At 60.1% G+C, this 230686-nt stretch carries 191 protein-coding genes and 6 pseudogenes (2 of these 197 cut by a window edge); 75 read left to right on the top strand and 122 right to left on the bottom strand.

Annotation, left to right across the window (positions count from 1 at the left end; genetic code table 11):
• The 6 genes and pseudogenes from BSK43_RS31850 to BSK43_RS31875 all read right to left on the bottom strand — a co-directional run.
• A protein-coding gene (locus BSK43_RS31850) for a branched-chain amino acid ABC transporter permease (RefSeq protein WP_077467483.1) crosses the window boundary here: on the bottom strand, nucleotides 1-97 show its start. Its footprint begins 767 nt before the window's first position; the window shows 97 of its 864 coding nt (coding positions 1-97); it begins with the start codon at nucleotides 95-97; the stop codon falls past the left edge of the window.
• Nucleotides 84-806, bottom strand: coding sequence for an ABC transporter ATP-binding protein (locus BSK43_RS31855; protein ID WP_077467484.1), 723 nt, complete (start codon nucleotides 804-806; stop codon nucleotides 84-86). Before BSK43_RS31855 ends, BSK43_RS31850 begins: the two co-directional genes overlap by 14 nt.
• On the bottom strand, nucleotides 806-1525 hold the full coding sequence (locus BSK43_RS31860; RefSeq protein ID WP_077467485.1) for an ABC transporter ATP-binding protein: 720 nt from the start codon (nucleotides 1523-1525) through the stop codon (nucleotides 806-808). Before BSK43_RS31860 ends, BSK43_RS31855 begins: the two co-directional genes overlap by 1 nt.
• Nucleotides 1526-1575: 50 nt before the next feature.
• A complete protein-coding gene (locus tag BSK43_RS31865; RefSeq protein ID WP_077467486.1) occupies nucleotides 1576-2856 on the bottom strand; it encodes an ABC transporter substrate-binding protein in 1281 nt (426 codons plus the stop codon).
• A 56-nt stretch (nucleotides 2857-2912) separates the two neighbouring features.
• Nucleotides 2913-3973: pseudogene (locus BSK43_RS31870) on the bottom strand (maleylacetate reductase).
• Nucleotides 3970-4845: a dioxygenase gene (locus BSK43_RS31875; protein WP_077467487.1), complete on the bottom strand. Its 876-nt coding sequence runs from the start codon at nucleotides 4843-4845 to the stop codon at nucleotides 3970-3972. The pseudogene BSK43_RS31870 and the gene BSK43_RS31875 overlap by 4 nt, the downstream one beginning before the upstream one ends.
• A gap of 98 nt (nucleotides 4846-4943) precedes the next feature.
• On the opposite strand from BSK43_RS31875, the gene BSK43_RS31880 reads away from it, so the two are divergent.
• A complete protein-coding gene (locus tag BSK43_RS31880; RefSeq protein ID WP_077467488.1) occupies nucleotides 4944-5894 on the top strand; it encodes a LysR family transcriptional regulator in 951 nt (316 codons plus the stop codon).
• 7 nt (nucleotides 5895-5901) lie between these two features.
• On the opposite strand, the gene BSK43_RS31885 is transcribed toward BSK43_RS31880, so the two are convergent.
• The 7 genes and pseudogenes from BSK43_RS31885 to BSK43_RS31915 form a co-directional block, all read right to left on the bottom strand.
• Nucleotides 5902-7104 carry an ABC transporter permease gene (locus BSK43_RS31885; protein ID WP_077467489.1) on the bottom strand — a complete coding sequence of 401 codons (1203 nt, stop codon included), beginning with the start codon at nucleotides 7102-7104 and terminating at the stop codon, nucleotides 5902-5904.
• A 4-nt stretch (nucleotides 7105-7108) separates the two neighbouring features.
• Nucleotides 7109-8251, bottom strand: a complete 1143-nt coding sequence (locus tag BSK43_RS31890) for an ABC transporter permease (protein ID WP_077467490.1) — start codon at nucleotides 8249-8251, stop codon at nucleotides 7109-7111.
• Nucleotides 8251-8958, bottom strand: a complete 708-nt coding sequence (locus tag BSK43_RS31895) for an ABC transporter ATP-binding protein (protein ID WP_077467491.1) — start codon at nucleotides 8956-8958, stop codon at nucleotides 8251-8253. Before BSK43_RS31895 ends, BSK43_RS31890 begins: the two co-directional genes overlap by 1 nt.
• Nucleotides 8955-10085, bottom strand: a complete 1131-nt coding sequence (locus BSK43_RS31900) for an efflux RND transporter periplasmic adaptor subunit (RefSeq protein ID WP_136687399.1) — start codon at nucleotides 10083-10085, stop codon at nucleotides 8955-8957. Before BSK43_RS31900 ends, BSK43_RS31895 begins: the two co-directional genes overlap by 4 nt.
• A 90-nt stretch (nucleotides 10086-10175) precedes the next feature.
• Nucleotides 10176-11207 (bottom strand): AraC family transcriptional regulator, encoded by a 1032-nt coding sequence (locus BSK43_RS31905; RefSeq protein ID WP_077467492.1) that lies wholly within the window; start codon nucleotides 11205-11207, stop codon nucleotides 10176-10178.
• Between the two features lie 188 nt (nucleotides 11208-11395).
• A pseudogene (locus BSK43_RS31910) lies at nucleotides 11396-12851 on the bottom strand (HAMP domain-containing sensor histidine kinase).
• Nucleotides 12848-13522, bottom strand: a complete 675-nt coding sequence (locus BSK43_RS31915) for a response regulator transcription factor (RefSeq protein WP_077467493.1) — start codon at nucleotides 13520-13522, stop codon at nucleotides 12848-12850. The pseudogene BSK43_RS31910 and the gene BSK43_RS31915 overlap by 4 nt, the downstream one beginning before the upstream one ends.
• Nucleotides 13523-13825: 303 nt before the next feature.
• Here BSK43_RS31915 and BSK43_RS31920 point away from each other — a divergent pair, with 303 nt between their 5' ends.
• Nucleotides 13826-14602, top strand: coding sequence for a L,D-transpeptidase (locus BSK43_RS31920; RefSeq protein WP_077467494.1), 777 nt, complete (start codon nucleotides 13826-13828; stop codon nucleotides 14600-14602).
• Nucleotides 14603-14825: 223 nt separating this feature from the next.
• On the opposite strand, the gene BSK43_RS31925 is transcribed toward BSK43_RS31920, so the two are convergent.
• The 5 genes and pseudogenes from BSK43_RS31925 to BSK43_RS31945 all read right to left on the bottom strand — a co-directional run bounded on the left by BSK43_RS31925 (nucleotide 14826) and on the right by BSK43_RS31945 (nucleotide 20022).
• Nucleotides 14826-15140 carry a hypothetical protein gene (locus BSK43_RS31925; RefSeq protein WP_077467495.1) on the bottom strand — a complete coding sequence of 105 codons (315 nt, stop codon included), beginning with the start codon at nucleotides 15138-15140 and terminating at the stop codon, nucleotides 14826-14828.
• Between the two features lie 300 nt (nucleotides 15141-15440).
• Nucleotides 15441-16540: pseudogene (locus BSK43_RS31930) on the bottom strand (porin).
• 472 nt (nucleotides 16541-17012) lie between these two features.
• Entirely contained in the window at nucleotides 17013-17795 is a 783-nt protein-coding gene (locus BSK43_RS31935; protein WP_077467496.1) for an ABC transporter ATP-binding protein, read from the bottom strand.
• A complete protein-coding gene (locus BSK43_RS31940) occupies nucleotides 17792-18883 on the bottom strand; it encodes an iron ABC transporter permease (RefSeq protein WP_077467497.1) in 1092 nt (363 codons plus the stop codon). Before BSK43_RS31940 ends, BSK43_RS31935 begins: the two co-directional genes overlap by 4 nt.
• A gap of 14 nt (nucleotides 18884-18897) precedes the next feature.
• On the bottom strand, nucleotides 18898-20022 hold the full coding sequence (locus BSK43_RS31945; protein WP_077467498.1) for an ABC transporter substrate-binding protein: 1125 nt from the start codon (nucleotides 20020-20022) through the stop codon (nucleotides 18898-18900).
• A gap of 246 nt (nucleotides 20023-20268) precedes the next feature.
• Here BSK43_RS31945 and BSK43_RS31950 point away from each other — a divergent pair, with 246 nt between their 5' ends.
• Nucleotides 20269-21201: a LysR family transcriptional regulator gene (locus tag BSK43_RS31950; protein WP_077467499.1), complete on the top strand. Its 933-nt coding sequence runs from the start codon at nucleotides 20269-20271 to the stop codon at nucleotides 21199-21201.
• On the opposite strand, the gene greA is transcribed toward BSK43_RS31950, so the two are convergent.
• Nucleotides 21185-21667, bottom strand: coding sequence for a transcription elongation factor GreA (greA, locus tag BSK43_RS31955; RefSeq protein ID WP_077467500.1), 483 nt, complete (start codon nucleotides 21665-21667; stop codon nucleotides 21185-21187). The two genes, BSK43_RS31950 and greA, sit on opposite strands and share 17 nt — an antisense overlap.
• A gap of 149 nt (nucleotides 21668-21816) precedes the next feature.
• On the opposite strand from greA, the gene BSK43_RS31960 reads away from it, so the two are divergent.
• On the top strand, nucleotides 21817-22275 hold the full coding sequence (locus BSK43_RS31960) for a DUF1801 domain-containing protein (protein ID WP_077467501.1): 459 nt from the start codon (nucleotides 21817-21819) through the stop codon (nucleotides 22273-22275).
• Nucleotides 22276-22408: 133 nt separating this feature from the next.
• Nucleotides 22409-24061, top strand: coding sequence for an alpha/beta-hydrolase family protein (locus BSK43_RS31965; protein ID WP_077467502.1), 1653 nt, complete (start codon nucleotides 22409-22411; stop codon nucleotides 24059-24061).
• A gap of 27 nt (nucleotides 24062-24088) precedes the next feature.
• Here the strand turns inward: BSK43_RS31965 and BSK43_RS31970 are convergent, their stop codons facing one another.
• From BSK43_RS31970 to BSK43_RS31980, 3 genes are all read right to left on the bottom strand, one after another.
• A complete protein-coding gene (locus BSK43_RS31970; protein WP_077467503.1) occupies nucleotides 24089-25594 on the bottom strand; it encodes an aldehyde dehydrogenase family protein in 1506 nt (501 codons plus the stop codon).
• Between the two features lie 49 nt (nucleotides 25595-25643).
• The gene (locus BSK43_RS31975; RefSeq protein ID WP_246662751.1) at nucleotides 25644-26675 is read right to left on the bottom strand and encodes a hydroxyacid dehydrogenase; all 1032 of its coding nucleotides are present in this window, start codon (nucleotides 26673-26675) and stop codon (nucleotides 25644-25646) included.
• 116 nt (nucleotides 26676-26791) lie between these two features.
• Entirely contained in the window at nucleotides 26792-27814 is a 1023-nt protein-coding gene (locus BSK43_RS31980; protein ID WP_136687401.1) for a LacI family DNA-binding transcriptional regulator, read from the bottom strand.
• Nucleotides 27815-28047: 233 nt separating this feature from the next.
• Between BSK43_RS31980 and BSK43_RS31985 the strand changes: the two genes are divergently transcribed.
• The 4 genes from BSK43_RS31985 to BSK43_RS32000 all read left to right on the top strand — a co-directional run bounded on the left by BSK43_RS31985 (nucleotide 28048) and on the right by BSK43_RS32000 (nucleotide 32344).
• On the top strand, nucleotides 28048-29388 hold the full coding sequence (locus BSK43_RS31985; protein ID WP_169055490.1) for an extracellular solute-binding protein: 1341 nt from the start codon (nucleotides 28048-28050) through the stop codon (nucleotides 29386-29388).
• 92 nt (nucleotides 29389-29480) lie between these two features.
• On the top strand, nucleotides 29481-30383 hold the full coding sequence (locus tag BSK43_RS31990; protein ID WP_077467507.1) for a sugar ABC transporter permease: 903 nt from the start codon (nucleotides 29481-29483) through the stop codon (nucleotides 30381-30383).
• On the top strand, nucleotides 30380-31264 hold the full coding sequence (locus tag BSK43_RS31995) for a carbohydrate ABC transporter permease (RefSeq protein ID WP_205910680.1): 885 nt from the start codon (nucleotides 30380-30382) through the stop codon (nucleotides 31262-31264). Before BSK43_RS31990 ends, BSK43_RS31995 begins: the two co-directional genes overlap by 4 nt.
• 18 nt (nucleotides 31265-31282) lie before the next feature.
• Nucleotides 31283-32344, top strand: coding sequence for an ABC transporter ATP-binding protein (locus tag BSK43_RS32000; protein WP_077467508.1), 1062 nt, complete (start codon nucleotides 31283-31285; stop codon nucleotides 32342-32344).
• Between the two features lie 82 nt (nucleotides 32345-32426).
• On the opposite strand, the gene BSK43_RS32005 is transcribed toward BSK43_RS32000, so the two are convergent.
• Nucleotides 32427-40931 (bottom strand): glucoamylase family protein, encoded by an 8505-nt coding sequence (locus BSK43_RS32005; protein ID WP_077467509.1) that lies wholly within the window; start codon nucleotides 40929-40931, stop codon nucleotides 32427-32429.
• Nucleotides 40932-41319: 388 nt separating this feature from the next.
• Here BSK43_RS32005 and BSK43_RS32010 point away from each other — a divergent pair, with 388 nt between their 5' ends.
• Nucleotides 41320-41757, top strand: coding sequence for a VOC family protein (locus BSK43_RS32010; protein ID WP_077467510.1), 438 nt, complete (start codon nucleotides 41320-41322; stop codon nucleotides 41755-41757).
• Between the two features lie 122 nt (nucleotides 41758-41879).
• A complete protein-coding gene (locus BSK43_RS35895; protein ID WP_246662752.1) occupies nucleotides 41880-42059 on the top strand; it encodes a hypothetical protein in 180 nt (59 codons plus the stop codon).
• A 95-nt stretch (nucleotides 42060-42154) separates the two neighbouring features.
• On the opposite strand, the gene BSK43_RS32020 is transcribed toward BSK43_RS35895, so the two are convergent.
• The 5 genes from BSK43_RS32020 to BSK43_RS32040 all read right to left on the bottom strand — a co-directional run bounded on the left by BSK43_RS32020 (nucleotide 42155) and on the right by BSK43_RS32040 (nucleotide 47186).
• The gene (locus BSK43_RS32020) at nucleotides 42155-42901 is read right to left on the bottom strand and encodes a ThuA domain-containing protein (RefSeq protein WP_077467512.1); all 747 of its coding nucleotides are present in this window, start codon (nucleotides 42899-42901) and stop codon (nucleotides 42155-42157) included.
• Between the two features lie 20 nt (nucleotides 42902-42921).
• The gene (locus BSK43_RS32025) at nucleotides 42922-44004 is read right to left on the bottom strand and encodes an ABC transporter ATP-binding protein (protein WP_077467513.1); all 1083 of its coding nucleotides are present in this window, start codon (nucleotides 44002-44004) and stop codon (nucleotides 42922-42924) included.
• Between the two features lie 23 nt (nucleotides 44005-44027).
• On the bottom strand, nucleotides 44028-44939 hold the full coding sequence (locus BSK43_RS32030) for a carbohydrate ABC transporter permease (RefSeq protein WP_077467514.1): 912 nt from the start codon (nucleotides 44937-44939) through the stop codon (nucleotides 44028-44030).
• Nucleotide 44940: 1 nt separating this feature from the next.
• Complete coding sequence (locus tag BSK43_RS32035; RefSeq protein ID WP_077467515.1) at nucleotides 44941-45831, bottom strand: sugar ABC transporter permease; 891 nt, start codon at nucleotides 45829-45831, stop codon at nucleotides 44941-44943.
• A 77-nt stretch (nucleotides 45832-45908) separates the two neighbouring features.
• Nucleotides 45909-47186: an extracellular solute-binding protein gene (locus tag BSK43_RS32040; protein ID WP_136687477.1), complete on the bottom strand. Its 1278-nt coding sequence runs from the start codon at nucleotides 47184-47186 to the stop codon at nucleotides 45909-45911.
• A 206-nt stretch (nucleotides 47187-47392) separates the two neighbouring features.
• Between BSK43_RS32040 and BSK43_RS32045 the strand changes: the two genes are divergently transcribed.
• Together BSK43_RS32045 and BSK43_RS32050 are read left to right on the top strand one after the other, a co-directional pair.
• Complete coding sequence (locus BSK43_RS32045; RefSeq protein ID WP_077467516.1) at nucleotides 47393-48409, top strand: Gfo/Idh/MocA family oxidoreductase; 1017 nt, start codon at nucleotides 47393-47395, stop codon at nucleotides 48407-48409.
• Between the two features lie 16 nt (nucleotides 48410-48425).
• Nucleotides 48426-49412: a LacI family DNA-binding transcriptional regulator gene (locus BSK43_RS32050; RefSeq protein WP_077467517.1), complete on the top strand. Its 987-nt coding sequence runs from the start codon at nucleotides 48426-48428 to the stop codon at nucleotides 49410-49412.
• Between the two features lie 48 nt (nucleotides 49413-49460).
• Here the strand turns inward: BSK43_RS32050 and BSK43_RS32055 are convergent, their stop codons facing one another.
• The 5 genes from BSK43_RS32055 to BSK43_RS32075 form a co-directional block, all read right to left on the bottom strand.
• Nucleotides 49461-49901, bottom strand: coding sequence for a YqaA family protein (locus BSK43_RS32055; RefSeq protein WP_077467518.1), 441 nt, complete (start codon nucleotides 49899-49901; stop codon nucleotides 49461-49463).
• Between the two features lie 78 nt (nucleotides 49902-49979).
• Nucleotides 49980-50816, bottom strand: a complete 837-nt coding sequence (locus BSK43_RS32060) for a bifunctional allantoicase/(S)-ureidoglycine aminohydrolase (RefSeq protein WP_077467519.1) — start codon at nucleotides 50814-50816, stop codon at nucleotides 49980-49982.
• Between the two features lie 89 nt (nucleotides 50817-50905).
• A complete protein-coding gene (locus BSK43_RS32065) occupies nucleotides 50906-51496 on the bottom strand; it encodes an ankyrin repeat domain-containing protein (RefSeq protein WP_077467694.1) in 591 nt (196 codons plus the stop codon).
• A gap of 135 nt (nucleotides 51497-51631) precedes the next feature.
• A complete protein-coding gene (locus BSK43_RS32070) occupies nucleotides 51632-52354 on the bottom strand; it encodes an aspartate/glutamate racemase family protein (protein WP_077467520.1) in 723 nt (240 codons plus the stop codon).
• A gap of 23 nt (nucleotides 52355-52377) precedes the next feature.
• The gene (locus tag BSK43_RS32075; protein ID WP_077467521.1) at nucleotides 52378-53007 is read right to left on the bottom strand and encodes a flavin reductase family protein; all 630 of its coding nucleotides are present in this window, start codon (nucleotides 53005-53007) and stop codon (nucleotides 52378-52380) included.
• 136 nt (nucleotides 53008-53143) lie between these two features.
• Here BSK43_RS32075 and BSK43_RS32080 point away from each other — a divergent pair, with 136 nt between their 5' ends.
• Complete coding sequence (locus tag BSK43_RS32080) at nucleotides 53144-53821, top strand: GntR family transcriptional regulator (RefSeq protein ID WP_068399118.1); 678 nt, start codon at nucleotides 53144-53146, stop codon at nucleotides 53819-53821.
• A gap of 23 nt (nucleotides 53822-53844) precedes the next feature.
• Here BSK43_RS32080 and BSK43_RS32085 read toward each other — a convergent pair whose 3' ends face one another.
• The 7 genes from BSK43_RS32085 to BSK43_RS32115 form a co-directional block, all read right to left on the bottom strand.
• Entirely contained in the window at nucleotides 53845-54822 is a 978-nt protein-coding gene (locus BSK43_RS32085; RefSeq protein ID WP_077467522.1) for an oligopeptide/dipeptide ABC transporter ATP-binding protein, read from the bottom strand.
• Nucleotides 54819-55802, bottom strand: coding sequence for an ABC transporter ATP-binding protein (locus tag BSK43_RS32090; protein WP_077467523.1), 984 nt, complete (start codon nucleotides 55800-55802; stop codon nucleotides 54819-54821). The genes BSK43_RS32085 and BSK43_RS32090 overlap by 4 nt, the downstream gene beginning before the upstream one ends.
• Nucleotides 55795-57288 carry an amidohydrolase family protein gene (locus BSK43_RS32095; RefSeq protein ID WP_077467524.1) on the bottom strand — a complete coding sequence of 498 codons (1494 nt, stop codon included), beginning with the start codon at nucleotides 57286-57288 and terminating at the stop codon, nucleotides 55795-55797. The genes BSK43_RS32090 and BSK43_RS32095 overlap by 8 nt, the downstream gene beginning before the upstream one ends.
• Nucleotides 57288-58481 (bottom strand): amidohydrolase family protein, encoded by a 1194-nt coding sequence (locus tag BSK43_RS32100; protein ID WP_077467525.1) that lies wholly within the window; start codon nucleotides 58479-58481, stop codon nucleotides 57288-57290. Before BSK43_RS32100 ends, BSK43_RS32095 begins: the two co-directional genes overlap by 1 nt.
• Nucleotides 58482-58484: 3 nt before the next feature.
• On the bottom strand, nucleotides 58485-59444 hold the full coding sequence (locus tag BSK43_RS32105; RefSeq protein WP_077467526.1) for an ABC transporter permease: 960 nt from the start codon (nucleotides 59442-59444) through the stop codon (nucleotides 58485-58487).
• Between the two features lie 20 nt (nucleotides 59445-59464).
• Nucleotides 59465-60433, bottom strand: coding sequence for an ABC transporter permease (locus BSK43_RS32110; protein WP_077467527.1), 969 nt, complete (start codon nucleotides 60431-60433; stop codon nucleotides 59465-59467).
• A 439-nt stretch (nucleotides 60434-60872) separates the two neighbouring features.
• Complete coding sequence (locus BSK43_RS32115; protein WP_077467528.1) at nucleotides 60873-62438, bottom strand: ABC transporter substrate-binding protein; 1566 nt, start codon at nucleotides 62436-62438, stop codon at nucleotides 60873-60875.
• A gap of 171 nt (nucleotides 62439-62609) precedes the next feature.
• Between BSK43_RS32115 and BSK43_RS32120 the strand changes: the two genes are divergently transcribed.
• Nucleotides 62610-64085 (top strand): amidohydrolase family protein, encoded by a 1476-nt coding sequence (locus BSK43_RS32120; protein WP_077467529.1) that lies wholly within the window; start codon nucleotides 62610-62612, stop codon nucleotides 64083-64085.
• A 54-nt stretch (nucleotides 64086-64139) separates the two neighbouring features.
• Here BSK43_RS32120 and BSK43_RS32125 read toward each other — a convergent pair whose 3' ends face one another.
• Nucleotides 64140-64940: an alpha/beta hydrolase gene (locus BSK43_RS32125; RefSeq protein WP_077467530.1), complete on the bottom strand. Its 801-nt coding sequence runs from the start codon at nucleotides 64938-64940 to the stop codon at nucleotides 64140-64142.
• A 223-nt stretch (nucleotides 64941-65163) separates the two neighbouring features.
• Between BSK43_RS32125 and BSK43_RS32130 the strand changes: the two genes are divergently transcribed.
• Entirely contained in the window at nucleotides 65164-66324 is a 1161-nt protein-coding gene (locus tag BSK43_RS32130) for an SGNH/GDSL hydrolase family protein (protein ID WP_077467695.1), read from the top strand.
• Between the two features lie 10 nt (nucleotides 66325-66334).
• Here BSK43_RS32130 and BSK43_RS32135 read toward each other — a convergent pair whose 3' ends face one another.
• Nucleotides 66335-67114 carry a helix-turn-helix transcriptional regulator gene (locus BSK43_RS32135; protein ID WP_077467531.1) on the bottom strand — a complete coding sequence of 260 codons (780 nt, stop codon included), beginning with the start codon at nucleotides 67112-67114 and terminating at the stop codon, nucleotides 66335-66337.
• Nucleotides 67115-67215: 101 nt separating this feature from the next.
• Here BSK43_RS32135 and BSK43_RS32140 point away from each other — a divergent pair, with 101 nt between their 5' ends.
• Nucleotides 67216-67635: a nuclear transport factor 2 family protein gene (locus BSK43_RS32140; RefSeq protein ID WP_077467532.1), complete on the top strand. Its 420-nt coding sequence runs from the start codon at nucleotides 67216-67218 to the stop codon at nucleotides 67633-67635.
• A gap of 78 nt (nucleotides 67636-67713) precedes the next feature.
• Here the strand turns inward: BSK43_RS32140 and BSK43_RS32145 are convergent, their stop codons facing one another.
• Nucleotides 67714-68940: an MFS transporter gene (locus tag BSK43_RS32145; RefSeq protein ID WP_077467533.1), complete on the bottom strand. Its 1227-nt coding sequence runs from the start codon at nucleotides 68938-68940 to the stop codon at nucleotides 67714-67716.
• A 121-nt stretch (nucleotides 68941-69061) separates the two neighbouring features.
• Between BSK43_RS32145 and BSK43_RS32150 the strand changes: the two genes are divergently transcribed.
• Nucleotides 69062-69655 carry a TetR/AcrR family transcriptional regulator gene (locus tag BSK43_RS32150; protein ID WP_077467534.1) on the top strand — a complete coding sequence of 198 codons (594 nt, stop codon included), beginning with the start codon at nucleotides 69062-69064 and terminating at the stop codon, nucleotides 69653-69655.
• A gap of 21 nt (nucleotides 69656-69676) precedes the next feature.
• Here the strand turns inward: BSK43_RS32150 and BSK43_RS32155 are convergent, their stop codons facing one another.
• Nucleotides 69677-70450, bottom strand: coding sequence for a helix-turn-helix transcriptional regulator (locus BSK43_RS32155; RefSeq protein WP_077467535.1), 774 nt, complete (start codon nucleotides 70448-70450; stop codon nucleotides 69677-69679).
• Nucleotides 70451-70545: 95 nt separating this feature from the next.
• On the opposite strand from BSK43_RS32155, the gene BSK43_RS32160 reads away from it, so the two are divergent.
• Nucleotides 70546-71466 carry a DMT family transporter gene (locus tag BSK43_RS32160; RefSeq protein WP_077467536.1) on the top strand — a complete coding sequence of 307 codons (921 nt, stop codon included), beginning with the start codon at nucleotides 70546-70548 and terminating at the stop codon, nucleotides 71464-71466.
• 23 nt (nucleotides 71467-71489) lie between these two features.
• Here the strand turns inward: BSK43_RS32160 and BSK43_RS32165 are convergent, their stop codons facing one another.
• Nucleotides 71490-72278, bottom strand: a complete 789-nt coding sequence (locus tag BSK43_RS32165; protein ID WP_246662801.1) for a LysR substrate-binding domain-containing protein — start codon at nucleotides 72276-72278, stop codon at nucleotides 71490-71492.
• Here BSK43_RS32165 and BSK43_RS36070 point away from each other — a divergent pair.
• Complete coding sequence (locus BSK43_RS36070; protein ID WP_281406663.1) at nucleotides 72249-72383, top strand: hypothetical protein; 135 nt, start codon at nucleotides 72249-72251, stop codon at nucleotides 72381-72383. The genes BSK43_RS32165 and BSK43_RS36070 overlap by 30 nt on opposite strands.
• 92 nt (nucleotides 72384-72475) lie before the next feature.
• Here BSK43_RS36070 and argH read toward each other — a convergent pair whose 3' ends face one another.
• From argH to BSK43_RS32205, 8 genes are all read right to left on the bottom strand, one after another.
• Entirely contained in the window at nucleotides 72476-73864 is a 1389-nt protein-coding gene (gene argH / locus BSK43_RS32170; RefSeq protein WP_077467537.1) for an argininosuccinate lyase, read from the bottom strand.
• A gap of 47 nt (nucleotides 73865-73911) precedes the next feature.
• Nucleotides 73912-75273, bottom strand: a complete 1362-nt coding sequence (locus BSK43_RS32175; protein WP_077467538.1) for an MmgE/PrpD family protein — start codon at nucleotides 75271-75273, stop codon at nucleotides 73912-73914.
• Complete coding sequence (locus tag BSK43_RS32180) at nucleotides 75263-76162, bottom strand: polysaccharide deacetylase family protein (RefSeq protein WP_077467539.1); 900 nt, start codon at nucleotides 76160-76162, stop codon at nucleotides 75263-75265. Before BSK43_RS32180 ends, BSK43_RS32175 begins: the two co-directional genes overlap by 11 nt.
• The gene (locus BSK43_RS32185) at nucleotides 76159-77034 is read right to left on the bottom strand and encodes a polysaccharide deacetylase (RefSeq protein ID WP_246662753.1); all 876 of its coding nucleotides are present in this window, start codon (nucleotides 77032-77034) and stop codon (nucleotides 76159-76161) included. The genes BSK43_RS32180 and BSK43_RS32185 overlap by 4 nt, the downstream gene beginning before the upstream one ends.
• Before the next feature lie 131 nt (nucleotides 77035-77165).
• Nucleotides 77166-77996 carry an ABC transporter substrate-binding protein gene (locus BSK43_RS32190; protein ID WP_077467541.1) on the bottom strand — a complete coding sequence of 277 codons (831 nt, stop codon included), beginning with the start codon at nucleotides 77994-77996 and terminating at the stop codon, nucleotides 77166-77168.
• 40 nt (nucleotides 77997-78036) lie between these two features.
• Nucleotides 78037-78798: an amino acid ABC transporter ATP-binding protein gene (locus BSK43_RS32195; protein WP_077467542.1), complete on the bottom strand. Its 762-nt coding sequence runs from the start codon at nucleotides 78796-78798 to the stop codon at nucleotides 78037-78039.
• Complete coding sequence (locus BSK43_RS32200; protein ID WP_077467543.1) at nucleotides 78798-79685, bottom strand: amino acid ABC transporter permease; 888 nt, start codon at nucleotides 79683-79685, stop codon at nucleotides 78798-78800. Before BSK43_RS32200 ends, BSK43_RS32195 begins: the two co-directional genes overlap by 1 nt.
• Nucleotides 79686-79929: 244 nt before the next feature.
• Nucleotides 79930-81045 carry a LacI family DNA-binding transcriptional regulator gene (locus BSK43_RS32205; RefSeq protein WP_068399608.1) on the bottom strand — a complete coding sequence of 372 codons (1116 nt, stop codon included), beginning with the start codon at nucleotides 81043-81045 and terminating at the stop codon, nucleotides 79930-79932.
• Between the two features lie 398 nt (nucleotides 81046-81443).
• Here BSK43_RS32205 and BSK43_RS32210 point away from each other — a divergent pair, with 398 nt between their 5' ends.
• From BSK43_RS32210 to BSK43_RS32220, 3 genes are all read left to right on the top strand, one after another.
• Nucleotides 81444-82400: a sugar-binding protein gene (locus tag BSK43_RS32210; RefSeq protein ID WP_068399077.1), complete on the top strand. Its 957-nt coding sequence runs from the start codon at nucleotides 81444-81446 to the stop codon at nucleotides 82398-82400.
• Between the two features lie 106 nt (nucleotides 82401-82506).
• A complete protein-coding gene (locus BSK43_RS32215) occupies nucleotides 82507-84051 on the top strand; it encodes a sugar ABC transporter ATP-binding protein (RefSeq protein ID WP_077467545.1) in 1545 nt (514 codons plus the stop codon).
• Between the two features lie 140 nt (nucleotides 84052-84191).
• Complete coding sequence (locus tag BSK43_RS32220) at nucleotides 84192-85187, top strand: ABC transporter permease (protein ID WP_077467546.1); 996 nt, start codon at nucleotides 84192-84194, stop codon at nucleotides 85185-85187.
• A 65-nt stretch (nucleotides 85188-85252) separates the two neighbouring features.
• Here BSK43_RS32220 and BSK43_RS32225 read toward each other — a convergent pair whose 3' ends face one another.
• The gene (locus BSK43_RS32225) at nucleotides 85253-85813 is read right to left on the bottom strand and encodes a thioredoxin domain-containing protein (RefSeq protein WP_077467547.1); all 561 of its coding nucleotides are present in this window, start codon (nucleotides 85811-85813) and stop codon (nucleotides 85253-85255) included.
• Between the two features lie 393 nt (nucleotides 85814-86206).
• On the opposite strand from BSK43_RS32225, the gene BSK43_RS32230 reads away from it, so the two are divergent.
• Complete coding sequence (locus tag BSK43_RS32230; protein ID WP_246662754.1) at nucleotides 86207-86518, top strand: hypothetical protein; 312 nt, start codon at nucleotides 86207-86209, stop codon at nucleotides 86516-86518.
• 414 nt (nucleotides 86519-86932) lie between these two features.
• Here BSK43_RS32230 and BSK43_RS32235 read toward each other — a convergent pair whose 3' ends face one another.
• The 3 genes from BSK43_RS32235 to BSK43_RS32245 form a co-directional block, all read right to left on the bottom strand.
• Nucleotides 86933-90013, bottom strand: coding sequence for an efflux RND transporter permease subunit (locus tag BSK43_RS32235; RefSeq protein ID WP_077467550.1), 3081 nt, complete (start codon nucleotides 90011-90013; stop codon nucleotides 86933-86935).
• 9 nt (nucleotides 90014-90022) lie between these two features.
• Nucleotides 90023-91156: an efflux RND transporter periplasmic adaptor subunit gene (locus BSK43_RS32240; RefSeq protein ID WP_077467551.1), complete on the bottom strand. Its 1134-nt coding sequence runs from the start codon at nucleotides 91154-91156 to the stop codon at nucleotides 90023-90025.
• A 421-nt stretch (nucleotides 91157-91577) separates the two neighbouring features.
• Nucleotides 91578-92513: a LysR family transcriptional regulator gene (locus BSK43_RS32245; RefSeq protein WP_246662755.1), complete on the bottom strand. Its 936-nt coding sequence runs from the start codon at nucleotides 92511-92513 to the stop codon at nucleotides 91578-91580.
• A 132-nt stretch (nucleotides 92514-92645) separates the two neighbouring features.
• Between BSK43_RS32245 and BSK43_RS32250 the strand changes: the two genes are divergently transcribed.
• Entirely contained in the window at nucleotides 92646-93362 is a 717-nt protein-coding gene (locus BSK43_RS32250) for an SDR family NAD(P)-dependent oxidoreductase (protein ID WP_077467552.1), read from the top strand.
• 46 nt (nucleotides 93363-93408) lie between these two features.
• On the opposite strand, the gene BSK43_RS32255 is transcribed toward BSK43_RS32250, so the two are convergent.
• The 5 genes from BSK43_RS32255 to bhcA all read right to left on the bottom strand — a co-directional run bounded on the left by BSK43_RS32255 (nucleotide 93409) and on the right by bhcA (nucleotide 98879).
• Nucleotides 93409-94407 carry a glyceraldehyde 3-phosphate dehydrogenase NAD-binding domain-containing protein gene (locus BSK43_RS32255; protein WP_077467553.1) on the bottom strand — a complete coding sequence of 333 codons (999 nt, stop codon included), beginning with the start codon at nucleotides 94405-94407 and terminating at the stop codon, nucleotides 93409-93411.
• 130 nt (nucleotides 94408-94537) lie between these two features.
• Complete coding sequence (gene bhcD, locus BSK43_RS32260; protein ID WP_077467554.1) at nucleotides 94538-95503, bottom strand: iminosuccinate reductase BhcD; 966 nt, start codon at nucleotides 95501-95503, stop codon at nucleotides 94538-94540.
• A 49-nt stretch (nucleotides 95504-95552) separates the two neighbouring features.
• The gene (bhcC, locus tag BSK43_RS32265; RefSeq protein ID WP_077467555.1) at nucleotides 95553-96716 is read right to left on the bottom strand and encodes a 3-hydroxy-D-aspartate aldolase BhcC; all 1164 of its coding nucleotides are present in this window, start codon (nucleotides 96714-96716) and stop codon (nucleotides 95553-95555) included.
• Between the two features lie 12 nt (nucleotides 96717-96728).
• On the bottom strand, nucleotides 96729-97676 hold the full coding sequence (gene bhcB, locus BSK43_RS32270; protein ID WP_077467556.1) for a beta-hydroxyaspartate dehydratase BhcB: 948 nt from the start codon (nucleotides 97674-97676) through the stop codon (nucleotides 96729-96731).
• Nucleotides 97677-97688: 12 nt separating this feature from the next.
• A complete protein-coding gene (gene bhcA, locus BSK43_RS32275) occupies nucleotides 97689-98879 on the bottom strand; it encodes an L-aspartate--glyoxylate aminotransferase BhcA (protein ID WP_136687405.1) in 1191 nt (396 codons plus the stop codon).
• 196 nt (nucleotides 98880-99075) lie between these two features.
• Between bhcA and bhcR the strand changes: the two genes are divergently transcribed.
• Complete coding sequence (gene bhcR / locus BSK43_RS32280) at nucleotides 99076-99885, top strand: HTH-type transcriptional regulator BhcR (protein ID WP_077467557.1); 810 nt, start codon at nucleotides 99076-99078, stop codon at nucleotides 99883-99885.
• Nucleotides 99886-99894: 9 nt separating this feature from the next.
• Here bhcR and BSK43_RS32285 read toward each other — a convergent pair whose 3' ends face one another.
• From BSK43_RS32285 to BSK43_RS32295, 3 genes are all read right to left on the bottom strand, one after another.
• Nucleotides 99895-101178, bottom strand: a complete 1284-nt coding sequence (locus BSK43_RS32285) for an MFS transporter (RefSeq protein ID WP_077467558.1) — start codon at nucleotides 101176-101178, stop codon at nucleotides 99895-99897.
• Between the two features lie 159 nt (nucleotides 101179-101337).
• Nucleotides 101338-102114, bottom strand: a complete 777-nt coding sequence (locus tag BSK43_RS32290) for a cyclase family protein (protein WP_077467559.1) — start codon at nucleotides 102112-102114, stop codon at nucleotides 101338-101340.
• Nucleotides 102115-102146: 32 nt separating this feature from the next.
• Nucleotides 102147-103136, bottom strand: a complete 990-nt coding sequence (locus BSK43_RS32295; protein ID WP_077467560.1) for a fumarylacetoacetate hydrolase family protein — start codon at nucleotides 103134-103136, stop codon at nucleotides 102147-102149.
• A gap of 114 nt (nucleotides 103137-103250) precedes the next feature.
• Here BSK43_RS32295 and BSK43_RS32300 point away from each other — a divergent pair, with 114 nt between their 5' ends.
• The 7 genes from BSK43_RS32300 to BSK43_RS32330 all read left to right on the top strand — a co-directional run bounded on the left by BSK43_RS32300 (nucleotide 103251) and on the right by BSK43_RS32330 (nucleotide 110606).
• A complete protein-coding gene (locus BSK43_RS32300) occupies nucleotides 103251-104186 on the top strand; it encodes an ABC transporter substrate-binding protein (protein ID WP_077467561.1) in 936 nt (311 codons plus the stop codon).
• 14 nt (nucleotides 104187-104200) lie between these two features.
• Nucleotides 104201-104905, top strand: a complete 705-nt coding sequence (locus BSK43_RS32305) for an FCD domain-containing protein (protein ID WP_077467562.1) — start codon at nucleotides 104201-104203, stop codon at nucleotides 104903-104905.
• A gap of 5 nt (nucleotides 104906-104910) precedes the next feature.
• On the top strand, nucleotides 104911-105690 hold the full coding sequence (locus BSK43_RS32310; protein ID WP_246662757.1) for an ABC transporter ATP-binding protein: 780 nt from the start codon (nucleotides 104911-104913) through the stop codon (nucleotides 105688-105690).
• On the top strand, nucleotides 105687-106451 hold the full coding sequence (locus tag BSK43_RS32315) for an ABC transporter permease subunit (protein WP_077467563.1): 765 nt from the start codon (nucleotides 105687-105689) through the stop codon (nucleotides 106449-106451). Before BSK43_RS32310 ends, BSK43_RS32315 begins: the two co-directional genes overlap by 4 nt.
• Nucleotides 106448-107218 (top strand): ABC transporter permease, encoded by a 771-nt coding sequence (locus tag BSK43_RS32320; protein WP_077467564.1) that lies wholly within the window; start codon nucleotides 106448-106450, stop codon nucleotides 107216-107218. The genes BSK43_RS32315 and BSK43_RS32320 overlap by 4 nt, the downstream gene beginning before the upstream one ends.
• Nucleotides 107219-107422: 204 nt before the next feature.
• Complete coding sequence (locus BSK43_RS32325; RefSeq protein WP_077467565.1) at nucleotides 107423-109846, top strand: glucan 1,4-alpha-glucosidase; 2424 nt, start codon at nucleotides 107423-107425, stop codon at nucleotides 109844-109846.
• Between the two features lie 40 nt (nucleotides 109847-109886).
• Nucleotides 109887-110606 carry an ROK family protein gene (locus tag BSK43_RS32330; RefSeq protein ID WP_136687409.1) on the top strand — a complete coding sequence of 240 codons (720 nt, stop codon included), beginning with the start codon at nucleotides 109887-109889 and terminating at the stop codon, nucleotides 110604-110606.
• A 39-nt stretch (nucleotides 110607-110645) separates the two neighbouring features.
• Here BSK43_RS32330 and BSK43_RS32335 read toward each other — a convergent pair whose 3' ends face one another.
• On the bottom strand, nucleotides 110646-112007 hold the full coding sequence (locus BSK43_RS32335) for an NAD-dependent succinate-semialdehyde dehydrogenase (RefSeq protein WP_077467567.1): 1362 nt from the start codon (nucleotides 112005-112007) through the stop codon (nucleotides 110646-110648).
• 127 nt (nucleotides 112008-112134) lie between these two features.
• Nucleotides 112135-113292: a Gfo/Idh/MocA family oxidoreductase gene (locus BSK43_RS32340; protein WP_136687411.1), complete on the bottom strand. Its 1158-nt coding sequence runs from the start codon at nucleotides 113290-113292 to the stop codon at nucleotides 112135-112137.
• Between the two features lie 315 nt (nucleotides 113293-113607).
• On the opposite strand from BSK43_RS32340, the gene BSK43_RS32345 reads away from it, so the two are divergent.
• The 5 genes from BSK43_RS32345 (at nucleotide 113608) to BSK43_RS32365 (ending at nucleotide 120166) form a co-directional block, all read left to right on the top strand.
• The gene (locus BSK43_RS32345) at nucleotides 113608-115167 is read left to right on the top strand and encodes a sugar ABC transporter ATP-binding protein (RefSeq protein ID WP_077467569.1); all 1560 of its coding nucleotides are present in this window, start codon (nucleotides 113608-113610) and stop codon (nucleotides 115165-115167) included.
• Entirely contained in the window at nucleotides 115164-116153 is a 990-nt protein-coding gene (locus tag BSK43_RS32350; RefSeq protein ID WP_246662758.1) for an ABC transporter permease, read from the top strand. Before BSK43_RS32345 ends, BSK43_RS32350 begins: the two co-directional genes overlap by 4 nt.
• A gap of 47 nt (nucleotides 116154-116200) precedes the next feature.
• Entirely contained in the window at nucleotides 116201-117148 is a 948-nt protein-coding gene (locus BSK43_RS32355; RefSeq protein ID WP_077467570.1) for an ABC transporter permease, read from the top strand.
• A gap of 64 nt (nucleotides 117149-117212) precedes the next feature.
• Nucleotides 117213-118361, top strand: a complete 1149-nt coding sequence (locus tag BSK43_RS32360) for a substrate-binding domain-containing protein (RefSeq protein WP_077467571.1) — start codon at nucleotides 117213-117215, stop codon at nucleotides 118359-118361.
• 59 nt (nucleotides 118362-118420) lie between these two features.
• Nucleotides 118421-120166 carry a GMC family oxidoreductase N-terminal domain-containing protein gene (locus BSK43_RS32365; RefSeq protein ID WP_077467572.1) on the top strand — a complete coding sequence of 582 codons (1746 nt, stop codon included), beginning with the start codon at nucleotides 118421-118423 and terminating at the stop codon, nucleotides 120164-120166.
• A gap of 22 nt (nucleotides 120167-120188) precedes the next feature.
• Here BSK43_RS32365 and BSK43_RS32370 read toward each other — a convergent pair whose 3' ends face one another.
• The 7 genes from BSK43_RS32370 to BSK43_RS32400 all read right to left on the bottom strand — a co-directional run bounded on the left by BSK43_RS32370 (nucleotide 120189) and on the right by BSK43_RS32400 (nucleotide 128216).
• Nucleotides 120189-121406, bottom strand: coding sequence for an MFS transporter (locus BSK43_RS32370; protein ID WP_077467698.1), 1218 nt, complete (start codon nucleotides 121404-121406; stop codon nucleotides 120189-120191).
• Nucleotides 121407-121527: 121 nt separating this feature from the next.
• Nucleotides 121528-122271 (bottom strand): DUF2182 domain-containing protein, encoded by a 744-nt coding sequence (locus BSK43_RS32375; RefSeq protein ID WP_169055491.1) that lies wholly within the window; start codon nucleotides 122269-122271, stop codon nucleotides 121528-121530.
• Between the two features lie 89 nt (nucleotides 122272-122360).
• Nucleotides 122361-124337, bottom strand: a complete 1977-nt coding sequence (locus BSK43_RS32380; RefSeq protein WP_077467574.1) for a primary-amine oxidase — start codon at nucleotides 124335-124337, stop codon at nucleotides 122361-122363.
• A 107-nt stretch (nucleotides 124338-124444) separates the two neighbouring features.
• The gene (locus BSK43_RS32385) at nucleotides 124445-125491 is read right to left on the bottom strand and encodes an extracellular solute-binding protein (protein ID WP_077467575.1); all 1047 of its coding nucleotides are present in this window, start codon (nucleotides 125489-125491) and stop codon (nucleotides 124445-124447) included.
• Nucleotides 125492-125521: 30 nt separating this feature from the next.
• Nucleotides 125522-126331, bottom strand: a complete 810-nt coding sequence (locus BSK43_RS32390) for an ABC transporter permease (RefSeq protein WP_068396205.1) — start codon at nucleotides 126329-126331, stop codon at nucleotides 125522-125524.
• The gene (locus BSK43_RS32395; protein ID WP_077467576.1) at nucleotides 126328-127200 is read right to left on the bottom strand and encodes an ABC transporter permease; all 873 of its coding nucleotides are present in this window, start codon (nucleotides 127198-127200) and stop codon (nucleotides 126328-126330) included. The genes BSK43_RS32390 and BSK43_RS32395 overlap by 4 nt, the downstream gene beginning before the upstream one ends.
• Nucleotides 127201-127214: 14 nt before the next feature.
• Entirely contained in the window at nucleotides 127215-128216 is a 1002-nt protein-coding gene (locus BSK43_RS32400) for an ABC transporter ATP-binding protein (RefSeq protein ID WP_136687484.1), read from the bottom strand.
• Nucleotides 128217-128867: 651 nt separating this feature from the next.
• Between BSK43_RS32400 and BSK43_RS32405 the strand changes: the two genes are divergently transcribed.
• Both BSK43_RS32405 and BSK43_RS32410 read left to right on the top strand, forming a co-directional pair.
• On the top strand, nucleotides 128868-129827 hold the full coding sequence (locus BSK43_RS32405; protein WP_077467578.1) for an ROK family transcriptional regulator: 960 nt from the start codon (nucleotides 128868-128870) through the stop codon (nucleotides 129825-129827).
• A gap of 73 nt (nucleotides 129828-129900) precedes the next feature.
• Nucleotides 129901-130155 carry a hypothetical protein gene (locus BSK43_RS32410; RefSeq protein ID WP_136687413.1) on the top strand — a complete coding sequence of 85 codons (255 nt, stop codon included), beginning with the start codon at nucleotides 129901-129903 and terminating at the stop codon, nucleotides 130153-130155.
• A 179-nt stretch (nucleotides 130156-130334) separates the two neighbouring features.
• On the opposite strand, the gene BSK43_RS32415 is transcribed toward BSK43_RS32410, so the two are convergent.
• From BSK43_RS32415 to BSK43_RS32435, 5 genes are all read right to left on the bottom strand, one after another.
• The gene (locus tag BSK43_RS32415; RefSeq protein WP_077467580.1) at nucleotides 130335-130583 is read right to left on the bottom strand and encodes a hypothetical protein; all 249 of its coding nucleotides are present in this window, start codon (nucleotides 130581-130583) and stop codon (nucleotides 130335-130337) included.
• Between the two features lie 126 nt (nucleotides 130584-130709).
• Entirely contained in the window at nucleotides 130710-130982 is a 273-nt protein-coding gene (locus tag BSK43_RS32420) for a DUF2934 domain-containing protein (protein ID WP_077467581.1), read from the bottom strand.
• 196 nt (nucleotides 130983-131178) lie between these two features.
• Nucleotides 131179-131535, bottom strand: coding sequence for a response regulator (locus BSK43_RS32425; protein ID WP_136687486.1), 357 nt, complete (start codon nucleotides 131533-131535; stop codon nucleotides 131179-131181).
• 328 nt (nucleotides 131536-131863) lie between these two features.
• Complete coding sequence (locus BSK43_RS32430; protein ID WP_205910681.1) at nucleotides 131864-132508, bottom strand: YdcF family protein; 645 nt, start codon at nucleotides 132506-132508, stop codon at nucleotides 131864-131866.
• A 236-nt stretch (nucleotides 132509-132744) separates the two neighbouring features.
• Nucleotides 132745-133557: a helix-turn-helix transcriptional regulator gene (locus BSK43_RS32435; RefSeq protein ID WP_077467583.1), complete on the bottom strand. Its 813-nt coding sequence runs from the start codon at nucleotides 133555-133557 to the stop codon at nucleotides 132745-132747.
• Nucleotides 133558-133749: 192 nt separating this feature from the next.
• Here BSK43_RS32435 and BSK43_RS32440 point away from each other — a divergent pair, with 192 nt between their 5' ends.
• From BSK43_RS32440 to BSK43_RS32465, 6 genes and pseudogenes are all read left to right on the top strand, one after another.
• Nucleotides 133750-134841, top strand: coding sequence for an ABC transporter ATP-binding protein (locus tag BSK43_RS32440; RefSeq protein ID WP_077467584.1), 1092 nt, complete (start codon nucleotides 133750-133752; stop codon nucleotides 134839-134841).
• Nucleotides 134842-134863: 22 nt separating this feature from the next.
• Nucleotides 134864-136027, top strand: coding sequence for a spermidine/putrescine ABC transporter substrate-binding protein (locus tag BSK43_RS32445; protein WP_077467585.1), 1164 nt, complete (start codon nucleotides 134864-134866; stop codon nucleotides 136025-136027).
• 85 nt (nucleotides 136028-136112) lie between these two features.
• The gene (locus tag BSK43_RS32450; RefSeq protein WP_068396186.1) at nucleotides 136113-136979 is read left to right on the top strand and encodes an ABC transporter permease; all 867 of its coding nucleotides are present in this window, start codon (nucleotides 136113-136115) and stop codon (nucleotides 136977-136979) included.
• A complete protein-coding gene (locus tag BSK43_RS32455) occupies nucleotides 136979-137791 on the top strand; it encodes an ABC transporter permease (RefSeq protein WP_136687415.1) in 813 nt (270 codons plus the stop codon). The genes BSK43_RS32450 and BSK43_RS32455 overlap by 1 nt, the downstream gene beginning before the upstream one ends.
• Before the next feature lie 13 nt (nucleotides 137792-137804).
• Nucleotides 137805-138565: pseudogene (locus BSK43_RS32460) on the top strand (SDR family oxidoreductase).
• A gap of 380 nt (nucleotides 138566-138945) precedes the next feature.
• Nucleotides 138946-139206, top strand: a complete 261-nt coding sequence (locus BSK43_RS32465; protein WP_068396179.1) for a DUF2188 domain-containing protein — start codon at nucleotides 138946-138948, stop codon at nucleotides 139204-139206.
• Nucleotides 139207-139276: 70 nt separating this feature from the next.
• Here BSK43_RS32465 and glgX read toward each other — a convergent pair whose 3' ends face one another.
• Nucleotides 139277-141352 (bottom strand): glycogen debranching protein GlgX, encoded by a 2076-nt coding sequence (glgX, locus tag BSK43_RS32470; protein WP_077467700.1) that lies wholly within the window; start codon nucleotides 141350-141352, stop codon nucleotides 139277-139279.
• 273 nt (nucleotides 141353-141625) lie between these two features.
• Between glgX and BSK43_RS32475 the strand changes: the two genes are divergently transcribed.
• Nucleotides 141626-142192 (top strand): response regulator, encoded by a 567-nt coding sequence (locus BSK43_RS32475; RefSeq protein WP_244510075.1) that lies wholly within the window; start codon nucleotides 141626-141628, stop codon nucleotides 142190-142192.
• Between the two features lie 193 nt (nucleotides 142193-142385).
• Here the strand turns inward: BSK43_RS32475 and BSK43_RS32480 are convergent, their stop codons facing one another.
• Entirely contained in the window at nucleotides 142386-142532 is a 147-nt protein-coding gene (locus BSK43_RS32480) for a DUF1127 domain-containing protein (RefSeq protein ID WP_077467589.1), read from the bottom strand.
• 369 nt (nucleotides 142533-142901) lie between these two features.
• Between BSK43_RS32480 and BSK43_RS32485 the strand changes: the two genes are divergently transcribed.
• Nucleotides 142902-143105, top strand: coding sequence for a cold-shock protein (locus BSK43_RS32485; protein ID WP_068396169.1), 204 nt, complete (start codon nucleotides 142902-142904; stop codon nucleotides 143103-143105).
• 153 nt (nucleotides 143106-143258) lie between these two features.
• On the opposite strand, the gene BSK43_RS32490 is transcribed toward BSK43_RS32485, so the two are convergent.
• From BSK43_RS32490 to BSK43_RS35900, 5 genes are all read right to left on the bottom strand, one after another.
• Nucleotides 143259-145067, bottom strand: coding sequence for an ABC transporter ATP-binding protein (locus BSK43_RS32490; protein WP_077467590.1), 1809 nt, complete (start codon nucleotides 145065-145067; stop codon nucleotides 143259-143261).
• 68 nt (nucleotides 145068-145135) lie between these two features.
• Nucleotides 145136-146689, bottom strand: coding sequence for an ABC transporter substrate-binding protein (locus tag BSK43_RS32495; RefSeq protein WP_077467591.1), 1554 nt, complete (start codon nucleotides 146687-146689; stop codon nucleotides 145136-145138).
• Nucleotides 146690-146801: 112 nt separating this feature from the next.
• Nucleotides 146802-147722 (bottom strand): ABC transporter permease, encoded by a 921-nt coding sequence (locus tag BSK43_RS32500; RefSeq protein ID WP_077467592.1) that lies wholly within the window; start codon nucleotides 147720-147722, stop codon nucleotides 146802-146804.
• Nucleotides 147719-148642, bottom strand: a complete 924-nt coding sequence (locus BSK43_RS32505; RefSeq protein ID WP_246662759.1) for an ABC transporter permease — start codon at nucleotides 148640-148642, stop codon at nucleotides 147719-147721. The genes BSK43_RS32500 and BSK43_RS32505 overlap by 4 nt, the downstream gene beginning before the upstream one ends.
• Nucleotides 148635-149504: a metallophosphoesterase gene (locus tag BSK43_RS35900; protein ID WP_246662760.1), complete on the bottom strand. Its 870-nt coding sequence runs from the start codon at nucleotides 149502-149504 to the stop codon at nucleotides 148635-148637. The genes BSK43_RS32505 and BSK43_RS35900 overlap by 8 nt, the downstream gene beginning before the upstream one ends.
• Before the next feature lie 159 nt (nucleotides 149505-149663).
• On the opposite strand from BSK43_RS35900, the gene BSK43_RS32515 reads away from it, so the two are divergent.
• Nucleotides 149664-150392 carry an HAD family hydrolase gene (locus BSK43_RS32515; RefSeq protein ID WP_169055492.1) on the top strand — a complete coding sequence of 243 codons (729 nt, stop codon included), beginning with the start codon at nucleotides 149664-149666 and terminating at the stop codon, nucleotides 150390-150392.
• Nucleotides 150393-150536: 144 nt separating this feature from the next.
• Nucleotides 150537-151418, top strand: coding sequence for a MurR/RpiR family transcriptional regulator (locus BSK43_RS32520; protein WP_077467596.1), 882 nt, complete (start codon nucleotides 150537-150539; stop codon nucleotides 151416-151418).
• An 89-nt stretch (nucleotides 151419-151507) separates the two neighbouring features.
• Here the strand turns inward: BSK43_RS32520 and BSK43_RS32525 are convergent, their stop codons facing one another.
• Both BSK43_RS32525 and BSK43_RS32530 read right to left on the bottom strand, forming a co-directional pair.
• Nucleotides 151508-152140 carry a PQQ-binding-like beta-propeller repeat protein gene (locus BSK43_RS32525; protein WP_077467597.1) on the bottom strand — a complete coding sequence of 211 codons (633 nt, stop codon included), beginning with the start codon at nucleotides 152138-152140 and terminating at the stop codon, nucleotides 151508-151510.
• 46 nt (nucleotides 152141-152186) lie between these two features.
• Entirely contained in the window at nucleotides 152187-153407 is a 1221-nt protein-coding gene (locus tag BSK43_RS32530) for a helix-turn-helix domain-containing protein (protein ID WP_077467598.1), read from the bottom strand.
• Nucleotides 153408-153526: 119 nt separating this feature from the next.
• Between BSK43_RS32530 and BSK43_RS32535 the strand changes: the two genes are divergently transcribed.
• Nucleotides 153527-154324, top strand: a complete 798-nt coding sequence (locus tag BSK43_RS32535) for a thioredoxin family protein (RefSeq protein WP_077467599.1) — start codon at nucleotides 153527-153529, stop codon at nucleotides 154322-154324.
• The gene (locus BSK43_RS32540; RefSeq protein WP_077467600.1) at nucleotides 154324-154584 is read left to right on the top strand and encodes a hypothetical protein; all 261 of its coding nucleotides are present in this window, start codon (nucleotides 154324-154326) and stop codon (nucleotides 154582-154584) included. Before BSK43_RS32535 ends, BSK43_RS32540 begins: the two co-directional genes overlap by 1 nt.
• On the opposite strand, the gene BSK43_RS32545 is transcribed toward BSK43_RS32540, so the two are convergent.
• Entirely contained in the window at nucleotides 154545-155327 is a 783-nt protein-coding gene (locus tag BSK43_RS32545; protein ID WP_077467601.1) for a helix-turn-helix transcriptional regulator, read from the bottom strand. The genes BSK43_RS32540 and BSK43_RS32545 overlap by 40 nt on opposite strands.
• Before the next feature lie 129 nt (nucleotides 155328-155456).
• Between BSK43_RS32545 and BSK43_RS32550 the strand changes: the two genes are divergently transcribed.
• Complete coding sequence (locus tag BSK43_RS32550; protein ID WP_169055493.1) at nucleotides 155457-156224, top strand: metallophosphoesterase; 768 nt, start codon at nucleotides 155457-155459, stop codon at nucleotides 156222-156224.
• A 61-nt stretch (nucleotides 156225-156285) separates the two neighbouring features.
• Here the strand turns inward: BSK43_RS32550 and BSK43_RS32555 are convergent, their stop codons facing one another.
• The 10 genes from BSK43_RS32555 to BSK43_RS32600 form a co-directional block, all read right to left on the bottom strand.
• The gene (locus BSK43_RS32555) at nucleotides 156286-156624 is read right to left on the bottom strand and encodes a hypothetical protein (RefSeq protein WP_077467603.1); all 339 of its coding nucleotides are present in this window, start codon (nucleotides 156622-156624) and stop codon (nucleotides 156286-156288) included.
• Nucleotides 156625-156651: 27 nt separating this feature from the next.
• Nucleotides 156652-157197 (bottom strand): ATP-binding protein, encoded by a 546-nt coding sequence (locus BSK43_RS32560; RefSeq protein WP_077467604.1) that lies wholly within the window; start codon nucleotides 157195-157197, stop codon nucleotides 156652-156654.
• A 4-nt stretch (nucleotides 157198-157201) separates the two neighbouring features.
• Nucleotides 157202-159562: a SpoIIE family protein phosphatase gene (locus BSK43_RS32565; protein WP_077467605.1), complete on the bottom strand. Its 2361-nt coding sequence runs from the start codon at nucleotides 159560-159562 to the stop codon at nucleotides 157202-157204.
• Nucleotides 159559-160734 (bottom strand): class I SAM-dependent methyltransferase, encoded by a 1176-nt coding sequence (locus tag BSK43_RS32570; protein WP_077467606.1) that lies wholly within the window; start codon nucleotides 160732-160734, stop codon nucleotides 159559-159561. Before BSK43_RS32570 ends, BSK43_RS32565 begins: the two co-directional genes overlap by 4 nt.
• Complete coding sequence (locus tag BSK43_RS32575) at nucleotides 160731-161237, bottom strand: ubiquinone biosynthesis methyltransferase UbiE (protein WP_136687417.1); 507 nt, start codon at nucleotides 161235-161237, stop codon at nucleotides 160731-160733. Before BSK43_RS32575 ends, BSK43_RS32570 begins: the two co-directional genes overlap by 4 nt.
• A 43-nt stretch (nucleotides 161238-161280) precedes the next feature.
• Nucleotides 161281-162984 (bottom strand): EAL domain-containing protein, encoded by a 1704-nt coding sequence (locus BSK43_RS32580; protein ID WP_077467608.1) that lies wholly within the window; start codon nucleotides 162982-162984, stop codon nucleotides 161281-161283.
• Between the two features lie 354 nt (nucleotides 162985-163338).
• Nucleotides 163339-166497, bottom strand: a complete 3159-nt coding sequence (locus BSK43_RS32585) for an efflux RND transporter permease subunit (RefSeq protein ID WP_077467609.1) — start codon at nucleotides 166495-166497, stop codon at nucleotides 163339-163341.
• A 9-nt stretch (nucleotides 166498-166506) separates the two neighbouring features.
• Nucleotides 166507-167754 (bottom strand): efflux RND transporter periplasmic adaptor subunit, encoded by a 1248-nt coding sequence (locus BSK43_RS32590; RefSeq protein ID WP_077467610.1) that lies wholly within the window; start codon nucleotides 167752-167754, stop codon nucleotides 166507-166509.
• Nucleotides 167755-168257: 503 nt separating this feature from the next.
• Complete coding sequence (locus BSK43_RS32595) at nucleotides 168258-168503, bottom strand: hypothetical protein (protein WP_068394940.1); 246 nt, start codon at nucleotides 168501-168503, stop codon at nucleotides 168258-168260.
• Nucleotides 168504-168645: 142 nt separating this feature from the next.
• On the bottom strand, nucleotides 168646-169566 hold the full coding sequence (locus BSK43_RS32600) for a LysR substrate-binding domain-containing protein (protein ID WP_246662761.1): 921 nt from the start codon (nucleotides 169564-169566) through the stop codon (nucleotides 168646-168648).
• A gap of 144 nt (nucleotides 169567-169710) precedes the next feature.
• On the opposite strand from BSK43_RS32600, the gene BSK43_RS32605 reads away from it, so the two are divergent.
• Genes BSK43_RS32605 through fhuB form a run of 3 tightly spaced genes read left to right on the top strand, consistent with a single transcriptional unit; the run spans nucleotide 169711 to nucleotide 174733 of the window.
• Nucleotides 169711-171858: a TonB-dependent siderophore receptor gene (locus BSK43_RS32605; RefSeq protein ID WP_077467612.1), complete on the top strand. Its 2148-nt coding sequence runs from the start codon at nucleotides 169711-169713 to the stop codon at nucleotides 171856-171858.
• The gene (locus BSK43_RS32610; RefSeq protein WP_077467613.1) at nucleotides 171852-172769 is read left to right on the top strand and encodes an iron-siderophore ABC transporter substrate-binding protein; all 918 of its coding nucleotides are present in this window, start codon (nucleotides 171852-171854) and stop codon (nucleotides 172767-172769) included. The genes BSK43_RS32605 and BSK43_RS32610 overlap by 7 nt, the downstream gene beginning before the upstream one ends.
• Complete coding sequence (gene fhuB, locus BSK43_RS32615; protein ID WP_136687419.1) at nucleotides 172766-174733, top strand: Fe(3+)-hydroxamate ABC transporter permease FhuB; 1968 nt, start codon at nucleotides 172766-172768, stop codon at nucleotides 174731-174733. The genes BSK43_RS32610 and fhuB overlap by 4 nt, the downstream gene beginning before the upstream one ends.
• A gap of 31 nt (nucleotides 174734-174764) precedes the next feature.
• Here fhuB and BSK43_RS32620 read toward each other — a convergent pair whose 3' ends face one another.
• Together BSK43_RS32620 and BSK43_RS32625 are read right to left on the bottom strand one after the other, a co-directional pair.
• Nucleotides 174765-175526 (bottom strand): sugar phosphate isomerase/epimerase, encoded by a 762-nt coding sequence (locus tag BSK43_RS32620; protein ID WP_077467614.1) that lies wholly within the window; start codon nucleotides 175524-175526, stop codon nucleotides 174765-174767.
• A 13-nt stretch (nucleotides 175527-175539) separates the two neighbouring features.
• Nucleotides 175540-176709 (bottom strand): Gfo/Idh/MocA family oxidoreductase, encoded by a 1170-nt coding sequence (locus BSK43_RS32625; protein WP_077467701.1) that lies wholly within the window; start codon nucleotides 176707-176709, stop codon nucleotides 175540-175542.
• A gap of 386 nt (nucleotides 176710-177095) precedes the next feature.
• On the opposite strand from BSK43_RS32625, the gene BSK43_RS32630 reads away from it, so the two are divergent.
• The 6 genes from BSK43_RS32630 to BSK43_RS32655 all read left to right on the top strand — a co-directional run bounded on the left by BSK43_RS32630 (nucleotide 177096) and on the right by BSK43_RS32655 (nucleotide 183349).
• Complete coding sequence (locus tag BSK43_RS32630; protein WP_077467615.1) at nucleotides 177096-178418, top strand: extracellular solute-binding protein; 1323 nt, start codon at nucleotides 177096-177098, stop codon at nucleotides 178416-178418.
• A 71-nt stretch (nucleotides 178419-178489) separates the two neighbouring features.
• Entirely contained in the window at nucleotides 178490-179398 is a 909-nt protein-coding gene (locus BSK43_RS32635) for a sugar ABC transporter permease (RefSeq protein ID WP_068394933.1), read from the top strand.
• On the top strand, nucleotides 179395-180276 hold the full coding sequence (locus BSK43_RS32640) for a carbohydrate ABC transporter permease (protein WP_077467616.1): 882 nt from the start codon (nucleotides 179395-179397) through the stop codon (nucleotides 180274-180276). The genes BSK43_RS32635 and BSK43_RS32640 overlap by 4 nt, the downstream gene beginning before the upstream one ends.
• 29 nt (nucleotides 180277-180305) lie before the next feature.
• On the top strand, nucleotides 180306-181331 hold the full coding sequence (locus BSK43_RS32645; RefSeq protein WP_077467617.1) for an ABC transporter ATP-binding protein: 1026 nt from the start codon (nucleotides 180306-180308) through the stop codon (nucleotides 181329-181331).
• A 108-nt stretch (nucleotides 181332-181439) separates the two neighbouring features.
• Nucleotides 181440-182822: a substrate-binding domain-containing protein gene (locus BSK43_RS32650; protein ID WP_077467618.1), complete on the top strand. Its 1383-nt coding sequence runs from the start codon at nucleotides 181440-181442 to the stop codon at nucleotides 182820-182822.
• Nucleotides 182819-183349, top strand: a complete 531-nt coding sequence (locus tag BSK43_RS32655) for a helix-turn-helix domain-containing protein (RefSeq protein WP_077467619.1) — start codon at nucleotides 182819-182821, stop codon at nucleotides 183347-183349. Before BSK43_RS32650 ends, BSK43_RS32655 begins: the two co-directional genes overlap by 4 nt.
• A gap of 19 nt (nucleotides 183350-183368) precedes the next feature.
• Here the strand turns inward: BSK43_RS32655 and BSK43_RS32660 are convergent, their stop codons facing one another.
• Nucleotides 183369-184640 carry an amidohydrolase family protein gene (locus tag BSK43_RS32660; protein ID WP_077467620.1) on the bottom strand — a complete coding sequence of 424 codons (1272 nt, stop codon included), beginning with the start codon at nucleotides 184638-184640 and terminating at the stop codon, nucleotides 183369-183371.
• A 181-nt stretch (nucleotides 184641-184821) separates the two neighbouring features.
• On the opposite strand from BSK43_RS32660, the gene BSK43_RS32665 reads away from it, so the two are divergent.
• Nucleotides 184822-185661, top strand: coding sequence for an alpha/beta hydrolase (locus BSK43_RS32665; protein ID WP_169055494.1), 840 nt, complete (start codon nucleotides 184822-184824; stop codon nucleotides 185659-185661).
• Nucleotides 185662-185663: 2 nt separating this feature from the next.
• On the opposite strand, the gene BSK43_RS32670 is transcribed toward BSK43_RS32665, so the two are convergent.
• The 3 genes from BSK43_RS32670 to BSK43_RS32680 all read right to left on the bottom strand — a co-directional run bounded on the left by BSK43_RS32670 (nucleotide 185664) and on the right by BSK43_RS32680 (nucleotide 188405).
• Entirely contained in the window at nucleotides 185664-186632 is a 969-nt protein-coding gene (locus BSK43_RS32670) for a GlxA family transcriptional regulator (protein WP_077467622.1), read from the bottom strand.
• Nucleotides 186633-186720: 88 nt separating this feature from the next.
• Entirely contained in the window at nucleotides 186721-187701 is a 981-nt protein-coding gene (locus tag BSK43_RS32675) for an agmatinase (protein ID WP_246662762.1), read from the bottom strand.
• A gap of 62 nt (nucleotides 187702-187763) precedes the next feature.
• Complete coding sequence (locus BSK43_RS32680) at nucleotides 187764-188405, bottom strand: glutathione S-transferase family protein (RefSeq protein ID WP_077467623.1); 642 nt, start codon at nucleotides 188403-188405, stop codon at nucleotides 187764-187766.
• Between the two features lie 349 nt (nucleotides 188406-188754).
• Between BSK43_RS32680 and BSK43_RS36175 the strand changes: the two genes are divergently transcribed.
• Nucleotides 188755-188895, top strand: coding sequence for a hypothetical protein (locus tag BSK43_RS36175; protein WP_348641776.1), 141 nt, complete (start codon nucleotides 188755-188757; stop codon nucleotides 188893-188895).
• A gap of 30 nt (nucleotides 188896-188925) precedes the next feature.
• Here BSK43_RS36175 and BSK43_RS32685 read toward each other — a convergent pair.
• The 8 genes and pseudogenes from BSK43_RS32685 to BSK43_RS32720 all read right to left on the bottom strand — a co-directional run.
• Nucleotides 188926-189479: pseudogene (locus BSK43_RS32685) on the bottom strand (IS6 family transposase); the annotation flags it as partial.
• Between the two features lie 120 nt (nucleotides 189480-189599).
• Entirely contained in the window at nucleotides 189600-190808 is a 1209-nt protein-coding gene (locus tag BSK43_RS32690) for an MFS transporter (RefSeq protein WP_077467624.1), read from the bottom strand.
• Between the two features lie 58 nt (nucleotides 190809-190866).
• Nucleotides 190867-191856 carry an AraC family transcriptional regulator gene (locus tag BSK43_RS32695; RefSeq protein WP_205910699.1) on the bottom strand — a complete coding sequence of 330 codons (990 nt, stop codon included), beginning with the start codon at nucleotides 191854-191856 and terminating at the stop codon, nucleotides 190867-190869.
• Between the two features lie 258 nt (nucleotides 191857-192114).
• Nucleotides 192115-192755: pseudogene (locus tag BSK43_RS32700) on the bottom strand (dihydrofolate reductase family protein).
• Nucleotides 192756-193002: 247 nt separating this feature from the next.
• Complete coding sequence (locus tag BSK43_RS32705; RefSeq protein WP_077467625.1) at nucleotides 193003-193767, bottom strand: glutamine amidotransferase; 765 nt, start codon at nucleotides 193765-193767, stop codon at nucleotides 193003-193005.
• Between the two features lie 56 nt (nucleotides 193768-193823).
• Entirely contained in the window at nucleotides 193824-194828 is a 1005-nt protein-coding gene (locus tag BSK43_RS32710; protein WP_068394912.1) for a rhamnose ABC transporter substrate-binding protein, read from the bottom strand.
• A 53-nt stretch (nucleotides 194829-194881) separates the two neighbouring features.
• Nucleotides 194882-195892, bottom strand: coding sequence for an ABC transporter permease (locus BSK43_RS32715; RefSeq protein ID WP_077467626.1), 1011 nt, complete (start codon nucleotides 195890-195892; stop codon nucleotides 194882-194884).
• Entirely contained in the window at nucleotides 195889-198465 is a 2577-nt protein-coding gene (locus BSK43_RS32720) for an ATP-binding cassette domain-containing protein (protein ID WP_077467627.1), read from the bottom strand. Before BSK43_RS32720 ends, BSK43_RS32715 begins: the two co-directional genes overlap by 4 nt.
• A gap of 239 nt (nucleotides 198466-198704) precedes the next feature.
• On the opposite strand from BSK43_RS32720, the gene BSK43_RS32725 reads away from it, so the two are divergent.
• Nucleotides 198705-199958, top strand: a complete 1254-nt coding sequence (locus BSK43_RS32725; protein WP_077467628.1) for an ROK family transcriptional regulator — start codon at nucleotides 198705-198707, stop codon at nucleotides 199956-199958.
• 212 nt (nucleotides 199959-200170) lie between these two features.
• Here BSK43_RS32725 and BSK43_RS32730 read toward each other — a convergent pair whose 3' ends face one another.
• From BSK43_RS32730 to BSK43_RS32770, 9 genes are all read right to left on the bottom strand, one after another.
• Entirely contained in the window at nucleotides 200171-201064 is an 894-nt protein-coding gene (locus tag BSK43_RS32730) for a sugar phosphate isomerase/epimerase family protein (RefSeq protein ID WP_077467629.1), read from the bottom strand.
• 112 nt (nucleotides 201065-201176) lie between these two features.
• Entirely contained in the window at nucleotides 201177-201824 is a 648-nt protein-coding gene (locus tag BSK43_RS32735; protein WP_077467630.1) for a nucleoside/nucleotide kinase family protein, read from the bottom strand.
• Between the two features lie 22 nt (nucleotides 201825-201846).
• Nucleotides 201847-202695, bottom strand: a complete 849-nt coding sequence (locus tag BSK43_RS32740) for a sugar phosphate isomerase/epimerase (protein ID WP_077467704.1) — start codon at nucleotides 202693-202695, stop codon at nucleotides 201847-201849.
• 73 nt (nucleotides 202696-202768) lie between these two features.
• Nucleotides 202769-203902 carry a Gfo/Idh/MocA family oxidoreductase gene (locus tag BSK43_RS32745; protein ID WP_077467631.1) on the bottom strand — a complete coding sequence of 378 codons (1134 nt, stop codon included), beginning with the start codon at nucleotides 203900-203902 and terminating at the stop codon, nucleotides 202769-202771.
• 76 nt (nucleotides 203903-203978) lie between these two features.
• Nucleotides 203979-205043: a LacI family DNA-binding transcriptional regulator gene (locus tag BSK43_RS32750; protein ID WP_246662763.1), complete on the bottom strand. Its 1065-nt coding sequence runs from the start codon at nucleotides 205041-205043 to the stop codon at nucleotides 203979-203981.
• Between the two features lie 100 nt (nucleotides 205044-205143).
• Nucleotides 205144-206037, bottom strand: coding sequence for a ribose ABC transporter permease (locus BSK43_RS32755; RefSeq protein WP_205910682.1), 894 nt, complete (start codon nucleotides 206035-206037; stop codon nucleotides 205144-205146).
• A complete protein-coding gene (locus tag BSK43_RS32760) occupies nucleotides 206037-207584 on the bottom strand; it encodes an ATP-binding cassette domain-containing protein (RefSeq protein ID WP_205910683.1) in 1548 nt (515 codons plus the stop codon). The genes BSK43_RS32755 and BSK43_RS32760 overlap by 1 nt, the downstream gene beginning before the upstream one ends.
• 60 nt (nucleotides 207585-207644) lie before the next feature.
• Nucleotides 207645-208583, bottom strand: a complete 939-nt coding sequence (gene alsB, locus BSK43_RS32765; protein ID WP_068394943.1) for a D-allose transporter substrate-binding protein — start codon at nucleotides 208581-208583, stop codon at nucleotides 207645-207647.
• 112 nt (nucleotides 208584-208695) lie between these two features.
• A complete protein-coding gene (locus tag BSK43_RS32770; protein ID WP_077467633.1) occupies nucleotides 208696-209721 on the bottom strand; it encodes a hydroxyacid dehydrogenase in 1026 nt (341 codons plus the stop codon).
• A 362-nt stretch (nucleotides 209722-210083) separates the two neighbouring features.
• On the opposite strand from BSK43_RS32770, the gene BSK43_RS32775 reads away from it, so the two are divergent.
• From BSK43_RS32775 to BSK43_RS32830, 10 genes are all read left to right on the top strand, one after another.
• Complete coding sequence (locus BSK43_RS32775; RefSeq protein ID WP_077467634.1) at nucleotides 210084-211040, top strand: bile acid:sodium symporter family protein; 957 nt, start codon at nucleotides 210084-210086, stop codon at nucleotides 211038-211040.
• A gap of 936 nt (nucleotides 211041-211976) precedes the next feature.
• Complete coding sequence (locus BSK43_RS32780) at nucleotides 211977-212300, top strand: hypothetical protein (RefSeq protein WP_068396662.1); 324 nt, start codon at nucleotides 211977-211979, stop codon at nucleotides 212298-212300.
• Between the two features lie 162 nt (nucleotides 212301-212462).
• Nucleotides 212463-213581 (top strand): aminoglycoside phosphotransferase family protein, encoded by a 1119-nt coding sequence (locus BSK43_RS32785; RefSeq protein WP_077467635.1) that lies wholly within the window; start codon nucleotides 212463-212465, stop codon nucleotides 213579-213581.
• The gene (locus BSK43_RS32790; protein ID WP_077467636.1) at nucleotides 213581-214642 is read left to right on the top strand and encodes a T3SS effector HopA1 family protein; all 1062 of its coding nucleotides are present in this window, start codon (nucleotides 213581-213583) and stop codon (nucleotides 214640-214642) included. The genes BSK43_RS32785 and BSK43_RS32790 overlap by 1 nt, the downstream gene beginning before the upstream one ends.
• Nucleotides 214639-216003, top strand: a complete 1365-nt coding sequence (locus BSK43_RS32795; protein ID WP_077467637.1) for a lanthionine synthetase LanC family protein — start codon at nucleotides 214639-214641, stop codon at nucleotides 216001-216003. Before BSK43_RS32790 ends, BSK43_RS32795 begins: the two co-directional genes overlap by 4 nt.
• A gap of 461 nt (nucleotides 216004-216464) precedes the next feature.
• Nucleotides 216465-217685 (top strand): hypothetical protein, encoded by a 1221-nt coding sequence (locus BSK43_RS32800; protein WP_205910684.1) that lies wholly within the window; start codon nucleotides 216465-216467, stop codon nucleotides 217683-217685.
• Between the two features lie 53 nt (nucleotides 217686-217738).
• Entirely contained in the window at nucleotides 217739-219337 is a 1599-nt protein-coding gene (locus tag BSK43_RS32805) for a hypothetical protein (RefSeq protein WP_077467638.1), read from the top strand.
• A gap of 769 nt (nucleotides 219338-220106) precedes the next feature.
• A complete protein-coding gene (locus BSK43_RS35445) occupies nucleotides 220107-226391 on the top strand; it encodes an Ig domain-containing protein (RefSeq protein ID WP_205910685.1) in 6285 nt (2094 codons plus the stop codon).
• Between the two features lie 30 nt (nucleotides 226392-226421).
• Nucleotides 226422-229244 (top strand): putative Ig domain-containing protein, encoded by a 2823-nt coding sequence (locus BSK43_RS32825; RefSeq protein WP_136687423.1) that lies wholly within the window; start codon nucleotides 226422-226424, stop codon nucleotides 229242-229244.
• 773 nt (nucleotides 229245-230017) lie between these two features.
• Nucleotides 230018-230686, top strand: partial view of a putative Ig domain-containing protein gene (locus tag BSK43_RS32830; protein WP_205910686.1) — the 5' end (the start) only. Its footprint extends 4371 nt past the window's final position; the window shows 669 of its 5040 coding nt (coding positions 1-669); the start codon lies at nucleotides 230018-230020; the stop codon falls past the right edge of the window.

The raw sequence follows: 230686 nt of genomic DNA on the forward strand, positions 1-230686 counted from the left end.
GCCGCATGATGCCGAAGACGAGGCTCAGCCCCGCCGCAAACAGCGCATAAAGGCCGCCCAGCAGCACGCCTTGAAGAAGCGTATCAAGCCAGTTCATGGGTCTCTGCTCCAAAATAGGCTGCATGGATATCGGCGCGATCGAGCTCCGCCGGGCGACCCTCCAGAGTGATGCGGCCTTCCATCATGCAATAGACGCGATCGGCGACCTTCAGCGCCTGCGCGATATCCTGCTCGACGATGACGATGGCCGCACCTGCGGCCCGGATCTGGGAAAAGGCGGCATAAATGTCCTTGATAACAACGGGGGCGAGACCGAGGCTCAGCTCGTCGCAGAGCAGCACTTCGGGATTGGACATCAGCGCCCGTCCGATCGCCACCATCTGCTGCTGGCCTCCGGAAAGTGCAGTCGCCGGATTGCGTCGCCGCTCCTTCAGGATCGGAAACAGGGCGTAGATGCTTTCCAGCGTCCAGGGACCCTTGACCCTGCGGCCGTAACGGCCGATCTGCAAGTTTTCCTCAACCGTCAGCGACGGAAAGAGCTTGCGCCCTTCCGGCACAAGCGCGATGCCACGTCGCACCACATCCGAAGCGGCCAATGCCCCGATCGGCTCGCCGCGATGCAGGATCATATCCGGACTGTTGGCGATCACTGCAGCGATGGAACGCATCAGCGTTGACTTGCCGGCGCCATTCGCGCCGATGACGGCGATGGTCTCGCCGGCCTCCAGAAGGAGATCAACGCCAAGCACAGCCTGGAAATCGCCGTAGGAGGCCATGAGGCCATGGGTTTCGATAAGGCTCGCCATCAGACTTCCATCCCCAGATAGATCTCGCGCACTTCGCTTGAGGCCATGATGGCTTCCGGCTCGCCAATGCCGATCACCCGGCCGAAATTCAGCACGAGAATGCGCTGAACCACGGCCGTCAGCGCATGCAGCACATGCTCGATCCAGATGATTGCAATACCGCGCTGGTGAACCCGCTTGATGGTGGCGACGAGCTGGCGGCACTCGCCCTCCGTCAGGCCGCCCGCGATTTCGTCGAGAAGCAGCAGCTTCGGCTGGGTCGCCAAGGCCCGGGCCAGCTCCAGGCGCTTGCGTTCCAGGAGGGTCAACGATCCCGCCGGCATGTTCGCCTTGGCGATCAAGCCGGTCTCGACGAGGATATCCGCGCAAAGATCCGAGACGTTTCTCTCGGTCGCTTGCGCCCCAAAGGCGCCGGCGACCAGCAAGTTTTCGTAAACAGTCAAACGTTCGAAAGGCTGCGGGATCTGGAAGGTGCGGCCCATGCCGGCAAAGCAGCGCTGCATCGGCGGCGTGTGGGTGACATCGCGACCGTCGAAGCGGATCGATCCGCGGGCCACGGAGAGGTTGCCGTTGATCAGGTTGAACAGCGTCGACTTGCCGGCGCCGTTCGGCCCGATGATCCCGAGTGCTTCCCCCGGTTCGACAGAGAAGCCGATATCCTCGGCGACGACGAGCGCGCCGAAGGATTTCGAGACTCCGTTCAATTCCAGTATGGGCATTGTCGTTCTCCATTGGAGGAGGCCCGACGCAAGGCCGGGCAGCCGTCCTCTCACGCGAGCGCTTCGAGCTTGCCGCCGAGCGGCACATTCGGCGCCAACCCATTTTCGACAACCACGAGATCGTAGCCACCGCCCGATTTCAGCCGCCATTGTCCGCCGACCAGCGGCGTCTTGGCGACATTCTTCCGGGCGAAGGGGGGAAGCTTCTCATTGCCCCAGGCAATCGGCCCGACGAGCGTATCGAGCTTCGTTTCGCCGATCGCCTTGGCGACCGTTTCCGCATCGCCGGCATCACCGGCGCGCTTCATAACATCGACGGCTAGTTCGAACAGTGCATGGGCAAAGCCGATCGGCTGGGTCCATGGCCGGCCGGTGGCCTTGGTGAAGGCGGCGGCGACGGCGGCAGCGGTCTCGCCGGTCAGGGATGACTTGAATGGATGCGTCGGCGTCCACCAGACTTCGGTCGACAGATTGTGCCCGGCATTTCCGAGCGCCTCGACGGTCTGCGGGAAGAGAAGTGCCTTTCCGATCGAGGCGACCTTCGGCTTCAGGCCCTGCTGCTTGGCCTGGTTCCAGAATGTCGTGAGGTCGGGCGGGATCATGACGCCGGTCAGGATATCGGTGCCTGCCTGCTTGAAGGCGTTGATCTGCGCGGAGAAATCATCCGTCAGGTTCTGATAGCGGCCGGTATCCGTGAGCCCGTAGCCGAGCCTATCGAGAACCGGCGGAAAACCGACGACCTTGTCGCCCCAGGCATTGCCGTCGCCATCGTTCGGGAACAGGCCACCGACCTTCTTGTTGGTCTCGATCTGGCCCCACATGCCGGTGAAGACGGCGATGATATCCTCCAGACCCCAGAAAAAGTGGTAGGCATAGTTGAAGGGCTTCCATGAAGCCGGATCGCCCGGATTGCCTTGCTGGCCGATGAACCAGGGCTGCCAGGGAGCGACAGTGGAGATGCAGGGCATCTCTTCTGCCTCGCAGGTCGTGGAGACCGGATTGGTCGTTTCCGGCGTCGAGGAGACCAGCATCAAATTGATCTGGTCGTCGACGATCAACTCCTTTGCGACTTCTGCCGCGCGGTTGGGGTTGGACTGGCTGTCCTTCACCACGACCTCGTAGTTGAGACCCTTTGCCTTGGTCGTTGCCAGGAAGGCATCGATGACGAACTTGTCAGCCTCGCCGAAGCCGGCGAGTGGCCCCGTCTGCGGGCTGACATAGCCGAGCTTGATCGCCGCATCCTTGGCAATGGCCGGCATGGCTAGGCCTGGCACCGCCAGCACGGCACCACCGGCAGCCGTCGTCTTCAGAAAATCGCGTCTCGTGAACATGTTTCCTCCCCTCATTGTCTCTCCTCCCAAAGAGTGCGCCAAAAGGCGCCGATGTCTCAGCCGACTGGTCGCCGGCCCTCCCATGCATCCTGCAAGAGTGTCCTGATCGAACCCTGGTCGATCGGCCGCGGATTCCAATAGGGATTTTCGACTGCGATCGAGGCCGCGCGATCAAGATCGGCTTCCGTCAGTCCGAATTCCTTGAGCGACAGCGGCGCTCCGATCGCCTTGGCGAAATCCCAGAGCCCACCGCCGATCGACCGCCGAAGATGCCGGCCGCCTCCGCCAGTTCCGATGCGGCCGCGGCTGCATTGAACGCGGCGGTATGCGGCAGCATCACCGCATGGGTTTCCGCGTGCGGCGTATCAAAGGAGCCGCCCAGCGTGTGGCAGATTTTGTGATGCAGCGCCATACCGACGGTGCCGAGCACCGACCCGCAGAGCCAGGCGCCATAAAGTGCATCGCTGCGGGCCTCAGCGTTCTTCGGATCACTCACGATAGCAGGCAGGCTCCGCGCAAAGGCGCGCAGGCCTTCCAGCGCCATCAGGCTCGAAATCGGATTGCGGTCGCGCGCGTAAAGCGCCTCGACCGCATGAGCCATGGCGTTCAGACCGCTCGTCACGCTCATCACCACCGGCAGACCGAGTGTCAGCAAGGGATCGTAAATGACAATTTCCGGCAGGATCCTGGCATCGCGCACCGTCGTCTTGCGGCCACCTTCGGTCTGGCCAAGGATCGGCGTGACCTCCGAGCCTGCATAGGTTGTCGGAATGACGATCTGGAGAAGATCAGTGCGATAGGCGATCGCCTTGCCGAGGCCAGTCGTCGATCCTCCCCCGAGCGAAACGACACAATCCGCACCGGTTTCCGCCACAACCTTCATCGCAGCCTTAGTGACATCGACAGGCGTGTGCATGGTGGCGCCCGTGAAGACGCCGCAGGCGAGCAGGCCGATCTCGCGAGCGAGCGCCTCGGCATCGGCCTTCTGGTGCGGCGTCGACAGGACCAAAGCGCGCTTGCAGCCGGCCTTTGCGATCCATTCGGCAACCGCGCTTCTGCTGCCAGCTCCAAAGACGATCTGGGCCGGGCTGCCCGCATAGGAAAAATCGTGAGTCATCCTGCTCTCCCCGGCTTTGCTCTGACCATGACAAAGGTGAGATTTGCTGTCTTGCCGCGTTGTCCGCCGATGTCGGCGGCTTCGAAACTGGTGACGAGTTCCGGCCGCACGCCGAAGAGGGCATCCTCGGCAAGATGCGGGTCGCTCGCATCGTAGATATGGGTCGTGATCGTCTCAAAACCCTTGGCGCGCACGACGAAATGCAGATGCGCCGGGCGGCGCAGCGGATAGCCGGCCTCGGCAAGCAACCGCCCGACCGGCCCGTCATCCGGCACGCCGTAACCCGCCGGCATCACCGAGCGGTAATGGAAACGTCCGTCCGCATTCGTGCGAAAAAGGCCGCGCAGATTGTGTTCCGGCTGCAGGTCGGGCTGCTGGTTTTCATAGAAGCCCTCGCCATTGGCCTGCCAGGTGATGATCTCGGCGCCGGCGATCGGCAGGCCATCCAGATCCTGCACCCGCGCGGAAACCATCAGCGGCTCGCCAACGCCATCTAGCGAGATCGAGGACCCGGAGGCTCGCTCCGGCGCATCGTTGCGGAAGAATGGCCCACGAATGGTGTTTGGCGTCGCCGCCTTTGGGCGCCGGGAATTGATCTCTTCGACCAGGGCCGAGGCGCCGATGAGATCGGACAGAAGCACCCATTCCTGGCGCCGCTCGTCGGAGGCGTGACCGACCTCGGTCAGAAATGCAATGAGCTGGCGCCACTCGTCCTGGGTGGGACGAAACTGCTTGATGAGGTCATGCACATGGGTCACGGCAGCGGCAATCAGCCGTGGCAGATTGCCATCGCCGTTTGCGGAGAAGCGCTCGGAGAAAGCCTCCGATGACGTCGCTTCGCTGAATGTGAGCGCCTTGGCATGCCCCGCCATGCTCTTCCTCCAAAATCTGCCGTGCAGCTTGAGGAAACATTAGCAGCGGAAAATGCGTGGATTGATGATTTTGTTGCCTATCAGTATAACAGATCGTTATGAAATTCGACGAACGCCACCTCATTCAGCTTGCCGCCGTCGTGAAGACAGGCGGTGTAACGGAAGGCGCCGCCTTGTTGGGGTTGGCGCAGCCGGCCGTTTCGCGCACCTTGTCCATGCTGGAAAAACGCGTCGGCGAACCGCTCTTCATCAGGGGCCGGCGGCCGTTGCAGCCGACGCCGCTTGGCCTGTCGCTCGCCGAGCATGGGCTGGTCATGCTGGCGGCCTCGCGCAAGGCATCCGATCTCGTCGAAAGCTTCAGGGTGGGCAAGAGCGGCGTCGTGCGGATCGGCGGCACGCCATTCTTCATGGATGCGCTGATCGCCGGCCTCTGCGCCGAATTCCAAGCCAGCCATCCGGATGTGCGCATCGACCAGAGCTATGGCTACTTCCCCGATCTTCGCGCCGCCCTCAAGGCCGACCAAATCGACCTGGCCATCTGCCCGATCGACATTCTCGACGAGGGGTCCGGGCTCGAATTTCAACAGATCCTCCCAGGACGCAATGTCGTTGCCTGCCGGGTGACGCACCCGTTGTTGCTGAAGCGGCGGCCGCAGCCGAGTCATCTTCTCGACTATCCCTGGATCGCGCCGCCGCCCGGTAGTCCGCTGCTGGCGGATCTGCGCGCCCTGCTGCTTTCCTTCGGCGCGACCGAAATCAAGATCCGCTATTCGGGCGGCTCGCTCATGAGCGTCATCAACTATCTGAAGGCAGCGGATGCCCTGACGATCATGCCGCATAGCGTGGTGTTTGCGCAGCGCAAGGAAAAGACGATCACGGCCCTGCCGATCACAATTCCCCACCCGGAACGCGCCCTTGCCATCCTCACGCGGGTCGACGCGCCGCATTCTCCGGCCGTCGACCAGTTTGCCGAATTCGTCCGCTCCGGCTTCCAGAACCTTCGTCATCTGATCAAACGGCATGAAGAGTCGGTGATCTGGGGGCTTTGAGAAGCCCCTAGCCGCGCGCGCGCAACGCGACCGTCAGGGGCAGCCGCGTGGCGGAAAGTGCCGGCAATGCGCCTCCGACAACACCGATCACCAGGCCCAGGAGACCGGCCATGAACATCACCCGGCCATCCATCGTGAGCTGAAATGCCATGCTGGCATTGTTTGCGCCAATGGTACTGGCCTGCCAGCCATTGAACAGAAACCACGAAGCGATGAGCCCGATGGCAGCACCGATGGCCGAAAGCAGGATTGCCTCGACCCAGGTGGCGATGAAGGCGGCCAGCCGGCTAAATCCCAGCGCTCGCACAGTGGCAATCTCGACGGCCCTATCGGAAACCGAACTCATCATCGTGTTGAGCGCACCGGCCGTCGCGCCAAGCGCCATCAGAAGCGCGACCGGCCATCCGAACATGCGGATGAGATCGGCCGTACCGGAAGACTGTGCGGCATAAAGATCGGCTTCGGATACCGCGACCATCGGCGTGACCGTGATGACGCCGAGCGCAGCCTGTAGCAGCTTGATTGCGCCCGGTTCGACCAGCCGCAATCTCACGCTCTGAACCTCGCCCTGCCGATCGAAGGCCGAGCGGACGGCATCGAGATCGCCCCATATTTCCGACTCGAAAGCACTGCCATTCGCGGAAAAATGCCCGACCACGGTCCATTCCACCGGACCTAGCCGCACCCGGTCTCCCACGGCAAGAGACCCAAATTCCCCGGCAATGCGATCGCCCACAGCGATTTCGCGTGAACCAGGCGTTGGAAAACGACCGGCTGACAGAGTGACGCCATCACGAAGCGATGGACCGGTCGCGTCCATGCCCCGCAAAGCCAGCATCTTGGCAGCATCCGCGCCTTGCTGGGGGACTTCCACAGGGACGACGATCTCGCGGGAATAGACCAGATTGCCGGCCGCATCGTGGACGGCTCCGACATCGCCCCGCATCGCTTCGATCGTTCGGATCGCCTCGGCGGGAATAGCGGAGGCCATTTCCTGATTGGTGCCGCCGCCGAGAAGGACGGCGACGGTAGGGGAACCGGCACTCTTCAATGCCGTCTCGAAGCCCGCCGCCATGGAGAGAAAGCCGGCGAGGACCGCGACGACGAGCGCGATGGACAGCGCCATCGAGATGGAAATCGCCAGCCGCCGTGGCAGGCTGAGAAGACTGGCCCGGATCATCACGAGCATTTGCTTGATATTGGAAGACATGGGACTACCTCGCTCTCAGCGCTTTGGTGACGGGTGTGCGCATGGCATTAACAGCCGGGATCAGCCCCGTCGCAAAGCCGAGGAGCGCGATGAGGCAAACTGCCTTGGCAAGGACGGTGGCCGAAAAAACCAGGCCAAGAACCGGCCCAGCGGCGATGGCGGCGAGCTTTGCCAGAAGGAGACCGACAGAGCCTCCGATGATAAAAATCAGCAGCGTTTCGCTGAGAATGAGCCCCAGTATCCTCCGCCGCGAAAAGCCAAGCGTCTTCAGAACGCCGATTTCAAACGTGCGCTCGCGCACCGCAAAGACCATCGTGTTGACGACGATCATCAGAAGGGTCGTGAAAGCGGCACCGACGATGAGATTGATGATCAGGCCGATATCCGCATATTGGCGCAGAAACGCTTCAAGGAATTGCTTCTCCGATTGCGTGCGCGTCGGCACCGCGGAATTGGCAAACAGCGCATCGATGCCGACAGCCAGTTGACCGGGAGAGACGCCGTCTTGCGGCCGCACGATGAAAGCGTCTACCGTATCGGCATTACGCTCGCGGGCGGCATTGACGTAGTCGTAGCGGGCAATGATGAAATAGGTATCGGTGCTCGCAGTCTCGCCTTCGAAAATCCCGGTGATCTCAAAACGCCAGTCGCGGCTGCCATTTTTCATTGCTGTCTGGAAGGCGGTGAGCGTGATGCGCTGACCGACGGACCAGCCTTGAGCTTCCGCCAAAGCGCGACCGACCAGCACGCGGTCGCGCGCCGCACCGAGCGATGCGATCAGCTCCGCCGTCAAGCCGAGCTCCCTGCCATTGACGTCAGCGAGCAGTTGCGGCTCGACGGCGCTGACGGCCATCGCGTTCTTTTCCGTGCCGACGAAACCGCGCAGACGCGTCATGTAAGCCACTTCTGACACGCCGGGCTGCGAAGCGATCCGTGATAGATAGGCCATTGGTAGAGGCTGGTTGCGCCCGGCCGCGTTCATCACACCAAGAATATTTTCGCTGGCGCCGGCCGCCCCTTGCGTGCCGTTCACGAAGCTCGCCGTGAGGCCGTAGATCAGGAAAGCCACGATCACACAGAAGATCAGCAGCAGAGTCCGCAGCGGCTTTCGCCATGCATTCTTTCTGGCAAGACGAAGGAAACTCATCAGGCAGCCCTCTTCTCTTCAACGAAATGCCCCTTGTCGAGATGCAGCGTCTGTCGGGCATGGAGGGCGGCTTGCGGATCATGTGTGACCATGACGATCGTCTTGCCCATCTCGCGATTAAGAAAGCCGAGCATGCCGAGAACATCGTCCGCCGATTTTCGATCGAGATCACCGGTCGGCTCATCGCAAAGCAGCAGATCGGGATCGGCAATGATGGCACGCGCAATGCCGACACGCTGCTGCTGGCCGCCGGACATCGAGGCCGGATATTGCTTGCCACGGCCCGCCAGCCCGACGAGATCCAATACCTTCTCGACCCGAGCACGTCGCTCTCTGGCGGAAATCGGCTTGAGGAGGAGCGGCAGCTCGACATTCTCTGCCGCGTTGAGCATGGGCAGCAGATTATAGAACTGGAAGACGATGCCCATATTGTGCGCCCGCCAGGAAGAACGCGCCGCTTCTCCCATCTGATCGAGCCGGGCGTTGCCAATCCGCAACTCGCCGGCATCGGGACGGTCGATACCCGCCAGCATGTTGAGAAGCGTCGATTTTCCCGATCCGGATGGCCCCATGATGGCGACGAAGTCGCCTTTCGGTATCACCAGATCGAGACCGCTGCAGATGGAGATCGCTTCGCCTCCCACCCGGTATCCCTTCTGCACGGCGCTCAAAACGATGTACGGCTCTTCCTTGATGATCTCTGTCATTGCTTGACGTCTCCTGATGATGTCTGGGGATTGGGAACAGCGATGCGAATGCGCGCCGCCATGTTGGGGCGGATTCCGGTCGGGGGTGCGATGAGTGAAAACCGAAGCGCGATCGTGCCTTTTTCAGACGAAGCGACGGGGGCGATCCGGCTTAACTTGATAGCGAATGGCCTGTCGGGAAAGCCATCGAGGACGGCCTCCCCATCCATGCCGGGACGGATCGCGGCGATATTCGTCTCGGCCACGTCTGCATCGATCACCATGCTGCCGGTATCGACGAGCGTCAGAAGGCTCTGGTTTTCGCGGACGCTATCGACACGCGCCAACATCGTGTCGCCGACGTGAGCGTTGAGCCGCGTCACCGTTCCGGCAAAGGGCGCGCGAACCGTCAGTTCGTCCAGTTGCTCTTGGGCGATGCGGATGGCCAGTTCCGCCCGATTGAGATCCTGACGTGCCTGCGCCACGCCGTTCGACGCGCTCTTCCAGACCGTCTGAGCCTCCTCAAGCTCTTTTTGAGATGCCGCCTGGCGAGACGCGAGCGCTCCGATGCGCCGCAGAGAGGCATCCGCCTGCGCGAGCGCGATATCCTTCGCGGACAGGGCAAGATCGGCGGAAACCCTTGCCGCCATCGCCTGCTCTAGAGCGAAACGAGCGCTTGCATCATCCAGAGTGACCAGGACCTGGCCGGCCTCGACATGATCGCCGGCTTCGACGGGGATGCCGGTAATCCTGCCCTCATATTTGGAAAAGACGGCGGTGGACCGTGGCGCGACGACATAGCCGGAGCCGGTGATTTCGCGGGTCGGTGCAAAGGCAACCTCCCGTACAGACGGTGCTTCTACATTGCCCGCCTTGGTCGCTCGGGTGTTCGTGGCTGGCGTTTCGGAGGCTGCGATATCCGCGCGCCGCTCATCCGGAAGCATAGCCTTGATGCGGCCAAGAGCATTCGGCCATACGACTGCAGTGGCAACCGGCACGGTTGCCAAAGCGACGAGGATGGCGGGTAGAGCGAGCCGCCGTGCGATTGTCCGCGGCGGCTCGGATGTGATCGTGGCCGTCAAAGGCTCAAGCGAAAGCGACTTGAGCGTTTCGGCAAGTTTGCGGTCGTGTTCGGTGCTTGTGTTCATGCCGAACAGAATGGCCGACTAAGCCGCTAACTCGACCTCAAACACGTTTTCGGCAGTCCTCGATCGCGATTTCGTACCTATGTCGAGGATTCAGGCGGGATTTTCTTTCCGCTCCCGCCATTCAAGCGGGGTCATCTCGGTGACACGGCGGAATTCGCGGTTGAAGTTCGATTTGGTCTGGAAGCCCACCTCGAACATGATGTCCGTCACCGGTCTCTTCGTCTCCTCGAGCAGGCCGCAGGCCTCGGCCACCCGGAACTCATTGACATATTGCGAGACGTTCTTGCCGGTGGTGCGATTGATCGCCGTGGATATCTGCCGGGCCGGAATGCCGGCCTTGCGGGCAAGCCGGTCCAGATTGAGATCGGGATCGCGATAGACACGCTTCGTTTCCAACAAGGCCTGGATCGCGGTCATCGTAACCTTGTCTTCCGCCATGTCGAATTGCGGCGGGGGCTCTGCCACTTCCGGAAAGCTGCGGCCGCGGCTGGCGACCGCGCCGGCGATCGACAGGATAATCAGCGCTGTGAGGTTTCCGAGGCTTATGATCGGAATCACATGCCTGCCCTCGGTCCACGCAAAATCGAGAGCAACGAAAATGTCCAGCGCAGCCGATAACAGCAATGCGAATGCCGTGAAAACAAGCGCACGAAAAACCCGTGGCGCACTCTCAAAGGACGTCGTTCTGAGCGAGTCCGTTCCCGATCGCATCAAAAGCAGGATAGCGACGGCATAGCCGATGAAGATGAGCGGAAGCACAACATCGATGGCACCGCGCCAGACGATCACCAGAAGGATGATCGCCACAGCCGGAAGAACATGCAATCCCAACCGCCGCGAAGATGAGGCCGAGGTTTTGCGGGTAAGTTTGCACACTCCCAGATATGCCAGCGGCGGAACGATCGCCGCTCCGATCGGCGCCACATATATGATCTCCCCTATGCCATATCCCCAGCGCAGGCCGCTCAGAAACGACTGAAAGGCGCCCATCAATATCAGCGCCAAGAATGGCAGATTGCGCGGAGCCTCCTTCAAGGAGGCCTGGTCGCTCCCCCTCGCCACGACGGCAAACAGCACGAGGAGCAGAATGGCGACGACAAAGGGCAGAGGGATGAAAAGCATCAGAAACTTATATCAAGGAGAACGACAGGACGATCAACCTCAGCCATGACTTTAATCAATGCGCTCCGCGACCTGAATCATGTTCGAGGTCGAGAAATCTCCCCTATCGAAACCATTCCGATGAAATTTGGGCTTGCCTGATCGCGTTTTGCAACAAGGGATAACGGCCCATAATTCACGCGGCTGAATCAACCTTGCTTCTTGCCGCCTCGACCGCCCTGATCCTTCGCGACGGATGGGGCGATCGATCGGATCTCCAGCCGCACGCAAAAACCTTGGTTGGTATCGAAGAATGACACCTTTCCGCCGTGAATCTCTGCGGCCTTCTTGACGAGGTTCAGTCCGAGGCGCGCCGGACGAGCTGGTGTTGATGCGGCGAAACGGCTCGAAAACCCGGTCCCGCTCCGATGGCGCGATGCCCGGCCCCTGGTCGCAGACATCGATCGTCCCAGCAGCGCCCACTCTGACGACGATTGCGCCCTTGCCGCCAGCGTGATCGATCGCGTTTCGAATGAGGTTGACGACAGCCATTTCGATCGTCGATGTCTGGATCACAAAGACAGCCGCCTCGGGGCTCGGCTCGAAGTCAAAATCGTAACCCGCATCCATCGCAATCGGGGCAAGATCGGCGGCAATATTCTCGACCAGCAGGTTGAGGTCCTTCTGCTCCGCGCGCAATTCGACCGCGCCGATGGCCTGCATCTCCAGAAGCTGGTGCGCCACGCGGGAGAGGCGATCGATATCGTCCCGAAGCTGCCGGCTGACCTCAGCCTCTGGGAGAAGATCGGCCCGTGTACGCGCAATTGCGATCGGCGTCCGCAGTTCATGGGCTGCGTCAGCCAGAAAGCGGTTGTGCCGATTATATCCCTCATCCAGTTTGGAAAGGGCGTGGTTGAACGCATCGACCATGGGAATGATCTCGTTCGGCACTTTCGAGCGATCGAGACGGGCCGACCGGTTTTCGAAATCGATCGCCTGCGCTTGCGTTGCCGTTTCCACCAGCCCGCTCAGGGATCGCCCGACCGCACGCGGCGTAACGAGCAAGGTGGCAACGCCGGTGAGCGCAAGCATCGGGAAAACCGCAATGAGAATGATGGCTCCCATGCCCGGCAATACGGTCAGCCAGCGGACTTCCCCGTTGGCATCCTTTGCGACATCGACCCGCATATTGATCCAGACATTGAGGCCGTCATTCGCAAAATCGCGTTCGGTCGCCGCCACGAATTGGAGCCTGCCGACTGGCGTGTCCCGGTTCTCGACTGTCGCATGCGTTCCATTGCCGGCTTCCACCCGTGCTCTTTCGATCGTCCAGGGAAAGCTCTGCTGGAGAGGAACCGCGGGGATCTCTCCATATTGGAAGATAGACCCGTTGGCGTCCCGGACAGCAAACCAGAGATCCGGATAGCGCTGTATCAACTCGGCAATTTCCGGTGTTTCAGCAACCTGCAATCGGCCATCTGCATCTCTCGCCACATGTTGCGCAACGACACGCACCGCTTCTTCGTTGGCGTCTTCCAGCTCGGGATTGATGATCCAGATCCAGCCGGCCAACAGGACGACGAAGAGAACGAGAAGAAATGCCTGCAACATGATCAGGCGCCGTATCAGCCCCCATCGCAACGACCGGCTGCGCTCTACCTTCATGCCTTCGCCCGGATCAGATAGCCAATGTTGCGCACAGCTCTTATCTCAGCCGCGGCGCCGGCCTGAACGAGCTTCTTTCTGATCCGCGAAATATGGGCGTCCAATGCGTTCGAGCCGATTTCGTCCTCCAGCGCATAGACCGCTTCGATCAGGTTAGACCTCGTGACGATCCGGTTCGGACGACGCATCAACGTCTCCAGCACCAGGTATTCGCGCCGCGGAAACTCGACGACCGATCCTGCTATGGAGATTTCGTTGCTCCGGGGGTCGACGCTCAGATTACCGAAATTCAGATACTTATCGGAAATGGCAGGGCCTCGCCTCTGAAGTGCCCGCAGCCGGGCGAGCAGTTCCTCGATAGCAAAAGGTTTGGCAAGGTAATCATCGGCGCCGCTATCAAGCCCGTCGACGCGGTGGTCGATGCTGCCGAGAGCAGTGAGGACAAGGATCGGTACCGGGTATTTGCGTTGGCGAAGGGCGGCAACAAGATCCAGTCCCTCGCCATCCGGCAAGCGTCGATCCAGAACCAGGACATCATAGGTGCCAACGCGCGCCATGGCATCGGCATCCGCGATGGTGCGGACATGATCGGCGAGCACATCGCGGCGCCTCAGCGCCTCAAGCAAAGCTCGAGCCATTTCCGGCTCGTCCTCAAGCAGCAAGATTCGCAATGGCTTCTCCCTGACGAGGACAGCCTCTTGCCATCCCCTTCCCCCACTCACATGCCAAAGATTGCGGCTACATTACATGTCGACTTACGAGATAGAGCGCAAGCCGCGATCGGAGCGGTTTCAATTGGGTGAGCCACCGATGCGACGAGCAGGCATTCGCAGCATGGTCAGCCTGCGCGAAAGTTGTTAAAGACTTGCCATTCGACCTCTAGTCGGTCTAATCCCGCCACAAATCAAACTTAGAGGTCAGGCGGCAGATTCGCCCGACCGACCTATTTACGTAACAATTCCCTGACGATATCCATGACCCGCATCTCATCCTCCCTATCCCGTCGCGCTTTTATTCTTGGTTCATTGGCAGCGTCCGCCACGCTGGCCGGCTGCACCACGGTGTCCGGCCCGCAAGGTGCCCCAGAAGACCAAGCTCGTCTGCAGACGCCATTGCCGGCCCCCCCACTCGTCAAACCGGTCATCGAGCCGGTTGCCGCTCCCGTAGCGTCCCCGGAAATTGCGGCCCGCTATGCGCAGGTCCAGGATGGCGGCTTCACCATCCCCGCCATTCCCTACGAGAAGATCGATCCGAAATACCTCCGTCAAGAGGTTAGAGACCCGACGGGCGAGCCTGCAGGCACCGTCGTTGTCGATACGGTCGGGCGTTTCCTCTATCTGGTGCTGCCAGGCGGCAAAGCGATGCGTTACGGCGTCGGTATCGGCCGTGAAGGTTTTGCCTGGAAGGGCGAAGGCATCATCCACTGGCGCCAGCACTGGCCGCGCTGGAAGCCGCCGACAGACATGATTGCCCGTCAGCCCGCTCTCGAGAAATTCTCGGTCGCAAACGGCGGGATGGCGCCGGGACTGAAAAATCCCCTCGGGGCACGCGCGCTTTATATTTTTCAGGACGGCAAGGACACGCTCTATCGCCTGCACGGCACGCCGGAATGGAAATCGATCGGCAAGGCAACGTCGTCAGGCTGTGTCAGGCTCATCAATCAGGATGCGATCGATCTCTACGACCGCGTCCCATACCATGCCCGGATCGTCGTTCATCAGACCCCGCTTGTTCCGGTAACCTCGACCTGAGGCAGCCCTTCAGATCAATGGATGGCGTCAGCGCCTGAGCCGATATCCATGCCTATTCGAGGGTTGACACTCACCCTCTCCGACATCTCGGCCAGGCATTGTTTGAATAGACGGAACGTCCGGTAAATGGCAAATCCACGCCGCAGACGACAGGATTGACCCTGCCGTCTGGCGTTTCAATTCATGGACAGGCCGACGAATTGATAGCCGGCCCTCAATCCATTTAGTGGTTCTTGTTCGGGCCCTTGCCCGTGGCGAAGCTGCAGGTCTTGATCTTGCAGCTTGGATCGTCGCTTGTTGGAACGCTGGCGCTGGTCATCGCACCCTGGCCAAGGCAAGACATCGAATTCGAGACCGTGCGGTTGTACATCATCATGCCTGGATGGTGTGATGGGTATCGCAGCACGATCGACCCTTCCTGGGCCATCTTTTCATGCACCGTTGCGCAGCTCATGGATTTGGAATTGTAGGCCGACATGGCCATGGCGTTGGTGGTGAACATCATTCCAACGGCCGCAAGTATGATAATCGTCTTCATAGGGCTTCCTTTAGTGGCACCAAATAGCGCTAGAAAGGATGAGATATCCCTTCATTAGCTTCACATTTATGACAGTAAGCCGACTTCCCTTTGTCAGCTGCAGAGGTTGCAATCGCGAACGATCGCTCGGCAAGCTCGCGCGTCAAATGGCACGAGCCGAAGGCCGTCCAGCCTTGCATGGTACCCATTGGCACGGTGCAGGCCGGGTTAGGTTTTCCAATCGCCTCGGATTGAGACAAACAGGGCCCGATCCATCATCGGGCCCGATTTCTCATGAAGGTCAAGCCAAGCCGGCTGGCCTTAGAATGTCCGCTCGAAACGCAGGATACCAGAGACTGTGTCGTCGTTGGCATAGTCGTAGTGAACGTAGGTCAGTTCCGGCTCGATAAGCAGGTTCTTCACCGGGTTGAACTTCACGTTCGTGGTGGCTTCGAAGATCTTCGAGTCTGTATAGGCGAGCTGCAGGTTCCATTTCAGCTTGTCGTTGACCGGTACGCCAACACCGCCCCACACTGCCCAGTCACCCCAGCCGCATTTTGCACCATTGACAACGCCGCGGGCGAAGTGCAGGCCGAGACGTTCTGGTTCGAACCGGCATACTGGTTGAGCTTATCGCCATCGGTGTTCCAGCCACCCATCAGGAAGGCCGTGAGGAAACCGAAGTCGGCATCGATACGGGCCTTGATGGCGCCTTGCTCGACGATCGAGTCATAGCCGCCAACGACCTTGAAGCCGAACATGCCAGCCTTGTAGCCGAGACCGGCAACGACGTTCGGAGCGTAATGGTCAGCCTTGGACAACTGCCAGTTTCCGCCATAGGCGCTGGTGGTGGTGCCGGAATTGCTGTCTTCGAGCGAGATGACGCCCGTAAAACCGGTACCGCTGTCGTAGTTGTAGGTCAGCTGGTTCAATTCGTACGGACCGTCATAGATGACGTCGTCCTGGATCACATCGCCGGCATAACCGACGAACTGGTTGTACTGCGAGTCCGTCTTACCGACCGTGAAACCACCGAGGGTGATGTAGGCCCAAAGCAGGTTCGTCGTGGTGGCGCCGCCGTCATTCCAGTCCCAGCGAACGATGGTCTCCGTCTTCAGCGGACCATATTCGGTGTCGGTTGCGGTGTTGAGGTTGAGTTCAGCGCGAGTATGCCACTTTGTACCAATGGTGCTGGCCCGATTGTAGGGGTCATACCACTGACCTTCCGTGCGGACCTTGCCGCCTACTCTGAGGCAGGTTTCAGTGCCCGGAATGAAGAAATAGCCAGCGCCGAAAGCGTCGCAAATGCGAACGTATTCCAATGGCTCCGGCTCAGCGGCGACGATAGCGTCGGCCGCATGCGCACCGGATACTACGCATAGCGCAGCAGCGGAGCCGATAAGCAAGCTCTTGATGTTCATGGTAACTCCATTCTTCAAATGTACTTGCGCGATTGACGAACCTGGGGGGCCGCTCGACATCAAGTTTCAGTACCTAGTTGAAGCTCAGCGTTTCGCTTCCATGAATAAAATGCTTTTGAGGCCGCCCTTTTACAACAACCCAGAAATATGTGACAAAACGTATATGCGTCCTGTTGCAGAAACAACGCATCGACTTGGCGCAAATGGCTATTAGAGGGCATTTTACGCTGTTTTCCGCAAAATCTCGGCTCGACGAGACGGTGAAACTCTACAGAATTGTGACAATCCCGACACCCCGTTTCAACCTTAGATCGATCTCTCTCGAGCCTCATTTGTCCATGCAACCCCGCAAGACCGGCATAGTTTCGCGGATGGCCGCCCTGTAAGACTAGGGCGCTAGAATCAGTCAGCGGAGCTGCGATGCAGAGCAGCCGCATGGTTTCGAATAATCAGTTGCGGCAATGTCGCCGGATTATTGCGGTAACGTGCCGTCGACCATGATCTGAATTCGCCCATGGCTGCAGCGCTCGACGCGAGCTTCGATGCCGTAGATATCGGCAAGCATCTGCGAGGTGACGATAGCCCCGGGCTCGCCATATGCCATAAGATCCCCGCCCTTGAGCACGGCGACCGTATCGGCATAGCGCAGTGCCAGCGGGACGTCATGAAGAACCGCAAGCACGATCGTGCCCTGCTCGCGGGCAAGGGCTGTTGCACATTCCATGACGCGAATCTGATGCCTGAGATCGAGCGCGCTTGTGGGTTCGTCGAGCAACAGCACATCCGGCCGACGCACAACCGCCTGGGCAAGAGCAACCATCTGACGTTGCCCTCCGGAAAGCTCAGAGAGCAATTGCATGGAAAGGTCGCTGGCGCCAAGCTGCGCAAGCGCATCATAGCCTTCGCGCATTGCCGCCTCGCGACCCATCAAGCCGCTGCAAGCGCTCATGACGGCCTCAATGACGGGCAAGGCAATGCCCGGCGGCTGCGATTGCGGCATGTAGACGATCTTCTTCGCGCGTTCGACCCTCGATAGCCGTGCCAGATCGATGCCGTCGAGCAGAACCTCGCCAGAAGCAGAGCCAAGCCCCGCGATACCGCGCAACAGCGTAGATTTGCCGGCCGCATTCGGCCCGAGCAGGGCAAGAACCGCACCGCGCGGCACCGGCCCCAGCGAAAACGAGCTTACTACTTTCTTGCGGCCATAGGCGACCGCAAGCTTGCGAATGACGAGGCCGTTGACTTCGCTCGTCATCGGCCTGGCCTTGCATTGAAAATCAGCACGACGAAGACCGGTACGCCGACAAGCGCCGTGACGATGCCGACGGGCACGACCAGCCCCGGCAGCACGGTCTTGCTGGCAATCGATGAAAGCGACAGCAGGAGAGCACCGATAAGAGCGCTCGCCGGCAGCGCGAAACGCTGATCCTCGCCCACAAGAAGTCGCGCTATATGCGGCCCGACGAGACCAATGAAGCCGATGGTACCGACGAAGGCGACCGCCATGGCCGACAGGAGACTGACCCGCAACAGCGAGAGATAGCGCAGCCGCACGACATCGATGCCGAAGCTGATCGCCCGCTCCTCCCCCATGCGCAAAGCCGTCATTCTCCCCGCCGAGGCAAACGACAACGGCATAACAACCACGAGCGCAACCGCGAGGATCGCAACCTTGTCCCATGTGGCACGCGCAAGACTGCCGACCGACCAGAACACCAGCTGCTGCAGCGCATCCTCCGTTGCAACAAGCTGAAACAACAGCACCACGGCGTTACAGCTGAAGACCAGCGCGATCCCCAGCAAGACCATCGTTTCCATGCTGGCGGCCCTCAAGCGCGACAGCGCATCCAGCAGAAGCACGGAGCCGAAGGCAAAGACGAAGGCAGCAAGCGAGACGAACCAATTATAGGGAAGCCAGGACAGCGTGGGATGAAAGACGATGACCGTCGACGCACCAAGCGCTGCTGCCGAGGCAACACCGAGTGTGAACGGGCTGGCAAGCGGGTTGTTGAGGACGACCTGCATTTCCGCACCGGCAAGCGATAGTGATGCCCCGACAAGCAGCGCCATCAGCGCGAAAGGCAGGCGAACGTTCCAGATGATGGCGCGATCGGTCGGCGTGAGGTCCGCCGGATGGAAAATGCCATGAAGGAGATCGGCGACGCTCATGCCCGATGATCCCGTGACGAGATCATAGCCGAAGGAGGCCAACAGCAACCCCAATAGCAAGACCATGATGATCAGGCGCCGGACAAGAAGGCGGCGATAGGCCACCCGTGTCTCGTCAAAGCCGGCCGTGCTGCCTGCTTCAAGTTTGCTCCGAGGCGTTACGGAGGCATCCATTCACCGGTGTCCCATCAGTTGGTGGCGCTGGGCTCAACCCAGTAAGTACCGGTGTTGTCGATAGCCAGGAGGGATTTTGCCATCTCCTGTTGCGTCTTGGCCGGATCGATATCCTGGAAAAGCTCCGGATGGATCCATTTCGCCAGAGCCTCTATCGCCACGATGTTGTAGGGCGAATTGTAGAAATCGTGCCAAAGACCATAGGCTTTGCGATCCCGGATTGCCCGAAGATCCCTGAATTCCTGGCGCGTCAGAACCGTATAGAGGCTTTTCTGCGCCGTCTCCTTCTCGACGCCGGCGCCCAAAAGCAGGCCCGGTGCTCGGTTGCCGGTAGCAATGTAGATATCCGGATCGGCATGGAGAACATATTCAACCGCAACATCGCCGATGGCGCCGGGCACGACACCGGCCGCAATATTGCGCCCGCCGACGGCCGTCACGAACTGGCCAAGGCCACCATTGCCTGTCGTATGGCCCGGTGCCTGCCATACGCCCGCCAGAAGCTCGACAAATACGTTCGGCTTCTGCTCATCCTTGAGGGAGGCGACGCGGGAAGTAATCAAGCCCAGATGCTGGGAGTAAAAGTACGTAAAGGCTTTTGCTTCCGCCTGACGACCGATCGCCTCGCCGATAAGCGCGATGCTCTTCGGGGTGTTCTCGATGGGAGAAACGCGGAAATCGACATAGACGACCGCGATACCGACCTGTGCCAGCGTATCCGCAATCGGGCTATGAGCCTTCGGGCCCTCGCCGGCAACGCTGAAGATCACGAGGTCCGGCTTCAGGGCGAGAATGGTCTCGACGCTGACGCTGACCTCGGAGGTCTCGCCGATTACGGCGATATCGGCGACGGACGGAAATTTCTTCTTGTAAGTATCGAAAGTGTGAGGATCGAGCTTGCGCAGATCGTTCTGCCATCCGACGATCCGCTGGAACGGGTTGTCCCTGTCGAGCAGCGCCAGAGCATAGCTGAGGCGCCCTTCGCCGAGCACAATGCGCGAGACGTGATCGGGCACATTGACCTTGCGCCCAAGCACGTCGGTCACTTCGCCGGCACGTGAAATGGCGGGCAGAGCCAAACCAAGCGATAGGAGGGCAAGGACACGCAGCGCCTTGAACAGCGATCCGGCAATCGTCATCGACAATACTCCTTGGCGGCCGCTCCAGCCGCTGAAATAACTGCTCGGGACCGCCGGTTAAAACAAAGCGGCCCGCATCAAAGGATGACGAGAAGCCGGCAGAATGAGCGTCTCTTGCATCAATCCTGCCCGGCGTGGAACTGAAACCTCGTCATACCGATATGCATAATATGAATTTTGATCTCCACTTTTCGCTCCAAATGTGCATGTTGCCGAAACGAAGTGAATTATCGACGATCGGCCGCCATGCATTCCCCCAACATCAACAGCATCGATCTCAATCTTCTGCGCGTGTTCGATGCCGTCTTTCGGGAGGGCAACATCCTGCGCGCCGCCCAGCGCCTCGGCATGAGCCAGCCCGCCGCCAGCCATGCGCTGGCGCGTCTGCGCCATGCGCTCGATGATGACCTCTTTGTCCGCTCAGCTCAGGGAATGCTGCCGACGTCCCGCGCCGAGCAGCTCGCCGAACCCATAAGACAGGCGCTGAGCTATCTCGAACTCGGCCTTCAATCGGGGCCGTTCGAACCGGCGACATCGAAACAGAAATTCAAGCTTGCCGTCGACAATTGCTCGGCGATCGCGCTGACATCGAAAATCGTCCTTGCTGTCGGCGCTGTTGCGCCCGGCATATCGTTGAACCTGCGCCCGAGCGGCACGGCCGACATCGACCGCATGATCGATGCTTCCGAACTCGACCTCTTCATTGGCCGCCCGGGCGAAGACCGGGAACGCTTCGCCTCCGAGGATTTGAGCAGCGACGATTTCGTCATCGTCCATCGCTCGGAACTCCGCAAGGCGCAAACTCCAATGACGGCTGAAGAGTTGATCGGTAAGCCGCACCTGCATCTCTCGTCCGCCGGCGACGACACCGGTTTCCTCGACCGCTGGCTTGGCGAGCGGCAGATGCATCGCGACGTGAAGCATTCCGTGCCCCTGCTCGGATGCACCGATGTCCTGTCGGAGCAGGATATCTATGTTCCGATGAGACGGCCGATTGCCGAAGCGATCTGCAAGGGTTCCCGCCTCGCAATAAGCGAACTCCCATTTATCTCACCCAGGATTGCCACCTGCATGCGATGGCACAGAAGGCTGGATTCCCAGCCGGCGCATATCTGGTTGCGCGATGCGATCAGGAGTGCTGTCGCGTCTCGCAGCGAGCGCCCTATTCGATCGCAGTGATCTCCAGTTCCTCATTGCCGAGGCTGACGAAATCGCCGACCGCCTTGCCCATCAGCAGCCTTGCCACCGGAGAGACATAGGAGATCGACCCGGCCTTTGGATCGGCCTCGTCCTCTCCAACGATCCGATATTTCTGCACACGGCCATCCTCGCGACTGTAGGTAACCGTGCTTGCAAAAGCGACGAGGTCCGAAGAAACGGGAGCCGGCATGATCTCGGCAGTGCGCACCCTCTCGACAAGATAACGCAGGTCGCGCAGCGGGATGGCGGCTTGCCGGCGGCGCTCATTGATATCTTCGATTGAGGTCGTTGCTTCATAGGCTTCGCGCGCCTGCTGGAGCTGTTGCTCCAGCGCCTTCAATCCCGCCTCGGTCACAAGGTTCGGATGCGGGGAAATCGTCCGGTCGGGCAACAGGGTTTCAGCTGCCGTTTCGGCGCTTTCTTCCTTCATGAACGCTGTGCTCAATTCCAAACTCCACTTCGACGCGCTGCACTTTTATCCCCGATGATCGGCCCGCTTTGACCAGCGGGGCGCATGGCATATCTGGAACAATGAAGACGAAACACCAAATCAGCCTTATACCATAGACCGGATACCGGCTGCGGAGAAATGCAATGGCGAATAGACCCCCAAAGCAATCAACGACACCTGTGTCCGGCAAAAGCGCATCGGCGCCCAAATTGCTTTCAGGCGGCAACCCACAGATTGCCAAGGGCTATGGCGACGAACCGGTGCAGGCCTATATCGCCGCCATGCCGGGCTGGAAAAGCGAGGTCGGACGCCGTGTCGACACACTCATCACGAAAACCATCCCCAATGTTCAGAAGGCGGTCAAATGGAATTCGCCGCTCTACGGTATTGAGGGCGACGGCTGGTTTCTCGGCATTCACTGCTTTGCGAAGTATATCAAGGTCGCATTCTTTCGCGGCGCATTGCTTCATCCGATCCCACCCGGCGAATCCAAGAGCGAACAGACACGCTACCTCAACATCCATGAGGGCGACCCGATCGACGAGCCGCAGCTTGCCGATTGGGTGCGGCAGGCAAGCCACTTGCCCGGCGAGCGCATGTAAAAGCCGGCGGCCGAGATATCGTCACGGACATTTCTTGGCATTCCGGGCTTGATTGCGTAGCATCCACCTGAAGTCGCAACCCATCCCGCGGGTAACCGTTGCCTGCATTTCCGCGCCAAGCAAAAGGATAACCATGCGCCGACTGGACAAGGAGATGTTCCGTTCCCTTTCCCTCCTCGGCATGGTCATGGGGCTCATCTTCTTCGCGGCCTCGCTGACGCCGAGCCTGATGCCGCGATCCTATCTTGTCCAAGGCGCCCTCTCGGGCATCAGCGCCGGCGTCGGCTATATGATCGGGACGGCCCTCACCTGGCTCTGGTTCTATCTGCAACTGCCGGCCCCAGCTAAGTCGTTGAGACTGGCACGCTGGCTGATCGGCATCGCCTGCCTGGTCCTCTGCCTTGCCGCACTCTGGCACGCGACCTTCTGGCAAAACTCGATCCGCATTCTGTGGAAGATGCCGCCGATCGCCAGCGCCGATCCCTATTGGCTCGCGGCAGTGGCCGCAGCTACCTTTCTGGCTGCGCTGATCATCGGCCGCTTGTTTCGCCTGGCCTACCTGGTGTTTTCACGATGGCTTTCGCGCGTCGTGCCAAGCCGGCTCTCGAAAGTCGTAGGCGCCTTGCTTGCCGTCGCGCTGTTCTGGTCTATCGGGCAGGGCATATTGCTTCGCGGCGCTCTTGATGCGGCCGACGCTTCCTTCAAGCAGGCTGACGCATTGATCGATGACGATTTGCCGAGCCCGCAGGATGCGACAAAGACCGGCAGTGCCGCCTCGCTTGTCGCCTGGCAGGGATTGGGGCGACAGGGACGGCATTTCGTTGCATCCGGCCCGACAGCAACCGAAATTTCAACCTTCTGGAATGCTAGGGCACAGGAGCCGCTTCGCATCTATGTCGGATTGAACAATGCCGACACCAGCAGAGAGCGCGCGGCACTCGCCCTGAAAGAGCTGATACGGCAGGGCGCTTTCAATCGTTCCATGTTGGTGGTGATCGTCCCCACGGGGACAGGCTGGATCGATCCAGCCGCCATGGATACGCTCGAATATCTGCAGCATGGCGACGTCGCCAGTGTCGCCGTGCAATATTCCTATCTGTCGAGCTGGATGTCGCTTCTCTTCGAACCGCAACAGGGCGAGGAAACGGCGGTCGACCTGTTCGACGACGTCTATGGCTACTGGTCGAAGCTGCCTCGGGACAAGCGTCCGAAGCTCTATCTGTATGGGTTGAGTCTCGGCGCGCTGAACTCGCAGCTGTCGCTCGACATCTATAATGTGATCGGCGATCCGGTGAATGGGGCGCTGTGGAGCGGTCCTCCCTTCCGCAGCGCCAGATGGAAGGCTGCGACCGCAGTTCGCAACCCCGGCACGCCAGAGTGGTTGCCGACATTTCGCGACGGTTCCGTGATCCGCTTTGCAAACCAGGAGCATGCGCCGGACCAGTTCGCCGCCCCCTGGGGACCGCTTCGCGTCGTCTATCTGCAATATGCGAGCGACCCGGTCGTGTTCTTCGACGCAGCATCCGCCTTCCGCGAGCCGGAATGGATGAAAGCGCCTCGCGGTCCGGACGTTTCGCCGGAGCTTACCTGGATACCCGTGGTCACGATGCTCCAACTTCTGTTCGACATGATGATCGCGACGACCTCGCCGATCGGTTACGGGCATATCTATGCTCCGCAGCACTATATCGATAGCTGGATATCCCTGACGGATGCTTCGATCGTTCCGCAGGACGTCATGCGTCTCAAATCGCTTTTCGCCTCCCGCTTCGGCATGACGCCATAAGGCACCGGAATCGGGAGGCGACAGTGACTATCCTGGAAAAGCTGACAGCGTAACGTGGACGCTTTTCAGCTCGGAATATTCATCGAAGCCGTGCTTGCCGAGTTCGCGGCCGACGCCGCTCTGCTTGTAGCCGCCGATCGCCAGCTGCGGAGCGCCATCTCCCATGCCGTTGATCCAGGTCCGGCCGGCCTTGATGCGGCGAATGGCCTGGAAGGCAGTCGACAGATTGGTCGACCAGACGCAGGCCGACAGGCCATAGGGCGTGTCGTTTGCCATTCGGATCGCCTCTTCTGCCGTCTTGAAGCGGAAGGTGGTCAGCACCGGGCCGAAGATTTCGTCCTGGGCAATGGCCATCTGAGGCGTGACATGGGTGAAAATCGTCGGGGCGTAGAAGGCACCCAGCTCGCCCAGCCGGTCGCCGCCCACCAGCACCTGCGCGCCATCGGCCTTACCCTGCTGGACATAGCCGGCAACTTTGTCCAGATGCCCCTGGTGAATGAGGGCACCGACATTGACCCGATCATCCAGCGGATCGCCGGTGACGATTTGTCCTGCTACCTTTTGCACTTTTTCCAGAAGTGCATCGGCGATGCTCTCGTGCACGATCAGGCGGCTGCCGGAGATGCAGACCTGCCCGGAGCAATGAAAGACGCCGCCTGAAATCTTTGCCGCCGCGGCATCGAGATCGGCATCGGCGAAAACCACCTGCGGGCCTTTGCCTCCAAGCTCCAGTCCCACCTTTTTGATATTCTGTCCGGCGAGAGCGCCGATCAGACGTCCGACACGCTGCGACCCGGTAAAATTGACGACATCGACATCGGGATGCTCGGCCAGAATCTGACCGACATCGGCACCATATCCGGTGATGACGTTCAGCACGCCGTCGGGTAAACCGGCTTGAAGCGCAAGTTCTGCCATGCGGATCGTCGAGCCCGAGGTGAACTCGCTCGGCTTGATGACGACGGTGCAGCCTGCACCGATCGCCCACGGAATCCGCTCCGAGCCGATCAGCAGCGGAAAATTCCAAGGGGTGATGAGGCCGACGACACCGGCAGGCTCGCGCAGAATGAGACCAAGCGTATTCGGGCCGAGATCATTATGCGCCTCCCCTTCAAGCCCCTGGGCATGGCCGGCGGCATAGTGCCAGAGGCTGACGGCGAAACCGATCTCCCCACGGGCCTGACTGATGGCCTTGCCGACCTCAAGCGCCTCGATGGTCGCGAGTTCCTCGATATTCGCCTCGATCAGATCACCGACGCGGCGCATGATGCGGGCGCGCTCACCACCAGTCATCCTCGGCCAAGGTCCGTTCTCGAATGCCGTGCGTGCAGCGGCGATTGCCGCCTCGGCATCGGCACGGCTGCCCTTCGGGATCGTGCTGACGATGTGACCCGGATGCGCCGGGCTTTCCCGGGTAATCGTCTCCCCCGAAAGGGCCGGTACCGATTTACCGCCGATCACCATGCCATAGCGCCGCTGCTGCAGAAGCCGCGGATCGTCGAGACGAGGTGCGATGAATGGGTATGCGGTCATGTGGCTATCCTCACGATACGAATTTCAGGCATCCTGCATATCCGGCGTCTCACGCCTGGTAGCGCAGGCTTTCCAAAGTCAGACTATGTTGCAGTGGCGCGCCGGCGACGAACCGTTCGATCTCGTCGACGATCAGCCGGCCGAGGCGCTGGCGCTCATTGCCGATTGCGCCGGCGATATGGGGTGTCAGAACGACATTCGGCAGATCATAGAGCGGCGATGCAGGTGGGACCACCTCTGGTTCGGTGACATCGAGAATGGCAGAGATCCTGCCGCTCGAAAGCGCGGCTTCCAAGGCAGTCTGATCGACGAGACCACCCCGCGCCGTATTGATCAATGTCGCACCATCTGGCATCCGGGCGAGCATTGCGGCGTCGATCATGTGCTGCGTCGTTGCCAGTAGCGGCGCATGCAAAGAGACGGTCTGGCACTCGGCCATCAGTTCCGAAAGAGATGCCGTCCGAGCGCCCAACTCGGCAGCCTCGGTTGCATCCACGAGCGGATCGTAAAGCAGGATATCCATATCATGCGGGCGGAGAAGCTCGAGGACGCGGCGGCCGATGCGCGAGGCGCCGACGATGCCGACCTTCTTGTGCCAGCTGCCGCTGTCGCCATCGAAGGATTGATGCATTTCGAGAGAGCGCCGCTGCTGGGCATAAAGCCGCTGGAAGCGAAAGACATCCTTGTTGGCAAACAGGATGGCGGCAAGCGCGAATTCGGCGACAGGAACGGCGTTGGCGGCAGCCGCATTCGTCACCGCAATTCCTCGTTCGAAGACATCAGGTCCGATAAGATGTTTCACCGATCCTGCCGCATGGGCGACAAGCGTCAGAGATGACGCAGCTTCCAGCACGGCCGCATCGATTGCGGCACACCCCCAACCCGTGACCAGAATATCCGTCTCGGCGAGCTGTGCCTTTGCCTCCTCACCTTGAAACTCCCTCAGAGGCTCACTGGAAACGATGCTGCAGCAACGTTCAAGCCGATGCAGATCCGCAGGCGAAAAGAGCTTCTCTATTCCGAGAGGACCGAAAGCAAAGCTGAGCCTTGGCGGGGGCATGATATTTGAGGGCGATGGCAACAGCGAACTCCTGGCGGAACGATGTCCGCAAATGCTGAACGGCAATCAGGCCATTCGCGAAATGAGATCGCATACAAACGCAAGTTACGCAATATAAGGCAGAATATTTCTTCAATTTACGCAAATTGCGCAATGGTGGCGCCAGACTCCAGCGCAACAGCACATTCGACCTGCATCGGCATGGCATCCGGCTCGGCGATGCGCCGCTGCGCAAGCTGAATTGCCTGGCGGGCCATCTCCAGACAATTGACCCGCATCGTCGTCAGCCGCGGATGCATCATCGCGGCATAGGGCAAGTCGTCGAAGCCGATGACCGAAACCTCTCCCGGCACGCTGAGCCCCACAGCCTCAAGCGCATTCATCAGGCGGAAAGCACCCATATCGTTGGCGCAGAACACGCTGGTCCAATCCGCCTCACCTTTTGCTCGCCGCTCCACCTCCGCCAGCAGCGCGGTATCGACACCATTGGCGACGCCGATCGCCGTGCAGGAGGCACCGGGAAACTCTTCGAGGGAAGCGTAGAACCCGCGGCGGCGCTGGATTGTCGTCCAACGCGTATGATCATGAATATAAAGCAATTTCCTGTGCCCCGCCTTGAGCAGGGTTCGGCCGGCCAGCCGTGCACCGTAGAAATTATTGGGCGCAACACAGTCGAAGCGCATATCCGGATCATAGCCGTTGACGAGCACTGCGCGGTGGCTGCCGTTGAGGAAATAGCCGGCCAGACTGTCGTTCAGGTCAATGCCGACGAAAATCGTGACATCGGCCTCTTCCTTTTCCTGGTCGCGGGCCATGCGATGCGGACCAAGCGAGGTTTCGTCCACCATGCGGATCGAAAGGCTGAAGCCGCTGTCATTCGAGCTGTCACGCAACCCGGCGACCACCGCCTCATAGAAAGGCGCCAGTCCCCCGGTTGCAAGGCTGCCGGTCACATAGGCCCGCAAATGCCTTGTCGGAGCCACCGTGGCCCTGGATCGGCCAAAATAGCCGGCATCCTCGGCAATCTTGCGAATTTGCAGGCGTCGCTCATCGCTGATCCCGCGAGCGTCCGAAAGCGCGCGGGACACAGTGCTGACGGAAACGCCAGCCGCCTTCGCAATTTCGAGCTGATTTGCGTTGGACTTAGGTGAACGAGTCAAATGCCTACCCTTCAATTTACACTGGATAATCACGGGATTCTCGTGAGAAATCCATCCCCGGACGCCGATATCAACGGCTCTGTCTTTATCGCACACACGAAACTTGCGACATATTTTGCATAAGTTCGCAAATTGCGCAATTGACAACGCAAATTGCGCGTGATGAATTGCGCGTCATCATGAAAAAGCCGGTCCGGGAGGGTGCGGTTTCATCGAATGTGGGAGGACATGCAATGACCAACGACATGAAAAAGGATGCTATCCAGATCGCATTGAGCCGGCGGCAGCTGCTGCAGGCGGCTGGTGCGGGTGCTGCTGCAGCCGCATTCTCAGGCCTCGGCGCACCAGCCATGGCGCAGGAAAAGGTCGAGCTGACGATGTGGGCCTGGACGCCCGACACGCAGTCCCAGATCGATCTCTTCACCAAGGCTTTCCCGCATATCAGCGTCAAGCTCGAAAATGCCGGCCAGGGGCCTGCCGAATATGTGAAACTGCGCAACGCGATCCAGGCTGGCACCGGCCTGCCTGACGTCGGCCAGGTCGAGTTCACCAATATTCCCGGCTTCCGCCAGCTCGAAGCGCTGCTCGACATGGGCCAATACGGCGCCAACGACGTCAGGGACAAGTTCATCGACTGGACCTGGACGTCCGCATCCGACGGTGCCGCCGTCTATGGTATTCCGTGGGACTCCGGCCCGATGGGCATTCTCTACCGCGCCGACGTTCTGGATGCGCACAAGATTGAAGTACCGAAGACCTGGGCTGCCTTTGCCGAGAGCTCCAAAGCGCTGAGCAAGGCGTCGCCGGATACGTTCCTCACCAATTTCGGCGGCACCGCCGATGGCGGCTGGGTCATCGCTCTTCTGGCGCAGGCCGGCTGGAAGCCGTTCGAGCTCAAGGGCACGGATCTGAAGCTCAACCTGAACGATGCCATCGCCAAGAAATGGGCCGCCTATTGGCAGGATCTCATCGATGCGAAGGCCGTGGGCGTCAAAACCCCGGTCTGGACCACCGACTGGTTCACGGGCCTCGACGAAGGCACCTATGCCTCGTGGATGACGGGCGCCTGGGGTGCCGTGTTCATTCCGCAGTTTGCCAAGAAGAGCAACGGCCACTGGCGCGCCGCTCCCCTGCCGCAATGGGATGCAGGAAAATATGTGACCGCAAATCTCGGCGGCTCCACCTTTGCGACCTTCAAGACCACGAAGCATCCGAAGGAAGCAACGCAGCTTGCCGTGTTCCTCGGTGCCGATCCTCAGACCGCGCGCCTCTGGAACACCAAACAGTTCCTTTTCCCGGTCCTCAAGGAACTGGTCTCGGATCCGGAGCTCATCAATCACAAATACGATCTCTATGGCGGCCAGGCCGTCAACGAGGTCTTCGTCGAGGCGGCCAAGCACGTCGACTCGTCGTTCCAATACGCGCCGTTCCAGGATTACCTCGCCGGCCAGGTGCAGCAGGAACTCTCCGCCTCGATCGGCGGCAAGGGCTCGCTGAGTGATGCCTTCGATCGCCTGCAGGCGGGCGTCAGCGCCTATTGCGCCGATCAGGGCTATACCGTTTCCAACGGTTGATGGACTCCGTGCGGGGGCCTCGCCCCCGCACATATCTTTTCGCATGACCCGCGCCGAGGCGCAGGCGCAATTCACAGCCGGAGACACCACAAATGGCTGGTCCTAGTAGCCGCAAGCGCCGCCGCCGCGTGAGCAAGAAACTGGCGCCCTTGCTCTTCCTTGCGCCATTTGCGCTGCTCTTCATCGCCTTCCTGATCGCTCCCATGCTCTATGCCCTCAATCTGGCGGTCTATAAAACCACCGTGGTTGCAGGCACCAAGTTCGTCGGAGCGGATAATTTCGTGCGCGCGCTGGGCGACCCGAAATTCTGGCAGGGCGTTGTCGTGCTCCTCAAATTCGCCGTCATCCAGATCCCCGGCATGGTGGCGATCGCGCTTCTGATCGCGCTGATCCTCGATAGCGGCACGGTCTACGCCAAGAGCTTCTTCCGCATCAGCCTGTTCCTGCCCTACGCCGTCCCGGCCGTCATAGCCACGCTGATCTGGGGCTATCTCTATGGCCCGGCCTTCGGCCCGTTCACGCAGCTCGCCAATGCCATTGGGCTTCCGGCGCCGAATTTTCTCGGGGCCAGCACAATTCTCCCGTCGATCGCCAATATCGCGAACTGGGAATACACCGGCTATCAGATGATCATCTACTACGCCGCGCTTCAGGCGATCCCGTCCGATCTGGAAGAAGCCGCGTCGATGGATGGCGCAAGCGCTTTCGTCTATGCGCTGCGCGTCAAGCTGCCGTTGATTGCACCCATGGTCGTCGTCACCATCATCTTCTCGATCATCGGCTCGCTGCAGCTCTTCTCGGAACCGTATCTGCTGCGAAATCTCGCCCCGCTCAGTATCACCAATTCCTACACGCCGAACTACTATGCCTACACGCTCGCCTTCGCCAACCAGCAATATAATTACTCGGCCGCCATGTCCTTCCTGCTCGGCGCAGTCACGGCTGTGATCTCCTATGCCTTCATGCTCATCGTCAATCGTGGAGGCAAGGCATGACCATTGTCGGTAAATCGAAGCGCTCGCCATCGTTCCGTCGTAACCGCTGGATGCTGTCAGCCATCCTGCTGGTGATATGGCTCTATACCGCCCTGCCCCTATTCTATGTTCTGGTGTCCGCGTCGAAATCGAACAACGATCTCTTCACAAGCTTCGGCCTCTGGTTTGCCGGCGACTTCAAGCTGTTTGAGAACATTCAGCAGGTCTTCAGTTATCAGGGTGGCATCTTTGCCCGCTGGCTGCTCAACACTATCGTTTACGCCACCACGGCCGGGATCGGCGCCGCACTCTTTGCGACCATGGCCGGATACGCGCTCGCGAAATATGAATTTCTCGGCAAGCAGCTGGTCTTTGCGATTATCCTCGGCGCCGTCATGATCCCGCAGACAGCGCTCGTCGTGCCGCTGTTTCTGCTGATGTCCAAGGTCGGCATCGTCAACACGCCCTGGGCCGTGATCCTGCCTTCGCTCGTCTATCCGCCCGGCGTCTTCCTGATGCGCGTCTATGCCGACGATGCGATCCCGAACGAGCTGCTCGATGCCGGCCGCGTCGATGGCGCCGGCGAGCTTCACATCTTCTTTTCCCTGGCGCTGCGCTTGCTGATGCCGGGCTTTGCGACCGTGCTGATCCTGTCCTTCGTCGCGACCTGGAACAACTACTTCCTGCCGTTGGTCGTGCTGAGCTCGCCGGAATATTTTCCGGTCACGGTCGGCCTTGCCCAATGGTATGCGACGGCGACTGTCGGCTCGGGCGGTGGTGCCGCACTCTTTACACTCGTGCTGGCCGGCGCGCTGATCAGCATTGTTCCTGTCATTATAGCTTTCATCGTCATGCAGCGCTTCTGGCAAGGTGGCCTGGGTGCCGGCGGCGTCAAGGCTTGAAGCTGCGGAGAAACAGACATGGCCGTTATCGAACTGAACAAGATCCGCAAATCCTTCGGCGCTCTGGACATTATTCACGGGCTTGACCTGCGGATAGAAGACGGCGAGTTCGTCGTCTTCGTCGGCCCTTCCGGCAGCGGTAAATCAACGCTGCTGCGCCTCGTCGCCGGTCTGGAGGAGGTCACCTCCGGCCAAGTCCTGATTGGCGGCGAGGATGTCACCGAGCTCGGGCCGGCGGACAGGGCGCTCTCCATGGTTTTCCAGTCCTACGCGCTTTATCCGCACAAGACCGTGCGCGCCAATATGGCCTTTGGCCTGGAAGTCGCACGCACGCCGAAGGCGGAGATCACCCGCCGCGTCCAGGCGGCGGCGGCTGCACTTCGGCTGGAAAGTTATCTCGACCGGAAGCCCAAGGAGCTCTCCGGCGGGCAGCGGCAGCGCGTCGCGATCGGTCGCGCCATCGTTCGCGACCCTGTGGCGTTTCTGTTTGACGAGCCCCTTTCGAACCTCGATGCCGCCCTGCGTGCGGAAATGCGCATTGAGATCGCCCGGCTGCATCAGCGCCTTGGCGCGACGATGATCTATGTCACTCACGATCAGGTCGAGGCGATGACGCTCGCCGACAAGATCGTCGTGCTCAAGGATGGCTCCATTCAGCAGATCGGCTCTCCGATCGATCTCTATGAGAAGCCGGCCAATCTCTTCGTGGCGCAGTTCCTCGGCTCGCCGAAGATGAATGTCTACGACGTCGAACCGACCGCAGGGGGATTGAAAGTAGCCGGCGGCGGCAAGTTACTGCTGCCTTACGCACCCTCGCAGGCTGCCAAGCTCGGCGCCCGTCCCGAGCATCTTGGCATTCTGGAACCCGGGAAGGGCAATCTCGAAGGCAAGATCGACGTCATCGAACGACTGGGTTCCGATACCTATGCTTACGTTGCTCATGAGGGTCTTGAATTGACCACGGTTCGCCTGGCCGGCAACGTACAGCTGAGCGTGGGGCAGCCCGTCAGCCTCGCCATCGATCCCGCGCAGTTTCATCTCTTCGACAAAGAGACCCGCAGCATTGCGATAGGCCAATAGGCAGATCTATTGCTGCTACGCCCTGAAGGCTTGGCAAGAGGCCGCCGCATTTGCGGGCGGCCTCTTTTTCTTTGGACTATCGTTATTGCCCGGCGCCGAGCGGATATCCCTCGTTAAGGTGGTCGATGGCGGTCCCGTTGATCGTCACGGCATAGCCGTCCGCGGCCGCTCCCTTGGAAACCGACACCTTGTACGCCCCACTCGGCAAATAAAGATCCGCCGAGAACCCATCCCATTTTGCCGGGAGAACCGGCTTGACGTGGAGATGGCCGTTCTCGACACGAACGCCGAGGATCCCCTCTATCGCCGTCCGATAGAGCCAGCCGCCGGAGCCGGTGTACCAGCTCCATCCGCCGCGACCCTTGAGGGGACCTTCGCTGTAAACGTCACCCGAGATCACGTAGGGTTCGACACGATAGACATCCGCCGCCGATTTATCGAGCGAATGATTGATCGGATTGAGCATCTCGAAGCAGCGCCAGGCGTCCTCCGCACGGCCCATGCGGGCGAGAGCCAGCGTCGCCCATACGGCAGCATGGGTATACTGACCACCGTTCTCGCGAACGCCCGGAGGATAGGCCTTGATGGAGCCCGGATCGTTCGTCGGGTTGGTGAAGGGTGGCGTCAACAAGCGAATGAAGCCGCCTTTCTGGTCCGCGAGTTGTTCGAGGACAGCGTTCATCGCCGTTTCGCTGCGTTCCGGATTGCCTTCGCCGGACAGAACACTCCATGATTGGGCAATGGAGTCGATCTTGGCCTGATCGGATTGATGCGATCCAAGCGGTGCGCCATTGTCGAAATAGGCGCGGCGGTAGTAGTTGCCGTCCCATCCCGCAGTTTCAAGCGCATTCTTGAGCTTTGCCAGATGATCCGTCCAGCTGATAACACGCTGCGCATCGCCACGCGTTTCGGCATAGGTGATGAAACATCCAAGCGCACCGGCCAGGAACCAGCCGAGCCAAACGCTTTCGCCGCGACCGTCGATGCCGACGCGGTCCATCTTGTCACCCCAGTCGCCACTCATCATCAGCGGCAGGCCATTTGCACCCGTGCGCTTGATCGCCAGATCGAGACCAAGGGCGGCATGCTCGTAAAGCGACGCATTTTCGGCCGAAAGGCGCGGCTGGAAGAAGGCGTCGTGCTGACCCGGGCTGAGCGCCGCACCTTCGACGAAAGGCAGCATTTCATCGAGGATCGTGACGTCGCCGGTCGCAGCATAATATTGGTCGACGGCGTAGGCGAGCCAGACCGGATCGTCCGAAATATTCGTCCGGACACCCGCGCCGCTATCGGCCAGCCACCAATGCTGGAAGTCGCCTTCCGGAAACTGCCGCCTGCCGGTATTGACGATCTGCTTGCGGGCGATCTCCGGCGAATGCAGCAGGAAGGCCAGGGAATCCTGCAGCTGGTCGCGAAGCCCCCAGGCACCGCTCGACTGATAGAAGGCCGTACGTGCCATGATGCGGCAGCTGAGCGTCTGATAGGGCAGCCAGTGGTTGACCATGAAGTCGAAGCGCTGATCCGGGGTCGAAACGCGCGTCTTGCCCGTAAACACCTTCCAGAAGTCTCTGGTCTTGCCGAGTACCTCGTCAAAGCTGACGGAACGGATGTCTGCGAGAAGAGCTGCCGCTTCCTCGCGCGAGCCGGCATCGCCCATGTAGAAGCAGATGTCGTGCTCGCCGCCAGCTTCGATCGTCAGATCGAAAGCCATCGCCGCCGCCGGATCTCCATCGAGATCAATCGCATCGGACAGGCGCGACCCGGCCGAAACCGTGCGTGGCTGCTGGATCGTCCCGTGGCGGCCGATGAATTCGCGGCGGCTACCGGAAATGCTGGATGGTTTCTCGCTGGCGGCAAATGATGCCACCCGCGTCGAGAAATCGACGCTGAACGGATTGTTCGCGAAGATCGCGCCAGTCTCGGCATCAAACTCCGAGACGATGAACGGCTTGCTCTTGGTCGGGTTGTTGCCGAGAATCCATTCGGCATAGCCGTAAAGGCGGAGCTTGCGTGCCACAGTCGCCGTGTTGCGAATACGAATCTGCGTCAGCTTGACCGATTTCTCCATATGGAGGGTCTGCGTGACTTCCAGCGCGATCTCGTCCTGGACGGTCGTGAAGACGGAGTAGCCCAGACCATGGCGCGCTTCGAACTGGGTGTCCGAATGCTGCGCCAGGGCAGCATAGGGCACGATCACCGAACCACGCTCGAGATCCTTGAGATAGAAGGCTTCGCCGGGCCTGTTGGTGACCATGTCGTTGGTCCAGGGCGTCAGCTGATGATCGCGGGAGTTCTGGCTCCAGGTGAAGGCAGCACCCTCGGCCGAGACGTGAAAGCCGAAGCTTTCATTGGCCATGATGTTGACCCACGGATGCGGTGTCTGTTCGCCACCCGAAAGGCGCACGACATATTCGCAGCCCTCTGCTGCGAAACCGCCATAACCGTTCCAGAATGCCAGGTCGCGTCCCGCATCTGCTGCAGGAGCGGTCTCGCTGCGGGTCATTCTCGGTACAAGCGTGGAATCACCCCACTGGCCAAGCAACGCCGGCGATCCGGCGACGGAGCGCGCCCGCTCTAGCTGACCCTTCAGGCTGCCATCGCGCCCGCGCAACACGATGCGAGAGGAGGCAATGATCGCGTCGTAGACGCCGGGCTCGGTCATGTCCTTGCGGATGACATAGATGTTGCGCTGAACGCCGGCCGCCTCGCTGGCATGACGGGCACCATCGCAAAGCTGGTCGATGATACGTTGCATCTCCGAGGCTTCTTCGCCGGTGCGCTCGTTGAAGATCACCAGATCGACCTCGACGCCTCGCGACTGCAGGAAGCCCTGGGCGCGCAGCAGTTCCTTGACGAGATCGGTGCCGAGTTCGTCAGTCATGCGCAGCGTGATGATCGGTACGTCGCCCGAGAGGGTTGCGCCCCAAAGGACCGACTGCGACTTGAGACCGGCGCGAACCGTCTTGCTGTCCGCCCGCAGCGACATTTCGGGATAGACGATATAGCGCGCAAAGCGCTGATACGCCGCCGCTTCCTTGGAGTTGACGCCGATCTGGCGCAGCTGTTTCTGGGTCCGCGTCCACGCCTGGACAAGACCTTGGGCAAAGCTGTCCGGCTGGCGATAGTGCTCGACCGCGGTGTCGAGTTCCGCCCGGTTCGCGGCCGCAATGGTCCAGAAGATCAAGCTGACCTTCTGGCCGGCTGGAACACGAACGATACGACGCAGCGACACGCAGGCATCCATGGTGAAACCATCGGTGCCCGAAAGCGTGGCGCCTTCGTCGAAGGCGGCGGCTTCCGTCAAGGTGCGTCCCCTGCCGAGGAACCGCATGCGGTCGGTTTCGAACTGGGTCGGTCGATCCCCGTCGCTGCCGTCGACAACAAGCTGCGCGATCGCTACTTCCGGATCGGTCACGCCGCGCTTGCGGCGTTCGACGAAGATCGCATCGCCCTGACCGGCAATCTCCGTGTGCACGAACATGCGGGCAAAGGCCGGATGCCCGGTATCGACGATGTCGAGCGTGGCCACCGGCTCCATATAGGAGGTGACTTCGATCACCCGGTCTTCCGTTCCGGTATTGGAAATCGTCAGGCGGCGGCCTTCGGCATCGTGATCGCTCGCGATGAAGACTTCCATTTCACTGGTGAGGTCGCCGACGGTCTTGACGAATTCGGCCTTGTCGTCGCTGAAAGTTACACGAACATGCTCATTGGCGATCGATCGCGGCTCGGCGGTTGCGGACCACCATTCGTGCGACGCCGTATCCCGCAGGAAGATAAACGAGCCCCAGCGGTCTTCAGTCGGGTCGGCGCGCCAGCGATTGATCGCCAGGTTGTTCCAGCGGGTGTAGCCGGCGCCCGTCGCCGTCAGCATGGTCGAATAACGCCCGTTGGACAGCAGCAGCAGCTCGCGTTCGCGAGAGGCCGGATCTTCCACGCGGCGCACTTCGGGACGCATCAGATCGCCCTGAATGGTTGCCGGCGCATCGGTCTCGTGCTTGGACGCCATAACGGGAATGTCGCGCGGCGCCTTCTCCTGTAGCAGCAGTTCGGCAGCTTCGATCACCGGATCGGCATGGAAGAGTTCGCGCAGAAGTCCGTCGAAGGCGACGTTGGCGACGGCTGCGATCGACATGCCGTGATGGTGGGCATAGTAGTTGTAGATGACCGCATGCTTCTTACCCTCGGGCACGCGGCTCGGCGTGAAGTCGACGGCATCGTGGAAACCATACATGCCGAGCGCACCGACGCCCCGAAGCCTCTCGAGATTCTCGAGCGCGGCGATCGGGTTGTATTGGCTTGCCAGCAGCGAGGCATAGGGCGCGATGACGGCATTCTGGCCGAGACCACGCTTGAGGCCGAGCGTCGGCACCCCGAAATTGCTGTACTGATAGTTCATCTGGTGGTCGCGGGCATTGAAGGCCGCTTCCGAAATGCCCCAGGGAATGCCGCCAAGGTGCTTGGCGTAATTCATCTGTTCCTGGACAATCAGATTGTTCGTCTGGTTGAGGATACCGCCCTGGCGCTCCTGCATGACGAGCGGCGGCATCAGATATTCGAACATCGAGCCCGACCAGGAAACCAGCGCACCGCGCGGCCCGACCGGAACGACGTGACGTCCGAGCTTGTACCAATGCTCGGTCGGCAGATCGCCCTTGGCGACGGCAAAGAGGCTCGTCAGACGGGCTTCGGACGCGAGAAGGTCGTAGCAGGCGGCATCGACTTCTTCGGTTTCGACCCGGAAGCCGATCGACAACAGCCGGCGCTCGGGACGGAAGAGGAAGCTGAAATCCATGGCAAAGGCGAGCTCGCGAGCGCGATTGCCGACCGCAACAAGCCTCTCCGAGACGGCATCCATCTTCGCCTGGTCGAAAGAGTTATCGACCAGATGAAGGTCGCAGGTCGCCGTAAGCTTGCCGGCCCAGTGGACGACCTCTTCGCTCTTGGCCGACTTGACCTCCCGATCGAGATCGCCGGCAAATTTGGCGATCTCCCGGGCGTCTGCAACAAGCCGCTCGATAGTGGCTGAAGAAAACTCGTTCTTCTGCTTGGCCGCTGCGAGCGTGGCCTCAAAGGTCGTGATCCGCTCATCAACGCGAGCCCGTAGGTCACGGCTTATCTTGTTGTCATCCGCAACCTCGGCCAGGACCTCGCGAAGGATACCGGCAACGTCGCCGATGCCATCGAGGCTGCCGTGAATCTGCGCGGCAGGATTCAGCGCCCAAATGCGGCAGGCGGAGGCCACGGCGATCAGATGGCCGGCCAGATTGCCGCTATCCACTGACGACACATATTTCCGGCCAAGCGGCTTCAGCGTATCGGTGTGATACCAGTTGAACAGGTGGCCACGATATTTTTCGAGCTTCGCGGTCGTCTCGATCGTCTGCTCGATGCGCTTGATCGCATCTTCGAACGAGATCCAGCCGAAATGCCGCGCCGAAACCACCGACAGGAGATAAACGCCGATATTGGTCGGCGACGTTCGCATCGCCACGACGGCATGTGGCGTCTGCTGCACGTTGTCCGGCGGCAGGTAATGCTGCCCGGGAACAACGAAATTATCAAAGTAGCGCCAGGTGCGCCGTGCGATCTTGCGAAGCTCGCTTCTCACCTTGTCGGGAACGACCAGCCTGTCTTCCGTCTCTGCCGTCTGGCTGACGATCCAGGCAATCACGGGCGACAGCACCCAGAGGATGATGAAGGGAACGCCGACCAGAAAGGCGCTGTCACCGGAAGACACGGCAAAGAGCAGCGCGAGAAGGGCGAGCACCGGAGCCCGCCACATGACCTTGTAGTGGCCGAGAATGGTCGTCTGTGCCATGGCCTGCGCGCTGGCGGCGGTGCGCCATTGCAGCATCAGCTTGCGGCTGACGAAGGCGCGGTAGAGCGAGCGGATGATGGCATCGGCCATGACGCAGGCGGTATCGACGATGAAGACGATGCGCAGCGCCACCTGCGCATTGGCATTCTGAATATCGTTCCAGACCGTATGGAGGTGGGCGCGCAGGATGATATCGCTCGTGCGCGGGATGATGCCGTTGATCAGCGACAGCGTCGGCGCCACAAACAGGCTGAAGATCAGCACGATCTGCCAGAGCAGCGCACCGAGTGGGCTCATCCAGTACCAGCCGAGGGCCGATGCCAGGAACCAGGCAATCGGCGTCAGCGAGCGGCGAAGGTTATCGGCCATCTTCCAGCGACCGAGCGCCGTCACGCCACGCTTCGGGTTGAATATATAGGGAAGGAGCTGCCAGTCGCCGCGAGCCCAGCGATGCTGACGGGAGATTTCCACTTCGTAGCGGATCGGAAAATCCTCGACGAGCTCGCAGTCGGTCACCAGGGCGCATCGCGCCATCGAGCCTTCGAGCAGGTCGTGGCTGAGCACCGAGTTTTCCTCGATCCTGCCCTTCAGCGAGGCCTCGAAGGCGTCGACGTGATAAAGCCCCTTGCCCGTGAAGGTACCTTCGCCGGTGATGTCCTGATAGACGTCGGAAACGGCGAAAACGTAAGGGTCGAGGCCGCGATTGACCGAAAAGATGCGCTGGAAGGCCGATGCATCCTTACCCGTCGTCAGTGACGGGGTGACGCGCGGCTGCAGCACGCTGTAGCCGTCGACGACGCGCTGGCTCTTCGCATCGAAGACCGGGCGGTTGATCGGATGATGGAGCTTGCCGACGAGCTTCGTCACCGTGTCGCGAATGATGCGCGTGTCGCTGTCGAGCGTCATGACGTATTTCACATCCTGCGGCACCTTGTCGGCACCCGGCAGGAAGGTGGTATCGCGGCTGCCGCGCAGCAGCATGTTCAGTTCGTGCAGCTTGCCGCGCTTGCGCTCCCAGCCCATCCACGCGCCTTCGGCCGGATTGTGAAGACGGCGGCGATGCAGCAGATAGAAGCGCTGCTTGCCTTCCTCGGCATAACGCGCCTCGAGATTGGCCATCTGGCGCTTCGCATAGTCGAGGATTTCGAGATCGCGGGCGTTCTGCTCCTCCTGGCTGTCGGGCCAGTCGGTGAGCAGGGCGTAGTAGATTTCGCCGAGGGGATTGGCGAGATAATGAACCTCGAGATTGCGGATCAGTTCGTCAACATGCTCGCGCTTGCCGATCAGGCTCGGGATGGTGACGAGCGTGCGGGCCTCGGCAGGCAGGCCCTTCTTGAATTCGTAGCCGATCAGGCGATCAGGCGCGATGAAGAAGGTGGCGAAGAAGTTGAAGAGGCCGGTAGCACCTTCCGAGGCCGGAAGCGCGAATGCCAGCAAAAGAACGATCGTCGCGATGACCGGAATGCCGGTGCTGACGAAAACGCTTCCAACGGCAAGGAGCGCCAACAGCGTCAAGGTGAGTACGGGCACGGCAATCGCCAGCCAGTTCAGGCGGCGGATCGCCCGCATGAACCGCAGGCCGATCGTCTGCCGGAAATCGATCTCCGCCTCTAGCAGGGGGCGGCCGGCACCAACCAGGAAATAGCCGACATTGGCGGCGGCGGCCGACGGGTCCTTGCCGCCAGCGGCAGAACGCTCGGCCAGGCTGATGGCCGCCTCTGCGATATCGAGCTCCGTCTTCTCGCTGCGCTTTGCCAGCTTCTCGATCTGGCGGCGATAGGCATTGCGGGAGCCGGAATCGAGCTCAGCATAGTCGGTCTGCTTCCACAGAAGCTTGTCGATCTTGCTGACCTCTTCGACCCAGGTCGACCAATCTGTATCGTCGATCTCCCTCAGGCTCTTGATGATGCTGCCCATCAGCGTGTTGCCGGAGGCAAGTCGCGTCTGCTCCAGCGACATGACGGCTTCGGCGTCGGTGCCTTTCGCAGCGAGCTTTGCTTCCAGCCAGCCGAGTGCGGCATCGGTGGGCTCGATCGCGTTGCGCAGACGATAGTGCAGCTGGGTCACGAAGGTCGTGTCGTCGAGATTGGCGGACAGCGTTTCAAGGAATTCAGTGGAGCTTGCGTCGCCGAGCGCAATCACCTTGGTGGCTGCGGCATTGGCGATGCCGCGCATCTCGCGGCTCTTGTCGATGCGTGTAGCAACGCGCCGCAGATTATCGATCAGCACGTAGCGAACGAGTGACGGCAGCGCCCAGAGTTCGCCGATATGCAAGGTCTGCTTGTCCTGGAAGCCTTCCGTGACGGCCGCCATGCCGGCATTGCTGATATTGCTGTGGGCATGGGCCATATAGAGCCAAGCGAGCGCCAGCGTGCGCGGTATTGCTACGCCATTCAGATTGATGGCGCGCAGCTCGCGATAGAATTTCTTCGGGAAGTCCCGGCGGACTTCCTGAATAGCCTCCTCGACGATGTAGTGGTTATCGAGCAGCCACTCCGTCGCCGGGGTGATGCTTTCGCCGGCATCGACATCCGCTGCCGCAGCGCGATAGACCCGCAGGATCTCGCTTTCGTTCTCGCGATGCCGTTGAAAGAAATCGAAATTTTCGAAGCTCGCGACATCGAGCTTCTGGCTCTCCGCAAATTGCGTGGCCTTGGCTCTCAATTGATCGTTCGACAAAAGAGTAGAGCGGATTCCGAAATCGACATCCACGAGAGGCAGTTTGGCCTGCGCGGTCGAACCGCCCGTTAGATTTTGAGACACCATACCATCCGCTCTTCTGTTGAGATCATGTCCGATTGAATATCCTGACCAAACAAGATGCGCCTGGGAGCGCAAAAGTTCCGTGTTCGGGCTCTTCGTGGGTTTGAAGGGAAATAGCTCTGTTCAGACATGAAATATTGGAAACTGTTAACGCTCCTCAATAGCGACTGCAAAATGAACGCGCGATTAATCATGGCACATATTTAGTGAACGGGCATGGGCCATCGGCAGCATCGCCTTACAAAACAACGTCCAGTGGGCGATTCCGCTGGCGGCCGTGATGCCTTACAGGAGCTTGCCGGTCCGCTCAGGCCGGGAGATTGCACAACTCGTCCGTTGTTTGACGGGAAGACACCCTGTAGATTGCAAGCGCACCCGGGAGGTTGGACACATGGCGATCAAGCAGATGCATAATGTCGGAATCGTCGTCGACGATCTCGACGAGACGATTGATTTCTTGGGCGAGATAGGCCTCGAGCTCGAAGGGCGGGCCACGATCGAAGGAGAATGGGCCGGGCGTGTCACCGGACTGGGCGATCAGCACGTCGAGGTTGCCATGATGCGCACGCCGGATGGCCACAGCCGGCTTGAACTCTCCCGCTTCATCAGACCGGCCGTCGTCGAAGATCACCGCAATGTCCCGGTCAACGCTCTCGGCTACCTTCGCGTCATGTTCTCCGTGGACGATGTCGACGAGACGCTCGAAAGGCTCCGCAAGCGCGGCGCGCAGCTGGTGGGCGAAGTCGTGCAGTACAAGGATATATACCGGCTCTGCTACATCCGCGGCCCCGGAGGGCTTCTCATCGGGCTCGCTCAGGAACTCGGCTAACGCCACGCGAAGAGCAGATCACAGCTCATGCCAGAGCCGCATCAGTTGATCGTCCGGATACGGCTTCTCAAGGCAAGACGAAACGCCCTCTTCATTTGCGAGAACCCCTCAAAGCCGAGGTGATGGGCGAAGCGAACGACCGTTGTCTGAGATGTCTGGCAACGTTTTGCGATTTGCAGGCCGGATTCGAACGCGAACACATCAGGGTGCTCGGCGGCGAGCTTTGCGAGCGGCGCAAAACATCCATCATGCCGACAGCGGACCTGCATCCAGAAATCCGCATCAAGCATGCGGCCCGTTAACTCGGCATGGGCTTCCGTCATCGCATGGCCTCCAAAATAGAACGTCCCGCAGGAAGCCGGGGCGCGAACGCCCCAGCCTCCCACGGGAGGTAGCCTCAAGACCTGGGTGCGGTCTTTCCGTGCAGCGGCTCCTTGCGGTGCCAGTTCTCAAGGATCCTGCCGTCGGTGTGTTTCTGCTGTGCCCAGCGGATACCGTTGGAGATCACCTTCAGGACGTGCTGGTTGTGGTACACCGGATAGCTCTCGTGCCCGGGGCTAAAGAAAAAGATCCGACCACGGCCGCGCTGGAAGGTGCAGCCGCTGCGGAACACTTCGCCGCCGGAATACCAGGAGATGAAGACCAGCTCGTCAGGCTGCGGAATATCGAAGGGCTCGCCATACATTTCCGAAGCCTCGACCTCGAAATAGGGCGGCAGCCCCTCTGCGATCGGGTGGGAAGGATTGATCACCCACACACGCTCGAGATCGCCTTCGGGCAGTTCGCGCCAGGAGAGGTTCGCATTCGTTCCCATCAGGCGCCGGAAGAGCTTCGAATGATGGCCGGAGTGCAGAATCAGCAGACCCATACCCTTCAGCACCCGCTGCTGGATCCGGTCGATCAGCCCATCGCTGACCTCTTCATGTGCCACATGACCCCACCAGAGCAGAACGTCGGTATCTTCAAGCAGCGAATCCGGCAGACCTTCTTCCGGGTCATCCATGGTTGTGCGGCGGATCTCGAAGTCAGGCCTTTCGATCCCCTTGGCGATCGCACCATCCATCCGGTCGGGGTAAAGCTTCTGCACGATCTCATCGGTCTTCTCGTGCCGGCCTTCGTTCCAAATGGTCACTTTGATTGTCATTTCACTTTCCTCAGGTGGTTTTAAGAGATTGCTGCCGGACGAACGAGGCGGCCGGCCGTATCGAAGACGTGACAGCTATCGGGATCGACTCGCAGAGAGACGCGATCGCCGGGGCGCAGGACCATGTCGCCCTCGGTTCGAACGATCAGAGGGTCGTCGCGGCGACCGACCGTGAGATAGGTTTCCACGCCGAGCCGCTCGACAAGCTGGACCTCCGTCTCGAACGTCCCCTGCCCATCCGCCGCAAGCTTCAAATGCTCCGGGCGAACGCCGAGCCGCACCTCGCCCTGCGGTATCCGGCCATCCGCATCCGCAAGGCCGAGTTCGAGCCCGATACCGCTCTTAAGCGCCGCCCCGGGGCCATTGCGGCTGGCCGTCATCGGGATGACGTTCATCTTCGGTGAGCCGATGAATGTGGCGACGAACTCGTTTTGAGGGCGGTGATAGAGCTCCATGGGTGCGCCCTGCTGCGCAACCGTGCCCTTGTTCAGCACAACGATCCGGTCGGCCATCGTCATCGCCTCGACCTGGTCGTGGGTGACATAGACAACGGTCGCCTTCAATTCGCGGTGGAGGCTCTGCAGCTCGGCGCGCATCTGCACTCTGAGGGCAGAATCCAGGTTCGAAAGCGGTTCGTCGAACAAGATGAGCGACGGCTTTTTGATGATCGCCCGGCCGATCGCCACCCGCTGCCGCTGACCACCGGAAAGGGCGGCCGGACGGCGATTAAGGTAGTCCGTCAGCTGCAGGATCTCGGCGACACCTTCCACCTGCTTGCGGATTTCGGCCTCCGGAACCTTCTTGAGGCTGAGCGAAAAACCGATGTTCTCCGCGACGGTCATATGCGGATAGAGCGCGTAGGACTGGAACACCATGGCGATGCCGCGCTTGTCGGGCGGCACATCGTTGATGCGCTGGCCGTTGAGGATGAGGTCACCGTCGTCGATCCCCTCAAGCCCGGCGATCATGCGCAGCAGTGTCGACTTTCCGCAGCCGGACGGGCCGACGAAAACGGCAAACTCTCCATCCTCGACGGTGATATCCACGCCCTTGATGACTTCGAGAGCGCCATAGAATTTGCGGACATTATTCAAAGTAATCATTGTTGTTGCTCTTTCTTCATCGGCTAACCCTTCACGCCACCGGCAAAGGTCTGCACCAGGAAACGGCGGGCAAAGCCGAAGGCGACGACAGCGGGAAGCAGGTAGATGAACGCCAGGGCGGCAAGAAAACCGTAGTCAACGGTATTCACGCGCAGATAGGCCCGGAACAGGCCAAGCGGCAGCGGCTGCAGCTCCGGCGAGGAGAGGAAAGTCAGGGGCAGCAGGAAATCACCCCAGGCGGAAATGAAGGCAAACAAGCCGGCCGCGGCGAGGCCCGGCAGCGCCAGGGGCACAAGCACGCGGCGGATGCGCTGCACCATCGTCGCGCCGTCCATCAAAGCCGCTTCTTCATAGTCCCTCGGAAGGCCGTCGAAGAAGGTCTTCATGATCCACAGCGCCAGCGGGAGCTGCATTGTTGCGAGGACGAGAATAATGCCGAGATATCCGTCGATGAACCCAGTCCAGCGCATGATGGCTCGCGTGGAACTGCCGAAGATCGGCCGCAGCATCGCCGCCTCGGCAAGATTGAGCGTGAGCAGGATCTTGTAGAGCGGGACGACGAGCGCGGTCGGCGGCAGGACCCTGATCAACAGGATCCCATAGAGAAACGGCAGCTTCCACCAGGCCGTCGTGCGGGAAAGCGCGTAGCCGCCAAGCCCGGCGAGCACGATGACGACAGCCGTCGAACTGCCGACGATGAACAGCGAATTGAACAGCCAGCGACCGCCGTCTTCCTGGACGAAGATCCTGGCATAATTGCCGAGTGTCCATTGCTCGGGCCAGCGGAGGAAGAGCTGCGCATTGCCGTCAAGGGAAGCGAGGAACACCCAAAGAAACGGGATGGCGCAAAAGATCGAGATGAGCGAAAGCGTCGCATAGGCCAGAAGGTCGCCCTTCACCTTGTTTGCGCTTTCCGCTGGAGAGATTGCAGCCATCCTAGACCTCCACCTTCATGGCCTTGACGTAGCCGACGCCGATGACGACGGAGATCAGCAGAACCACGACAGCGACGGCCGCGCCGTAGCCAAGCTGGTATGCCGTGAAGGACTGATTGTAGATGTAGATGCTGATGAGCTCGGTCGCGCCGCCCGGGCCGCCGCGCGTGAGCGCATAGACAAGGCCGAACACGGCAATCGTCGAGACGGCGGAGATGAGCATATAGAGCAGGATGGTCGGCATCATCAGCGGCAGCGTGATGCGTCGGAATGTCTGCATCGGAGTTGCGCCATCCATCCGCGCCGCCTCGTAGATTTCGCCGGGAACGGTGCTGAGGCCGGCGGTCAGAAGGATCATCGCGGTGGCGATACCGCGCCAGGTATTGACGACGATGATCATTGCGAGCGGAAAAGTGTTCAGCCAATCGGAGGGTTCGACGCCAAAGAACGCAACGATGCGGCTGAGCGTCGCCTGTTCGCCGCCCGCCAGCATCGAGATCCACATGAAACCGGCCACGACCTCAGGCGCCGCATTGGGCAGAAGGATGATCGAGGCGAAGACCTTCCGGAAGCGGATCGACCGGCCAAGCGCCATCGCCGAGACGAGCCCGAGGACGAATTGCCCTATGATCGCCGAGCCAAGCACGAAAAGGAAGGTAACGAGAAGCGAGTTCCAGAACTTGGTGTCGTTGAGGAGACGAGCATAGTTGCGAATCCCGACGAAACGCGGCGTCAGAGCGCCAGCACCGGTCAACGCCTCATTGGTGAAGCTCAGATAGACGGAATAGACTGCTGGATAGATCACGAAGGCGAGCAGCAGCAGCATCGAGGGCAGCAGGATCAGAAATAGCTGCCGCCTGATCCGGGCTTCGTGGAAATTCTTTGCGGGCATTCAGCAACTGTCCCTATTCGGCGGGAAGAGCGAGCGCTGTCGCCTCTTCCCGCTAGTTCCAAGATCGAACGGATAGGTTATTTCACCATGTCTTCGCCGAGCGTCTCGCTGACATAATCGACAAGGATCTTCTGTGCGCCGGCGGCATCCGTCTCCTTGCGCAGCAGTGCCTCGGTGGCACGCGCGACGCCCTCGGAGACGGCGGAAAAGCCGGGGGCGGAATTCAGAAACACGCCTTTCTCGACGGCTGCCAGAACAGGCACGAGCGCGGTGAGCTTCTGAAATTCGGGATCGCTTGTGGCATCCTTGCGTCCGGGTATGTTGCCGAGGCGTTCCGAGTAGGCGACATCGGCCTTGACCGAGCCGAGTTCGAGCAGAACCTTCTTGGCAAGATCGGGATCGGAGCCCTGTGCGTTCACGCCCCATGCACTGTCGATATCGACCATGACATGCTCGCCGCCGTCTTTTCCGGGCATGGTCCATGTGCCGACGGCCTGCGTGACGTTTGGAATCGGATTCTTGCTCTCCGGACCCCAGTCATAGATGTAGCACCAGGAACCGCAGGTCGTGGCGACCAGCTTGCCCTCTGGGAACATCTGGTATTTTGGCGTCACCCATGGTTCGGGACCAAGCAGGGGCTGGACGGGCATCAAATCGCTGTCGATGAGGTCCTTGTAGAAGCCGAGCGCATCCCTGATGCCGTCACCCTTCAGGTTGAGGGTGCCATCGTCATTGGCGATCTGTGGCGTTGAGCTTCCGACGACGAGATATCTGAACCCTTCGGCAAAGGCGCCGCCGCCCCAGGTGACGCCAGCCGGAAACAGCAGCCCGTAGGCACCGGTCTTTGCCTTGATCTCCTTGGCGCGATCTAGAAGGTCCTTCCAGGTCTTCGGCTGCTCCGTGGAGATGCCGGCCTTCTCCAGAATGTCGCGACGATAATAAAGCTGCTGCACGCCCAGCATGGCAGGCAGGACATAGACGTCGCCATCTGGCCGCGTCACGAGCTTCTTCGAGACGTCGAACAGCTGGCCATAGCCATCCCAGGCCCTGAACTCGGTCGTGATCGGCGCGAGATAGCCTGCGGCCACCATATCCGCGACATCCTGCCCGGCGGGGGCTGTGAACAGATCGGGGGCATTGCCGGCCCGAAGCTCGGTCAGCAGCTTCGACAGATAGTCTTTCTCCGGCGCCGGATATTCGATGACCTCGATCGTGACGCCGAGCTTCTTTTCGATGTCCGGAACGACGACCTTCAGCGCATCGATGCGCGCCTGACGATGTTCGGCAATTCGGATGGTCTCCGCGTTGGCGGCGTTCATGAAAACTGACAGGCCGGCGACGCATATGCCGGCCATGAGAAAGCTCTTCAGCATCCACCCCTCCCATGGGTTCTTCTTGCGATCCTCCATCGCCAGGGAAATGTACACACGTATGGCATTGCTTTTCAATAGCGAGATTGAGCTATCGCCAAACTCTCAATTATCAGGCTGTTTTATATTGAAAATTTTTCCGTATCCGATTACATCGTTTTGCGCATACGTGTGCACAAATGGAGGAAACTATGTCAAATCCTGTTCGCCTGGCCGTGATCGGAGCCGGGCTGAAAGCCGCCGAATACGCCCGGAGCTGGGTTCGGATGCCTGAGATCGAATTTGCAGCGGCAGCGGATGTCAGCGTCGCATCGCGCCAGCGGTTGGCGGACATCTGCACGAGCGCAGGGCGCAAGGCCCCGCTGGAGTTCGATGATTTCCGGGTCATGCTTGCGCAATGCAAGAACGGGCTGGATGCCGTTTACGTATCGACGCCGCATGCTTTCCATGCCGAGCAGGCACTCGCCGTGATCGAGGCCGGCCTCGACCTCTTCCTGGAAAAACCGATGGTCACCACCGTGGCGGAGGCCAAGGCGCTCATCGAAGCCCGGGCCAGAAACAACAATGTCGTCGTCATCGCCTTCAACGGTGCGCTGTCGCCGCTGGTGCGCGACACCCACAGGCGGGCAGCCGCAGGTGAATTCGGCGATCTGGTCAGCGTCTCGGCAACCATCTGGGAGGGCTGGTCTTCGAAATATGACGGCCAGTGGAAGCAGAAACCTGAACTATCCGGCGGCGGCTTCATGTTCGATACCGGCGCACACATGATGAACACGGTATGCCTTCTCGTTCGCTCCGAATTCGAGCGTGTCTCGGCCTATATGAACAACTACGGCAAGCCCATCGACATCACCTGCGCGGTCGCGGCACGACTTGAGAACGGCGCATTGGTCACGTTCAACGCCGCTGGCGAAGGCCCTCCCGGCTGCGCCTCGCACATGACGCTATTCTATTCCAAGGCCATCGTTCGGATAGACGCATGGGGCGCCTGGCGCGAAATCGAGTTGGACGGAAGGCCCGGCACGCGTGAGATTGCCGAGGCCACTCATCAGGAGAGCCCGCTGAAATCCTTCCTTGCCGTCCGCCGTGGCGAAGAGGAAAATCCCTCGACCGTCGAGAATGGGCTTCGCTTTGCCCGCCTCTGGGATGCTATCAAGGCCTCTGCAGCACGCGACGGAGAATCGGTCAGGATTTCCGACATCGGCTAATCTTTAGGAAGCGGGAATGAACAAGCGCATCACCTCGAAGGAAATCGCAAAGCTCGCCGGCGTTTCTTCGTCGACGATCTCCAGGGCTTTCTCGGGCGATGCGCGGATCAGCGACCGGACAAGAAAGCGGATCATGTCCATCGCCGACGAGCATGATTACCGCCCGAACGCGATCGCCCGCTCGTTGAACAGCCAAAGATCGCAGCTTGTCGCTCTCGTTGTGAACTCGATCGAGAACCCGTGCGAAGGGCAGCAGCTGCAATATCTGGTCCAGCGGCTGCAGGAGCGGGAATTGCTGCCGATCCTCCTCTGCTGCGCCGGCTATGATGACCGGGCGCATCTGATGCGGATGGCGTCGGCCTATCAGGTGGATCACGCCGTTATCTTCTCCGACATGGTGTCCATGGCCGATGCGGTTCAGATCTTCCGGACCGCCCGGCCGATCATGGTGTCGTTTGAGCCCATTTCCGATCCCAACATATCGCAGCTCATCGTCGACGGATCGAAGGCGGCGGCCGAAGTGGTCGCCAAGGCGGTATCTTCCGGGCGAAGCCGTTTTGCCTATCTCACCGGCCGCAATTCCAGCTGGATCGACAAGCAGCGCAAGAGCTGGTTTGCCGATGCGCTCGCCCAGCATGGCCTCAGCTTCGTCGCGGAAAGCCATGGCGACTATTCCTACGAGTCAGGCTTCAAGGAGGCCGTCGTGCTGCTTCGCCGATCGTCGATCGATGCGGTCGTCTGCGGAAACGACGTGATGGCGATTGGCGTTCGAGATGCGGCGACACGCGTGCTCGGCAGGAAGGTGCCGGAAGATCTCGCGATCATCGGGCAGGATGGCGTCAACCTGGCCATGTGGGAGTGCAATGATCTGACCACGCTTGCGCTCGATATCAACGCCTATATGGATACGATCGTCGGCTTCATCGAAGATCAGGTCCTCGGCAAGGATGGCACTGCAACCGTAACCCACGAATACACGGTTCGCTGGGGCTCGACTTGCTGAAATCCCTGAATGCCCGCTTCGCCAGCGAGATTGCCAATGCCTGGCACATCATGACGCAAGGCTTGTCGTCGCCATGGCGAGCGCGACGTAGCGGCCGATCTTGGCGATAGCGACCAGCAGAAGAAACGTTGGCAACGGCTCGCGCAAGGCGCCAGCAACCACTGTGATCGGATCGCCGACGATGGGAAGCCAGCTTGCCAGCAGCGACCAACGCCCGTAGCGGCGATACCATCCCTGCGCCCGTTCCATGGCGCGATCGCCGACCGGAAACCACGATTGATGGCGAAAGCGCTCGATCCATCGCCCCAGCCCCCAGTTCGCCAGCGAACCGAGCACATTGCCGAGGCTTGCGACGGTGACAAGCGCGACGGCCGGATAGCTCTCCGTCAGCAGCATGCCGACAAGAACGGCTTCGGATTGCATGGGCAGGATCGTCGCAGCAGCAAGCGCCGCCAGGAATAGGCCGAGGTAAGCTGCAAGATCGATCAAGGCTATGGGATTACTCGTTGGTTCAGTTGTGGCTGAAAAGCCCGCACAATAGGCACGGGTTCCTCAGGATCAACGAGCCTAGCGGCGCGAACCGAAGGGACGAAGCGTCATGTGGCGGTTGACGTCCTTATAGAGCAGGTAGCGGAACGGTTCCGGGCCGCCAGCATAGCAGGCCTGCGGGCAGAAGGCGCGCAGCCACATGAAGTCACCGGCCTCCACCTCGACCCAATCCTGGTTCAGGCGATAGACGGCCTTGCCTTGCAGCACATAGAGACCGTGTTCCATGACATGGGTTTCAGCGAAGGGAATGACGGCGCCAGGCTGGAGGGTGACGATCGTCACATGCATGTCGTGGCGCAGATCGGACGGATCGACGAAACGGGTCGTCGCCCAACGCCCTTCCGTGCCGGGCATGACGGAGGGCGCTATATCCTTCTCGTTGAGGATCAGCGGCTCCGGATGATTGAGCCCCTCGACGGCCTCGTAGGCCTTGCGGACCCAATGGAAGCGCGCATGAGCGCCGGAGCGATTGTGGAGCGACCACTTCAGGCCTGGCGGCAGGAAGGCATAGCCGCCCGGCTGGATAATGTGCTTGCCCGTCGGCAGCGTCAATTCGATCTCGCCATCGACGACGAAGAGCACACCTTCGGCCTCAGGATCGAGCTCGGGTCGGTCGCTGCCGCCGCCCGGCGCGACTTCCATGACATATTGCGAAAAGGTCTCGGCAAAACCGGAGAGCGGGCGAGCAATCACCCAGCAGCGCGTCTCGTTCCAGAAGGGCAGAAAGCTGGTGACGATATCCTGCATGACGCCTTTCGGAATAACCGCATAGGCCTCGGTGAAGACGGCTCGTCCCGTCAGCAGATCGCTTTGCGGCGGATGGCCGCCGAGAGAGGAATAATAGATTCTTTGCATCGTCTCGCCCTTCGTTCTCAGAATTTCCCGGGAGGCTCGGCGGCCGCCTTCATCTCGTCAATGGATGGCGGCAAAGCCTTAACACCGCGTCACTTCGCTCCCGCTTTTTCCAACAATGCCGCAATCTTGTCGTAATCGCGGCCACGAGCATGCTGGAGCGGTGTCACACCTTCACGATCAGCGATATTGACATTTGCTCCGGCGGCTACAAGCAACTCGACGATTCGCTGATGACGAGGACCACCGTCACTCAAGATAATCGCCTCCAAAAGCGCGGTCCAGCCGAGCCGGTTGACGTGGTCGACATCGACCCCGGCCCTGATCAGCGTATCGACGGTCTCGACATGGCCCCGCTCGGACGCCGGAATGAGCGCCGTGCCGCCGTAGCGATTGACGCTCTTCAAATCGGCGCCATGCGCAAGTGTAAGCTTGAGGATTTCGAGATGGCCGCGCGCGCCGGCATAGAGATAGGGACTGTCTTGAATATCGTCCTTGGCATTGACGTCGGCGCCGGCCTCGATCAATGCGCGTGCGGCTTCAATCTTGTTGCCGTGCGTTGCGACAAGCAAAGCGCTCGCGCCGCTACTGTCCCGCGCATCGATATTGGCCCCGCTGGCGAGAAGCTGCCGGATGGCCGCGACGTCTTCTGCCGCAGCCGCTTTGTGCAATCGAAGATCCATGGAGTTACCGTTAGCAAGAACAGGAAGGCAGAGGGCCGTCAGGAAGACCCAGACAGACAGAGAAGCGAGCTTCAGCAAGCGCCGCCGCTTTGTTATGTCGGGAACAAGGTCACCATGGGAAGGCTTCATCATCGGCTAGGCGCAGTTCAGGCGCGGCATTTCCTTGACGCGAGGATAGTCATAGGCATTGACCTTCGAGGTCGTATAGCCCGCACCCACAAGCGCTTCCGCAAGCTTGATGGCAGCGGTGACGCCATCGATGACCGGAATGCCGGTTGCCACCTGCAATCGATCGCAAAGCGAGGACATGCCGGCGCAGCCGAGAATGATGGCTTCGGCGCGATCTTCACGCTTGGCGCGTTCGATTTCCGCAATCAGCAGCCGCTCCGCCTCGGCGGGATCTTCCTCCAGCCCAAGAACCGGCAGATCAATGGCCCGAACATTGCGGCAATGGCGTTCGGCGCCATAGTCGCTCACCAAGTCCTCGATGATGGGAATGGAGCGCGGCAGCGTCGTGATGATCGAAAACCGGCGGCTGATGGTCATGGCCACCTGTACGGCGGCCTGGCAGATGCCGATGACTGGCCCGCGGGCGACTTCTCGCGCCGCGTGCAGGCCGGGATCGTCGAAGCAGGCAACGACATAGGCATCGACCCCGAGCGTCTCGCCCTTGCGGATCTCGGCTAGCATTCCCGGCACCGCGGCAGCCTCGTCGGCGCCACCTTCGATGCTGACCGGAGTATCGGTCGGATTAACGGCCGAGACTTGCGTCCCGAGCTGCTTGACGCGCAGGGCACTGTCCAGCGCCTGCGCAGTCATAGATGCCGTCGAGTTCGGATTGATGAGGCGAATATGCATGGTGTGGGACCTTTCATCCATCCTTAGTCGCGCTGCGGCTTGACGAAATCGGTAATTGGCGGCGCCTTGAGGACGAACTGGCGGTCGGAGACGATGTAATTGTCGGCATGTAGGCGAGCAATCGGCTGATACTGCTCCGGATCGACGTAATGGCCTTCGGCGTCGAGGCAGTTGCGCCGCACATGCATATGGACCACCTCGCCCAAAACCAGCGTGCGGCGCGGGTAATCGATCAGCCGCTCGACCCTGCATTCAAACACACAAGGGGATTCCTCGGCATAGGCTGCATCGATCTTGCGGCAGGGGGTCGCCGTCAGGCCCGCCATATCGAGCTCATCGACCTCATTATCAAAGCCCAGGCCGCAAACGAGCATCTGCTGTGCGATCGCCATGTCCACCATGTTGATCGAGAACTCCTGGGTCCGCCTGATATTGGCGACCGTATCCTTTTCCTCGCCATTCAGGCGCGGCTGTATGCCCAGAACCACGATCGGAGGGTCGTGCGAGAAGACGTTGAAGAAGCTCATCGGCGCCGCATTGTTGTGCCCGGCGGAAGAGCGCGTCGTCACCAGCGCGATCGGGCGCGGCCCGACGAAGTTTGTCAGAAGCCGGTATCGGCTTTGAGGCTCAAGCTCGGCAAAGTCGAATTCCATCGCGCCATCCTGCATCTCGATTATGATCTACAATATAATTATATATTGTAGACAATTTTGCAATCGAAAACCGATTGTAGTGATTGACTTTTCCCCGCGCATCACGCTTCTCTAGCCATAACGAGGAGTGAGATTCATGGCCGACCAAAACGGGGTCTCTGTTCAGCAGATTGTCGAGAAAGTTTGGCTGTCCATCGCTGAGCGACGGCTCAGACCCGGCGTCCAGCTCAAGGAAGAGCAGCTCGCAACCATCTTCAACGTCAGCCGCGCCCGCATCCGGCAGGCTCTGGCCGTGCTGCAGCGTGATGGCCTCGTCAGCATCATTCCCAACCGCGGTGCCTTCGTCTCCAAACCTTCCGTAGATGAGGCCCGCGATGTCTTCTTCGTGCGACGCACCGTCGAGCGTTGCGTGGTGGAGCGGCTTTGCAAGGGAATCTCCAAGGCCGACATCAAGCGCCTGCGCGACCATGTCGCCAAGGAGCGGATCGCCAATACGCAGGACATCACCACCGACATCATCAAGCTTTCCGGCGGCTTCCATCTGCTCCTGGCGGAGACCGCCGGCTCGGATTTCCTGTTCGCCACCATGCGCGACCTGATCGCCCGTTCCTCGCTGATCACGGCCATCTACCGCAACACCAACCGCTTCAATTGCGGGCCTGACGAGCATGCCGAAATCGTCGAAGCAATTGTCGGCAACAATGCCGACAAGGCGACACATCTGATGGCTCACCACCTCGAACATGTCGAATCCGAACTCGACCTCACCGAGATCCGCGACCTCTCCCACGACCTGCGCGCCGCGCTGGCCTGAACCGGTCGAAGCGCCTGCATCCGTCACGCGTCGGCCACGAGATGGCAAGCAACTCGTGTTCCGTTCGATAGCTCGCGGACAGCAGGCACCTCTGCGGAACACCTGACCGTGGCGAGCGGGCATCGCGGATGGAAGGTGCAGCCCGACGGCGGCTTCAGCGGGCTCGGAACCTCGCCGCTTGCCAGCTCCTGATCGCGCTTTGGCGCGGCGATGCTCGGAATGGTCTGCAGCAGAAGCTGGGTATAGGGGTGGCGCGGATGAGCGAAGAGTTCTTCCGTATCCCCCTCCTCAACGATCCGCCCCAGATACATCACCGCGATGCGGTCCGACATGTGGCGCACCACGCTCATGTCGTGGCTGATGAAGAGATAGGTCAGCCCCAGCTCGTCCTGCAGACGGCGCATGAGGTTTAAGACCTGCGCCTGCACGGAAACATCGAGCGCGGATGTCGGTTCGTCGCAGACGAGGAATTCCGGTTCGCTCGCAAGCGCGCGGGCGATCGAAATGCGCTGGCGCTGTCCGCCGGAAAACTCATGCGGGAATTTCTCGCCGTCGGAGACGGAGAGGCCGACGGTCAGCAGCAATCCCTCGACGCGCTCGGTCACCTCGGCTGAGGTCTTGCGCAGCTTCAGCTCGCGCAATGGCTCGGCGATGATGTTCTTCACCCGCCAGCGCGGATTAAGGGAGGCGTAGGGGTCCTGAAAGATCATCTGGGCAGATAGCGGCGCGCCGCTGCGCCCCGGCGCGAAACGGATTTCGCCGCCCGTTGGCGCGTAGAGCCCAGTCACCAACCGCGCCACCGTGGATTTGCCGCAACCGCTTTCGCCGACAATGCTGAGACAGCCGCCGGCAGGCACGGTGAAGCTGATATCATTGACCGCCTGAAGAAACTGGCGCGGCTTGCGCTCCACCACACGGTTGAGCCATGGAACGGAAACATCGAACGTCTTGACGAGACTGTCGACGGTCAAAGCTGCGACGGTGCCAGAGGATGTCGTCATGCGGTGCCTCCCGCGTTGAGCCAGCAGGCGCTCGCGCCATCACCGGCCGGGATCAATTCTGGCCGCTCGCTTACGCAGCGCGAGCCGGTGGATTTGCAGCGCGGATTGAAGGCGCAGCCTTGCGGAAGAGCGTCGAGCCGGGGCATCGAGCCGTCGATCTGGTTCAGCTTCTTTACCCGCGCACCAAGCGAAGGAATGGATGCCATCAGCCCCTGCGTATAGGGATGGCGCGGCGCATGCAGCACCTGCTCCACCGGACCGATCTCAATCAGCCGGCCCGCATATAAGACGGCGACGCGGTCCGCCGCCTCGGCGATCACGCCCATATCGTGCGTCACCAGCATGACAGCCGCCTGCTTCTCCTTGCACAGCCGGCGAAGCAGCGAAATGATCTGCGCCTGGATCGAAACGTCGAGCGCCGTGGTCGGCTCGTCGGCGATGATCAGCTTCGGCGAGGCCGCCAGCGCCAGTGCGATCACTACCCGCTGACGCATGCCGCCGGAAAACTGGTGGGGATAATGATTGACCCGCTCCTCCGGCGAGGGAATGCCCACATCACGCAGCAGCTGCACGGCTCGCGCCCGCGCCTCCGCCCGGCCGAGCGACAGATGCTGCCGGATCGTTTCGATCAGCTGTGCACCGACGGTAAAGAGCGGGTTCAGCGAGGTCAACGGGTCCTGGAAGATCGCACCGATCTCGCGGCCACGAATGCGCTCCATCGCCCGGTCGTCGAGCGTGTCGATCCTCTGATTGCCGAGCCAGATTTCACCGCCGGCGATGCGGCCAGGACGCTCAAGCAGCCCCTGAATGGCAAGTCCGGTCATGGATTTGCCCGCGCCCGACTCTCCGACGACGCCAAGAACTTCGCCCGCACGGATGGACAGGCTGATATCCGAGAGCGCCGTGACCGTGCCACGGCGGTTCGGAAATTCCACTTTCAGGTTTCGGACGTCGATAACCGGCTGTTGTGCCTCAAGCATGGCTCTCCACCTCGATCGGATAGCTGGGCGGGAAGATCTCCGAAACCGTTGGATGATTCCAGCTGCGCTCGGGATATCTAGCGATCAGCCCATCATACTGCGCCTGCGCCGGCACGCGTGCCTTTTCCATGTCAAACCCGGCCAATTGCCGATCCAACATCGAGACACGGCCGTCGACGAAGACAGCGCGCGTCACCTTGCCGGAACCGCCGGTGACGATGGTCGTGATCGGATCGACGGATGGTGCCATGATAGCGTCATCCAGGCTGAAAACAGCGATATCGGCGCGTGCTCCCGGTGACAGATGGCCGAGATCGGAACGCCCGAGCGCCCGAGCGCCGTCCAGCGTCGCGGCATCGAACAGGTCGGCGGACCGCACCCGATCCGGCGCGTGATCGCTGATACGGCAGGTAATGAGCCCGACCAGCAGGTTCATCAGCATGTCGGGCGGCGTCGTATCGGTGCCCATGGCGATATTGATGCCGCGCTTGCGACAGCTGGAAAAGGAATTGAGTATCGAGCCGCTGCGGGCCGAGACCAGCGGGCAATGCACGATGGAAACACCATTTTCCGCATAGAGCCCGAGGTCTTCTTCCGTCGCGTTCGTGGCATGAGGCGCAATCATCCGGTCGCTCAACAGATCATGCTTGGCAAGCCAGACAGGTGCCGTCGAGCCATGCAGCGCCCGCACTGTCTCGACCTCCATCGCGCCCTGCGCCATGTGCAGGCGGAACTTGCAGCCGAGATCACGCGCGGCGGCATCGGTGCGCTGCAGAAGCGCAAGCGTCGATGTCTCGACCCGGTCCGGCGCCAGCATGCCACGCACGAGATCGCCATGCCGGCCATTCTGCCGCTCGATATAGGCGATGGCGTCGCTTAGGCCTTGGAACCCACGTTCTTCATCGAAAACAGGCACCATCTTGCCCGGCGCCTCCAGCACCATGCCGCCCGAACGATAGGCGGGGCTGAGATAGACGCGCAGGCCGAGATCGCCGGCAGCATCGGCGGCGGCATCGAATTCGGAGACGGTCTCGCCCCATTCACGATAGAACAGCGATGCGATGGGAGCGGCTGTCGTAATGCCATTCAGCAGGAGCTGACCGAAGGCAAAGCGCTTCTGGAAAGCAAGCTCTTCCTGAGAATACATCTCGTAAGGACCGGCTTCCACATAGCTGCGAGGCCAGACCCGCCCCTTGGCCCAGCCGGGATGGCTGTCGATGCCGAGGATGGTCGTATCGAGATCCGACAGGGCGTCGAGATCGATCAACCCGGGGCTGATCAGTGCATTGCCGAAATCGATGCGACGCGCGACGTCGCCGGGGAAATTGTGGCCGACGAAGAGAATGGCGCCATTTTCGAACACGACCTGGCCGTTGCGGAGCAGCCGGTGGCCACCGTCCCTGTGGCCGACCACCCAGCTTGCGGTGATCAGCGTGCGCCCTTTCGGCCGGCGACCGAGCGGAAGATTATCCGTTTCCTGCACCATCAGGGCATCTCCACCACGGCTTGGCCCTGGCGTGCCGTCACGCGGCCACCCTTGACGACAAGCGGGCGTGGCGCGATGTCGACGACGGCGTGGGCGAGCGTTTCGCCGGCCAACAGGGTGAAATCGGCGTCACAACCGACCTTCAGGCCATAGTTCTCGATGCGCATGACATCGGCGCCGCCCTGCGACACGATATGCAGCACATGTTCCAGATCGCGGTCCGAGCGCAGCCCGTTCTTCATGCCGATCACCTGCGCGCGATCGAGCATATCCGGGTGGCCCCATGGCCCCCAGGTATCACGGATGCCGTCACAGCCGCCGCCGACACGCACGCCCGCTTCCTTGAGGCGCATGATGGATGGCACGGCTGCCGAAGGTGCGCCGGTCGTGAGGATTGCCACATCGAGCTTGGCGATCTCGTCAATCAGTTTCCCGACACGCAGATAATCGTTCATGCCGAGCGCGAAAGCGTGGCTGATCGCCACCTTGCCCTGCATGCCGTTGGCCCGGATGCGCTCGAACATCAGCTCCATGGTGAAGGCACCGAGCTCGCCGGCCTCGTGCAGATGAATGTCGATCGGAACGCCGTGCTTGGTGGCAAGGGCGAAGAGGATATCGAGCTGGCCCTTCGGATCGCGATCGATGCCGCAAGGGTCGATGCCGCCGAGCACCTCGCAGCCCTGGCGCAGCGCTTCGTCGAGCAGTTCCACCGTGCCCGGCATGACCATCACGCCGGACTGCGGGAAAGCGACGATCTCGATATCGATGATGCCCTTGAGCTTCTCACGGGTTTCCCACACGCCCTCGACCAGACGCAAACCATGGGTCGGATCGATATCGACATGGCTGCGGATATGCGTGCCGCCATGTGCCGCCAGACCGATGGCGTGGCGCATGGACTGGCGATGCGGATCGATGCCGATCTCCAGACGATGCTCGCGCTCGAAATCGATGCGTTCGCGCAGGATCGCGGCGCGGTTGTTGACATGCCACGGCATGCCCCAGGTGGTCTTGTCGAGATGGGTGTGAGCGTCGATCAAACCGGGTGCGGCGATTGCGTTGCCGCCATCCTCGACCGGCATGCCCGGCTCGGCTTCAAACTTTCCAAAGCCTGCAATCTTTCCGTCGCGGATCAGGATGTCGCAGGTTTCGCCGGCCATGGGCCTGACATTGCGGAGCAGAAGATTGGTCATGATCTACCTCAGTTTGGGATTAAGGGCGTCGCGCAGCCAGTCGCCGAGCAAATTGACGGCCACGACCAGCAGGCAAAGCTGGATGACGGGGAACAGCACGATCCACCAGGCACCGGAAAACAGGAACTGATTGCCGATGCGGATGAGCGTGCCGAGCGAAGGCTGGCTCGGCGGCATGCCGATGCCGAGGAAGGACAGCGTCGCCTCGGTGAGGATCGCCATGCCGAAATTGAGCGTCGCCGCCACCATGATCGGCGTCAGCGTATTGGGCAGAATGTGCTTGGCCATGATACGGCGTGCGGGCACGCCGATCAGCCTTGCGGCCTGCACATAGTCCTTGCCGGTTTCGACGATCGCCTGCGCTCGCACCGTGCGGGCATATTGCACCCAGCTCGAGAGCGCGATGGCGAAGACGAGCACGGCCGAAGCACCGATCTCCCGCAGGCTTTCCGGCAGCATTTGCCGCACGACGGTGGACACCAGGATCGCAACGAGAATGGTGGGAATGGAGAGCATGACATCGCCGATGCGCATCAGCAGATTGTCGATGAAGCCACCGAAAAAGCCGGCGACGAGGCCAGCGATCAGGCCGATCACCAAAGACAGCACGACGGAGGCAATGCCGATGACGATGGAGATACGGGTGCCATAGAGGATGGCCGACAGCATGTCCCGGCCTTGGGTATCGGTGCCGAGCAGATAGGGCATCTCGCCCCCTTCGTGCCAGATCGGCGGCAATTCCGCCTTCCACATGTCGAGCTGCGCGCCGTCATAGGGATTCTGCGGCGCGATCAACGGCGCCAGCAGCGCCGTCAAGATCAGTATGGCAAGGATCGTCGCGCCGATGATCGCCGCCTTGCTGTGTATGAAGGACCACCAGAGATCGCTGTTGCGAAGACGCTTGAACAGCGACGGGCGCGAGGGCTTTTCCGGTTTCAACGTTTCCGACAGTTCCATGGTCATCGAGCGGCTCCTGGCTTCGATCAGCGTGCGGTGCGCAGGCGGGGATCGATCACCGCATAGGCGATGTCCACCAACGTGTTGAGAATGACAAAGATGAGGGAAATGATGCAGAGGTACGCCGCCATGACCGGAATATCGAGGAATGTGACGGCCTGGATGAACAGCATGCCCATGCCCGGCCATTGGAACACTGTCTCGGTGATCAGCGCGAAGGCGATTAGCGATCCGACATTCATCGCCGTCATGGTGACGACGGGCATAAGACAGTTGCGCAGTGCGTGGCGAAAATAGATGCGCCAGCGCGGTATGCCGCGGGCGCGGGCAAATTTGATATAGTCGGAGCGAAGCACTTCCAGCATTTCGGCGCGCACCAGACGCATGACCAGCGTGATCTGATAGAGCGAAAGTGCGATCGACGGCAGGATGAGCGCTGCACGGCCCGTCGGCGTCAGAAATCCTGTCGACCACCAGCCGATCTGCACAACGTCGCCGCGCCCGAAGGCGGGCAACAGGCCCATGCTGACGGAAAAGGCGAGGATGAGCAGAATGCCGACGACGAAGCTCGGCAGCGACACGCCTATGATGGAGAGGAATTGCAGTCCTTCTGTGTACCATTTGCCGCGCTTGATCGCCGTCAGCACGCCAAGCGGAATGCCGAGGAGCAGCGAGATCAGCGTCGCGACGAAGACGAGTTCCAGCGTGGCGGGGAAGCGCTCGGCGATCAACGGCAAGACTTTCTGGCCGTTACGATAGGAGACGCCGAAATCACCCTCCACCGCATTGACGACAAAGCGGATGTACTGTGTCGGCAGGCTGTCATTGAGGCCCAGCCGCTCGCGAAGGGCAGCGCGGTCCGCCTGAGACGTCTGCTCGCCGACCATCAGTTCGACGGGATCGCCGGCAAGCCGGAAGATCAGGAACGCCAGGAGCGCAACAGCAAGCATGACGAGGATCGCATTGCCGAGACGCTTGATGATGAAAACCAGCATGGGAACCTCTAGGCTTCGCTTCGGTCTCCGGCGCACCTGCCCGGTCAACCCTCACGGAATTCTCGTTCGGCAATGGGGAAAGATTTGCGGCAGCAAACGTATTCGAACGCATGCCACTTCTAGTGCCGTCATTACTGACAGCCATCGCAACACGAACATGCGCGCCGCGATCTCCTCCCTCACTCCCTTTGGCAGTCATTAACGCAGATATTCTGAAGCTGTCAACGTGATTGTAGACAATATTGACTACCAATGTTGGGGCCACTGCGCGTTCGGCGGGCTCGGCGCGCTCCCGGATGGTGAATAACCGAAGACAGCACCCGCAGAACAATCCCGAGCATCACAGCTCCGGCCGGCAGAAGATATCCATAAAAGAAGAGAGCGCCTCACGGGACCGCGAGACGCTCTCTTTTACTCCGATACTACGACCTGCCAACCGTCACTCAGCCATCTGCGTCAGCCAAAGGCGCGGCTTGTTGTCGGCGCGGAAATCGATGCTCTTGACCTTCTTCAGCGTCGCCCAGGCGATCGGCTGCTGATGGAGCGGTATGAGCATGGCCTGATCCTTGGCAATCTTCAGTGCCTGCGCTTCGAGAGCCAGGCGCTTGTCATTGTCCGGCTCTTGCGCCGCCTGCGCCACCAGTTTGTCGAGATCGGGATTGGACCAGCCGCCATAGTTGGAGACGCCCATGGAGCCATTGCGGGTGGAGAGGACCTGCGACAGCAACGAATAGGCATCGAGCGTCGGCTCGTTCGCCCAGCTCAGATTGAAGACATCGGTCTTACCGTTGCTGCGCTTGGATGTCTGCACCGCGCGCGGACCGATATCGATGCTTGGCTGAAAGCCGCTGCGCTTCAGCATATTGGCAATGCCGGAGCAAATATCCTCTTCATTGATGCTCTCGTCGTTCATGCAGGTATAGGTAAAGGCGAGGTTCTTCTGTCCGGCTTCGTCCAGGAGCTTTTGCGCAAGCTTGGGATCGGCCGGCTGGTAGGTATCGAGGTCCTTCACGTAGCCTGAAATTTCCGGGGCGATCAGCGAGCCGGACGGGCGGGCGAGACCGCGCATCACCTTCTTGTTGATCAGGTCGCGGTCGATGGACGCTTCAAACGCCTGACGTACGCGTAAGTCATTGAATGGATTGGGGCGCCCGTCTTCCAGCTTTTCCTTGCGATTGAAGGCGACAAAGACCGTGCGCAGTTCCGTGCGCTTCTGGACACTGATATCGGGCGTCGATTCCAGACGGGGCAAATCCTGAATGGGGGCGGAGTCGATGAAGTCGATTTCGCCGGAGAGTAGTGCAGCGACACGCGTGGCGGCCGAGGAGATCGGCACGAACTCGATGCGATCGAGATTGTGCTTCTTCTGATCCCACCAGCTGCCATTGGCAACCAGGACCGTCTTGCTGTCAGGCACGCGGCTTTCGAGCTTGAACGGCCCGGTGCCGTTGGTGTGCATGGTCGTGTAGCCTTCGACCTTCGATGCGAAATCCGTCGGCTTCTCGCTGTTATTGTCCTTCAGCCACTTGGCATTGAAGACGAAGATATTGGTGATGTCGTTGAGGAACAGCGAGGTGGGCGCGGAAACCTCGATATCGACGGTGTGGTCGTCGACCTTCTGAATGCCGACATAGAGCGGAATATTGCCGCGTAGCGGCGATGCCGGGTCGGAAGCGCGCTTGAACGATGCGACGACGTCATCGGCGGTGAAATCCGCGCCATCGTGGAACTTCACGCCCTGGCGCAGGGTGAAGCGCCAGTGCTTGTTGTCGATCAGCTTCCAGTCCGTGGCAAGTGCCGGCTCGACCTTGAAGTTCGCATCATAGCGGACCAGCCCCTCGTAAATATGGTTGAGAAAGGCAAGGTTCGACGTGGACGGAACCGAATCCGGATCCAGCGAGTAGATATCTGCTCTGCTGCCCCAGCGCAGCGTGGCGGCATCGACCGGCGCGGTCAGTGCGGCCGTAGCCACTGCAGCGAGAATGAGCTTTTTCCAACGAAACATTGTTTCCTCCCTCTGTTATTTGCAGAGCCCAGATTTAAAGGCCCCTCCCCAATTTGGGCCGGAGTATCGGTGTGACTTTCGCTATTGTCAATTAAATTGTTGACAATTATCGTATCCAAAAATCATGCCGATCGGCGCCAAGACAAACGCTTGGGGATATGGGAGGAAGATATGAACGGCCTGCTTCTGCTGCATGGAGCCATCGTTACCGTCGACAAAGAGCGCCGGATCATCGAGGATGGCGGCCTGGCGATTTCCGGAGATCGGATTGTCGAGATCGGAACAGCCGCAGAGCTGATATCCAGGCACACCGAGAAGAGGGTGATCGATTGCAGCGGCAAGATGATCATCCCCGGCCTGATCGACGCCCATGGCCATGCCGGGCATGCGCTGATCCGCAGCATCGCCGCCGACACCAACGCCATGTGGATGCGGGTCGTGACGCCAACCTATTATCACTACGTCACCCGCGACTTCTGGTATGCGGACGGGCTCGTTTCGGGTCTGGAGCGGCTTCGCGCCGGCGTGACGACGGGAGCGAGTATCATCACCTCGATGCCGCGCAGCGACGACCCTGTTTTCGCCATCAACCACGCGCGCGCTTACAATGAAATTGGCCTGCGCGAGATCATCTGTGTTGGCCCTTCGGGCCTCCCCTGGCCGCATCCCGTCACCCGCTGGGAAAGCGGCAAACCGGAGCGGCGCGACATAGCCTTCGAGCAAATGATCGAAGGCTCGGAAGCGGTGATCGAGACATTGAATGGCAGCGCGGACGGACGCATCAGCGTATTCCTGACGCCGTTCACCATCGTACCGTCGGTAGAGCCCTCGAACGCATCCACGCCGGATCAGGCCGTAAATCTCACGGACAGCGATCGTATGCAGGCGCGCAGGGTTCGCGAAACCGCCCGCAAATGGGGCGTGCGTATTCATTCCGATGCCTTTGCCGGACAGATCCGCATGGCGTTTCAGGATAAGGAAAACGCCCTGCTCGGGCCCGATGTCCACCTGCAGCATTGCTGGGGCATTTCGCATGAGGAGATGGACATTCTGGCCGAGACCGGCACCAACGTCACCCACGCACCGCCCGGCCGTGCAACGCCGGTTATGGAGATGATGGCACGGGGCATTCCTCTCGCCATCACCTCGGATGGCGCCGCCCCCAGCCGGCATTTCGACATGTTCCAGACCGCCAGATTGGCCCAATCCACGCAGCATATCCTGCATAATCACGACCGGTACCTGCTGCCACCCGGCAAGATCTTCGAGATGATCACCATCGATGCCGCCAGGGTCATCGGCATGGACCATGAGATCGGATCGCTGGAGGTCGGCAAGAAGGCGGATATTGCCATCATCGACATGCGCAAGCCGCATTTGATGCCCAACTGGATGCCGGTCCACCGCCTCGTCCATCAGGTTCTCGGAAGCGACGTCGACACCGTGATCGTCGATGGCAAAGTGCTGATGGAGGCCGGCAAAGTGCTGACGACGGATGTCGAGGCCGCGCTTGATTTCGGCCAGCAGGAAGCACTTGCCCTTGTTGAGCGGGCCGGTCTGCAGGCCCATATGCATGATCCCGGCTGGGGAAAGCTGCAGCGAACCTTCTCGGAACCGATGCGGCCGCCGCAGGCGCCGGACTGCTGAGGCCAAGGCCGGTGCCGCCTGTTCGATGGAGGGTCGATCTCTGCCCCTTGGGCTTCAGCGCTCGGCGGAGGTCGATGTTGACGAGGCAAGCCAGCTTTCGATGACTTCGACAAGCAGTGTCGGGCACTCCTTGTGCGGCGTGTGCCCGACGCCCGGCAGAATGCGGCATTCCCCACGCGTCCCGGCTATCCGGCGGGGATGCGCAAGCGATCCGAATTCATCGTGCTCGCCATGGATCGCAAGCTGCGGGCACCGAATTGCCTGAAGCGCTGCATCGAGGCTCCAATCGGCAAATTCCGGACGCTGCCATGTGTCGATCCAGGCATGGAGAACCCACTCGGCCTTGTCGCCATGATACTTGGCCAAGCGGCTCATGCTGTCGCGCGACTCGAAGTCTTTTTCCGCTGCTCTGATCCCCGCCAAGGTCCGGTCTTCGACAAAGGCCTGAGCGGCTATGGTGATCACGCCCCTGCACTGCCGTAGCAATCGCGCTCCTGCCCAAACCGCCATGCCGCCGCCGACGCTGTGTCCGCAGGCGATAAACTCATCGATCGACAGGCTCTCGCAAAGGAGCGGCACATATTGCTCTGCTTCCGTCGCGACGAAGTTGTTGCTCAGCACAACCGTCCGGCGGTCGGACCGACCAAAGCCCAGGCGGTCATAGGCGATGACCCGCCGATTAAGGGTTTGGGCCAGCAATTGTGGAAATTGCCGCCAGAGTGCAACGCATCCGAGCGAGTCATGAAAAAGGATCAGCGGCGTACCCGACACTGGATCACGCGGCGTCCAGGCCTTGGCGAAAAGCCGGCCACCAGGGCTCTCGATCCAGTGCTCGCTCTCATTGATCTCAGTCACTTCAACTCTCCGGGCCTATGCGTCGTCTCCACCCTATATCCAGCAAGGCCGGCCGGAACCACCCCGATCGCTCTAGGAGAAGCCGGGTATAGGTGGAAAATTCGTAGCCATCATTGCCGAGCAAGCTTGTCCAACGCGAAACCTGACTGCATTAGGTAAAAGACTATTTTGAATAGGAAATCCGGACAAATGTTGCGAGCCGGTTTAACGCGTGAACGAGTCCATGAACGCTACCTCCATAGTAACATCAATCACTCCGGACTTCCTGTTCGGCGCACTCGAGTTGGAACGCACCGATGCCGGCCTCCTTCCGCATCGCCTGCCATTTCGCGCCCGCACCCAATGCGACGATCCTCAACTATTGATGGCTGAGGCGCAGCCGTCCGGTGTTCGGTTGGTGTTCCAGACATCGGCGACGGCAATTGAACTCGAGGTCCTCCCCACCAGGCGAGACTATGTCGGCATGCCCCCTCGCCCAGCCGGCGTGTATGACCTACGCGTGAATGGCCGGCTGGAGAGGCAGGAGAGTGCTTCAGGCGGCAAGGTTCTCAGGATCGATATGGCGAAGGGCTCATCTACGCTTGAGCCAGGCCAGCCGCAAACGCTGCGCTTCTCCGACCTTTCGGAAGGCGTGAAGACCGTGGAAATCTGGCTGCCACATAACGAGGCCACGGAACTGATCGCTCTACGCTCGGATGCGCCTATTGTCCCGATCGGAGCGTCCGGCAAACCGGTCTGGCTTCACCATGGCAGCTCGATCAGCCAGGGCTCGAATGCGGCATCGCCGACCGGCATCTGGCCGGTGGTCGCAGCCGATCAGGCGGGAGTGGAACTTGTCAATCTCGGCTTTGGCGGCAGCGCGTTGCTGGACCCTTTCGTCGCGCGCACGATCCGCGACACGCCGGCGGATGTCATCAGCCTCAAGATCGGCATCAATCTGGTCAATACCGACCTTATGCGGCTGCGTGCATTTGGCCCGGCCATGCATGGATTTCTCGATACGATCAGAGAAGGGCATCCAACGACGCCTCTCTTCGTCGTGTCGCCGATATTGTGCCCGATCCATGAAACGGTGCCGGGACCGAGCCAGGCTGACCTCGCCTCACTGAGGAGAGGACAATTGCTGTTTCAAGCCGGGGGCAATGCCGAGGAGGTGAGGCAGGGCAAGCTGACGCTCACCCTCATCCGCGACCAACTCCGAACCATCGTCGAGCGCCGGTCGAAAGATGACGGCAATATCCACTACGTGGATGGCAGAGAACTGTATGGGGAGACGGACAATGAGCGTCTGCCACTGCCGGACGAACTCCATCCCGACGCCGAAACCCACCGGCTGATGGGTGAACGCTTCGCAGGTCTGGTCTTCAAGGCTGGTTCGATTTAAGGGATTTCCGTCAGTTCGACCGCTTGAAATAGCGCGCCGGCGTCGTGCCGAAATGAGCTCGGAACAACTCGATGAAGGCACTGACCGTTTCATAGCCCAGATCGAAAGCAACCGTAGTGACGGAATTTCCAGCCGCCAGCATTTCCAGGGATCGCAGTAGCAGGGCGCGCTGACGCCAGGCACTGAATGTAAGGCCCGTTTCCAGAACGAACCGTCGGCTTAACGTGCGCGGCGCGATACCCGCCCATGTCGCCCACTCCGCCATGCTCCGCCGCTCGGCTGGATCATCCGCAATCGCACCCGCGATCTTCTGCAGCCGTGGATCGGTCGGCATCAGCAGTCCGAGGGCTTCCTCCGGCAGCGCGGCGATCTCGTCCAATATCACGCCGGCAATGCGCGCCTGGGGCTCGGAAAGCGGCCCGTCCTGCCAAGCCGCTGCGCGGGCGACCGCCTCATTCAGCAGGCCCGACAGACGTATGACGCGCGGCGCATCCGGCAAGGCAGCGCATGCCTGCTCCGCCACATAGACGCTCCAGCCACGAAAGGCGCCGTGCGATCTGAAATCATGCTCGATATGCGGTGGAAGCCATACGGCGTTGACAGGCGGGATGAGCCAACGACCATGATCGGTCCCGATGGTGACCACGCCTTGCATGGTGCCGAGCAATTGGCCGCGCGCATGGGCGTGCCGGTCCGTTTGCCTCATCTCGGGCTGATGCCGGCTCGTTACCAGGATTACCGGCTCACCGGCAGAGCCGAGCCGAAGAGGATCGACAAGAAAATCGCGCATGGCCTCAAAGCCGTATTGATTGGCCCCGATACGTTAGCAGCGCACAAGCGGGTGAGCTAGATGCAAGGTGTTCCCAACCCATACAATTTACGGAGACACCGATGACACCCAAAGACGTGATGACGCAGAATGAAGTTCATGACCTGCTCCAGCGCATGTTTGCCGCCTTCACAAACCCGGCGACGAAGCCGGAGCAATATGCCGGACTGCTGACGCCGGATTACATTCAAAGGGTCGACGGCAAGCAACTCGACTATGCCGGCTTTCTCCATCACAGCGCAGCGCTGCAGGCGAGCCTCTCTTCAAGCAGCGTCAGCTTCGAACACTTCGTGACCGATGGCGTTTCGGCGGCAACGGTTCACATTGCCGAGGCCTTGAAGATCAATGGCGAGCGCATTCGCCTTAAAGTGATTGCCTATTACCAGTTTCGCGAAAATCGCATCTGCCTGGTGGATGAGCTCACCCACCTGCTTGAAGGGACCAGCCAGGACCGGGATCTCGGTTCGCGAATGCCGGACTGAGCCGGTCGGCACTCGCTCTGCCCGGATTTTTACGTCTCGCCCGAAGCGGCCGAGACGTTCATCTAGTAAGAGAAGGTCTCATTCGGCCGGTTGGGTGATGCAGGCTGCATCCGGCGATGCGCGCTTGCCCGAGAGGGTGTTCTGGCCGAGTGCCACGATCACGACGGTCGCAAGGCTCGCCAGGACGGATACCCAGAACCCATTTGCCGGGCCGAAATTATCAACCACCAGACCGGAGAGGAAAGCGCCGAGCGCCATGCCTATACCGATGCCGGTCATGACCCAGGTCACGCCTTCGGTCAGCATCGATTCCGGCACGCGGCGCTCGATCAGGCCGAAGGCGGTGATGAAGGTCGGCGAGATCGCCACACCGCTGAGGAAGACGGCGAAGGCGAGCAGGGCAACCGAGCTGCCGGCGACAAGAAGCGGCAAGGACGTCAGAGCAAGCACACCGACGGCAACGAGCAGCTGCCGGTGCAGCGGCACCTTGAGATTGAGCGCGCCGATGATCAGCCCGACGACAAACGAACCGAGGGCGTAGACACCGATCACCAGACTTGCAGCACCTGGTTGACCAAGCTCCTTGGTGATCGCGACTGCGCTCACCTCTGCAGTCGCGAAGGTCGCACCCACGAAGATCAGAGCCAAGGTGATGACCTGAACGGGGCGAAGCCGGATTGCCGAACGCTGAGGACTATCGGAATCGAGCCCGCGCACCTTCGGCTCCGTCGAGCGTTGCAGGAGAAAGACGGTCGTCCCGAGTGCAAGGAAGGCCGTGCTGATGACCATTCCCGCTTCCGGAAACAGCGAGACGGCAAGGCCGACCGAAAGGGAAGCGCCGGCAATATAGACAAGTTCGTCGGCAGCGGATTCAAATGCGAAGGCTGTATTCAGCTCTGGTCGGTCGCGGAAGATTTCCGTCCAGCGGGCACGCACCATAGCCGGAATGCTGGGCATGGCCGCGGAGAGGAAAGCCGAGGCAAACAGCGTCCATACCGGCCAATTCTGATTTGAAGCGATGATGAGAACAACGAATGCGAGCACGGAGACAATGGTTGCCGGTGCGACGACGGCGCGTTGGCCGCGCCGATCGACGAGCCGCGATATCTGCGGGGAGATGAGAGCATTGGTGAGCGCGAAAGTCGCCGAGACGGCACCGGCGAGCCAATATTCACCACGCGTCTGCGAAAGCATCGCGACGATGCCGATGGGGGCCATGGCGATGGGTAGACGAGCGAAAAAGCCGGCTGCCGAAAAGCCCTTGGCGCCGGGAGCACGGAAGATTTCACTGTACGGATTGGACATGGGAACGATCCTTGACTGAATGAAGTCGCCATACACATACGCGGCGTATGAGAATGAAGTAATTGCGTGCCGTGCGAATGTCAACTAATATACGCGACGTATGTGAGTTGACGGAGAAAAAATGCGTAAGCCCCGTAGTGAGATGATTGCAGAAACGCGGGCAAAGCTGCTGGCGGCGGGCCGAAAGGCATTTGGAAGCGTCGGTTATGCCGAAGCCTCGATGGACGATTTCACAGCCGCAGCCGGGCTGACGCGAGGCGCGCTCTATCATCATTTCGGCGATAAGAAGGGCCTGCTGCAGGCTGTTGTCGGCGAGATCGATGCGGAAATGACCGCAAGACTCTGTGCCATCTCGTCCCAGGCGCCGTCCCGCTGGCAGGGATTTATCGATGAGAATGTCGGATATGTCCAGATGGCGCTCGAGCCGGAACTCCAGCGCATCATGTTCCGCGACGGACCGGCCGTACTCGGTGATCCCTCGGGATGGCCGAGCGCCAATGGCTGCATCACCGCCGTTGCCGAAAGCCTTCGCAGTCTTGTCGAAGAGGGCATCATCGTCGACATGGATCCCGAAGCTGGCGCCCGCCTCATCAATGCAGCCAGTAGCAGCGCCGCGCAGTGGATCGCCAATTCCGATGATCCGGAGGCAACCTCGAAACGAGCGGTCAAGGCTTTCCGGACCTTCCTCGAGGGATTGCGGATCAAGAACGGCTGAGCATCTTAGCGCCCATAGTCACTAGCGATAGAACTCGGATGGCGGCTTTCCGAAATGCCGCCGGAACATCGCTGTGAACGCGCTCTGGCTGGCATAGCCGCAATCGAAAGCGATATCGATGACGCGCTCGCCATTGGCCAGCCGACGCAGCGCGAACAAGAGCCTTGCCTGTTCGCGCCACCGCCCGAAGCTCATGCCCGTTTCCTTGCTGAACAGCCGATGGATGGTCTTGGCGGTCACGTTTAGCCGCTCGGCCCATTCGCCAACGGTCGAAGTGTCGGAAGGATCTTCGCTCACCGCTTCGCAGATCAGCTTGATGCGCAGGTCTGCCGGCATGGGAAGGTGCACGGGCAGTATGTCTGAAACACGCACCTCGTCTGCGACCAGCCGCATGAGCCGATCGTCGCGGCTGCCTTCCTCATAATCGAGCGGAACATGGACGGCTGCAACGATGAGCTCGCGCAATAGCGACGAGACCTCGATGACGCAGCTTTTTTCTGGTAAGTGCCGGATCGCCGTCGCATCGATGAAGACCGTGCGGATCTTGACCTCGCCCGACATCCTGACGTCATGCTCCAAACCGGCGGCCAACCACAGCGCCCGGCTCGGTGGCACGACCCAGGAACCCTCCGCCGAACGCACGATCATTACACCCTCGATCGCATAGAGAAGTTGGCCACGCGGGTGGGAATGCCATCCGGTCGAGGATCCGTCCGGATAATTGATGTCCATCGCAGCCATGGCGCGATGCGTATCGTGAAAATCCAGATGTTTCTTGGTCGGATCGCTTTGCATGTCCCAATCTCTACAATTGTGTTCAGTATAGAGCGATACGGACGAAAGCGGAACCGATAAGCGTCGATATCAACGACAGTTCACGGTTATCGATCATGAAAAACAAACTCGCATTTCTCTATCCCCTCATCGCCATCATCCTCTGGTCCGGCAACGTCATCGTTTCCAGAATGTCCGCACACACGATCGGACCGGAGGCAATCACATTCTATCGGCTGCTGTTTGCGGTGCTTCTGATGAGCACCTTCGTCGCCGCACCCGCATGGCGAAACCGCGCCGTCATCTGGCCGCATCTCGGCCAGTTCGCCATTCTCGGCTTCCTGGCGATGTGCCTGTTCCAGAGCCTGTCCTATCTGGCAGCCGAGTCCACTACGGCGACGAACATGGCCGTGTTCACGGCGCTGACGCCATTGCTCACGGTTGCCCTGAGCGCCGTCGTGCTGAAGGACACCCCGACTGTCGGCATGGTCGGTGGCGGCATCCTGTCGCTTGTCGGGCTCATCTATCTGGTCAGCGCCGGCGATCCCGGCGCACTCATTCAGAATGGCATCCATCTCGGCGATCCGCTGATGCTGATGGCCGCGGTGGTTTATGCACTCTACGGCGTCTTGCTGAAGCGATGGAACCTTCCTGTCGCCGGCTGGCAATCGACCTATATGCAGGCGATCTGCGCCCTAACGATCATGTTTCCGGCATTCCTCGCGACACCCGCACCCATGCGGTCGCTCAATGCCGAGACCTTCCCGCTGATCGCCTATGCCGGTGGTCTGGCTTCTGTCGTGCTTCCATTTCTGTGGATCCGTGGCGTCCAAATCCTCGGGCCAAGCCGCTGCGCCGCCTTCATGAACCTGCTGCCGGTCTTCACGGCGCTCGGCGCCATAACCATGCTCGGCGAGCCGGTGCATCTTTATCACGTCATCGGCGGCGGCCTTGCGCTGACGGGCGTCGCTTGCGTCGAAATCTTCCGTCGGCCATTGCGCGGCGCGCCTCCGGTCGTTCCCGAAATCGTCGATTAGAAGTGGCAGCACTCGGTCGAGATCTATGTGAGCCGCGTGGTGCCGCAAGCATGTCCGAGCCAATCCGAAAATGCCTTTACCTTCTGGCGCGCCTCCGCGCGGGCGGGCCAGAGGGCGTAATAGCCATAGCCGCTGTCGATGATGCGCTCGAAGGGGGCGACGAGTTCGCCGCTCTCGAGATCCTGCCGCGAAAAGGCGAGATCTCCCATCGTCACGCCATAGCCGCTTGCCGCCGCTGTCATGGCGAAATCCTGGGTATCGAAGACCTGGTGACGAATTGCCTGGAAGGAATAGGCGCCCTCGGCCTGTAGCCACAAAGTCCAGTCGCTGTGGCGAGGGTTGGAATGCAGCAGAACGCAGCTTTGCAGCTTCTCCACGACAGGCGGATCGCCGAGCGCGGGAAGCAGCTGAGGAGAACACATCGGCGTCAACCGCTCCTCGAGCAGCGGCAAGACATCCATGCCCGGCCAATGGCCGTTGCCATAGGTGATCAGCATGTCGATATCGCCGACGGAGAAGGTGGGGCGCAGGAACCAGGCCGTATCGATATTGATATTCAGGTCCGGGTGGTAGCTGTGCAGATCCGGCAGGCGCGGGAGAAACCACTTGCGCGCAAAGGTCGGCGGCATGCGAATGGTCAAGGAACGCACTGTCGTACGCGTCGCCTCGAACGAGGTCTTCAGCGAAGCAAGCAGGCTGTCGACGATCGGGATCAGCGCCATGCCGCGCTCTGTCAGTGCGACCTTACGCGTGTGACGCTCGAACAGGCTGCAGCCGAAATAATGTTCGAGCTGCTGAACCTGCCTGCTGATGGCGCTCTGGCTGAGATTGAGCTCGGCGGCCGCGCCGTGAAGCTTCCCGTTTCCGCAACGACGGAAAAGGTCTGCAGCGTCTGCAATGGCGGCAGCCTGTTATGATCGAATCTCGGCTCCATTCCCTATCCGGCTTTCTCGCTGCTGTCGCAAACAACAAGCTTTAAAGCATGCGGATCGAATGGCAACCGATGTGCTCAGGCGATTGCGCGACGCACGGCCTCCACGGCCAGTCTCACCTGCCTCGGGGACGTGCCGCCCCTATGGTCGCGGCTGGCGACGGATCCCTCGATCGTCAGCACTTCAAAGATATCTTCGCGCACCAAGGGTGCAAAGGCCTGCATCTCGGCCAGAGAAAGTTCTGAAAGTGTCGGCAAGGCCTTGTCGCGTGCTGCGCCCACGATCGCGGCGACGGCGTGGTGCGCATCGCGGAAAGGCAGTCCGGCGCGGACGAGATAGTCGGCAAGATCGGTCGCCGTCGAATAACCCTGGTTTGCGGCGAGCAGCATCCGGCTGTGCTTGACCGTGATGCTCGGGATCATCTGGGCGGTCACGCCGACGGCACCGCGCACGGTTTCGAGCGTATCCGTCAGCGGCGGCTTCGATTCCTGCTGGTCCTTGTTGAAGGCAAGCGGCTGGCTTTTCATCAGCGCTGCGGAAAACGTCAGATTGCCGATAACGCGCGCGGCCTTGCCGCGTACAAGCTCGGCCAGGTCAGGGTTGCGCTTTTGCGGCATGATCGAGGATCCAGTGCAGAACTGATCGCCGACCTCGATGAAATCGAACATCGGCGTGCACCAGAGGATCACCTCTTCGCTGAAGCGCGACAGGTGCCCCATGATCAGCGCGCCGGCGCTGCAGACATCCACGACATAGTCACGGTCGGAAACGGCATCGAGGGAATTGGCAAACGAGCCGGAAAAGCCGAGCTGTGCCGCGCTATATTCGGGATCGATCGGATAGCCGGTACCCGCCAAGGCGGCCGCACCCAGCGGCGAGACATTGAGACGCTCACGCGCCGCCTTGACGCGATCGAGATCGCGCAGGAACATTTCCGCATAAGCCATCAGATGGTGGCCGAAGGTGACGGGCTGGGCGACCTGTAGATGGGTGAAGCCGGGCATGATCGTCTCGGCATTCTGCTCGGCAAGATCGACGAAAGCACCGATCAGCACCTTCAGATCATCGGCGAGCAGATCCAGCTGCTCACGCGCATAGAGACGTATATCGGTTGCCACCTGATCATTACGCGATCTGGCCGTATGCAGCTTCTTGCCGGCATCGCCGATCAGCGCGACAAGGCGGTTCTCGACATTCGTATGAACGTCTTCGAGTTCGGTCTTCCACTCGAAGGCGCCGGAGCGCATTTCCTCGGCAATCCGGTCAAGCCCCCTCTGGATCTGGGCATTGTCTTCGGCCGTAATGATGCCTGCACGGGCCAGCATCTCGGCATGGACTTTCGAGCCGGCGACGTCATGCAGCGCTATGCGCTTGTCCTGATCCAGGCATTCATGGAAATCCTGAAAATCCCTGGAGACGTCCTGCTTGAACAGCGGGGACCATGTGGTGCTCGTCTGGTTTCTCATCTCGATCTTCCCTTTCGAAAGGACGCAGCCCGTGCCGGGCGCGTCGTCTATTGAAGCAGCTCAAGCAGACCGCGTGCATCGCTCTCATGTTCCAGACCGAGAACGAAATCCCTTATGGCGTCGACCTTTGGAGCAGGCAGAACCATGCCGGCAAGGTCGGCATATTTGCCGATGAGCCGCTTGTCACTCAGCGGGTTCTGCGGTCCTCCGAGCGGGAATTCGACGATCAGGCGATCACGCGCGCCATTGGCTGTCACGATGGTAATCGCTGGCTCGTCCTCATCCTTCATTTCCGGATCAATCCGAACGGCGATGCGATCGAGCAAAGGTCCGATCTCTGGCGCCGACCACGCTGCCTCTTCCAATTCGGCAAGGAAGACCTTGCCGTAGCGCAGCCGGGCAGCGAGCGCATAAGGCAGGCTCATCTGTGCCTGCGCGCGGGACTCGACCACCTTGCCACCGCACATGCCATATTGGAAACGGCTGATATCGACCTCGATCGCAACAATCTCGCCGGCCGTGAGACCGTGGCGTTGCAGCAGGAGGTCGAGCGCATCGATCGCCGCATGGGTGCCGCGGCAGGTCGCGTGCGGTTTGATCGAGCAGCGATTGAGCCGCCAGTTCCCCCCGAAATCCTGAACCAGCGCCACCGGATCGCCCCGCCCGGCACCGAAAGTCGCGAAGAAACTGCCCCAGCGATCCGCCTCGAAGACGCTATCCGGCCCCTCGAAACCCCTCTTTGCCAGATAGGCGGCCATCAAGCCGCCTTCGGCGGCGCGACCGGCATGAAGTTTCTTGGACGAGCTGCCATTGTGAATGAAAGCCCATGTACCGCCGGCAAATGAGCAGGCCGTACCGAGTGCCGAGGCCATGGCTTCGCTATCGAGGTTCAGCATGGCACCGACGGCGGCGGCGGCGCCAAACGCGCCGCAGGTTCCGGTGGAATGCCATCCGAGACCATTATGCTCCTCATACCCGCCGACTGCTTCCAGCACGCGACGGCCGACCTCGTAACCAACGAGGACACTGCGCAGCAGATCTGCTCCGCTGAAGGAATGGTCGAGATCACCGAGCGCGGCGAGCACTGCGGGCAAAACGACGGCACCGGAATGATCGCAGCCGCCACTATCATCCAGCTCATAGGCGTGGGCCGAGACGCCATTGACGAGAGCAGCAGTTCTTGCGTCCGCTGACAATGGTAATCCCCAGAGTGGCGAACGCCCTGCCGTGCCGCGAAGGCTGAGCATTTCCAGCATCGCTCCGGTTTCTCCCGACGCCGATCCGGCGATAGCGGCGCCGAGCGTATCGAGGATATGAAGCTTCGCCTTATGGATCGTCTGGCTCGGGAAAGCATCGAAGCTAGTTGCACAGACGTGCTCGGCGAGGGTGCGGGTCAGATTATCGCTCACCGGCCTGCTCCTCGCTGACATAGGCTTCGTAGACATTAATCGGATGCTCGGCGGGCGCGACGATGCCCCTGCCGCCATGCCAACGGGCAACCTCGGCCGCCGTCGCCAGCCATACGTCGTCGAAGCTGCTGATGTGGCGCAGCAATTCCTCGACCAGAGCGATCCGGCCGGGCGTTCCCGTCCATTCGGGCCGAAACTGCAGCACGTAACAGAGACCGTATTTCCGATAGGCGTCGAATTCGGCGATCCAATTGGCGAGCACCGCCTCATAGGAGGGGATACGGCTCTGCCCCTTGGGAAAGGCCGGTGTGAAGTTGAACTGGAAATAAGGCCGGTCCTCGAGCTCGATATGGACAGGGATTTCCACCAGCGACGACGAATGGCTGTAGGGCATGTCGTCACCGTTTAGCGATGCCGACCAGGAATAGCCTGCTTCCAGCAACAACCGGTCGAAATGGCGCGGCCAATTGCCTGCCGGCAGCCGGAAGCCGGAGACGTCTTTCGATGCAATCGAGTTCAGTCTATCGCGGCTGCGCTTGAGGAGCTCGATAGCAGCGGATGCCTCAAGGGCATCGTAGCGTTCGAAGGCCCAGCCGTGGCTTTCGATCTCGTGATGTTCGGCGACGACATCGCGAAGAAGTTGCTCGTGTTTCTCCGCGACGATGCCGGGTACGAACCAGCTCGTCGATATGCCGGCGGCGGCAAACGCATTGCAAAGGCGTTCGACGCCACGCGTGGCACCATATTGCCACACGGAAAAGCTCTTGCTGCGCGCTGCCAGATCAGGCGCCTGCGCAATCGCATCGAGCCCGTCGTCGAAGATCACAGAGATGATGGCGGCACATCTCTTGCCCTGCGGCCAGAAGGTTTCGGAAGCCGTGTTGCTCATGCCGCAATCTCCGGATTTTTTGCGATCCACCATTTTGCGATCTCGGCGCAATGCGTCGCCCAGACGCTATCGCCGTGGGCAGTGATAGCTTTGAAAAGGCCTTCCAGAATTGCCAGCCGTCCGGGCTTGGCGCAGACCTTGGGATGCAGGATCGTCGTCCAGCAGAGCCCCTCGCGGTGATAGCCCTCGAATTCGGCACACCAGTTTCTTTGAACGTCGGCATAGCCCGAGATGCGGTCGAGACCGATGGGGAAATCCGGCTCCTCGCTGTAGGCAAGGGCCGTATAGTCGTCGATATCCCAACGCCCGGGGATTTCGACAAGGCCACGCCCTTGAGGCGTCTTGTGGAAATAGGGCCGGTCGTCGCCGCGCATCGAACTCGAATAGATCACGCCGAATTCGTGCAGCAGTTCAGCCGTTTCCTCGCTCCAGTCGCCCGAAGGCGTGCGGAAGCCGACTGGCGTCACGCCCAGCCGCGTGCGGAAGATGTCGCGGGAGCGCGCCATGATATCGAGCTGCTGCTGCCGGCTGCAATCGATGAAGACCTCATGATAATGGCCGTGATAGGCAATCTCATGCCCGTCTTTCAGGATGCGTTCGCACGTCGACGGCCAGTGCTCGACCACCCAGGTCGGCACGAAGAACGTCGCCTTGAGCCCGTATTCGCCAAGCAGATTCAGCAGCCGCGGAAGGGCGCGCCATGGTCCATAGGCGCCTTGCGTGAAGTAGCGCGGATTGGACAATAGCGAACCATCCAGCATCGCGTCGCCGGTGGGTCCATCGACATCGAAGGCGAGTGCCACCGCCGACTGCCGGCCTTCCGGCCAGAGGCGAGGCATCGACGACGAGATGGGTGCGGTCTTGGCAGTCATGGGACTTTGCATGCGCTTTCAGCTGTATTTGCGACGCAAGCATCCATCCCGGGACGCGGTAACGCCCCGACCGGTAGCTGCATTGATGGTAAAGGGAAGCGCCGCTATCGCTGCGGCGCTTCTTCTGTGGCTTACTTGACGCCGTTCACCACGGCCTTCGGAACGGCATTGTGGACAAGGCCCCACTTCTTGAGGATCTCGTCATAGGTCCCGTCCTTGATGACGGCGTCGAAAGCTCCGGCGACGGCATCGCGGAGTGCGGTATTGTCCTTCTTGAAGGCAATGCCGAAGGTGTCGTTGCTGAGTAGCGGCTCGCCGACGAGCTTGTAGGTGTCGGGTTCAAGGCGCATCTGGTAGGCGATCGTCTCGATACCCTGGACGACCGCGTCATAGCGACCCTGTTTCATGCCGAGGCGGGCAGCGTTCGAATCCGCAGTGCCCTCGAACTTGATGGCCGGCTTGCCCTTGCCTTCGCAATTGGCAGCACTCCAGGCTTTGACGTTATCACCGAAGGAGGTGCTGCGGCTTCCCGCAACCGTCTTGCCGCACAGATCGGTGGGCTGCTTGTAGGTCTCAGCATTGGCGTTGACGGTAAAGAGGATCGGACCGCTGGTGATGTAATCGACGAAGTCCATGCTCGCCTGACGCTTCACGTTGTCGCTCATGCCGGAAATGATCATGTCGGCGCGGCCGGTCTGAAGGCCGCTCTGCAGTTCCTGGAAGGCCGAGGTCACGAAGACGGTCGTCAGATTGAGCTTCTTTGCGATGGCATTCGCCAGATCGACGTCGAAACCGTCGATCGTGCCGGTGTCCGGATTGACGAACTCCATCGGCGGATAGATCGGGTTGGTCATGATGCGCAGCTCGCCATCCTTGAGCAGATTCAGGCTCGAATCCGCGGAGGCGGCGGTTGCAGCGAGGGATAGCAGGGCGACCGAGGCGGCAAGACGAATGAGTTTCATAAAATGTTCCTCTGATGATTTTGCTTCAGGGTTCTTGTTGTTAAAGCACCGCAGAAATGAAGTTCTTCACTCTGGGATTCCGGGGGTTTTCAAGGATCTCGCTTGGCGTTCCGGTCTCGACGATCATGCCGGCATCCATGAAGACGACACGATCCGCCACCTCTCGGCAGAAGCCGATCTCATGCGTGACGACGATCATCGTCGTCCCCGAGGCCGCGAGTTCCTTCATGACGCCAAGGACTTCGCCGACCAGTTCGGGGTCCAGAGCGGATGTCGGCTCGTCGAACAGCATGGCCTTCGGCTTCATCGCCAGCGCCCTTGCAATGGCGATGCGCTGCTGCTGGCCGCCGGAAAGCTCGCCAGGATAGGAGCCTGCCTTGTCCGCCAGGCCGACGCGCTCGAGAAGAACGCGCGCTTCGGCAATGCAGTCCCGCTTCGGTCGTCCCTGAACGCCGACAGGGCCCTCGATGATATTCTGCAGCACCGTGCGATGCGGGAAGAGATGGAATTTCTGGAAGACCATGCCGACCGCCTGCCGTTGGCGGGCAATTTCGCGGTCGGCGAGCGGAAACAGCCGGTTGCCGTCACGGCGATAGCCGGCGATCTCGCCGTCGACCAGGACGTAGCCGGCATCGATCTGTTCAAGCTGATTGATGCAGCGCAGGAAGGTGCTCTTGCCCGAACCCGAAGGCCCGATGACGCAGACCACTTCACCCTTTTTGATCTCGAACTCGATGTCTTTCAGGACATGAAACGTGCCAAAGTATTTCTGCAGGCCGTGTGCCGTGATGATCGCGTCCATCAGCCTGCCTCCCCGACCAAGGTCTGGTTCGTGGCCTGCTGGGCGGAAGCGTCACGTCTGCCCCAGCCCTTCGAGAAGTGCCGCTCGATATAGATCTGTCCAATACTCAGGACGGTAACGACAACCATGTACCAGAGGGCCGCGACGATCAGCAGCTCGATGACGCGCGAGTTGACATAGTAGATGTCCTCGACGTTTTTCAGCACCTCGGAATATTGGATGACGCTTGCAAGCGAGGTCAGCTTGACCATGCCGATGGTCTCGTTGCCGATGGGCGGCACGATGACGCGCATGGCCTGCGGCAGGACGATCTTGAGCGTTGCCCGCAGTTTCGTCATGCCGATCGATTGCGCCGCTTCCATCTGCCCCTTGTCGATCGACAGAAGACCGGCACGGACGACTTCCGCAGTATAGGCACCCTGCTGGATGCCAAGGCCGAGAAGTGCGGCGACGAACGGGGTCATGACCTCGACAGTGCGGATCGACCAGAGCCCGGGAATACCGATCGTCGGGAAAATCAGGGCGAGATTGAACCAGAGCAGGAGCTGCAGCAGCGCCGGCGTGCCGCGAAACAGCCAGACGTAACCGACGGAAATGCTGCGCAGGACCGGATTGTCGGACATGCGCATGATGGCCGCCACAACACCGAGGACGATGCCGACCAGCATGGCGCAGATCGTCATGATGATGGTGTTGGCAACGCCTTGCAGCACTGCTCTGGTAAAGAGATTGTCCGAGACATAGCTCCAGGCAATATCTCCCTTCCAGAAGGCTCTCGCCAACAGAAGCAGCAGGATGATGCAGACCGCCGCCATGATCTTTGTGCCGATTTTTCGTTGCGGCACGATCACAAGCGCATTCACGTCGAGTGGCGCTGAGTTGCTCAAATTCCGGTTCCCTGAGCTCGTTTGTGAGCTTCAATCTTGTAGTGGAAGAAGCTTACGTTGGTTTCGAAATCATCCACAAACGAGATTTGAACATGCGATTTATGCTCTTTACGCATAAATTAGGCAGGGAAGCTGTGGTTTTTGGCGGTAGCTGAGCAAGCTGGATCGCGGCCCATATGCGCGGTGCCGCTGAGCAGTCCGAATAGAGCGTCGCCGGGAGGCGGCTTCTGTTGTCCGCTGCCCCTTAGATCTTCCGGACCTTGCGACTACCGGTCTTTGCGCCCGCCGGGGCGGCAACGGATGCACGCTTTACGAGCGAGCATTCGAGCTTGGTAACCGGGTATCGCCGCTCCCGGGGCAGCACTGCGGTTTCCAGATGCTCGATCGCCCATTGCCCCATGGCCATATGCGGGAGAACCGAGGTCGTCAAAGGCGGCACGAGATGGCGGCATATGTCCTCGTCGTCATAGCCCATGACCGACATGTCCTGCGGAATATGAAGCCCGGCTTCCTTGAGCGCCTCGTAGCAACCGATGGCGGTGCGGTCATTCTGGCAGAAGATGGCTGTCGGACGTTCGGCAAGAGCAAGCAATTTCATCGTCGCGGAATAGCCGGCGCTGGCCGACCAGTCGCCTTCTATGACCAGTTCCGGATCGAAGGGGATATCGGCAGTCGCCAAGGCCCGGCGATAACCGGTCAGTCGATCCTGCGCCGCCTGCATCCACGGCTCACCCGTGATCGTCGCGATCCGGTGGTGTCCGTGCGATATCAAATGGCGGGTCGCCGTCTGACCTCCGGCTATCTCGCTCGGAACAACAGCTGGAAAGGCGTAGTCGGAAGTGTAGCAATTGAGGAGAACGATTGGAATATTGAGATCGTAGAGATAATCCGGCACCTCGACTTCGCGAGTGAAGATCGTCATGTAGATGAGTGCCGAGATTCCGCTATTGCTGAGCGCCTTTATGGTCCTCGGCTCCATGATCGGATCACTCATGGTCTGCGCAACTAGGAGAACATTTCCAGCGTTCCAGGAGGCTTGTCGCGCACCTTCGATGGCAACGACAGCTTCAGGGCTGGTCGCCAACTGGTCGACGGCAAAGCCGATAACGCCATCCAGCTTGGCGGGTGACAGAAGCGCCGGCGGCATTGACAGCACCGGTGCAGCATAGCCGAGTTGTCGAGCCGCCTCGATAACCCTCTCGCGTGTTTGCTGCGACAGGCGCATGCCAGGGGTGTTGTTCAACACAAAGGATACGGCGCTCTGCGAGCACCCGGCTGCCTTGGCAATATCGGTCATCGTCACCCTATTGCCCGGACGGCGGCCGTTTCGCTTCGATGCCCTGTTGTCTTCGGCCGTCATATTGCCGTTTGCGGCCGGTATTTTGCTCATAATAAAGTCTCGTCTCCCTGAAGCGAAGCCGGCCAGATCCCCACAGCCATCTTCACGCGCTAATATTTATTATCATCATTGGACCGATCTCGGCAACAGGCTCAGATGGAAATGCGACCGCACACACAATTCTTTTCGGCATAAGGCTCGATAACTGCTGCAGATATCGATCTCGCCGCTGTCGTGGCACCGTAGGAGCACTAATTTGTATTACTAATTCTATTTACTAATCGAAATTAGTCGTATACCGTCGCGCTTGTGGTTGGACGCACCTTATCTCGCTTGGCGAGAGGCCCTAGGAGGGGGTGAAGGACGGTCCGCCGCGAATTGAAACTGGATCCCGACAGCGGGTCTATGGGAGGATTGTCATGAAGTACCTTACACGGGGCGCTGCCACCATCGCGGCAGGGCTATTGCTGAGCTATGCAACGGCGTCCTACGCCGCCGACAAGCCGACACTGGCATTTGTGGTCAACGGCGCATCCGACTTCTGGAAGGCAGCAGAAGCCGGCGTCAAGAAGGCCCAGGCTGAACTGCCCGACTTCAATCTGGAACTGAAATATCCCGAGCAGTCTTCGGTCGCGATCCAGCAACGCCTGATGGAAGACCTTGTGTCAGCCGGCGTCAAAGGGATCATGGTTTCGGCCGTCGATCCCAAGACCTCGACGGACGGCCTGAACAAGATCGGCTCCCAGACCGCACTGTTTACCACCGATAGCGATGCGCCGGACACGAACCGCGTCGCCTATATCGGCTCCTCGAACGTCGACGCCGGCAAGCAGGCCGCCGAGATCGCCAAGAAAGCCATGCCAAACGGGGGCAAATGCATCGGCTTTGTAGGTCTTCTCGGCGCCGACAATGCCAAGGAGCGCATCCAGGGCATGAAGGATGGCATCGCCGGCACGAAGATCGACCTTGTCGACGTTCGTGGCGACGATATCGACCAGACCCGCGCCAAGAAGAATGTCGAGGACGCACTCGTTGCCAGCCCTGACGTCACCTGCATGGTCGGCTTCTATTCCTACAACACGCCGCGCATCTACGAAGCGCTTCGCGAAGCAGGCAAGCTTGGCCAGATCACCGTCGTCGGCTTCGATGACGATCCGATCACGCTCGGCGGCGTCAAGGAAGGCACGATTGCCGGCACCGTGGTGCAGCAGCCCTATCTCTGGGCCTATCAGGGCATGAAGCTGATGGCTGCCTATCTCAAGGGCGACAAATCGGGCATTCCCGACAAAAAGCTGATCATCATCCCCACGAAGATCATCGGCAAGGATGACGTGGATGCCTATGCCGCGAACCTGAAGTCGATGGCCGGCAACTAAAAGTCATTCTGCGGCAGCGCCGGCTTCGAGGGCCGGCGCTGCTGTACCGTGATTGCGCACGACGCACCGGCTTTTCGAGCCTCATCGTACGGGTCCCATATTCGTCATGAACCAGCAATCGGATGCATTGGTATCGATGGAAGCCACCACGCCGTTTCTCAGCCTTTCAGGAATTGGCAAGACCTATCCCGGTGTCGTGGCGCTCGATAATTTCTCGATGGATGTCAATCCCGGCGAGGTGATCGGCCTTGTCGGCGAGAATGGCGCCGGCAAATCGACACTCATGAAAATCCTCGGAGGCGTGGTCAAACCCGACCGCGGCGCCATTCGGCTTGATGGAGCCGAGCACGAGGCATTCACCGTCGAGAGCAGCATTGCTTCCGGTATCGCCTTCGTCCATCAGGAGCTCAATCTCTTCGACAACCTCAACGTTGCAGCCAACATCTTCCTCGGGCGCGAGCCTCTGCGCGGCGGCCTTATGAAGCTTGTCGACCGCGATCGCCTGCGAACGATGGTCGCGCCCCTTTTGAAACGCGTCGGCGCGAATTTTTCGCCGGATAGGCCTGTATCGTCGCTATCCCTGGCCCAACAGCAGATGGTCGAGATCGCCAAAGCATTGTCGATCAACGCCCGCCTCGTCATTCTCGATGAGCCGACATCCAGCCTGCCGCTCGCCGAGACCGAAAGGCTCCTGACCGTCATTTCCTCGCTCAGGGCGGATGGCATCAGCGTCATCTTCATTTCGCATCGCCTGCATGAGGTCGAGCGCGTTGCCGATCGCGTTCTCGTCCTGCGCGATGGAACGCTCGCAGGCACTTTGCCGAAAGACTCGATCGACCACGACCGCATGGTAAAATTAATGATCGGCCGCGCTCTGACAGCACGCGATGCGGAGCCGGCCCGCCCGCCGGGCGATGTAGCACTGAAAATCTCCGCCATCCGCACCGCCGCCCATCCGACCCGTCCGGTCGATCTCGATATCAGATATGGCGAAATCCTCGGGCTCGCCGGCCTTGTCGGCGCGGGACGCACCGAACTCGCCCGCGTTCTTTTCGGGATCGACAGGAGCTATGGCGGTGGCACCACCACGCTCGATGGCCGAGACATAAAGATCACGTCCGCCAGGGAAGCGGTCGCCAACGGCATCTTCCTGGTCCCCGAAGATCGCAAGCTCAGCGGCATCCTGCTGGACCTGCCGATCTCGCAGAATATTTCCCTGCCCAATCTGCCTGCCTTTGCGCGTCACTTCATGGTGTCGACAGGTCAGGAGAACACCGTCGCCGAGACCCAGCGCAGACAGCTCAGCATCAAGGCACCCTCGATTTCGACACGCACGGGAACGCTTTCGGGCGGAAACCAGCAGAAGGTCGTTCTGGCCAAATGGCTGTCGATGCGCCCGAAGGTCCTGATCTTCGACGAGCCGACCCGAGGCATCGATATCGGTGCCAAGAATGAAATCTACAGCCTGATGCGCAAACTTGCGGATGCGGGCGTCGCGATCCTGATGATCTCGAGCGACATGGAGGAGGTCATCGGCGTCTCCGACCGTATCGCCGTCATGCATGAGGGCCAGATCGCCGGCATTCTCGACAAGGATCAGTTCAGTCAGGAAAACGTGCTTTTGCTGGCCGTTGGTAAAACAGTACACTAGGTCGGATGATTTTAGGTCAGATCGACCTAAAATCTGAATCCGACCTAGAATCAAATAGGTAGAGCATGATGTCGTCCGAAAACCGCTGACACTTTTCGGCATCATGCTCGAACGGCTGCGGCCAATAGGAATTGAAATCGATGAGTAAGAAAGACCTGGGCCTGCTCCTCTTGATCATCGTCGTCGGCATCGTCGTGACGATCATCAATCCGCGCTTCCTGCTGCCGATCAATCTGGCGAATACCTCCAATCTGATCGGCCTTTTCGGGATCCTGTCGATCGGGCAGGCCTTCGTCATCATAACGGGCGGCATCGAGCTTTCGGTCGGCTCGCTGGTCGCCCTGCTCGGCGTATTGTTCATCGATTTCATTGCCGTGCAGAACGTGCCCTGGGCCGTCGCATTGCCGCTCATCCTGATCCTCGGCGGCCTGTTGGGCGGCATCCATGGCTGGCTCATTACGCGGCTTAATCTTCAGCCCTTCGTCGTCACGCTCTGCGGCCTGCTGATCTATCGCGGCGCGGCGCGTTTCTACACGGCCGATGGTACGGCAGGCTTCGCTTTCGGCCAGAATTTCCCTTCCCTCGAATTCCTGACCGCCGGCCGCTTTTACGGCGTACCCACAACCTTCATAGCGCTCGTGATCATCGCCGCTATCATGTGGGTCGTCCTGCATCGCTCGGTCTATGGGCGTTATCTCTACGCCATCGGCAAGAATGAGGAAGCCGCAAAGTATTCCGGCATCCGTACCTCGAAGATGGTGATGATTTCCTACGTCATATGCGGCGTTCTGACGGCTCTGTCAGCGATCTATTTCGCGATGTATACGCGCTCGATCTCGCCGGCGAGCCATGGGCAGTTCTATGAACTCTATGCCATCGCGGCAGCGGTGCTCGGCGGCTTCTCTCTGCGCGGCGGCGAAGGCTCCCTGATCGGCGTGGTACTCGGCACGATCCTGCTGCAGGAATTGCAGAACCTCGTCAATCTGCTCGGCATCCCCTCTTCACTCAACTTCGCCGTCATGGGCGGGGTGATCCTGATCGGCGTGCTGATCGATCAGCAGTGGAGCGCAATCCGCGCGCAGCGGAGCCTGGTATCCGCGGCCCGTCAGGCAGATGTGCGGCAGCCCGCTGAATAGGCCTCGTTTGACGGCTATGCCTTGACGTCCTGACCACAGGCACGAGGCAGAAGCCGACCGCATGATCAGATGACTGCCAGCTTCTTGACCCACGCTTCGACCTCGTCGCCGCTGCTCATATCGGCTTGCACCAGCCCATCGATCATGAAGGTGGGGGAAACGTGAATGCCGTTCTGCCGGGCATATTTGCAATGCCACTTTATCTCGCGGTCGAGATCGGGGATCGAGAACGCTTCCTTCAGCTGAATACCGCTATAATTTTCCAGGCGCTCGATCAGCTGGTTCGGCGTCACATCCATGTTGGGTCCACCGGCATGGCGTGCAAACTCGAATTCCTCGCGATGCGCGGCAATCGCAGCCATCACCTTTTTCGCCGTCTCCTTACCGCCCGCAAGCGTCGAAGCGGCAAGGATGCAGCGCACCAAGACACCGGAATACATATGCCATGGCTGCGACTGCAGGCGGACCTTGATGGTGACCCTATCTTCACCAGCCTGTTCCAGTAGGGCGTCGAGCTTGTTGAACGCCTTGACCGAATATGGGCAAGTCGGCTCCAGGAAAACTTCGAAAACGCGGGAGCCATGGCCCCAGCTTAGTGGATCTGCGCGCCAGGTCACATCGGTCATGCTGTTTCCTTGCCTCTCTGTCGGGGGAATCATCCATAGCATCGCATAATCGCTTGGGAATTATCCAGCGGCCAGGGAGTGCAATATTCTCCCAATTCAGCGTGCTGTTGCGGCTCGGCTCGTGCGGGATACTACCGGTCCAATTGGTGCCAGCAGCGTTAGCCCGTCAACCGGCGGCCGCACCCGGTCTATCTAAATTGGAACATTGCCCATAGCCCGGCGTTAGCTCCATGAGGCCGCAGGTTGTGCCAAGCGGACGCGATGGCGCCGAAGAATATGGAGATTTTTCCGCTTTCTCTCCATAGCCAACGAAACGGCAGACGAGCTTCTTACCCATCCGACCTGTGGCCTCTTCGATACTCACGCACAAGGGAGATGAAGATGGATGACCCCATGAAACTATATCGTCTGGTTCCGACGGCCGCCGACAATGACCCCAATTGGCTTGGCGGAAAATCGCACGGCGAAGTTCTGGTGGCAGCTCGAACCGCAGGCGATGCTCGTGTGGTCGCGGCTGAAAGAGAACTGGATTTCATGGAAATCGATGCCGTGCCCGCGGAGGACAAGACGACCAAAATGGCAAGCGTCTTTCGCAACGAGAAACTCTACACCGTCATCGAGGTGAATAATGGCAAGCAATATCACCACCGCGGCGTCATCGCCGGCTCGATTAGCGTCGACACGATCATTTCGACACAGGTTTGATGAGCCACATCAAAGGGGACGATGGAGCCTGCCCAAATGCCGCAGTGTCCTGCTGACTGCCGTCATCGTCGCCGCCGTTTCATCGACCGCAGCATTTGCGCAGCCGGCGGCGGACAATGATCGCTGCAAGGCTGGCAATTCTGGCCGGCAGGCCAAAACCGAACAGGCCGCGCCGGCACCCGATAGCAACTCCAGCGACAGGCTGAAGGATTGCGACGGCGTCCTGAAGCCGCCGGTTGTCGGCGATAGCGCGTTGGAAAAACCGGCGCCAAAGGTCGGTAGAACCCCGGTCATCAAGCCGGACGACAATCAGAACGGACAGCATAACGATCAGCAGCCCGGCAAATAATATTCGGACATCGCCGCTATCCGGGCGGAGTATAAAGACGCCGGCGGGCCGGCGCCGCTAGATTGTCAATGCACCGGAGCCGACTCCGGCTCCCCGTCGGGCACATCCTGCTTGCGATGGTCGGCAGCCAGCACCATGTAGACCGCAGGCACTACGAAAAGCGTGAAAAGCGTACCGATGGCCAGCCCGGTGGCGATCACCAGACCCATGTTGAAGCGGGAAGCAGCACCGGCACCGGTCGCCAGGATCAGCGGTATCACGCCCAGAACCATGGCGCCGGTCGTCATCAAGATCGGACGCAGTCGAATGCCGCAAGCGCCCTCGATCGCCTCGCGCTTGGATTTCCCCTGAGCCTGCAGCGTATTCGCCACCTCGACGATGAGGATGCCGTGCTTGCTGATCAGCCCCATGAGCGTCACCAAACCGACCTGCGTGTAGATGTTCATCGTCGCGCCGCCGATGCCTAGGCTGATGAAGGCGAGTGCGCCAGCGATCGACATCGGCACCGAAACCAGAATGATGAACGGGTCTCGGAAACTGTTGAACTGAGCCGACAACGCCAGGAACACGATGATGAGAGCCAGAGCGAAGGTGGTGGCCATACCACTGGATTCCTGCACGAACTGGCGGGACTGACCGCCATAATCCACCGTATAGCCTTGTGGCAGCGTGCGCGCCGCGATCGACTTGAGGGTATTCAGAGCATCGCCGACGGCGACGCCCGGTGCCGGCACGCCGGAGATGGTGGCGGAATTCAACTGCTGAAAATGTGCGACCGAGCGCGGGGTCGCCTGCAGTTTCGCGGTCGCGATCGCCGAAAGCGGGATCTTCGAGCCATTCACGTTCGCGATCGGATAATTCATGATCTGATCGATCGTCTGACGCGAGCGTTGTTCGACCTGTGGGATCACCTGGTAGGATCGGTTGTCGATACTGAAATAATTGACGTAGCCGCCACCCAGCATCGAGGAAAGCGCCGCACCGACTGTGTTCATATTCAGCCCAAGCGCCGATGCCTTGCTCCGGTCGATCTGTATCGAATATTGCGGATTGTCGACGTAAAGATCCTTTGTCAGGAAGATGAACTGACCGGATTTCTGCGCTTCCTGCAGGAAGGTGCTGGAGACTTCGTTGAGTTGCTCGAAGCCACTGGTGCTGCCGATGGCGAACTGCACCGGCAGGCCGCTGGCGCCCGGTAGCGGCGGTATCTGGAAGACCACCGCCTGACCGCCGGCGATCTTTGCCAGGTCGGCCTGTACCAGTGGCTGCAGTTGGTCGGCTGTTCTCGTACGCTGGTCCCAGGGCTTCAGCACCATGCCCTCGAACGACGTGCCCGGCACTTCAACCTGCAGGGTCTTGTCGGTTTCAGGGAAACTGTGGAAAATCTTAGTGACCTGGTCTGAACTGAGCAGCTTTTGTTGAAGCGTCGCGTTGGGCGCGTTGGTCACCTGTGCCGCCAGAAATCCCTGGTCCTCATTCGGCGCCAGCTCGTTCTTGGCGCTTGTGTAGAGGAAATAGATGCTGCCGAGGACGATCACAGCGAATACCAGCGCCACCGGTATGGTGTTCAAACTGCCGTGCAGCATGCGCACATAGGGCCTGTGAATTTCCGAGAAGCGGCGATCGATGAAATCCGAGACACGCTCTTCCCAGCCGCTACGGTCGGTCAGGTGCGGCTTCAGGATGCGCGAGCACATCATCGGCGTCAGCGTCAGCGCGATGATCATCGAGACGGTCACGGCGCCGACCAGCGTAAAGGCGAACTCTGTGAAAAGCGCACCCGTCAGGCCGCCCTGGAAGCCGATCGGCACGTAGACGGCGATCAGCACGACGGTCATGGCCAGGATCGGCCCCACCAATTCATGCGCCGCATCCAGCGCCGCCCGCATCGGCGTGGCACCTTCCTCGATATGGCGGTTGACGTTCTCCACCACGATGATGGCGTCGTCGACCACGAGGCCGATTGCCAGCACCAGGGCGAGCAAGGTCAGAAGGTTTATCGAGAAGCCGAAGATCAGCATCATCGCGAAGGTACCGACCAGCGATAGCGGTATGGCGACGATGGGAATGGCGACCGAACGTGGCGAACCGAGAAATGCGAACACCACGAAAATGACGATGACCAGAGCCTCGAGCAGGCTCTTCACGACCTCGTTGATCGACGTGGTAACGAAGACGCTGGAATCATAAACGATATAGCCTTGGAGTCCCTGCGGAAGCTGCTCCTGGATGCTCGGAAATACGGCGCGTACACCCGTGATCACATCGAGCAGATTGGCCGTCGGCGCGATCTGGATACCCATGAACACGCCATCCTGCCCATCGAATCCAATCTGGACATCGGGGTTCTGAGATCCGAGCGCCACGGTGGCGACATCCTTCAGACGAACGATCGAAGTACCGATCTGCCTGACCACCATCTCCTTGAATTCATCAACCGAATGCAGGTCGGTTCGCGCGGTGAGCACCGTCTGCGTCATCTGGCCGCGCGTGGTACCGATGCCGGAAATGTAGTTGTTGGCTGCAAGCGCCGTCCCGACATCGCCAGCGGTCAACCCATAGGCGGCGAGCTTGTCCGGCTGTAGCCACGCTCTCAACGCAAAGGTTCGCGCGCCGAGGATTTCGGCGGTCTGAACGCCGTTGACCGCCTGCAATTTGGGCTGAACGACACGCGTCAAATAGTCGGTGATCTGGTTGCTGGCCAGGACATCGCTGCGAAAGCCGATGTACATCGCATCGATGGACTGGCCGATGGAGACCGACAAGATCGGCTGCTGCGTGCCTGTCGGCAGCTGATTGAGAACAGACGATATCTTGGCGCTGATTTCCGTCAAAGCCGCGTCGGCGCTATAATTGAGGCGCAGGTTGACAGTGATGGTCGACGTGCCGCTGGTGCTCGTCGAGGTCATATAATCGATGCCATTGGACTGAGCGATGGCGTTTTCGAGCGGCGTCGTGATGAAGCCGGCGATCACGTCTGGTGCGGCGCCGGGATAGGTGGTCGTCACCGTTACGACGGCATTCTGGGTCTGCGGGTACTGGCGCACGGTCAGCGAGCGGAACGACTGATAGCCGATCACGATAATCAACGCACTCACCACCAGGGCGAGAACGGGGCGCCGGATGAAGATGTCGGTGATATTCATCGTCACGCCTCAGTTTGGATTTGCGGGATTGGCATTCGGGTCGTTCGACGGTTGTACGTCGTTGTTGATAATGACGGGCGAGCCGTTGTTAAGTTTGAGTTGGCCGGAGGTCACCACGACATCACCCGCATTCACGCCCTTGGTCACCGCGATCTGATCACCGCGTGCCTGGCCCGTGCTGACGAACTTCTGATTGGCGACAAGCTGCGGCTTTCCATCCGGCCCCTTACCCTTGTCGGTCACGATATAGACGACATTGCCATAGGGATTGATGGTGACGGCGGTCTGCGGCAAGGAGATATAGTTTTGCGGAGCACCGACCACGACAGACACATTGCCGAACATGCCCGGCAAAAGCTTGCGATCATGATTGTCGAAGGTCGCTCGAATGGTGATATTGCGGCTCTGGCTATCGACCAACGGACTGATTGCCGTGATCTTGCCATCAAAGGTCTGGGTGCCATAGGCGTCGACCGTTGCCGTTACCGCCTGCCCGACTTTCAGCTGCGACAGAGCCTGCTGTGGCATTGAGAAGTCAAACTGGATCGGGTCGAGCGATTGCAAGGTCACGACTGCCGTTCCGGCCGCCAGATATTGGCCGAGGCTGACAAGCTTGATGCCGAGGTGCCCATCAAAGGGTGCCCGGATCGAATATTGATCGATCAACGCCTGTTGCGACGCGGCCTGTGCCTGTGCGGATTTCAAGTTGGCGAGATCGCTATCGACCTGGCTTTGCGCAATAGTGTTGGCCTTGATCAGTTTCGAGTCACGGTCATAGGCAATCTGCGCGTTTGCGGCCGACGCCTGGTATTGCTGCAAGGTCGCGATCTGCTGATCGGCGAGCAGTTGCACGATCAGATCGCCCTTCTTGACATCCTGGCCATCCTCAAAGCCGATCTTCTGGACAATGCCCTGGACCTGCGCCGAAAGGTTGGCGCCCTCGACAGCGTTAAAGCTGCCGATGGATTGCAACGTCGTCTGCCATGGGCTCGTTGCCGCCGTAATTGTCGAAACGGTCTGCGGCGGTGCCTTGAGGTTAGCCAGATAAGCCGCAATCATGCGGTTCTTGAATGCCTGAAAGCCGAAGATCCCGCCCAGGATCAGGCCTATGACGATCAGCATGATGACCATGCGTTTTATCATGTTAGCAGACTCTATTTTTCAGGGATGGGTCGGTACGAGATTTGATGGCATCGGCTCCGGCTAGGCTCACGGAAAACGCCTTTCCGTCGACATGCTCAGCACCGCGTCATTGCCGGCACTCAGGCTCGGCGTGACAGTCGATAACGATGCGGATTTATTGTGCCCATGTCGGCTGTCCTCAAACAAAGCGGACCAGTCAAACGTCATTGGCAGGCCTTTGTTTTGATTGAGCACAGGCTCTCCCGAGCACATTCACGATAACTGATTTATCATACCCAGACCACACCAAAGATGTCCTAAATTACGGCAATATGGTGTCCAAAAGATTACCTGCCCGCTTTGCATCCCTTGCTGGCAAGGCGCATCGCCTTGCCGCAATCTGCCTTGAGTGGAATGCTCAGATCACAACATCGCCACATGCTTATCGTCGCGGATACGCCGCACGGCAGACCGACATCACAGTATCGCGCAGCCAGCGATGGGCTGGATCGGCGTCCATGCGCGGATGCCATATCGCCGAAACCTTGAACTCCGGCATGGGCAGAGGAAGCTCGAAAGTCTGAAGCCCAGCCGTGGCGGCATGGCCATCGGCCACGCCATTGCCAAAACAAGAGCGCGGTACGCGCGCGACCAGATCCGATTGCCGGGTGATCCGCATGGCGTCCGGATATCCCGGTACGACGACCGTTATCGCGCGGCGAAGACCGAGCTGTTCCAGGGCGTCATCGATCGGTTTGACGAAATTGCCTTCCTGCGACGCGGCGACATGCTTGCAGGCCGAATATCTCTCGGGCGTGATTGCTGCTCCCGTCAGAAGCGGATGACCGATCCGGGCGACGCCGACAAGCTTGTCGTAGAACAGAAGCTGGGTGCGGATCTCAGGCGCAGAGGTTCCAAGTACGCCGATCTCCAGATCGATAAGGCCTTCGCGAAGCGGAAGCGCGTCCTTGTCGGGTTTATAGGCGAACCGGAGGCAGACATTTGGTGCCGCGCGTGAAACCGCGGCGACCACCGGACCGGAGAGGAATTCCAGGAACGCCTCGTTGACCCGGATAGTAAAAGTCCGTTCCAGCGCGACCAGGTCTACCTCGGTAATTTGCGGCCGCAGAACCGCCCGCACATCCCGTGCAAGCTCGTGAACGTGATCGCGCAGCTCCGAGGCACGCGGTGTCGGCACAAGCCCGCGTCCGGCCCGGACGAGCAACGGATCACCTGTCGCTGCGCGAAGCCGCGTGAGTGTCCGGCTCATCGCCGAAGTGCTCAAGCCAAGCCGGCGGGCGGCGCCCGTCACACTGCCTTCGGCAAGCAGCACGTCCAGCGCAACAAGAAGATTCAGGTCAACATCCATATCGTTCATGAAAGGAGCCTATCGCACCTCGTCCGCCTGACATAGCGTTCGATGCAACTATATTTTGATTTTGATGCGTCTGGCGCCCATCGGTTGATTGCCCATATCTAGCGTGAACGAGCCAACGAAAGAGACTGACCCATGTCTACAAGCATTTCGAATACCCCTTCTGGCACAATCCTTCTGATCGGCGCATCTCGCGGTCTCGGCCTTGCGATGGCGAGCGAATTCCTGAAAAGAGGATGGAATGTCGTCGGTACTGTGCGGGCCGGCGGAGGCCGCACCAAGCTGCATGATCTCGCTGACGAATTCCAAGGGAGCGTCGAAATCGAGACCCTGGACATTTGCGAGCCGGATCAGGTCAAGGCCCTGCGCGAGCGGCTGTCGGGACGAGTATTCGACATCCTGTTCGTCAATGCCGGCGTCACGAACAATCCGGCCGAAACGATCGGCGAAGTGACGACGGACGAGTTCATCCGGGTGATGGTCACGAATGCGCTGAGCCCGATGCGGGTTCTCGAGAGCCTGGAGCAATACGTGCCTGCGACGGGCTTGATCGGCGTGATGTCATCCGGGCAAGGCAGCATCGCCAATAACAATGCCGGCCAACGCGAGGTTTATCGTGGCAGCAAGGCGGCGCTGAACATGTTCATGCGCAGCTTCGCGGCCCGTCACGCGGAGACATCGCGTGCCATGGCAATCATGGCCCCCGGCTGGGTCCGCACCGAGATGGGAGGGCCGGATGCAAAGCTCACCATCGAAGAAAGCATTCCGAGTCTGGTAGATGTGCTTCTTGCGAAACAGGGAAGACCGGGTCTGGAATATCTCGATTACCTTGGCCGCACGGTGCCCTGGTGAAATTGTCTCGGCAAATCAACCTGCGGCGAGCGCGGCTCTGATCTCTCTAGTTCGGGCGGCCGATATGCTGAGCCATATCGAGCATCCGGTTCGAGAAGCCCCATTCGTTATCGTACCAGCCGAACACCCTCAGAAGACCGCCAGCACCAAGCGACGTCTCCGGTCCGCTCAGAACAAGAGACTCCTGGCGGCCACGCAGATCCGACGAGACCAGCGGCTTCTCGATCCAGCCCAATATCGGCGACGCCTCCGCAACTTGCTTCAACGTCGCACGCATGGTGGCGAGGTCCGATACATGCCGAACTGCGACCGTGAGGTCGATTGCCGAGACACTGGCCGTCGGCACTCGGAGGGCACGCGCCTCGATCAAGCCTGCGAGATGCGGAAGGACTTCGCCGACGATCGCATGGGCACTCGTGGTCGTCGGCACCATGGAAAGTGCGGCGGCCCGGCTGCGGGCTAGATCGGAACGCGGTTGATCTATGGTCGGTTGGCTCGCCGTGTAGCAATGAATGGTGGTCATCTGGCCACCGATGATGCCGAATTCCTGGTCGACAATGCGCAAAAGCGGTGCCAGCGCATTTGTCGTGCAGGATGCGTTTGAAATCACGCTCTGTCCGCTAAAGGCCTCTTCATTGGCGCCCAGCACCAGCGTGACATCGGCAGCAGCCGACGGGCCGGAAATCAGCACTCTCTTTGCCCCGGCTTCAATACCGCGCAGAGCCACCGCACGGGAATTGGCATGCCCGGTGCATTCCAGAAGGACGTCGACGCCCTGAAGGTCGAGCTTGCTGATGTCGGCAGCATGGTGAAACGGTATCGACACCCCACCAACCACGAGGGTCTGCTCGCGAAAGGAGACAGGCTCAGGCCATGGGCCGTAGACGCTGTCATATTCGAAGAGATAGGCGCATGTCTCCAGAGCTGCAATGTCGTTGATCAGGACCACTTCCATGTCACGACGATCGCGCAGGAGAATACGCAGGACCGAACGCCCGATCCTGCCAAACCCGTTAATTGCAATCCTCAACGGCCGGTTCGACATTCGACTTACACCCTTGCTCGACAATGCCGGAGGCCTGCAGTGTCGCGGTTGAATTGGCTATCGATGCTCGTGGCACGGCGGATGCCGATGCCACTCTCCTCCCTATCCCCTCCCTTTAGATCCGCCTGCGTTAGAAGTCGACCTCGATTGCCACGCCTTTCGCCAGAGCAAGCTCGACAGCAGCCGAAGCAACGGCAAGATCCTGCAGCCCGACCCCGGTGCCGTCGAAGAGGGTGATCTGCTCCGCGGAGGTGCGCCCGGGGTGGGTGCCGTTGATGACGGCGCCGATCTCGATGATTGACTCCTCACGGATCAGCCCCTTTTCGATCGCATGCTGGGACTCGCCAATGGTGATGGCCTGTGCCACTTCGTCGGTGAAGACGGTTGCCTTGGCCAGGATTTCTGCCTCGATTTCCTGCTTGCCTTTCGTATCGGTCCCCATGCAGGCGAGATGCGTCCCGGCGCGAACCTGCGACGCCTTGAGCATGGGCGCAAAAGAGGAGGTGATCGAGATGATCACATCCGCTTCTGCTCCCAGCCGATCAAGATCGACTGCCTCGAAGGGAAGGCCCTCCTCCTTGGCAACCTCCTCCAGACGGCTCAGCATGTCGGGATGCAGGTTCCAGCCGACGATCTTTTCGAATGGGCGCTGCGCAAGGGCTGCGCGCAATTGAAACGTCGCCTGGTGACCGGCACCGATCATGCCAAGGACCTTCGCGTCTTTACGGGCAAGATATTTTATCGAGATGGCAGAGGCCGCCGCCGTCCGCAGCGCCGTCAACAGATTGCCGCCGACGACGGCCCGGCATTTGCCGGTATCCGGGTCGAACAGGAACACGGTAGACTGATGATTGGTGAGGCCCCTGTGGACATTGTTCGGCCAGAACCCGCCGGCCTTCAGACCCAACGCCAGGCCTTTACGATCGAACCCCGATTTGAAGCCGTATAGCGCATCGGCATGCCCGATCGCCTCGCGGACGACAGTAAAGTTATAAGCCGATCTATCCGCCATCGAGGCAAAGACGCCTTCGACTGCCCTGAAGCAATCGGCAGGCGTCACCAATCCGGCAATTTCAGTCTCGGGAACGATGATCATTATGGCTTCCGCTTGAATTTTAGGAAGGGGGCCGGAGCCCCCTGTTTCGTCAGTAGGCCTTGCCGCGGGCGGATACAGGCCAGAGCGTTTCGACCTTGCCGTTGCGCACGCCCACATACCAATCGTGAACATTGCAAGTGGGATCGCAGTGACCAGGGACCAGACGCAACTTCTCGTTGATCTTGAGAACGCCGTTCGGGTCTTCGATAACGCCATGCTCGTCCGAGCATTTGATATATTTCACGTCATCGCGACCGTAGATAAAGGGCAGTCCGGAGTCGACTGATTGCGCCTTGAGGCCGGCATCGCAGATCGCCTTGTCCGCCTTTGCGTGGCTCATGACGCTGGTCAGGATGAACAAAGCATTTTCCCATTCGCCCTGGTCGATCCGCTTGCCGTCCTGATCGTGGATGCGGCCATAGTCGGCGTCCATGAACGCATAGCTGCCGCATTGCAGTTCATTGTAAACGCCCGAATTGCTCTCGAAATAATAACTGCCCGTGCCGCCGCCGCTGACCAATTCGGGATCGAGACCTTCGGCTTTCAGCGCTTCGACAGCATCCTTGACCTGGGCGATAGCCGCATCGAGCTTGGCCTTGCGGTCTTCATACCTATCGATGTGCTGCATGGCGCCCTGATAGGCCTGGATGCCGGTGAACTTGAGGCCGGGTGCCGCATGGATGGCATTGGCGAGCGCAACGACGGCCGCAGTCGTCGTGACGCCGCACCGTCCGGCGCCGCAATCGATCTCGATGAAGCATTCGAGTGTCGCGCCGTATTTCTGCGCCGCTCTGGAAAGCTCTTCGACATTGGCGAGATCATCGACGCAGACGATGATCCGCGCGCCATGCTGTGGCAGGAGCGCCAAGCGATCGATCTTTGCCGGATCGCGCACCTGGTTGGAGACCAGCACATCCTTGATACCGCCGCGAACGAAGACTTCCGCTTCGGACACCTTCTGACAGCAGACGCCGATTGCACCGCCCAGCTCCTGCTGGAGCCTCAGAACGTCCACGGACTTGTGCATCTTGCCATGCGCGCGGTGGCGCATGTTGTGAGCCTTTGCATAGTCGCCCATCTTGCGAATATTGCGCTCGAGCGCGTCGAGATCCAGGATCAGGCAGGGCGTCTGGATATCATCGACGCTCATTCCGGGAAGAGCCGGTACGTCGTAGCCGACTTCCATGCCGGCAAATTTCGGTTCCATGTTCATTGCTTCTGCTCCCTATTGCCAAGGCAATTTATCGAGGTCGACGTTACCGCCGGTGATGATGATGCCGACACGTTTTCCGGCAAAGATCTGCTTGTTCTTCAGGATGGTCGCCAGAGGCACGGCGCTGGATGGTTCCATCACGATCTTCATCCGCTTCCAGATGAGCTTCATCGCATCGACGATCTCTTCCTCCGAGGCCGTCATAATGTCGGTGACGTGGTTTCTGACGAAATGCCAGGTCAGGTCCTTGAGCGGCACCTTGAGGCCATCGGCCACGGTGTTCGGCGCGTCGTCCGCGATGATATGGCCGGCCTTGAAGCTGCGATAGGCATCGTCAGCCTGCTCAGGTTCGGCCGCATAAACCCGGATATGGGGCGCCAGGTTGGACAAAGTGAGGCAGGTTCCCGAGACCATGCCACCGCCGCCGATCGGGGCGATGACGGCATCAAGCCCGTCCACCTGTTCGATCAGCTCTTTCGAGCACGTCGCCTGCCCGGCGATGACCCGTGGGTCGTTGTAGGGATGCACGAACTCCGCACCCGTTTCGGCAACAACTTCGGCGAAAACGGCCTCGCGCGACGAGGTCGAGGGCTCGCACTCGACAACCTTGCCGCCATAGCCCCGAACTGCATCCTTCTTCGCCTGCGGCGCAGTGCGCGGCATGACAACGGTGCAGGGAATTCCGCGACGGCCGGCCGCATAGGAAAGGCAGGTCCCATGGTTGCCGGAGGAATGCGTGGCGACGCCCCTGGCGGCCTGCTCATCGCTAAGACCAAAAACGGCATTCGACGCGCCGCGTGCCTTGAAGGCTCCCGCCTTCTGGAAATTCTCGCATTTGAAGAACAGCTCGGCTCCCACGAGCGAATTGATGAAGCTGGAGGTCAGAACCGGAGTGCGATGAATATGGCGCCTGATCCGTTCTTCTGCGGCGGTCACGTCGGCGAGTGTTGGAATGTACATGGGTCTGCCTCCTCAGGTTGCGGCCTGGATTTTCGAAGCGCGGCCGTTGCGATAATGCTCTTGCGCTGCCGCGACACCCGAGCCGAGCTTGATGTTAAGGCCGAGGTCGACCATGACCATCTCCGCCGTCGCAATACCCGACAGCGCCATGACATCCGTCAGGCTGCCGAGATGCCCGATGCGGAAGACCTTGCCGGCAACTTCGCCGAGGCCGACCCCGAAAGCGACATCATATGTCTTGGCGGCGTGCGCGACGATCGATGTGGCATCGAAGCCTTCAGGCGTGCGGATCGCGCTGACCGTGTCCGAGTAGAGATCTTCGCTCCTGGCGCAAAGCTCCAGTCCCCATGCCCGAACAGCTGCACGGATGCCCGAAGCAATGCGGCGATGACGGGCGAACACATTCTCCAGACCTTCCGCCAACAGCAACTCCGTCGACAGCTTGAGCCCATTCAAGAGGCCGACAGCCGGCGTGTAGGGATAGGCGTTGTTTGAATAGCTCCGAGCCATGTCTCGGATATCAAAAAATGTCCGCGGAAGCCTCGCCGTTTCGACCGCCGCGAGCGCCTTCGGCGAAAAGGCGGTGATCGCGAGGCCTGCAGGCAGCATGAAGCCCTTCTGCGAGCCTGTGATGGCGATATCGACGGACCATTCGTCCATGCGGAAATCCATCGACGCGATGGAGCTGACGCCATCAACGAACAACAGAGCGGGATGCTTGGCGGCATCGATTGCGCGGCGAACGGCGGCGATGTCGGATTTGACGCCGGTTGCGGTCTCGTTATGGGTAACGAGAACCGCCTTGATCTCATGGGCGGTATCGGCCGCGAGGATTTCCTCATAACGGTCGGCCGGAGCGCCGGCACCCCAAGTGGCTTCAACAACATCGACCTTGAGCCCGTGGCGCTGGCACATGTCGATCCAGCGCTGGCTGAACATGCCATGGCGGGCGGCAAGAACACGGTCGCCGGGGCTGAGCGTGTTGGTAATCGCCGTTTCCCAACCACCGGTTCCCGTGGACGGAAATACGTAGACGGCGGCGGCTTCGGTTTTCAGGATCTTCTTCACGCCAGCAAGCGCCGGGCGCAGGATCTCTCCGAACAAGGGCGAGCGATGATCGAGCGTCGGCATGTCCGTAGCCTTGCGAAGGATCTCAGGCATGTTCGTCGGGCCCGGAATGAAGACTGGGTTCTGCATGTACATTTGGGCGACCTCCTGTTGTTGAAGAATGGATAGCACGCCGGAAATTGGAGATAAATTTTTTTGAAATCATTTTTCAAAATGGCAACAAATACAGTAATATTTATTTAAATCAATAATTTGCTATTTTTTCATTGTACAAATCTATTTTTCAAGCCAGAATTTTTCATCGACTGAATCCCATTGGAGACGATGGCTGATGCCCGCTGAACCACGCCGAAGAGGCCGCCCCAAGGCCTTCAACGGCCCGCAAACACAAAACACCATCCAGGCGCTGGACCGGGCACTGGATGTCCTTGACGCTCTCGCCACACCGGAGGGCAAGACGCTGTCCGAGCTGGCAAGCCAGCTCGATCAATCGACGGCGACCATGCATCGCGTGCTGGCGACTCTGGAGCGCCGCGAATTCGTCGAGATCAGTCCCGATCGGCAGGTCTGGCATATCGGCCCCGAGGCATATCGGCTAGGCGCAGCATTTCTCCGCCGCTCCAACGTCGTCGAGCGTAGCCGCCCGATCATGCGCGAACTCATGCTCGAAACCGGCGAAACATCCAATCTCGGCATCGAGAAGGACGGCAACGTCCTGTTTGTCAGCCAGGTGGAAACCCATGAGTCGATCCGCGCCTTCTTCCCGCCGGGCACACTGTCGCCGCTGCACGCCTCCGGCATCGGCAAGGCGCTTCTCAGCACCTATGACGAAGAGCGGCTTTCAACCCTCTTCAAAAAGAAGGAATTCGAGCGTTTCACGGACAATACCGTGCATTCTTTCGAGCAGCTGCGCGAGGAGCTGTTGAAGACGCAAGAGAGAGGTTACTCATTCGACGATGAGGAGCGAACCAAGGGGATGCGATGCGTCGCGGCGCCGATCCTGAATGTGCACGGCGAAGCCGTGGCCGGCATTTCCGTTTCCGGCCCCATCCATCGGCTTCCGGATGGTGATATCGACAAGATCGGCGAGCGCGTGAGGAGTGCTGCGAGAATGGTGTCGCGGCGCCTTGGAGCGCCTTAGGATCGGGGTTCAGGACGGAGCGGCCGGCGCGACGTCAAGGCCCGGGACCGCAGAGGCGGCTCGCAGAACGCCGTGAAATCCGACCCAGAGCGCGATCGATCCGAACGCAAAACTGCCGAGGATCATGAACATCGCGCTATAGCCGATTTCCTGCGCCAGCCAGCCACCAATGGCCGGGCTTAGGGATGCGCCGACACCCTGCACGGTCATGACGACACCCTGGCCGACATTGATCCGGCCCGTTCCGTTCAAGATACGCGCGACGAGTGCGGGAACGGCGACACTCTGCAGGCCGGCGCCGATCCCATCGAGAATCTGCACGGGATAGACGCCCCAGGACGTGATGAGATGAGCCGCGACAAAGCCGCGAACAGGCAACGCAATGAAAGAGATCAGCAACACCAGCCACTGCCCTCTCTTCTCCGCGACATGCATGGCGATCAGCGATGTGATGATCATGGTGGCCTGCGCGACGACGATGGTCAGGGCGACAAAGCCCGCGGGATCGCCCTGCTTGGCCGCGACGACCGCCAGTCCGAACAGCGGCAGCATCGCGCCATTGCCGAGATGGAACAATGCCAGAGCGCCGGCCAGGAGAAGCAGCGGTTTGGAATCGGCGAGCACGCCGAAGCCGCTTGCCTTGCGCTGTTCGACAGAACCGGTTTTCCCTTGAGGATCCGTGACGACATGAACCGCGCCTCGCGCTTCATCGTCGTCGATCGCCTCACGCGGGATCATCAGCACGGAAATAATCGAGAATACGCCGAAGACGGCCGCAAGCCAGAAGACCGCTGTCAAGCCATACGCCCAGCCAAGCCAGCCGGACAGGCCGGCGCCGACCAGATTGCCGGCGTGATTGAGCGCCTGATTATAGCCATTCTGGCGATTAAAGCCGGCCTGCCTGACGATGCCGAGCGTGATGCCGTTGAGCGCCGGGCCGATTGCAGCACCCGCGATGGCGGTCGCGACCTGCGACAACGCCACGACCCAGAAAGTTTGCGATGTGAGAATGATCATCGAGGCGACCACGGTGCAGATGCCGAGGACGATCACGCAGGTTCGCTTGCGTTTGGTCTCGTCGATAAAAGCGCCGGCCGGCGCCGTCATGATCATGCCGGCAATGCCGCCGATCGTCATCACGGAACCGATCGGCCCGCTTTGCCAGCCATGCGCGATCAGGAAGACACCGAGAAAGGGACCGATGCCCGCCTGAACGTCGGCCATGAAAAAATTCAGAAACCCAAGCGGAATGAGAGCCCGGCGCAGCCGGTCAATCGGGAATAAGCGCGACAATCGGCAACCATCCGATTCTGGAAATCGTCAAACGGAAAGCCCCAGACCGGAAAAGGTTCCCTCGCGTTACGAGGGAACCAAATGACAAAGCAGGAAGCGGCATGATGCTCCTGCTCAAGCAGGGCTCCGCCATTTCTTCATGCGATGACAGTGAGGCCCTCAGTCCGAGATGATCGCTACCGCGCGGGTCCATCCAGCCGATGCATTCTCGATCTTCACGGGGAAGCAGCTGAGGATGAAGCCGGTCGAGGGGAGCGCCTCGAGATTGTGCAGTTTCTCGATGTGGCAATAGCCGGTGTGGCGGCCCGCCTTGTGCCCTTCCCAGATGAGGGAGGCATCGCCGGTTTCCGTATATTTTTTCGCCGTGTGCACGAAGGGCGCATCCCAGCTCCAGCCATCCGTGCCGGTGACGCGCACGCCCTGATCGGTCAGGTACATGGTCGCCTCATAGCCCATGCCGCATCCGCTCGCGACATAGTCGGCCTGGCCGAATTTGGCACCGGCCGATGTGTTGACAACAACGATTTCGAGCGGGCTCAGCTTATGGCCGATGCGCTTCAGCTCGGCTTCGACATCGGCAGCCGTTGCGACATAACCGTCGGGGAAATGACGGAAGTCGAGTTTGACGCCGGGCTGATAACACCATTCCAGCGGAACCTGATCGATGCGCCAGGCCGGTTCGCCATGGTTCATCGTCGGGTGATAATGCCAGGGCGCATCGAGATGCGTTCCATTGTGGGTGGAGAGCGCAACATGCTCCACTGCCCAACCAGCGCTATCGGGCAAATCTTCCGCCTTCAGGCCGGGAAAGAAGGACAATATCTGGTTCAAGCTCTGGCTATGATCGACATAGGTGATCGCCGGAATCTGGATCGGCGGATCGGCCGGGATATCGTTGGCGATCGGGACCGACAGATCGATGATACGTTGGGTCATGGGTTATCTCCTCCGCTTGATATGGCCACCCGCTAGGAACCTCGGCGCGAAACCTTGTTCCTGAGAATGCCGATCTTTTCGAATTCGAGCTCGACGACATCGCCGTCTCGCAGAAAGATGCCGGTTTCAAGGCCACAGCCATTGCCTATCGTCCCGGAGCCGATGAATTCGCCGGCGTGAACGGTCTCGCCCTGCGACATGTGCGACAGGATCGCTTCGAAGCTGAACAGCATGCCTGATGTCGTGCTCTCGCACCGCTGTTCGCCGTTCACGCGCACGGAAGCCTTGAGCGTATAGGGATCGGTGAGTTCGTCCTTGGTGACGATCCAGGGCCCGAGCACATTGGCGCCGTCGAAGCTTTTCCCCTTGGCCGGGCCGAGCCAACCGGGCATCTCCTTGGCCTGCTGGTCGCGAGCGGAGAAATCGTTGAAGATCGTATAGCCGAAGATATGGTCGCGCGCATTGGCGACGCTGATGTCCTTGCCGCTCTTGCCAACGACGACGCCATATTCCAGCTCGTAGTCCATGACCTTGGAATAGTCGGGCCAGACGATCGTGTCTTCCGGGCCTGAAACAATCATCCGATTGGTGATGTAGTAGATCGGCAGCTGCTTATAGACATCGGCAAGCGGCGGCAGCGGTTCCGCATCCAGCGCGGCGATCGCCTGCTTGTCATCCCCCAGAGCCAGGCGGCGCATGCCGCGCGACGATTGGCGAATATGGGTCTCATAGCTCATGCCATCTCGCATCTGCGTGGGCTGCGGTAGTGGAGCCAGCAAGCGGACATCGGCAATCGCGACAGAGAGCGCACCGTCGCCGGTATACTTCTCAAACAGCGCGGCTGCCTCGACCAGCGCGGCATCGCCGCCGTCGATCAATGCGAGCATGGATGTGAAGCGATGCAATCCGCCGGCGCCGGCTTTAGTTGCGGCGGCATGCAGGTCGAACAAACGACCATCACCGGCATACACAATTCCAATCCTGATATCGCCAGCGGCGGCTCGATAGGTCGCAAGCTTCATCGGCTCTTTCTCCTCCAAATTCTATACACGACTTGAGATCATATATATTTTGTGCTTTTATCGATATCTGAAACCGACCCAATTGGGAAGCGGATTTCTTTGGGAGGAGAAACCATGAACTCGATTTCGAAGGCCGCGCTCGCCGCAGGCCTTGCCATTGTCGCTTGGTCAGGAACTGCGGCCGCCGATCAGAAAATCAATATCGGCTGCACTGCGACCACCGACTGTGCATCTGCCGCAGTCGCGCTCGAACAAGGCATCTTCAAGAAGCACGGCCTCGATGTCTCGATGACCCTGATCGGCCTCAATTCCAATATTCCGGCAGCCCTGCTTTCTGACTCCGTACAGATCGGCGGCCCGACGCCGACCGTGTTCCTGCAGGCCGTCGATGGCGGGCTTGACCTTGTCGGCGTGTCGGGCGCCAGCTCGACGGCGCAATCGACCTACGATACCGTCGGCGTCTTGGTCGGCCCCAATAGCGGTATCGCCAAGCCGGTAGATTTTGTCGGCAAGAAAGTGGGAGCACCGGGCATCGGCGCATTTCTGCAGGTGCTGTTCTCCAAATGGCTGATCGACAATGGCGTCGATCCGAAGCAGGTCAATTTCGTCGAGGTTACCTTTCCGACCATGGGTGACACGCTGAAATCAGGCGCCGTCGATGCCGTCGTGACAGCCGAGCCTATGATGTCGCGCATCATCGAATCGAAGGTCGGCACCAATGCGGGATACTTCCTGAAAACCGTGCCCGATGGCCGCCCGGCCATCCTTTATGCCGCAACGCGCGAATGGGCCGATGCCAATCCGCAGTCGGTCGCGGCATTCCGAGCTGCCATCGGCGAAGCGGCCAAGATCGTCAACGACGATCCGGATGCGGGGCGCAAGGCGATCGCCGATTTCACCAAGATCCCGCCGACTGTGCTGTCGAAGATGAAGCTGTCCTTCTCCGATCCAACGCTCAATCAGGAACAGCTCGACTGGTGGGCCGCCACCATGGCACAGCAACATATGCTGCAGGGAAAGCCGGATACGGCTACACTGATCGAGAAATAATCAGGGAGTGATGGGTGATCAAGTTGTTCGGAACCGTGGCGGAGCTGGCGAGCTCCGAGACCCTCAGCGAAAGAGCTGCGGCGGTCTTGGAGCATGATATTCTCGCCGGCGTTTGGCAGCCGGGAGACCGGCTTGGCATTCAAGCCCTGTCCGAGCGTTATGAGATCGGCGCGACCCCCTTGCGGGAAGGACTCTCGCGTCTGGTGTCGCGCGGTCTCGTCTCGGCCGTCGGGCAGAGAGGGTTTCGCGTGGCAAGCGTTTCCGAAGCCGATCTCGCCGACATTACCCAGGTGCGCATCCTCGTCGAAACCGAAGCGCTTCGCCGCTCGATCCGTGACGGCCATGACGAATGGGAAGCCGGCATCCTCTCCGCCCTGCACCGCCTCGTCCGCTCGGTCGAGCGCGACCCGGAAACCATGCGGGAGGGATCGTCGGAATTCGACCATCTGCACAAGGCGTTTCATCGCTCGCTGCTGGAAGCCTGCGGTTCCGAGCGCCTGCTGCGCCTTCACGACGATCTCTACTATCAGGCCTACCGCTACCGGCGCACGATGATGAGCCGCATCGATCATCATGAAGGCTTCATCCAGCAGCATAGGCTTCTGGCCGACATCGTCCTTTCGAGAGACGCCGACCGGGCAGAAGCCGAGCTGGCAGCCCACCTCCATCAGACCCTGGACATTGTCTACCACGGCCCCACGCCCTTGGCCGGGAAATGAAGAACATGGACGCCGTGATATCAAGCAGCGCAGTAATCGACTTCGATAGAATTGGTCTTGCCTATGGCGACCGCGCGATCATCTCGGACCTGTCCCTGACGATCCGCCGCGGCGAGATCGTCTGTGTCATCGGCCCCTCCGGCTGCGGCAAGACCACCGCCCTACGCATGGCGGGCGGGCTGGTGCGCCCGAATGGCGGAACGGTGCGCTTCATGGGCCAGCCGTTGACGGCGCCGAGGCGCGACGTGGCGATCGTTTTCCAGGACTATGGAAAGGCGTTGCTGCCCTGGCGCACCGCCGCGTCCAACGTGTCGCTTGCGCTGGAGGCGGCAGGCACACCTCGCGCCGAGCGCGCCGACCGTTCCCACGCCCTGCTAGCCAAGGTGGGCCTGGCCGGACACGAGCATAAATATCCGACCGAAATGTCCGGCGGCATGCAGCAGCGCATCCAGATCGCGCGCTGTCTGGCACAGGAACCCTCGGTCCTGCTGATGGACGAGCCCTTCGGCGCGCTCGACGCGATGACGCGCCAGGGCCTTCAGGACGAAATGCTGGCGCTTGTTGCCGAAACCGGCACGACGGTCCTGTTCGTCACGCATGATCTGGAAGAAGCCGTCTACCTTGGAGACAGGGTCATCGGATTGCTGCCGAGGCCCGGCCGTATCGGCATCGAATTGAACGTCGATCTGCCCCGCCCGCGCAACCAGCTCGAAACACGCGAAATGCCGGAATTCCTGCAGCTACGCCGCGCGCTGTTCGCCTTCATCGAGAGAGCTGAACAATGAAAGCCGGATGGTGGAGAGGGCTCGTCGTCCCGGTGATATTGATCCTGCTTGCCGAAGTCGCCATGCGTGTCGAGGGATCGACTTCGTTGTCGCTGGCTGCACCAAGCGATATTGCCCTCGCTCTCTTCCGCAGCATTGCCGACACATCCCTGTTGACGGCGACGCGCGACACCTTGATCTCGGCCGGTGCCGGGCTCGTGCTCGGCGGGTTGATCGGCCTGATGCTCGGCATCCTTTTTGGCCTCGCCAGTGTGGTCGACCGGCTCATGGAAGTCAGCGTCGAACTGATCAGGCCGATCCCATCCGTCGCCATATTGCCGATTGCGATGCTGGTATTCGGTTTCGGATTCCGCATGGAAATTGCGATCGTCGCCTTTTCCTGCATCTGGCCGATGATGATCCTCGTGCGCTCCGCCATGGCGGGTATCGAGCCGCGCCTGCTGGAAGTGGCCTGGGCGCTTCGCCTTTCGACATGGCAGCGCCTGTGCACGATCGTACTGCCGGCCGCCCTGCCGCGCATTATCGTTGCATTCCGGCTTGCCGCAGCTATGGCGCTGGTCGTGGCGGTGACCGTCGAGATTGCGGTCAATCCTCTCGGGCTTGGCTATGGCATTCTGGTTGCCCAGCAGGGCCTGCAGCCGGCAACCATGCTCGCCTATTTGGTCTGGACCGGATTGCTCGGCTGGGCTGTCAATGCCTTGCTGTCCGTTGCGCAGCACCGCTTTTTGGGACGCGCGGCCACGATCGGAGTGACGACATGAGATGGGGATCGCGCCTGCTCTTTCTCGCCGGCAGCCTGGCCGTGGCGATTTTCCTCGTCTGGCTCTGGCAGATCGCCGCAGATCATCGGTTGGTCAATCCCGTCTTCCTTCCCGGCCCTGATCGCGCCTGGAAAGCCCTGATGACCGGATTTAGCCAGGGAGACCTCGGCACCAAACTCCTCGCCACCATCGAACGCATGTTCTGGGGCTGGCTGATCGCCTCGCTTGCGGGCGTCGCGCTCGGCGCAGTTATCGGCAGTTCGCCCGCGCTGCGGGCCTATCTCGCGCCGATGCTTGAGTTCCTGCGTCCTCTTCCGGCTTCGGCCACGATCCCTGTCGCCATTGCGATCTTCGGCCTCTCGGACGGAATGGTGCTTGTGGTCATTGCCTTCGGGGCGATGTGGCCCGTTTTGCTGGCGACGATTCACGGGTTTTCGGCGGTGGAACCACGCCTTTACGAGGTGATGCGGGCTCTCGGCTTTTCGCGCGCAAAGGTCATCTGGAAGGTCGCACTGCCTTCGGCGTCACCAGATATCCTGGCCGGCATGCGGCTTGGTCTTACCGTCGCGCTGATCCTGTCGATCGTCTGCGAAATGATTGCCGGGCGCAATGGATTGGGCAACTGGATCCTTCTTTCCGCACGTTCGTTCAGAGCACCCGACCTCTATGCGGGCGTGATCCTTCTCGGCGCACTCGGCTATGCAACCTCTGCCGTGATCGCGGCCTTCGAACGGCGGCTTCTAGTCTGGCGATCAAAGACACGCTGACCTCTAGCGTGAAATTGCCGAACGAAACACTGAATGTCCGGTCGCTCGTGGAAAAGCACGTCCGAAGCCCTTTGCCGGCTAACTTGATCAATAACAATTGAGTGGCCTTGACCACAGCCATCGCGTCATATCAGCATCATCGCAAGCAGCACTTGCCGAAGCAGCTTTGTCGGAGCAGATTGCAGCGACAATGGAGATGGACGCATGACACAGGACGATACTTCGGGCTCTAACGCGGGGGGTATCGCCCCTCGCTGGACATCCAGCGCGAAGAGCGGCGTCGGCACGGCACTCTCGCCGGCCTGCCGCATATGGTTTACGCTCAGCCACGGCATTCTCAACGAAGTCTATTTCCCGCGTGTCGACTGTGCCTGCACGCGCGACCTCGGCCTGATCGTCACCGGTCCGGACGGCTATTTTTCCGAGGAAAAACGCGATACCGAAAGTGTGGTCACGACAGTCGAAGACGGCGTTCCGGCCTATCGTCTCGTCAACACGGCACTCGACGGGCGCTACCGCATCATCAAGCGCATCATCGTCGATCCCGTGCGCAACAGCCTGCTTCAGCAAATATCGTTCGAAGCCTTGCAAGGGTCTGTTCACGACTATCGGCTCTTTGTGCTTGCCGCCCCGCATCTCGTCAATGCCGGCGCCGGCAATACCGGCTGGGTCGGCGACTACAAGGGCATACCGATGCTCTTTGCCACAGGCAAGGGCGGCATCTCGCTGGCTCTCGCTGTCAGCGGCGGCTGGCGGACGGCATCGGCCGGCTATGTCGGCATTTCCGACGGATGGCGGCAGTTGCAGGACGTCGGAGAATTGGATCCGCGCGTCACCCATGCCGCCGACGGCAATGTTGCGCTGACGGGCGAAATCGATCTTGCAGCCGGCAGCGACACTGTTCTCATCTCGCTCGGCTTCGGGAACCGCGCCAAGGAAGCCGGCTACAATGCACTTGCCAGCCTGCAGGCCGGCTACAAGGATGCAGAGCGCACCTATGTCGCCGACTGGCGGAGATGGCAAAGTACACTGCTGGCGCTGGATGAGCCGAAAGCGCCGCCACCCGAAGTCAATCGCTACCGGATCTCCACGGCCGTTCTTGCCACACACCGCCCCCTCTCCTTCGAAGGGCCTGCCGTTGCCTCGCTCTCCATCCCCTGGGGTTTTGCCAAGGGCGATGAGGATCTCGGGGGCTACCACCTGGTCTGGCCGCGCGATCTCGTCGAGACGGCCGGCGGTTTCCTTGCGGCTGGCGCTCCGCTAGATGCGCTCCGCATCCTTGCCTACCTCCGGGTGATCCAGGAGGCTGACGGCCACTGGCCGCAGAACGCCTGGCTCGATGGCGAACCCTACTGGACCGGCATTCAGATGGACGAATGCGCCTTCCCGATCCTGCTTGCCGACGCATTGCGCCGCGAGGGAGCGCTCACCGGCGATGCGCTGCTCTCCTATGTTTCGATGGTCGAGAGAGCCGCGCGTTACGTGGTCGTCAACGGCCCGGTGACGGGGGAGGACCGCTGGGAGGAGGATGGCGGCTTTTCGCCCTTCACGCTAGCGGTCGAGATCGCCGCTTTGCTGGCGGCTGCCGATATTCTGGAGATTGCCGGCCAGGATCACAATGCCGATTATCTGCGCCAGACCGCGGACGCCTGGAACGACCAGATCGAGCGCTGGACCTATGTCCCTGCCGACGCCACAGGCAACGAACTTGGCGTCAAGGGCTACTATGTTCGCATCGCCCCGCCGGAGATCGCCGACGGCGCCTCGCCAGCTGATGGCTTCGTGCCGATCAAGAACCGCCCGCCTGGGGAATCCTATCTGCCGACCGCCCGTGTCGTCAGTCCGGATGCCCTGGCGCTCGTTCGTTTCGGCCTGCGTTCCGCCAATGATCCGCGCATTGTCGACACCGTTAAGGTGATCGATGCGCAGCTAAAATGTGATCTGCCGCAAGGACCGCTCTGGTATCGTTATACCGGAGACGGCTATGGCGAGCATGCCGATGGCCGCGCATTCAACGGCACCGGCATCGGCCGCCCATGGCCATTGCTTGCCGGCGAACGTGCCCACTACGAGCTTGCAGCCGGCAGGCCAAAGGCGGCCATCGCGTTGCTCAGCGCCCTTGAAGGGTCGGCCGGGCCGGGCGGACTGTTGCCGGAACAGGTCTGGGACCAGCCTGATATCCCGGAACGCGGCCTCATTTTCGGCGAACCCTCCGGCAGCGCGATGCCGCTCGTCTGGGCGCATGCAGAGCATATCAAGCTGCTGCGGTCGCTCCGAGACAATGCTGTTTTCGACATGCCGCCGCAGGGCGTCGAGCGCTACGTGAAAAACAAGACCACCGCACCCTTCGTGCTCTGGCGCTTCAACAACAAGACTGCGCAGGTTTCCGTCGGCAAGCGCCTCAGGATCGAGGTGATGGCCAAGGCTGTGGTGCGCTGGAGTTCCGATGGCTGGGCAAACGAAAGCGATGTCACAACGCACCAAAACGGCTTCGGCATCGACGTCGCTGAGCTTGCAACCGAACGGCTGCCGGCAGGCACCGTGATCGTCTTTACCTTCTACTGGCCTGACACTGACCATTGGGAGGGAGAAGACTTCTCCGTCGTCGTGGCGGATGGCGACAAGTAAACGTCAGTCGACAACAAACGCACCGAAAGAGAGGCGCATCATGGTCGCAAAACCAAAATCCATCAAACCAAAAACGTCTGCCGCCCCGAAGGATCTCGTCGTCCTGGCGATCGATCTCGGCGGCTCTCATGTCAAAATGCTTCTGAGTTCGGGCAGCGAACGACGCGCTGCCGTTTCGGGCACGGAGATGTCGGCGAAGAAGATGGTCGAAACGGTCAAGGAGCTTACCGCCGACTGGCACTATGACGTGATCGGCATGGGATATCCTGGCCCGGTCGTCGGCAACAAGCCGGCGGTGGAGCCGCATAATCTTGGTCCCGGCTGGAAGGACTTCGATTTCTCGGCCGCTTTCGGCAAGCCGGTCAGGCTCGTCAACGACGCGGTCATGCAGGCAATTGGCGGCTATAAGGGCGGCAATATGCTGTTTATCGGGCTCGGCACCGGGCTCGGTTCGGCAATGGTCGTCAACAATGTCTGCCTGCCCATGGAACTCGCTCACCTGCCCTACAAGAAGGATGACACGTTCGAGGATTTCGTCGGCGAACGTGGTCTCGAGAAATATGGCAAGAAGAAATGGCGCAAGTCTGTCGAGAAGGTCGTAAGCCGGCTGCAGGCGGCATTGCTGCCGCATGAAACCGTCATTGGCGGCGGCAATGTCGATAAGCTCGAAACATTGCCTGAAGGCTGCCGCGCCGGCGACAACGAGAATGCTTTTCTCGGCGGCTTTCGCCTTTGGAAAGACGAAAGCCTGAAGTTCTAGATCCCGTCGGTCTACTACAAGCGGCGTGACATCACCGTGTCACGCCCCCTTCCAGACCAGCTTCGCATTCGTCAACTCGCGGGCACCAAGGCCGCCGAGTTCGCGACCGAAGCCTGAGCCCTTGACGCCGCCGAAAGGTGCGCGCGGGTCAGAGCGGACAAAATCGTTGATGAAGACGGCACCGGCCTCGATGCTTGCTGCAACACGTTCGGCACGCTCGGGATTGCCGCTCCAGACGGTAGCACCGAGACCGTATTCCGTGTCATTGGCAAGAGCGATGGCTTCCTCTTCGTTCTTGAAGGTGAAGAGCATGGCGACCGGCCCGAAGAATTCCTCGCGGGCAACGGCAGCATCGTGCGGCAGGCCTGCAAGCACGGTCGCTTCATAGAAATTGCCCGGTCCCTCGATCGGCTTGCCACCGGCAAGCACCCTGGCACCGGCACCGACCGCATCCGTCACCTGACGATGTACGGTATCGCGAATGTCCTTGCGCGCCAGCGGTCCGAGCTTGGTTTCCGATTTCATCGGATCGCCGATCGGGATTTTCTTCACGGCCTCGACGAAGGCGGCTGTGAAGCGCTCGGCAATCGATTCCTCGACGAAAAGGCGCTTGGCGGCAATGCAGCTCTGGGCATTGTTGGAGTAGCGCGAGACGACTGCCATCTGCACGGCTTTGTCGAAATCGGCATCGGCGAAGACGATGAACGGATCGGAGCCACCGAGCTCCAGCACGGCCTTCTTGCCAAGGGCGCCAGCCTGCTCCGCCACCGAGCGGCCAGCCTGGGTGCTACCAGTGACCGTGACGGCCGCGATGCGCGGATCGCTGATGACCTTCGGCGCACGACGGCGGTCGATGACAAGGTTTGTATAGAGGCCAGCGGGCGCGCCGGCATCGAGGATCAGCTTCTCGATCGCTGCGGCCGAACCCTGCACGCTCTCGGCATGCTTGACGATGACGGTATTACCGACCAGGGCGGCCGGAATGAAGAAGCGCAGCACCTGCCAGAATGGCAGGTTCCACGGCATGACGCCGAAGATCGGGCCGATCGACTGATAGATGATTTTACCGGGCGTGCCGGGAATGGCTTCATCGGCGATATAGGCCGGGCCGTCGCTGGCAAAATGCCGCGCGCCGAAGGCCGATTTTTTCACCTCGCCGATCGCCTCAGCAAGTGGTTTGCCCATCTCCGAGACGATCAGGGCGCCGTATTCCTCGGCCCGGCTTTCCAGCAGGTCGGCAAGGCGGATCAAGAAGGCGCTGCGCTCGGTGATCGGCGTCTTCGACCAGCTCTTCCACGTATCGTGGGATTGCTGCAGCAACCGTTCGACCTCGGAATCGCTATGCTCCTCATAGGTGCCGATGAGTTCGCCCGTCGTTGGATTGTAGGATTGAAAGCTCATTCTCGTTCTCCTCCGGACATTGTCTAATTGCTGACTTCAATAGATGGGGCGGAAACGACGCGATATTAGGGGCCTCGCCCGAAACCGGTCGCTTCCGGATGGATTTCTATTCCCCTAAGCCAAATCTCTATCGCGCATTGAGTTCGGGCACATCGACCCAGCGTCGTTCTTGCCAGCTCTGTTGAGCGAGTTCTGCGAGCTGCACGCCCTTGGCGCCCTCGCGCAGGCTGAACTTCCACGGCGCATCCTCGGCGACATGGCGCAGGAAGCCCTCCCACTGAACCTTGAAGCCATTGTCGAACACCTGCGTGTCGGGAACCTCGTCCCACGTCTCGAAGAAGTTGATCGGCTGCGGCTGGTCCGGGTTCCACACCGGCTTCGGCGTGTTCACCCGATGCTGCGTCCAGCAGCGCATCAGCCCGCAGACCGCAGACCCATGCGTGCCGTCGACCTGGAAGGTGACGAGATCGTCGCGACGGACGCGAACCGCCCAGGAGGAATTGATATGGGCGATGATCCCGCCCTCGAGCTCGAAGGTGGCATAGGCCGCATCATCGGCATCGGCGGCATAGGTCTTGCCGCTCTCGTCGACGCGGCTTGGAATATGGGTGGCGCCGAGGCAGCTCACCGACCTGACCTCGCCGAACAGATTGTCGAGCACATAGCGCCAATGCGGCAGCATATCGAGGATCATGCCGCCGCCGTCGGCCTTGCGGTAGTTCCACGACGGACGCTGCGCCTGCACGCCCCAGTCGCCCTCGAACACCCAGTAGCCGAACTCACCGCGCACCGAGAGGATTTTTCCGAAGAAGCCGCTGTCGCGCAGCATGGCGATCTTGCGCAGGCCGGGCAGGAACAGCTTGTCCTGCACGACGCCGTTCTTGACGCCGCGCCGCTCGGCGGACGCTGCCACCGACAGCGCCTCTTCCAGCGTCTCTGAGATCGGCTTTTCGCAATAGACATGCTTGCCGGCGGCAATCGCCTTCTCCAGCAACTCGACGCGCATCTGCGTCGAGCCGGCATCGAAGAAGATCGCATTGGCGGGATCGGCCAGAGCGGCATCGAGATCGGTCGTCGTCTTCGACAGGCCGTGCTTGCGGGCAATCGCCTCGATCTTCTCGGCATTGCGGCCGACAAGCACCGGCTCTGGCATCAGCCTGTCGCCATTCGACAAAAGCACCCCGCCCTGCTCGCGGATCGCCAGGATGGAGCGCAGCAGGTGCTGATTGTAGCCCATGCGTCCGGTGATGCCGTGCATGATGATCCCGATTGGCCTTGTCGCCATAAGCCATTCCTCCCGTAAATAACCATATAGTTACATAACTGACACGCCAATGCACACCTGTCAACGCCAAGAAGCCGCAAGGGAACACCTCCATCATCTCTGATTGCTGAGCAGCTGCGAAAAAACGCCAGGCTGCATAACCACTAGGTCCAAAAGGCCCGATCTATCCCATGGCTGCACGCTCCTCGCGACTACTTGACAGCTTCTCGGGGCTTATGCATTCTAGTAACCGATCGGTTACAACATTTTCAAATTTTGTGTTTGTGGTTTTGGGAGAGACTGCAAGGCTGATCAGGTGCCTGGAGGAAGCATGGGATGGAGACGGCCGCCGGTATAAGTGCCAATGAAGGCACGAGCCTTCCGCTACGCCTCGATATGCGTAATATTTCAAAGCATTTCGGCGCGGTTACCGTGCTGGACGACATTTCGTTGACATGTCGGGCCGGCGAAGTGCTGGCCATTTGCGGTGAGAACGGCGCGGGCAAATCCACCCTCATGAAGGTTCTGGCTGGCTTCTACCGCCCGGATGCCGGCGACGTGCATATCGACGGAAATCTCGTTCATTTCAGGCACCCGCTCGACAGCCAGCGCGAAGGCGTTGCCATCATCCACCAGGAACTCAGCCTCCTGCCGCACCGCACGGTTGCGCAGAACATATTCCTCGGACGCGAGCCGACGCGGTTCGGCATTGTCGACCACAAGCGCATGCGCGTGGCGGCCTTGCGTGTGCTGGCCCGTCTACAGTCGACCATCGATCCCAATACCTTGGCGGGCATGCTACCTATCGCCGATCAGCAGGTCGTGGAGATCGCCAAGGCACTGACGCTCGACGCCCGCATTCTGGTCTTCGACGAGCCGACGGCGGCTCTCGACAATGCCGAGGCCGCGAAGCTTTTCCGCCTGATCGAGGAGTTGCGGCGAGACGGCGCCTCGATCCTCTATATCTCGCACAGGATGGGCGAGGTCTTCACGCTTGCCGACCGCATCTGCGTCATCAAGGATGGACGGCTCGTCGGCGACCTCGAGAGAAGCGATACCAATTCCGACGCCATCGTCCGGCTCATGGTCGGTCGCGAGATCGGAGCACTCTTCCCGCCACGATCTCGCGTCGCGTCTGGCGAAGAGGTTCTCTCCATCGCCGATGGAGGAAACCGCCATCTTCACGATATCGCGCTGACCTTGCGAGCGGGCGAAATCACTGGCGTCGCTGGGTTGGAGGGATCCGGCAAGACGGCACTTGCGCGTGCCATCACCGGCGACGAGCCCTTCAAGGCCGGCAATATCCGCTTCTGGGATGGCAAAGGCGCGGCGTCCAGTCCACGCGAGGGCGTTCGAAGAAAGATTGCCTACGTTCCCGACGATCGGAAAAGCGAAGGTCTCGGCCTTCGCCAGTCGTTGCGCGAAAACGCAGCCCTGACCCGGCGCGCCTTGTCGCCTTCGCTATCGCTTGTGTCGCGCGGTGGCTGTTCAGCGCCGGCGCTCGATGCGCTGCTGCGCCAGCTCGATGTCCGGGCGGCAAACCACACGATGCCTGTGGGCGCTCTGTCGGGTGGCAATCAGCAGAAGGTGGTCGTCGCCCGATGGCTTGCCGTCAATCCGCGCCTCTGGGTGTTGTGCGAACCCACGCGCGGCGTCGATGTCGGCGCCAAATCCAGCATCTATTCGATCCTGCGATCCTTTGCCGATGTGGGCGGCAGCGTGCTGGTCGTCAGCTCCGATCTCGCCGAGGTCATCGGCCTCAGCGATCGCATCCTGGTGATGGGCGAAGGACGGATCGCCGCCGAATGCCCGGCCGGCGCCAGCGAGGAAGACATTATGAAACATGCGGTCCTGTCACATCGGCCACTATCAGGCGCGCCGGGGGCGACAACATGACCGATATGCCAATCGAAGGCAGCCGGGCCGGAAGAAACAGAATGCGGAGCTCGGCACTCCCGCTCGTTCTCGTCGCCGGCTCGGCCCTTGCCTATGCCGTCGTCGCGTTCATAACCGGTCAGATCGCGCAATTGAGCTGGGACGGGGTCATGGGGCTGCTGCAGCGCATGGTCGCGCTCGGTGTCGTGGCGGTCGGCCAGACCTTCGTCATCCTCGCCGGTTCGATCGACCTCTCGGTGGCGCACCTGATCAGCCTCGGGGCAATCATCTCGACCTTCGTCATGCAGGGCGATCCCACGTTGATCTGGCTCGGCATCCTTGCGGCAATCCTCCTCGGCATTGTCGTCGGGGGCGTGAACGGCTTGCTCGTAACGCTTCTGAAGGTCAATCCGCTGATCGCGACACTCGGAACCGGCCTTATTTTGCAGGGTATCCTGACGACAAGCTACGGAACGATGCAGGCGACAGCGCCTGCCGGCTACCGGACGCTTGCCTATGACTCGATCGCCGAAGTCCCCTATGCGCTGCTGCTGCTGGCCGCCATCGGCATCGTCGCCGCCTTCGTTCTTCGCCGCACCATCGCCGGCGCCCGCATCTACAGCGTCGGCGGCAATCCGATCAGCGCCCGTCTCGCCGGCATTCACACCGACAGGGTAGTGCTCGCGGCTCATATCGTATCGGGCGCATGCGCCACCGTCGCCGGTCTTTATCTGGCGAGCCGGCTTGGAACGGCGACCCCCTGGGTCGGCCGCAATGGCGGCTACGATCTCGATTCCATCGCCGTCGTCGTCATCGGCGGCACATTGCTTGCCGGCGGCAAGGGCGGTGTCGGCGGCACGCTTGCCGGCGTCTTTCTTTTCTGCACCATCGATGCCGTCTTCAACATGCTGCAGATCGACCCGTTCCTCGGACAGGTGCTGCGCGGCGCCGTCGTCGTGCTCGCCGTCGCCTATCACAGCGTCAGGCAGAAGGGGCACATCGCATGATGCCGTCCCTCGCGGCCAGGCTCAACATTCCACACGGGCGGTTTCCCATGCTGGCGTCAATAAGGCGGGTCAATCCCGCCCTGATCATGCTTCTCGTTCTGCTTGTGGGCATCGCGATCCTGAGCCCGCTCTATCGTACGCCTGCCGGCATGATGAGCCTGCTGCAGCGCGCGGCCCCTCTGGTGATTCTCACCTGCGGTCAGGCTTTCGTGCTGATCTCCGGCGGCTTCGATCTCGCCCAGGGTTCGCTCGTCACCCTCGTCGTCATTGCCTGCGCACTGATCACCGGCGGCGATGCGGCGCTCACTCCTGAAGCGATCGGTATCGCCCTCGTGCTTGGGCTTGTTGTCGGCTCTGTCAACGGCTTCGTCGTATCCTATCTGAAAGTGCCCTCCATCATCGCAACGCTCGGCGCGCTCCTGTCGGTGAAGGGCGCGGCGATGATGTGGTCGGGTGGGGCACCGCAGGGCTACCTTCCGGACAATCTGCGCATGTTCGGCCGCATGGTGATCCGCCCCGTGCCGGTCATCGGCAGCCTGCCTGTCGCCGTCATCGTCCTTATCGTCGTCGTGGCCCTGCTCGCCTTCCTTCTGCATGCAACACAATACGGCAAGCTGCTGACCATGATCGGCGACAATCCACGCGCCGCGGAACTTGCCGGCGCGCCGGTCCGCAGGATCCGCTTCGCGGCCTTCGTGATCTCATCCCTTTCAGCCGTCATTGCCGGCATCCTGCTTGGCGGCTTTTCGGGTGTATCAGTCGATGTCGGAACTGGCCTTGAATTACAGGGAACATCGGCGGCGGTTATCGGCGGCATTGTGCTGCTCGGCGGTCGCGGCAGCATTTTCGGCGCCGCTTGCGGCGCTCTTTCGCTCTACGCTTTGTTCACATTGCTGAACCTCATCGGCTTTCCCGAGCCGATGCGCGTGGCGGTGCAGGGCATCATTCTGATCGTCGCAGCCGCGATCACATCGCGGCGGCAGATGATGAGTTGACGATCGCGCTCCTTGGGAGAGGGCGCCTTACCGGGCAGTACCGGTTCAACAATGGGAGGGTAACATGAAAGCATTCAATAAAACGAAGCCTCTATCCATAGCCGTCAGCCTCTGCCTGCTTTCGGCGTCAGTGGCACTTTTCGCCCCACCGGCCATGGCGGATGACGCCTTCACCGCCGAACAAGCGCTGTTGAAGGTGACGCCGACCGGCCCTGCCGACAAACCGTGGGAGCAGTATATTGGCGGCGGCCTGGTCGATACCTCAAAATACAAGAAGGCCGGCCCGCACAAGCTGTGCTTCTCCAACGCCAGCGTCAGCAATCCCTGGCGCGTCGTCGGCTGGAAGGTCATGCAGGCGGAAGCCGACGCCGAGAAAAGCTCCGTCGCCTCGCTGCAATATGCCGATGCCAAGGATAGCGACGACAAGCAGATCTCCGATATCCGCGCCTTCATCAATGGCGGCCAGTGCGATGCATTGATCGTTTCGCCGACGACGTCGAACGCGCTGACGCCTGTTGTCGAGGAAGCCTGCAAGACGATGCCGGTCATCGTTTTCGACCGTAGCGTCAATACGAGCTGCCCGGTCACCTCGATCAGCAGCATCGGCGGCAATGCCTGGGGCATCGCCGGCGCGCGCTATATCGCCGAGAACCTGCCTAAAGGCGGCAAGGTACTGATGCTGCGCACGGCACCCGGCATCGACCTGTTCGAAACCCGCTCAGATGCGGCCATGCGCATCTTCAAGGAAGCCGGCATCACACCTGTCGGCAGCGAATTTACCGGTGGTGACAATGCCAAGACCAAGGCGGTCGTATCGGACTATCTGAGCCGCTTGGGCCAACTGGATGCGGTATGGGTCGATCTCGGCGCCATGTCCGTCGCCGTCGCCGAAGCCTTCGAAGATGCCGGCCAGCCATACCCGATCATCACCGGCGAGGATCAGGAAGACTATCTGCAGAAGTGGAAGAACACCGGCTTCAAGGGCGTTGCCCCGACATACCCGGCCTATCAGTGGCGCACCGCACTGCAGGCGGCCGTAAAGATCCTTGATGGCAAGCAGGTTCCAGGCCCGAAATGGGTGCTGCCGCAACCCGTCATCACCAACGAAAATCTCGACCACTATGTGAACCTGAAAATGCCGCCGCTGCACTACGCGCTCTGCGGCTGCGAAGACCTGCCGGGCTATCCGGAGCGTTTCGGCGGCAAACGCTGATCCGTTTCGCGCAATGACCACACAACGACCACTCTGCCGATAATGACAGGACGTATTCCATGATTGATTACCTTATTCTTGGTGGTGGCAGCGCAGGCTGCGTTCTGGCCGCCCGTCTTTCCGAAAATCCCGGCGTTGAGGTCGTTCTCGTCGAAGCCGGCCGCAACATTGCGGCCGGCAGCCTTCCCGACAATATCCGCAGCCGCTATCCCGGCCGCGCCTATATCGACGAAGGCAATATCTGGTCCGAGCTCAAAGCCTATATCGGCGCACCGAAGGGCGAAATCGCCGGGCGCAGCCCGCGCCGTTATGAACAGGGCCGCGTACTCGGCGGCGGATCTGCTGTCAACGCCATGGTCGCCAATCGCGGTGCACCGGGCGATTATGACGAATGGGGCGCCGAGGGCGCGAAGGGATGGTCCTGGGAAACGGCCCTGCCCTATTTCCGCAAGCTGGAACACGATTTCGATTTCAATGACGACTATCACGGACAGGATGGCCCGATCCCGATCCGCCGCATCAAGCAGGCCAACATGTCGCCCTTCGTCAAGAGCGTCATCGACACCATGGTCGCTCGCGGCCATCAGCGCCGCCCCGACCAGAATGGTGAATGGAAGGACGGCATCTATGTCGGCGCGATCGCCGTCAGCGACAGGGGCGAGCGCGTGCCGACCTCCGTCGCCTATCTCTCGCCCGAGGTCAGGGCGCGGCCCAATCTGCGCATCCTGACCGACCGCTTCGCCGACAAGCTGGTGCTCGAAACCGGGCGTGTTACCGGCGCAGTCATTTCCGATGCGCGGGACCGCTCGAGGACTGAAACACTCCTCGCCCACGAGACCATCGTCAGCTGCGGCGCCATCCATACACCGGCATTGCTGATGCGCAGCGGCATTGGCCCCGGCGAGCAGTTGAACAAGCTCGGCATCGCGGTTGCCCTTGACAAGGCCGGCATCGGCCGCAATCTGATGGAACATCCGTCGACGGCCGTTTCCACATATCTGCCGCCGCAATCGCGACTGCGGGATCTCGATGAACATCACGATCACGCCATCCTGCGCTTTTCGTCGGGCCTGCCGGGCACGCCGGAAGGCGACATGCACGCGGCGATGATCGCGCGTTCCGGCTGGCACAGCGTCGGCCAGCGCGTTGGCACGCTGTTCATCTGGGTCAACAAGGCCTATTCGCGCGGACATGTGCAGCTGAAAAGCACCGATGCGCGCGAGGAGCCGTTGGTCGATTTCCGCATGCTGTCCGACGAACGCGATCTCGAGCGGTTGAAATCCGCCTTCCGTCTCGGAGCACAGACATTGCTCGACAAGCATATGGACGGACATCGCGGCCCGGTATTTCCAACCAGCTATTCGCCGCGGGTGGCGAAGCTTGGCGGTCCGGGCATGCTCAACCAGATCCAGCGCGGCCTGTTCGGCGCGATGCTCGATCATTCCTATGCCCTGCGCCCCTGGCTCATCAATTCCGTGGTGACGCTCGGCGTGAAAATCGAGAACCTGCTTGCCGACGACAAGGCGTTGACCGCATTCGTCAGCGGTGCCGTCGGCGGCGTCTGGCATGCTTCGGGAACCTGCAAGATGGGCGCGGAGAGCGACCCGCTTGCCGTGACCAGCGGCAGCGGCGAAGTCTACGGCATCGCCGGTTTGCGCATCTGCGACGCCTCGCTGATGCCGACCATCCCGCGCGCCAACACCAACACGCCCGTGATCATGATGGCGGAGAAGATCGCCGACGACATCAAGGCCGCACGGCAGGGCGCTTCATCACCGGCGCGCACTGCCTCGCCATCGGCATAAGAGCGCGGCACTCAGCCACGCATCACGCCGGCTGGCGGGATGCCGTCGCCTGCTGCAGGCCGAAAAGGATAAGAAGCAGCAGACCCAGCGCGCCGCCCGCCAAGGCCGAGGCGGTCCATCCGCCCCAATGATAGGTAACGGTGCCAAGCAGCGAGCCGAGTGCGCCTCCGATGAAGGTTACGGTCATGTATAGCGCATTGATGCGGCCGCGATTTTCCTGCCCGGCTGCGGAGAAGATGATGCGCTGGCTGACCACCTGATTGCCCTGCACGCCGGCATCGATGAGGAATGCAAGGATCGCCAGGCCAACCACGGTCGGGATTGCCGCCGCCCAGCCGGTGGCGAGGAAGCCCACGCCGACCAGCAGCATCGAACCGAGGGTGACCATGGTGGAGTGACCATGATCGGCAAGGCGTCCGGCCAGAGGTGCGGCAAGAGCGCCGCCCGCACCGGCAAGCGCGAAAAATCCGATCGCGCGCTGGCTGAGGCCGAGTTGCTCCGCAAGCATCAGCGGTGCGGCCGTCCAGAACATGTTGAAGGCGGCAAACATCAGAAATTGGAAGGCTGCGCGCCAGCGCAGAGCCGGCATGGCCAGCCAAAGCCCCGCCATCGAAGTGAGGATCTGGCCGTAGTGCAGACTGCCCTTGACTGCATGCTTCGGCATCATGCGCACCAGTGCCACGAGGATCAACACCATCAGCACTGCCGAGCACCAGAAAACGGCGCGCCAGCCGAAGCTCGCGGCGATGAACAGCGAAGCCGGACGCGCGAGCATGATGCCGGTCAACAATCCGCCCATGATGTTGCCGACGGTGCGGCCACGCCGCTCGGGCGGCACCATGTGGGAGATGAAGGGGATCAGCACCTGCGCGCCGGTGGAACAGACCCCAACGACGAATGAGGCGATGAAGAACGGAACTGCAACCGTCGAGACAGCAGCCGCGATCAGCGCAATGATGGTGAGCGAAAGTGTCACCAGCACCAGCCGCCGGTTCTCGACGATATCGGCGAGCGACACCAACAAAAAGAGACCGGCGCCATAGCCGATCTGCGTGATGCCAGTGATCGAACCTGCCAGGCGGTCGCTGATGCCAAGCTCGGCACCGATGGAGGCAACCAGTGGCTGGGCATAATAGAGATTGGCGACAAGTGCTCCCGTGGCGACCGCCACAACAGTCACAAAGGCGCGCGAGGGTTCCTGCTCGACCCTGTCGGCCGCCAATGTTTCATCATCTTGCATGGAGATCTCCGGATTCGGCGGCAACTTGAGCATGATCTCAAGGAAATGCGAAGTGGTTTTAGGCCGGCCCATGACTAATCAGAAGATGAAAAATGGGCAGATCGCTCAAATGTGATCTGGCTCAGGACGTCATTGCGAGGCACAGAGCGCGGTTCACAAGCAAGGCTACTCCCGCCAGAACGGCGACATGCCTTTTCCAGGGCAAGATCGCATCCGCCAGCATCCATGCGGTCAAAAGCGCCATCCAGCCGACATTCATCACACCACCGGCAAACTGCAGGCAGATCATGCCGGCGCAGCTGCTAAAACATGCTCTGCCGTGTCGCAACCCCGCTTTCACTCCTGTACCCCCGCCGCAAGTCCCCGTTACGCAAAACGGCTTCGGCGAGCGCCTGAACGGCAGGACCTGATAAAGGCCTGCAGCAATGAAAAGAAGGCCGCTCCATTTCGGATTGCCCATGGTCGCGCCGCCGATCAGGACGCCGTGGGATTCCAGAGCCCATTGTACCAGTGCGGCGACAACGCTTCCGAGCAGGATTACGAGGAGATAGCCGCTCGCGACCGACATGGCTGCAGTATAGACATCGAGGCGGCCGCGATGATTCCAGGACGCCTGCATGATTGCAGGAGCCGCGCCCGGCAGCATCATAGCCGGTGTCATGACAATCCACATTGCCAGGAGGCTGAATGCCCGGCCTGAATTCCAGGCCGGTATGTTCGACCCAATCCCCTCGACGCCGCACACCATGATGCCTGCCATCGGCATGATCGAAACGAGAAGCCACCAGCAAAGCGCACTGACAAAGGCAATCCCCAGAAGGATCGCCTGCATCTGTGTGTCGCGAAGCATGATGGTCGAACTCATCGCAAATACCGACTGGAGTGTTGATGGAGAGCACATGGCGGCCCCGACCAGCGAAGCCGCCATGTGAGCTGCTGCCTAATTTGAGGAGATCAGCAGCAGCATCCCTTCGAGCCGTCGCCCGCAAGGACGCTCGCTTTGTTGACCGTATCCGGCAGGTTGTTCGATGGATTCATCTCGAAGAACCCGGCAGGCGCCAGCGAGAAGCCGCAGGATATGCAGGGCTGCACCGGAAAGTCCTCCGGACGGACGACATGATGCAGGCCGAAGGAGTGCCAGAGCACGATGTCGGTGTTCTCGACCGGACGATCCTGCTTGACGATTTCTGCAAGTCCGTCCGAGCCATCGGAGTTGGCGACGAACTCACCGGCCGGATAGCGCTCGTTCTCATTATACGGCGTGACCCAGATGTGATTGCGGATGAAGTTCGACCGCGTGCCGGAAGCACCATCATCCTGGATCATCGGGGTGACGCAGTTGGGTGCATGCAGCTTGTAGCCCACGGGCTTGCCGACATGATTGAGCTTGTTGGGATTGACGACCTTCCAGCTGCGATGCGTGGAAAGATCGGCCCTGCGGGCCGCCGCAAGCTCCGTCTTCAGCACGGTATCCTCGGCATAGAAGGCATTGCCGAAGGGGTTCGTGGCGCTCGTCGGCTCCATGTAGGAGTTGGTCTCGACAACGCTGTTGCCCGAACCGTCCACGGCCATGTCGAGACGGGCGCAGAACACATGCTGATGGATCGGCGCGCCGAGACCCGGCTGGATTTCGACCGAGTATTTGTCCGGCTGGCCGGGATGGCAGGCATTGGTATTGACGATGCCGGTCGCCTTCATTTCGAATTCGATCTCGCCCGCCAGGTCCAGATGCCAGTATTGCGCATACTCGTAATTGCCCACCGTGCAGATCGAGGAGATCACCAGTTTGCGGCCGCGCTTGAGCACGGTGCGGCCGGTACGGAAATCCCAATGCTTCCAGAGGATGCCGGTATCCTCTTCGTGGATGCAAACCGCCTTTTCGATGGTAACGGCTTCGCCCTTGATGCCGTTCACATGCGCATCGAGATAGTGGATGGTGCCCAGGCAATCGCAGCCGAGCTTGAGCGAATTGGTCAGCTTGCCAAAGCCGTATTCGCCAACGTCGAAAATATTCTGCCGGGCATGGCCGAAGAGGGGCGAACCATAGGGCACCACGAGCTCAGCGATTGCGGCCCGGCGAACGACAGAGCGTCCGTCATAGCGGATATCGTGCAGCACCAAACCTTCGCGCGGCGTGAAGCCGATCGCCAGCGTCCACTTGTCCCAGGAAATCGCATGGCCGTCGATGGTGAAGCTGACACCCTCAGGCTGCACGACATCGAGTGTCTTGAGCGGCGCCGACGGCGCGGGCAGGAATTCGGGGTCGTAGTCATAGCGCGCCATCGGGATCGGCGGATGATCGGGGTGATCGTCGACGCGCAGAACTTCCCCGGTCTTGACGTCGATAACGGCATTCAGACCTTCGATCGGATGGGCGTAATAATTTCCGAATTCGTGGACGCGCAGCCACGAGAAAGTATGGGAGATCAGTCGGCCCTCTTCATCCTTGTGGCCGAAATTGCCGCCGGACCAGGAGTCGACGATGACGCCGGTCATATCCTCGATGCCACGCTTGCGGCAGGCTTCGATGAAACGCGGGTCGTTCTTGACGTTGACCTCGACGCTCAGCATCTGTTCGACCATGAAGCCGGCGCGCGCCGTCGGGAAATGCTTGCGGCCGACGATCGACTTGTCGGCCAGCGAGATGATCAACTGCCAGACGCCCGGCTTGTCGATATGGTTGACGTTGACGCGGGCCTCGCGGGCCAAGGTCTTGCCTTCCAGATGGGCGCGATATTCCGCCGGCGTCGGCTCGCGAAGATCGATATTCTCGAAGAGCGCCGCCGGCCCCAGCTCCGGATCGGCCTTGACCACATCGGCAACGATGCGGATTTCATCCGCGGTCAGCGGCGAAAGAGCCTTCAGGTAGGTTGGCGGCGGCGGTGCAGCAACGCCGGCTTGCGCCGTAGCGGGGTGAACGGTCTGATTCATGGCACTCTGTTCCCTGTTCTAGTGCGGTGGCGGCCGGCTGAACGGCCATCCCTCGCGGTTCGTCGTCGTCGACAGGCCGCCACGCGCGCCCTGTCTGATGGTCGGTATTATTGGCGCAGGTCCGTCCAGATCCGGTCATAGGCGCGCGTCGCCTTTTCCGGGCAGGAGGGTGCGAAGACGATCTTGAGGTCGGACGGCGGATTAAATTCCGGCGAATTGCCAACTTCCGGCGGCAGATACTTGTTCGATCCGGCGACCGCGCTCTGATAGCCGGTCGACTTCTGCTGCAGGGCGATGTTCTCGGGGTCCATCAGGAAGTTCAGAAACCTCTTGGCGTTCTCCAGATCGGGAGCGCCCTTCGGAACGGCAACATTGTCCATCCAGCCGATCACGCCTTCCTTTGGAATGACGTATTTGATGGTCGACTTCTGCTGGCGTGCGGCCAGAGCCTTGCCCGACCATTGTTCATGCATGACGGTTTCGCCGGATACCTGACGTTCCGTGGTGCCATCGGAATTATAGACCTTCACGAAAGGCTTCTGGGCTTGCAGCAATGCGTCGAGTTGCTTCAGGTCGGCCGGGTTAACGTTGCACTGGTCCTTGCCGAGGTAGAGCAATGCCAACGACATGACTTCGCTTGGCGAGCCGAACATGCCGATCTTGCCCTTGAGGTCGGCGGATGGCTCGAACAGCGCCTTCAGGCTGTCGGTCGGGCCGTTGTAGATGGCGGTATCCACCGAATAGGACGTCGTTCCCCATACCCACGGAACCGAGTATTTGGCATCGACGTCCCACGGACGCTTCTGCCATTTGGGTTCCAGGTTCTTGAAGTTCGGCATCGAGGCAACGCCGACATCCTGCAGCAAGCCCTGGCTGGCGAAGATCGGCACGAAGTCGTTGCTGATGATCATCACGTCATAGCCGGACGCGCCGGAGCTGATCTTGGCAAGAGCGGTCTCGTTGGAATCATAGGTGTCGATCGTCACCTTGATGCCGGTTTCCGCCTCGAACTTCTTGACCATCTCGTCTGAGGTATAGTCCGTCCAATTATAGATATGCAGCACGCCGGCATCGGCAAAAGCCGCATGCGGCATGGCGCAGGCAACGCCTGCAAGCAGGCTGGTACTCAGGAGCAGTTTCTTCATTTTGGTCATGGTTCCCTCTCTGTTATTTTTGCCTAGAGATTATTGTTCCGCCTTCTGGCTTCGTCGTCCGAGCAAAAGCGACGCCGTGACGAAGACCAGCGAGACCGCAAGCAGAATGGTGGAGATGGCATTGACCTCCGGCGTCACGCCAAGCCGCATCATGCCGTAGACATAAACGGGCAGCGTCGTGGACCCGGCTCCGGACACCATCAGGCTGATCAGGAAATCGTCGAGCGAAACGACGAAGGCCATCAAGGCGCCGGCCGAAATTGCCGGCATCAAGAGCGGCAGTGTCACGCGCCGGAACAGCTGCCACTCGCTGGCGTAGAGATCGCGCGCCGCCTCTTCCAGCGCGCCGCCCATATCGCGCAGGCGGGCCTGCACCGGCAGCAGCGCAAACGGGATGCAGAAGACGGTATGGGCGATGATGAGATTGACCAGCCCGTTATGCATGCCGACCATCGAGAAGAAGATCAGCGTCATGATCGCCACGATGATCTCCGGCACGATCAGCGGCAGCGCGATCATCGCCGTCACCGTCGCCCGTCCGAAGCGCAGCTTGCCGCGCTCTAGCGCCAGGGCTCCGGCCGTCGCGATCAGGGTCGAAGCGACCGTCGCGGCGATAGCAATGATAATGCTGTTGAACGCAGCGCGGCGGATATCGGTGTTGGCCGCAACATCGACGAACCAATGGAAGCTGAAACCACTCCACACCGTCACCAGCTGGTTGGCATTGAAGGAGTAGATCACCAGGATCGCCAGCGGCGCGTAGAAGAACAGCATGATCACAGCCGTGAAGGCCGAAAGGCCGGGCGTATGACGCCAATCGAAGGGTCGCGCGGTCTTCATGAGCGACCCTCCTCAGGCACCTTGCGGGCACGGGCAAGGAAGATCAGCAATACGCCCACCGTCACGACGATCGACAGTGCCGCCCCGAAGGGCCAGTTGCGCGAGGTGGTGAACTGCATCTGCACGAGACTGCCGATGAGAAGCTTCTTGCCGCCACCAAGCAGGTCCGGCGCGAGGAAAGAGCCGAGGGCAGGAGCGAACACGAGGCTGGCGCCAACCAGCGCACCGGGCTTGGCCAGAGGCCAGATCACGCGGCGGAAGACGGCATAACGATTGGCATAAAGATCATAGGCCACTTCGATCAGCCGGGGGTCGATGCGCTCCAGCGTCGAATAGACAGGCAGGATCATGAAGGGCAGGAACGTATAGACCAAGCCCAGCAGGATCGAGCCATCATTGTAGAGCAGTGGCAGCGGACCGTTGATCACACCCAACGACTTCAAAAGACCGTTCGCCAGTCCCTCGTCGCGCAGGATCAGCACCCAGCAATAGGTGCGGATCAGCGTGTTGATCCAGAACGGCAGCGTGACAAAGAACAGCAGGATTCGACGGCGCTCCGGCGCCCGGCAAACGATATACCAGGCGACAGGCAAGCCAAGCGCAAGACAGATGATCGTCGTTGCCGCCGCCAGATAGATGGAGCGCAGGATGATGATCACGTAGCTCCACGAGAACATCAGGCTGTCGTCGAAATCGCGCCGGAACAGGAACTGCACATAGGCATCGAAGGTCAGCGGCATGGTCACGCCGCCATAGGGATTGGCGGTCATGAAGGAATAGACGACGGCAATGCAGAGCGGCAGCACCATGAAGATGCCGATGACCAGGAAGGCCGGGGCGATAAGAGCCAGAGTGCGATTTTCGTTCACGAGATCGCCTCCACTCAATTCAGCAGGTGGCGTTCGACGCCACTTGGCCAATCGACGACGACGGATTGCCCGGCGGTCAGGGAAAGCTCGGCATCGCGGCAGCGGCTGCGCACCTTGCTGCCGCCGTCGAGCGTGACCTCATAGAGCGTATCGAGACCAAGGAAGGTGACTGACGCGATCGTGCCTCTGGCCCGCCCCTGCCCCGCATTCATGGCGGGAGAAACGGCAACCCGCTCGGGGCGCACCGCAATCATGATGGCGGGGTCGCGTCCGAGAACAGTGCCGGGAATGACATTGGACTCGCCGATGAAATCCGCCACGAAATGGCTTTGCGGATTATCGTAGATCTCCCTGGGCTCGCCCATCTGCAGGATGTTGCCTGCCGACATGACGGCGATGCGATCCGACATTGCCAATGCCTCTTCCTGATCGTGCGTGACCAGAATGAAGGTGATGCCGGTCTCGCGCTGCAGGCGCTTCAACTCCGATTGCATCTCCTTGCGGAGTTTCAGATCCAGCGCCGACAGCGGCTCATCGAGCAGCAGCACCTTCGGGCGCGGAGCAAGCGCCCTCGCGAGCGCGACGCGTTGTTGCTGACCGCCGGAGAGCTGACGAGGGCTGCGAGAGGCATAATTGTCGAGCCGCACCATGCTCAACGCGGCGCGCACCCGCTGATCGATATCGGCCTTCGGCACTTTGAGCATCTGCAGACCGAAGGCGACGTTCTCGGCAATCGTCATATGCGGGAAGAGCGCATAGCTCTGGAACACCGTGTTGACGGGCCGCTTCTGCGGCGGCAGCGAGGCTGCGTCGATATCGCCGATGCGGATCTTGCCCGTCGTCGGCGCCTCAAACCCGCCGATCAGACGCAGCAGCGTCGTCTTTCCGCAGCCCGAGGGGCCGAGCAGGGTGAAGAACTCATTGTCCTGGATTGTGAGATTAACCGTGTTCAAGGCGGTGACGAGACCGGCGCCCTTCGTGGAGAAGGACTTCGAGACACCCTCTATACCGATCATAGCCTGCACGTTTTAGCCCCTCAGGTTTTTTATAAATAACCATTTGGTGAATAGCTAACAGCGGCAAAATTCTCCTGTCAAGCGGCGCTGACCTAGCCAAACTTAAAAATCGCCAGCATCGGCGCCAGGAAATTGTGAACCGGTAGCGCATGATTTCTCATCATCTACTCTAAGGGCATGAAACGGCTCAATAATCTCAATAGTATGTTGATTTTATTTGTATTTATGAAATGAGATAATAAGAACTTCCCCTCCAGCAACGCTCTATTCAAGAACGTGGGGAGTGCCCGTCTCAGCAATTTTTCAACAGCGACAAGAGCCGGCCTCGGGAGCGAGGCAAAGGTCAAGCTCAGTCACTACATAACTATCTGGTTACTAATTACTCGAAAGAAGTTGAACCTTTGGAGAGCTCCGTCTCTTCGAATATTCAGCTGATGCATGCTCTTCGTGTTTGCAGCCGACATGACCGGAGCTTGCCGGACAGGAACTCCCGGCGCCGCCATTCCGGTCAACCGAAAGCCCTTGCATGCCGACCAAGACTGTGCCGGCACGTTTGCCCGCAACGAGGTGTCACATGACTAATAACACAACACTTTTTAATTAAACGGTTTTTGAATATCTTGCAACCGGAGCTTTGATGAGAGAACAGGCATGGCCACTTCAGCAGATCGCGACGGCGCAATGCCGGGCACCAATCTGGCGCAGACCCGCACGCTCAATCGCCGCGCGGTCTTCGATGCCGTGCGTCGTGGCGGACCAATCACGCGCACGGAACTGGCAAAGACGATTGGCCTTACCGTTCAGGCGATCTCCAACATTGCGTCGGAACTGGAAGTTGCCGGCTTGATTCGCCAGCAGGGCAAGCGTTTGGGACAGCGCGGACAACCCGCCGTCGAGCTGTCACTCGATCCGGCGGGCGGCTATACGATTGGCCTGTCTCTCGCCTATCGCCGGGTTTCCGGCGTCCTCGTCGACCTCACCGGCACGGTCGTCGCCAGCGAGGCGCAGGATCTGATCGAGCGCGAGCCCGCCTTGATCGCCCAGACACTCGGCACTCTGGTGAACCGGCTTGTCGAGACGTCGGGGATACAGCGGCAGAAGATCTGGGGCATCGGCTGCAGCGTTCCGGGGACAGTTGAGAACGGCACGTTCTGGTATGACAAGGTTCAGGAAGCCGACGAATGGACCAAATTTCCGCTGGCGGCAAAGCTTGAAGAACTGACCGGCGTGCGAACCTTCGTCGAAAACGACGCGACCGTGGCGGCCATCGGCGAACGCCTCTACGGCATTGGCCGCGTCGCCCGCAGCTTCTTCTACCTGCATTTCAATCTGGGCGTCGGTGGCGGCCTCGTTATGGACGGCCATCATTATCGCGGCGCTTTCGGGGGCGCCGGGGAAATCGGCCATATGATCGTCAAGCCCGGCGGCCGGCTTTGCCCTTGCGGCAGCCGCGGTTGCCTGGAGCAATATGTCTCGTTCTATTCGGCGGCTGAAACCATCTGCGGCCCGACGCGCACGCCGGACGAGGTGCCCGCCGAAGAGCTGGCCGCCTGTTTTCGCGCTGGCGACGCTCGATTGCTCGCCTGGCAACAGGAGCCGGCCAATATTTGAAGATCGCCATCCGCAACGTCGAAGCCATGCTCGACCCCGATACCGTCGTCATCGGCGGCGGCTGCCCTTGGAATTGCTGGACGGAATCATCGCTGCCGCAACGCCGCTGCTACCCACGATGACGCACCGGCACTCCAACAGCCATCCGCGCCTGATGCGGGCGGAACATGCCGCCGAACTGCCGGCGCTCGGCGCCGCCGCCCTGCCGATCGCCATCGTCATGCAGCCCGGCACGTCAGGCGCCTCCTGGCGCGCGACCATCAGCAAGACGCCCATGGCCGCCAATCCGGCGCTCGCCGCCCTGGGAATCGATTCTGCCTTGGAGTAAGGAAAGACGCTTTCAAGGCATTAATTATCAAACAGCGTTTGAATAATCTTGCATCAGAGGTCTTTGACCAGCTAGGGCCATAAAAGCGCAATGCATGTCCCGTTTTTCCCGCGTGAGACTGGAAGCTACGAACAACCATCAAGCCCATCTACGTAGCCGAGCAACCCGAGAAAGGCGGACTACCTCCCAGGCGGCTTGTCGTTGCTCCTGACCTTTTGAGCATCCAGCTGCCCATGTTCGAAAGTCTTGGCGGCATCGCTGCCGTCCGGATAGGGGTTGGCCGGTTGCGAGTCCGTCTTTCTGCCCGCATCTGCACCGCGTTCATAGGCAGTTTTGTCGCCTTTGTCGGAGCGAATTCTATTGCTTTTGGGTGTCTTTGAAGCACTCGAAACATGTGCTGCCGCCGACACCGGCTGACGCTTTGTCATGGTATGCTCCTTCGATTGTATGTTTTCAGGTGATCAGCTGTCCGCTTGATGGGAGCCTGATTGCGCCGGCTCTTCCGGCGCGTGACCGCAAGAAGCAGACGCCGCCTTTCGGTATTTGCACCAGGCCTATTTGTTCTCTGAGGCAAGCTCGCCGGGCTTGAAGCCTCTTTGCCCATTCCCGCGCGCAGGAATGGCTTCTGAACTCGTCTCGTCATCATCTTCGGAAGGCGAGGATATTGAATCGTCTGCATGATCCCTGGAGGGTGCCGAGGTGTGCTCATCGCTGCCTGACGTCAACTCTTCCTCGGCTTCGCGCCAATGGCGTTCGTGCTGACCTTCCGGCTCACCTTCCGCTTGCCAGCGGGCATAGGCAGCCTTCCTGATATCGTCCTCATTCATGTCTTTCTCCATCAATGCCACTGCTATCTCGAACTCTGGCAGCGAGCTTTTGTTCCGAGCGGGAGGTGATGGTTTGAGAAGGCAGCCTTGAGTTTAGCCTGTCCAGCGTAGCGGCCGTGTCGGAAATGCATTGGGCTAGCGATGAGCCGAGTGAAGGAGGTGGGGCGACTATTCGCTCACACGGCAACCGATGCCGTCATGCGCTGAACTTGAGGAGCGCATCCGAGACATTGCGAGGATCGTACGGCTTTGAAAAGAAAACGCTGCGCTCCGGCATCTGCGTCGCCTCGGGCTGTGTCATGCCGGAGGCGACGATGATCTCGATCGGCGGCCATCGCTCGCGCACCGCGGCCGCCAGTTTCAGGCCATCCATAGAGCCCGGCATGTGGATGTCGGTAAACAATATCCGTATGTCCGGAACACTCTCGAGGAGACGGATGGCTTCGTCCGCATTGCGAGCGGAAACGGCTTCGAAACCGGCACCCTCGACGATATCGATCGCCGTCATCAGTAGCAAAGGTTCGTCTTCGACGACGAGTACCTTCGGGTTCACCTGTGTCATGCAATCCCCCTGGGTCGCTACTAACCCCGAAAACATCATTTGGTTCCATCTAGATATAAAGAAGCCACCATTATTTCGAAACGTGAAATGTGGCGTCGATTCACTGTTGCGTGAAATCGAACGCAGCATTGACCCTCATCGCTTGTATGTGGAGTCGATTCTTGAGACCAGACAAATAGGCTCGACGGATACTCCTATGACGAGCTTTTTTCAAAATAGGCCTGGCTGAGGACGAGACTCTGATATGCCGGCACGAGGAAGCAGATACCGAGACGGCAGCGGAACTTCATTGCGAATACAGCGATGTAATCGGTGGCGGCTATTGCGCGGCGAAGACGCTCAAAATGAATTGCATCGGCCTGAAGGAAATGGGTTTTGAATCCGGGTTCAACGCCAGCCTGATGCTGTAAATTGCAAATGCGGGCACTTCTCTCCAGCTCGAATAGAGATCGCGAATCTGAAACGCGTGTGGAAACGTCCCATATACCTCGGAGGCACCCACCCGCTCGAATGCGAGTTGCGCCCTCGGGAGATGATAGTACTGGCTTACCAGCATGACGCGGGAAACCTGATGCTCCCGCATATAGTCGATCGCATTGCGAGCCGTTGCCAGCGTGTTGTCGCCCTTGTTGTCGACGATGATGCGATCGGCCGGAATGCCGCGTGCCAATAGATAGGTCTGCATCGCAGCTGCTTCATCGAGCCCCGGGCCGTCGATGCTTCCACTGACAAAAAGTTTTGCGCAATATCCCGTCTGATAGCAATTCACGGCGACATCCAGTCGAGACGCCAAGATCGGCTTCGGGGTCCCATCGCCGTAAAGCGCGTTGCCGAAGACCACCGCAATATCGGCCTTGTCATAGCGCATGGTAATGCCGCGCACACAGATGATGGCAGCCGCCGCGATCCACACGATGGCTACCGTCAAGACCGCGAACTTGAGGTAGCGAAATATAAGACGCACTCTTGCGGCAATCCTTCTGCAAATCCGACTTGGCAAGTCGGATTATCTCTCTGAATTCGACACCTATATCCCGCTATCGTAAACGCCAAGCTTACGATAGCCCGGGATTATTCCGACCGGGGCTGCGGCGGCTGCCGGCACCGATCTCGCCATTCAGGCAGTTGAAGGTCCGCGTGCAGTGGCAGCGCTCGACCGTGTCGAGGCATCGCCACAAGAATGGATGCTTTTTGACCAACCTATGAAAGGTTCTTCAGGTACAGCGAGAGCAGCTGTGTCTGGGAGGAAATGCCGAGCTTGCGGTAGACATTGCGCCGGTGAACCTTCACCGTACCCGTCGAGATATTGAGCTTGAGCCCGATCGATTCCGATGAATGCCCCTGCAATACCAGCTCGACGATAGCAGTCTCGCGGCTCGTCAGGTTGAGGTCCCGCCAGACGGCATCCGCAGGCGGAATATTTCCGGTCTGGCCCGGCTTGCGCCTGCTCCTGCCGCCGGCCGCCAATTGCGCATCGAAGCGCGGCGCAAGGCCGGACCAATAATGCCTCACCATGTCAGTCACGAGTGGCTCGACTTTCCTGAGCGTCATGAATTCGGCCGGCGGAAAAATACCGGTCGTTTCGCGCCGCATCAGCGACAGCACGATCGTGACATCTTCACCGGCATTCACAAAGAAGCCGATCTCCTCGGCAAGACCGGTCTGGACATAGTAAGTGCGGTAATATTCGCTGGAAAAGAAGCGGTCCGGCGCCAGTTCCCGCATCCTGAGCACGCCTTCGCGGCGCTCGCGCGCCGTATGATAGAAGGGGTCGAGCAGATAGGGGCCGGCCTGATAGAGCGTCACGAAGACGATATGCTCTTCAGGGTCGAAGGTGCTGTAAAGATCGATCGGCCGCTCCTTGCCGCGATAGGCGAAGACGACGACATAGTCGAAGCGCACCAGCGCCGCCATCATTTGACGAAAGGTCTCTCCGAACTCGGTATCCGCCATCGCCGGTCTGCCGATCGTGGCGCTGAAGGCAGCAAAAAGGCCCTCAAGGTCGGTGCTCATCTGACGGATCCCCTCTGCCGCCCTGCGCAATACAGCGCAATTTCCATATACACCTCCCACGAAGCATTTTGCACGGAAATACCTCTTTCGGGGTATATACCTTACAGGAAGCTCAGGCTTACTCTTTCGCTAACGACGGTGGCATTAGAGCAGTAAAGACTGCCAATTCCAGACCAACCGCAGGGAACAGACGTGGCATCCGCTTCGACGAACGATATCGAATTCCGTTCGGTCACCAAGGCCTATGGCGCCGTGACCGCCGTGACGGACATCAACCTCAATGTGCCCAAGGGCGCCTTCCTGGCGCTGCTCGGTCCATCAGGCTGCGGCAAGACGACATGCTTGCGCATGATCGGCGGCTTCGAGCAGCCGAGCGAAGGCACGGTGCTGATCGACGGGCGCGAGATGAATGGCGTTCCGGCCTTCCGCCGTCCCGTCAACATGGTGTTCCAGCATTACGCGCTGTTTCCGCATTTCAACGTCGAGCAGAACGTCGCCTATGGGCTGAAGCAGATGCGCCCGAAGATCAGGTCCGCGGAGATCGGCCGCCGCGTTGCCGAGGCACTGGAGATGGTCCGACTCGGCGGCTTTGCCAAACGGCGGATCCACGAGATGTCGGGCGGGCAGCAGCAGCGCGTGGCGCTGGCGCGCGCCATCGTCAATCGCCCCTCCGTTCTTCTGCTCGATGAGCCGCTGGCCGCGCTCGACAAGAAGCTGCGCTCGGCCATGCAGATCGAGCTGCAGACGCTACAGCGCGAGCTCGGCATCACCTTCGTCCTCGTCACGCATGACCAGGAAGAGGCGCTCTCGATGGCCGATATCGTCTGCGTCATGAGCGCCGGCCGCATCCGCCAGCTTGGGACGCCGCAGGAAGTCTACGATCGGCCGGCCGATCTCTTCGTTGCTGATTTCGTCGGCAAGACCAACCGGATTGCCGCGACGATGGAAGCGGACGGCACGACGCTTCGCCTCGCGGATGGCTCCGCGATTGCGGCCGGCAAACCCCTCTCTCCCGGCGCAGCAATTGCGGCCCTTCGGCCGGAAGCAATTCACCTGACCCGCACCCGGACGACGACGGGCACATCCTTCAAGGGGACGGTTACGCATCGCATCTTCCTCGGCTCATCGGCGGAATATGCCGTCAGCGTTCCGGGGTTAGGCGATTTCCTGATCACGGCCGATCGCCGCAGCATGAGCGACAGCGATCTCGTGGCGCCGGGCGAGGAGGTTTTCCTCGGCTTCGACCCCAAAGCCATACATGTCTTTCCAGCATCGAATGCATAAGCCAAAACAAGGGAACAGCATCATGAGCAAGGATTACAAGGACAATCTCCCCATCTCCGCCGAAGGCTTCATGGATGAATTCATGCGCCTGAAACGCGGCTCCGTCAGCCGCCGCCACTTCCTGAACATCACCGGCCTTGGCCTTGCGGCGGCGGTTCTGGCGCGCTTCCCGGGTGCGCTTTCGACACCGGCCTATGCCGCCGGTGAGCTCGGCACGCAGATGTCGATCGCGACCTGGCCAAACTATCACGACCCCGCCACTTTCGAGAATTTCAAGGCCGCAACCGGTGTCGCCGTTGAGGTCAACGTCTTCGGCTCGAACGAGGAAATGCTCGCGAAATTGCAGGCAGGCGCGTCCGGCTGGTCGCTCTTCGTGCCGACGAATTACACGATTTCGACCCATCACAAGCTTGGCCTCATCGACGAACTCGATCTTTCGAAGATCCCCAACTTCAGCCAGGCGACCGAAAGCCCGCGCTTTACCAAGGAAGGGCAGATCGACGGCAAGACCTATGCCGTGCCGAAGAACTGGGGAACGACCGGCTTCTCCGTGAACACCAACAAGCTCAAGACCAAGCTTTCAAGCTGGAAGGACTTCTTCGAGATTGCCCAGACCGAAGCCGATGGCCGCGCCATGGTGCATGACTATCAGTTGACCACCATCGGCAGCGCGCTCGTTTCCCTCGGCTACGACTTCAATTCGATCAAGCCGGAAGAACTCGCCAAGGCCGAAGAGCTGCTCATCAAGGTCAAGCCGCATCTCTTCGCCATCAACTCCGACTATCAGCCATCGATGCGTTCGACCGACGCGTGGCTGACCATGTGCTGGACCAATGACGGCGCACAGCTGAACCGCGATATGCCCGAACTTGCCTATGTGCTCGGCAAGGATGGCGGCGAGATCTGGACCGACTATTACGCGATCCCGAAGGATGCCCCGAACAAGGCGGCGGGCTACGCTCTGCTCAACTACCTCATGGACCCGAAGAATGCCGTGAAGGAGCACATCGCCAACGGTGCGCCGACGACCGACAGCCGTGTCATCGCGCTGCTGCCGAAGGAGATCACCTCGAACAAGATCGTCTATCCCGACGAAGCCGCGCTGACGCCGCTGGAATTCGGTGCCGCGGCGACGCTCACCGATCCGAACCGCGCCGAACTGATGGCACGTTTCAAATCGGCCTGATCGCCTTCGCCCAACTCCGGTCCCTGCCGCCTTGGTGGCAAGGGACCGGCCTCGCCTTCCGAACCGGCGGATAAAGAACCTCTCGATGCCCCTAACCTCTGCCACCAAACGGCGCCTCGTCACTGCTGCCCTTGTCGGCCCGGCAAGTATCTGGCTGTTCGTCTTCCTGGTGCTGCCCTTCATCGCCATCATCGTCTTTGCCTTCGGCGAGCGTGCCCCGGAAGGCGGATATCAGGCGGCATTTACCTTTGAGCAATTCGCCAATCTCGGCGCTCGGGCGACAGCCTTCGTCAATACACTGATCCTGGCGCCGATCGGTGCTGCTGCCTGTCTGCTGGTTGCCTATCCAGTCGCCTATTACCTCGCCGTCAAGGCAAGTCCGCAACGCCGGCTGCTGCTGGTTTCGCTTGTTGTCGTTCCCTTCTGGACCAGTCTCCTCGTGCGCACATACGCCTGGATGTATCTGCTCGGCGCACGTGGCATTCCGCACCTGCTCGAATTCGTCGGCATCGAAAACGTCAGGCTCATCAACACACCCGGCGCGGTGCTGCTCGGTATCGTCTATGGCTACCTGCCGCTGATGATCATGCCGATCTATGTCAGCCTCGAAAAGCTCGACCGACGGCTGCTGGAAGCGTCTGCCGATCTCGGCGCCAAGCCTATCTCGACCTTCTTCGGCATTACGCTGCCGCTATCATTGCCGGGTGTCATGACCGGTGTTGCCCTGGTCACCATCCTGCTGCTCGGCGAATACCTCATTCCGCAGCTTCTCGGCGGCGGCAAGGTGTTCTTCATCGGCAATGCGCTGGTCGATCTCTTCCTGCAATCGCGCAACTGGCCGTTCGGATCGGCGATCGCCGTCACCCTCGTTGCCGTCGTCGTCATCGTCTTGCTTGTCGCCATGCGCATCGCCTGGCGCGTTGCCGGCACCCGCCAGGTGGATCTCGTCTGATGCGCGCGCTCGTCACTTTCGTCTATCTGTTTCTCTATACGCCGATCGCGCTCGTCGTGCTGTTTTCCTTCAATGCGGGCCGCAATGCGAGCGAGTTCACCGGCTTCTCGACGCAATGGTATGGGCGAGCGCTATCCAACACCTTCCTGATGGAAGCCCTGCGCAACAGCCTGATGATCGCCTTCACCAGTGCGGCGCTGGCGGCGATCTTCGGCACGATGGCGGCAATCGGCATGGAACGGCTCGGCGCCCGCACCCGCGCCATTTTCGACGGGCTCTTTGCCGCCGCGATCGTCGAGCCGGGCGTCGTCATCGGCATCGCGACGCTGGTAGCGCTGGTCGAGGTTTTCGGCGTCATCAATCCGCTGATCGCGGCCGTTTGGCCCGGCGACCAGCCGCCAAAATTCGCGCTCGGCTATGGCTCGATCATCGCGGCACATGGTCTCTTTACGATGGCGCTGGTGACGATGATCGTGAAGGCGCGCATCGCCGGCCTCGGACGCGACATCGTCGAGGCATCCAGCGATCTCTATGCCACGCCGATGACGACGTTCCGGCAGATCGTCCTGCCACAGATCATGCCGTCTATCCTCGCCGGCTTCCTGCTCGCCTTCACCTTTTCCTTCGACGATTTCATCATCGCCTTCTTCGTCGCCGGATCGAACACGACACTGCCGATCTATGTGTTCGCCTCCATTCGCCGTGGCGTGACACCGGAAATCAATGCGATCGCGACGATGGTGCTGATCGCCTCACTCATCCTCATTTTCATCGCGCGCTTCCTGATGCGCGAAAAGACAACGACAAACTGACCGGGGAAACATCATGATACTCAAGGACCGGGTCGCAATCGTCACCGGAGCCGGCTCGGCATCGGTCGCGCCGGCGCGCTCATCATGGCGCGCGAAGGCGCGCATGTGGTTGTCGCCGACATTGATTTGGCCAATGCCGAGGAAACGGTGAGCCAGATTGCGGCTGCCGGCGGCAGCAGCGAAGCCCTCGCGGTCGACGTGACCGACGACACCGCGCTCGAAGCGGGAATTGCCGCGATTGCCGCCCGTCACGGCCGCATCGATATCCTGCACAATCATGCGGGATCGCAGGTGGCGGGCAGTCTCGAAGACGTGGCGGTCGCAGGCTTCGACACCTCCTGGAGCCTGAACGTCCGCGCTCATTTCATGGCATCCCGCTTCGTCATGCCGGTCATGAAGAAGGCGGGTAAAGGGGTCATTCTCAACACCTCGTCTTCATCGGGTGTGCTCTATGACCGCGAAATGATCGCCTATACGACGAGCAAACATGCTGTCATCGCCATGACCAGGCAGATGGCAGGCGATTACGCCCGGTTCGGTGTTCGCGTCAACGCGCTCTGCCCCGGCTGGGTCGACACGCCGTTCAACGCCCCGTTCATCGCGCAGATGGGTGGCCGTGGCGCCATCGAAAGCTATATTGCCGAGAAAGTGCCGCTCGGACGATGGGCCGACGTTTCGGAAATTGCCGAGCCGATCCTCTTCCTCGTCTCGGACCGATCCTCCTACATGACGGGCCAGATTCTCGTCGTTGATGGCGGCGAAACGGTCGTCTAGGCGACGCCGCAATCGATCCGCTGAAATAAAGCCAAGGCGCTTTCCATGGCTGGTGAACGGCTGCGATAGCACAAGCCATCCAATCCAACAGACGCATAGGTAGGACTACCCATACCGCGACCCACCTCACGACAATCAAAGCCATCACGAGCGACTTTCGGCTCGATCGGAACCTTGTCGCTGTGCAAGCCGATCTTAAGGCAGCACGACCTATTGAATGCCATTGCCCCGGCCAGAAGCTGACTTTGCTGATCGGCGGCTGCCTCTGCGAAAGACGCGCAAGTGCGCCCTATATGGTTCATCATCGCGCTGATGCTCGCAGGCATATTGGAATGGAGCCGCCACGCCCTACCTTCCTATTAATTGTTGGAGGAAATGGGATGACGGTTACCTATCATGTGGGCAAGCATGACGGCGGATACGCATATCGGCTTGGCGATGTTTGGTCGGAGACATTTCCGAACCACGACAGTGCACTCGCTGCAGCAAAGTCTGCCGCGCAGCGGCAGCATGTCGAGGGGCGCGATGCCGAGATATCGTACCAGCTTCCCGATGGGCATTGGCAGACGGAACATGTCGGCGGAGGAGATCGTCCCGATACCGAAGTGATCGACGACGAAAAGGACCGGCATCACAGATAGTCTGACAGCGCTGCGCCGCGGAGAGGAACGGGAACATGAGAACGATTAACTACTCGATCCTACAGAGGGTCTAGCCGACACGCAAAACAGTCAGGCTCCGGCCCTCGACCCGCAAGCCTTGTTCGCTAGCCGCTCCGTCTGTCGTGGCTGCCGAATCTGATGTCGTGAGTTCCACGATCCAGCGTCTGTCCTCCGGGAGATTGAAGCTGGTCTCTTCTTCCCGCGGATTGAACAGAAGCAATACGTCGTCCCATCCCTCCTCGAAGGGCTGCTCGCGCGACAAACGCAGGGCTATGGTCGTGCTCTCATCCTCTTTCCAGCGTTCTTCCGTCTGCTCGCCGCCATCGGGATTGAGCCAGACGACGCTCAGGCCATCGCGCCAGCTCTCCCGTCTGAAAATGGAATGGTCCTGGCGCAGTGCGATCAGGCGCCTGGTGAATGCCTGCAAGGCTTCCGTGCTCTTATAAGGATGCTGCCAATTAAGCCAGCTTAGTTCCGTATCCTGGCAATAGCCGTTATTGTTGCCCATCTGGCTGCGGCCAAATTCATCGCCGGCAAGCAGCATCGGCGTCCCATGCGACAGGAACAGGGTCGCCAGGAGATTCCTCCTCTGCCGATCCCGCGTCCGGATGATGCCCTCATCATCGGTCGGACCCTCGGCCCCGTAGTTGAAACTGCGGTTGTCGTTGTGGCCGTCCTCGCCGCCTTCACCGTTCGCCTCATTATGCTTGTCGTTGTAGGAGACGAGGTCGTTGAGCGTAAACCCGTCATGGGCCGTGATGAAGTTGACGCTCGCCCATGGCCTGCGCCCGCGCAGGTCATAGACATCTCCCGAGCCCAGAACCCGCGCCGCGAAATCTCCCGTCGTGCCAGGCGTGCCTTTCCAATAGTCGCGCACCGTATCGCGATACTTGTCATTCCATTCCGCCCAGCCCGGCGGAAAGCCGCCGACTTGATAGCCACCGGGGCCGATGTCCCAGGGTTCGCCGATGAGCTTGACCTTGGAAAGCACCGGATCCTGGCCCACTGCATCGAAAAAGCCGCTGCGCTGATCAAAGCCGTTCGGCTCGCGGCCGAGAATGGTGCCGAGATCGAAGCGGAAGCCGTCGACATGCATTTCCTCAGCCCAGTAGCGAAGCGAATCCGTCACCAGTTGCAACACGCGCGGATGCGACGTGTTGATGGTGTTACCCGTGCCGGTATCGTTGATGTAGTAGCGAGGCTCTTCCGGCATGGTTCGATAGTATGAGAAATTGTCGATGCCCTTGAACGACAAGGTCGGACCGAGTTCGTTGCCCTCCGCCGTGTGGTTATAGACGACGTCGAGGATCACCTCGATGCCGGCGTCGTGGAAGGCGCGCACCATCTCTCGGAAACCCGAAAGCCCCTTCGGCCCGTAATAGCGCGAGGCCGGTGCGAAAAAGGCAAGCGAGTTGTAGCCCCAATAATTGCGCAGGCCTTTGTCCAACAGATGGCTGTCATCGGGAAAGAAGTGGATCGGCAACAGCTCGATCGAGGTGATGCCAAGGCTTTTGATGTAGTCGACGATCGCTCTCTGGCCAAGCCCGTCGAACGTCCCGCGCAGTTCCTCGGGAATTGCCGGATGAAGCATCGTCATTCCCTTGACGTGGGCTTCATAGAAGATTGTCTGCGACCACGGCACGGACGGCTTTTGGCCCAGCGACTGCTCTCCCCCACCAAGATCGATGACGCGGCATTTCGGCATCTGGGCAGCACTATCGGTCTCGTCGAAGGAGAGATCCTTCTGGTCGTCATCCAGTCTGTAGCCGAACTGCGCCTGCGACCACGCGATATCGCCGATCAGTTCGCGAGCGTAGGGATCGATGAGCAGCTTGTTCGGATTGAAGCGGTGCCCCTTCTCCGGGTCGAACGGCCCGTGGATACGGTAGCCGTACAAGGCACCAGGTTTTAATCCTGGGATATAACCGTGCCAGATCTCGTTGGTATATTCGGGCAACTCGATCCGCTCGATTTCCCGGCTACCTGTCTCATCAAAGAGGCAGAGTTCGACTCCCTCGGCAAAGGCACTGAAGAGCGCGAAATTGACACCATGTCCATCATAATTGGCCCCGAGGCGCGTGAAATCACCTGGCTCGATCGAATGCCGCTTTGCCTCGTCTGTCATGGAATCCTCATCGTTGATGCGCACCAGAAACACGATATGGCGAGCTTTGTTCCCTCAGATCGGGAGACTTCTGTCGACTGCGCGCCTGCCCCTCAGTTGCGGCCGATGAGGAGCACGACAGGGCCAGCGCGTCTGTCTGCACGTAGCCGGTCAGATCCGCCGATGGGAGGCCGACGAGGTGTGAACTCGAACCATCCAGTCACTTTTTTGAAACTTTCATATTGGCCCGGAACCGCGCCCGTCCGTCGACGTTAGAGGCGATAACGGAGGAATATGATGACGGATGAAAGAATGGCTTGGATCAACGCGCGCGCCTATGACCTGTGGCAGCACGCGGGGCGACCTCAGGGCAAGGACCATGAGCATTGGCTGCAGGCTGTCGCGGAACGCGATTTGATGGAACAGACGCGGGCATCCCATGACGGCGCCGAAATCTTGGCGCGCAACCAGGCCGATGCGCGGGAAACGAACCGACGCCATCGAGTGCTGATCGTCGAGGACGAGCCAATTCTGCGTCTTGACGCTATCGATATCCTCAAGGGGGCCGGTTTCGACACACTTGAAGCAACCAATGCCGATGAAGCCCTGGTGCTCTTTAAGCAAAACCGGATTGATACCCTCTACACGGATATCAACATGTCGGGATCGATGGATGGTCTCGGCCTTGCCAGGAGAGTTTTGTCTCTGTGGCCGAAGACCAGGATCATCATCGTATCGGGGTTTGTGCGGATGGCCCGTTCGGACCTTGCCCGGGGGATGGCCTTCGTCGCAAAACCTGTTTCGGCGGCAACGCTCGTGAGACTCGTATCGGCACGCGGAACGGCAGATGCGTCTCCATAATGGGAGGTGTGACCAGCTAAATTATTCAAATTTTTCACTCAAAGCGATCTTGATCGCCACTATTCGATTTGGATTGAGGGCGCTGCACGGCAACGACTTGCCGTGCAAGCCGACTTGGATCCGGAGCCGAAACGCAAAAACGCCCGCGTCATGAGCGGGCGTTGAGCAATCAGGAAGATTAAATGCTATGCAATTAACGCGCAAGCGATGCGCGGGCGACGGTGCGGATATCAGCCCGGTCGATGCCAAGGTCTTCCAGCTCGCGGCTGGACATGCGACCAAGTTCGTTAACGGTCTGACGGAACCGGCGCCAGTTGTTGAAAGAGCGTGCTACGTTCATGATAATCCCCTTTCTGAGGGCTATGACGTCAGCAACCTTGCTTGGTTCCGGCGTCGTTTCGATGATTGAGATATAGCCATTTCAATCGATTTAAAACAGAGACAATCCATCATTCCACCCATGCATTGAGTGCATGGGTTCTCGTGGATCAGAAAGAGGTGATCGTTTTTTAGGCTTTGGGTGACCGACGCTACCGATCCACCTTGAGACTGGTGTTCGAGGCGGTTGCTCGCCAAAGTCCGGCTCAATGCCCAGATTTCCGGTGAATGCCGAAACTACAGAAACATGGCGTATTGTTGATCATGAAGCTTACGAGCTATAAGGTCGTCGGGCGAGCTAGATGGCCGTCGAAGATTAAGAGGAAGTGTTATGCCTACAGGGACCGTAAAGTTTTTCAATGAAGACAAGGGTTTTGGCTTCATTACCCCCGAGAACGGGGGAGCGGATGTGTTCGTTCATGTGTCTGCCTTGCAGCGGGGCGGTTCGCTCAGAGAAGGTGAAAAGGTCAGCTACGAATTGGGCCAGGATCGCAAGACCGGCAAGTCGAAGGCCGAAAACGTCAGCGTACTCTGATCGTATCGGTTAGACGAATGTCTACGGATTAGCCTGATTCAATATAAGAAATTGGGCCGGGCTAAACCAATCCCATGTATCATGGGATTGGGACCGTGGGCGTCGGCGCAGCCGACGATTGACTTATTTGCGCTGGCGGAGCTCCAGCGAGCCTCAATCCGAGAGCACATAGTGGTCGTCTGAAACCTTTTGGTAGATTGCCTCGGGGGCTACATGTCCGACCGGCTTCAGCGGAGATCCTGACGGATCGGCAACAACCGCATTGACCCGCCTTCTCGCCGGATCCGGATTCGGCACAGCCGACAACAGCGCACGTGTATAGGCGTGACTGGGATTGCCGAAGACATCGGCGCGCGTGCCGATCTCGACGATCCGGCCCATGCACATGACCGCCACCCGATGGCTCATTCGTTCCACCACCGCCATATCATGCGAGATGAACAGATAGGAGAGGCCGAACTCCTGTTGAAGCTCGATCATCAGGTTGACCACCTGCGCCTGGATGGAGACGTCAAGCGCCGAGACGGGCTCGTCGGCAACGATGATCTTCGGCGAGAGCGTCAAGGCTCGCGCGATACATAGGCGCTGGCGCTGACCGCCGGAGAATTCATGTGGGTAGCGGTCGAGATGGTCGGCTGACAGACCGACTCTTTCCAACAGATTCACCACCCTGTCACGCAACGCCGTGCCCATTTCGACGCGGTGGACGATCAGCGGCTCGGCCACCTGGTCGAATGCCGTCAAGCGCGGATCGAGAGCCGCATAGGGATCCTGAAAAACGATCTGCATGTCGCGCCGGCGCGCCTGCAGCCTTGGGCCCGAAAGAGAAAGAAGATCTTCTCCGGCAAGCTCGACATTACCGGATGTCGGCTCAATCAGACGCAGGATGGACCGGCCGGTCGTCGATTTACCGCAGCCGGACTCGCCGACCAGAGCCAGCGTTTCGCCCTCATGCAGGTCGAACGAGACATTCTCGACGGCGTGAATATTGGCGACGTGCCGCTGAAGTACCCCCTTTCGGACCGGAAAACGGGTCACCAGATCGCGTACGCGCAGAAGCGGCTGTTTCTCCGCTTTGGTTCCTTCCTGGCCCACCGGTAAATCCGGCGTCTCGTCGCCAAAGGCGCGGGGTCCGGTAAAGGCGGCCATCGAGCCAAGTTTTGGAACAGCATTCAGCAGTTGGCGTGTGTAGGCTTCCGTCGGTGCTGCAAACAAATCAGCCGTGAGGTTCTCCTCGACCTTGCGCCCGTGGCGCATGACGACGACCCGATCGGCAATTTCGGCGACGACGCCCATGTCATGGGTAATGAACAGCAGCGACATTCCGTCCTGCCGGGCGAGCTCCTTCAACAGATCGAGGATCTGCGCCTGGATGGTCACGTCCAGCGCCGTCGTCGGTTCATCAGCAATCAGAAGCCGCGGCGAACAGGCAAGCGCCATGGCAATGACGACGCGCTGACGCATGCCACCCGATAGCTCATGCGGAAATTGCCGGAAGCGGGTCTCGGCCTCCGGGATGCGGACGCGTTTCAACAGTTCGAGCGCGCGCGCTGTGGCGTCCTTGCCATTGACCTTCCTGTGATGCCTGACGACTTCGGCGATCTGTTCGCCGATGGTGAAAACGGGGTTCAGGCTGGTCATCGGCTCCTGGAAGATCATGGCGATCTCGTCGCCGCGTATCCCCTCAAGCTCTGCCTCGGGCAGGGTCGCAAGATTGCCGATGCTCCCGTCACGCCTTGAGAATTTGAGAGCGCCGTGCTCGATACGGCCACTGTTGAAGGTGGTGAGGCCGAGGATCGCCATCGCGGTCACTGACTTCCCTGATCCGGACTCCCCCACGACGGCAACACACTCGCCCGCTTCGATACCAAACGAAAGATCGTCGACCGCAATGAGCTTGCCATTGTCAGTCTGAAAGCTGACGCGGAGATTTTCGACGGAAAGAAGCGGTGCCGTAGCCATCGTGGGCCTCAAATGAACGAATGGGAGGAGGCCACCGGGTTGCGGAACAACCCGGTGGCCTAATGCGATCAATTGGTGGCGATTGAGACTGCGCCGGCGCGGAAATCGAGGACATAGGGAATATGTCCCGGCAGCGGCTTCCAGTCGATCTTCCGGTTCATGCCGTAGGATTCATAGGGCCGATAGAGCGGGATGAACGGCGCTTCGTCCTTCACATGCTCCATCATTTCGGCATAGGCTTTCTTGCGCTCGTTGACGTCAGTGGAATAGCGGAACCGCTCCCACATGGCGTCATAGGCTGGCGTCGACGACCACGATGCTTCCGTACCCGCGCCCTTCGGAGCCCACATCGTGCCGAAGGACCCGGCCGGATCGGCAAAATACATCGGGTTCGACCAGTTGCGCGCATCCAGGTCGGCATCGGCGGCGGTCCATTTCGGCGTGACGTTGATGTTCATCGGAACACCGACGGCTGCCCACATTTCCTTGATCGCCTGCGCCGCCAAAAGCCCGTTGGTGTAGTAGGTGGCGTCGGTATCGTAGCGCACGGGTGAGCCGTCATAACCGGCTTCCTTCAGGAGCTTCTTTGCCTTTTCCGGATTGTATTCGAATGTTTTCAGCTCCGGCATGTAAAGCGCGCCATACTGCGGATAGGTGTGGGTGCTGGGAACGACGGCCTTGCCGAGCCACAGCGACTCGTTGAGCAGGTCGCGGTCGATCGCCAGGCTCAGCGCCTCGCGGATCCGCTTGTCCTTCAGCACGCCATTCTTCGTGTTGAAGATGACGACGTGGAAGAGCGGCGTGACGGCGCCTTCGATCTTGAGCTGCGGATTGGAGGCGATTGCGTCGAGCTGGTCCGGCGGTACGTTGGTGATGAGATCGACTTCACCATTGGCAAGCGCCGTGGTGCGCGCGGCCATTTCCGGGATACGACGGATGGAGACCGTTTCAAACGGCGCCTTCTCACCGAAGAAGCCGTCGAAGCGCGTGTAGGTGAGGCTTTCATTCGGCGTGTATTGGGTAATCCTGTAGGGGCCGGTGCCGATCGGCTTCAGCGCGAAAGCGTCGAAGTCGGACTTCTCAAGCTCATTCGGATCGCCCGAAAGGCTCATAATGTACTTCTTCGGAACGATCGATCCTTCCGAGGTGTTGAGGAGCGTCTCGAAGAGCGGTTCCGGCTTCTCCGTCGTGAAACGGACGGTGCTCTCGTCAATGGCTTCGGCCTTGACGAAATTGGCGAAAAACTGGCGATGGATGCCGGCAAACTCCGGCGTCATATCCTTGAGCAGACGCTCGAAGGTGAAGACGACATCGTCGACCGTCAGCGGATCGCCATTCTGAAACTTGACGTCGTTGCGGATCTTGACTTCGAATACGGTCGGCGAGATCTGCTTCCACGAAGCTGCAATCCCCGGCTTGAAGGCTGCCTCCGGCTTGGAATAATCCTTCTCGATCAGCGGATCGAAGGCGTTGTAGTACATTTGCGAACCCGTATTGCTGAAGTCCTTGCCGGGATCCAGGAATGGCGGAAGGTTCTGAACGCCGACCCGCAGATCGGCGGCCATGGCCGAGGTGGAGAGCAGCAGCGCCGCAGTCAGCGCGAGCGTTGTTTTCGATGTCATGACGTGTCCCTCTTGAGAGCAAGGTTTCCCCTTCCGTCCGGCGCGCGGCGCGGCAGGGCATGAGATAAAGGGGCTTGAATGCGAGGTCGCCAGCGGCCCGGCCGCGGGCGACCTATTTCAGTTTTACGTCGAGCGCATCGCGCAGCCAGTCGCCGATCAACAGCACCAGCAACGACACGACCATGATCATCAGCGATGGCGCCAGCGCCACCCAGGGAGCTGTAGCAAGGTAATCCCGGCCAGCTCCCACCATCGAACCCAGCGTCGCGGTCGGCGGCTGGACGCCGAGACCGAGGAACGACAGCGACGATTCCAGGAGGATCAAGGCGGAGAAGGTCATGGTCCAGATAACGATGATCGGCGACGTCACATTCGGAAGAATGTGACGGAAGAGGATGCGCGCATGCGAGGCACCGGCCGCCCTCGACGCTTCGATGAAAGGCTGCCTGGAGACTGACAGTACCTGAGCGCGCACGACACGGGCATAGACTTCCCAGCCGGAAAGCCCGATGACGGAAATCAGCACCGCCAGCGAGTTCCCGAGCATGGCAATCGTCAGAAGCGCGATCAGCGTGAAGGGAACGGCCATCTGCACATCGACGATGGCGATCAGGAAGGCACCGAGCCGGCCGCGGAAATATCCGGCGACCACCCCGAAAGCGACACCGACGAGGAGGCTGATGAAGCTGCCGGCAAGCGCAATGAGCATGGTCAATTGCAGGCCGGACAGGGTTCGCGAGAGGACGTCGCGTCCGAGTTCATCCGTGCCGAGCAGGTGGGTTGCCATCGCCCGGTCGAAACCAACGGGGGGACGAAGGCGGGCAAGCAGCGTCTGCGCATTGGGATCGAATGGTGCAATCGCCGGGCCGGCGAGCGCCAAAGCAAGAACAACGGCAAAGGCGGCGAGATAAACGCGCGGCATCAGCCCGGCCTTTGCCCAGAGACGCCCGACACCGCTCTTGGCCGTGCGTCGCGGCGCCTTGGCGGCTGGTTTCAACGCTATCGTTTTCGGGGATGTGGCGATGTCGCTCATGATGAGGCTACCTTCACACGAGGATCAATCAGGGCATAAATGACGTCGATGACGACGGAGGTGACGACCACCAGGCTGGCAATGAAGATGACGCCGAACTGCAGCACCGGATAATCACGGCCGATGGCCGCATAGACGACGAGGTCACCGATGCCCTTGGTGGCAAAGACTGCCTCGACCAGCACGCAGCGCCCGACCATGCCGGCCACCTGCAGGCCGATGATGGTGACGACAGGGATCGCGGCATTGCGCAGCGCATGCTTGCCGATGACCAGCAACTTCGACAGGCCTTTGGCACGGGCAGTGCGGATATAGTCCTGGCTCATCACGTCGAGCATGGCGTTGCGGGTAAAGCGCAGGATTTCGGCCACCATGAGCGCCGACAGCACGAGCGCCGGCATGACGAAATGCAGCGGCGTCGCCGAGCCCGAGCTTGGAAACCAGTGCAACCTCAGCGAAAAGACCAGGATCATCAGGATAGCGAGGACGAAATTCGGCGTCGCATAGCCGATAAAGGCCACCCCCATGATAATAGACCCGATCGCCTTTCCCCGTTTCAACGCAGCAACGATGCCGAGCGGCACGCCGACGGCGATGGAGAAGAACAGCGCATAGGCAAACAGGATCAGCGTATTGGGCAGGCGTTCGGCATAGATGTCGGCGACCGGCCGCCGCTCGTAGAGACTGAGGCCGAAATCGCCCGACAGCAACCCGCGCACGAACTGGAAGAACTGCACCCAGATCGGCTGATCGAGACCCAGCTGTTGAACCATCGCCGCGCGGGTTGCCGCATCGGTTCCGGGCGGGAGCAGATAGTCCATCGCATCGCCGGAAAGCCGGGTTGCCGCGAAAACGGCAGCGACAACAACGCAGAGCGTGATGATCGCCCCGATCGTGCGCCGGGTCAGGAAATCAAGCACGAACCTGTTTCCTTCTCTCCGCCCAATCGATCTCCGAGAAAGGCTGCATCGGCGCAACCCACGGGCGCTCGCCCGACTTACGGAAGGGGACGCGAACGTGGAACGGATCGTTACCATGAACGTCGATGGTGAGCTCGCCATCCTTGATCTCGAGATCCGCATAGGCAGCTGCCGTCAATGGCATGGTGGTAAAGCGCTCGCTCAGCGACTGGATCGTCACGTGCTGGATGTTGCCGACATTGGTGATGGTGTTCCAGTGAACATGGCCGGAGAGCCAGAGGGCGGCATTACCGTTTTCCTCGACCGCTTTGCGGACAGCCGCATGGTCGGGATAGGTCGAATATCCGGCGTTGCGCTCGAAATAGTAGTTGCCGATCTGCGAATGGCCGGAGAGCGGGACATGCGTCGCGATAATAGCCGGGCGCTCATCCGCCTTGAGAGCTTCCACCAGCCATTCCAGATGAGCACCGGTGCTGTTGAAACCTGTCTCCATGTCGATCTTCACATCCGGCTGCCAGGCGATCAGCCGGAATTCGCCGAGATCGTGGACGCTGCTCTGCATCGATTGACCGAAGATCGCTTCATTATCGGCAATGCTCAGATTGTTGACGTCGTGATTGCCGAGCACATGGACGCGCTTGCCGCGAAAAGTGGAGAAGATCGCGGCAAGTTCCGAGGCGAAACGGTAGTCTTTTTCATGCGTCGTATCAGAGATGTGGTCGCCGAGATCGAGGACCAGATCGACATTCCGCTCGATGGCACGATCGATGAACTGCCTCACCACAGGCAGGCCATCCCAACCGGCTTCCTTCGTGTGAGACTGGGGGCCGTGATGGATATCGGTGATGATTGCGATCTTCATGGAGATGCTCCTGAGCTGGTCCTTTGGGGCTCTCGACCCCGTCTTCGACAGCATGAGTACGCTGCGTCGATGACAGTTTCATGAATTAATCTCAATATTATTTATCATTGACATTGAGCTTTCCTCAATGCACTTATCGATGACAACAGAGGAGCGGACGTGCCTGATCTCGATATCGATGCAAGAGGTTATCTTATTGATCTCGATGGAACTTTGATAAGCGGCCAAACCGTCTTGCGAGACGCGCGGTGGCTGCTGAATGCGGTCGCCGGCCGGTTCGTTCTCGTCTCCAACAACGCCGAACACACGCCGGCTCAGCTTTCCAGAATGCTGCAGACCATCGGCCTTGCTGTCGATGCCGACAGCATCATTCTCGCGGGAACAAGCGCGATCGACAGGATCGCTGCCGAGCAACCGGACGCCTCCCTGCTGTTGCTTGCCAGTCCCGCCCTCCGCTCCTATGCGAGGCGCAGAGGCTTGCAGTTGGACACCCCTCGCCCGGACGTCGTCCTCGTTGCCCGCGACCGGCAGTTCTCCTATGCGAAACTCGCGGCGGCGGTCTCGGCACTTACCGATGGGGCTCGGCTTGTGGTCGCCGCGCCGGATCTCAGCCACCCAGGCACCGACGGCCGGCCTATTCCGGAAACCGGAGCATTGGCCGCCGCCATCATTGCCTGCGCCGGCACGCGCGACTACACCGTCATCGGCAAGCCGGAACGGGCGCTGTTCGAGATGGGATGCCGCCGCCTCGGCATCGACTTTTCCGATGCGGTCATGATCGGCGATAATCCACAGACCGACGGCCTCGGCGCGCGACGCCTCGGCATGCGTTTCTGGCAAGTGCATGATGGCAGCATAAGGCATACGCCGCAGCTTGCGGTGGTCTAGAGCAATTCCAGCAAAAGTACGCAGCGATTTTGCTTAGGGAATTGCATGAAAGCAAAGAGATTGCATGAAAGCAAAGAGATAGAGCATTTCCGTCTCTCAGTTTAGAACGGACATGCTCTAAGACAATGTGAGGGTAGTTTTCGCATGGCGGTGGAACGAGACAAGGCACCCAGCGCGCAGGAGTTTTCCGGCGTCGTCGATCGTATCCGCGCGGTGCGCAAGGATCTGGCGCCGACCGCCGGCCGGATTGCCGACTTCATCACACAGCACGCCTCGGACGTGATCCACATGTCTGTCACGGAAGTCGCGGAAAAGGCCGGCGCCAGCGAGGGGAGCGTCATCGGCTTCTGTCAGGCGATCGGCGCAAGAGGCTTCCAACAGATCAAGATCTCGCTCGCCCGCGATCTCGTTCAGCCGGTTCAATTCATCCATGAGGACCTGACCCCGAGCGACAACATCGCCTCGGTCGTCGAGAAGGTATTTCAATCCGACCTACAGGCGCTTCAAGACACGCAAAAGGCCCTCGACATCGCCGCCCTATCGCGCGCGGTCGACGCCATCCGCAAGGCAAGCCGCGTCGAGGTGTTCGGGATCGGCAGTGCCGCTCCGATCGCCGAGGACATGAATTATCGTCTGCTGCGCATCGGCATTCTCTCCCGCGCAAGCGTCGACAGCCATGTGCAGGCCATTGTCGGATCCCTGGCGGACGCCTCGACCGCCGTCATCACCATTTCCCATTCCGGCAGCACGGTCGAAACTCTGACGGCAACGCGCCTTGCCAAGGAAGCCGGCGCAACCACCATCGCCATCACCAATTTCGGCAAATCCCCCCTCTTGGCTCAAACCGATATCGTCCTGAACACACTCGCCCGCGAGACCCAGTTCCGCACAGAGGCCATGACCAGCCGCATCGCCCAGCTCGCCATCGTCGACGCCCTCATCGCCTGTCTTGCCCTTGCCGACTATGAGCGGGCCACCCAGACCATCGCAAAGACATTCGACGTGCTCTCGACAAAACGCGTTTGAGCGAAGGGCCAAGACCGACCTCCGTCGAGCCTCATGCAGCTTGCTGCAGGACAGATTCTGCGTCTCCAGCAGGTCGTCTCAAGGCTGCTTCAGCGCGGGCGACGGAGCGCCCGTATCTTGCCGCTGCCGCCACCGCCGGCGAAGAAGCTATCCTTACCGTCGGACTCGAGGCCTGAAACGCCGGCGCCCTCGGGCATTTCCAATCGTTCCAGTACTTCGCCGGTGACAGGATCGATACGGCGAACATCGCTTTCATCGCCCTCCCAAGTGCCGTGCCACAATTCGCCGTCGACCCAAGTGACGCCGGTGACAATGCGGTTGGATTCGATCGTGCGCCTAATAGCGCCGGTCTCGGGGTCGATCTCGATGATCTTGCGGCCACGATGCTGGCCGACCCACAGGCTGCCCTCGCACCAGGCAAGGCCTGAATCGCCGCCATTGCCCGGTGCAGGAATGGTGGAGACTATCTTTCCGGTTTCCGGGTCGAGTTTGTGGATCCGGTCTTCGGCGATCTGGTAGAGATAGCGCCCATCGAAAGCAGTTCCTGCATGCGAGGCGACGTCGATCGAGCGCAGTTGCGCACCGGTTTCCGGGTCAAGGGCATGCAGCTTTTCGCCGGAGGCAAACCAGACGTGCTGGCCGTCGAAGGTGACGCCATTGACGCGGGGAGCGTTGTCGAAGGGGCCATATTCGCGAATGACCTCGGCTTGAGACTTTTTCATTGTATCCATCCTCCACTCAGAAGCTGTTGAATTCGATGGCCCAATCCTAGTCGCTCGGCAGAGGTCCCGGGAGTAACAATGTCGTCGGGAAGCCGACGACCGGCGGCATCATCCAGCGGCGGGCACGACCATTGCCAACACCTTGCACCTTGCCGCCGGCTGCCAAGGCATCAAGCGCACGCTGTATCGTGCGCGGGCTTATCGCTAGCGCGATCGCCAGCGCCGAACTGGACCAGGCTTCGCCGTCCGCCAGCAAAGCCAGCACGGACGCATGCTCCGCCTCTATGGGCGGCGCCAGTACGACGATATCGCGTTTCCCATGCGCCGTCAGCGCAAAGCCGCGCGCCGTCGCGTCGATATCGGCGAACGGCTCCACCGCCGCTCGCAGCCTCCCGATCTCCACCCTCAACCGCGCCCTGTGGGATTCGTCGGCATGACGAGCGCGGAAAGCACGGGAGAGCAGTGCCTCGCGCGGCGCGTCCGCCGGCGCTGCTTCGGCAAGGACTCGCGCCAGCGCAAATAGAACCGGCCGGGTTGCCAACGGCACCGTGTCATTCCCACGACGCACGACATTGCGGCAGGCGTCGATGACCAGTGCGCCGGAGGATAACAGCACCTCCACCTCGGCGAGCGACAGCAAACTTTCCGTGCCCTGTGTGATCAAGCGCGCCGCCGGCGTGTGAAGCGCGTCAACAGCATCGCGTACTTCGACGCTAAGGGCTGGAATACCCGCCTTCTGTGCTGCGTCGGCTGCACGCATCAGAGCAGCACGGGCCGACGCCGTGCGAATGCGGCGGATGGCAATGCCGGCAACCGCGAGCTCATGGCTTGCCCTTGCGGCTGGCGGCAGTGGTGAGGAGTCAAATTTGGCGACCAGCCGCTCTGCTTCGTCGAGATGGCCGACAAGCAGCAGGCGGCGGATCTGCAGATTGCGGGCATGGGCGGCATTGATGCGGTCGCCATGCTTGTCGAGAACGGCTCGCGCCGTCTCCAGCACTTTTTCGGGCCAGCCGAGATCGCGCGAAACGAGGGCAATTTCCGCCTCGGCGACGATGCAACGGGCTCGGGCGACAATCTCGCGGGGGCCGAAAGCGCGCGCAGCACTCTTCAGCAGCGCCTTGGCACGGTCAAAATCACCGAGCTGGGCCATGGCAATGCCGCGAAGCGCCAGCGCCGGAGCGTCGTCGCGCAATGCCACACGCTTCATGGCTCCCAGCGCATCGCCAGATGCGAGCGCCTGTGCGGCCGCGACGATCAGCGAGTCCATCGAAATCCCGTCACACTTGTAACTCCCACCCGTCCGAACCCTAGCGGTAAGTTATTCCTCATCGGGCGGCAAGATCTTGCCCCCGCCGCAACCTAACCCGCAGACGAAGGAGAAGATCCATGACCATGCACAGAACAGGAACGCGCAAGGAATGGCTTTCCGCCAGGCTTTCCCTACTGGATCAGGAAAAGGAGCTGACGCGGCGCAGCGATGAAATCGCCGAGAACCGTCGGGAATTGCCTTGGGTCAGGGTAGAGAAGGACTATCGGCTCGAGACCGAACAGGGGACGGTTCCGCTCTCGGCGCTCTTCAAGGGACGTTCGCAGCTTCTCGTCTATCACTTCATGTTCGGCCCGGACTACACGGCCGGCTGCCCATCCTGTTCGTCGATTGCAGACGGATTCAATGGCATTGCCGTGCATCTCGAAAACCATGACGTCGCCTTTTCCGCCGTTTCCCGGGCACCGCTCGAAAAACTGCAGGAATTCAAAAGGCGCATGGGCTGGACCTTCGACTGGGCTTCGTCAGCAAACAGCGATTTCAACCACGATTTCAATGTCTGGTTCTCCCCGGAAGAGCAACGCGACGGCAGCATCGAATACAACTACCGCCGCGAGCCGCCGATGCCCGAGCCCCTGGCCAGCAAGACGGTGCAGCAATGGGAGCTGCGCGGCAGCGAAGGCCCGGTCGCTCAGATCGCCTCGATGACGGGAACGGACGTCGCAACCTATACGCGCGACCGGCCGGGTGTAAGCGCGTTCACAATCCAGGACGGTGAGATCTATCACACCTATTCGTCCTATGCCCGCGGGCTCGACGGCCTTTGGGGCATGTATCAATGGCTCGATCGGGCGCCGCTCGGTCGCAACGAAACGGGTGTATGGTGGCGCCATCACGATCGTTACGGAGTGGCCTAATGTCCAGATTGTCCGAAACACGTGCAAGGGCCGGCGCGCATGCCGCCGGCCTGCTTCAATCGGTAAGCGTCGCTCGCTGGCTTCAACTCGCCGCAGCGCCCGTCTTTGCCGGCATGGCGTTGCTCACCGCACACGATCCCGCGGCCGACATGATGTGCTCGGCGCAAGGCAGCTCGATGCTAAGCGGCATGGTGCCGATGTATCTGTTGATGAGCCTGTTTCACCTGGGTCCGTGGCTGCGATTGTTTTCAAGGGATTGAGAGGCGAGCGAGCGTTGAGCCGGCGCGTCCAATAGAACGGGCTCCATCAACACTCGCTCCTCAATACCGAAATGCTCTTTGAAATTCCGCCATCCCTTCGGCGTCACCTCGACACTGCGCGACGCTTTTTGCCGCCGTATCCATCCCTCGGTGCAGAGCAGATTGGTGAATTGCACGCCAAGCGGACCGGCGAGATGATGTTGCCGCTCCGTCCAATCGAGGCACTGCCGGGCGAGTCCTGCGCGAGCGGGTTTGATTTTCGCCGGATCGAGACCGATGTCTGCGAACCATCCGGCACCGACCGAGGTCACTTCGAACCGCTTGTTGTCAGTGGCCACGAGACATCCCTTTTCGAGCAGCCCCTTCGTAACCGCGACGCCGAGGCGGCCCGCCAAATGATCGTAGCAGCAGCGGGCGAATTGCAGCTTCTGCGCTTCACGCGTCAATGCCTTCCTGCGCACGATTTCGACCGGACCTATCGACGCGAGGTTTTCGAGCGCCAGCGCGACATGCGGGCCCGCAAGGCGGTAATAACGATGCCGTCCCTCGGTTTCGACCGCCAGCAAGCCGCCCGCCAACAGCTTGCCGAGATGGGAGCTGGCCGTCTGCGCGGTCACACCGGCACAATAAGCGAGTTCACCAGCCGGCCTTGCGCGACCATCGAGCAAGGCAATGAGTATGGTGGCGCGGGCAGGATCGGCAATCAGAGCGGCGGCGGAGGCAATATTCGGCTGCGAACCCATGTGTCTGGCTCCCTGTTTCGAGCGCCAGAGTAGCATGAATGTTGCTCGCATGTTTCGACACGCATCGAAACATTCCATCCGATCGGTACGCTAAGGTAATCTGGCAGATGCATGCCATGGAGCCCGCGAATGACGAAGACCACGATTGCCCATTTCACCGACACCCATCTCGGCCAGAAGCTGGTCACGAACAGTGAAATAGCCGGCGACAAAATGCGCTACGACAATGCGCCCAAAGAACACGAGGATCGCCTGCGGCTGGTCCTCGATGACATTGCGGCCAAGGGTATCTCGAGCGTGGTCTTCGGCGGCGACATCGGTACCGCCGAATCGGTTCAAAGCTTCTTCGCGCTTCTGAAAGATTATGATTTCGCAGTTAGCGTCATCCTCGGCAACCACGATGACTACGCTAACGTCACGCAATATTGGAACGCCAGCGACAATGCCGTCCGGGGAAAGCTGTGTTTCTCGCGCACCTATGGAGATCTGAAGCACATCTTTCTCGACTCGTCCGATAACATATTGGGCGAGAGCCAGCGCGCGTGGCTGGCCAGTGAGCTTGATGGCGTGAGCAAGGCCTTACTCTTCGTGCATCATCCGATCCTGGCGATCGACACGCCCGTGGATCGAGCCGGCGCTGCCTTGCGCGATCGGGATGAAACCATGTCGCTGCTGCTTGGCATCGGTTGCGAGGTATCGGTATTCTGCGGCCATTATCACATTATCGACGATGCCAGCGACGCCAATATCCGCCAATTCGCCACGCCGGCGACCTCTTACCAGATCGTCAAACAGTCAGATGAGCTTCAGGCGGATGTCGGAACGTTTGGCTACCGCATACTGCACATAGACGGAAGCGAGATTGAAACAGAGGCCGTGCTGTTGCCCCGATCCTAAGATCGCTCCGCGGCTTATCGCATGCTTGACCATAAGCGAGCGAACAGGCAGGCCCCTAGCGCTATGTCAGGCGCAAATCGAGGCGCGGATGAAGCTTCTTCAGATTTGGCAGCGACTTTATCTGCCATGGAATTTGCGAGGAACCACATACGGTGAGTTGGAGATCGGGGTGCTTGCGCGCCTCGATCGTCAGTTTGGCGAGCAGGTTGATGCCGGAAGAATTCAGGAAATGCAGGCCTGTCAAATCGAACGTAGCCTTGCCTCCGCCGTCGAAAAGCACTTGTCTGGCCAGATCGTAGACCGGTGCATAGGCATCGGGGCCTGCCAGGCGCATGGTTCCGTCAAAAAACAGGGTGCTGCCCTCTGACCAGACGCGGAACGCTTCTTCCTTGATTTCCATAAATGGCCTCTCGTGGACTCACGACGATCAAATTGCCATCATGGCATAAGTTTGCAGTCTTGTCCGCTTATGCAGATTGTCCCCATCAAAGCGCCAGGCCAAATGAGCCTGATAGTCGCTCATCAACGTCAGCAATCCCAATCCGGAGACATTGCCGCCTTCGAGCACACTCGCCTCGATCTGTTCTATGAGAAGTTCACCCGGATCACCAGCGGTGACTTTCGACAAAAGCTGCTGAAATCGGGTGGCGGCATCGTCATCCACGAAGTTCACGATCCGCATTCTGAAATCATTCGCATCCACCAAGGCTTCAATCATGATCTCCCCGGACGCACGAAACTTGATGGAATTCTCGATCAGCTCGTTCGTCAGATAGCCGATATCGTGCCTGATCGTCTTGTACTGGCGTTCCGAAGACCGGAACCCGAGCGCCATCGTCTCCGCAATAAAATCCGACGTCATCGCCGAGTGGCGCCACGCAAGGTGAAGCGGTCCATCAAGCAAGCGAAGCCGGAGCGCGCGGCTCGTATCGAACGAGACGAGATCTTCCTTGCCGTATACTACAGTCGTCATGGGCTCACCTGTGTCGCATCACCACAAGGGTAATATCATCGTGGATCTTTTGCGTGCCGATGTAGGTCATCAGATCATCGAGGATCCCATCGACCACTTCTTCGGCAGTGCCGCCGTGCAGGCGGCGGGCATCTTCAAGAAGTCGCTCGAAACCGAAGAGCTCACCCTTCGAGTTCTCCGCCTCGGTGACACCGTCGGTGTGCAGGACGACCATATCGCCCTTCGCGAAGGGTATTTCCCGCGTGTCGATGAATGGGGAGATATCCGCTTCAAGACCGACTGGAAGGCCAAGGTCGCCGGTATCGATGCGCTCGACATTGCCGTTCTGGCGAATAACGATCATGTCCTCATGCTGACCGGATATCGTCAATCGCTCGCCATCGTAATCTAGGAATGACAGGGTGATATGCTTGTCTGTTTCCGTCCGCTCGATGTTCTTGAAGATCGTGCGATTGAGGTCGGTCAGGAATTTCGCCGGATCCATTTCACCGGCCTCTTGCAGCGCACGCGCGATCGATTGCACCATCAGCATGAGCACGCCGCTTTCCAGCCCGTGGCCGGTCACGTCGCCGATGCCGATCTTGAGATTCTTGCCGTTCTGCAGGACGTCGTAATAGTCGCCGCCGACCTCGTCGGCCGGACGCATATAGGCGGCAATTTCCAGATTCTTGACCTCGGTGAGCTCCTTGGCGCGCGGCAGGACCATCAACTGAATCTGGCGGGCGACATCGAGCTCGGCGCCTAGCCGAAGGTTCTCGCTCTTCAACTGATTGTTGAGGGTAGAAATCTCTTCCTTGGCCGCCTCGATCTCCTTCGTCCGGTCTGCAACAAGCTTTTCGAGGTTTTCGGTATGAAAACTGATGTCCTCGGCCATACGGTTGAAGGCGACACCTGCTTCGGCCACCTCATCCTTGCTCGCAATGTCGACCCTGACTGAGTAATCTTTGGCCTGTATGCGCTTGGCGGCGCCTGCCAGCGCACTGATACCACCGGTGATGCGCTTCGATGCAGCGAAGACGGCAATCGTGACGATCATCAACGACACCAGGACGGCAAGGATCTGATAGAGCAGGATCCGGTCGGTTGCCCGTGATATTTCCGCTTTCGCCGCAATGAGCGACGCGTAGATCTCACGTTCGGGCACGACGATTCCAAGCGACATGACCTCACGCTGCACGGGACCGCTTACCCACAGATTGGTAGGATGCAGCTGCTTGACGACGACAAGATAAGGCACGTCCTCGCCTTGCTCGTTGAGCGAAATATGCTGGATCGCGCCGTCGGCATCGAGCGGCAGGTTTGCGATCGCCTTCTGTGTGCTATTGCGCAGCGATCGATCAAGGCCGGTGACACCCTTGTTGGCCGCATCGTTCGATGCGCGCAGACCGATGATCTTTTCCCCGACCGGATTGATCGCGACGACATTTCCATTCGACATGGTCAGGAAGCCGAAGCCGCTCTGGGCGACCTTCACGTTCTCGACGATCTCGGCGAGCTGAGTAAGTGTGATGTCGGCGCCGGCCGCACCGGCCACGCCGTGCCTGTCCGGGGTCCAAAGCGGATGAAAGAAGCTGACGATCAGCTTTCCGGTGATCGCATCCGTATAGGGGGCCGTCTGGGTGATGTAGTCGGCAACCGGTCGGGACGATGGGAGAGACGCCCATTGCTGCCAGGATTCATAAAGTCCTGGAAAGAAGAAAGTCCAGAAATCGGAGCTGTTATGCCCGGGATAGAGCCGATCGAAAGTCTGTGCCTGCTCCGTATAGGGCGCGGTACGAAAGATCGGACGTTCCCTCGGGCCGATATAATACATTTGCAGCTTCGATGCGCCGTTGTGCAGTAACGAAGGGGCGACGAGATCAAGGACGGCGCTCCATTCTATGTCGGCCTGTACCTGCGGCAACGGATGATGATCCTTGTCCAGCAGATAGCCCCAGACACTGACGACCGAGGGCGCTCCGGGAGGGTTTTGCGCCCATTGGCCCACCTGGTCATACGTCACGGTTACGGCGTCCGGAGATGCCTTGGCTATGGCCACACCCACATCGCCGTTTCTCGCCGGATTGTCGATCTGCCCCTGGAGCACGCCCGACAGCGCCTTCACGTCGGAGTGGACCTGATCGATCAGGAGGCCAACTTGCGTGGCCGTGGAATCGGTATAGGAGCGAATATAATCCTGGCTCGCCTTTTCAAGGCCCAGCCCCACCTCGGTCGTGGCGTTGCGCGAGAGGCGCTGCACATTCCAAAGCGCCAGGCCGCCGCTGACCAGCAGGTCGAAAAGCACGGCGCCGCCGACGACGACCAGAAACTTGGCGCGGAAGGAGCGCAGCCCGAGCCAGGGCTTGGCGGCCGAGGTGCCCGTCATAGCGGCTTCTGCCCCGATGAAGCCCAGATGGGCCAGCCGGCATAACCTCTGGGATGGAGGGCTGCAAAAATGTGATCCTGGAAACCCTGTTTGAACCGTTCGATGAAGTCGGGCGGATCGCCTCTCCTGACAGCCATCTCATCGGCATAGACATTCTGCCATGCCGTGATGACATCGGCGAAATCCTGCGGGTCGCCATCGAGATTGGTCACCATGAAACTTTCCATCTTCACGTCCATGAAACCGGCATCCAGCAACATGCGGCGGCCCTTCGGGCCCATCTCAACATCCATATCAAAATATGCAAACAGCTTCGCTACTTCGTTGTAGGTCCACTGGATCGTTTCGGCCCGCGGCTCGCCAAGGCAATGGGAGTTCTTTTCGTTGGTGATGTAGACCCTGCCACCCGGCTTGCAGATGCGATAGAGTTCCCGCAACAGGACGCTCGGGCGGTCGAAGATCTGCAGCGAGTGGCGGCAGGTCACAAAATCGAACTGATCGCTCTCGAACAACATTTCCGACGCATCGCCATAGGTATATTCGATATCCTCTACATCGAAATCCCGAGCCACCGAACGGGCATAATCGAGGCTGGCCATCGAATGATCGAGAGCGACGATCCGGGCCGGTTTGAAGTCCTTCCGCACGAGCATGGCGAAATCGCCGATGCCGCAGCAGATATCCGCAATGTGCATGCCTTCGCGAAGGCCATGCCGCGGCAATATCTCGCGTTCATGCCGCCAAGTCATTTTCGTCTGTGTTCTGAGGATCGGGATGAAACTCTGGTCCTCGACGAATGTCTGGCCCGGATAAAAGGCGGAATCGTAGATGTCGACGGTGATATTGGGCGAGATATCGCTCAGGTGGTGAAACAATCGTGACGCCCAGGCAACGACGCTCGACGCAATGACAACAATTTTGAGATCCGGTCTCGACCGGGCCGCATCGACGAGAACATGCGTTAGGGCGCGGAACGCCGTGTTGTTCATGTGGATGACGCGCTTCAGGTTGATGTAGCAGACGCCATTCACCGTTTCGATGCCGCCCCGTAGCAATGCCAAATCATCGGCAAGCTCCGCGACCGAGTGCGGTCTCAGCACGCCGGATAAGGAGAATTCCTGGTTGTTGGCGTCGAATTGCGCGGTGAACCGATGGGACGAATAGGTGCTCAATTGAGGAGCCTTTCGAACTTGAGATCCACCACGAACGTCAAGAGCCCGGTGTCTGTCTCCCACAGTTCGATTTTGGCCTCGTAGTTGACGGCCAGGCCAAGAAGGATCGCATGCTCCGCGCGCGCCGCGTCGTTGGTGATGACGTCCAGATAATTTGTAAGCGCGTGGCCACCTTTTATGCGGTCGATAATTGCGCCGTAGAAGCCGCGTTTTTCGAGCGGACAAGGAAAAGTCAGCTCTATCCGTTCGACATCACCACTGCGGCAGAAGCGGCAGGTCAGAGCGCCATTGTGCTCTCGGGCATGAAACGACATCTCGAAGAGTTCATTCAGCGCCGCCGAAAGCAGATTGGCATGGCGGATCGGATCGTTCCGGTCGTGGCTGACCATACGAGCAATGTAAGTCGAGCATTGGTCGCAGTAGAGCCAGTCGGCCGCAAAGCTCGCCATCTCCATTTCCAGTTCAAGCAGCGGCTCAAACGCCGCGTCAGCCTGGGTCTCCATGCTATCCACTTAAGAAACTCCCGGATCAAATGCGTTTCAAAAATTAAAGTCCGGCGCGAAGCTCATCCGAAGCTGTCGCCGTTTGGATACGCGCCCCTTGCCTTATAAAATCTTCAAGCCTGTCTGCGGCAAGCGGCGGGCTGATGCAATATCCCTGCAATCGATCACAGCCTTCGTTGCGCAACCAGGCGGCCTGCTGCGCCGTCTCGACACCCTCTGCGGTTACCCGCATATCCAGGCCATGCGCAAGGCTGATCACAGAGCGCACAATCGCCTGGCTTTTCGCATCCTGCAAAAGGTCCCTGATGAAATACCTGTCGATCTTGATCGTATCGAAGGGGAAGTTCTTGAGATAGCTGAGAGATGAATATTCGGTGCCGAAATCGTCGAGCGAGATCTGAATACCGAGCACGTTGAGCGTGTTCAGCGTATCGAGATTGTTGGTGGTGCGTTCGAGCAGAACCCCTTCGGTGATCTCCAGCTCCAGGCGCTCGGCGGGAAATCCGACAATGTCGAGTGTTTGCGACACACGATCGGTGAAACCCGGCGTCAAAAATTCGGCCGGAGAGAGATTGACCGCGAGCGTGTAGTGCACCGGCCAGGTCAAGGCTTCCCGGCAGGCTTCCTCAAGCATCCACTGGCCGATTTCGCTCATCAGACCATCGGCTTCCGCCATGGGAATAAAGGCAGCCGGCGGAATGATGCCCAAAGTCGGGTGCCGCCAGCGCAGCAGCGCCTCAAAGCCCGCGACGTTGGAGGGCAGTTCGACCAGCGGCTGATACTCGATGAAGAACTCGTCGCGCTGGAGCGCTACACGCAGGCTGCGCCGCAGCAATTCCCTCTGCTCGACCACAATCAACATGCTCGGATCGAAAGTTCGAGCCCGACGGCGCCCTTCCTTCTTGGCCGCATAGAGGGCAACGTCGGCCGCCTTCATCAGCTGCTCACCCTCATTGCCGTCTCGCGGCGCGATGGCAATCCCGACACTGACGCCGACGAACAGCGATATGCCGTTGACGGTGAAAGGCTTCTTGAATTCCGCAACCAGCTCTTCGGCCAATCTCTCCGCTTCGAAGGCTTGTTGGGATCCAACCTGAATGATCGCGAATTCATCTCCGGCGAGGCGGTAGACCGTCCCGTTTCGACCGAGCGCTGCCTTTATCCTCTCCGCCGCCAACTGAAGCAGGATATCGCCGGCACCATGCCCCAGCGTGTCATTGACGGGTTTGAAATCGTCGAGATCGAGCTGCATCAGTGCGGGCGCCATTTTTCCATTGGCCGGAAGCAGCTGCGCCAATTCGGCGCTGAATTGACGGCGATTGGGCAATCCGGTCAGAACATCGTGCGTTGCCTGATGGATAAGCCGCTCTCTCTCGTTGTTCTGCGACCATGGGCTCTGCTCGGCATTTGTCCCGCTGGTTTCGACCGCGAAAAGACCCGCCCGGATATGGGAGAGCAACAGACTCCGCGTCTCATGGCTCGAAACGCCAAGCTCGATAGTCTGGGGCTCGCCGGTATCAATCACTTGCTGAACAATCGCGGCAAGGGCAGGTTTTACCAGCAGCGGATAGGCTTCCCACAAAGTGATGCCGTTGCGAGATGCAAGTCCGATACGCTCTTCAAATTCTCGGGAGGAATCGATCAGTTTGAGATCTGCGTCCCAAAGCGAAATCGCCGGCTCGAGACGACTGTCAGGTTCGAACCCCTGTGGAACTCGCTGCGACCGATCCACTCGGTTTTCTGGCATATGGCCTAGTCCCTCCAAACCAGCCACGCGAGTGTCTGGCGGTTGTCCAGCTTGAACTGGGCCTATCCGCATCGGGAGTTGCATCTCACTCATTGCAATCTCATCAAGCGTGCAGGCGCAAGGCATAACTTACCAGAACGTGGCAGCTGCTTTAAGCGAATATATTATCGGATGTTTTTTAGCCAATGATTGCCGGGACATATGCTGACCAAAGACTGGAGCACGGCAGCAGTTTGTTTCATTATCGGTCGAAGGCTGTCTCAGCCTGGCTTATGAGGCAGTGGCGTAATCCACCGGACGCCATCCATATTCTTCGCGCCGGCGCAGCGATGTTGCTGCGCGGCGAACGAATTGTCACTGCGCGATATCGGGGGTCGCAGCAACAATCTCCGACTGTTGGTTTGCAGCTTCTGTCGTCTTCTTTCCCTTGAAGATGCGTCGCACGGAGACGAAGAGCAGCGGGATGAAGAAGACGCCGAGGACGGTGGCGGAGATCATGCCGCCCATGACGCCGATGCCGATCGAGTTCTGGCTGCCCGATCCCGCACCATTGGCAATCGCCAGCGGCAGAACACCGAGGATGAAGGCGAGCGACGTCATCAGGATCGGCCGCAGGCGCTGTCTTGCCGCCTCCAGCGTCGCATCGATCAGCCCCTTGCCCTGGTTCTGCTGCTCGATGGCGAATTCGACGATCAGGATGGCGTTCTTGGCCGCTAGCCCGATGGTCGTCAGCAGGCCCACCTTGAAGTAGACGTCGTTCGACTGTCCGAAGATGGTTGCGGCGAGGAGTGCGCCGAAGATGCCGATCGGCACCGACAGCATGACGGCGAGCGGGATCGACCAGCTTTCGTAGAGGGCGGCGAGCGCCAGGAACACCACGAGGATGGAGATGGCATAGAGCTGGGTCGCCTGGTTGCCGGAGAGCTTTTCCTGAGCGGACAGGCTGGTCCATTCATGGCTGAAGCCGGGCGGCAGGGTCGCCATGATCTTGTCGATCTCGTTCATGGCGTCGCCTGACGAGACACCCGGTGCTGCCGAGCCCAGCACTTCCACGGCCGACGAACCGTTATAGCGTTCCAGACGCGGCGAGCCGCTGGTCCAGATACCTGTCGCAAAAGCCGAGAACGGCACCATATCGCCGGTGGAATTGCGCACATACCAGCGATCGAAATCCTCCGGCTGCATGCGGTACTTGCGATCACCCTGGACATAGACTCTCTTGACGCGGCCGCGATCGATGAAGTCGTTGACGTAGGTGCCGCCCCAGGCGGTTGAGAGCGTCGAATTGATATCGCCGAGATCGACATTCAGGGCCCGGGCTTTTTCCTGATCGATATGGACGGAATATTGCGGCGTATCATCCAGTCCGTTCGGACGTGTTCCACTCAGTCGCGGGTTTGTCGAAGCGGCACCGAGCAGCTGGTTGCGGGCCTGCATCAGCGCGGCATGGCCGGCACCATCGATATCCTTGATGAAGAAGTCGAAGCCGCTCGAGCTGCCGAAGCCGGGGATCGCCGGCGGCGCCAGTGCGAAGACGTTACCGTCCTTGATCTTGGAAAACGCCGCCATGGCCCGCTTGGCGATGGCCGAAGCCGTCGACTGTGGGGTCGTGCGCTTGTCGAAATCCTTCAGGTCGACGAAGGCGATGGCCACGTTCTGCCCCTGTCCGCTGAAGTTGAAGCCGACGCTTCCGAAGACACCGTCGACATAGTCCTTCTCGTTGGTGAGATAGTAATTCATCACCTGATCGAGCACCTTTCTGGTGCGATCGGCCGTGGCGCCTGGAGGAAGCTGTATGCTGGTCAGCAAACGACCCTGATCTTCCTCGGGCAGGAAGGAGCTCGGGAGGCGATTGAACAGATAGGCGACAGCGCCGCCGATCAGTACGAAGATCACCAGGAAGACCGCCGTGCGGCGGATCATGCCGTGGATGGTTCGCTGATAGCCTCGCGTACCCCGCTCGAAATTGCGGTTGAACCAGCCGAACAGACCACGCTCCCTGGCCCCATGCTTAGGCTTTTTGAGGATGGTGGCGCAAAGAGCCGGTGTCAGGATCAGGGCGACGATGACCGAGAGCACCATTGCCGAGACGATCGTCACCGAGAACTGGCGATAGATGACACCGACCGAGCCCGAGAAGAACGCCATCGGGATGAACACAGCCGAGAGAACCGTGGCGATGCCGATCAAGGCACCGGTGATTTCCTGCATCGACTTGATCGTCGCCTCTCGCGGCGACAATCCTTCTTCCTCCATCACGCGCTCGACGTTTTCGACCACGACGATGGCGTCGTCGACCAACAGGCCGATGGCCAGCACCATGCCGAACATCGTCAATGTATTGATCGAGTATCCGAACAGCGACAGCACCCCGAAGGTGCCGAGCAGGACGACCGGGACGGCGAGCGTCGGGATCAGCGTTGCGCGGAGGTTCTGCAGGAAGACGAACATGACGATGAAAACGAGCACGATGGCTTCAAGCAGCGTCTTGACCACGTCCTCGATCGACAGTTTGACGAACGGCGTCGTGTCATAGGGGTAATTGATCTCGACATTAGCCGGCAACGTGCTGCGCAAGCTGTCGATCGTCGCTTCAACCTCCGCAGCCGTATCAATCGCATTCGCACCGGTCGCCAGGCTGAGGCCAATACCGGCTGCAGGCAGACCGTTATAGACGCCTGACGTCACATAACTGTCGGCGCCGAGCTGCACCGTGCCGACATCGTTGATGCGCACCAGCGAACCGTCGGGCAGGCTCTTCAAGATGATATTCTCGAATTCCTGCGTCGTCTGGAAACGGCTGCCGGCTGTGACCGTCGCGTTGAGCTGCTGGCCGCCGAGTTGCGGCAACGCACCAAGCTGGCCGGCCGAGACCTGGACGTTTTGCGCCGTGATCGCCGCAATGACATCCGATGTCATCAGCTGATATTTGGCGAGCCTGTCCGGATCCACCCAGATGCGCATGGCATAGCGCGCGCCGAAGAGCGTGGTATCGCCAACACCCGGCACGCGCTTCAAGGTGTCGTTGAACGTGCTGTCGATATAGTCGGCAAGATCGGTCGGCGCGAGCTTTCCGTCGGTCGAGACAAAGGCCGCAACCAGGAAAAAACTGGTCGTCGATTTGGAGACGGTAATGCCGGTATTCTGCACGGTTTGCGGCAATTGCGCGGTGACTAGCTGCAGCTTGTTCTGCACCTGCATCTGCGCGACGTCAGGATCGGCCTTGTTAGTGAAGGTCAGCGAGATCGATGCCTGACCCGTCGCGGTAGAGGTCGACGTCATATAGTCGAGATTGTCGATGCCGGTCATGCCCTGCTCGATGACCTTGGTCACCGAGTTTTCGACAGTGGCTGCATCGGCGCCGGAATAGGTGGCGGTGATGCGAACCGTCGTCGGCGCGATCTGTGGATATTGCGAGACCGAGAGCGTCAGGATGGACAGCGCACCTGCCAGCATGATGACGATGGAAATAACCCAGGCAAAGATCGGCCGGTCGATGAAGAAACGAGACATCGGCTTCCCTCAGTTCGTCGAGCCGGTAACGGCGGTTCTATCCGCGACGTCGGCCTTGTTCTGTTGTCCGGAGGCAGGAGTGCTTGCTGCAGCCAGCTGCTCGAGATTCCCCGTTGCATCGTCAACGGTGACCGATGCGACATTGACCTCCTGGCCATCGCGCACGCGTTGGCTGCCTTCGACGACGACGCGATCCCCCTCCGCTATTCCCTCGGCCACGAGCCAGCTATTGCCAATGCTGCGCTGGATGGTGAGCGCACGCTGCTGGATCTTTCCGTCCGTATTCACGAAGAAGGCCGTAGGCTCGCCCTTGCTGTTGCGGAAAACGGCGCGCTGCGGCACCAGGAAACTGTTTTCGGCAACCCCCTCCTGAATGGTCGCCCGTACATACATGCCGGGCAAAAGCACACGTCCAGGATTGGGGAAGATGGCCCGCACATTGATCGTCCCGACAGTCTCGGCAACCGCCACTTCGGAAAATTCGAGCCGGCCAGTCTGCTGGTATTGGCTGCCGTCTTCGAGTGTGAGGTGAACCGAGACATTGTCGCCGCTGGTCTTCAGACGGCCCTCTTCGACCGCGCGGCGGAATTTCAGCAGATTTGTGCTCGACTGCGTGACATCGACATTGATGGGGTCCAGCTGGCGGATGGTGGTCAGCGCAGTCGTTTGCTCGGCCGTGACGAGCGCGCCCACGGTAACGGTGGATGCATCGACGCGCCCGGAAATCGGTGCGCGAATTTTGGTATAGTCGAGATTGATCCGCGCCGTTTCCAGAGCCGCCTTGGCGGAGGCCACATCCGCCTGGGCCTGAACGAGCGTTGCCTGCGCATCGTCGGTGTTCTGTTGGCTAACGGCACTCTGAGCGCTCAGGCCCTTGTAGCGATCAAGCCGGGCCTGGGCATTGGGTATTGCGCCTTGCGCCCTTTGCAGGGCGGCGGCGGCGCTGTCATAGGAGGCCTGGTAGGAGGCCGGATCGACCTCATAGAGCACGTCACCGGCCTTGACCTCGCTGCCTTCCTTGAAGTTGCGGTTGCGGATGATGCCACCGACCTGCGGACGGACTTCGGCAACGAGATTGGCGCTGATGCGGCCGGGCAGTTCTGCCGTAATCGCGACCGACTGCGGGCGCAATGTCACCGCGCTGATCTCGGGCTTTGCGGCCGCACGATTGGCCTGCTGTGCCGGTTGCTCGTTGCAGCCGGCCAATACTATCGCCAGAGTGCCGGAAGCAATTGCTCGCAGTAGATATTCTCTCATGTAGTCCTCATTGGGTTCAGACCTAAATCCGATTGAAGGATGGAGCGGCCGTTGTTTCGGCGCCGTGCCGCGCGAATTTGCGCGGTTGAAATCGCAGGCGGTTTTGCCTGGGCGGCCGCTCGGCAACTTATCGAGCGTAGCGGTACGACCGCGCAGCGGAGCGCAGATTGCGCGGCAAATTCCGTCGGCAACCGACTTGAGACGAGGGAGGGGTCAAGCCAAGCTTGGCGCTATGACGCACCAGCAAGCTTCGGCCGGATCTGTAGGAGCCGGACACGGGATTGGCGATCATGGCCTCTATTCCTCTTCAAGCTGTTTGCTCACGAGGGGAGGCTACGTCGGCTTTGTCGCATAGCTTTGCCGGCAAATGAGGAAAATGTATCAGATTGTATTCAGGTGCCGCGCCAGATCAGAGGCACCCAGCGGTTTCAGCTATAGTTTGATACATTTGACAATGTCTGATTTCATCGACGCATCGAAGCACAGCCGGCGAGCGCCGGCCTTCAATCGAGATGAAGGGGCTGTTGGCCAGGTTCAGGCAACCCGGCAACCTGGGGAATGATATCTTCGGCGGTCTTGCGGATGGTGATTTCCACGCCACCGATGCGGACGCCCTCATCCGTAATATCCGACACGCTGATGTAGAGAACTTCGGAATATTCCCGAAATGTGCGGGCGATCAGTTCATAGACCGCCAGAGCGGTGTTCTCAGGCAATTCGTCGATGGATACGCTTTTGCTCGGCTGCATAGGAACTTCCTCGCACAAATCGAACGCCTTCAAGTGGTTCAACCAAGATCTACATTATAGCCGGGATATGTCGCAAAGATATCCCAGAAAGCCGCTAAGTTGTCGCAGACAATCACATTCATCCACAGGCCGGCAACCCGCTCTATGCGGCGCCTGATCGAACCTGGGCGCGATGCTTGGCGATGAAGGCCTTGACGGCAGGCGCACCCTCGCCCTTTCGATAGGCAATGGCAACGTCCGACGTCGCCGCCACCCTTTCTACGGGTTGATAACTGATGTTGGGAAGATCGGCGCAACGCATGGATTGCGGCACCAGCGCTATGCCGGTGCCTATCCCGACCAGAGCTGCTATCTCGGTAAAATCATGGGCGCTAGCCTTGACTATGGGCTCGAAGCCCGCTTCCCGGCATGCCTGCAGCGTGCTTCGATGAAATCCGATTTCTGGCGGTTGGCGCGGCGTGATGAATGTCTCGGCGCGAAACTTCGAAAGGTCGTCAATGGCATGCCCGGCGAACTCATGGTCGCGGGGAAGCATTGCGATCAACGGCTCGCGAAGAATGACCTGAACGGTGACCCCGCTCGGTATTGGCGCCGGAGATCGGATATAGCCGAAATCGAGGAGCCCATCCGCGATCCTCTGCAACTGCTGGCGCAGTTCCATCTCCTGCAGCTCGATCTCGACATGGGGATGATCGCGCTTGAAGTTGCGAATGGCATGGACGACAGCGCCGGAATAGGCGGCCGATGCCACATAGCCGATCGAAATACGCCCGCTCTCCCCACGACCGGCCCTATGAATGGCGGCAACGGTTGCCTCGGTTTGCGCAAGAACCTTCTTGGCCTCCTGAAAGAGGATCTCGCCCGAATGGGTGAGCTTGACGGCCCTGCGGCTCCTGTCGAGAAGCGGCATTCCGACGATCTTTTCGAGGCTGATGATCTGCTGGCTGAGGCCCGGCTGGGCAATGCCGAGGCGCACCGCGGCCCGGTCGAAATTCCGTTCCTCGACCAGGGTCACGAAATATCTGAGATGCCTGAGTTCGAAACCTGCTTCCGGGCGTGCCAATACCATCTCCCGTGGAGAAATTGAGGGCTGTGAGGGCTCGTCAATTTCATAATCAGCAATTATGGAAAATTCGAGTGCCATTTATTGGAATTCTGAAAATAACATGATTAAAAAGGTCCAGTTTTTAATGTATATGGACCTCCGATGATCGGTTCTCTTCGTTTCTGCAACCTCATTTCGACCACGGCGCTTGCTACCGTCCTGAGCGCACCCTTTTTCACGGCAGCCGCTCAGGATGCTGGCACGACAGCGCTTGCCCCGATCGTTATTCAATCCAATCAGAACGAGGATCCGACCGCGCCAGTAAAGGGTTTCGTCGCCAAGACGAGCGCGACCGCCACCAAGACCGGAACGCCGCTGATCGAAACGCAGCAATCCATTTCCGTCATCACCACGGATCAGCTGAAATCGCAGGATGCCGAAACGCTCGGCCAGGCCCTTGATTACATTCCCGGTGTCAGCGGCGAACCCTTTGGCTCCGATCCGAGATTCGATTCACCGCGCATTCGCGGCTTTGACGGCCGCCAGGCTCAATTCCTGAACGGGCTGCGACTGATGCGCACCGCCGGCGCGCCGCCGATCGATCCCTACATGCTTGAACGCATCGAAGTGCTGCGTGGGCCCGCATCTGTCATGTATGGCCAGGGCAATCCCGGCGGCATCATCAACCTGGTGAGCAAGCGGCCAGTCTTCGAAAGCTTCGGCGAATTCGGCGTGCAGGCCGGCAGCTACGACACATATGGCACCTTTTTCGATGTTGGCGGACCGCTCGGAAAGGATTCAGACGTCGCCTATCGATTGACCGGATTGATAAGAGCAGCCGGTGCGCAGACGGATAATCTCAACAATGACCGCTATTTCATCGCCCCGGCAGTGACCTGGAAACCCGATGAAGATACGAAGCTGACGATACTGACGAGCGTTCAGCACGACAATCCGAGCACGCCGTCAAGCCTGCCGGCTGCCCTTACCCTTTACGGATCGGGCGCCAAGCGCCTGTCACGAGATTTCTTCGTTGGCGACGACAGTTTCGACAGGTCGAACCGGACGCTGACAAATCTGGGTTACGAGCTGGAGCACCGTCTCAACGATACCTGGACTTTCCGGCAGAACCTTCGCTACCAGAACCTGGACTGGCGCTACCAGGCACTTGGCATGTCGACGGCGGGGCTTGCCGCAAATGGCCGGACCATCAACCGCAACGCCACCATTCAGGACGAGTTGCTGAACACATTCAACGTCGACAACAACCTCATCGCCGAGTTCAATACCGGCGGGGTCGAGCACAAGACGCTTCTTGGCCTCGACTACCGCTATTATGACAACAATGTCGGCACGCAGTTCTGGCGGGCGACGTCGCTCGATGCCTTCAACCCCGTCTACGGCTCCGTCCGTCTTATTTCGCCGACCCTGAGCACCTATGTCGATTCCACCATGACGCAGGTCGGGATCTATGCGCAGGACGAGCTTGCCTACGATAACTGGCGCGCAACGGCAGCGCTCCGGCAGGACTGGGCGGATACGTCCGGAACATCGACCAATCGCCTGAGCGGCGTCACACGCTCGCTCGACAAGGATGACCAGAAGCTGACGGGACGCGTGGGCCTCAGCTATCTCTTCGACAACGGCATCGCCCCCTACATCAGCTACGCGACGTCCTTCGAGCCGGTGCCGGTTCCCTCGACCGGCCAGCTTCTCGACCCGACGACCGGCAAGCAGGTCGAAGTCGGCGTCAAGTATCAGCCCGTCGGCTGGGACGGCTTCTTCTCGATCGCCGCCTATGATCTGCGCCAGAGAAATGTCCCGACCACGGTGGCGCTGCCGAGCGGCGGCACGACGACCGAGCAGATCGGCGAAGTGCGCGTGAAGGGTATCGAACTGGAAGGCGTGACGAGCCTGGCGCACGGGCTCAACCTGCGCGCCGCCTACACCTACATGAAGGCCGAAATCGTTGGCGGCAACGACGATGGCAATCGCCCCGACAACGTTCCCGCGAACTCCACCAGTCTCTGGCTCGACTATAGCTTTGCCCAGGATACCGCGCTGGAAGGTTTTGGCATCGGCGGCGGTGTGCGCTATGTTGGGCAGCGCTATGGAGATACCAAAAATACGTTTGATCTCGACGGCGTCACGCTTTTCGATGCGGCGATCCACTACAAGAAAAACAACATGACGGCCTCGCTCAACGTCAAGAACATCGCCGACAAGAACTATGTTGCAAGCTGCAGCTCTTTCGGCTGCACCTATGGCGATGGCAGAACGGTCATGGGTAAGCTGACTTTTCAATGGTAATTGACGATCCGGCACGAGGCGGCCCTTTTGCTTCGCATATCAGCCGCCGGCAGGCACTTGCCCTGCTGGCGGCCTTTTCCGTTCCGGGTGTCGCGCGGGCCTCGACGCCACGGCGTGTTGTGGCGATCGACTGGGCCATGCTGGAGACGCTGGTTGCGCTCGGCGTCATGCCGATCGCAGCTACTGAACTCGTGCAGTTTCGTAAGGATGCCATCGAGCCCGCCTTGGATGAAAAGGTCGCCGATCTCGGCCTGCGGGGATCACCGAACTTCGAGCTGCTCCGCCTGCTGCGGCCCGAACTCATTCTCATTTCGCCGTTCTATGCTCGCTACGAGGCGATCTATCGCTCGATCGCGCCGGTTCTGTCGCTTCCCTTCTATGTGCGGGGAGAACCGCCCTATCAGAAGGCCCTCGACGCCGTGACTACGCTCGCGGCTGACCTCGGCCTTGGCGACAAGGGGCGCGATGTCCTTCAGACACAGGCAATGCTCGTCGAGGACACCGCCCGCAGCCTGCAGGCCTTTGCCGCACGCCCGACCTATCTCGTGAATGTCGGCGATAGCCGGCATGTCAGGGTCTTCGGCGCCGACAGCATGTTTGGTGACATCCTTGTGCGGCTCGGATTGCGCAATGCCTGGAAGGATCGGTCCCGCTATACGTTTGCGGCTCCCGTGCCGCTCGAAAACCTGGCTGCTGAGCCTGACGCCCGTATCGTCGTCATCTCGGAAATACCTGTGGAAGCACGGAACAGCCTGAAGGACAGCATCATCTGGCAGTCGCTGCCGCCGGTCCGCGCCGGCCGTGTCCTCATGCTCGATAATATCAACCCTTATGGTGGCATCGCCGCCGCGGCGCGGTTCATGCGGCTTCTCAAACAGGCGATGCTGGTGTCCAACGGAGAGACGCTGTGATCAGGCCGACTACCCTCTTCATTCCGCTTCTGGCACTCGCAATCTCGATCTGGCTCTTTCTGGCAGTGGCGCTCGGCCATCTACCGCTTGCCGATTGGCCCTCATTACCCTTCGACTCCACGCGGATGACGATGGAGCAGGTCATCCTGGCCTACGCGATCCTGCCGCGCGCGGTCGTCGCCATTCTGGCCGGCGCCGCCCTCGGGCTTGCCGGTGCGCTCCTCCAGCGCCTGCTCAGAAACCCGATCGCGGACCCATCGACGCTCGGCGTTTCCTCCGGCGCACAGCTTGCGATCGTCACCGCGACCCTGTTCTTGCCCTCGGTGCTCGACGGCTATAGGGCGCTGGTTGCACTTCTGGGAGCCGCGGTCGCGACGGCGATCGTCTTCCTTCTCGGCTGGCGACGGGGCTTCGAACCGGTGACGATGGTGGTTTCCGGCATGCTTGTCGGCATCACCTGTAGTGCCCTGGCTGCAGCCATGACCTTGTCCCAGGGCGAGTACCTGATGTCGCTAGTCACCTGGAACGGCGGTTCGCTTAGCCAGCAGGACTGGTCGACATCCCTCACCCTTGGCATCGAGCTGCTGTTTGGCCTGGTGATCACAGCGCTGCTCGTGCGCCCCCTCACATTGCTCGGCCTGGGTGACACCAGTGCGCGATCGCTGGGTGTCACCCTGACGAGCATGCGTATCGCCATCGCAAGCCTCGCCGTCGCGCTCAGCGCCGGCGTTGCCGCCGCCGTCGGCCTCGTCAGCTTCATCGGCCTTGCCGCCCCGGCGCTCGTGCGATTGCTCGGCGTCAGGACCGCACGCAGCATTCTCCTCCTGTCCCCCGTGGCCGGCGGCCTTCTGCTCTGGCTGTGCGACGGCATCGTTCAACTGTTGGCCTCGTCTGCCGGCGAGACCTTTCCGACGGGATCGGTAACCGCGCTGATCGGCGGACCGTTACTGCTGTGGCTGCTTCCCCAGGTCCGCACCACGGAACTACACCAGCAGTCGGACAACACGGTCGTGCGAAACGCGTCTTTGCTACGCCTCATCGTGCTCGTGAGCCTTCTGCCGCTGCTTGCCGCGATCGCCTTGGTCGTTGCAAGACTGCCTGATGGATGGATGCTGCTGCGTGGCGACCTCTTCTGGGAGTTGCTGCCGGCGCGGTGGCCGCGCCTGGTCGCCTCGGCCGCGGCTGGTGGCCTGCTTGCCATGGCAGGCGCGATCCTCCAGCGCCTGACCGCCAATCCGATGGCGAGCCCTGAGGTTCTGGGCGTCAGCGGCGGCGCCGGTGTCGGCTTTGCCGTGGCGGTCAGCGTGTTTGCGAACCCCGGCACTCCCGAACTTTTCCTCGGTGCCGGCTGCGGCGCAACTCTCGTCCTGTTCGTGGTCTCGCTCTTCGCCAACCGCAGAGATCTTCCGCCGGAACGCCTGCTCCTCGCCGGCATTTCGATCAGCGCTTTCAGCTCGGCCATATTGAGTGCGCTGCTTGCCGTCGGTGATCAACGGTCATGGCAGATCCTCGCCTGGCTCGGCGGCTCGGCCGCAGCCGCGACGCCCGGAACCGCTCTGTTCCTGGCCGGCCTCACGGTTGCGGTATTGATAGCTGGGTTGTTCTTCACGCGATGGCTGACGATCCTGCCGCTCGGATCAGCAACCTCGCTTGCGCTCGGCATGCCGCTTTCCAATGCGCGCACGCTGATGGTGATCACGGCCGGTCTCGCAACGGCGGCCGCTTCTCTCCTTGTCGGACCCTTGAGTTTCGTCGGATTGATGGCACCACATATCGCCCAAAGGGCAGGGTTCGAGCGGGCCGACAGCAGGCTTGTCGCCTCCGTGCTGATCGGCGCCACCCTGATGGTGGTCGCCGACCTCGGCGCACGCACCCTGACATTCCCCTACGAGCTACCGTTGGGACTCTTTGCCGCTTTCGCCGGCGCACCCTATCTCGTCTGGATGCTTGGGAAACGGCAATGATGGCGAATGCTGACCGACAGACGAGCTCGGATCAGGCGATAAGCGCCTTGATATAGTCGACGGAGCGCTTCGCAAGCACCTTCCAGTCGGTCGGATTATCATGCTCGACGACGAGAACATCCGCGCGCGTCTTCGCAAACAGCGGATAGAGCGCCTTCCAGTCGATGATGCCATCACCCGTTGGCACCCAACCTTCGTCCACGGCGGTTCCGGGGGGTGCGGTATCCTTGAGCTGAATGGTGGAGATCCGGTCGGCATATTTCTGAAGCTCCTGCGCAGGATCCGCCCAGCCGCGCGTGACCCATCCGATATCGATCTCGAAATCGACATCAGGTCCAGCCGCCTCCAGCAGAATATCGATCGGCCGGCTGCGATCTTCCAGACGATGATACTCGAAGTCATGATTGTGCCAGGCGACCTTGAGGCCTTCCTTCTTGGCCGCCTCTGCGCCGACGCGCAGGCTTTCGCCCACCCGCCGCCATCCATCGGCCGTCGCGCTTCTGTCGGCCGCCGGGATGTAGGGCGGGATCAATGTTTTAGTCCCAAGCGCGTGCGCATAGTCGAAGAATTTCTTCGGTTCGTTGATCAGCCCGACCAGCGGCATATGGATACCGGAGCACGCCAGGCCGGCAGCGTCCATCCGCCTGCGGAAATCGGCCGTGTTGGTTTCGTAGGCAGGCAGCCAGAGCTCAAGGGCGTCGTAGCCGACCTCAGCAAGATATTCGAGATGAGACTCGATCGGCGGAAAGAGCCGGGAGGAATAGAGCTGGAAGGAGATTGAATAGCGGGACATGGGCGGGCCTCGTTTACGCTGCGAATGTGGATGGAGCGTCTGCCGCCTTCAACAGGGCGGCATCGTCTTCGCCAAGTGGCTCCGGCCGCGCGACCGTGCTTTCGATTGCCACGAAATCGTTGATCTCGGCCGACTTGATGATGGCAAGCAGGATCTCCAGAACATGGCGCGAAAGCTGGCCAGAGGCTCTTGCCGTGCGGCCATCTTCGGCCGCAGCAAGAAGGTCGGCAAGCCCCAGACCTCGATAGTTGCTGATCGTCGCGCCCGCCGGCTCCTGCCAGTTGAGATTGCCGAAGACCGTGGTTGCGGTGTCGATCCGCTGGCGCCCTCCGGCGTCGATGAGGGTAAGCGCTCCGCCGAAATAGTTGGGGTCGGGAACCATGAGAGAGGCCTTGGTGCCGTGTAGCTCGATCGGATTGCTGTGTCCATGCCCCCAATTGTCGTAGCTCACCGAGAAGTGGATCTGCGCGCCCGAGCGAAACTCGATCAGCGCCTGGCTCGTGGTCGGCGTGGTGACGGGGACCACCGTATTCTTGGCCGGCCCATCCGCGCTGACATAGCGCTCTTCGTAGAATTTCGTCGCCATGGCGATCACCCGACGCACGGGGCCGAGAAGAGCGACGAGGGCGGTAATGTAATAAGGTCCCATATCGAGAACCGGACCGGCTCCGACCTGGAAATAGGGAAAGGGATTTGGATGCCAGTGCTCCATGCCATGGTTCATGAAGTGCGCGCTTCCGCTCTTCACCTCACCCAGCCGCCCCTCGTCGACCAGGCGTCGTGCCGCCTGATGGGCACCGCCAAGGAAGGTATCGGGCGCGGAACCGATGAGACGCCCGTGTTTTTCGGCAACCTCGAGCAGTCTGTTCGCATCCACCATTGTGAGAGCCAGAGGCTTCTCGGTATAGGCGTGCTTGCCGGCCTTCAGGATCGCCTCGGTAATGGCGGCGTGACTGGCGGGATTGGTCAGGTTGATGACCACATCGATGTCCTGCCGCGCAAGAAGGTCGTCAACGGCGAGAGCCGAGAAGCCATATTGCTGCGCCCGCCTCTGCGCGATCGCCATGTCGACATCAGAGCACGCGACGAGATTGATCGGCTTAAAGACGCTTGAGAGACGCGCATACGCGTCGAATATGTGGCCGCATCCGATGATGCCGACGTTCCATTTTTTTCCTGCCATGCCTCGTCCCGCCTGATGTTCATTGGCGCTGCATCCGGATGGATATTGCAGCGAACTGCCGACAAGACCTAGTCGCGGATGCTGATTGCGGCCATGCCGTTTCCGCTTTCCGAGTCCGGCATTTGGGAAATCCACGTCATCCACATCGACACCGTCGGTCGCATGATTTCGGGGCGATTCAGCCATCCCGATCAAGGTCCGGACCAAAGCTTCGCCGCGAGTCCGCAGTTTGCGACAATCGGCCTTGCGGGGTCGTCCGGTGCTTTGACAGCCATCCCCTTTTCTGGTGCGTCTTGGGCGTCGAGGCCATGCTGCCGATCGCGGAAGCACAGCAATCCTGTTCATCACGCCATGCCATGAAGCCCGACGTCTGAGGAGGAACAAAAATGACAAAGATTGGAAAAGGACTTTTCGGAGGCGCGCTGGGACGGCGCGATTTCCTGCAGGCGACGGGCCTTGGGCTCGCCGCTCCGATGCTCATGGGACTGCCGGACTTTGCAAACGCCCAGGAGAAGGTCGAGCTTACCATGTGGGCATGGACACCGGACACCCAGGTGCAGGCCGACATGTTCACCAAGAAATTTCCAAACATAACGGTCAAGGTCGAAAATGTCGGCCAGGGCGCGCCGCATTATGTGAAGCTGCGCAATGCTCTGCAGGCGGGAAGCGGCCTGCCCGACCTCGCGCAGATGGAATTCAACTCGGTCCTGAGCTTCAGGCAGCTCGGCGCGCTTGCCGATATCGGTGCCGGCGTGAATTCCTCGAAAGACAAATTCATCGACTGGACATGGAAAGCCGTCAGCGACGGCGACAAGGTCTATGGCGTTCCGTGGGACAGCGGCCCCATGGGCGTGCTTTATCGCGGCGACATTTTCGACACGCACAAGATCACCCCGCCCGACACATGGGATGCCTTCGCGGAATCCGCGATGAAACTGGCGAAAGATGCGCCGGGGACATATCTCACCGATTTCGGCGCCGCCGATCCCGGCTGGGTCGTCGCGCTGCTATGGCAGGCGGGCTGGCGCCCGTTCCATACCGAAGGGACGAATATCCGGATCAAGCTCAACGATGATATCGCCAAGAAATGGGGAGCCTACTGGCAGAAGCTGCTCGATGCGAAGGCCATCGATACCAAGCCGGTCTGGACGACGGAGTGGTTCGCGGGACTGGACAACGGCACTTATGCGACCTGGGTCACCGCCGCCTGGGCGCCGATCCTCATGCAGCAATCGATGAAGAAGAGCTTTGGCAAATGGAAAGCCTCTTCGCTGCCGCAATGGAAGGCCGGCGATAAGATTACGGCAAACCTCGGTGGCTCGACCATCGCGGTGATGACCTCATGCAAGCATCCCAAGGAAGCGGCCATGTTTGCCGCGTTTATGGGAAGCGATCCAGAGGCGGCCCGCCTGTGGAATACCAAGCAGTTCCTGTTCCCTGTTCTCAAGGAACTCATCGATGACAAGGAACTGATGGGCCACAAGTACGATTTCTACGGCGGCCAGGCCGTGAACGAGATCTTTGCGGTGTCCGAAAACCAGGTCGATCCCAGCTTCGAATTCGCTCCATTCCAGGACTATGTCAACCAGGTGATCCTGGATGAATTCTCGGCGGCGATTGCGGGCAAAGGCACATTGCCGGATGCCTTCGACAGGCTGCAGGACAAGGTCGTGAGCTACGCTCAGGATCAGGGCTTCACGGTTTCCTGATCCCGATGGGGGAGGTGGCCGCCCTCCCGGCCCCTCCCCGCCTTACGACACGATATTTTCAGGAAGCACCCATGCCCGATGCTCATGGAGCGAAGCGGCGCGGCCGGATCTATGTCAGCAAATCCGTCGCCCCCTATCTCTTTGTCTTTCCCTTCATGCTGCTCTTTGCGGCATTCCTTATCGCGCCTCTCGCCTATGCATTCTGGCTCAGCCTCTTCCGGCAAACGCTGGCCGCGGGGAACCGTTTCGTCGGGGCGGAAAACTATTTGCGCGCGCTGGCCGACAAGTCCTTCTGGGAGGGCGTCCTTGTGCTCTTCAAGTTTGGAGCGATGCAGATCCCCGTCATGCTGGGGCTGGCGCTTGTCTATGCGCTGATCCTCGATAGCGGCAGGGTCTTTGGCCGCAGCTTCTTCCGTGTAAGCTTCTTCATTCCCTATGCCGTACCCGCGGTGATTGCCGCACTGCTATGGGGATATCTTTACGGCCCGGCCTTCGGTCCGTTTTCGCAACTGGCGACGCTTCTCAACCTGCCGGCGCCGAATTTCCTCTCGGAATCCACGATCCTGCCGTCGATCGCCAACATCGCCGTCTGGGAATACATGGGCTATAACATGATCATCTACTATTCCGCGCTTCAGGCGGTTCCGCAGGATCTCGAAGAGGCCTCGGCCGTGGATGGCGCCAGCGGCCTCAGGCATGCGCTCAGCATCAAGCTGCCGCTGATCATGCCGACGGTCATCGTCACGATCATGTTCTCGATCATCGGCACGCTTCAGCTCTTCACCGAGCCCTATCTGATCCGCACGCTCGCGCCCGGGCTCATCAACAGCCACTACACGCCGAACTACTACGCCTACACCCTCGCCTTCACCAATCAGCAATATAATTATTCGGCTGCGATCTCCTTCGTGCTCGGCGGCATTGTCGCAATCGCCTCCTACAGCTTCATGCTCGTCGCGAACCGGAGAACGGCACGATGACCATTGTTTCAAAGACCGCAAACTCACCTTCGTTCCGGCGCAGCCGGCGGCTGCTGACCGGCTTCCTGGTCCTCTATTTCATCTACACATTCATACCCCTGCTTTACGTGATCGTCTCCTCAACCAAGTCGAATGCCGATCTTTTTGGTACCTTCGGGTTGTGGTTCTCGAGCGACTTCCAGCTGCTTCAGAACCTTCGCGACCTCTTCACCTTTCAGGACGGCATCTTTTCTCGCTGGCTTCTCAACACAGTGGTCTATGCGGGTATTTCCGGAATTGGGGCTGCGTTCTTCGCTACCTTCGCCGGCTATGCCTTTGCGAAATACGAATTCGCCGGCAAGCGCCTGATGTTCGCGCTCGTGCTTGGCGCCGTGATGATCCCGCAAACAGCTTTGGTTATTCCGATCTTCCTGCTGCTGTCGAAGGTGGGCCTAGTCAATACGCCGCTGGCGATGATCCTGCCCTCTCTCGTCTTCCCGCCCGGCGTCTTCCTGATGCGTGTCTATGCGCAGGATGCTCTGTCCAATGAGCTCATCGAGGCAGGCCGCGTCGATGGCGCCGGCGAATTCCATATCTTCTCCAGCATCGCCTTTCGCCTTTTGACACCCGGCTTTGCGACAGTGCTGATCCTGGCATTCGTCTCCACCTGGAACAATTATTTCCTTCCGCTCGTCATGCTCAGCTCGTCTGAAAATTTCCCGGTCACGGTGGGCCTATCGCAATGGTACCAGCTCGCAACGGCCGGCAGCGGCGGGTCCGTGCTCTTCTCCGTCGTCATGACGGGAGCCTCGGTGAGCATCCTGCCTGTCATTGCAGCCTTTCTGCTCATGCAGCGCTACTGGCAGGGCGGCCTCGGTTCGGGCGGCGTCAAAGCCTAGCGGCCTTCCAACAATTCGGAGCAGATTCCATGGCAATCATAGAACTCAAATCCGTCCGGAAATCATTCGGCGCGGTCAACATCATTCCCGGCGTCGATCTCAAGGTCGAGCATGGAGAATTCGTCGTCTTTGTCGGGCCGTCCGGCAGCGGCAAGTCGACCCTCCTGCGCCTCGTGGCCGGGTTGGAAGAAGCCACAGGCGGGGCCATCCTGATCGATGGCCGCGATGTGACGGCGCTTGGGCCAGCCGAGCGCGAGCTTGCGATGGTCTTTCAATCCTACGCGCTCTATCCGCACAAGACCGTTCGCGCCAACATGTCCTTCGGGCTGGAAGTGGCCAAAGTGCCGCGTGAAGAAATCAAGGAACAGGTCGACAAGGTCGCGGCGCTTCTGCAGCTGACGAACCTGCTAGAGAGGAAGCCGCGCGAACTGTCGGGCGGGCAGCGCCAGCGGGTGGCGATCGGGCGCGCGATCGTCCGCGAACCCGTAGCCTTCATGTTCGACGAGCCGCTTTCCAACCTCGATGCGGCCCTGCGCATCGAGATGCGACTTGAGATAGCAAAGCTGCACCAACGCCTTGGCGCGACGATGATCTACGTCACGCACGACCAGACAGAGGCGATGACGCTCGCCGACCGCATCGTCGTGCTCGACAAGGGTATCATTCAGCAGACGGGAAGCCCGCTCGAACTCTACGAACGCCCCGCCAACCTCTTCGTCGCCCAGTTCATAGGCTCCCCGAAAATGAACGTGCTTCCCGCGCAGCTCGTCGGGATATCTTTGGCCCATATGCCGGCTGACGCTGCTCACATCGGCATCCGGCCTGAAGACATATCCCTCTCCGCATCAGGAGAAGGTCATCTCGATGGGCGGATCGATGTTGTCGAGCGGTTGGGATCGGATACGTTTGCCTATGTCGCCCTGGCAGACGGCAGTCTGGTCACTGTCCGCGCACCCCGGGATTCCTCCGCCGCCATGGGTGATCGGATCGGCATGCAGTTCCAGCTGGACCGCATTCACGCCTTCGATCAAAGCGGAATGTCTCTCACCATATGACAGCGTCGAGATGATCTCGGATACCAGTCCAGCATTTGAGACATTCCTGTTGACTCCCATCGTTTTCCGGCGCGTCTTCTTCCTGGCAGTGTCGTAGGAGGAGACGATATGGCTGGTAGGCAACGCAACGGCGTCGACGCCGCAATCGATATCGTCACGGCGCTCGCCCGGCGTGGCGGCAGCGGCCCAAGCACGGCCTTGGCGATGGAGCTTGGAATACCTCGCGCCAGCTTTCACCGTATGACCAGGGTGCTCGCCCAGCATGGCATCGTCGTCTGTTCCAGGGGCAAGATCAGTGTCGGGCCGATTGCCCGCAAACTCATTTCCACCCTGTGTGCCACCGCGCAAGCAGACGACAAAAAACGGGACCACCTTCTGGGTGAGGCCGTTCGTCCCGTCGCCCTCCTCCCTGAAATGCCATCATCGACCCCACCTGCCCTGTCGAGGCCGGCGATCATGCCAAGGCGCAAGCGTTTCCGCATTGGCTTCTCCAACGGCGCCACCGACAATCCATGGCAGGTCGCCCTGGTCCACAGCATTGAATTTGCTGCATCAAGACTGCAGGACGTGCTGGAATACGTGACGGTCGTCCATGCAAATGGCGATGCGGAAAAGCAGACCGAGGACATCCTCTCTCTGGCCAGGAGCGGTATCGACGGTCTTCTCGTCAGCGCCGTTTCGCCGCGAAAGCTGGCTCCGGTTTCGGCACATCTGATGCGGCAGGGTGTTCCGGTCGTGTTCGTCGAACGCGGGGGAACGCCGAACCTTTCCTGCGCGAGTTTCGTGACCTCGGACAACACCGCAATAGGAAAACTGACAGCACAGTGGCTGGCCCATACGCTCGATGGCAGCGGCCTGGTGATGATGCTCTTCGGCCATGCCGACCCCGAATTGACCCAGAGCCGGCAGATGGCGGCCATGCAAATCCTGGCGCAATATCCGAACATTCAGACTGTCGTCGCCAACTCCACGAATTTCAACAGGCAGAAGGCCTATGGCACGGCAATGGAGGTGATTGCGCATCACGGAGAGCGCATTGCCGGCGTCTGGTGCGACAGCGGCCTGAACTCCGCCGGCTCGATCCAGGCATTTCTCGATGCCGGCTTCAGACCAGGCCATATCCCGCCGCATACGGGCGGAGACCTCAATCTCTCCTACAAGCTGGCCGTCGGGGCGAATGTGCCGCTCGCATCGTTCGACTACCCGCCGGCGATGGGGATCCGCGCGTTCGAGATTCTGCTATCGGCGCTGCAGGGCTCATGGATTCCGCAATATCTCGATGTCGCCTCACCTTTCGTCACCTCGCGGGGGAGCAAGACGAACCCGGCCAAGCCGCATCTCTGGGCGGAACAAAGGGTGCGTTGGGACATGCCCGACGATCTCATTCTCGGCTCGGGGCTGGGTGCGGCCTATAATCCGACCGCCTTCCGCGTCAATTATCCGGGAAACCGGCACAACCGTTCTTCCGCTGAGCGTGGGTTGGGCGCATGAGCAAGGAAACCGCCGGGATCGCTGCATTCTCCCGTATTTTCTCATCCGTCGCCGAGGGAGACGTCCAGAACGTCGCCAGCCTGATCGAGAGCCAGGGCATCGTCCGCTCGACGGCCTTCGATGTGGTCAAGCGCATGGAAGCGGCGGGGCTGATTGCAAGGCAGACAGATGGTCGCCTCATCCCGGGCGCGGCGGCAGGCGTGTTCGCCTTTGCAGGCGTGCATCTCGGGCCGCTGTTCGGCCCGGCACAAACCCTTCTCCCCTGGTTGCGCGAAAAGACGAATGCGTCGATCACGCTGCTCGCATCCGATGGCGCAAGCCTGACAACGCTGTTGAGCTACCCGGCCAAATGGGACAGGGGCAAGCCGGTCGCTGCGCCGCTGATCATACCCATCAAGGCGCACAATGCCGAAGTCGCCCGTCTCCGTATCGTCTTGCCTCCCGGCGCAAGCACCGAAGAGACTGATAAATGCGAGGAACTCGCCGTGGCCACAGCCAGAGAGCTCCAGGCCTATTTGCGCGGCTGATCGATGGGCTTGGCGGCGATCAATGAGACCGCCACGCCTGCGAGGCACGCGGATCGCGATATATGCCACCATCCTTCATGATCATGTCGAAATTCGACGGGCCAACCAGCACCGACTGATCGAGCAACGGGTTTCCATCGACAAGCAGGATATCCGCAAGCGCTCCTGCGGTGATGACGCCCAGCTCGCCCTTGTGGCCCATCAGATCGCCGCCGACGGCGGTGGCGCATTTCAGCGCTTCCGCCGGCGTATAGCCGAAGAATTTGACGAAATGGCCGATATCCCTGGCGTTCTGCCCCATCGGCGTAATGGTGAAGCCATAGTCGCCTCCGACCACCACACGCATGCCCCGCTTGCGCATCTCATGATAAGTGGCGACGGTGTGCTCGAGCTTCCTCGGCAAGCCCATCCTCTCCACCACATCCTTGGTTAGTCCGACGACATCTCCCTCGAAAACGGAGTTATGCACCAGACCAAAGGCCGGGCCGACGATGACGCGATGTTTGACGCTTTCGAGCATGTCGAGCGCCTCTTCATCGGCAAAATCGCAATGATAGATGCAGTCGACGCCAGCACGCACCGCCCGCTTCACCGACTCCGCCGCACGGCTATGGCAGGCGACGCGCTTGCCCCAATCATGGGCCGTCTCCACGCCCACCCGCAGCTCTTCTTCCGACAGCGAGACGATCTCTGCTCTCGCGTGCCCGACGAACTCATCGCCCGATACGTTGAACTTGACGTTATCGACATTTTCCCTGCAGCAGAGGCGCACCGCTTTTCTGATCTCATCTGGGCCATCGGCGAGCATACCGAAGCTTTCGGCGTGCATATGGGCCTTACGCTCGTCGCCGAGACCGCCGGTAACGGTGATCTCCGGTCCGGCGGCGCGGTAGCGCGGACCGGCGAGATATCCATCCTCGATCTCCTGGCGCACCACCACGTCGATACGCAGCTTCGCCGAGGCGGCCGAATAGCAGGATGTGAAACCATGATTGAGGATCATGGTGGCGTTTCGGCATGTCTTCAGAAGATGCTCTTCCGGCGGTATCTCGCCGAGGTCCTGGTTGCGCGTCGGGCCGACGAAGGAGAGATGGCAGTGGCCCTCCACCAGACCCGGCATCAGAAACCTTCCATGACCATCAATAACTTCTGCGGCATTCTCGCTGCTGATCTGGTTCGCGCCGCGGGCAACAGTCTTGATCCGGTTGCCTTCGACAAGCACCTCGCCGTCATAGGCCTCATCATTGATGCCATCCCAGACAGTGACGTTTCGAAACAGATACGAGCCCATTTTATCCTCCAAATATGGCCGTCAGCCCTGTGGGCGATCGTTGCCGGAAGGATAGGTGCGGGGTTTCGAACAGGCCACCGCGATTAGGTTCCCCGAGTCGCCCATTTGAGACAGAGGAATTGACCGGAGGCGGTCGCTGCTATGCGATGAACAAACACAAGCTCATCTCAAATGGATGCCAATGTCTGAAATCGACCCTTTCCGCATCCGGGCACATGTTCCGGAGTTCGACCTCATTTCCCAGGGATATCGAGAAACCAGCGACATGGCGCGGGTGCGTTGGTCTGCGATGACTGACGTTGCCTATGGACCTGGCCCACAAGAGCGGCTCGACCTCTTCTTTCCAGATGGGGACAGTAAGAACCGCCCGATCCATATCTTCATCCATGGCGGCTACTGGCGCGCCAACGTGAAGGAGGACTATGCCTTCGTGGCGAACACGATCTGCGCCGCAGGGTCGATCGCCGCCATAATGGAATATGGACGCCTTCCGGCACTCAGGATGGAATCTCTCGTCGACCAGGTTCGCCGTGGCGCTCTCTGGCTCAAGCAGAATGCCGCAAGTTTTGGCGGGGACGCAGACGCCATATCGGCAAGCGGCCACTCGGCCGGCGCGCATCTCGCATTCTATCTCGCCGCGCGCGGACCGTCCGAGACGTTGCTGCCGCCGGCGACCGCGACGTCGCTTTTCCTTGTCAGCGGCGTCTACGACCTCCAGCCAATCCCCTTCAGCTTCCTCCAGGCAGAGATCGATCTTCGCGATGATGAGGTATTGGCATGGTCGCCCCTCACCTCCGCACCCGAAGCGAGAACGCCGATGACGATTGTCGTTGGAGAGCGAGAGACACCGCCCTTTCGCGAGCAGGCAGCATTGCTTGCCACGGCGGTTTCACCCAATTCGCCGCCACTCTCAATTGCCGGTGCCGACCATATGTCGATCGTCCGCGATATGGGGGATATCGACAGTTCGCTCGGGCAGCTTTTTCTGAGATTTCTTAAAACCGAAGCGTCAGCCGCGTGACATTAGCGCCGGAAACGCTCGCGATATTCACTTGGGCCGGTGCCGATGCGCCGGAGAAATGCCTTTCGCATCGTATCGGGATTGGCAAAGCCGCAGCTGGACGCCAGCCTTTGCAGCGGCATTTCCGTGTCTTCCAGCAATCTGCGCGCGGAATCGACGCGGGCCATTTCCACGAAATCGGCCGGCGTGGCGCCGGTCTCCTGCAAGAAGACGCGCGAGAAATTGCGGACGCTCATCGCGGTACGTGACGCAAGCACATCCAGCGTGAGATCGAGCGAGAGATGATCGAGGATCCAATGCTGGATCGACTGTATCCGGCCCTCGGTCGCAATCTGCGCGGCAAGATGGACACTGAATTGCGATTGCCCGCCCGGCCGCTTCAGGAACACGACGAGACGTTTCGCCACCCTCAACGCAAGCTCTCGACCATGATCGTCCTCGATCAATTTCAACGCCAGGTCGATCCCCGCCGTCACGCCCGCCGAGGTCCATAGCGGGCCGTCCTCGACGTAAATCTGGTCCGGCACGACGTTTACCTCGGGAAAGCGATCCGCAAGTTCGGCGGCATGCTGCCAATGCGTCGTTGCCGTATGTCCGTCCAGCAATCCTGCAGCCCCCAGAAAGAACGCACCGGTGCAGACCGAACCGTGACGGCGCGTCAATGGGATGCGCCGCCTCAGCCATTGGTGCAGCTCGTTGCCTTGATAGGCCTGCTGGTAGTCAGGCGTGCCGGCAATGAGGAGTGTGTCGATCCCGCTATCGTCATCATGGATCGATCCGTCCGTGACCAGGGATATGCCGCCGGCGCGAACTGTCCGCTCGCGCTGCGCAGACAAGGTCCTGATGTGATAATTCGCTTTCTCGGGCGCCTGCCGATTAGCCTCGAGAAACACGTCGAACGGCCCCGAAACGTCGAGGGACTGCGCATTGTCAGGCACCACGATGACAATCGTCCTAGCCTCGACAACCATCCCTTATCCTCCTTCGCGGCCTGCATCAGACATCGGCTACTCGCCCATACTGGGTTAATCGCAGCCGATGTCCAGACGCAAGCCGAGCTCAGCCGCGCCGCTTTGCGCGCTCGTGGAAGATCGAGCCGATGAAATCGAGGCTGGTGCGGGCCGCCAGAAGCGAGGTGATGCCCGAAGGGTCATAAGGCGGTGAGACTTCGACGAAATCGACGCCCACGACCTCGAAGCGCCGGGCAACCTCGCGCAGCAGATCCTTCGCCTCATAATAGGTGAAACCGCCGTGGCTGATGGTCGCCGTGCCGGGCGCGATCGATGGGTCGAAGCTATCAATATCGATCGAGACATAGACGCGTTCGCCATCGGCAATATGGGCAAGCGTCGCAGCGGCGCCGATGTTCCTGAACTTGCGGAGCGATACGACATTCGTGCCATAAGCCTTGGCCGCCTCGTAATCCTTCTTGCTGACCGCAGCCATATTGTGTGGGCCGAGAGTCGTGATGCCCTTCACATGCGCCATCTCCGAGGCCCGGCGCATTGGGCTGCCATGGCCCCAGGTGATGCCGTTGCGGCCATCGATAAAGTCAAAATGGGCGTCGAGATGGACGATATGGATCGGCTTCTCATTCGAATAGGCGGCAATAGTCGCCATGGTGATCGCGTGATCGCCGCCGAGAATATAGGGCATTGTCTTGGCGTCGAGCAGCGCACGCACCGCCTGTTCCGCATTGGCAAGGCTACGCCGGGTGTCAGCGTAGATGACGTCGCTGTCGCCGGCATCGACGACCTTGACCTCGTCGGCCGTCAGATAGGTGACCTCGTCCTCGAAGTCGAAGACACCGTCCGGTCCGAAGCCGTGGAACATCGACATCTCACGAATGGCCCTTGGCCCAAAACGCGTGCCGACACGGTAGCTGGAGGCGGTGTCGATCGGCACGCCGAGAATGGCGACATCGGCGCCGTCGAGCTTGTCCCAATCGGTACAGGCCGGCTGGCCCGCAAATGTCGCAAGTCCGACAAAGGGAAGATCCATGCGCTCAGGCATGTTGCGGCTGTGAAACTGGTCGGTCATGTCAGATCCTTTCCCGAGCAGGCGGCGGACGCCCGTACTCGGCAGGTTGGTGCTGAGGGTCCTCAGCAGATTTCGTCGGTGATGCCCTCACGCTCATAGGCGCGGCGGACGGAAGCGAGAGCCGTGAGCTTATCCAGCAACCTGGCAATCGACGGCCGGCTGCGCGGCGGCCTGGCCATCGGGCGGGCCCAGCGCGAGAGCATGACGAGATAGAAGTCGGCCGCGCTCAATGTGTCACCAAGGAAGAACGGCCCGTTCGTCTTCAGATGCTGTTCGATGACGTCGAGATAGGCGCTTGCGCGCGCTTCCGCTCCCCGCGTCACGATTTCTACGGCGGCGTCGTTCGTCCCGGCCAGACGATCTGGATACTGCCAGATCATTAGTTCTTCCTGCAGCGAGTTGGTCAGGAAGGTGAGCCACTGATAGAATTTGGCGCGCTCCGCAGTTCCAACCGCCGGGGCCAGCCCCGCTTCCGGATGCTGATCGGCAAGGTGAAGCACAATCGCGGCGGATTCGAACAAGACAAGATCACCATCCACCAGCGCGGGAATGCGCCCATTCGGATTTATCTTCAGATATTCCTTGGATTTCTGGGCATCAACTGCTCTGTCGACCAGAAGAAGTTGATACTCTTTCCCGATCTCTTCGAGAATCATATGCGGAGCTGCATTGGCATTCGCTGGGAAATAGTGAAGTTGATACATTGTCTTCTTCCATGATTGGCTTCCTGTTGTCTCAGAATAGGTTCCCATGGAATTGTCTACAACGACGCAGTTCCGTCGATTTCGGCCAAAGGCCCGCCGATCCAGGCCGTTTGCGCCCATCGTTGATGGGCATCACTGAAAAAGGGGGAGCAAAGCCGGATAACTGGGCAGCTCAACATTCGAGCGATTTGCCCAACGTGCGAGGTGCACCGCCGGGTCATTGCTCAGATCAAATCACCCGGAGGAGACGAAAGCTCTCAAGAACCCCGAACAAGCTCAATGCCGTTTGCGCTGGCCCATTGGCCAATAGGTGGCGTCGCCTTAACGGTTTGGAGCGGGTGGTGAGGATTTGTATCGTGTTTCAGGCGGCGATCGAGCCAGCGATTTCATGCCAGATCGAGATGGCGTGAGTGAGAAGCTGGCGATGATCTGCGGCGGACAAGAATTTCCGGTGAAGAAGGAAAAGATTGGTGATCTGGCCATGAGTTGAGACAAAACGCTGACTTTGTCGCGCGGACTTGAAGCGCAACATGCGTCGCTCGCGTCGTCGCACGGCAAGATGAGAATTCTCAGCTCGGTTGTTCAATCCTTTGTGCGAGCGATGTTCGACGCAGGCATCAACTGGGACTTTGCGGCCGAATAGGAACGCAGCTTGTCGGTCACCATCACGCACGGGGCGGTACCCTGGTCCTTGAGCAGCTTGCGCATCAAATGCAGGGCGGCTGTCTTGTTCCTTCGGCTTTGCAGCAGGGCGTCGAGGACATAACCATTTGCATCGACGGCGCGCCACAGCCAGTATTTCTTTCTCTTGATCGTCACCACCATCTCATCGAGATGCCACTTGTCGGAAAAGTGGCCTTGTGAGCGGCGCCGGAGCTGATGAGCAAATTTCAAGCCGAATTTCGCCGCCCATTCCGAGACGGTCTGGAATGAGACGTTGATGCCGCGCTCCGCCAACAGATCCTCGATGTAACGGAAGCTGAGCGGGAACCGATAATAGAGCCATACGGCATGGGCGATGATCTCAGCGGGAAACCGGTGGCGTCTGAAGTGGGCAATTGGGGTTTCGGTCATGAAAGCCCGATACCAAGTCAATTCAAACAGGCGGTTAAGGCGACGCCACCGGCCAGGCCTGGCCGCATCCTTAACCTGTCTAATCTGCGATGACGCTGATTTCCCCGCCAGAGGCGGAGATCAGCTGCGAGGTTGCACCAGCGCCAGCGCGAGGGTCGCTGCGGCGAGCACGGCGGTCAGAGCCAAGGGTCCGGTTGGGCCATAAGTATCCACGACATAGCCGCCGACAACCGCGCCGATAGTGATGGCGACCTGGAAGGAAACGACCATCAGACTGCCTGCTGCTTCGAGCGCATCTGTCGCCGCGCGGGACAGGTTGGTCGGCAGCACCACAGGTGCCATGCCGAAGGCAAAGCCCCAAAGCGTAGCGAAGCCGAACGCAACGCCGATATGGGCGCCCCAAAGCACCAGAGCGAGCGCCGCAAGTGCCATCAATGCTGACGTTACTGCGAGGGCCATGTGGATATTGGTATCGGCCATGCGACCACCGGCGATGTTGCCGATGACGGCAGCGATGCCGAATCCGAGCAATGCCAGAGCAATCGGGCCAGTCGTCAGGAGCGTCACGTGCTCGAGGAAGGGGCGGACATAGACCGAGCCGGCGAAATGCCCCGTCATCAGCACAAGGATGGCAAGCATACCGAGCTGAATCCCACGACGCCGCGTTAGTCTGAAGACATCGGCAAGACTGTTGCTTGTCGTTGCAGGCAAGGTCGGCAGGCTGAGGAGTTGCAGCAGCATGGCGATCGCAGCCAGTCCCGCAGTAATCGCCATGGCGCTGCGCCAGCCCAACCAGTCACTGATCAACGCACCCATCGACGGCGCAGCGATGGTGGCGAGCGAGACGCCGAGGGTGACGATTGCCATGCCCCGACCCGTTGCATTGGCGCCCACCAGTCTCGCGACGACTGCAACCGAAAGTGCCCAGAAGGAGCTGATGGCGATGCCGAGCCCTGCCCGGGCCAACAATAGCAACCAGAAATCGGTCGCCACCGTTGCCAGGATATTGGAACCGATTGCCAGGGCGCTGAGGGCGACCAGCACCGTCTTGCGATTCAATTTGCCGATAAGAACATTGCTCAACAAGGCGGTCACGGCGCCGACGGAAGCCGTCGCGGTGACGACCTGCCCGGCGGTTCCCTCGCTGATGCCGAGATCGCGCGCCATCGGTGTCAGCAGGCCTGCGGGCAGGAATTCGGCTGATACCAGCGCAAAACTGGTGGCCGCCAGTGAAAGGACGGCGAACCAGGTCTTCGCGCTCCACGCGACCGGCGCGATAACGTCAAGGTCTTCCGCCGCGCCATCAAGCTGTATTGTTGTATCCGTCATCGAAGATCTCCAAGATTTGGATATCTTCATAGACCAATCTTACCGGATGAAATGTATCTTAAAATCCGAAATTCATGTCTGTTCGTCCGGAAATTGTGCGACGCACAACACCCGGCGAGACGTTGGTGATGCGTTTGAACGCGCGAGCGAAGGATGCTTCGGATTCATAGCCCAAACGAGCCGCGACCTCGGCAACCGACATACCGTTTTGGCCCAACAACTCCCCGGCAAGCTGCATGCGAAGACGCGCGAGATAACGGGCCGGTCCTTCGCCCAGCACAGCGCTGAAGCGCTCGGCGAAAATCGAACGTGATTGACCTGCCAAGCCGGCGAGGCTTTCGAGGGTCCAGTTGTGGCCCGGATCTCGGTGCATGGCTGCAAGGACGCGGCCGATATGGGGATCGCGGATGGCGGCAAGCCAGCCTGTGGTCGAGGCTCCCGTGCAATGGACCCAGCAGCGGATGAGCCGGGCTGTCAGCAGGTCGGCCATTCGCGACAGGATCGTGGCGCTGCCCATCTGCGGCTGCGCGGCTTCCTCGGTCATGGCCGCGAGCAACGGACCTACGATCGGGTCATGGCCGGCCACGTCGCAGCCCTTGATGATGGGAGGCATCAGCGTGATCAGGGGGTTCAGCGCACAGGCTCCCAAGGCCATGGAGCCGCAGAAAAGGGTGCTTGCCGCGCCAGTTCCTTCCCGCACCACTTCGCACACGTTGCTCCCAAGGTTCGTTACCTGGCAACCATCGAGCGAATCCCCCACAACATCAGGCGCGCTCGCCAGCCGATGAGCGGTGCCTTGCGGAAGCAGCACCAGATCGCCCTTGCGCAATTCCTGCCAACCCTCTGCTTCGGTATGGATCCAGCACGGGCCCTGGCTGACAAAGTGAAAGCGAAGAAACGCCTGTTGCGGAAAAGCGATGCTCCAAGGATGCCGGAGTTCGCAGCGACCATAGTTCACGCCGCTCAGGCGAAAGTCTTGCAAGACTTCGCTTAGCGCATCCATCGGAATGTTTTGGTGTGCAGATGCTTCGGATGAACTGATAGGCATTTTGCCAATATATATGCCGAACGTCCGACCGGCAAGGGGAGACAATCGCTTGGCACTGCTCCTGATGCGTTGATTGAAGCCAAGCATTCCACATCAGCCCACCAGAGTATGGCGGGCTGATGTGTTCAAATTCGAATGGAGTAGGGGCCGGACTTGAGCGGTCGAGCACCAAGGTTCCGCTCCGGCTCAATAGCAGATGTCGGAGATGGTCGGTAAAAACCGGCACCGCACAAGGGCCCAGCCCATCAATTTCCGTCTCTACTTGGCCAGAACAATATGTGTGGCCCGCTCCGTCGGAACATGCTCGACTGTCCGATATCCCAGGGCGTGAAGATCAATGCCGCTAAAGAGAGGTTCTCCTTGACCGAGCGCGACGGGAGAAAAGGCAAGGTGAATTTCATCGACGTGGCCGGCCTGAACATATTGCCTCACGGTGTTGGCGCCGCCACCAATCTTGATGTCCTTCGCGCCTGCCGCCTCCCGGGCTTTTTGCAACGCTTCCTCAATGCCGCCGGTGACAAAGTGAAATGTCGTCCCACCGAGCATCTCGATTGATGGTCTTGGATAGTGTGTCAGTATGAAAGTCGGTGCGTGATAAGGCGGATTGTCACCCCACCAGCCCTTCCATTGATCATCCGGCCATTCGCCGCGAATGGGCCCGAACATGTTGCGGCCGAGGATGAAGGCACCGAAACCCTCCATTGCGCGATGCCGAACCGGTCATCAAGGCCGGTTTCTCCGTCGCCTTTTCCGAGCATCTGACGAAACGCCCGCGTCGGGAAAAACCACTGAAAAAGCTCCTCGCCTCGCAGACCAAGCGGGCGCTCCAGACCCTGGTCAATACCCGCAGCGAAACCATCAAGCGAGACACTGAACCCAGAAACCTTTACTTTAGTCATTCGTACCTCCATCCGCACCGACTCCATAAGGGCAGAGATCCGCACCGGCGCATTGCGGTCAACTCTATCCTGCAGGACGATTGGGATTGTCGGGAGCCGACAATTTCCAAAAAATTTTTCGATAGTGCCGAATGAGGCTTGGGAATACCTGCGGCGACGGTACAGAACCCTGGTGACAGGAGAGCTATCAAGGCACTTCGCTGGTTCTTGGCCAGCATGTTATCGTCCCGTACGATCGGCACCCCGATCAAATTTCGCGGGCGAGCCAACGAACCATATTGGCCATCAGTATGTCATAGCTATCCCAGCGCATGAATTCATCCGACAGCCAGTGAGGACCGATATCTGTCATCCAGGCAAGCGATCGTCCGGCGCCATAGTCGCGCACGGTGAGAAGCGGCAGCTCTCGCCCGCGATTGATGCAATGGATCAGGGTCGCCGTTTCGACATTCGTCCTGGCAACAACACGGTTCATGCCGAGAACGAAAGGGATTGAAGACTTCAGTCCTGCGAGCACCGGATGGATGGCGTCAACAATCAAAGGGTCAAGTCCCTCAGGCGCCTCCAGCCCGTCCGGATGGGGGCTGATCTCGACAGGCATGCAGTCTTCAACGGCCGTGCCATGGAACATTGCGGAACCATCCATGCCCTGGAAACCTGTGTAGCCGCCGGCCATCATCAAGCCTCCGCCTTGCTCAACCCAGTGGCGGAGCAATTCCAGACGATTGACCGAGCGCTGCCCCATTCTGGTTTCTGGCGTATAGAGCAGCGACAGCGCACCCACATCCGAGATGACGACAGCGGAGTATTGACCGAGTGTCTCGAGTGACCTTGGGAATTCTGCCTCGCATCGTTCGCCACCGATCTGAACGACTTCGATGCCTTGGGCCGCGAGCGCCTCGATATAGCGCGTTGCGCCGTTTAAGTATCGCGACGACGAGCCAACCTCCATGCCCTTGGAGGCAAACGACGTGACGTGAAAGGTCTCGCCCGCGAGCAATACCGGCTTCATGATAAATCCTTCTATGGAAGAGAGGGCAACGCCTGAGTGGCGTTGCCCGAAGCGTATCAGAACTTGAATTCTTCGATATTCGCCGGCGTCACGATCTTGGCTGGTCCAAGCAGGACTTCGCCCTTTGCTCCGACCTTATAGGATCCAAGGCGACCTGCGGTGAATGTTTCGCCTTCCTTGCCGGTAACCTTGCATTGCGCGACGGCCTGAGCCGCATAATAGGTCAGATATCCGAGATCCTTGACGTTCCACCAGATATCCTGGACGGAGCCATCCTGGATGTACTTCTTGATCAACGTCGCAGGCGCAAGGCCGGTGAGCTTGATCTTGCCGAGAAGACCGGCCTGATCCATGGCGCGGGCAGCCGCCGGCAGACCGATGCCGGCCGGGATGATGATACCCTTCAGGTTGGGGAATGCTTGCGCAAGACCGAGCGCTTGCTGCTGGTTCACCTGCTCGCTCTCCTGGCCGTAGGCGACCTGGACGAGCTTCATCTTGGCGTATTTCTTGTCGCCTTCCATCTTCTTCTTCATGAAGGCGATCCAGGCGTTCTGGTTCGCAGCGGTCGGCGTAGAAGACAGGATAGCGAAGTCGCCCTCATAGTTGATGAGCTGGCCCATCGATTCCAGCATCATCTCGGCCAGGCTGTCGCCTGCGGCCTGATTGAGGAACACCGTACGAGCATTCGTCGCCACGTCAGAGTCATACGAGACGATCTTGACGCCTTGCTTTTCGGCGCGGCGAAGAGCAGGCGCAACGGCATTTGCATCATTGGCTGAGATGGCGATAACGCCAACCTTCTGCGACACTAGATTGTTGATGAAGTCAATCTGCGCTTCGGCGGTTGCCTGCGACGGCGCCTGCTTGATCGCCTTGCCGCCGATCTCACCTGCAGCCTCTTCGGCACCGGTCTGGGCAACCTGGAAGTACGGATCGGTGTCGAGCTTCGGCAGGAAGCCGACGGTCACGGGAGCCTTCGCGCAATCCTCCGCGCTTGCCGTTGCAACGCTCGCAATCAGGGTGCTGGCAAGAAGTATCGATGTCAAAATCTTGGATTTCATGTGGTTTCCTCCTCTTAAAATCCGGCTTGAATGAACAAACGAGCCGCCGGAGGCTACTCGTTTGCCTTTGGCTTGAAGTAATAGGTTCTGACGCTGGCAAAGATCCGCTCAGCCGCATTGCTGGCGAGTAGCGAGACAATCAGAAGAAGGCCGATGACGGTCCCCTGCGCATCGCCACCGATCTGCAGCAGGCCTAGCACATTGCGGATGGTGGCAAACAGCAGGAGCGCCCAGAGCACACCCGTCAGCTTGCCCTTGCCTCCGAAAACGCTGATGCCGCCAAGAAGAGCGATGGTGATGACATCAAGCTCGATGCCCAGCGCATTGTTGGCGCGGGCATTGGCAAGACGCGCGGCATAGACCATGCCCGCTGCTGCACAGACGACACCGGAGGTGATGAACAGGCCGAGCACCGTGCGGGCTAGGCGGATGCCTGAATAGCGCGCCGCTTCCGGGCTGCCGCCGATGGCGTAGATCCGGCGTCCGAGCGGCATCTTCTGAAGAGCAATCGCAAACAGCGGCGCCAGCAAGATGAAGGGCACGATCGTCCACGGAACAGGCGTATCGCCCACCGTGTTGATACCGAAATCGAGAAAGCTGTCCGGGAAATCGTTGATCGAGTCCGAGCCGAGCAGGATGTAGCCGATGCCTCGAAAGAGCGCCATCGTACCCAAGGTTACGACAAGCGACGGCAGACCGAGCTTCGTGACCAGAATTCCGTTGAACGCTCCGCAAGCGGCACCCGCAAGCAAGGTCAGCGGAATAGCCAGGTAAAGGGGAAACTCCGCCTGCGTCAGCAAGCCGAAGACGACACTCGTGAGCGCAAGCGTGCTGCCGACCGAAAGGTCAATCTCACGGGCAATGATCAGAAAGACCATCGGCAGGACGATCAGTGCCCGTTCGGAAATCCCGGCCACGGCCTGCGAGATGTTGAATGTCGAAGCGAAGTTCGGCACGGCGAAAATCGCGTAAAGGATGACAAGGATGGTGATGGCGGCAAGGAAATTGTCCCAGTTGCCGATGCGGGCAACGAAGTCCGTCTTGTGCTTCGATGTGTCTGTCATGAATGCGCACCTCCACGGGACGCGCGGCGGGCGACATAGGCGTCGATGCCGATGGCGACAAGAATGACGAGGCCGTAGACGCCCTGCAGCCAAAGCGGATCGACGCGCACCAGTGTCAGGCCGTTATTGATCACCAGCAGCAGCAGAGCACCGGCGGCAACGCCAAGCACCGTCCCCGAACCGCCGCGCACCGCGACACCGCCAACCACGACGGCTGCGATAACGGTAAGTTCGAAGCCATAGGCGACACGGGCATCGACGGTGGCGTAACGCGACGCCCACAGCGCGCCGTCGAAGCCTGCCAGCAGACCTGCCGCGGCAAAGGCCAGCAGGATTCGCGGCCTGGCCGGTATGCCGATCAGCCGGGCACCATCCGGGTTGGAGCCGATCGCAAAAAGTTCGCGGCCAAGCGAGGTGTAGCGGAGGATGTAGCCGGCAACCAACAAGGTAGCTATCGCTATGAGGAGGATCGCCGGGACACCGAAGATATTGGCACTGGTCATATCCAGCCAGGATTGCGGAACCTGATCCGCGCTCACTTGCGTGCCGCCGGCCCAAATGCTGTTCAAGCCGCGGAAGACGGACATCGTACCCAGCGTCACGACGATTGCCGGCACCTTTCCATAGGTGATGATCAACCCATTCACAGTGCCTGCGACCAGGCCGATGCCGCAGGCGAGCAGCACGCCGCCGGCCACTCCGATCTCGGGATGAGCATGCAGGGTCGAGGCAGCACCATAGGCGGCAAGGCCGATGATGGCGGCTACCGACAGATCGATGCTTCGGGTAATCAGCACCAGCATCTGTGCGATGGCCACGATCACCAACAAACCGGCATCCATGGCCAAGGCGGAAAGGTTCGCGCCGCTCAGCATGCGAATATTCAGGATCGATATGGGTATGATCACCGCAAGCATTGCGGCGACGAGCCCAAATTCTCGGCGCGAGAATATTTGCCTCAGAAGGCTTTGCTGCGGCTGAAGCTCGACATGCTCGATGCCCGAATGGACCGGCTTGGCGACAAGGTCGCCATCGACCTTCTGAACGACGGCATCGGTCGCAGCGCCGATGACCTTTTCCTGCGTTGCCTCGTCGCGCTCGAACCTTCCCGAAATGTGTCCTTCGCGCAGGACGATCATCCTGTCGGACATTCCGAGCAATTCGGGCAACTCCGACGAGATGAGGATGATCGCCATGCCCTGGCTGGCAAGATCGGCCATCATCGCATGGACGTCCGCCTTGGCCTGAACATCGATACCCTGTGTCGGCTCGTCGAGGATGAGGATCCGCGGCTTGGTCGCCAGCCATTTTGACAGGACGACCTTCTGCTGATTGCCGCCCGACAGGGAGCTGACCGGCTGTCCGTAGGAGCTGAAACGAAGACGCAGCCGATCGAGGAACGGCTCGGCAAGCTTGAGCTCTTTCGAGCGCGACATCATCCCGCCGCTGGTTGCCTCGTCGAGAACTGTCAGCGAGGCATTGTTGAGGATCGAGAAATCCATGACCAGGCTTTGGCCGATGCGATCCTCCGAGACATAGGCGATACCTTGCTCCATGGCGGCGCTTGCCGAGCTGAAGCGGACAGCATTGCCATCGATCGTGATCGTGCCTGACGTGGGTTGATCGATGCCGAAGAGCACCCGCGCGATCTCGGTGCGACCGCTTCCGACGAGACCGCCAAAGCCGAGGATTTCTCCTGCCCGCAGCTGGAACGAGATATCTTCGAAGGTGCCCTTTCGCGTGAGGTTGTTGACCTCGAGCACGACATTGCCTGGTGTCGCGGTGTGGCGCGGATACAACCCGTCAAGCGACCGCCCGACCATCATCTGGATGGCACGCTCGCGGGATAGATCCGCCGTCAGTTCTGTGCCGACGAGGCGCCCATCGCGCAGAACGGCAATCCGGTCGGCAACACGGTAGATTTCATCCATCCGGTGCCCGACGAACATCATGGCGACGCCGCGTTTGCGCAGCCCATCCACCACGCCGAATAGACGCTCGACCTCGCGCTGCGAGAGGGCGGCTGTGGGTTCATCCATGATCAGCACGCGGGCATCGAGCGACAGGGCGCGGGCGACTTCCACCAGCTGCTGTTCCGATGTCCGCAACTTGCCAAGAGGTTGGGAAACGTCGGCATCGAGGCCAATAGTCCTGAGAAGGCGCGCGGCCTCTGCCTGCATGGCACTGTAGTCGAGCTTCCACTTCGTGCCGGTCTGTCCGATGAAGAGGTTTTCGGCAATGCTCAGATCGGGAAAGAGCCCCGGATGCTGGTGCATGACGGCAACGCCGGAATGCTGCGCTTCAAGCGGCGACGAAAACCGCTTTTGCTGGCCACCAATGAGGACGGCGCCCGTGTCAGGCCTGTGGACGCCCGCAAGCAGCTTCACACAGGTGCTCTTGCCCGCGCCATTCTCTCCAAGCAGAGCAAGGACTTCCCCCGCCCGAAGCTCGATGGTGACGTCGGACACGGCGACCGTGCCGCCGAATATCTTCGTGACGCCGGCAAGCGATGCAACGACACCATTGCCATTCGGCAAGGAGTTCACCGGCGAGAGGGGTGCCGCCTCAAGCATGGTCAACACCGTAGTTATCGCCGCGGGAATGCGGGGCCTGGCTCTTGCAGGAAATCATTTAGGGGTCCTCACCAAGTCTCTCTCGACACGCCAGCTCCCTTTGGCGTATTTATTAAAGCAGTTTACTATAATTGTTGTTGAAGTCCGTCAAGAGCAGTCGTAAAGGTCTTTTTGACAATCGACAGGCGGCGCGTAAAAGAACGCATCAGGGCAAGTTTTCGAGACGTGGGAGCAGGCAAATGGCGGGCAAAGGCAGTAACTCTGTTCAGTTACGCCACTACAATGAGCGTGTCGTTCTCGACGCCGTTCGCCGGTTTGGCGAAACCTCGAAAGCAGAAATCGCCAGGTTCGCGCACCTCACCCCGCCCGCCGTCGCGACGATCGTCGATGCCCTCGTGGCCGGCGGCTATCTTGTTGAAAATGGAAAGCGTTTTGGCGGCAAGGGCCAACCGTCTGCGATGTATGGGCTTGCGAAAGACGGAGCCTATTCCATTGGCCTTCACGTCGGGCGTCGGGCGATGGATGCGATTCTGACGGATTTTTCCGGCGAGACGGTTGCCTTCGAGACACACGAATATGATCACCCCAATCCGGTCGGCATCAAGGAACTTGGTGACGCAGCAATCGCCCGCTTCAGAACCCAACTTGGCAGGGAAGGTCAGAAGCGCCTCATCGGGATCGGCATCTCGGCGCCCTATTTCATCGGCGGATGGGATGAGGAACTGGGCTTTCCATCCGACGTGCAGATGGAGTGGCGTACCTTCGATCTGAGGTCGCATTTCGCCGAAAGCCAGGATCTTCCCGTGATGATCGAGAACGATGCGTCTGCGGCAGCGGTTGCCGAACTGGTCTATGGCCTGGGCAAGCAATATTCCGATTTCCTGCACATATCGCTCAGCACCTTTGTCGGCGGCGGCCTTGTTCTCGACGGCACCTTGCAGACCGGCCCGAACGGCAACACGGCGGCATTCGGCCCATTTCCGGTGACGTACTCGACACTGAATTCCGTCCCGAAACCTCCAGGGAAATTCGACGTCCTGCTCCACCGCGCTTCTATTTTTACCCTCGTTCATCATCTGAGATTCAACGGTTTCGATATTACCCGGGTCCGTGATCTCGATCCCATGCCGGCAGCGGCGCAAAAGCTTGTTTCCGAATGGCAAGAAGATTGTGCTGATGCATTGGCGCAGGCGCTTATCGGAAGCATTTCGGTTGTCGACGTCGAAGCCGTGGTTATTGACGGATTGCTGCCGCAAGCCCTGCTTGCGGATACTGTCGAACGGATCAAGCGCTGTTTCGCGGAGATGATACCACCGGGCCTCATTGCCCCCGTTATCAGCGCAGGGGTCCTCGGCGCGCGTGGCTCGGCGCTGGGAGCGAGCCTGATGCCGATTTACGCGATGTTCGGCCCGGATACCGGAGTCCTGATGAAAAAGGGGCTCGACAAGAAGCCGCTCATGATCGGCTCCGAATTCAACCGGCGAGGTGGATAAACTGCACAGGCGCCGATGTTGCTCGTTCGCGTACAGCACGCAAGGCAACATGGTGAAATCACCTCTAGATTACGCCTGTCCGGCAATGCATTTGGCCAATAGCAACGCCTTACGCACCCCTCAGCCTAGCGCCCTTAAGATATCGCCGCGTTTCGATAAGAAGGCCCGTTGCGAGGGTCGACCTCGCAACGGATAATCATTGGTCTGCGCCGTTACGGCAGCCGGCTCCGCTCTACCTGACGAAGGGTCTCCGTCGCGGACTTCAGCTGGGCGCGCGTGTACATGAGCGCGTGGGACGCCAGATCATAGCCGTCTTCCCAGAGATTGCGCCAGATGCCGAGAATGCCTTCCAGCGGCTGGCCCACGACGCGGGACGAGAAGCTTTCGAACGTGATCGGACCGGTATAGCCGGAGGCGACGAGCGCGCGGAATACGCCGGCCAAGTCGATCGTGCCGGAGCCGAGATAGCCACGGTGGGAGTCACCGGTGTGGAAATATCCGAGATAGCTGCCGGTATCCTTGATCGCGGAGGGAACATCGGATTCCTCGATGTTCATATGGTACACGTCGAGGTGCACCTTCACATTATCGGCGCCGATGCGCTTGCAGAGCTCAACACCCTGCGAGGCGGTGTTGAGAACGTTGGATTCGTAGCGGTTCACCACTTCGAGACCGAGCGTGATGCCGCTCTTTGCGGCGATTTCCGCGACCTGTCCCAGAATGTCGACAGACATGGCAACGCCGGCCGCCGTCGTCGGAACGCTGCTCTTCTGGAATGCGGAGTGCAGAATGCCGCAGACATGCGTTGCGCCGGCATCGCGCGCAAGCGTCAGCGCTTCCAGAAGCTTTGCCTTGCCGCGCTTGCCCTTCTCGATATCGCCGCTCGAAATATCCGTGTCGGCATCAAGGCCGAGCGAGAAGTTGATGCCGATGCCATGCTTTTCCAGCGCCCGGCGCGTGAAGTCGATATCGATGGAGCTTGGATCGAGCGCCGGTGCTTCGATGAAGTCGTATCCGACCTCGGCCGATTTGGCGATCGCCCGTTCGCATTCGTCGTGGCTCCAGCCCTTTTCCCAGACCAAGGCGTGTACACCCAATTTGTTCATGGCAATGCTCCTAGTTTTTGCACAAAAGATCTTGCTTCCCGGAAACCTTTGTTCTCCGGGTTGCGGTGTTGATGTGTCGGTGGATCGCCTCAGCTGCGATCAGCCGGATGGCTCAATTGTTGTCGATACGGAGGTCGGGATCAGCGCTTCCCTGCATGATCGCGCGTCCGTTCGGCAAATCGTTCTCCTCGACCTTGCGGTCGATCTCGCTCGGATCGAGGCCATAGCTGCGCCATCGGGCCTGCAACCTTTCGCGCAGTTCCGCCTCGCCAACGTCGACGAAGACGGTGAAGTCGAAGATTTCCTTCAGCCTGTTCCAAGGAGCCTGCCGAGCCAGCAGGTAGTTTCCTTCGCAGACGATGATGTCCGTTGACTTCGGAATGAGCCTGCCGCCGGCCCGGGAGATTTCGATCGACCGATCAAAGACCGGAACGGCGACAAGATCGTCTTCATTCGCCTTCAGGCGATTGAGCATATGGCGCAGGCCATGCGCATCGAACGTGTCGATGGCGCCCTTATAGGCGAGGCGGCCCATCTGCTTGAGAACGGCGTCGTCATAGTGATAGCCATCCATCGGGAACAAAGCCGCGCTGATGCCGTGATTGCCGGCGATCAGCTCAACGATGCGCTCGGCAACCGCAGACTTACCGGATCCCGGCGCGCCGGCGATGGCGACGAGCACTCTCCGGCCGCCGCCGGCTATAAACCGTTGCGTGGCGATCTCGGCGATCTCGCGGGCATTTTTTTCTAATGTGGTCAAAACAACTCCGATCCTGCCGTTGTCAGCTCAAGCCAAATTGCGCAGCCTTGCCGCGCAAGAACCCAAGACCATGATCCAAAACCTCTTCCGCATCGCGGGCTACCGGACGCCAGGTCGAGATATCGCCCGCCATTTCAGCCGGCATGCTCACGAAGCTTTCGAGCGTCAGCGCGCCCTTGAAGCCGATGGCCGAAAGTGCCGTGAAGATCGAATCCCAGGGGACGTTGCCGGCGCCCGGCGTTCCCCGGTCGCTCTCGGACATATGCATGTATTTGAGGTGGTCGCGTGCAACGATAATGCCGTTGGCCGCGCCCTTCTCCTCCATGTTCATGTGGAACGTGTCCAGATGAACGAAGACATTGTCCATGCCGATACGCTCGACCAGCGCAACGGCCTGCTCGGCCGAATTGATCAGATGGCTTTCATAGCGGTTGACGGCCTCGACACCCAACTGGATACCGAGCTTCTTCGCATGTCTGGCGGCGGTTTCCAGCGCACGCGTAAGATTATCGTACTCGCCCTGCGTCGGCGGAAAGCCCGTGCGCTCGTTGGTGCCGCCATAGGTGACGCCCGTCAGGGCCTCACCGCCCATTTCAGCCGCTTTGTCCATCGCGGTCATGAGATGCGCGATCGCCGCATCCGGGCGAATGGATGCCCAGGCCGGCTGCGGCAAGACAAGCGAGCAGGCAGCACGGATACCATGCCGATCCAGCAGTGCGCGCGTATGCCGTGCGTCGACGGAAGGCGCGTCGAGCAGGGGAATCTCGATCAGATCCGCCTTGTATTTTGCCGCACCGGCAATCGCCCGCTCCGCGCCGGCGCGGTCCCAGGTCATTGTCCACATGGCGGCGTGAATGCCAAAACCCTGCACAGTCATATCTTCTTTTCCTGTATTGCGTCATGGAGCGAAACGATCGCTCGCGATGTCATATCTGCCGGCAGCGTCATGCGAGCACGTCCACCCATGCACCGTTCGCCGACGACGACCGAACGCAGGCGTCGACAAACTCCAACCCCTCCACGCCTTCTCTTATGCCGGGGAGCGAGAGCTTCCTGTCGGTCGCCTTGCCACGAAGCACCAGCGCCGCGTCACGATAGAGATTGGCGAAGGCCTCAAGAAAACCTTCGGGATGTCCGGCAGGTATCCGGATCGAATCGGTATTGCCAGAAGTCGCCTGCGCGCCGCCTCGGGTGAGCAGCTGCTTCGGCTTGCCATATTGCGTAAACCAGAGCCGGTTCGGATCTTCCTGCTCCCATTCGAGGCCGCCCTTGGAGCCGTAAACCCGGAACGTGAAGTGGTTCTCGTTGCCGACCGCAACCTGGCTCACCCACATCGTGCCCTTGGCGCCATTCTCATAGCGCAGAAGGATCGATGCGTTATCGTCAAGCCGGCGCCCGGGAACGAAGGACGAGAGATCAGCCAGAAGATGCGAGGGGCGGCGACCGAGCACGAAGGTGGACAGATTGTAGGCGTGGGTGCCGATATCGCCGATCGATCCGCCTGCGCCGGATTTCGAAGGGTCAGTGCGCCACTCTGCGCCCTTTGCCCCGCGATGCTCCATCGGCTCCGTCAGCCAATCCTGAACATATTCGGCATGAAGGGTTCTGATCTCTCCCAACTCACCGGCGGCGACCATGTCACGCATCTGACGGACCATCGGGTAGCCGGTATAATTATGCGTCAGGAAGAAGTGCTTGCCTGTCCGGCCAACAATCTTTTCAAGTTCGATCGCGTCTTCGAGCGTCGCGGTAACCGGCTTGTCGCAGATGACGTGCAGGCCGGCCTCGAGGCACGCCTTGGCCGCCTCGAAATGGAGATGGTTCGGCGTCGCGATGACAACGGCCTCAATGGCATCAGCCCTTGCCTGCTCGCCGCGGATCATATCCTCGATACTGCCATAGGCACGCGAGGCTTCGACGCCGATATCTTCGGCCGAGCCCTTGTTGCGTTCAGCATCCGAGGAAAAGACGCCGGCAACGACGTCGTATAATCCATCCATCCGTGCGGCAATGCGATGAACACCACCGATAAATGAACCCCTGCCGCCGCCGACCATGCCTAGTCGAATTCTTGTCATCTCATATCCTTTTGAAGGCGATCGCCAGGGACCATCGCTGCGCAGGGATCGTGCGCACGGTCATCGGCGTGTACAGCTAGTTTTCAGGTGGAGGTTGAACAGGCTTGCGAACAACCCTGCGGGTGGATTCACGCGCTCTCAAGGCGCAGGTGACACGCTTGTGCGCCATCGGACTGTCGCGCTTCTTCATGCGCCGTTGCAGCATCTCCCAGCAGGCCTCGCTGAGTTCCCCCAAAGGCTGCTCGATCGTGCTGACATAGGGTCGCAGGACCGTCATCCAGTCGGAGTCGTCAAAGCCGAGCAAGGATACGTCGTTCGGAAACGCCAGATCGACCGCCCTGATCGCCTTGGCTGCTCCGAGCGTCGCCACATAGGCTGAGGCGAAGATCGCGGTCGGCCGATCCGCGCGCCTCAGCTCCTGCTCCAGCGCACTCCGGCAGCTCTCGATCGTCAGCCCCCCATAGACGACATTGGCGTCCGGCAAGCCTGCCGCAGCCATCGCCTTGCGGTAGCCCGATACACGCTCCTCCATGTTACCTAGGCCAAGTGCCGTCGCCAGAAAGGTTATGCGTTTGTGGCCGAGATCGATGAGATGCTGTGTTCCCGTCAATGCAGCCTGTTCATTGTCGGCGGACACCGTATCGAACCCCTCGACCGTAAAAGCGCGGTCGACGAGGACCGTCGGCACGCCGTTGATGCTGGAATTCGGGGACGGATCGATTGAATCGCCGCTCGACGAGATGATCAAACCATCGACCTGACGGGACACGAGCGCCTTTATCCTCTCCTTCTCTTCCGCCACCTCTTCGTGGCTGCTCATCAGAAGGGTCTGAAATCCCGATTTCAGGGCACGAAGTTCAAGCTCCTTGACCAGCCCGGAAAAGAACGGGTTGGTCAGGTCCGGGACGACGATCCCGATGGTTTTCGTTTTCCCGAATCGAAGGCTGGAGGCGAGGTGATTGGGCCGGTAGTCGAGAGTTGCGATGGCATCGAACACAGCTTTGCGCAGAGGCTCCGCCACCAGCTTCTTTCCGGTGAGGACGTTCGAAACCGTGCCGGGAGCAACGCCGGCAAGAGCCGCCACGTCCTTGATCGTCGGAGCCTTCTTCGCGCCGCTATTTGCCATGTTCACTCTCGCCATTCTCGTTGATTCCTCCGATCATAACGATCCCTATCCCGGCATCAAAGACGGCGTCAGCGTCGCGTACCGATCAGCCGGTCGAGCGAGACCGCAAGGATGATCAGGCCACCCATGACCACCAGCTGGTAGAAAGTCGGAACACGCAGAAGATTGAGTCCGTTGCTGATCGTGCCGATGATGAGGCCGCCGATGACGACGGAGGGAATTCTCCCTTTGCCACCAAAGAAGCTCGTTCCCCCGATGATGGCCGAGGCGATGGCGAAGGTCTCGAACCCGGTTCCCGCAGCAGGCTCCGCCGCGCCGAGGCGGGCGTGCTGAGAACGCCGGCAAGCCCAGCACAAAGCCCCGAGATCATGAAAACCATCAGCGTATGGAACTTCACATCGATCCCCGAAAAGAACGCCGCCTCCTTGTTTCCGCCGACCGCGTATATGTTCCTTCCAAGGCGCGTCTGCCGGGTCATCCACCAGAGGATCAGCGCCATTGCGAGCGCAACGATGATCGGCACCGGAACGTAGAATAGCGAGCCTGTCAGCGCGTCCGTGAAGGCATAGGGGAAGCCGAAGACCGGCGTTGCACCTGAGATGATCAAGGTGACGCCACGGAAGATGGCATTGGTGCCGAGCGTGATGATGAAAGGATGCAATCCGGTAAAATTGACCAGAAGGCCGTTGATGGCTCCAAGCAGAATGCCGACGCCAGCGCCGCCGATCAGCACGGCAAGCCAGGGATCGAAACCCATCAGCAGCAGCTTGCCTGTCACGATACCTGCAAGCGCCAGGATGGAGCCGACGGAAAGATCGATGCCGGCGATCAGGATCGGGAAAAATTCACCCAGGGCGAGAAGGATCGTGATCGAGCTCTGAAGCACGATCTGCACCAGATTATCCTTGCGCAGGAAGTAGGCCGGCGACAGGATGCTGAAAAGCACAAGGATGACGATGAGTATGCAGAGAGTACCGTAGGTCTCCCAGAATTTTTCAAGGCGGCCCATCAGGCAACTCCTCCGATTGCATATTGTAGAAGCATTTCCTCATTGGCAGTGGCGCCCTCGACGAGGCCGCCGATCGAGCCGGCGCGAAACACCGCGATCCGGTCGCAGACGGCAAGAATCTCAGGCAGCTCGGAGGAAACGACGATGACGGCCTTGCCCTCGTCAGCCAGCTTTCGAATGATCGCGTAGATTTCTGCCTTGGCGCCGACATCGATCCCGCGTGTCGGTTCATCGAAGATGAAGACCTCGGGGTTTGTCGCCATCCATTTGCCGACCAGCACCTTTTGCTGGTTGCCTCCCGACAGTTCCGTTACGAGCTGGTCGACGGACCGGGCCTTGACGGCCAATCTCTTGCTTTCGCGCTCGGCAAGCGCCCTGTCGGCCCGCGACGAGACAAGCCCCAGAGCGCCGCGCAGCGGGGATGCCTTGACGCGTGCGGAAACGACGGTGTTTTCCATGATCGTGAAGTTGGGCATGAAGCCGGTCTGCCTGCGGCTTTCGGTGATATAGGCCATGCCGCTCTTCAGCGCCCTCAAAGGGTTACGCGGAGTGATATCCCGCCCATTGAGAACGATGGATCCGGACGCGCGCTTTTCAGCACCGAACAGGCAATTCATCAATTCCGTCCGACCGGACCCGATCAACCCGGCAAAACCGAAGACCTCGCCATGGTGCACGTCGAAACTGACATCCTTGACGCGTTTGCGATCGGCCGAAGTGACGTTACGCACCTCAAGCACCGGCGATCCGGTTCTATCGATTGGATGGGACGAAAGGAATTTCTGCTGTACGACGCGACCCACCATCATGCGGATCAGGTCGTCATTCGTGTGCTCGGCGATCAGGCCGGTGCCGTTGGAACTGCCATCCTTCAAGACCGAGAAGCGGTCGCCGATGGCCCGTACCTCATCGAATTTATGAGAAATGAACAGGATCGCCATGCCCTGCTCCCGAAGCTTGCGAACGAGATCGAGCAAGCGGTCGACCTCGATTTTGGTCAACGACGAGGTCGGCTCGTCCATGACCAAAACCCGGACCTTGCCCATCAGCGACTTGGCGATCTCGAGTATTTGCCGGTGAGCGATCGGAAGCTCGGCGACGGGTCGCCGAAGATTTATATCGAGACCAAGCTGCGAGAGAATGGCCCGGGCTTCCGTCTCCATTCTCTTCCAGTCGATCATCGGAAAACCGAAACGCCGCTTGGTGCGAAGGCGCCCGACGAACAGGTTCTCGAGAGCCGAGAGCTCGTTGATGACGCTTAGTTCCTGATAGATGATGGAGATGCCGGCTTCCGAGGCATCCGCCGGTGTCAACTGCGAGAACGGGTTACCGTCAATCTCGATCGTCCCGGCGGTCGGCTGATAGATGCCGGACAGCACTTTCATCAGGGTGGATTTGCCCGCGCCGTTCTCACCGAGCACGACGTGAACTTCTCCTGCATGGATATCGAGATCGACACCCTTCAGCGCGCGAATGCCGCCGAAGGACTTCTCAATCCCTCTCATCCTGACGATCGGAGTTTTCAAGGTCTTTTCGCCATTCTCCATGGCCATACTCCTTACGGGAGAGATGCCGCCGCGGTTGGTTTAGTCCGCGGCGGCCTGGCGTTATTTGGTGACGAGCACGGAGTCGACGGCGACCTGCTTTGCCTGCGTATCGACCGGCGTCAGCGAACCCTTCTTGGCGGCTGCGACGACAAGTTCGAGACCATCTGCGCCGAGCTTCTGCGGATCCTGGGCAACCGTCGCCGTCAGACGACCGGCATTGACGGAATCTCTTGCTTCCGGCGCACCGTCAGTTCCAACAACAATGACCTGGCCCGCCTTGCCGGCATTCTGCACGGCCTGAACGACGCCGAGCGCCATCGTATCGTTGGCGCAATAGAATGCCTTCAGATCCGGCGAAGACTGCAGGATGTTGCTGGCCACATCGAGGGCCTTGAGGCGGTCCCAATCGGCCGGCTGGCTCGCGACCAGCTTGACACCCTTTGCGCTCTGGAAGGCCTGAGTGGCCCCGCTCTTGCGGGCTTCACCCGAGGCAACGCCAGCCTTGCCTTCGATGATGGCGACTTCACCGCCGGCAGAGCCGAGCTTGCCGATGATGAAGTCGGCGCCCTTCTTGCCGACGGCAACATTGTCGGTCGTGATGAAGGCTTCGACATTGCCGCCCGCCTGCTTGAGGGCAGCCATATCGATCTGCTCATCGATATTCACGAGCGCGATACCCGCCTTGTAGGCCTTCGCTGCCGGCTGCACCAAGTTCACAGACGAGATCGGTGCGAAGGCGACGCCCTTGTAATTGCGGTTCAGGACATCTTCGAACAGCTGCAGCTGCGCCTGCGTATCGTCCTCCGACGGCGACGCGAAGATGTCGACCTCAACGCCGAGCTCCTTGGCCTTCGCCTGCACGCCCTTCTGGACGTCCTGCCAATAGGGATTGGCGAGCGTCTTCAAGATGACGGCATAGTCGGCGGCCTGGGCCTGAACGCTGCTAAAAAGTGCGGTCGCCGCGATTGCGGCCGCGGCAAAAAGCTTCATCCTGTTCATGATCATTCTCCTCCGATAAGTCACGGCTTCGCCGCGCCCGGTATCCAACACCGGGTTTGGGGACCATTCCCCGATCTAGAAAATCGATTTTCTAAAATATAAATTCCCTTACTCAGGTCACCGACACCGGCTTCGACTTCAGTCGAGCGGCCGTAGCGGGATCGGCTCGCCGGCAAAGCTGCGGCGGCAGGCCCTTCATGATCAGCTCGGCATCCGCGACCGCCATGGAGCCAAGCGCATATAGCGCATCCTGCGTGCCGCCCGTCCTGTGCGCGGACAAGAGAAGTCCCGGTGTCGAGCGAACCGGATCATCAGCCGCAACGGGCTCCTCTGGAAACACGTCGGTCGCGACGCGAATATGCCCGGAAGCAGCGGCGGCCAACATCGCCGGAAAATCGACGACAGCGGCGCGGCTCATCAACAGGAAGGCAGCGCCCGGCTTCATCATCGCAAACTCCCGGGCGCCGATGAAACCTTCATTCTCGCTCGTCACGCTTGCAAAGACGAAAACCACCTGGCTCTGCGAAAGAACCTCGTCTAGTCCAGCCGGAACGCAGTCGGCCCGCTCGATGATCTCATTCGGCAGCCAGGGATCGAAAACCCGAACATGATTGCGGAATGGCCGGATCAGTTCGCGCAGCTGGCGCCCAAGATCTCCGAAACCGACGATGCCGACGGACGCACCGGCAAAGCGGAAGGTATCTGTGTTGCCCGCAAGACCATACTGCTCGATGCCCTGGCGAAAATCCCGATCGGCCTGCGTAATGCCGCGAGCCAGATCCAAGGCCATGGCCAGAGAGGATTCCGCAACGGGTGACGCAAAGGCAGACGCCGGCGTAATGACCCAGATGCCCCGCTCAACACAGGCCTGATAGTCGATATTGGGCATGAAGTTGGATTCGACATTGATGATCGCCTTCAGTCTCGGCGCGCGATCAAGACGTTCCTTCGGCATGTCGGTCTGGCCGAAAATCAACACGGTATCAGGAAGAAGTTCATCGACCTGATCGGCAGGCATCTGCCGATCCTCGGAGATAACGACATCACCGAGTTGATGCAGCCTCGCCTTGACACTCGGCTCCATAATGAGATCGACAGTCCGCGGCAGCGGATCGACGAGAATGATATTGCGGCTCATGATGCCTCCCTCTGATGTCGGGGAGTCGTATCAGAAAAACGATTTTCTGCAAGAGGCTTTTACGTTCGGCCTCTGGAAATCTGCCAGTGGACAACACGAAGCCCGCTGGATGCGTTAACACGCGATGAGAAACTTCCTCCATCGCTGCGGCCAGCGACGGCACTTGTTAAGTCAAAGCGCGGATGCAGGCTGGGAAAGCCAATCGAAGCCTAGCCCATCAATCTCTTGAATGGGAACTTAGCCGGCATATGCAGAAAAGCATCGCCTCATCCAAATTTCGCGCGCAGAACCGGTCCCGGTCTCAGGCCGCTTGACAGCCTGCCTCACGGGAATAAAGCGGAAACGGCCACTGTGAGGATATCATGAAAGCACTTACATCTTTTTCCACCTTCGTAGGCAGGACCTTCGCGCTCTGGGTCATCGTGTTTGCCGTTCTCGGCTTCTTCCTGCCTGACGTGTTCAAGCATGTTGCACCTTATATCGTCTGGCTGCTCGGGATCATCATGTTCGGCATGGGCCTGACGCTGTCGATCGACGATTTTCGGGAGCTGCTGAAACGCCCGTTTGAAGTGGCCATCGGCGTCTTCGCGCATTTTCTGATCATGCCGACGATCGCGGTTATCCTCACGAGAATTATCCCGATGCCGCCGGAAGTCGCCGCCGGCGTCATTCTCGTCGGATGCTGCCCGGGCGGGACTTCGAGTAACGTCATGACTTACCTCGCCAAGGGCGACGTGGCATTGAGCGTCGCCTGCACCAGCGTCACCACGCTTGCCGCGCCGATTGTCACGCCGTTCCTGGTCTGGATGTTTGCAAGCCAATACCTGCCGGTCGATCCGCTATCCATGTTCATCAGCATCGTGCAGGTCATCCTGCTGCCCCTGGCCCTGGGATTCATCTTCCAGAAGATCATCCCCGGCGTTGTCAAAGGTGCGATGCCGCTGCTGCCGATCGTCAGCGTCGTTGGTATCGTTCTCATCGTCGCGGCAGTGGTCGGCGCCAGCAAGGGCGCGATTGCCCAATCTGGCCTCCTGATCTTCGCGATCGTCGTCCTGCACAACGGCTTTGGCTACCTGTTCGGCTATTTTGCCGCCAAGCTTTTCGGCCTTTCATTGCCGAAGCGCAAGGCGCTGGCGATCGAGGTGGGCATGCAGAACAGCGGTCTCGGCGCCGCCCTGGCGACGGCCTACTTCTCGCCCATTGCCGCCGTACCCAGCGCGATATTCAGCGTTTGGCACAATATCTCGGGCGCGCTGATCGCCAATTATTTCTCAAGGCGGACGGAGGATGCGGCTACGACCGTGGAAGCTCGCTCATGACCGCCAGCCGCCGTTTTTAGACCTCGACCGACCGCAACCAGATATCGCAGCCTGTGCATTCTATTTGCCCTAACCGGCCCGTAAATCCACAGGCTGCGGGTAGCTACCGGCGAGACGACTTGCCACGAGCAACGGATCTCGCTGCCGACCCAGATCACCGGGCTGCCAATAGCTACCGCGACATCCCGTCCATTTCATAAACCCGATACTTCTGCCGAACAGATGTATAACGCTGATCCCTATTGAGAGAGCTTGTGGGCGTGCCAGATATCCGGACTGCCAAAACACGCGTCCGACGTTAAAATAATCGATGGGCCATCGACGATGACGGCAAGCTTATGTCCCCCACTCGACGCCAATGCCGTCGAGCTGGGTCAGCACATCTGCCTTGGTCTCGCTATATCATTGAAGCAGCTTGGGTTGCGCTCACTGACAAATCCCGCTTGGCACGATCGTTCCGGCGGTCTTGTTCAGAAGAGCTTAAGCGCTATCAGCATCGCTCACGTGGCGCGAGATCGGGATTTCGGGATCACCCGCCAAGCCTGAAAGCTCGCGGTCAAGCATCCAACGGCCAGTTGCTGATTTCGCCAGGAACTGGCCCGGCGGCGAAGTGATCGCTGGGGCTGGCCCACGCGAAACAAAAAATCACGATACAATCACGGCTAGCTGCTTTCATCCGATCGCACATTGTTCAGGAAGATCGGACCGACGGCGATTTACCAAGAAAATCAATTGGTAATCATTCGACCTGACGTCAGAACCACTGACAATTGGCGCGGCCCCTCCGCATTGGAGCCGCTGAGCTGATGGGGGCACGGGATGGCAGCCGCTGATCACAAAGCCTGCCGCACTGTGAAGCTCATCAAACGCCTTGAGGTCTTGTCGTGAAGGCAATGGCCTTTCCATCGTTCCACAACTCAATAGGGAGTGCTCAATATGACCACCAAAGATTGTTGCTGGATTCTTGTGGCCACCACAGGATGCTCTACCGCCGATTTCGCAGCAGCCAAGTCGCCTGCGCCGAACGGCTGCTGCTGGATTATCCTGGCGACCACCGGTTGCTCGACGGACGCGGCGACCGCCGAATCCTCGTCGGCGCTCCGGCAGAGCGTCGCCGATGATTGCTGCTGGATCGTTCTGGCGACCACCGGCTGCTCCACGGATGCGGCGACCGCCAAACTGCATAGCGCGGCACCTCAGGCGAACAAGGCCAATGATTGCTGCTGGATCATTCTTGCAACGACTGGCTGCTCGACCTGATCGACCCGACTGCGGTGGAGAAAGCCGCGGGGCTTTCTCCACCCGTCCAACGCGTACTGCCACCAGCTCTTTGCCCCTACTCGGCACCTGCGCTCGCGATCTCGTCCTGTGCTTTGCGAACGCCTCGTAAGCGGCCTGAACTCTCCTGAAGGTCCTACTCAAATGTATTCGATTGATACCATCGACAAACTCCTAGATTCACTCGGCCTGATATCCAAAGCATCCATTTTGTACGGGGATTTTGAGGCGACTACACTCACCAGGCGCAATCGCAACATCCAGGTGACCACGAACAGGGCCGAGAACTACCTGATCAAGCAGCCTTCAGACCCAGATTCTGAAAGCGCCGAAACCTTAAGAGCTGAAATACGATTCTATGAGTTCCTCGAGAGAGAAAACCCGGCCTTCCGCGTCGATTGCGCGACGGTGCGCCATACTGACCTTGAGCAAGGGCTTCTGGTCCTGGACTTCTACCGGGAAGCAATCCCCCTCTGGCGTTACTATAAGCAGCGTGGCGCAGACAGGCTTCCGCTGCGTACGATTTCCGAGGTCGGGAGGCTGTTGGCCGAGCTGCATCGGGAATTTGAACAGCCGGTTACAAGCGGCAACGGAAAGGTCGCGTTTCTCTCAACCGATCTGCCGTTCGGTTTCAAACTGAACAAGCCTAGTCCGAATGTCCTTGGCTACATACGCCCAGGTGGCCTCGCCTATCTGCGCGAGCTGCAGGCGATGAGCGATGTCATGCTCCGCTGGGAAGCGGCGGCCAAAACCTGGGAAATCAACAGCGTTATTCATGGCGACGTGAAGCTGGACAATTTTCTGGTTCAACCGGATCCCAATCTGGAAGACATCGGCTCGGACAAGATCCGCATCGTCGATTGGGAACTGGTGCAGCAGGGCGACAAGGCCTGGGATATTGCCGGGGTTTTCCAGGACTTTATCTTTTGGTGGACCATTTCCATGCCGGATATGGCCACGCCCGAAGACATGGTCCGAAACGCTGGTTTCCCAATCACGAGGCTCAAGCCCTGCCTGCAGACCTTTTGGCACCGCTATATTGCGCATGGCGGCCAGAACGCTGACGAAGAAGCCCGGTTGCTAAGCAAGGTCGTGACCTTTTCGGCGATCAGGATCTTTCAGACCAGCTACGAAATTGCAGCGAAATTCGATGAGATCCCGCCGATCGCCCGAATTCTACTCGGCATTGCAAAGAGCATTCTCGAAAAGCCGACGGAAGCCGCTTCCGGTCTGTTCGGCATTGAACTCGGGAGGATCCATTGATGACGTCCCAGTTGGTACATCCCGATATTTTGAGGGTTTTGACCGCGGTTCGGGTTCTGTCCGACACCGAATATGAGCTGAACGGCATCGTTCGGGACATCAGCAAGCTTCGCGTGTTCGATCCGAGCCGTGGAGTGGAGCTGACGGCCGGGCCGGATGCGGCTGATGCCGGCATTGAGCGCTTCCGCACCATCCTGATGACGGATATTTATAACAGTCTTTATTCCGCGACATCCCCCTCGCCCGTCAGTCCCAACCTCGATCCGAACGACTTCATTCCCTCACTCTCAAAGGCGAATAACGGAACAGGCACATTTCAGGAGGGCTGGTTTCTGCTCGGTCAGGAACAGGGAAGCAGCAAGCTGATCGTTCGAAAGGATGGCATCCTCTATTGGGTTCGGCCGGAAGATGTTGTTCCCAGGCTTCCCGCAGGCTCGGAGGATCAATCCTGCTACGTTCGGATCCCCAAGGAAGCGCGCCAAATGATGCCGGCTTTCTACATGGCTTTTGGCAACGCCTCGCGCCTGGATATCCCCGCCGACTGCGGCCCGCTCCTTCGCTTCTACTTCAATTTGACGCCGACAGCGGCTGAGCCATACCTCTTCGAAATCACGCGCCGCCTGAACCAAAGACGCATTCACTTCAGAACCAAGGTCATAGCCGACCCGGCAGGCTACAACAGGTCAGACGCGGGCGTGCTCTATTTGCGTGCCTGTCAAATGGCCGAGGCCCTACCGGAGATCATGGCAACGCATGGGGTCATAGACCCCCTCCTCAAGGATGGCGTGCCTCTGTTTGCTCGGCGTCTCGCCAAGGGGCTGGCTTTTGCCGAGGATCCCGGCGATGGCGCAAGCTTTGGCATTTCACGCGCCACACTGCTGGCCGGCGCTCTTCTGGATAACCCGTCTCCGGTCGAAACAGACCAGGTGGCTCAATCGGTTTACGCGAGCTTCGAACGCTCCGGGCTCGATAGTCTGCGGCCCTATGCACGTCAGGACAACCTGGCCCAGTACGAAGCAGCATTGGCCTCCGCAACATCCGTCTGGGAGAAACTGACATGAATCAATTTGCCAAGGTCATGGCAGAGCCGCTTGCGCGTGACCAGTTGCTCGATGCAGCGATCCGCATTGGCGACCAGCTGGTTCGCACCGCCTATTGGAGCGATGACGAACTCGCCTGCAACTGGCTGGGACGCAGAGACATCGAGGATAGGGAAATCGCGGGTTATTCGCGCAGAACTGCAGCCTTGAGCCCGGAGCTCTATTCCGGCTCAGCGGGAACCGCACTTTATCTCGATGCGCTTTACGCCGAGACGGGTGATGCGCGATATGAGAGAACGGCCGTCGCCGCCTGGCTGCGTTCGGTCAACTACATGCGGCGGAACCATTTTCCCGCATCGCCGATTTCCTTCTATGCCGGCTGTTTGGGCCTGCTTTATGCCGGCGTACAGATCCTGTCCCATACACAGCAGTTTCGTACCATCGTCATGGACGAATTCCTCTTCCTGACAAACAGGATCATGGGCGGATTGTCCGTTCATCACTCCCTCGATGTCATCGGCGGCAATGCAGGTGCGATCCCCGCACTCGTTCATCTGGCCGACGTGCTGAAGCAACGCGCATTCCTGGGACTTGCATCTGATTGTGCTCAAGAGATCGTCGACAAAGCGCAGTGGAAAGATGATGAAATCTGCCTCTGGGCGCCCGAGAAGGTTCATGGCGTCGAGCTTGAATTGCCACCGCTCAGCGGCTTCTCTCACGGAGCTTCCGGGCTCGCGCTGGGTCTATTGCGAGCTTATCGCGCAACCGGCAACGAGACATTTCTCAAGCATGCCCGCGGGGCCTTTTCTTTTGAGGATGCGCTGTTCAACCCGGATGAAGGAAACTGGATCGACACGCGATATGAGCACTCGAAGCGCGATGGGAAGATCGTTGGCACGTTCAGAGGTGCGTGGTGCCACGGAGCACCAGGGATTGGATTGGCCCATCTCTATGCCCGGGAACTTGATCCGGAACGCGCAGCGTATCACGAGCGCATGGCTCGTATCGCGATGAAGACGACGCAAGCCTTCATTGTTCAACGCCGAGCCACGCAGGGCTCGGATATCACTCTGTGCCACGGTGTCCTGGGATTGTCCGATATCCTTCTGGATCTGGCGACGGCCTTTGACGATGACGAAGCAAGATCCTGCGTCAACGCTACCGTTCGGTCCGTTCTCGGCGAGCACGGTCATCCCGAACAAATGCCGTCTGGCCTACAGCGCGGCGGATACAGCCCCTGTCTCATGGTTGGTATTGCCGGCATCGGCCTGCATCTCCTTCGTCTGCGAAATCCCGGTATTCCCTCCGTTCTCTGCCTGAATCAACCACTGCGGATGGTTCCAGCAAAGCCCGAGGAAAGCATGGACACCTTAATCAGGTGATTGCCGTAACTTTCGGCGTTCTGGTCAAAGAGATATCCGCGCGGCATTGGTCGCCCACGTTCGCGATTTGGGTCTCAAAATGCGTGACACATCGAAAGATACTTGTTTCGGATCATCTCACCTGTTGGAGGCTGCCTCGTTCCAACGGCACAACTGGGTTCGGTCGATGGCAATATACAATTATAAGCTGCATATCGGCTGAACTTTAAGATTGAGGCTCGAACATAGACGCCTCCAAGAATAGAAAATCAGAAGTTTCTGCAAAGCTGCATTTTTTTCTTGCTCTTAATGATTGTATATCATAGCTTTCTAATTTTCTCAACAGTTGAACGGTCGATGAGGAATTTTCAATGAGACTCCTTGGATTGATCTGCCTTTTTGTGACCGTGATGTTTGCCACTGCGGCATCAGCGGAATGTTTGCTGCCGACAACAAAAGACTTTGCGACGCAAGCGACCGCCATGTTCAACTGTCCAAGCGCCTTGCCGCTCAAGGGAGGGGAGGGCAAACGCAAATTTCAGGTCCATTATGATTTTCCAAAAACGCTTCCGGATGCCAGCCGATTGCCATGGTTGGCGGTCGATCCCCTCACCGACCCCGCTGGCTACATGCACGCAATCCTTGAATATGCGACGAAGTATAACGGGCGTTCGGACATAGACTGGCGCATCGAAGACAACAAGGAACAGCATTGGTGTAACGCACCCTGGCTTCAGGATTCTCGTGAGCCATTGCGCGGCATGACGACAGAACGCTGGTCGCGGCCGAAGGAACTGCACGAGAAGCAGGTCGGTTGGGCAAAAAACTGGGCCGTCGGGATATATAACGACCTGGCCTGTTATGGTCTGGGCCAGATCTGGAGTGATCCGACCTTCCCGAAGACGAAAGGGTTCAGCCTTCCCGACGGGGCTTTGGGCATCAAGCTGCTGTTCACGAACGCCACTCCCGCCCAGGTCCCTTTTCTGAGCAATTCGAAGGAATGGGAAGTTGCTGCGGGCAATGACGGCAGCATCATAACGATGCGAATGTTGCAGGTGGACGTCTCGGTGAAGGACAAGCGCTCGCCGAATGGCTGGTTCTTTGGCACATTCATGTATGACGGGACAAAGGCGGGCAAGACACCCTATGATCGCCTGGTTCCTGTTGGCCTGATGTGGGGCAGCGACCCCGATTTGCTGGCCAGCGCATATTACGACAAGGCGGCAACGCCCAAGGAAAGCTGGGTCAACCCGGAGGAAGCTCAGCGCTTTTACGCTTTGCCGCGTCAACATCTCGGGCTTTTCGGTCGCGCAAATGGGCCCGTCGACAATCCGAAGTCGGGCTGCATCACCTGCCATCAGCGCGCAATGGATTGGGGCCGGGCAGTTCTGGCCAATTCTCCAGAGGCCAAACAGGCGGCCATGCTGCTGCCCGACGTACCTTTCGATCCCTTCATCGATAGCGACGCAAAGGCCTATTTCCGCAACATCGGCGCTCAGTCTCCGGTGCCGAATACGCAGACGCTGGATTATTCGCTTCAAGTCGCTAAGGGCATATCGATCTTTCGAGCCTGGGTGCTCCTGAATTATCCGGACCATGCGGGATCAACGACCGACATACCACCCTATCCATTCGCCGGCCTTCTGATGGGCAGTCAGCAAGTGCCGACCGCCGGCGCAGCTTTTGATGAGTTCAACCGCTAACGAATATTTCCGGAGTTAGAGGCAGAGCAAGCATGCATTCCTGAGGATATCGTATGATTTTCCTGCGAATATATGGCCGTTTTCGTCTGACGGGGCCTGAGGGGGAGGATCTCCTGCCTCGGGCCATGAAGGCACGCGGACTGATCGCGCTCCTTGCCCTTGCGCCTGATTATTCGAGAAGTCGCCGCTGGCTCCAGGACAAATTGTGGAGCGACAGAGATGCCCAGCAGGGGTCGGACAGCTTACGTCAAACGTTGACGATCATTCGCCGCTCACTTGGGAAGCATGCCCATGTGCTCAGAGCGGATCGAGAACAGGTTTCGTTTGATCCCGCGCATTTTACGGTCGATCGAGAATATGGACCAACCACCCGCTGGTGCGAAGCGGATCACGGGCTTTTCTGCGGTCTTGATGTAGCTGACCCGGAATTCGAAAGTTGGGTTCGCGATCAGCGCAGCCAGGCCGAAGCAGTGGTAGAGCCGAGCTGCTTTGCAACCCGCCGGCTGATGCCGGAAGCAGCGCCTGCCATTTTTTTCCAATGCAGGACCAATGTTTCAAGCGGCGACGGTCTCGTGCGCACCATCATATCTTTAACGACTTCGGCACTTCTGGATTTTACCGACTTCAGCATTTACCACGAACTTGGGTCGGACCCCGCCAAAGCCGGCAGAAGCGCGAAGAAGGGCCTGATCGTCGCTTTGGCCGCATTCGGCTCTCGCGACAGGCTGGAGCTTCACGTCGCCTTGAAGAATTTTCAGAGCTCGGAAATCCTGCTGGTGCAAAACTTCTCCATATGTCGCAAGGAAGAGGTGCTGGAACAGGGCGACATTGAATTGGCGTCATCATGCATTGTTGACGCCATACTCAACACAATGAAGAAGAGCTTCGAAAAGCTTGATATTTCCGATTGCGCGACGACCTTTGCAAACCGCGCGCGCAATCTGGTCTTCCGGTTCGACAAGGCAGCGTTGCTATCCGCAGACAGGTATTTTCAGGCCGCCTATGAACTGGCACCCAAACCGCAATACCTCGCATGGAGAGCTTTCGGTCGCACAATTGCCCAGTTCCAGCATCGGACGCCAGAATTGCCGGGAGACAACGTTAGCGTTGATGCGCTGTTTCATGAGGCCATAAGTGAAGCGCCTGACAGCGCAACCGTTTTGGGCATCGGCGCCCATATCGAATATCTGAGAGGCGGCTCTCCCCGAAACTCGTTGTCGCTGGCGAAGAGAGCCATCAAATATGACCCGCTCAACAGCATCAATCTCGCTATTCTGTCGAATACGGAACTCATTCTGGGCGATCTGAGAAGCTCTCGAGCCTCTTCGCTGGCAGCACTGCAATTAACCGGAGGCAGTGAAGCACGCGCTTTCACGGAGTTCTTCTGCTGCATGTCTGCAGCAGCACTCGGCGAATACGAGGACGCAACCAATCATGCGGAAGCTGCATTGCTGCTACGCCCGTCATTTGTCGCACCATTGCGCTATCTGATTACGCTCCATAAGCAAGCGGGCCGGACCGCGAGTTACGATCGTTCAGTTTCAAGAATGAGGGTATTGGAAACCGGTTTCACTCCGGCGCGAATGCTCGACAGCGATTACCCGGTTACGACGCTAAGGCGGCTCCGGTTATTTGACACGTTGGTCAGTTGATCGAGAAGCGATGTTGATTTCCCCACCGGTTTTGCTTCGACACTACGCAGACAGTGAAGGGAAATCACATTCGCATGGCTTTCGAGCCAAAAGCCAACACGCCCCCTCACCGTTCAAAGTGTGAACGCCAGACAGTTGCTGACCGGCTTCCCCCTCTCAGTCGCCAACAGTGAATCTCCGCACTCAACCTGCCGCTTAAGATTTAGAGAAAACGCCTGCCGAACACGTCCTTCTCTTATCAGCTGTCTGGGCACAGTGAAGAGCGAATGCAAATCAAATGTTGCTAATATACAACATTTGATTGAATACTGATGTCAAATTAAACAATCCTAGCGGATTTCAAAAATGGTAAATTGCCTTTCAAGTCGCTTCCGATAGTAGTGTTATCGCAGTGGGGAGCGATGGCTACAATGTGCGTAGGCAATTGCAAAAGTAAATATCTGCCATTCAGCAATGAATTTCAGTCAGTACTTGGGTTGGGAAAATGAAAGTTGGCGAGTTGTCGGCCACGGAACTTGCCATAACAAAGCTCTCGATTCGAGAGAAATATTGTATTTCTACAAACAATATATTGATTGTCTTGGCGAGTTACGCAAGATGCGTGGCGCAGCAGATCATTAAAGTAACAACAAACTCAGTATCAGCGGCGTCGCGGGGTCATGTACTACTTCTCAAGACGATTCTGATTGTTTCTTTATTATTTGCCGGCTTATCTTTAGCCGCTCCAAGCATGGCCTATGCTGCCTGTACCAGCTTTAACGTGCCCGACGTGAACACAACGCCGTCAACAAACCCGATGGCCTCCGGCGGATCGATTCTGATTACCGTCGGCACCCTTTGTAATGCCGCCGGCCTCAACCCGTACCCCGGACCGAACACAACTTCTCCGGCTCATGGCTCGGTAAGCGTCGATGCCGCGGCAGGCAAGGTTACCTACGTCAACAATGGCGATGGAGCGACAAGCGATAGCTTCGTCGTGGTCGATGCCGGTGGAAGCCCATTTACGATCAACGTCGCCGTTGCGTCGACCACAAACCCTATTATCGTCTCCCCCGGCTCACTACCCAACCCGCAGGTCGGCACAGCCTTCAGCCAAACTCTCAGCGCGAGCGGCGCCACGGCCCCCTATACTTTCGCATTGACCTCGGGTTCGTTGCCGCCGGGTCTATCGTTTAGCGGATCGACCATCTCCGGCACCCCCACGCAGGCGGGCAATTATACCGTTACATTTACGGTGACGGCCACTGGCGGTCTGTCGACGACCAAGTCCTATTCGGCCACCGTCCCGAACCCGTCCAACAATATTGCGGTTAGCGCGCCGCCAACTGCCACTCTGAATGCGGCCTATAGCGCAACGCTCTCCGGGTCAGGCGCTTTGGCCCCATACAGTTTCGCACTCTACACCGGATCAACCATGCCGCCAGGACTTTCGTTGGCAGGCAATGGTGCGATCAGCGGAACGCCGACGTCGCTTGGAAATTTCAGTTTCCAGGTTGTCGTGACCGACAGCAGTCCAAATCTGCACGGTACATCGCCGGGGCCTTATGCCAATGTCGTTACCGTCAACCTCCAGGTTGTCAATTTACCGCCGCCCGTTGCCGGCGCCGCCAGCGCGACGGTGAGCTACGGCAGCAGTGCGAACCCGATTACGCTGAACCTGTCAGGGGGAGCTGCGGCCTCTGTCGCCATCGCGACCCAGGCCTCTCACGGAACGGCCACGGCAAGCGGTACATCGATCACCTATACGCCGACCGCCGGCTATGCCGGTAGCGATAGTTTCACCTACACCGCAACCAATACCGGCGGCACGTCCTCACCGGCGACCGTCAGCATAACTGTTTCTCCGCCGACGATCTCCTTCACCACAGCCTCACCTTTGACGGGCGGCACGGTCGGAGCCGGCTACAGCCAGACGCTCCTCGCTTCAGGCGGCGCCGCCCCCTATAGCTATAGCATCACCTCGGGGGCCTTGCCGGCCGGTCTGACATTGTCATCCTCAGGTACTCTCTCCGGCACGCCAACCGCAGGCGGCATCTTTAACTTCACTGTCAAGGCGGCGGATAGTTCAACTGGGACCGGTGCGCCGTTTAATGCATCGAAAGCCTTTAGCCTGACCATCGCATCACCGACGATCGCGATTACGCCGACAACGCTGCCTGCTGCGACCGTGGCCTCAGCCTACAGTCAGACCGTCACGGCATCGGGCGGTACCAGTTCCTATGCTTATGCGATCACCGCAGGCGCTCTTCCAGCGGGTTTGACACTATCGGCAACGACCGGTGTACTTTCCGGCACCCCGACCGCAGGCGGCACATTCAACTTTACCGTGACCGCGACCGATAGCTCGACCGGCACGGGACCTTACACCGGCTCCAGAGCCTATAGCCTTAACGTCAACGCCCCGACGATTGCGATTACCCCGACGACGCTTACGGCTGCCACCGTGGCCACGGCCTATAGCCAGACCGTCACGGCATCGGGCGGCACCAGCACCTACACCTATGCCGTGACCGCCGGTGCCCTGCCCGCTGGCCTGACACTCTCGGCGGCCGGCGCCCTTTCCGGCACCCCAACCGCCGGCGGCACGTTCAACTTCACCGTCACCGCCACCGATAGCTCGACCGGCTCGGGACCATTCACCGGGTCACGGGCCTATAGCCTGGTTGTCGGCGCTCCGACGATTGCAGTCGCTCCGACGACGCTTACAGCTGCCACGCTCAATGCCAGCTACAGTGAGACCATCACGGCGTCTGGCGGCACGGCGCCCTATACTTATGCCAGCACCGGCGCTCTGCCGACCGGGCTGACGCTGTCGTCGACCGGTTTCCTCTCGGGAACGCCGACTGTGCCCGGCACCTTCAACTTCACCGTCACCGCCACCGACAGCTCGACCGGCTCGGGACCCTTCACAGGCACCAGAGCCTATACGTTGGTGCTGGTTGCCCATCCGCCGATCGCCAATGCCGTCTCGGCGACGGTTGCCCAGAACTCCTCGGCTAATCCGATTACCCTCAACATCACCGGCGGTACCCCGCTCTCGGTTGCGATTGCGACCGCGGCAGCCCATGGGACGGCGACCGCCTCGGGCACCTCCATTACCTATACGCCGACAGCAGGCTATGCAGGTGCGGACAGCTTCACCTACACGGCCACCAATCTCGACGGCACGTCTGCACCCGCAACCGCCAGCATCACCGTGTCAGTTCCGACGCTGTCATTGGACCCGGCGACGCTACCTGCAGGCGCCATCGGAGCCGCCTACAGCGAGACCACAACGGCTTCGGGCGGGACAAGTCCCTACACCTACACCGTGACATCTGGCGCCCTGCCGGCGGGACTGACATTGTCGTCCGCCGGTGTCATATCCGGCACGCCAACGGGCGGCGGCACGTACAACTTCACCCTGACCGCGACAGACAGCTCGACCGGGACCGGCGCTCCATTTGCCGTCGCCAAAGCCTATAGCATCACCATTGCAGCCCCGACGATTACAGTCGCTCCGACGACGCTTGCCGCCGCCACAGTAGCCACGGCTTACAGTCAGACCATCACGGCTTCGGGCGGAACCAGTACCTATACTTATGCGATCACCTCGGGTGCCCTGCCGACCGGCCTCACCTTATCTTCGAGCGGCGACCTCTCCGGTACTGCGACCGAAGCCGGCACCTTCAACTTCACCGTCACTGCAACGGATAGCTCGACCGGCTCGGGACCATACACCGGCTCCAGAGCCTATAGTCTTAACGTCAACGCTCCGGCGCTATCATTGGACCCGGCGACGCTGCCCGCGGGCGCCATCGGAGCCGCCTATAGCGAGACCACGACGGCTTCGGGCGGGACAAGTCCCTATAGTTACGCGATTACGGCCGGTTCACTGCCGGCCGGACTGACATTGTCGTCCGCCGGTGTCATATCCGGCACGCCAACGGGCGGCGGCACGTACAACTTTACTCTGACCGCAACCGACAGTTCGACCGGGACCGGCGCTCCGTTTGCCGTCGCCAAAGCCTATAGCATCACCATTGCAGCTCCGACGATTACAGTCGCTCCGACGACGCTTACGGCTGCCACGCTCAATGCCAGCTACAGTGAGACCATCACGGCCTCGGGCGGTACCGCGCCCTATACCTATGCCAGCACCGGTGCTCTGCCGACCGGGCTGACGCTGTCGTCGACCGGCGTCCTGTCCGGCACGCCGACTGTGCCCGGCACCTTCAATTTCACCGTTACCGCAACCGATAGCTCGACCGGCTCGGGACCGTTCTCAGGCACTAGAGCGTATACCCTGGTGCTGGTTGCCCATCCGCCGATCGCCAATGCCGTCACGGCGACGGTTGCCCAGAACTCCTCGGCCAATCCGATTACCCTCAACATCACCGGCGGCACCCCGCTCTCGGTTGCGGTTGCAACTGCGGCAGCCCATGGCACCGCAACGGCCTCGGGCATCTCCATTACCTATACGCCGACAGCGGGCTATGCAGGTGCGGACAGCTTCACCTACACGGCTACCAATCTCGACGGCACATCTGCACCCGCGACCGTCAGTATCACGGTGCCCGTTCCAACAATCTCGCTCGGCCCAACTTCCTTGCCGGGCGGTAGTATCGGGACTGTCTATAGCCAGATTGTCACGGCTTCGGGCGGCACGAGCCCTTATAGTTATGCGGTTACCGCAGGCGCGCTGCCCGCCGGCCTCACCTTGTCTTCAGGGGGCACCCTCTCCGGCACGCCGACCGCAGCGGGGACCTTTAACGTCACGATCACCGCGACGGACAGCTCGACCGGTACCGGCGCTCCGTTTACCGCGTCGAGAGCCTATAGCCTCACGATATCGGCGCCGACGATAGGGCTTTTGCCTGTAACGCTTGGTGCAGCGACGCTGAATGCGGTTTACAGCGAGACGATTACGGCGTCTGGCGGGACGGCGCCCTATACCTATGCCAGCACCGGCGCTCTGCCGACCGGGCTGACGCTGTCGTCGACCGGTTTCCTCTCGGGAACGCCGACCGTGCCCGGCACCTTCAATTTCACCGTTACCGCAACCGATAGCTCGACCGGCTCGGGACCGTTCTCAGGCACCAGAGCCTATACCCTGGTGCTGACGGCCCATCCGCCGATCGCCAATGGGGTGACCGCGACGGTTGCCCAGAACTCCTCGGCTAATCCGATTACCCTCAACATCACCGGCGGTACCCCGCTCTCGGTTGCGATTGCGACCGCGGCAGCCCATGGGACGGCGACCGCCTCGGGCACCTCCATTACCTATACGCCGACAGCAGGCTATGCAGGTGCGGACAGCTTCACCTACACGGCCACCAATCTCGACGGCACGTCTGCACCCGCAACCGCCAGCATCACCGTGTCAGTTCCGACGCTGTCATTGGACCCGGCGACGCTGCCCGCGGGCGCCATCGGAGCCGCCTATAGCGAGACCACGACGGCTTCGGGCGGGACAAGTCCCTATAGTTACGCGATTACGGCCGGTTCACTGCCGGCCGGACTGACATTGTCGTCCGCCGGTGTCATATCCGGCACGCCAACGGGCGGCGGCACGTACAACTTTACTCTGACCGCAACCGACAGTTCGACCGGGACCGGCGCTCCGTTTGCCGTCGCCAAAGCCTATAGCATCACCATTGCAGCTCCGACGATTACAGTCGCTCCGACGACGCTTACGGCTGCCACGCTCAATGCCAGCTACAGTGAGACCATCACGGCCTCGGGCGGTACCGCGCCCTATACCTATGCCAGCACCGGTGCTCTGCCGACCGGGCTGACGCTGTCGTCGACCGGCGTCCTGTCCGGCACGCCGACTGTGCCCGGCACCTTCAATTTCACCGTTACCGCAACCGATAGCTCGACCGGCTCGGGACCGTTCTCAGGCACTAGAGCGTATACCCTGGTGCTGGTTGCCCATCCGCCGATCGCCAATGCCGTCACGGCGACGGTTGCCCAGAACTCCTCGGCCAATCCGATTACCCTCAACATCACCGGCGGCACCCCGCTCTCGGTTGCGGTTGCAACTGCGGCAGCCCATGGCACCGCAACGGCCTCGGGCATCTCCATTACCTATACGCCGACAGCGGGCTATGCAGGTGCGGACAGCTTCACCTACACGGCTACCAATCTCGACGGCACATCTGCACCCGCGACCGTCAGTATCACGGTGCCCGTTCCAACAATCTCGCTCGGCCCAACTTCCTTGCCGGGCGGTAGTATCGGGACTGTCTATAGCCAGATTGTCACGGCTTCGGGCGGCACGAGCCCTTATAGTTATGCGGTTACCGCAGGCGCGCTGCCCGCCGGCCTCACCTTGTCTTCAGGGGGCACCCTCTCCGGCACGCCGACCGCAGCGGGGACCTTTAACGTCACGATCACCGCGACGGACAGCTCGACCGGTACCGGCGCTCCGTTTACCGCGTCGAGAGCCTATAGCCTCACGATATCGGCGCCGACGATAGGGCTTTTGCCTGTAACGCTTGGTGCAGCGACGCTGAATGCGGTTTACAGCGAGACGATTACGGCGTCTGGCGGGACGGCGCCCTATACCTATGCCAGCACCGGCGCTCTGCCGACCGGGCTGACGCTGTCGTCGACCGGTTTCCTCTCGGGAACGCCGACCGTGCCCGGCACCTTCAATTTCACCGTTACCGCAACCGATAGCTCGACCGGCTCGGGACCGTTCTCAGGCACCAGAGCCTATACCCTGGTGCTGACGGCCCATCCGCCGATCGCCAATGGGGTGACCGCGACGGTTGCCCAGAACTCCTCGGCTAATCCGATTACCCTCAACATCACCGGCGGTACCCCGCTCTCGGTTGCGATTGCGACCGCGGCAGCCCATGGGACGGCGACCGCCTCGGGCACCTCCATTACCTATACGCCGACAGCAGGCTATGCAGGTGCGGACAGCTTCACCTACACGGCCACCAATCTCGACGGTACGTCTGCCGCCGGCGACCGCCAGCATCTCGGTGTCCGCCCCGACGATCGCGCTTGCCCCGCCCACCCTGCCGGCAGGGCACGGCCGGGACAGCTTACAGCCAGACCATGACCGCTTCGGGCGGCACCACGCCCTATAGCTATGCCATCACAGGCAGGAGCGCTCCCCGCCGGCCTGACGCTCTCGCCGGCCGGTGTGCTTGCGGGTACACCAACCGCAGCAGGCAACTTCAACGTCACCATCACCGCCAGGGACAGTTCGACCGGGACCGGCGCTCCGTTCAGCGCCGCCAGGGCCTATACTTTGACCATCAATGCGCCGGCGATCACGATTACCCCGGCGACACTGCCCTCCGGTTCGATCGCCGTCGCCTACAGCCAAGCACTGACGGCCACAGGCGGGGTCGGCTCCTACAGCTACAGCCTGTCGGCAGGCACGCTTCCCACCGGCCTGACACTGTCGGCAGCCGGTGTCCTCACGGGCACGCCGACGGCAGGCGGCACCTTCAACTTCACGGTTCTCGCCACCGACAGCCTGGCGTTCACAGGCTCCAAGGCCTATACCGTGACCGTTGGCGCCCCGACGATCGCAATCACGCCGACCACACTGCCGGCTGCAACCGTGGCTGCTGCCTATAGCCAGGCCATTACCGCATCCGGCGGAACCGGTTCCTACTCCTATGCGATCACATCAGGCGCCCTGCCCGCCGGACTGACGCTCTCGCCGGCCGGTGTGCTTGCGGGCACGCCGACGGCATCAGGCAACTTCAACATCACCATCACGGCCACGGACAGTTCGACCGGCTCGGGACCGTTCACGGGATCGCGCGCCTATACCCTGGCGGTCAGCGTCCAGCCGCCGATCGCCAATGCGGTTGCGGCAACCGTCGCCGCCAATTCCTCGAACAATCCGATTACCCTCAACATCACCGGCGGTGCGCCGGCCTCGGTCGCCATCGCAAGTGCGGCGGCGCATGGGACGGCGACCGCATCGGGCACCTCGATCACCTATACGCCAACAGCAGGCTATTCCGGTACCGACAGCTTCACCTATACCGCCACCAACGCCTCCGGCACCTCGGCGCCGGCGACGGTGAGCGTGACTGTCACCGCGCCGACCCTGTCCTTCTCGCCGCCGAGCGGTGCCCTGCCGGCCGGCATCGTCACCACCGCCTACAGCCAGACCGTCACCGCCTCGGGTGGAACGAGCCCCTACAGCTACAGCCTCACCGGCACGCTGCCGAGCGGGCTCGCCCTCAACCATGCGACCGGCGCCATTACCGGCACGCCGACGACGCCCGGCAATTACAGCTTCTCCATCACCGCCACCGACGCCAACAGCGCCACGACATCCGCTGCCTATACGATCGCCATCTCGCCGCCGCCGACCACCTTCGTGTTCAGCCCGGCCGGCGGCGCGCTGCCCGATGCCATGTCCGGCGAGGCCTACAGCCAGCAGATCTCGGTCACAGGCGGCGTCGGCACGAAGATCTTCAGCCTTGCCTCCGGCAGCCTGCCGAACGGCCTGGTGCTCAACATCTCCACCGGCCAGCTGACAGGACCGCTCGCGGGCGGCACCGAAGGCGACTACAGCTTCACCATCCAAATCCGTGACGGCAACGGCGCAACCGGAAGCGCATCCTATACGCTGAAGGTCAAGACCCGGTCCGTCACCGTTCTCGACATGGTCGTCAACGTGCCGGAGGGATCGACGCCGCCCGACGTCTACCTCAATCGCGGTGCGACCGGCGGTCCGTTCACCTCGGCAATCCTGGCATCCGTCGAGCCCGCCAATGCCGGCACGGCGACCATCATCCAGGGGCAGCTCGCACAGGCAGGCCCGGCCACGGGTCCGGTCGGCTGGTATCTGCACTTCACGCTGAACCCGGCCTATTCCGGTCAGGTCCGCGTCGGCTACAGGCTCGTCAGCGCGCTCGGGACATCGAACGTCGCGACGGTGACCTATAATGTCCATTATGATGCCGGCAAGGTTGCCCAGGACATCGACAATCTCGTGCATGACTTCGTGCAGTCCCGCCAGAACATGATCGCCAACACCATCGAGGTGCCGGGGCTGCTGCAGCGCCGGCAGATGGAGAAGGCGACCGATCCCGTCACCGCCCGCATGATGCCGTCGGAAGAGGGCATGACGTTCGGCTTCTCCACCAGCCTGTCGCAGATGCGCGCCGCCGCCGGTGATCCGGATGCCGCCTCCGCCCCCTTCAACGTCTGGATCGACGGCGCCTATCTTGCCCATAACGACAAAAGCAAGAACGACAGCACCGGCAAGTGGGGCAGCTTCGGCATGGTCAGCATGGGCGTGGATTACCTGCTCTCCGACAGGGCCCTGATCGGACTTTCCTTCCACTATGACCGGATGACGGATCCGACCGACCAGGATACCGAGCTGACCGGCAATGGCTGGCTTGCCGGACCCTATGCCTCGCTCGAGCTTGGCAAGGGCGTGTTCTGGAACGGCAGCCTGCGCTATGGCGGCTCGAGCAACACCATCAACACCCAGTTCTGGAACGGCTCGTTCGACACGACGCGCTGGATGGCCGACACCTCGATCGAAGGCCAATGGAACCTCGATGAGGAAACCACGCTCTCGCCGAAGCTGCGGGCGATCTACTTCTCCGAAAAGGTCGACGACTACAGCGTCAAGAACAGCGCCGGCGACAGGATCGACATCGACGGCTTCAACGAGGACCAGTTCCGCGTCAGCCTCGGCGCCGAGATCGCCCGCTCCTTTACCCTGGAGGGCGGAACCAAGCTGACGCCCAAGCTCGGGCTGACCGGCGGCTACTCCGCACTCGACGGCTCCGGCGCCTTCGGCGCCGTCACCGCCGGCCTGTCCATGCAGACCATCAACTTCTGGATGCTCGACACCAGCATCCTCTTCAACATCGAAGGCGACGGACAGAAATCCGTCGGCGCAAAAGTCGCCGCAAGCAAAAAGTTCTAGCCAAAATAATATAATCAATAAACCAAACGCAGAGGGACGTGTACGGCTGAAGTACTCGTACTCCTAGCGAGGATCGAACTTAAGACACCCTGAGCCGAAACGAGGCGCGCCTGCACCTCCGTTTTCCCGTTGATTCGGACAGGCCGAGCAAAGCCCCGATAGACGCCAATGTCATCTTTCCGGCGCAGCCCAGTAACGGAAATATGCGCTATCGAGCAGCACCTCGGACGTCATGAATAACATGCAACCATTCGCAATGTTGCTGGTTTACAACATTTAATTGAATAATAAATTCATAATAAGCAATCCTGGCGATTTTCGTGAATAGAAAATTGCCTTTCAAGTCGCCTCAGATAGTACTGTGATTGAGTTGAGGGGCGCCTGACACAATGTGGACGGGCAATTGCAAGAGCAACTTCCTGCGTTTCAGCGGCGGAGCGCTCTGTCTTTGGGTTGGGCAAATGACAAGTGACGAACTGCCGGCAACTGCATTTGCCAGAGGAAAACCCTGGCTTCCGGGCAAAGCCTATATTTCAAAGAATGATCTGCTCGGAATTTGGACGCACTGCAGGGCACAGATGCCCAGACAGTCATTCAAGGTCACGATAGGATGCATAGCCGCCATCGGGCGCACGCCTATATTGCTTTTGAAATTGGTCTTGCTCGTCAGTCTGTTTTGCGCCGGCCTGTCACTGGTAACTCCGAGCGTGGCTTACGCCGCCTGCACAGTCTTCAACTTCCCGGATTCACATACGACACCATCGACAAGCCCAATGGCCTCTGGCGGGGCGCTTAACGTCAACATTGGTACTCTGTGCGACCCCGTCGGCCTTAATCCCGTCACTGACCCAAATGCAACGTCACCGCAGCATGGTTCGATCTCGAATTACAACTCCGCGGCCGGATCCTTCACCTACACAAACAATGGCGACGGAGCCACCAGCGACAGTTTCATCCTGGCCGATGCGAGCGCGCATACTTTCACTATCAATATTGCAATTGCACCGGCAGGCGTGACAGCGCCTGTTGCCGGGCCGGTTAGTGCGACGGTGAGCCATGGGAGCACGTCCAATCCGATCACCCTGAACCTTTCAGGGGGAGCAGCGACATCGGTGGCGGTCGCGACGCAGGCAACCCACGGAACCGCCACTGCCAGCGGCACGACCATCACCTATACGCCGACAGCAAGCTACTCCGGCTCGGACAGTTTCACCTATACAGCCACCAACACCGCTGGCACCTCGGCGCCGGCGGCAGTGGCCATAACCGTCAGCGTGCCGACCATCTCGATCACCACGGCTTCGGTGTCGGGCGGCACGATTGCAGTAGCCTATAGTCAGACGATCAGCGCTACGGGAGGCACCAGCCCCTACACCTACACCGTGACATCTGGCGCCCTGCCGGCGGGACTGACATTGTCGTCCGCCGGTGTCATATCCGGC

The sequence above is a fragment of the Rhizobium sp. P44RR-XXIV genome (assembly GCF_001999485.2).
Classification (GTDB): Bacteria; Pseudomonadota; Alphaproteobacteria; order Rhizobiales; family Rhizobiaceae; genus Rhizobium.

What these genes read in the sequence shown, in the direction of transcription:
- BSK43_RS31855 (WP_077467484.1), bottom strand. Translation starts at nt 806, where the DNA reads ATGGCGAGCCTTATCGAAACCCATGGCCTCATGGCCTCCTACGGCGAT.
- BSK43_RS31860 (WP_077467485.1), bottom strand. Translation starts at nt 1,525, where the DNA reads ATGCCCATACTGGAATTGAACGGAGTCTCGAAATCCTTCGGCGCGCTC.
- BSK43_RS31865 (WP_077467486.1), bottom strand. Translation starts at nt 2,856, where the DNA reads ATGTTCACGAGACGCGATTTTCTGAAGACGACGGCTGCCGGTGGTGCC.
- BSK43_RS31875 (WP_077467487.1), bottom strand. Translation starts at nt 4,845, where the DNA reads ATGGCGGGGCATGCCAAGGCGCTCACATTCAGCGAAGCGACGTCATCG.
- BSK43_RS31880 (WP_077467488.1), top strand. Translation starts at nt 4,944, where the DNA reads ATGAAATTCGACGAACGCCACCTCATTCAGCTTGCCGCCGTCGTGAAG.
- BSK43_RS31885 (WP_077467489.1), bottom strand. Translation starts at nt 7,104, where the DNA reads ATGTCTTCCAATATCAAGCAAATGCTCGTGATGATCCGGGCCAGTCTT.
- BSK43_RS31890 (WP_077467490.1), bottom strand. Translation starts at nt 8,251, where the DNA reads ATGAGTTTCCTTCGTCTTGCCAGAAAGAATGCATGGCGAAAGCCGCTG.
- BSK43_RS31895 (WP_077467491.1), bottom strand. Translation starts at nt 8,958, where the DNA reads ATGACAGAGATCATCAAGGAAGAGCCGTACATCGTTTTGAGCGCCGTG.
- BSK43_RS31900 (WP_136687399.1), bottom strand. Translation starts at nt 10,085, where the DNA reads ATGAACACAAGCACCGAACACGACCGCAAACTTGCCGAAACGCTCAAG.
- BSK43_RS31905 (WP_077467492.1), bottom strand. Translation starts at nt 11,207, where the DNA reads ATGCTTTTCATCCCTCTGCCCTTTGTCGTCGCCATTCTGCTCCTCGTG.
- BSK43_RS31920 (WP_077467494.1), top strand. Translation starts at nt 13,826, where the DNA reads ATGACCCGCATCTCATCCTCCCTATCCCGTCGCGCTTTTATTCTTGGT.
- BSK43_RS31925 (WP_077467495.1), bottom strand. Translation starts at nt 15,140, where the DNA reads ATGAAGACGATTATCATACTTGCGGCCGTTGGAATGATGTTCACCACC.
- BSK43_RS31935 (WP_077467496.1), bottom strand. Translation starts at nt 17,795, where the DNA reads ATGACGAGCGAAGTCAACGGCCTCGTCATTCGCAAGCTTGCGGTCGCC.
- BSK43_RS31940 (WP_077467497.1), bottom strand. Translation starts at nt 18,883, where the DNA reads ATGGATGCCTCCGTAACGCCTCGGAGCAAACTTGAAGCAGGCAGCACG.
- BSK43_RS31945 (WP_077467498.1), bottom strand. Translation starts at nt 20,022, where the DNA reads ATGACGATTGCCGGATCGCTGTTCAAGGCGCTGCGTGTCCTTGCCCTC.
- BSK43_RS31950 (WP_077467499.1), top strand. Translation starts at nt 20,269, where the DNA reads ATGCATTCCCCCAACATCAACAGCATCGATCTCAATCTTCTGCGCGTG.
- BSK43_RS31960 (WP_077467501.1), top strand. Translation starts at nt 21,817, where the DNA reads ATGGCGAATAGACCCCCAAAGCAATCAACGACACCTGTGTCCGGCAAA.
- BSK43_RS31965 (WP_077467502.1), top strand. Translation starts at nt 22,409, where the DNA reads ATGCGCCGACTGGACAAGGAGATGTTCCGTTCCCTTTCCCTCCTCGGC.
- BSK43_RS31970 (WP_077467503.1), bottom strand. Translation starts at nt 25,594, where the DNA reads ATGACCGCATACCCATTCATCGCACCTCGTCTCGACGATCCGCGGCTT.
- BSK43_RS31985 (WP_169055490.1), top strand. Translation starts at nt 28,048, where the DNA reads ATGACCAACGACATGAAAAAGGATGCTATCCAGATCGCATTGAGCCGG.
- BSK43_RS31990 (WP_077467507.1), top strand. Translation starts at nt 29,481, where the DNA reads ATGGCTGGTCCTAGTAGCCGCAAGCGCCGCCGCCGCGTGAGCAAGAAA.
- BSK43_RS31995 (WP_205910680.1), top strand. Translation starts at nt 30,380, where the DNA reads ATGACCATTGTCGGTAAATCGAAGCGCTCGCCATCGTTCCGTCGTAAC.
- BSK43_RS32000 (WP_077467508.1), top strand. Translation starts at nt 31,283, where the DNA reads ATGGCCGTTATCGAACTGAACAAGATCCGCAAATCCTTCGGCGCTCTG.
- BSK43_RS32005 (WP_077467509.1), bottom strand. Translation starts at nt 40,931, where the DNA reads ATGGTGTCTCAAAATCTAACGGGCGGTTCGACCGCGCAGGCCAAACTG.
- BSK43_RS32010 (WP_077467510.1), top strand. Translation starts at nt 41,320, where the DNA reads ATGGCGATCAAGCAGATGCATAATGTCGGAATCGTCGTCGACGATCTC.
- BSK43_RS35895 (WP_246662752.1), top strand. Translation starts at nt 41,880, where the DNA reads ATGGGCGAAGCGAACGACCGTTGTCTGAGATGTCTGGCAACGTTTTGC.
- BSK43_RS32020 (WP_077467512.1), bottom strand. Translation starts at nt 42,901, where the DNA reads ATGACAATCAAAGTGACCATTTGGAACGAAGGCCGGCACGAGAAGACC.
- BSK43_RS32025 (WP_077467513.1), bottom strand. Translation starts at nt 44,004, where the DNA reads ATGATTACTTTGAATAATGTCCGCAAATTCTATGGCGCTCTCGAAGTC.
- BSK43_RS32030 (WP_077467514.1), bottom strand. Translation starts at nt 44,939, where the DNA reads ATGGCTGCAATCTCTCCAGCGGAAAGCGCAAACAAGGTGAAGGGCGAC.
- BSK43_RS32035 (WP_077467515.1), bottom strand. Translation starts at nt 45,831, where the DNA reads ATGCCCGCAAAGAATTTCCACGAAGCCCGGATCAGGCGGCAGCTATTT.
- BSK43_RS32040 (WP_136687477.1), bottom strand. Translation starts at nt 47,186, where the DNA reads ATGGCCGGCATATGCGTCGCCGGCCTGTCAGTTTTCATGAACGCCGCC.
- BSK43_RS32045 (WP_077467516.1), top strand. Translation starts at nt 47,393, where the DNA reads ATGTCAAATCCTGTTCGCCTGGCCGTGATCGGAGCCGGGCTGAAAGCC.
- BSK43_RS32050 (WP_077467517.1), top strand. Translation starts at nt 48,426, where the DNA reads ATGAACAAGCGCATCACCTCGAAGGAAATCGCAAAGCTCGCCGGCGTT.
- BSK43_RS32060 (WP_077467519.1), bottom strand. Translation starts at nt 50,816, where the DNA reads ATGCAAAGAATCTATTATTCCTCTCTCGGCGGCCATCCGCCGCAAAGC.
- BSK43_RS32065 (WP_077467694.1), bottom strand. Translation starts at nt 51,496, where the DNA reads ATGGATCTTCGATTGCACAAAGCGGCTGCGGCAGAAGACGTCGCGGCC.
- BSK43_RS32070 (WP_077467520.1), bottom strand. Translation starts at nt 52,354, where the DNA reads ATGCATATTCGCCTCATCAATCCGAACTCGACGGCATCTATGACTGCG.
- BSK43_RS32075 (WP_077467521.1), bottom strand. Translation starts at nt 53,007, where the DNA reads ATGGAATTCGACTTTGCCGAGCTTGAGCCTCAAAGCCGATACCGGCTT.
- BSK43_RS32080 (WP_068399118.1), top strand. Translation starts at nt 53,144, where the DNA reads ATGGCCGACCAAAACGGGGTCTCTGTTCAGCAGATTGTCGAGAAAGTT.
- BSK43_RS32085 (WP_077467522.1), bottom strand. Translation starts at nt 54,822, where the DNA reads ATGACGACATCCTCTGGCACCGTCGCAGCTTTGACCGTCGACAGTCTC.
- BSK43_RS32090 (WP_077467523.1), bottom strand. Translation starts at nt 55,802, where the DNA reads ATGCTTGAGGCACAACAGCCGGTTATCGACGTCCGAAACCTGAAAGTG.
- BSK43_RS32095 (WP_077467524.1), bottom strand. Translation starts at nt 57,288, where the DNA reads ATGGTGCAGGAAACGGATAATCTTCCGCTCGGTCGCCGGCCGAAAGGG.
- BSK43_RS32100 (WP_077467525.1), bottom strand. Translation starts at nt 58,481, where the DNA reads ATGACCAATCTTCTGCTCCGCAATGTCAGGCCCATGGCCGGCGAAACC.
- BSK43_RS32105 (WP_077467526.1), bottom strand. Translation starts at nt 59,444, where the DNA reads ATGACCATGGAACTGTCGGAAACGTTGAAACCGGAAAAGCCCTCGCGC.
- BSK43_RS32110 (WP_077467527.1), bottom strand. Translation starts at nt 60,433, where the DNA reads ATGCTGGTTTTCATCATCAAGCGTCTCGGCAATGCGATCCTCGTCATG.
- BSK43_RS32115 (WP_077467528.1), bottom strand. Translation starts at nt 62,438, where the DNA reads ATGTTTCGTTGGAAAAAGCTCATTCTCGCTGCAGTGGCTACGGCCGCA.
- BSK43_RS32120 (WP_077467529.1), top strand. Translation starts at nt 62,610, where the DNA reads ATGAACGGCCTGCTTCTGCTGCATGGAGCCATCGTTACCGTCGACAAA.
- BSK43_RS32130 (WP_077467695.1), top strand. Translation starts at nt 65,164, where the DNA reads ATGAACGCTACCTCCATAGTAACATCAATCACTCCGGACTTCCTGTTC.
- BSK43_RS32135 (WP_077467531.1), bottom strand. Translation starts at nt 67,114, where the DNA reads ATGCGCGATTTTCTTGTCGATCCTCTTCGGCTCGGCTCTGCCGGTGAG.
- BSK43_RS32140 (WP_077467532.1), top strand. Translation starts at nt 67,216, where the DNA reads ATGACACCCAAAGACGTGATGACGCAGAATGAAGTTCATGACCTGCTC.
- BSK43_RS32145 (WP_077467533.1), bottom strand. Translation starts at nt 68,940, where the DNA reads ATGTCCAATCCGTACAGTGAAATCTTCCGTGCTCCCGGCGCCAAGGGC.
- BSK43_RS32150 (WP_077467534.1), top strand. Translation starts at nt 69,062, where the DNA reads ATGCGTAAGCCCCGTAGTGAGATGATTGCAGAAACGCGGGCAAAGCTG.
- BSK43_RS32155 (WP_077467535.1), bottom strand. Translation starts at nt 70,450, where the DNA reads ATGCAAAGCGATCCGACCAAGAAACATCTGGATTTTCACGATACGCAT.
- BSK43_RS32160 (WP_077467536.1), top strand. Translation starts at nt 70,546, where the DNA reads ATGAAAAACAAACTCGCATTTCTCTATCCCCTCATCGCCATCATCCTC.
- BSK43_RS36070 (WP_281406663.1), top strand. Translation starts at nt 72,249, where the DNA reads ATGTTCGAGCTGCTGAACCTGCCTGCTGATGGCGCTCTGGCTGAGATT.
- argH (WP_077467537.1), bottom strand. Translation starts at nt 73,864, where the DNA reads ATGAGAAACCAGACGAGCACCACATGGTCCCCGCTGTTCAAGCAGGAC.
- BSK43_RS32180 (WP_077467539.1), bottom strand. Translation starts at nt 76,162, where the DNA reads ATGAGCAACACGGCTTCCGAAACCTTCTGGCCGCAGGGCAAGAGATGT.
- BSK43_RS32185 (WP_246662753.1), bottom strand. Translation starts at nt 77,034, where the DNA reads ATGACTGCCAAGACCGCACCCATCTCGTCGTCGATGCCTCGCCTCTGG.
- BSK43_RS32190 (WP_077467541.1), bottom strand. Translation starts at nt 77,996, where the DNA reads ATGAAACTCATTCGTCTTGCCGCCTCGGTCGCCCTGCTATCCCTCGCT.
- BSK43_RS32195 (WP_077467542.1), bottom strand. Translation starts at nt 78,798, where the DNA reads ATGGACGCGATCATCACGGCACACGGCCTGCAGAAATACTTTGGCACG.
- BSK43_RS32205 (WP_068399608.1), bottom strand. Translation starts at nt 81,045, where the DNA reads ATGACGGCCGAAGACAACAGGGCATCGAAGCGAAACGGCCGCCGTCCG.
- BSK43_RS32210 (WP_068399077.1), top strand. Translation starts at nt 81,444, where the DNA reads ATGAAGTACCTTACACGGGGCGCTGCCACCATCGCGGCAGGGCTATTG.
- BSK43_RS32215 (WP_077467545.1), top strand. Translation starts at nt 82,507, where the DNA reads ATGAACCAGCAATCGGATGCATTGGTATCGATGGAAGCCACCACGCCG.
- BSK43_RS32220 (WP_077467546.1), top strand. Translation starts at nt 84,192, where the DNA reads ATGAGTAAGAAAGACCTGGGCCTGCTCCTCTTGATCATCGTCGTCGGC.
- BSK43_RS32225 (WP_077467547.1), bottom strand. Translation starts at nt 85,813, where the DNA reads ATGACCGATGTGACCTGGCGCGCAGATCCACTAAGCTGGGGCCATGGC.
- BSK43_RS32230 (WP_246662754.1), top strand. Translation starts at nt 86,207, where the DNA reads ATGAAACTATATCGTCTGGTTCCGACGGCCGCCGACAATGACCCCAAT.
- BSK43_RS32235 (WP_077467550.1), bottom strand. Translation starts at nt 90,013, where the DNA reads ATGAATATCACCGACATCTTCATCCGGCGCCCCGTTCTCGCCCTGGTG.
- BSK43_RS32240 (WP_077467551.1), bottom strand. Translation starts at nt 91,156, where the DNA reads ATGATAAAACGCATGGTCATCATGCTGATCGTCATAGGCCTGATCCTG.
- BSK43_RS32245 (WP_246662755.1), bottom strand. Translation starts at nt 92,513, where the DNA reads ATGAACGATATGGATGTTGACCTGAATCTTCTTGTTGCGCTGGACGTG.
- BSK43_RS32250 (WP_077467552.1), top strand. Translation starts at nt 92,646, where the DNA reads ATGTCTACAAGCATTTCGAATACCCCTTCTGGCACAATCCTTCTGATC.
- BSK43_RS32255 (WP_077467553.1), bottom strand. Translation starts at nt 94,407, where the DNA reads ATGTCGAACCGGCCGTTGAGGATTGCAATTAACGGGTTTGGCAGGATC.
- bhcD (WP_077467554.1), bottom strand. Translation starts at nt 95,503, where the DNA reads ATGATCATCGTTCCCGAGACTGAAATTGCCGGATTGGTGACGCCTGCC.
- bhcC (WP_077467555.1), bottom strand. Translation starts at nt 96,716, where the DNA reads ATGAACATGGAACCGAAATTTGCCGGCATGGAAGTCGGCTACGACGTA.
- bhcB (WP_077467556.1), bottom strand. Translation starts at nt 97,676, where the DNA reads ATGTACATTCCAACACTCGCCGACGTGACCGCCGCAGAAGAACGGATC.
- bhcA (WP_136687405.1), bottom strand. Translation starts at nt 98,879, where the DNA reads ATGTACATGCAGAACCCAGTCTTCATTCCGGGCCCGACGAACATGCCT.
- bhcR (WP_077467557.1), top strand. Translation starts at nt 99,076, where the DNA reads ATGCCCGCTGAACCACGCCGAAGAGGCCGCCCCAAGGCCTTCAACGGC.
- BSK43_RS32290 (WP_077467559.1), bottom strand. Translation starts at nt 102,114, where the DNA reads ATGACCCAACGTATCATCGATCTGTCGGTCCCGATCGCCAACGATATC.
- BSK43_RS32295 (WP_077467560.1), bottom strand. Translation starts at nt 103,136, where the DNA reads ATGAAGCTTGCGACCTATCGAGCCGCCGCTGGCGATATCAGGATTGGA.
- BSK43_RS32300 (WP_077467561.1), top strand. Translation starts at nt 103,251, where the DNA reads ATGAACTCGATTTCGAAGGCCGCGCTCGCCGCAGGCCTTGCCATTGTC.
- BSK43_RS32310 (WP_246662757.1), top strand. Translation starts at nt 104,911, where the DNA reads ATGGACGCCGTGATATCAAGCAGCGCAGTAATCGACTTCGATAGAATT.
- BSK43_RS32315 (WP_077467563.1), top strand. Translation starts at nt 105,687, where the DNA reads ATGAAAGCCGGATGGTGGAGAGGGCTCGTCGTCCCGGTGATATTGATC.
- BSK43_RS32320 (WP_077467564.1), top strand. Translation starts at nt 106,448, where the DNA reads ATGAGATGGGGATCGCGCCTGCTCTTTCTCGCCGGCAGCCTGGCCGTG.
- BSK43_RS32325 (WP_077467565.1), top strand. Translation starts at nt 107,423, where the DNA reads ATGACACAGGACGATACTTCGGGCTCTAACGCGGGGGGTATCGCCCCT.
- BSK43_RS32330 (WP_136687409.1), top strand. Translation starts at nt 109,887, where the DNA reads ATGGTCGCAAAACCAAAATCCATCAAACCAAAAACGTCTGCCGCCCCG.
- BSK43_RS32335 (WP_077467567.1), bottom strand. Translation starts at nt 112,007, where the DNA reads ATGAGCTTTCAATCCTACAATCCAACGACGGGCGAACTCATCGGCACC.
- BSK43_RS32340 (WP_136687411.1), bottom strand. Translation starts at nt 113,292, where the DNA reads ATGGCGACAAGGCCAATCGGGATCATCATGCACGGCATCACCGGACGC.
- BSK43_RS32345 (WP_077467569.1), top strand. Translation starts at nt 113,608, where the DNA reads ATGGAGACGGCCGCCGGTATAAGTGCCAATGAAGGCACGAGCCTTCCG.
- BSK43_RS32350 (WP_246662758.1), top strand. Translation starts at nt 115,164, where the DNA reads ATGACCGATATGCCAATCGAAGGCAGCCGGGCCGGAAGAAACAGAATG.
- BSK43_RS32355 (WP_077467570.1), top strand. Translation starts at nt 116,201, where the DNA reads ATGCTGGCGTCAATAAGGCGGGTCAATCCCGCCCTGATCATGCTTCTC.
- BSK43_RS32360 (WP_077467571.1), top strand. Translation starts at nt 117,213, where the DNA reads ATGAAAGCATTCAATAAAACGAAGCCTCTATCCATAGCCGTCAGCCTC.
- BSK43_RS32365 (WP_077467572.1), top strand. Translation starts at nt 118,421, where the DNA reads ATGATTGATTACCTTATTCTTGGTGGTGGCAGCGCAGGCTGCGTTCTG.
- BSK43_RS32370 (WP_077467698.1), bottom strand. Translation starts at nt 121,406, where the DNA reads ATGCAAGATGATGAAACATTGGCGGCCGACAGGGTCGAGCAGGAACCC.
- BSK43_RS32375 (WP_169055491.1), bottom strand. Translation starts at nt 122,271, where the DNA reads ATGAGTTCGACCATCATGCTTCGCGACACACAGATGCAGGCGATCCTT.
- BSK43_RS32380 (WP_077467574.1), bottom strand. Translation starts at nt 124,337, where the DNA reads ATGAATCAGACCGTTCACCCCGCTACGGCGCAAGCCGGCGTTGCTGCA.
- BSK43_RS32385 (WP_077467575.1), bottom strand. Translation starts at nt 125,491, where the DNA reads ATGACCAAAATGAAGAAACTGCTCCTGAGTACCAGCCTGCTTGCAGGC.
- BSK43_RS32390 (WP_068396205.1), bottom strand. Translation starts at nt 126,331, where the DNA reads ATGAAGACCGCGCGACCCTTCGATTGGCGTCATACGCCCGGCCTTTCG.
- BSK43_RS32400 (WP_136687484.1), bottom strand. Translation starts at nt 128,216, where the DNA reads ATGATCGGTATAGAGGGTGTCTCGAAGTCCTTCTCCACGAAGGGCGCC.
- BSK43_RS32405 (WP_077467578.1), top strand. Translation starts at nt 128,868, where the DNA reads ATGGCCACTTCAGCAGATCGCGACGGCGCAATGCCGGGCACCAATCTG.
- BSK43_RS32415 (WP_077467580.1), bottom strand. Translation starts at nt 130,583, where the DNA reads ATGACAAAGCGTCAGCCGGTGTCGGCGGCAGCACATGTTTCGAGTGCT.
- BSK43_RS32420 (WP_077467581.1), bottom strand. Translation starts at nt 130,982, where the DNA reads ATGAATGAGGACGATATCAGGAAGGCTGCCTATGCCCGCTGGCAAGCG.
- BSK43_RS32435 (WP_077467583.1), bottom strand. Translation starts at nt 133,557, where the DNA reads ATGAGCACCGACCTTGAGGGCCTTTTTGCTGCCTTCAGCGCCACGATC.
- BSK43_RS32445 (WP_077467585.1), top strand. Translation starts at nt 134,864, where the DNA reads ATGAGCAAGGATTACAAGGACAATCTCCCCATCTCCGCCGAAGGCTTC.
- BSK43_RS32450 (WP_068396186.1), top strand. Translation starts at nt 136,113, where the DNA reads ATGCCCCTAACCTCTGCCACCAAACGGCGCCTCGTCACTGCTGCCCTT.
- BSK43_RS32455 (WP_136687415.1), top strand. Translation starts at nt 136,979, where the DNA reads ATGCGCGCGCTCGTCACTTTCGTCTATCTGTTTCTCTATACGCCGATC.
- BSK43_RS32465 (WP_068396179.1), top strand. Translation starts at nt 138,946, where the DNA reads ATGACGGTTACCTATCATGTGGGCAAGCATGACGGCGGATACGCATAT.
- glgX (WP_077467700.1), bottom strand. Translation starts at nt 141,352, where the DNA reads ATGACAGACGAGGCAAAGCGGCATTCGATCGAGCCAGGTGATTTCACG.
- BSK43_RS32475 (WP_244510075.1), top strand. Translation starts at nt 141,626, where the DNA reads ATGATGACGGATGAAAGAATGGCTTGGATCAACGCGCGCGCCTATGAC.
- BSK43_RS32480 (WP_077467589.1), bottom strand. Translation starts at nt 142,532, where the DNA reads ATGAACGTAGCACGCTCTTTCAACAACTGGCGCCGGTTCCGTCAGACC.
- BSK43_RS32485 (WP_068396169.1), top strand. Translation starts at nt 142,902, where the DNA reads ATGCCTACAGGGACCGTAAAGTTTTTCAATGAAGACAAGGGTTTTGGC.
- BSK43_RS32490 (WP_077467590.1), bottom strand. Translation starts at nt 145,067, where the DNA reads ATGGCTACGGCACCGCTTCTTTCCGTCGAAAATCTCCGCGTCAGCTTT.
- BSK43_RS32495 (WP_077467591.1), bottom strand. Translation starts at nt 146,689, where the DNA reads ATGACATCGAAAACAACGCTCGCGCTGACTGCGGCGCTGCTGCTCTCC.
- BSK43_RS32500 (WP_077467592.1), bottom strand. Translation starts at nt 147,722, where the DNA reads ATGAGCGACATCGCCACATCCCCGAAAACGATAGCGTTGAAACCAGCC.
- BSK43_RS35900 (WP_246662760.1), bottom strand. Translation starts at nt 149,504, where the DNA reads ATGAAGATCGCAATCATCACCGATATCCATCACGGCCCCCAGTCTCAC.
- BSK43_RS32520 (WP_077467596.1), top strand. Translation starts at nt 150,537, where the DNA reads ATGGCGGTGGAACGAGACAAGGCACCCAGCGCGCAGGAGTTTTCCGGC.
- BSK43_RS32525 (WP_077467597.1), bottom strand. Translation starts at nt 152,140, where the DNA reads ATGAAAAAGTCTCAAGCCGAGGTCATTCGCGAATATGGCCCCTTCGAC.
- BSK43_RS32530 (WP_077467598.1), bottom strand. Translation starts at nt 153,407, where the DNA reads ATGGACTCGCTGATCGTCGCGGCCGCACAGGCGCTCGCATCTGGCGAT.
- BSK43_RS32535 (WP_077467599.1), top strand. Translation starts at nt 153,527, where the DNA reads ATGACCATGCACAGAACAGGAACGCGCAAGGAATGGCTTTCCGCCAGG.
- BSK43_RS32540 (WP_077467600.1), top strand. Translation starts at nt 154,324, where the DNA reads ATGTCCAGATTGTCCGAAACACGTGCAAGGGCCGGCGCGCATGCCGCC.
- BSK43_RS32545 (WP_077467601.1), bottom strand. Translation starts at nt 155,327, where the DNA reads ATGGGTTCGCAGCCGAATATTGCCTCCGCCGCCGCTCTGATTGCCGAT.
- BSK43_RS32550 (WP_169055493.1), top strand. Translation starts at nt 155,457, where the DNA reads ATGACGAAGACCACGATTGCCCATTTCACCGACACCCATCTCGGCCAG.
- BSK43_RS32555 (WP_077467603.1), bottom strand. Translation starts at nt 156,624, where the DNA reads ATGGAAATCAAGGAAGAAGCGTTCCGCGTCTGGTCAGAGGGCAGCACC.
- BSK43_RS32560 (WP_077467604.1), bottom strand. Translation starts at nt 157,197, where the DNA reads ATGACGACTGTAGTATACGGCAAGGAAGATCTCGTCTCGTTCGATACG.
- BSK43_RS32565 (WP_077467605.1), bottom strand. Translation starts at nt 159,562, where the DNA reads ATGACGGGCACCTCGGCCGCCAAGCCCTGGCTCGGGCTGCGCTCCTTC.
- BSK43_RS32575 (WP_136687417.1), bottom strand. Translation starts at nt 161,237, where the DNA reads ATGGAGACCCAGGCTGACGCGGCGTTTGAGCCGCTGCTTGAACTGGAA.
- BSK43_RS32580 (WP_077467608.1), bottom strand. Translation starts at nt 162,984, where the DNA reads ATGCCAGAAAACCGAGTGGATCGGTCGCAGCGAGTTCCACAGGGGTTC.
- BSK43_RS32585 (WP_077467609.1), bottom strand. Translation starts at nt 166,497, where the DNA reads ATGTCTCGTTTCTTCATCGACCGGCCGATCTTTGCCTGGGTTATTTCC.
- BSK43_RS32590 (WP_077467610.1), bottom strand. Translation starts at nt 167,754, where the DNA reads ATGAGAGAATATCTACTGCGAGCAATTGCTTCCGGCACTCTGGCGATA.
- BSK43_RS32595 (WP_068394940.1), bottom strand. Translation starts at nt 168,503, where the DNA reads ATGCAGCCGAGCAAAAGCGTATCCATCGACGAATTGCCTGAGAACACC.
- BSK43_RS32605 (WP_077467612.1), top strand. Translation starts at nt 169,711, where the DNA reads ATGATCGGTTCTCTTCGTTTCTGCAACCTCATTTCGACCACGGCGCTT.
- BSK43_RS32610 (WP_077467613.1), top strand. Translation starts at nt 171,852, where the DNA reads ATGGTAATTGACGATCCGGCACGAGGCGGCCCTTTTGCTTCGCATATC.
- BSK43_RS32620 (WP_077467614.1), bottom strand. Translation starts at nt 175,526, where the DNA reads ATGTCCCGCTATTCAATCTCCTTCCAGCTCTATTCCTCCCGGCTCTTT.
- BSK43_RS32625 (WP_077467701.1), bottom strand. Translation starts at nt 176,709, where the DNA reads ATGGCAGGAAAAAAATGGAACGTCGGCATCATCGGATGCGGCCACATA.
- BSK43_RS32630 (WP_077467615.1), top strand. Translation starts at nt 177,096, where the DNA reads ATGACAAAGATTGGAAAAGGACTTTTCGGAGGCGCGCTGGGACGGCGC.
- BSK43_RS32635 (WP_068394933.1), top strand. Translation starts at nt 178,490, where the DNA reads ATGCCCGATGCTCATGGAGCGAAGCGGCGCGGCCGGATCTATGTCAGC.
- BSK43_RS32640 (WP_077467616.1), top strand. Translation starts at nt 179,395, where the DNA reads ATGACCATTGTTTCAAAGACCGCAAACTCACCTTCGTTCCGGCGCAGC.
- BSK43_RS32645 (WP_077467617.1), top strand. Translation starts at nt 180,306, where the DNA reads ATGGCAATCATAGAACTCAAATCCGTCCGGAAATCATTCGGCGCGGTC.
- BSK43_RS32650 (WP_077467618.1), top strand. Translation starts at nt 181,440, where the DNA reads ATGGCTGGTAGGCAACGCAACGGCGTCGACGCCGCAATCGATATCGTC.
- BSK43_RS32655 (WP_077467619.1), top strand. Translation starts at nt 182,819, where the DNA reads ATGAGCAAGGAAACCGCCGGGATCGCTGCATTCTCCCGTATTTTCTCA.
- BSK43_RS32660 (WP_077467620.1), bottom strand. Translation starts at nt 184,640, where the DNA reads ATGGGCTCGTATCTGTTTCGAAACGTCACTGTCTGGGATGGCATCAAT.
- BSK43_RS32665 (WP_169055494.1), top strand. Translation starts at nt 184,822, where the DNA reads ATGTCTGAAATCGACCCTTTCCGCATCCGGGCACATGTTCCGGAGTTC.
- BSK43_RS32670 (WP_077467622.1), bottom strand. Translation starts at nt 186,632, where the DNA reads ATGGTTGTCGAGGCTAGGACGATTGTCATCGTGGTGCCTGACAATGCG.
- BSK43_RS32675 (WP_246662762.1), bottom strand. Translation starts at nt 187,701, where the DNA reads ATGACCGACCAGTTTCACAGCCGCAACATGCCTGAGCGCATGGATCTT.
- BSK43_RS32680 (WP_077467623.1), bottom strand. Translation starts at nt 188,405, where the DNA reads ATGTATCAACTTCACTATTTCCCAGCGAATGCCAATGCAGCTCCGCAT.
- BSK43_RS32690 (WP_077467624.1), bottom strand. Translation starts at nt 190,808, where the DNA reads ATGACGGATACAACAATACAGCTTGATGGCGCGGCGGAAGACCTTGAC.
- BSK43_RS32695 (WP_205910699.1), bottom strand. Translation starts at nt 191,856, where the DNA reads ATGCCTATCAGTTCATCCGAAGCATCTGCACACCAAAACATTCCGATG.
- BSK43_RS32705 (WP_077467625.1), bottom strand. Translation starts at nt 193,767, where the DNA reads ATGAAGCCGGTATTGCTCGCGGGCGAGACCTTTCACGTCACGTCGTTT.
- BSK43_RS32710 (WP_068394912.1), bottom strand. Translation starts at nt 194,828, where the DNA reads ATGAAATCCAAGATTTTGACATCGATACTTCTTGCCAGCACCCTGATT.
- BSK43_RS32715 (WP_077467626.1), bottom strand. Translation starts at nt 195,892, where the DNA reads ATGACAGACACATCGAAGCACAAGACGGACTTCGTTGCCCGCATCGGC.
- BSK43_RS32720 (WP_077467627.1), bottom strand. Translation starts at nt 198,465, where the DNA reads ATGCTTGAGGCGGCACCCCTCTCGCCGGTGAACTCCTTGCCGAATGGC.
- BSK43_RS32725 (WP_077467628.1), top strand. Translation starts at nt 198,705, where the DNA reads ATGGCGGGCAAAGGCAGTAACTCTGTTCAGTTACGCCACTACAATGAG.
- BSK43_RS32730 (WP_077467629.1), bottom strand. Translation starts at nt 201,064, where the DNA reads ATGAACAAATTGGGTGTACACGCCTTGGTCTGGGAAAAGGGCTGGAGC.
- BSK43_RS32745 (WP_077467631.1), bottom strand. Translation starts at nt 203,902, where the DNA reads ATGACAAGAATTCGACTAGGCATGGTCGGCGGCGGCAGGGGTTCATTT.
- BSK43_RS32750 (WP_246662763.1), bottom strand. Translation starts at nt 205,043, where the DNA reads ATGGCGAGAGTGAACATGGCAAATAGCGGCGCGAAGAAGGCTCCGACG.
- BSK43_RS32755 (WP_205910682.1), bottom strand. Translation starts at nt 206,037, where the DNA reads ATGGGCCGCCTTGAAAAATTCTGGGAGACCTACGGTACTCTCTGCATA.
- BSK43_RS32760 (WP_205910683.1), bottom strand. Translation starts at nt 207,584, where the DNA reads ATGGAGAATGGCGAAAAGACCTTGAAAACTCCGATCGTCAGGATGAGA.
- alsB (WP_068394943.1), bottom strand. Translation starts at nt 208,583, where the DNA reads ATGAACAGGATGAAGCTTTTTGCCGCGGCCGCAATCGCGGCGACCGCA.
- BSK43_RS32770 (WP_077467633.1), bottom strand. Translation starts at nt 209,721, where the DNA reads ATGAGCCGCAATATCATTCTCGTCGATCCGCTGCCGCGGACTGTCGAT.
- BSK43_RS32775 (WP_077467634.1), top strand. Translation starts at nt 210,084, where the DNA reads ATGAAAGCACTTACATCTTTTTCCACCTTCGTAGGCAGGACCTTCGCG.
- BSK43_RS32780 (WP_068396662.1), top strand. Translation starts at nt 211,977, where the DNA reads ATGACCACCAAAGATTGTTGCTGGATTCTTGTGGCCACCACAGGATGC.
- BSK43_RS32785 (WP_077467635.1), top strand. Translation starts at nt 212,463, where the DNA reads ATGTATTCGATTGATACCATCGACAAACTCCTAGATTCACTCGGCCTG.
- BSK43_RS32790 (WP_077467636.1), top strand. Translation starts at nt 213,581, where the DNA reads ATGACGTCCCAGTTGGTACATCCCGATATTTTGAGGGTTTTGACCGCG.
- BSK43_RS32795 (WP_077467637.1), top strand. Translation starts at nt 214,639, where the DNA reads ATGAATCAATTTGCCAAGGTCATGGCAGAGCCGCTTGCGCGTGACCAG.
- BSK43_RS32800 (WP_205910684.1), top strand. Translation starts at nt 216,465, where the DNA reads ATGTTCAACTGTCCAAGCGCCTTGCCGCTCAAGGGAGGGGAGGGCAAA.
- BSK43_RS32805 (WP_077467638.1), top strand. Translation starts at nt 217,739, where the DNA reads ATGATTTTCCTGCGAATATATGGCCGTTTTCGTCTGACGGGGCCTGAG.
- BSK43_RS32825 (WP_136687423.1), top strand. Translation starts at nt 226,422, where the DNA reads ATGCCATCACAGGCAGGAGCGCTCCCCGCCGGCCTGACGCTCTCGCCG.